The sequence below is a fragment of the Paenibacillus sp. FA6 genome, from assembly GCF_051550225.1.
Taxonomy (GTDB): domain Bacteria; phylum Bacillota; class Bacilli; order Paenibacillales; family Paenibacillaceae; genus Paenibacillus_AQ.
The window spans coordinates 3,806,310-4,036,995 of the sequence record NZ_CP188820.1 but is presented as its reverse complement, the minus strand read 5'-3'; the positions used below and the strand labels follow the sequence as shown (position 1 = coordinate 4,036,995).

Annotated in this window: 173 protein-coding genes, 6 pseudogenes and 2 other annotated features (2 of these 181 only partly in view); of the genes and pseudogenes, 145 read left to right on the top strand and 34 right to left on the bottom strand. The window is 41.7% G+C overall.

What is annotated here, in order from left to right; translation table 11 throughout:
• The 7 genes from ACP8HI_RS18645 to ACP8HI_RS18615 form a co-directional block, all read left to right on the top strand.
• On the top strand, positions 1 to 1,428 hold the 3' portion of the coding sequence (locus ACP8HI_RS18645; protein WP_438347675.1) for a sensor histidine kinase. It extends 321 nt beyond the left edge of the window; the window shows 1,428 of its 1,749 coding nt (coding positions 322-1,749); its start codon lies beyond the left edge, outside the window; it ends in the stop codon at positions 1,426 to 1,428.
• Positions 1,421 to 2,869, top strand: a complete 1,449-nt coding sequence (locus ACP8HI_RS18640; protein WP_438347674.1) for a response regulator transcription factor — start codon at positions 1,421 to 1,423, stop codon at positions 2,867 to 2,869. The genes ACP8HI_RS18645 and ACP8HI_RS18640 overlap by 8 nt, the downstream gene beginning before the upstream one ends.
• A gap of 150 nt (positions 2,870 to 3,019) precedes the next feature.
• On the top strand, positions 3,020 to 4,696 hold the full coding sequence (locus ACP8HI_RS18635; protein ID WP_438347673.1) for an extracellular solute-binding protein: 1,677 nt from the start codon (positions 3,020 to 3,022) through the stop codon (positions 4,694 to 4,696).
• A gap of 75 nt (positions 4,697 to 4,771) precedes the next feature.
• Positions 4,772 to 5,662 carry an ABC transporter permease gene (locus ACP8HI_RS18630; RefSeq protein WP_438347672.1) on the top strand — a complete coding sequence of 297 codons (891 nt, stop codon included), beginning with the start codon at positions 4,772 to 4,774 and terminating at the stop codon, positions 5,660 to 5,662.
• A 19-nt stretch (positions 5,663 to 5,681) separates the two neighbouring features.
• Positions 5,682 to 6,566: a carbohydrate ABC transporter permease gene (locus ACP8HI_RS18625; RefSeq protein WP_438347671.1), complete on the top strand. Its 885-nt coding sequence runs from the start codon at positions 5,682 to 5,684 to the stop codon at positions 6,564 to 6,566.
• Positions 6,567 to 6,668: 102 nt separating this feature from the next.
• The gene (locus ACP8HI_RS18620) at positions 6,669 to 7,004 is read left to right on the top strand and encodes a type II toxin-antitoxin system PemK/MazF family toxin (protein WP_438347670.1); all 336 of its coding nucleotides are present in this window, start codon (positions 6,669 to 6,671) and stop codon (positions 7,002 to 7,004) included.
• Between the two features lie 405 nt (positions 7,005 to 7,409).
• Entirely contained in the window at positions 7,410 to 7,595 is a 186-nt protein-coding gene (locus tag ACP8HI_RS18615; RefSeq protein ID WP_438347669.1) for a hypothetical protein, read from the top strand.
• Positions 7,596 to 7,636: 41 nt separating this feature from the next.
• Here the strand turns inward: ACP8HI_RS18615 and ACP8HI_RS18610 are convergent, their stop codons facing one another.
• Positions 7,637 to 8,116 carry a GAF domain-containing protein gene (locus tag ACP8HI_RS18610; RefSeq protein WP_438347668.1) on the bottom strand — a complete coding sequence of 160 codons (480 nt, stop codon included), beginning with the start codon at positions 8,114 to 8,116 and terminating at the stop codon, positions 7,637 to 7,639.
• Between the two features lie 93 nt (positions 8,117 to 8,209).
• On the bottom strand, positions 8,210 to 8,989 hold the full coding sequence (locus ACP8HI_RS18605) for an alpha/beta hydrolase (RefSeq protein WP_438347667.1): 780 nt from the start codon (positions 8,987 to 8,989) through the stop codon (positions 8,210 to 8,212).
• A gap of 294 nt (positions 8,990 to 9,283) precedes the next feature.
• On the opposite strand from ACP8HI_RS18605, the gene ACP8HI_RS18600 reads away from it, so the two are divergent.
• From ACP8HI_RS18600 to ACP8HI_RS18575, 6 genes are all read left to right on the top strand, one after another.
• Entirely contained in the window at positions 9,284 to 10,036 is a 753-nt protein-coding gene (locus ACP8HI_RS18600; protein ID WP_438347666.1) for a thioredoxin domain-containing protein, read from the top strand.
• Positions 10,037 to 10,038: 2 nt separating this feature from the next.
• Entirely contained in the window at positions 10,039 to 10,470 is a 432-nt protein-coding gene (locus ACP8HI_RS18595; RefSeq protein WP_438347665.1) for a disulfide oxidoreductase, read from the top strand.
• Between the two features lie 141 nt (positions 10,471 to 10,611).
• Positions 10,612 to 11,193: a GNAT family N-acetyltransferase gene (locus ACP8HI_RS18590; protein WP_438347664.1), complete on the top strand. Its 582-nt coding sequence runs from the start codon at positions 10,612 to 10,614 to the stop codon at positions 11,191 to 11,193.
• On the top strand, positions 11,190 to 11,948 hold the full coding sequence (locus tag ACP8HI_RS18585) for an energy-coupling factor transporter transmembrane component T family protein (RefSeq protein ID WP_438347663.1): 759 nt from the start codon (positions 11,190 to 11,192) through the stop codon (positions 11,946 to 11,948). Before ACP8HI_RS18590 ends, ACP8HI_RS18585 begins: the two co-directional genes overlap by 4 nt.
• A gap of 153 nt (positions 11,949 to 12,101) precedes the next feature.
• The gene (locus ACP8HI_RS18580) at positions 12,102 to 12,671 is read left to right on the top strand and encodes an ECF transporter S component (RefSeq protein ID WP_438351897.1); all 570 of its coding nucleotides are present in this window, start codon (positions 12,102 to 12,104) and stop codon (positions 12,669 to 12,671) included.
• Complete coding sequence (locus tag ACP8HI_RS18575) at positions 12,652 to 14,274, top strand: ABC transporter ATP-binding protein (RefSeq protein WP_438347662.1); 1,623 nt, start codon at positions 12,652 to 12,654, stop codon at positions 14,272 to 14,274. The genes ACP8HI_RS18580 and ACP8HI_RS18575 overlap by 20 nt, the downstream gene beginning before the upstream one ends.
• A 247-nt stretch (positions 14,275 to 14,521) precedes the next feature.
• Here ACP8HI_RS18575 and ACP8HI_RS18570 read toward each other — a convergent pair whose 3' ends face one another.
• A complete protein-coding gene (locus ACP8HI_RS18570; RefSeq protein ID WP_438347661.1) occupies positions 14,522 to 14,698 on the bottom strand; it encodes a hypothetical protein in 177 nt (58 codons plus the stop codon).
• A gap of 197 nt (positions 14,699 to 14,895) precedes the next feature.
• On the opposite strand from ACP8HI_RS18570, the gene ACP8HI_RS18565 reads away from it, so the two are divergent.
• The 3 genes from ACP8HI_RS18565 (at position 14,896) to ACP8HI_RS18555 (ending at position 17,790) form a co-directional block, all read left to right on the top strand.
• Entirely contained in the window at positions 14,896 to 16,395 is a 1,500-nt protein-coding gene (locus tag ACP8HI_RS18565) for an MDR family MFS transporter (RefSeq protein WP_438351896.1), read from the top strand.
• A gap of 266 nt (positions 16,396 to 16,661) precedes the next feature.
• Positions 16,662 to 17,228 (top strand): TetR/AcrR family transcriptional regulator, encoded by a 567-nt coding sequence (locus ACP8HI_RS18560; RefSeq protein ID WP_438347660.1) that lies wholly within the window; start codon positions 16,662 to 16,664, stop codon positions 17,226 to 17,228.
• Between the two features lie 43 nt (positions 17,229 to 17,271).
• A complete protein-coding gene (locus ACP8HI_RS18555) occupies positions 17,272 to 17,790 on the top strand; it encodes a DUF2798 domain-containing protein (RefSeq protein ID WP_438347659.1) in 519 nt (172 codons plus the stop codon).
• A gap of 234 nt (positions 17,791 to 18,024) precedes the next feature.
• Here ACP8HI_RS18555 and ACP8HI_RS18550 read toward each other — a convergent pair whose 3' ends face one another.
• The gene (locus ACP8HI_RS18550) at positions 18,025 to 18,492 is read right to left on the bottom strand and encodes a MarR family winged helix-turn-helix transcriptional regulator (RefSeq protein ID WP_438347658.1); all 468 of its coding nucleotides are present in this window, start codon (positions 18,490 to 18,492) and stop codon (positions 18,025 to 18,027) included.
• Positions 18,493 to 18,733: 241 nt separating this feature from the next.
• Between ACP8HI_RS18550 and ACP8HI_RS18545 the strand changes: the two genes are divergently transcribed.
• Both ACP8HI_RS18545 and ACP8HI_RS18540 read left to right on the top strand, forming a co-directional pair.
• Complete coding sequence (locus ACP8HI_RS18545; RefSeq protein WP_438351895.1) at positions 18,734 to 19,438, top strand: ABC transporter ATP-binding protein; 705 nt, start codon at positions 18,734 to 18,736, stop codon at positions 19,436 to 19,438.
• Between the two features lie 16 nt (positions 19,439 to 19,454).
• Positions 19,455 to 20,726 (top strand): ABC transporter permease, encoded by a 1,272-nt coding sequence (locus ACP8HI_RS18540; RefSeq protein ID WP_438347657.1) that lies wholly within the window; start codon positions 19,455 to 19,457, stop codon positions 20,724 to 20,726.
• A 122-nt stretch (positions 20,727 to 20,848) separates the two neighbouring features.
• Here ACP8HI_RS18540 and ACP8HI_RS18535 read toward each other — a convergent pair whose 3' ends face one another.
• Positions 20,849 to 22,111, bottom strand: a complete 1,263-nt coding sequence (locus ACP8HI_RS18535; RefSeq protein ID WP_438347656.1) for an NAD(P)/FAD-dependent oxidoreductase — start codon at positions 22,109 to 22,111, stop codon at positions 20,849 to 20,851.
• A gap of 286 nt (positions 22,112 to 22,397) precedes the next feature.
• Between ACP8HI_RS18535 and ACP8HI_RS18530 the strand changes: the two genes are divergently transcribed.
• The 5 genes from ACP8HI_RS18530 to mutY all read left to right on the top strand — a co-directional run bounded on the left by ACP8HI_RS18530 (position 22,398) and on the right by mutY (position 27,685).
• The gene (locus ACP8HI_RS18530; protein ID WP_438347655.1) at positions 22,398 to 23,993 is read left to right on the top strand and encodes a two-component system sensor histidine kinase NtrB; all 1,596 of its coding nucleotides are present in this window, start codon (positions 22,398 to 22,400) and stop codon (positions 23,991 to 23,993) included.
• Positions 23,994 to 24,125: 132 nt separating this feature from the next.
• Positions 24,126 to 24,560, top strand: a complete 435-nt coding sequence (locus ACP8HI_RS18525; protein WP_438347654.1) for a BrxA/BrxB family bacilliredoxin — start codon at positions 24,126 to 24,128, stop codon at positions 24,558 to 24,560.
• A gap of 119 nt (positions 24,561 to 24,679) precedes the next feature.
• Positions 24,680 to 25,489, top strand: coding sequence for an ammonia-dependent NAD(+) synthetase (gene nadE, locus ACP8HI_RS18520; protein ID WP_438347653.1), 810 nt, complete (start codon positions 24,680 to 24,682; stop codon positions 25,487 to 25,489).
• 579 nt (positions 25,490 to 26,068) lie between these two features.
• Positions 26,069 to 26,467 (top strand): holo-ACP synthase, encoded by a 399-nt coding sequence (gene acpS / locus ACP8HI_RS18515; RefSeq protein ID WP_438347652.1) that lies wholly within the window; start codon positions 26,069 to 26,071, stop codon positions 26,465 to 26,467.
• Between the two features lie 57 nt (positions 26,468 to 26,524).
• Positions 26,525 to 27,685: an A/G-specific adenine glycosylase gene (mutY, locus tag ACP8HI_RS18510; protein ID WP_438347651.1), complete on the top strand. Its 1,161-nt coding sequence runs from the start codon at positions 26,525 to 26,527 to the stop codon at positions 27,683 to 27,685.
• 152 nt (positions 27,686 to 27,837) lie between these two features.
• On the opposite strand, the gene ACP8HI_RS18505 is transcribed toward mutY, so the two are convergent.
• Positions 27,838 to 28,449, bottom strand: a complete 612-nt coding sequence (locus tag ACP8HI_RS18505; RefSeq protein ID WP_438347650.1) for a superoxide dismutase — start codon at positions 28,447 to 28,449, stop codon at positions 27,838 to 27,840.
• 727 nt (positions 28,450 to 29,176) lie between these two features.
• Here ACP8HI_RS18505 and ACP8HI_RS18500 point away from each other — a divergent pair.
• The 6 genes and pseudogenes from ACP8HI_RS18500 to folE all read left to right on the top strand — a co-directional run bounded on the left by ACP8HI_RS18500 (position 29,177) and on the right by folE (position 34,298).
• Positions 29,177 to 29,602, top strand: a complete 426-nt coding sequence (locus ACP8HI_RS18500) for a GNAT family N-acetyltransferase (RefSeq protein ID WP_438347649.1) — start codon at positions 29,177 to 29,179, stop codon at positions 29,600 to 29,602.
• A 287-nt stretch (positions 29,603 to 29,889) separates the two neighbouring features.
• Positions 29,890 to 30,495 carry a signal peptidase I gene (gene lepB, locus ACP8HI_RS18495; RefSeq protein WP_438347648.1) on the top strand — a complete coding sequence of 202 codons (606 nt, stop codon included), beginning with the start codon at positions 29,890 to 29,892 and terminating at the stop codon, positions 30,493 to 30,495.
• 29 nt (positions 30,496 to 30,524) lie between these two features.
• Positions 30,525 to 32,275, top strand: a pseudogene (gene queG, locus ACP8HI_RS18490) (tRNA epoxyqueuosine(34) reductase QueG).
• A 26-nt stretch (positions 32,276 to 32,301) separates the two neighbouring features.
• Positions 32,302 to 33,333, top strand: coding sequence for an HD-GYP domain-containing protein (locus ACP8HI_RS18485; protein WP_438347647.1), 1,032 nt, complete (start codon positions 32,302 to 32,304; stop codon positions 33,331 to 33,333).
• A 92-nt stretch (positions 33,334 to 33,425) separates the two neighbouring features.
• On the top strand, positions 33,426 to 33,659 hold the full coding sequence (locus ACP8HI_RS18480; RefSeq protein ID WP_438347646.1) for a YneF family protein: 234 nt from the start codon (positions 33,426 to 33,428) through the stop codon (positions 33,657 to 33,659).
• A gap of 45 nt (positions 33,660 to 33,704) precedes the next feature.
• Positions 33,705 to 34,298, top strand: coding sequence for a GTP cyclohydrolase I FolE (folE, locus tag ACP8HI_RS18475; RefSeq protein ID WP_438347645.1), 594 nt, complete (start codon positions 33,705 to 33,707; stop codon positions 34,296 to 34,298).
• Positions 34,299 to 34,446: 148 nt separating this feature from the next.
• Here folE and ACP8HI_RS18470 read toward each other — a convergent pair whose 3' ends face one another.
• Positions 34,447 to 35,469: an alpha/beta hydrolase gene (locus ACP8HI_RS18470; protein ID WP_438347644.1), complete on the bottom strand. Its 1,023-nt coding sequence runs from the start codon at positions 35,467 to 35,469 to the stop codon at positions 34,447 to 34,449.
• Positions 35,470 to 35,637: 168 nt separating this feature from the next.
• On the opposite strand from ACP8HI_RS18470, the gene ACP8HI_RS18465 reads away from it, so the two are divergent.
• Positions 35,638 to 36,381 (top strand): IclR family transcriptional regulator, encoded by a 744-nt coding sequence (locus tag ACP8HI_RS18465; RefSeq protein ID WP_438347643.1) that lies wholly within the window; start codon positions 35,638 to 35,640, stop codon positions 36,379 to 36,381.
• A gap of 329 nt (positions 36,382 to 36,710) precedes the next feature.
• Positions 36,711 to 36,809 (top strand): annotated as a pseudogene (locus ACP8HI_RS18460) (cold shock domain-containing protein); the annotation flags it as partial.
• A 304-nt stretch (positions 36,810 to 37,113) separates the two neighbouring features.
• Here the strand turns inward: ACP8HI_RS18460 and ACP8HI_RS18455 are convergent.
• A complete protein-coding gene (locus ACP8HI_RS18455) occupies positions 37,114 to 39,126 on the bottom strand; it encodes a hypothetical protein (protein ID WP_438347642.1) in 2,013 nt (670 codons plus the stop codon).
• A gap of 294 nt (positions 39,127 to 39,420) precedes the next feature.
• Here ACP8HI_RS18455 and ACP8HI_RS18450 point away from each other — a divergent pair, with 294 nt between their 5' ends.
• Positions 39,421 to 40,416, top strand: a complete 996-nt coding sequence (locus tag ACP8HI_RS18450; RefSeq protein WP_438347641.1) for a zinc-dependent alcohol dehydrogenase — start codon at positions 39,421 to 39,423, stop codon at positions 40,414 to 40,416.
• Positions 40,417 to 40,441: 25 nt separating this feature from the next.
• Here ACP8HI_RS18450 and ACP8HI_RS18445 read toward each other — a convergent pair whose 3' ends face one another.
• Positions 40,442 to 41,353: an AraC family transcriptional regulator gene (locus ACP8HI_RS18445; RefSeq protein ID WP_438347640.1), complete on the bottom strand. Its 912-nt coding sequence runs from the start codon at positions 41,351 to 41,353 to the stop codon at positions 40,442 to 40,444.
• 138 nt (positions 41,354 to 41,491) lie between these two features.
• On the opposite strand from ACP8HI_RS18445, the gene ACP8HI_RS18440 reads away from it, so the two are divergent.
• The 12 genes from ACP8HI_RS18440 to ACP8HI_RS18385 all read left to right on the top strand — a co-directional run bounded on the left by ACP8HI_RS18440 (position 41,492) and on the right by ACP8HI_RS18385 (position 57,184).
• A complete protein-coding gene (locus ACP8HI_RS18440) occupies positions 41,492 to 42,502 on the top strand; it encodes a Gfo/Idh/MocA family protein (protein ID WP_438347639.1) in 1,011 nt (336 codons plus the stop codon).
• Positions 42,499 to 43,491: a Gfo/Idh/MocA family protein gene (locus ACP8HI_RS18435; protein ID WP_438347638.1), complete on the top strand. Its 993-nt coding sequence runs from the start codon at positions 42,499 to 42,501 to the stop codon at positions 43,489 to 43,491. Before ACP8HI_RS18440 ends, ACP8HI_RS18435 begins: the two co-directional genes overlap by 4 nt.
• A gap of 258 nt (positions 43,492 to 43,749) precedes the next feature.
• Entirely contained in the window at positions 43,750 to 45,015 is a 1,266-nt protein-coding gene (locus tag ACP8HI_RS18430) for an AGE family epimerase/isomerase (RefSeq protein ID WP_438347637.1), read from the top strand.
• 57 nt (positions 45,016 to 45,072) lie between these two features.
• Entirely contained in the window at positions 45,073 to 46,611 is a 1,539-nt protein-coding gene (locus ACP8HI_RS18425; RefSeq protein ID WP_438347636.1) for a glycoside hydrolase family 3 protein, read from the top strand.
• Positions 46,612 to 46,739: 128 nt separating this feature from the next.
• A complete protein-coding gene (locus ACP8HI_RS18420; protein WP_438347635.1) occupies positions 46,740 to 47,648 on the top strand; it encodes an ABC transporter permease in 909 nt (302 codons plus the stop codon).
• On the top strand, positions 47,648 to 48,517 hold the full coding sequence (locus ACP8HI_RS18415) for a carbohydrate ABC transporter permease (protein WP_438347634.1): 870 nt from the start codon (positions 47,648 to 47,650) through the stop codon (positions 48,515 to 48,517). The genes ACP8HI_RS18420 and ACP8HI_RS18415 overlap by 1 nt, the downstream gene beginning before the upstream one ends.
• A gap of 67 nt (positions 48,518 to 48,584) precedes the next feature.
• Positions 48,585 to 50,144, top strand: a complete 1,560-nt coding sequence (locus ACP8HI_RS18410) for an extracellular solute-binding protein (RefSeq protein ID WP_438347633.1) — start codon at positions 48,585 to 48,587, stop codon at positions 50,142 to 50,144.
• 35 nt (positions 50,145 to 50,179) lie between these two features.
• Positions 50,180 to 52,000, top strand: coding sequence for a sensor histidine kinase (locus ACP8HI_RS18405; protein WP_438347632.1), 1,821 nt, complete (start codon positions 50,180 to 50,182; stop codon positions 51,998 to 52,000).
• Positions 51,975 to 53,558, top strand: coding sequence for a response regulator transcription factor (locus ACP8HI_RS18400; RefSeq protein WP_438347631.1), 1,584 nt, complete (start codon positions 51,975 to 51,977; stop codon positions 53,556 to 53,558). Before ACP8HI_RS18405 ends, ACP8HI_RS18400 begins: the two co-directional genes overlap by 26 nt.
• A 32-nt stretch (positions 53,559 to 53,590) precedes the next feature.
• On the top strand, positions 53,591 to 55,162 hold the full coding sequence (locus ACP8HI_RS18395) for an FAD-dependent oxidoreductase (RefSeq protein ID WP_438347630.1): 1,572 nt from the start codon (positions 53,591 to 53,593) through the stop codon (positions 55,160 to 55,162).
• A 50-nt stretch (positions 55,163 to 55,212) separates the two neighbouring features.
• Entirely contained in the window at positions 55,213 to 55,989 is a 777-nt protein-coding gene (locus tag ACP8HI_RS18390) for a 6-phosphogluconolactonase (RefSeq protein WP_438347629.1), read from the top strand.
• Complete coding sequence (locus ACP8HI_RS18385) at positions 55,982 to 57,184, top strand: N-acetylglucosamine-6-phosphate deacetylase (protein WP_438347628.1); 1,203 nt, start codon at positions 55,982 to 55,984, stop codon at positions 57,182 to 57,184. The genes ACP8HI_RS18390 and ACP8HI_RS18385 overlap by 8 nt, the downstream gene beginning before the upstream one ends.
• A gap of 202 nt (positions 57,185 to 57,386) precedes the next feature.
• On the opposite strand, the gene ACP8HI_RS18380 is transcribed toward ACP8HI_RS18385, so the two are convergent.
• From ACP8HI_RS18380 to ACP8HI_RS18365, 4 genes and pseudogenes are all read right to left on the bottom strand, one after another.
• Positions 57,387 to 59,333 carry a hypothetical protein gene (locus ACP8HI_RS18380; protein ID WP_438347627.1) on the bottom strand — a complete coding sequence of 649 codons (1,947 nt, stop codon included), beginning with the start codon at positions 59,331 to 59,333 and terminating at the stop codon, positions 57,387 to 57,389.
• Positions 59,334 to 59,525: 192 nt separating this feature from the next.
• Positions 59,526 to 59,828: pseudogene (locus ACP8HI_RS18375) on the bottom strand (proline--tRNA ligase); the annotation flags it as partial.
• Positions 59,829 to 60,074: 246 nt separating this feature from the next.
• Complete coding sequence (locus ACP8HI_RS18370; protein ID WP_438347626.1) at positions 60,075 to 61,175, bottom strand: DUF1648 domain-containing protein; 1,101 nt, start codon at positions 61,173 to 61,175, stop codon at positions 60,075 to 60,077.
• Complete coding sequence (locus ACP8HI_RS18365; RefSeq protein WP_438347625.1) at positions 61,175 to 61,573, bottom strand: GntR family transcriptional regulator; 399 nt, start codon at positions 61,571 to 61,573, stop codon at positions 61,175 to 61,177. The genes ACP8HI_RS18370 and ACP8HI_RS18365 overlap by 1 nt, the downstream gene beginning before the upstream one ends.
• A gap of 222 nt (positions 61,574 to 61,795) precedes the next feature.
• On the opposite strand from ACP8HI_RS18365, the gene ACP8HI_RS18360 reads away from it, so the two are divergent.
• From ACP8HI_RS18360 to ACP8HI_RS18310, 11 genes are all read left to right on the top strand, one after another.
• Positions 61,796 to 64,099, top strand: a complete 2,304-nt coding sequence (locus ACP8HI_RS18360; RefSeq protein ID WP_438347624.1) for a glycoside hydrolase family 95 protein — start codon at positions 61,796 to 61,798, stop codon at positions 64,097 to 64,099.
• Positions 64,100 to 64,255: 156 nt separating this feature from the next.
• On the top strand, positions 64,256 to 65,383 hold the full coding sequence (locus tag ACP8HI_RS18355; RefSeq protein WP_438347623.1) for a glycoside hydrolase family 88 protein: 1,128 nt from the start codon (positions 64,256 to 64,258) through the stop codon (positions 65,381 to 65,383).
• A complete protein-coding gene (locus ACP8HI_RS18350) occupies positions 65,370 to 67,532 on the top strand; it encodes an alginate lyase family protein (protein ID WP_438347622.1) in 2,163 nt (720 codons plus the stop codon). The genes ACP8HI_RS18355 and ACP8HI_RS18350 overlap by 14 nt, the downstream gene beginning before the upstream one ends.
• A gap of 29 nt (positions 67,533 to 67,561) precedes the next feature.
• Positions 67,562 to 69,292, top strand: coding sequence for a sensor histidine kinase (locus ACP8HI_RS18345; RefSeq protein ID WP_438347621.1), 1,731 nt, complete (start codon positions 67,562 to 67,564; stop codon positions 69,290 to 69,292).
• Positions 69,282 to 70,883, top strand: a complete 1,602-nt coding sequence (locus tag ACP8HI_RS18340) for a response regulator transcription factor (protein WP_438347620.1) — start codon at positions 69,282 to 69,284, stop codon at positions 70,881 to 70,883. The genes ACP8HI_RS18345 and ACP8HI_RS18340 overlap by 11 nt, the downstream gene beginning before the upstream one ends.
• A 211-nt stretch (positions 70,884 to 71,094) precedes the next feature.
• Positions 71,095 to 71,994, top strand: a complete 900-nt coding sequence (locus tag ACP8HI_RS18335; protein ID WP_438351894.1) for a carbohydrate ABC transporter permease — start codon at positions 71,095 to 71,097, stop codon at positions 71,992 to 71,994.
• A gap of 68 nt (positions 71,995 to 72,062) precedes the next feature.
• Positions 72,063 to 72,854: a carbohydrate ABC transporter permease gene (locus tag ACP8HI_RS18330; RefSeq protein WP_438351893.1), complete on the top strand. Its 792-nt coding sequence runs from the start codon at positions 72,063 to 72,065 to the stop codon at positions 72,852 to 72,854.
• A gap of 124 nt (positions 72,855 to 72,978) precedes the next feature.
• The gene (locus ACP8HI_RS18325; protein ID WP_438347619.1) at positions 72,979 to 74,367 is read left to right on the top strand and encodes an ABC transporter substrate-binding protein; all 1,389 of its coding nucleotides are present in this window, start codon (positions 72,979 to 72,981) and stop codon (positions 74,365 to 74,367) included.
• A 138-nt stretch (positions 74,368 to 74,505) separates the two neighbouring features.
• Complete coding sequence (locus tag ACP8HI_RS18320) at positions 74,506 to 75,747, top strand: alpha-L-fucosidase (RefSeq protein WP_438347618.1); 1,242 nt, start codon at positions 74,506 to 74,508, stop codon at positions 75,745 to 75,747.
• Positions 75,748 to 75,793: 46 nt separating this feature from the next.
• A complete protein-coding gene (locus tag ACP8HI_RS18315) occupies positions 75,794 to 77,608 on the top strand; it encodes a glycoside hydrolase family 35 protein (protein ID WP_438347617.1) in 1,815 nt (604 codons plus the stop codon).
• A gap of 147 nt (positions 77,609 to 77,755) precedes the next feature.
• Complete coding sequence (locus ACP8HI_RS18310; protein WP_438347616.1) at positions 77,756 to 78,781, top strand: glycoside hydrolase family protein; 1,026 nt, start codon at positions 77,756 to 77,758, stop codon at positions 78,779 to 78,781.
• A gap of 149 nt (positions 78,782 to 78,930) precedes the next feature.
• Here ACP8HI_RS18310 and ACP8HI_RS18305 read toward each other — a convergent pair whose 3' ends face one another.
• Positions 78,931 to 79,176 carry a small, acid-soluble spore protein, alpha/beta type gene (locus tag ACP8HI_RS18305; RefSeq protein ID WP_438347615.1) on the bottom strand — a complete coding sequence of 82 codons (246 nt, stop codon included), beginning with the start codon at positions 79,174 to 79,176 and terminating at the stop codon, positions 78,931 to 78,933.
• Positions 79,177 to 79,282: 106 nt separating this feature from the next.
• The gene (locus ACP8HI_RS18300; protein ID WP_438347614.1) at positions 79,283 to 80,254 is read right to left on the bottom strand and encodes an aldose 1-epimerase; all 972 of its coding nucleotides are present in this window, start codon (positions 80,252 to 80,254) and stop codon (positions 79,283 to 79,285) included.
• Positions 80,255 to 80,388: 134 nt separating this feature from the next.
• Positions 80,389 to 80,639 (top strand) — a binding site (T-box leader).
• Positions 80,640 to 80,774: 135 nt separating this feature from the next.
• Here ACP8HI_RS18300 and trpS point away from each other — a divergent pair.
• Positions 80,775 to 81,764, top strand: a complete 990-nt coding sequence (gene trpS, locus ACP8HI_RS18295; protein ID WP_438347613.1) for a tryptophan--tRNA ligase — start codon at positions 80,775 to 80,777, stop codon at positions 81,762 to 81,764.
• On the opposite strand, the gene ACP8HI_RS18290 is transcribed toward trpS, so the two are convergent.
• The gene (locus ACP8HI_RS18290) at positions 81,761 to 81,946 is read right to left on the bottom strand and encodes a hypothetical protein (RefSeq protein ID WP_438347612.1); all 186 of its coding nucleotides are present in this window, start codon (positions 81,944 to 81,946) and stop codon (positions 81,761 to 81,763) included. The genes trpS and ACP8HI_RS18290 overlap by 4 nt on opposite strands.
• Before the next feature lie 118 nt (positions 81,947 to 82,064).
• Here ACP8HI_RS18290 and ACP8HI_RS18285 point away from each other — a divergent pair, with 118 nt between their 5' ends.
• Positions 82,065 to 82,292 carry a small, acid-soluble spore protein, alpha/beta type gene (locus ACP8HI_RS18285; protein ID WP_438347611.1) on the top strand — a complete coding sequence of 76 codons (228 nt, stop codon included), beginning with the start codon at positions 82,065 to 82,067 and terminating at the stop codon, positions 82,290 to 82,292.
• 167 nt (positions 82,293 to 82,459) lie between these two features.
• Here the strand turns inward: ACP8HI_RS18285 and ACP8HI_RS18280 are convergent, their stop codons facing one another.
• Positions 82,460 to 83,449, bottom strand: coding sequence for a metal-dependent hydrolase (locus tag ACP8HI_RS18280; RefSeq protein ID WP_438347610.1), 990 nt, complete (start codon positions 83,447 to 83,449; stop codon positions 82,460 to 82,462).
• Positions 83,450 to 83,662: 213 nt separating this feature from the next.
• Here ACP8HI_RS18280 and cyoE point away from each other — a divergent pair, with 213 nt between their 5' ends.
• Complete coding sequence (gene cyoE, locus ACP8HI_RS18275; protein WP_438347609.1) at positions 83,663 to 84,598, top strand: heme o synthase; 936 nt, start codon at positions 83,663 to 83,665, stop codon at positions 84,596 to 84,598.
• Positions 84,599 to 84,618: 20 nt separating this feature from the next.
• Complete coding sequence (locus ACP8HI_RS18270; protein ID WP_438347608.1) at positions 84,619 to 85,233, top strand: SCO family protein; 615 nt, start codon at positions 84,619 to 84,621, stop codon at positions 85,231 to 85,233.
• 315 nt (positions 85,234 to 85,548) lie between these two features.
• Here the strand turns inward: ACP8HI_RS18270 and ACP8HI_RS18265 are convergent, their stop codons facing one another.
• Both ACP8HI_RS18265 and ACP8HI_RS18260 read right to left on the bottom strand, forming a co-directional pair.
• Positions 85,549 to 85,878 carry a DNA primase gene (locus ACP8HI_RS18265; RefSeq protein ID WP_438347607.1) on the bottom strand — a complete coding sequence of 110 codons (330 nt, stop codon included), beginning with the start codon at positions 85,876 to 85,878 and terminating at the stop codon, positions 85,549 to 85,551.
• Positions 85,879 to 86,526: 648 nt separating this feature from the next.
• Positions 86,527 to 87,711, bottom strand: coding sequence for an MFS transporter (locus ACP8HI_RS18260; protein ID WP_438347606.1), 1,185 nt, complete (start codon positions 87,709 to 87,711; stop codon positions 86,527 to 86,529).
• A gap of 205 nt (positions 87,712 to 87,916) precedes the next feature.
• Here ACP8HI_RS18260 and ACP8HI_RS18255 point away from each other — a divergent pair, with 205 nt between their 5' ends.
• From ACP8HI_RS18255 to ACP8HI_RS18205, 11 genes are all read left to right on the top strand, one after another.
• Positions 87,917 to 88,369, top strand: coding sequence for a hypothetical protein (locus ACP8HI_RS18255; protein ID WP_438347605.1), 453 nt, complete (start codon positions 87,917 to 87,919; stop codon positions 88,367 to 88,369).
• A 16-nt stretch (positions 88,370 to 88,385) separates the two neighbouring features.
• A complete protein-coding gene (locus ACP8HI_RS18250; protein WP_438347604.1) occupies positions 88,386 to 89,537 on the top strand; it encodes a transglutaminase domain-containing protein in 1,152 nt (383 codons plus the stop codon).
• Between the two features lie 287 nt (positions 89,538 to 89,824).
• Positions 89,825 to 90,760 carry an ABC transporter permease gene (locus tag ACP8HI_RS18245; protein WP_438351892.1) on the top strand — a complete coding sequence of 312 codons (936 nt, stop codon included), beginning with the start codon at positions 89,825 to 89,827 and terminating at the stop codon, positions 90,758 to 90,760.
• Entirely contained in the window at positions 90,760 to 91,647 is an 888-nt protein-coding gene (locus ACP8HI_RS18240; protein ID WP_438347603.1) for a carbohydrate ABC transporter permease, read from the top strand. The genes ACP8HI_RS18245 and ACP8HI_RS18240 overlap by 1 nt, the downstream gene beginning before the upstream one ends.
• A gap of 30 nt (positions 91,648 to 91,677) precedes the next feature.
• A complete protein-coding gene (locus tag ACP8HI_RS18235; protein WP_438347602.1) occupies positions 91,678 to 93,216 on the top strand; it encodes an extracellular solute-binding protein in 1,539 nt (512 codons plus the stop codon).
• A gap of 107 nt (positions 93,217 to 93,323) precedes the next feature.
• Positions 93,324 to 95,651 (top strand): AraC family transcriptional regulator, encoded by a 2,328-nt coding sequence (locus tag ACP8HI_RS18230; RefSeq protein ID WP_438347601.1) that lies wholly within the window; start codon positions 93,324 to 93,326, stop codon positions 95,649 to 95,651.
• A 10-nt stretch (positions 95,652 to 95,661) separates the two neighbouring features.
• Positions 95,662 to 97,422: a glycoside hydrolase family 2 protein gene (locus tag ACP8HI_RS18225; RefSeq protein ID WP_438347600.1), complete on the top strand. Its 1,761-nt coding sequence runs from the start codon at positions 95,662 to 95,664 to the stop codon at positions 97,420 to 97,422.
• 147 nt (positions 97,423 to 97,569) lie between these two features.
• Positions 97,570 to 98,079, top strand: coding sequence for a sigma-70 family RNA polymerase sigma factor (locus ACP8HI_RS18220; protein ID WP_438347599.1), 510 nt, complete (start codon positions 97,570 to 97,572; stop codon positions 98,077 to 98,079).
• Positions 98,072 to 99,250 carry an anti-sigma factor gene (locus ACP8HI_RS18215; RefSeq protein ID WP_438347598.1) on the top strand — a complete coding sequence of 393 codons (1,179 nt, stop codon included), beginning with the start codon at positions 98,072 to 98,074 and terminating at the stop codon, positions 99,248 to 99,250. The genes ACP8HI_RS18220 and ACP8HI_RS18215 overlap by 8 nt, the downstream gene beginning before the upstream one ends.
• Before the next feature lie 64 nt (positions 99,251 to 99,314).
• Positions 99,315 to 99,617: a hypothetical protein gene (locus ACP8HI_RS18210; protein ID WP_438347597.1), complete on the top strand. Its 303-nt coding sequence runs from the start codon at positions 99,315 to 99,317 to the stop codon at positions 99,615 to 99,617.
• Positions 99,618 to 99,652: 35 nt separating this feature from the next.
• Complete coding sequence (locus ACP8HI_RS18205) at positions 99,653 to 101,062, top strand: deoxyguanosinetriphosphate triphosphohydrolase family protein (RefSeq protein WP_438347596.1); 1,410 nt, start codon at positions 99,653 to 99,655, stop codon at positions 101,060 to 101,062.
• Here the strand turns inward: ACP8HI_RS18205 and ACP8HI_RS18200 are convergent.
• Entirely contained in the window at positions 101,059 to 102,030 is a 972-nt protein-coding gene (locus tag ACP8HI_RS18200) for a D-2-hydroxyacid dehydrogenase (RefSeq protein ID WP_438347595.1), read from the bottom strand. The genes ACP8HI_RS18205 and ACP8HI_RS18200 overlap by 4 nt on opposite strands.
• A 595-nt stretch (positions 102,031 to 102,625) precedes the next feature.
• Between ACP8HI_RS18200 and ACP8HI_RS18195 the strand changes: the two genes are divergently transcribed.
• On the top strand, positions 102,626 to 103,438 hold the full coding sequence (locus ACP8HI_RS18195; RefSeq protein ID WP_438347594.1) for a cell wall hydrolase: 813 nt from the start codon (positions 102,626 to 102,628) through the stop codon (positions 103,436 to 103,438).
• Here ACP8HI_RS18195 and ACP8HI_RS18190 read toward each other — a convergent pair.
• Positions 103,429 to 104,592 carry an MGDG synthase family glycosyltransferase gene (locus ACP8HI_RS18190; RefSeq protein ID WP_438347593.1) on the bottom strand — a complete coding sequence of 388 codons (1,164 nt, stop codon included), beginning with the start codon at positions 104,590 to 104,592 and terminating at the stop codon, positions 103,429 to 103,431. The two genes, ACP8HI_RS18195 and ACP8HI_RS18190, sit on opposite strands and share 10 nt — an antisense overlap.
• Before the next feature lie 323 nt (positions 104,593 to 104,915).
• Between ACP8HI_RS18190 and ACP8HI_RS18185 the strand changes: the two genes are divergently transcribed.
• The 3 genes from ACP8HI_RS18185 (at position 104,916) to ACP8HI_RS18175 (ending at position 108,393) form a co-directional block, all read left to right on the top strand.
• Positions 104,916 to 105,494, top strand: coding sequence for a TetR/AcrR family transcriptional regulator (locus ACP8HI_RS18185; RefSeq protein WP_438347592.1), 579 nt, complete (start codon positions 104,916 to 104,918; stop codon positions 105,492 to 105,494).
• A 152-nt stretch (positions 105,495 to 105,646) separates the two neighbouring features.
• Positions 105,647 to 107,995: a YhgE/Pip family protein gene (locus ACP8HI_RS18180; RefSeq protein ID WP_438347591.1), complete on the top strand. Its 2,349-nt coding sequence runs from the start codon at positions 105,647 to 105,649 to the stop codon at positions 107,993 to 107,995.
• Between the two features lie 245 nt (positions 107,996 to 108,240).
• Positions 108,241 to 108,393 (top strand): hypothetical protein, encoded by a 153-nt coding sequence (locus ACP8HI_RS18175; protein ID WP_438347590.1) that lies wholly within the window; start codon positions 108,241 to 108,243, stop codon positions 108,391 to 108,393.
• Between the two features lie 58 nt (positions 108,394 to 108,451).
• Here the strand turns inward: ACP8HI_RS18175 and ACP8HI_RS18170 are convergent, their stop codons facing one another.
• Positions 108,452 to 108,820 (bottom strand): helix-turn-helix domain-containing protein, encoded by a 369-nt coding sequence (locus ACP8HI_RS18170; RefSeq protein ID WP_438347589.1) that lies wholly within the window; start codon positions 108,818 to 108,820, stop codon positions 108,452 to 108,454.
• 282 nt (positions 108,821 to 109,102) lie between these two features.
• Here ACP8HI_RS18170 and ACP8HI_RS18165 point away from each other — a divergent pair, with 282 nt between their 5' ends.
• The 16 genes from ACP8HI_RS18165 to ACP8HI_RS18090 all read left to right on the top strand — a co-directional run bounded on the left by ACP8HI_RS18165 (position 109,103) and on the right by ACP8HI_RS18090 (position 125,371).
• Positions 109,103 to 109,447: a hypothetical protein gene (locus ACP8HI_RS18165; protein ID WP_438347588.1), complete on the top strand. Its 345-nt coding sequence runs from the start codon at positions 109,103 to 109,105 to the stop codon at positions 109,445 to 109,447.
• A gap of 91 nt (positions 109,448 to 109,538) precedes the next feature.
• Complete coding sequence (locus tag ACP8HI_RS18160) at positions 109,539 to 110,300, top strand: tyrosine-protein phosphatase (protein WP_438347587.1); 762 nt, start codon at positions 109,539 to 109,541, stop codon at positions 110,298 to 110,300.
• A gap of 38 nt (positions 110,301 to 110,338) precedes the next feature.
• Positions 110,339 to 111,097: a YveK family protein gene (locus ACP8HI_RS18155; RefSeq protein WP_438347586.1), complete on the top strand. Its 759-nt coding sequence runs from the start codon at positions 110,339 to 110,341 to the stop codon at positions 111,095 to 111,097.
• The gene (locus tag ACP8HI_RS18150) at positions 111,078 to 111,764 is read left to right on the top strand and encodes a CpsD/CapB family tyrosine-protein kinase (protein ID WP_438351891.1); all 687 of its coding nucleotides are present in this window, start codon (positions 111,078 to 111,080) and stop codon (positions 111,762 to 111,764) included. Before ACP8HI_RS18155 ends, ACP8HI_RS18150 begins: the two co-directional genes overlap by 20 nt.
• A 188-nt stretch (positions 111,765 to 111,952) precedes the next feature.
• Entirely contained in the window at positions 111,953 to 112,651 is a 699-nt protein-coding gene (locus ACP8HI_RS18145) for a sugar transferase (RefSeq protein ID WP_438347585.1), read from the top strand.
• A 23-nt stretch (positions 112,652 to 112,674) separates the two neighbouring features.
• Positions 112,675 to 113,775, top strand: a complete 1,101-nt coding sequence (locus ACP8HI_RS18140) for a glycosyltransferase family 4 protein (protein ID WP_438347584.1) — start codon at positions 112,675 to 112,677, stop codon at positions 113,773 to 113,775.
• Between the two features lie 219 nt (positions 113,776 to 113,994).
• Positions 113,995 to 115,179 (top strand): DUF1972 domain-containing protein, encoded by a 1,185-nt coding sequence (locus tag ACP8HI_RS18135; RefSeq protein ID WP_438347583.1) that lies wholly within the window; start codon positions 113,995 to 113,997, stop codon positions 115,177 to 115,179.
• Positions 115,151 to 115,996: a glycosyltransferase family 2 protein gene (locus tag ACP8HI_RS18130; RefSeq protein ID WP_438347582.1), complete on the top strand. Its 846-nt coding sequence runs from the start codon at positions 115,151 to 115,153 to the stop codon at positions 115,994 to 115,996. The genes ACP8HI_RS18135 and ACP8HI_RS18130 overlap by 29 nt, the downstream gene beginning before the upstream one ends.
• A complete protein-coding gene (locus tag ACP8HI_RS18125) occupies positions 115,971 to 117,260 on the top strand; it encodes a hypothetical protein (protein ID WP_438347581.1) in 1,290 nt (429 codons plus the stop codon). The genes ACP8HI_RS18130 and ACP8HI_RS18125 overlap by 26 nt, the downstream gene beginning before the upstream one ends.
• Entirely contained in the window at positions 117,232 to 118,434 is a 1,203-nt protein-coding gene (locus ACP8HI_RS18120) for a glycosyltransferase family 4 protein (RefSeq protein WP_438347580.1), read from the top strand. The genes ACP8HI_RS18125 and ACP8HI_RS18120 overlap by 29 nt, the downstream gene beginning before the upstream one ends.
• A gap of 18 nt (positions 118,435 to 118,452) precedes the next feature.
• Positions 118,453 to 119,988, top strand: a complete 1,536-nt coding sequence (locus tag ACP8HI_RS18115; protein ID WP_438347579.1) for a lipopolysaccharide biosynthesis protein — start codon at positions 118,453 to 118,455, stop codon at positions 119,986 to 119,988.
• A gap of 1 nt (position 119,989) precedes the next feature.
• On the top strand, positions 119,990 to 120,964 hold the full coding sequence (gene rfbB, locus ACP8HI_RS18110) for a dTDP-glucose 4,6-dehydratase (RefSeq protein ID WP_438351890.1): 975 nt from the start codon (positions 119,990 to 119,992) through the stop codon (positions 120,962 to 120,964).
• A 70-nt stretch (positions 120,965 to 121,034) separates the two neighbouring features.
• On the top strand, positions 121,035 to 122,408 hold the full coding sequence (locus ACP8HI_RS18105; protein WP_438347578.1) for a sugar phosphate nucleotidyltransferase: 1,374 nt from the start codon (positions 121,035 to 121,037) through the stop codon (positions 122,406 to 122,408).
• A 21-nt stretch (positions 122,409 to 122,429) separates the two neighbouring features.
• Positions 122,430 to 123,401: an LCP family glycopolymer transferase gene (locus ACP8HI_RS18100; RefSeq protein ID WP_438347577.1), complete on the top strand. Its 972-nt coding sequence runs from the start codon at positions 122,430 to 122,432 to the stop codon at positions 123,399 to 123,401.
• A gap of 283 nt (positions 123,402 to 123,684) precedes the next feature.
• Entirely contained in the window at positions 123,685 to 124,596 is a 912-nt protein-coding gene (locus ACP8HI_RS18095) for an ABC transporter ATP-binding protein (protein WP_438347576.1), read from the top strand.
• Entirely contained in the window at positions 124,589 to 125,371 is a 783-nt protein-coding gene (locus ACP8HI_RS18090; protein WP_438351889.1) for an ABC transporter permease, read from the top strand. Before ACP8HI_RS18095 ends, ACP8HI_RS18090 begins: the two co-directional genes overlap by 8 nt.
• Positions 125,372 to 125,570: 199 nt before the next feature.
• Here the strand turns inward: ACP8HI_RS18090 and ACP8HI_RS18085 are convergent, their stop codons facing one another.
• Both ACP8HI_RS18085 and ACP8HI_RS18080 read right to left on the bottom strand, forming a co-directional pair.
• A complete protein-coding gene (locus tag ACP8HI_RS18085) occupies positions 125,571 to 125,990 on the bottom strand; it encodes a bactofilin family protein (protein ID WP_438347575.1) in 420 nt (139 codons plus the stop codon).
• 109 nt (positions 125,991 to 126,099) lie between these two features.
• Positions 126,100 to 127,095: a M23 family metallopeptidase gene (locus tag ACP8HI_RS18080; RefSeq protein ID WP_438347574.1), complete on the bottom strand. Its 996-nt coding sequence runs from the start codon at positions 127,093 to 127,095 to the stop codon at positions 126,100 to 126,102.
• Positions 127,096 to 127,309: 214 nt separating this feature from the next.
• Between ACP8HI_RS18080 and cls the strand changes: the two genes are divergently transcribed.
• The 9 genes from cls (at position 127,310) to ACP8HI_RS18035 (ending at position 136,630) form a co-directional block, all read left to right on the top strand.
• Positions 127,310 to 128,740 carry a cardiolipin synthase gene (gene cls / locus ACP8HI_RS18075; protein ID WP_438347573.1) on the top strand — a complete coding sequence of 477 codons (1,431 nt, stop codon included), beginning with the start codon at positions 127,310 to 127,312 and terminating at the stop codon, positions 128,738 to 128,740.
• 201 nt (positions 128,741 to 128,941) lie between these two features.
• A complete protein-coding gene (locus ACP8HI_RS18070; protein WP_438351888.1) occupies positions 128,942 to 129,781 on the top strand; it encodes a YitT family protein in 840 nt (279 codons plus the stop codon).
• 246 nt (positions 129,782 to 130,027) lie between these two features.
• On the top strand, positions 130,028 to 130,219 hold the full coding sequence (locus ACP8HI_RS18065) for a hypothetical protein (protein ID WP_438347572.1): 192 nt from the start codon (positions 130,028 to 130,030) through the stop codon (positions 130,217 to 130,219).
• A 5-nt stretch (positions 130,220 to 130,224) separates the two neighbouring features.
• Entirely contained in the window at positions 130,225 to 130,413 is a 189-nt protein-coding gene (locus ACP8HI_RS18060; protein ID WP_438347571.1) for an H-type small acid-soluble spore protein, read from the top strand.
• A gap of 957 nt (positions 130,414 to 131,370) precedes the next feature.
• A complete protein-coding gene (gene tsaE, locus ACP8HI_RS18055; protein ID WP_438347570.1) occupies positions 131,371 to 131,859 on the top strand; it encodes a tRNA (adenosine(37)-N6)-threonylcarbamoyltransferase complex ATPase subunit type 1 TsaE in 489 nt (162 codons plus the stop codon).
• Positions 131,856 to 132,650 carry a tRNA (adenosine(37)-N6)-threonylcarbamoyltransferase complex dimerization subunit type 1 TsaB gene (gene tsaB / locus ACP8HI_RS18050; RefSeq protein WP_438347569.1) on the top strand — a complete coding sequence of 265 codons (795 nt, stop codon included), beginning with the start codon at positions 131,856 to 131,858 and terminating at the stop codon, positions 132,648 to 132,650. The genes tsaE and tsaB overlap by 4 nt, the downstream gene beginning before the upstream one ends.
• 16 nt (positions 132,651 to 132,666) lie before the next feature.
• A complete protein-coding gene (gene rimI, locus ACP8HI_RS18045; protein WP_438347568.1) occupies positions 132,667 to 133,179 on the top strand; it encodes a ribosomal protein S18-alanine N-acetyltransferase in 513 nt (170 codons plus the stop codon).
• A 4-nt stretch (positions 133,180 to 133,183) separates the two neighbouring features.
• Positions 133,184 to 134,236 carry a tRNA (adenosine(37)-N6)-threonylcarbamoyltransferase complex transferase subunit TsaD gene (gene tsaD, locus ACP8HI_RS18040; RefSeq protein ID WP_438347567.1) on the top strand — a complete coding sequence of 351 codons (1,053 nt, stop codon included), beginning with the start codon at positions 133,184 to 133,186 and terminating at the stop codon, positions 134,234 to 134,236.
• 447 nt (positions 134,237 to 134,683) lie between these two features.
• Positions 134,684 to 134,961: a binding site (T-box leader), on the top strand.
• A gap of 139 nt (positions 134,962 to 135,100) precedes the next feature.
• Positions 135,101 to 136,630: a 2-isopropylmalate synthase gene (locus ACP8HI_RS18035; protein WP_438347566.1), complete on the top strand. Its 1,530-nt coding sequence runs from the start codon at positions 135,101 to 135,103 to the stop codon at positions 136,628 to 136,630.
• 501 nt (positions 136,631 to 137,131) lie between these two features.
• Here ACP8HI_RS18035 and ACP8HI_RS18030 read toward each other — a convergent pair.
• Positions 137,132 to 139,081, bottom strand: a complete 1,950-nt coding sequence (locus ACP8HI_RS18030) for an ABC-F family ATP-binding cassette domain-containing protein (protein WP_438347565.1) — start codon at positions 139,079 to 139,081, stop codon at positions 137,132 to 137,134.
• A gap of 222 nt (positions 139,082 to 139,303) precedes the next feature.
• On the opposite strand from ACP8HI_RS18030, the gene ACP8HI_RS18025 reads away from it, so the two are divergent.
• The 7 genes from ACP8HI_RS18025 (at position 139,304) to ACP8HI_RS17995 (ending at position 145,255) form a co-directional block, all read left to right on the top strand.
• Positions 139,304 to 139,921: a 5-formyltetrahydrofolate cyclo-ligase gene (locus ACP8HI_RS18025; protein WP_438347564.1), complete on the top strand. Its 618-nt coding sequence runs from the start codon at positions 139,304 to 139,306 to the stop codon at positions 139,919 to 139,921.
• 55 nt (positions 139,922 to 139,976) lie between these two features.
• Entirely contained in the window at positions 139,977 to 140,462 is a 486-nt protein-coding gene (locus tag ACP8HI_RS18020; protein WP_438347563.1) for a MogA/MoaB family molybdenum cofactor biosynthesis protein, read from the top strand.
• A 162-nt stretch (positions 140,463 to 140,624) separates the two neighbouring features.
• Entirely contained in the window at positions 140,625 to 140,852 is a 228-nt protein-coding gene (locus ACP8HI_RS18015) for a twin-arginine translocase TatA/TatE family subunit (RefSeq protein WP_438347562.1), read from the top strand.
• Positions 140,853 to 140,984: 132 nt separating this feature from the next.
• Positions 140,985 to 141,758 carry a twin-arginine translocase subunit TatC gene (gene tatC / locus ACP8HI_RS18010; RefSeq protein WP_438347561.1) on the top strand — a complete coding sequence of 258 codons (774 nt, stop codon included), beginning with the start codon at positions 140,985 to 140,987 and terminating at the stop codon, positions 141,756 to 141,758.
• Positions 141,759 to 142,024: 266 nt separating this feature from the next.
• Positions 142,025 to 142,306, top strand: coding sequence for a co-chaperone GroES (gene groES, locus ACP8HI_RS18005; RefSeq protein ID WP_438347560.1), 282 nt, complete (start codon positions 142,025 to 142,027; stop codon positions 142,304 to 142,306).
• Between the two features lie 64 nt (positions 142,307 to 142,370).
• On the top strand, positions 142,371 to 143,999 hold the full coding sequence (gene groL, locus ACP8HI_RS18000) for a chaperonin GroEL (RefSeq protein ID WP_438347559.1): 1,629 nt from the start codon (positions 142,371 to 142,373) through the stop codon (positions 143,997 to 143,999).
• Between the two features lie 539 nt (positions 144,000 to 144,538).
• A complete protein-coding gene (locus tag ACP8HI_RS17995; protein ID WP_438347558.1) occupies positions 144,539 to 145,255 on the top strand; it encodes a dihydropteridine reductase in 717 nt (238 codons plus the stop codon).
• Between the two features lie 407 nt (positions 145,256 to 145,662).
• Here ACP8HI_RS17995 and ACP8HI_RS17990 read toward each other — a convergent pair whose 3' ends face one another.
• Complete coding sequence (locus ACP8HI_RS17990) at positions 145,663 to 146,640, bottom strand: tRNA dihydrouridine synthase (protein WP_438347557.1); 978 nt, start codon at positions 146,638 to 146,640, stop codon at positions 145,663 to 145,665.
• 322 nt (positions 146,641 to 146,962) lie between these two features.
• Between ACP8HI_RS17990 and ACP8HI_RS17985 the strand changes: the two are divergent.
• Both ACP8HI_RS17985 and ACP8HI_RS17980 read left to right on the top strand, forming a co-directional pair.
• Positions 146,963 to 147,304: pseudogene (locus ACP8HI_RS17985) on the top strand (23S rRNA (uracil(1939)-C(5))-methyltransferase RlmD); the annotation flags it as partial.
• Complete coding sequence (locus ACP8HI_RS17980) at positions 147,288 to 147,551, top strand: glycoside hydrolase family 95-like protein (protein WP_438347556.1); 264 nt, start codon at positions 147,288 to 147,290, stop codon at positions 147,549 to 147,551. The pseudogene ACP8HI_RS17985 and the gene ACP8HI_RS17980, both read left to right, overlap by 17 nt.
• Positions 147,552 to 147,652: 101 nt before the next feature.
• On the opposite strand, the gene ACP8HI_RS17975 is transcribed toward ACP8HI_RS17980, so the two are convergent.
• Positions 147,653 to 148,792: a GntR family transcriptional regulator gene (locus tag ACP8HI_RS17975; RefSeq protein ID WP_438347555.1), complete on the bottom strand. Its 1,140-nt coding sequence runs from the start codon at positions 148,790 to 148,792 to the stop codon at positions 147,653 to 147,655.
• A gap of 276 nt (positions 148,793 to 149,068) precedes the next feature.
• Here ACP8HI_RS17975 and ACP8HI_RS17970 point away from each other — a divergent pair, with 276 nt between their 5' ends.
• The 6 genes and pseudogenes from ACP8HI_RS17970 to ACP8HI_RS17945 all read left to right on the top strand — a co-directional run.
• Positions 149,069 to 150,448 (top strand): ABC transporter substrate-binding protein, encoded by a 1,380-nt coding sequence (locus ACP8HI_RS17970; RefSeq protein ID WP_438347554.1) that lies wholly within the window; start codon positions 149,069 to 149,071, stop codon positions 150,446 to 150,448.
• A gap of 49 nt (positions 150,449 to 150,497) precedes the next feature.
• Positions 150,498 to 153,257 carry an alpha-mannosidase gene (locus tag ACP8HI_RS17965; RefSeq protein WP_438347553.1) on the top strand — a complete coding sequence of 920 codons (2,760 nt, stop codon included), beginning with the start codon at positions 150,498 to 150,500 and terminating at the stop codon, positions 153,255 to 153,257.
• A gap of 39 nt (positions 153,258 to 153,296) precedes the next feature.
• Entirely contained in the window at positions 153,297 to 154,502 is a 1,206-nt protein-coding gene (locus ACP8HI_RS17960; RefSeq protein ID WP_438347552.1) for an enolase C-terminal domain-like protein, read from the top strand.
• A 17-nt stretch (positions 154,503 to 154,519) separates the two neighbouring features.
• Positions 154,520 to 155,371 (top strand): NAD-dependent epimerase/dehydratase family protein, encoded by an 852-nt coding sequence (locus ACP8HI_RS17955; protein WP_438347551.1) that lies wholly within the window; start codon positions 154,520 to 154,522, stop codon positions 155,369 to 155,371.
• 465 nt (positions 155,372 to 155,836) lie between these two features.
• Complete coding sequence (gene tnpA, locus ACP8HI_RS17950; protein ID WP_438347550.1) at positions 155,837 to 156,157, top strand: IS66 family insertion sequence element accessory protein TnpA; 321 nt, start codon at positions 155,837 to 155,839, stop codon at positions 156,155 to 156,157.
• Positions 156,158 to 156,242: 85 nt separating this feature from the next.
• Positions 156,243 to 156,593, top strand: a pseudogene (locus ACP8HI_RS17945) (transposase domain-containing protein); the annotation flags it as partial.
• Positions 156,594 to 157,176: 583 nt separating this feature from the next.
• Here ACP8HI_RS17945 and ACP8HI_RS17940 read toward each other — a convergent pair.
• Positions 157,177 to 157,443 (bottom strand): annotated as a pseudogene (locus ACP8HI_RS17940) (IS3 family transposase); the annotation flags it as partial.
• Positions 157,444 to 157,830: 387 nt separating this feature from the next.
• On the opposite strand from ACP8HI_RS17940, the gene ACP8HI_RS17935 reads away from it, so the two are divergent.
• Entirely contained in the window at positions 157,831 to 166,152 is an 8,322-nt protein-coding gene (locus tag ACP8HI_RS17935; RefSeq protein ID WP_438347549.1) for an immunoglobulin-like domain-containing protein, read from the top strand.
• Positions 166,153 to 166,205: 53 nt separating this feature from the next.
• On the opposite strand, the gene ACP8HI_RS17930 is transcribed toward ACP8HI_RS17935, so the two are convergent.
• Together ACP8HI_RS17930 and ACP8HI_RS17925 are read right to left on the bottom strand one after the other, a co-directional pair.
• Complete coding sequence (locus ACP8HI_RS17930) at positions 166,206 to 168,521, bottom strand: glycoside hydrolase family 95 protein (RefSeq protein ID WP_438347548.1); 2,316 nt, start codon at positions 168,519 to 168,521, stop codon at positions 166,206 to 166,208.
• Positions 168,522 to 168,557: 36 nt separating this feature from the next.
• A complete protein-coding gene (locus tag ACP8HI_RS17925) occupies positions 168,558 to 169,880 on the bottom strand; it encodes a family 43 glycosylhydrolase (protein ID WP_438347547.1) in 1,323 nt (440 codons plus the stop codon).
• A 247-nt stretch (positions 169,881 to 170,127) separates the two neighbouring features.
• On the opposite strand from ACP8HI_RS17925, the gene ACP8HI_RS17920 reads away from it, so the two are divergent.
• The 12 genes from ACP8HI_RS17920 to ACP8HI_RS17865 all read left to right on the top strand — a co-directional run bounded on the left by ACP8HI_RS17920 (position 170,128) and on the right by ACP8HI_RS17865 (position 188,804).
• Positions 170,128 to 171,765 (top strand): response regulator transcription factor, encoded by a 1,638-nt coding sequence (locus tag ACP8HI_RS17920; RefSeq protein ID WP_438347546.1) that lies wholly within the window; start codon positions 170,128 to 170,130, stop codon positions 171,763 to 171,765.
• A 36-nt stretch (positions 171,766 to 171,801) separates the two neighbouring features.
• Entirely contained in the window at positions 171,802 to 173,589 is a 1,788-nt protein-coding gene (locus ACP8HI_RS17915; protein WP_438347545.1) for a sensor histidine kinase, read from the top strand.
• A 23-nt stretch (positions 173,590 to 173,612) separates the two neighbouring features.
• Positions 173,613 to 175,145, top strand: a complete 1,533-nt coding sequence (locus tag ACP8HI_RS17910; protein ID WP_438347544.1) for an extracellular solute-binding protein — start codon at positions 173,613 to 173,615, stop codon at positions 175,143 to 175,145.
• A 163-nt stretch (positions 175,146 to 175,308) separates the two neighbouring features.
• A complete protein-coding gene (locus ACP8HI_RS17905; protein WP_438347543.1) occupies positions 175,309 to 176,436 on the top strand; it encodes an ABC transporter ATP-binding protein in 1,128 nt (375 codons plus the stop codon).
• Complete coding sequence (locus ACP8HI_RS17900; RefSeq protein WP_438347542.1) at positions 176,433 to 179,369, top strand: extracellular solute-binding protein; 2,937 nt, start codon at positions 176,433 to 176,435, stop codon at positions 179,367 to 179,369. Before ACP8HI_RS17905 ends, ACP8HI_RS17900 begins: the two co-directional genes overlap by 4 nt.
• Positions 179,366 to 180,337, top strand: a complete 972-nt coding sequence (locus ACP8HI_RS17895) for a carbohydrate ABC transporter permease (protein WP_438347541.1) — start codon at positions 179,366 to 179,368, stop codon at positions 180,335 to 180,337. Before ACP8HI_RS17900 ends, ACP8HI_RS17895 begins: the two co-directional genes overlap by 4 nt.
• A 2-nt stretch (positions 180,338 to 180,339) precedes the next feature.
• Positions 180,340 to 181,188, top strand: coding sequence for a carbohydrate ABC transporter permease (locus ACP8HI_RS17890; protein ID WP_438347540.1), 849 nt, complete (start codon positions 180,340 to 180,342; stop codon positions 181,186 to 181,188).
• A 26-nt stretch (positions 181,189 to 181,214) separates the two neighbouring features.
• Complete coding sequence (locus tag ACP8HI_RS17885) at positions 181,215 to 183,230, top strand: YIP1 family protein (protein WP_438347539.1); 2,016 nt, start codon at positions 181,215 to 181,217, stop codon at positions 183,228 to 183,230.
• Entirely contained in the window at positions 183,223 to 185,448 is a 2,226-nt protein-coding gene (locus ACP8HI_RS17880) for a DUF5696 domain-containing protein (protein ID WP_438347538.1), read from the top strand. Before ACP8HI_RS17885 ends, ACP8HI_RS17880 begins: the two co-directional genes overlap by 8 nt.
• A complete protein-coding gene (locus ACP8HI_RS17875; RefSeq protein WP_438347537.1) occupies positions 185,448 to 186,341 on the top strand; it encodes a carbohydrate ABC transporter permease in 894 nt (297 codons plus the stop codon). Before ACP8HI_RS17880 ends, ACP8HI_RS17875 begins: the two co-directional genes overlap by 1 nt.
• Positions 186,338 to 187,321 (top strand): carbohydrate ABC transporter permease, encoded by a 984-nt coding sequence (locus ACP8HI_RS17870; protein WP_438347536.1) that lies wholly within the window; start codon positions 186,338 to 186,340, stop codon positions 187,319 to 187,321. Before ACP8HI_RS17875 ends, ACP8HI_RS17870 begins: the two co-directional genes overlap by 4 nt.
• 112 nt (positions 187,322 to 187,433) lie before the next feature.
• On the top strand, positions 187,434 to 188,804 hold the full coding sequence (locus tag ACP8HI_RS17865; RefSeq protein WP_438347535.1) for an ABC transporter substrate-binding protein: 1,371 nt from the start codon (positions 187,434 to 187,436) through the stop codon (positions 188,802 to 188,804).
• Positions 188,805 to 189,046: 242 nt separating this feature from the next.
• Here ACP8HI_RS17865 and ACP8HI_RS17860 read toward each other — a convergent pair whose 3' ends face one another.
• Positions 189,047 to 192,208, bottom strand: coding sequence for an alpha-mannosidase (locus ACP8HI_RS17860; RefSeq protein WP_438347534.1), 3,162 nt, complete (start codon positions 192,206 to 192,208; stop codon positions 189,047 to 189,049).
• A 316-nt stretch (positions 192,209 to 192,524) separates the two neighbouring features.
• Here ACP8HI_RS17860 and ACP8HI_RS17855 point away from each other — a divergent pair, with 316 nt between their 5' ends.
• From ACP8HI_RS17855 to ACP8HI_RS17840, 4 genes are all read left to right on the top strand, one after another.
• Positions 192,525 to 193,106 carry a DUF4256 domain-containing protein gene (locus ACP8HI_RS17855; RefSeq protein WP_438347533.1) on the top strand — a complete coding sequence of 194 codons (582 nt, stop codon included), beginning with the start codon at positions 192,525 to 192,527 and terminating at the stop codon, positions 193,104 to 193,106.
• A gap of 344 nt (positions 193,107 to 193,450) precedes the next feature.
• Positions 193,451 to 194,299, top strand: coding sequence for a helix-turn-helix domain-containing protein (locus ACP8HI_RS17850; protein WP_438347532.1), 849 nt, complete (start codon positions 193,451 to 193,453; stop codon positions 194,297 to 194,299).
• 288 nt (positions 194,300 to 194,587) lie between these two features.
• Entirely contained in the window at positions 194,588 to 202,171 is a 7,584-nt protein-coding gene (locus ACP8HI_RS17845) for a pectinesterase family protein (protein WP_438347531.1), read from the top strand.
• A gap of 287 nt (positions 202,172 to 202,458) precedes the next feature.
• Positions 202,459 to 202,767: an ABC transporter permease gene (locus tag ACP8HI_RS17840; protein ID WP_438347530.1), complete on the top strand. Its 309-nt coding sequence runs from the start codon at positions 202,459 to 202,461 to the stop codon at positions 202,765 to 202,767.
• A gap of 202 nt (positions 202,768 to 202,969) precedes the next feature.
• On the opposite strand, the gene ACP8HI_RS17835 is transcribed toward ACP8HI_RS17840, so the two are convergent.
• Positions 202,970 to 203,146: an H-type small acid-soluble spore protein gene (locus tag ACP8HI_RS17835; protein WP_438347529.1), complete on the bottom strand. Its 177-nt coding sequence runs from the start codon at positions 203,144 to 203,146 to the stop codon at positions 202,970 to 202,972.
• Between the two features lie 327 nt (positions 203,147 to 203,473).
• On the opposite strand from ACP8HI_RS17835, the gene ACP8HI_RS17830 reads away from it, so the two are divergent.
• The gene (locus tag ACP8HI_RS17830; RefSeq protein ID WP_438347528.1) at positions 203,474 to 204,673 is read left to right on the top strand and encodes an MFS transporter; all 1,200 of its coding nucleotides are present in this window, start codon (positions 203,474 to 203,476) and stop codon (positions 204,671 to 204,673) included.
• A gap of 285 nt (positions 204,674 to 204,958) precedes the next feature.
• On the top strand, positions 204,959 to 205,930 hold the full coding sequence (locus ACP8HI_RS17825) for a hypothetical protein (RefSeq protein ID WP_438347527.1): 972 nt from the start codon (positions 204,959 to 204,961) through the stop codon (positions 205,928 to 205,930).
• A gap of 205 nt (positions 205,931 to 206,135) precedes the next feature.
• Here the strand turns inward: ACP8HI_RS17825 and ACP8HI_RS17820 are convergent, their stop codons facing one another.
• Entirely contained in the window at positions 206,136 to 207,068 is a 933-nt protein-coding gene (locus ACP8HI_RS17820) for an AraC family transcriptional regulator (RefSeq protein WP_438347526.1), read from the bottom strand.
• Between the two features lie 153 nt (positions 207,069 to 207,221).
• Here ACP8HI_RS17820 and ACP8HI_RS17815 point away from each other — a divergent pair, with 153 nt between their 5' ends.
• The 10 genes from ACP8HI_RS17815 to ACP8HI_RS17770 all read left to right on the top strand — a co-directional run bounded on the left by ACP8HI_RS17815 (position 207,222) and on the right by ACP8HI_RS17770 (position 217,911).
• Positions 207,222 to 209,345 carry a glycoside hydrolase family 3 protein gene (locus ACP8HI_RS17815; protein ID WP_438347525.1) on the top strand — a complete coding sequence of 708 codons (2,124 nt, stop codon included), beginning with the start codon at positions 207,222 to 207,224 and terminating at the stop codon, positions 209,343 to 209,345.
• Positions 209,346 to 209,569: 224 nt separating this feature from the next.
• Positions 209,570 to 211,015 (top strand): GMC oxidoreductase, encoded by a 1,446-nt coding sequence (locus tag ACP8HI_RS17810; RefSeq protein ID WP_438347524.1) that lies wholly within the window; start codon positions 209,570 to 209,572, stop codon positions 211,013 to 211,015.
• A gap of 262 nt (positions 211,016 to 211,277) precedes the next feature.
• The gene (cdaS, locus tag ACP8HI_RS17805; protein WP_438347523.1) at positions 211,278 to 211,901 is read left to right on the top strand and encodes a sporulation-specific diadenylate cyclase CdaS; all 624 of its coding nucleotides are present in this window, start codon (positions 211,278 to 211,280) and stop codon (positions 211,899 to 211,901) included.
• A 209-nt stretch (positions 211,902 to 212,110) separates the two neighbouring features.
• Positions 212,111 to 213,094, top strand: a complete 984-nt coding sequence (locus ACP8HI_RS17800; RefSeq protein ID WP_438347522.1) for a ring-cleaving dioxygenase — start codon at positions 212,111 to 212,113, stop codon at positions 213,092 to 213,094.
• 18 nt (positions 213,095 to 213,112) lie between these two features.
• Entirely contained in the window at positions 213,113 to 213,709 is a 597-nt protein-coding gene (locus ACP8HI_RS17795; protein ID WP_438347521.1) for an NADPH-dependent FMN reductase, read from the top strand.
• A gap of 159 nt (positions 213,710 to 213,868) precedes the next feature.
• Complete coding sequence (locus ACP8HI_RS17790) at positions 213,869 to 214,807, top strand: ring-cleaving dioxygenase (RefSeq protein WP_438347520.1); 939 nt, start codon at positions 213,869 to 213,871, stop codon at positions 214,805 to 214,807.
• A gap of 17 nt (positions 214,808 to 214,824) precedes the next feature.
• On the top strand, positions 214,825 to 215,430 hold the full coding sequence (locus ACP8HI_RS17785; protein WP_438347519.1) for a flavin reductase family protein: 606 nt from the start codon (positions 214,825 to 214,827) through the stop codon (positions 215,428 to 215,430).
• Positions 215,431 to 215,460: 30 nt separating this feature from the next.
• Positions 215,461 to 216,066 (top strand): alpha/beta hydrolase, encoded by a 606-nt coding sequence (locus ACP8HI_RS17780; RefSeq protein WP_438347518.1) that lies wholly within the window; start codon positions 215,461 to 215,463, stop codon positions 216,064 to 216,066.
• Positions 216,067 to 216,098: 32 nt separating this feature from the next.
• Entirely contained in the window at positions 216,099 to 216,479 is a 381-nt protein-coding gene (locus ACP8HI_RS17775) for a DoxX family protein (RefSeq protein WP_438347517.1), read from the top strand.
• A gap of 163 nt (positions 216,480 to 216,642) precedes the next feature.
• Positions 216,643 to 217,911 (top strand): diguanylate cyclase domain-containing protein, encoded by a 1,269-nt coding sequence (locus ACP8HI_RS17770; protein WP_438347516.1) that lies wholly within the window; start codon positions 216,643 to 216,645, stop codon positions 217,909 to 217,911.
• A 315-nt stretch (positions 217,912 to 218,226) separates the two neighbouring features.
• Here ACP8HI_RS17770 and ACP8HI_RS17765 read toward each other — a convergent pair whose 3' ends face one another.
• Positions 218,227 to 218,376 (bottom strand): hypothetical protein, encoded by a 150-nt coding sequence (locus ACP8HI_RS17765; protein WP_438347515.1) that lies wholly within the window; start codon positions 218,374 to 218,376, stop codon positions 218,227 to 218,229.
• A gap of 204 nt (positions 218,377 to 218,580) precedes the next feature.
• Between ACP8HI_RS17765 and ACP8HI_RS17760 the strand changes: the two genes are divergently transcribed.
• On the top strand, positions 218,581 to 222,930 hold the full coding sequence (locus ACP8HI_RS17760; protein WP_438347514.1) for an AAA family ATPase: 4,350 nt from the start codon (positions 218,581 to 218,583) through the stop codon (positions 222,928 to 222,930).
• A gap of 448 nt (positions 222,931 to 223,378) precedes the next feature.
• Positions 223,379 to 230,686, top strand: the 5' portion of a protein-coding gene (locus ACP8HI_RS17755; protein ID WP_438347513.1) for an S-layer homology domain-containing protein. Its footprint extends 3,327 nt past the window's final position; 7,308 of the gene's 10,635 nt are visible here — the first part of the coding sequence; the start codon lies at positions 223,379 to 223,381; its stop codon lies off the right edge, out of view.

Sequence of the window (230,686 nt, the reverse complement as noted above, 5' to 3'; positions counted from 1 at the left end):
CTAAGTGAACTTAAGGAAGAACTAGGTCTCATCACCTTTACCAACCCCAGTATCGGACTAACCCTTTATTATTTTCTTAATGATGATAGTTATGAACTTGAAAATTCAGGAGTGAAGGAACACTTTTCCCCGAAGGAACTGCCGCTACTAGCAGAGTATAGTAAGATATCCTATTATGGTCCACATGTTAGCAACAATCGTTTTGATAATCAATATGTGTTATCTGCTATGCGGAAGGTGGATCTGCCTAATCTTAATGACGTCTATGTTTATATTGAAACGGGATTTCAGTTAACGCAAAGCATTTTGCATAACGATGCCATTGGTGGGGCGACATCTTATGTATTTCTAGATAATGACGGAAGAATTGCCTATAGTGATGCTACTGCTGATTTTCAGATGGACACCCTGTTTCCTCATTTTGATAAAGATCAATTGTCTGGTACACAGAATGGGTATTACTGGTATAAGGAGATAAGCAATCAAGGTTGGAGTGTCATATCTCTTATCCCTAAATCTGACTATAACAAAGAAATGAATCGATGGTTTGTCCAAATTTCATTTTTTTCCTGGCTATTCCTTGGAATGAGTCTATTCCTGGCCTGGTTACTGTGGAAGATGGTATATCGTCCTTTAAACGCATTCAATAAAGAAATTGAACTAATGGCACAGAATGAAGTTCAGACCGCTGTTGTGCAGACGAGAATACCAGAGTTTGATTTTCTTTTGAATCAATTTCAAGAAATGAAGAAACAAACGTGGGAATTGTTTGCAGAGGTGGAAGTCAAAGAGAAGCGCAGAGCCGATCTCGAAGTGGAGAAATTACTGTACCAAATTAACCCTCATTTCTTAATGAACACGCTTGACACCGTCCATTGGTTAGCGGTCATGAATGGCCAAGATGAGATTGATCGTCTCGTCTCATCCTTGAATAAATTGCTACATTATAATCTAGGAAAACTCGGTGAGACTTCTACTATTCAAGAAGAAATTGAGGCTGTCAATCAATACCTGATCCTTCAGCAGATTCGGTACGACTTTCAGTTTGCTGTGCATATACATGTGGATGAAGAAGTATTGAAGATACCCATTCCACGGTTCATTTTGCAGCCGCTTGTAGAAAATTCACTGTACCATGGATTAACGGATGATGGTTATATCGAAGTTGATGTTCGGCTAACCGATAAAGTAGACATATCCATTCGGGATAATGGCGCCGGGATGTCGGAGGAGAAGATTCATAGTTTACTTCACACCCCAGAAGCTGAGAATCGTAAGGTTGGCATGGGAATTGGTATGAACTACGTGAAGCGCATGATTGAGATCTATTACGGCGGACAAGCAGAACTCAGAGTAACTAGTGAAATTAATAAAGGAACAACTATTTACCTAAGTTTACCTATTGGAGGTGTAATAAATCATGATTAGAGTGATTGTCGTTGATGATGATAAGCTAGTTCGCAAAGGGTTGATATCTGCTATGCCTTGGGATGATTTCGGAATGGAGGTTGTTGGAGAAGCGAGTAACGGTGAGAAGGCGTTAGAATTTCTTGCTGAGAATGAAGTTGATTTGATGCTTACGGATCTGTCCATGCCTGTCATGTCTGGTATTGATCTTATGCGAATTGCTCGGAAGAAGTATCCCCATACGCACATTGTTGTGCTAACGCTCCATCAGGATTTCGAATATATACAAGAAGCGATGAGACTAGGGGCAATAGATTACATTGCGAAAGTCCAGCTTGAGAAGGAACGCTTCGAGGAGGTTCTTGGGCGGATTCATAATCGGATTATGGAACAGGATCAGTTAAGCAATAAAAATAATAAAGGTCAGCGCGATAGACAGGATGATGAGGTATTCTCTATTGATCATGGCTATGTGCTAATTTCAATGAATCGTGTTTCTGCCAGCAATAGAGTAAGGAATTGGGTATCAAGCTATAATGGCAGCCTAAAAGAATTAGGGCTTAATTTATTCTTTTGTTTGCCACCGAGCAGTTCAGAGGGTGAACGCTTGTTTGAGAGTCTTGAGAAGGAGATGGATGCCTGTTCTGATTGGGCAATGATTAAGCTCAGTGGAATTGTGAATCGAACAACCGAAGAAGTCTATGGGTGGATACGAGAATACAAGGATAAGGATTTCTTCTACGATTACAATCCGACGGTAAAAGTCATGGGAAAGTCCATAGGAGCTGGAGAAAGTGTAGGAGAGGTACGTGCGGAAGAGAGCATGACCTTGCTTAAGTCCAATTGGGAAGCACTGGAGTGGATTTATCAAGATACCTTATATCGAAGGAATCTGGACGAACTGAAGCATCTTCACCTACCACAAGCTAAGTTGATCGGATTTCTGTACGTACTAGTAGATCGTTGGAATCATTTATTTGTTAAAATCATCCCAGCAACCGTGCAGCTTCAGGATTCATTAGATTCCTGGCAACAGGTAGAAGTCTGGATTGATCAAACACGTGATCATATTCGTCATGTATTGGGTAGAATTGAATTTTCACCAGAGGTTATCATGTGTATTATGAAGGCGGTTGATTTGCTACAGGAGGGGCTTGAGCAACAGATAACAGCTACAGACATAGCCAAAAGGGTCAATATGAGTCGAAGTTATTTTAGCCAATGCTTTAAGGGGATCGTCGGTGATAACTTCAATCACTATCTACGACAAGCACGCATGGAAAAAGCGAAACATTACCTGCTATACAGTAATAAAACGATTTCGTGGATTGCCAATAATGTTGGATATGAGGATGATAAATATTTCAGCCGCTCCTTTCGTGAGCAGACAGGAATGCTTCCTAGTGAGTACCGTGTAATAGCTCAGGAAGGTAGAGATATGTCCGCAAATGAGATAGAGTGATGTTGGAAACGCCGAATTGAAAGCGCTAACAAATAATAATCCTCGGTCATATCTCTACCTCAAAGTGTAACCACCTTCTATCTAAGTGTAGGTAGATCTTGTGTTAGTTTAAGAATGTAAACAAATACAAGGATGAAAGAAGGGGCGAATATGAAGAACACGAGAAAAGTTATCGTCTTAACATTGGTAACCGTAATGCTAATTCTGTCGGCATGTGGGAATGGCAAGACCTCCAGTAAGGGAGAGACTGTTACTCAAGATCCAAACGACCCATTCGGCAAGTACAGTGAGGCTATTACGATTAATATTGGTAAAGAGGTAGACTCAGCAGATAAAAGCTTGCCATCCGGAGATACGCCTGAGAATAACACCTACACAAGATACGTCAAAGATAAATTGAACATTGAAACAAAGATTATTTGGCAAGCTGGAGTTGGGAAGGACTACCAACAAAAGGTCAATCTTTCCATCGCGAGCAATGATTTGCCGGATGCGCTAGTTGTGACGGATACGCAACTTAGACAAATGGTGAAGAGCAATCAACTTGCAGATCTGACTGAGGTATACGAGCAATATGCTTCGCCTACGCTTAAATCAATTATTGAAACAACAGAAGGGCTTGCCAAGAATGCCGTTACTTTTGACGGTAAAATGTATGCCTTGCCTAACGTAACAGGCGAAACGGATATGCAGCATATTATGTGGATTCGCAAAGATTGGTTAGACAAACTAAATCTTGAAGTACCAAGAAATATAGAAGATTTGGAAAAGGTTGCGAAGGCATTTATCGAACAAGATCCGGATGGTAACGGGAAAGCGGATACGATCGGCATCACGGGTCCTCAATCGGGCGGTCTGATCAACGCAGACTTTATTAATCCGAACAATAACAACTATGGATTTGATCCGGTCTTTGGCGTCTATCATTCTTATCCAGGTTTCTGGTTAGAAGGTGCTGATGGCAAGCCGACGTATGGCTCGATTGAGCCGGAAACCAAGGACGCACTTGCCAAATTGCGAGACTTATACTCGAAGGGATTAATTGATCAAGAGATGAGTATACGTAAGGATGCACAAGAATTAATCAAGAATGGAACTTCAGGTATTTATTTCGGATTGTGGTGGGCTGGTGGATATGGCCCCTTGTCAGATGCCATAAAGAACAATCCCGAGGCCAACTGGCAAGCTTATTCCTTGCTAGATAGCAATGGAGAGTTCACGCCTCATATGGGTACACCATCGAATCAATTTCTCGTTGTTCGTAAGGACTATAAACACCCTGAGGCAGCAATTAAGATGGAAAACCTATTGTTAAGAGATGAAGCAACTTTTGATGTGAATGTAGCGATTGGTAACTACCCGCTGCGTATTGTCTTTGCTCCAATGGATGAAATGTATGTCACCTACAACATGATGAAAGAAGTATTGGCAGGTACTAAGACAGCAGAAGAGTTGGATATTCCAGGCTACAAATTGCTGAAAGCAGATGCTGAGAATATTAAGAAGGTTAAATTAGAGCCTTATGACAAAGTGGATATCCAATATTGGGATCCCAATGCAGATCTTGGCGCTTGGAAACGCCTATATTCCACGATGGTCGGAGTAGCACCACTTATGGAGCCATTCACCAAAACCTATAGTTTGACTTATTCACAGACGAAGACCATGGAGAGCAAATGGGCTACGCTTGATAAGATGGAGAAAGAAACCTTCCTTAAAATCATTATGGGGGCGGCACCGATTGATTCATTCGATAAGTTCGTAGTGGATTGGAAGAAACAAGGTGGAGATGAAATTCTGAGTGAGGTTGCAGAACTAGCGAAGTAGTATAGATCAGTGTTAGGCGCCGGGAAGTCTCCGGTGCCTTTCTATCAACAACTGAGAAAGGAAGTGTGATGAACTATGGTTAACAAGGGATTTGCCAAACATTATTACCTCATGCTTCTCCCCGGATTCATCTGGCTAACCATGTTTAGTATCGTGCCCATGTTCGGAATTGTGATGGCTTTCCAAGACTATAATCCTGGCCTCGGTATTCTCCATTCAGAGTGGATAGGATTAGACAATTTCAAATATATGTTCTCACTTAACGATAGCGGTACGATACTCTTCAACACCATCTTTATAGCCGTTATGAAAATCATTGGAAATCTAATTATCCCGCTTGTGTTTGCGTTATTGTTGAATGAACTGAGGATATCCTATCTAAAAAGATGGATTCAGACTATCGTCTACTTACCCCACTTTATCTCATGGGTTATTCTATCGGGAATTTTACTAGATGTATTTGGCTACACAGGACCCGTGAACCAAATGCTTTCCGTCTTTGATGTGAAGCCAATTCTATTCTTTGGCAGAGCTGATTTATTCCCAGCTCTTATCGTAGGAAGTGACGTATGGAAGGAATTTGGGTTCAATACGATTATCTATTTAGCAGCATTAACAAGCATTAACCCTTCTTTATATGAGGCTGCTGCAATAGATGGCGCTTCACGTTTACAGCGTATGAAAAATATCACGATTCCTGGAATCGTGTCAGCTATTATATTGCTTTCTGTGCTTAGTTTAGGCAACGTTCTGAATGCTGGATTTGAGCAAATCTTCAATCTGTATAACCCACTCGTATATTCTAGCGGAGATATTATTGACACATGGGTATACCGAACCGGTCTTGTGAATTTACAGTTCAGCTTAGCAACAGCGATGGGTTTACTTAAGTCTGTGGTCAGCTTTATCATGATTACTGTTTCCTACTACATGGCATCTAGGTTTGCCAATTACCGTATCTTTTAATAAAAAGGAGTGTATATCTATGGTTAAAGATAATACGGCTGGCTCCAAGCTGTTCGATATCTTCCTTATCATCACCCTGGTGGGTATTGCACTCTTATGTATACTTCCTATATGGTATACGCTTGCCGTCTCGCTAAGTGATAATGCAGCAGCTAGCTCCGGTAAGGTAGGATTGTGGCCAGTAGGTTTTAACTTCAGTTCCTATAAAGAGATTATGGGTGATCGCAAATTTTTTAATTCATTCTGGATTTCCATCCAACGGGTTGTACTTGGCTCAAGCCTAAATTTTGTCATCATCCTATTGATGGCCTATCCCCTATCGAAGGGTCCTAAGGAGCTACCATTCCGCAATGTGCTTATGTGGATTCTCGTATTCACGATGCTGTTTAATGGTGGCTTGATCCCCTGGTATATGACGGTGAAATCACTTGGGCTCATTAATAATATATGGGCGCTTGTGTTAGGAAGCAGTGTACCTGTATTCAGTGTTATTCTTGTAATTAACTTCTTCCGCAATTTGCCCAAAGAGCTTGAAGAGGCAGCATTAGTGGACGGAGCAGGCCCGTGGCGGATGTTGATTCAGATATTTGTCCCGCTTGCGGGTCCCGTTATTGCGACTGTCACCTTATTTAGTATTGTATATCACTGGAACGAGTTCTTTAACGGGTTGATTCTGATGTCGACCTCGGATCACTATCCGCTACAAACCTATATCCAGCAGATGGTTGTTGTTATTGATGCGAATACGATGACCGCTGAGCAAATTCAACGAATGAGTGAGCTATCTAATCGAACCTTGAACTCAGCCAAAATCTTCATTGCGATGATTCCTGTATTGGCGGTCTATCCATTCCTACAGCGCTTCTTCATCACAGGGATTACGCTAGGGTCGGTTAAGGAGTGAAGGGGACTCAAAATTAGGTATGACCTAGCCCAAAGCACAAATAAAACCAGATTCATTGCATCATGAGGAAGTTGATTTCGGTACGGAGGGAGACGAACTGATTTGATCATCCCAGCACGCGGCGATCTAGTCTGGCTAAATTTCAATCCGCAAGCTGAGCATGAACAAGCGGGTCGTCGTCCCGCAATCGTATTATCAGAATCAACCTTTAATGAGGTAACAGGATTCGCGATGGTATGCCCGATCACTAGTTCGGCTAAGGGCTATGCTTTTGAAGTTCCCCTTCCGGAAGGGCTCGTATTTACTGGTGTTGTCCTTACCGATCAGTTAATGAGTTTAGATGTGAGAAATCGGAGAATTGAGATTGCGGGTAATATTCCAGTCGATTCCGAAGTGTTGAGAGATGTGCTTCGAAATGTTAGGTCTATTTTGGCATAGTTTTGAGCTTCTAAAGTTGCCCCTCCTAATGGAAATTTCCTATGGAAGGGGCAACTTTTTTTGTATACATAGAAAGTATAAGTTTTTTGGAGGACTTCCCGCTCTACGCTTTATGATTTTTAAAACTCTATATAAGTGCGTGTTCAAAAAGTCGACTTTTTGAAGAACCTCTATAAGATGTTGAAATCATTTGTATAGCCGATACGACACCCACCATATTCCATAGAAATCCTCAAATTTCGGATGTGAATCAGTGGAAATGCATAGAGTGGCGACGTTAGATTGACGAACAATGCTTCGGGCATGATGGTAGTGAAGGTGAGGCTCAAATAGATGCAGAAAGTACACTTAATTAGCAGGAAAAGTAGTGGAATAGAGAATTAGTTGTAAAAAGGACAGTTGAAAATGGCGATAACGCTGATAAGTGGAGTTTCCAGTAATTTAGATGTACTCCATGCAACTAAAGTTAGCTTCAGAGGGAATGGGTTGATTTTAGCTGTACTTATTGTAGCTAATAGTAAATGGTGGATGCGGAAGGTGATTATTGGTGATGGTCCCTCTATTCATGAGGAACCATCTTTTTTATTCTAATCAGACCTCATCACTATAACTAGTGGTTAAAATGTTATGAACTATATCTGAGCGGTCAGAATATCAACGAATTGTTCCAGAAATTGTTGCTCTTCGCTGTCAAATCGGTTCTTCAGGGGACTATCAATATCTAGTACGCCATAAAGTTCGCCGTTCTTGATTATCGGAACGACAATTTCGCTGTTCGAGGCTGCATCGCAAGCGATGTGACCTTGGAAGGCATGAACGTCATCAACTAGTAACGTCCGGCGTTCGGAAGCAGCAGTCCCACACACTCCACGATTCAGTGGAATACGGATACAGGCAGGTAATCCTTGGAATGGACCCAGTACAAGCTCCTTGCCATCGTAGAGATAGAACCCGACCCAATTAATATCCTTCATAAAAAGGTTGAGTAAAGCAGATGCATTAGCTAAGTTGGCGATGGCATTAGGTTCGTCTTGAATCAGTGCTTTTAATTGTTCTAGCACGCCCTTAAATGAGCCGCTTCGGTTGCCCTCGTAGGGAATCGCTTGAAACATAAGAAATCACCTTCCTTCTAACCTTTGGTTAATTATAAAAGATAGTATAGCGCGACCACTCTCGTCAAGTTTGCTGTGTCGATATAGCGGAAATTATGACTTATTGCGTAGAGGGAGCCATTTCAATATGTTTTGTATTTTGGCATCCCAGTAACCCCATTCATGTTCACCGGGTTCTTCCTCATAAGTAAGGTTGAGTTCGGTTTGAGCGCATGCTTTGCGGAAAACTTGGTTATCTTCGTAGAGAAAGTCTTCTGTTCCACAGCATTGATAGAGCATGGGTTTCGGTCCTACTGCTTGATCACACTGTTGGAGTAACCAGAGAATATCATTATCCGTTCCGCGGATATCTTGCTTGCCAAAGATCTGATCATAGATCTGAGGAAGGTCCTTCTGGAACCTAGGGCTATTCATATCAAGCGCACCAGATAAGCTAGCTGCAGCAGCGTATTGATCGGGTCTACGTAATGCTAGCTTCATTGCTCCGTAGCCACCCATAGATAATCCTGCTACATAATTATCTTCTCTTGCATCTGAGAGTGGGAAGAAGGATCTGGCAATCTCGGGTAACTCTTCATTTAGAAAGGTCCAGTATCGATTTCCATGGGCCATATCTGTATAGAAGCTAAGATCGACTCTAGGCATAACGACAGCTAATCCAAGCTCAGCTGCATATCGTTCAATGGAGGTGCGACGTACCCAGATTGAATCGTCATCGCTCATGCCATGTAATAAATATAAAGTGGGATGTTTATCACCAAATATATTATTGTTCATACCGATCTGTGTTCTCGTTTGTTGTGGGAGGATAACCGTCATCGAAGTACTTAAACCGAGAACTTCAGAGAAAAAGTTACATTGAATGAGTGCCATAATGAATAACCCCTTTCGAACTGATATTCTTAATCATACTGATAATCTTATAAGAAAGAAATAATACTTTAAAAGCTATGCAAGGTGAGGCTGAATTCAATAATCGATGTCGAGTAAGTCTTTTGCTAGATTTCGTCATCAAAAGATGTTGAACAACCTCTTAAGGTTTGACTTGATAAGGGGGGGTTACTATAATTACTATAGATAAAATCTTGTGAGTGATCATAGGAGAGTATACATTCTGTTATTTATCGATAATATATTTTAGGAGAAGGAAGGGGTTAGATCAGTTTCATGAAACCGAAGAAGAATGCTAATGCGATCGCTATGCGAAAGGCTGAAAGAGAACAGCAAAGAAAGCTTACGCAAAGAATTATGTGGATTACTGGGGCAGGTATTATTGTCCTTGCTATTTTATTTCTAGTTTTAAAACCAAGTCCTAATGAGAGTCCGAACAACAATACGGTATCTTTTCCATATGAGAATCTACCTGTTATTGGGGAGCCTGATGCACCAGTCAAAATCGTTGAGTTTGGCGATTTTAAATGTCCATCTTGTCAATATTTCAGTCAGCAATTTAAGCCACAACTGATGAAGGATTTCGTAGATAAAGGGCTCGTATCTTTTTACTATATGAATTATCTAATTATTGATCCTGATAAGGATTCTAACACAGCGGCATTGGCAGCACAGTCGGTATACCATCAGAATAATGAAGAGTTCTGGAAGTATTATCATGCTATCTATGATAATCAGCAAGATGAGAGGACCATCTGGGCCACACCTGAATTTCTGGTTGAACTAGCTCGCAAAGAGAATATCGCTGTTGATTATGAGCTGTTAGCTGCGGACATCAAGAACAAGACGTATCAGAATGAAGTGGACGAGCATCAGAAGATCGCAACGAAGAATGATGTGCGTAGTACGCCTACGGTCTTTATTAATGGAAGTGAATTTAAAGCTCCAAAGGGATTGAACTATAATGACCTTGCAAAGGCAATCAATGACGAAATAGCATTACAAAGTGCGGGGCAAGAGGAGAAATAACCATGAAATTCAGAGGGTTTATTCGAACGTATTCCCTATATTTAGCATGGGTTGTAGCGATTATTGCTACGGGCGGAAGTTTGTATTTAAGTGATGTGCTGCTGTACGAACCCTGCAAGTTGTGTTGGTTACAAAGGATTTTCATGTATCCTCAAGTCATCTTATTGGGAATTGCCAGCTACAAAGATGATAGAAAGATCATCTCTTACGTACTCCCTCTAAGCATCATTGGTGGCAGTATATCCATATTTCATTATTTGGAGCAGATGGTTCCTGGTTTTGCGAAAATTGCACCCTGTTCCGTGGGGGTACCTTGTAATGTGGATTATCTAAACTGGTTCGGATTCATCACCATTCCATTGCTTGCACTCATTGCATTTATTATGATCATCAGTATATTGCTAGTTGGAAGGAACAACGTAGAGGAAGAGTAACTAGAAATAACTATAGCGTATTCAATTGGGAGTGTTGGCTGGAAACGGCTTGCACTCCTTTTTTTGTTATATGATTCTAATTGCGGAATATACGTGATAGAGTGGTTGTATTCAAAATAAGGGTGGGGAGGGATCATACATATGTACGTTTGTGGTGGGAATATCCCTCAGCTTGAAGGTGAGCGAATTTTGCTTCGAAGAATGCGACATGAAGATGCATTATCACTGTTAGAGTGCTGGTCAAGGAAAGAGGTTCGTGAACACTCGGGTATCCCAGAGTTAGATACATTAGATCATGCTGTGGAGATGATTCAATTCCTGAATGCCTTATCTGAGACGGAGGACGGGTTAAGATGGGGGATTGTGGACAAAAGAAGTGATGAGTGGATAGGAAGCTGTGGCTACAATATGTGGCAGCTGGAAGGAGCGTATCGTGGGGAAATCGGTTGTGAGCTATCTAGTTCTTATTGGGGACAAGGCTACATGAGCGAAGCCATCGCCCTTTTATTACAATATGGGTTTAAAGAGATGGGGCTTCATCGTATTGAAGCTCTGGTAGATCCACGGAATGAACGGGCAGGCAGATTATTCAGAGCTCAACTGTTCCAGATGGAGGGACGTCTGAGAGATTATCGTCACACGACGGATGGGTTTCACGATGTACATATATATTCAATACTGCATAGTGATTGGCTTAAGACCGACAAGGAGATATCGTTATGATCATACCTTATGTTCAGGGTCAATCTGGATTATATAGGATTGATCCACTCAGTAAGCTAGTGTTAGTTCTATGTATTGCGATTCTATCTATGATATTTCAGACGTCAACAGAACAAGTATGTCTGCTGTTATTTAGTATGGTGACTGCTCGCTTTGTAGCGGGGATAACATGGAGAGGGCAATGGAAGGCGTTATCTTTCTTGATCGTCTTTACACTTCCTTTGTTTATAATTACAGTGTTTACTACGGCTGGAGACAATCTGTTGATTGAGTTCGGTATGATATCTATCACTTCAGAAGCGCTAGATATGGCAGGCTCGGTTAGCCTCCGGATGTTTACGGTATTCCTTACTTCATATGTGTATGTGAAGACAACAGATCCACAGGATTTAGTGGCTTCGTTAACGCGAATTTTACGTATTCCTTATCGATTTGCATTTGGTATTTCAATGGCACTTACGTTTCTTCCGTTACTGCAAGAAGAAGGTCGAAGTATCTCAGCCGCACATCAGATTAGAGGGAGAAGTAAAGGTAGAGGCTGGGCTGATACATGGTCATGGTGGATAACGTTTACGTCTGCTGTATTATATAATGCGGTTCGACGTGTACAGCAAACAGCCGCTGCTATGGAATCTAAAGGGTTCGGTGCTTATCCTGATCGGACGTACTTAAGACCACTTATGCCATGGGGAAAAGGTCGAGTACTAGCGATTGCAGGCATTCTAATGACGATCGGATTAGGATGGGTCTTCTGAAACGTAAACCTGAATAATATTAATAGTTGACGCTTGGGGTGTGTCGTGTGAAAATAACGTAAGAAGTTTTTTCTTTATTTACACACTAAAGGAGCTGATCTAGATTTGAGTACTTCATCTATTTTCAAATGGAAACGGGAAACTTTCACAACAATGGAGATTGTGTTAATGGCGATGTTGGCCACGGCTAACGCGGTTATGACCTTTTACTTATCATTTATTAACAAAATACTGAATAGTGCAGGCGGGCCGGTTGCAACAGCGACGATCGTAGGGTTGTATATGATCTATGGGTTATTGGCTTATTATATTATTCGCAAACCAGGTACGGCGATGATTACATATGGTATCGGAGGAACGATTCAATGCTTCGTGGGTAATAGTTACGGGATCGCCGCTACTATCGTAGCAGCGTTATGCTATATAGTTGTTGCTGAAGTAGTATTTGCTTTAATGCAGTATAAAAGATGGGGAATAGGTTCTCTGATGTTAGTAGGTGGGGCGATGGTGCCACTATGGTTCCTATGTGCTGCTTATATGTTTGGATATACGGCATGGGGCTGGGAGGTACTAACTATTGCATTAGTAGTACGAGTGTTAAGTGGGGTTCTGCTATGTGGTATATTGACGAAGTTGCTTGGCGATAGCTTAGAACGGACAGGTCTACTACGTAACTACAAGATTCGGAAAGAGGAAGCATCATATGTCACTGGAAGCCATTAAGATTGAAGGGCTGTACTATACTTACGAGGGCGATTCAAATCCTGTTTTAAAAGACACTACACTCTCTGTTCCATATGGACAATGGGTAGCTGTAATCGGAGCTGGAGGTAGCGGGAAGTCGACGTTATGCCAATTACTAAATGGGTATCTGCCCCGAACGGGTGGGGGACATCGCGAAGGGGTCGTTGTGGTAGACGGGGTAGATCCTGTATTAGCCTCGATAGCAGATATCACTGAGCGTATTGGTCTCGTCTTCCAAGATGCCGACGCCCAGCTCGTGCAAGGCAACGTTGAAGCTGACGTTGCCTTCGGGCCCGAGAATCTGCGGGTTCCCCCCGCAGATATAGCCCACCGCATAAGCGCTTCGCTCATGGCGGTGGGCCTTACCTCGCACCGCCATGCTGCGGTGCGAGAGCTCTCCGGCGGCCAACGCCAGCGGGCCGCCACAGCCGCGGTGCTTGCGCTTGAGCCGCGGGTGCTCGTCTTCGACGACTGTGCCGCGAGCCTTGACGGCGCGGCGCAAGTGCAGTTCGTGCAGCTGTGCGTAGCACTGCACGAACAAGGCCGGACGTTGCTTAGCGCGTCCGGCCGTTTCGACGATGTCGCGCGCGCAGCGGAGCGTGTCATCGTCTTGGAAGGCGGATCCGTCGTGCTCGACGGCTCTCCGCAGGAGCTGCTGCGTAATCACAGTGAGCAGCTGGCGCACCTTGGTCTGCTGCCGCAAGTTGCGGAGTGCTTAGCAAGCCCTTCCGTGCCCATATCGTCGTTTGGCACGGTCAACCCTCCCGCGCAAACTCCCACGGGTGCATCATCGCTCGTCACGGGCGGTACTTCCGAGCAACATCTCGCTGACGGAGAGTTGTCTGGCGCTTGGTGTTCTCCTGTGCCACGCATTGCTGGCGCTTCGTCATCTAGCCCGCTAACCCCGCTACTACAACTGCGCGAACTAAGTTATACATATCCAAGTGGGACTCAAGCGTTACAAGCAATAAACTTTATTATGCAGCCGGGAGAATGGGGTATGTTGGTTGGGGAGAATGGATCAGGTAAATCCACGCTAAGTCGATTGCTGATGGGATTACTGCCAGTTCCACGGAATAAGGTATTCTGGCGAGGTCAAGACATGGCAGCGTTATCTGTAGCTGAACGAGCAGAAGAGATCGGATATGTATTCCAACAACCAGAGCATCAGTTCGTAGCACATAGTGTCTGGGATGAGGTGAGCTATGCTTACAAATCGAAACGGCATAAGCGTAGTGCCATGACTGTGGAGGAAGTGGAATCAGTTGAACAAATACTAGAATCTGCAGGTCTAGTTGATCGGCGTCATGATTCTCCGTACCTACTAAGTCAGGGCGAGAAGAAAATTTTAAGTGTCATAAGCCAATTTGTGCTCCCTAAGAAGCTGGTTATTCTGGACGAGCCTACTTCGGGCATAGACTATGCCGCTGCGGAACGAATTCTACGAATATGCCGTGAACGATCTCAACAGGGGACTGCGCTACTCATGATTACACATGATCCTATCATAGTGGAAAAAGATGCTACCATTATTCTAAAGCTCCATCAAGGAATATTAGAACAATGCAAGACGACTGTATAATAGAAATTCCTCTTATCTACTTGTTTAGATTAGAGCCATATTTCTGCGAAAGTACAGGTTTTTCTTTCAAAACAAACGGTAAAATGGAAATGCCTGCAGTGGTGCAGGTATTCGTCTTTACTCGAAATATGAGGATCAAGTAGTGGGTGAAAATTTTGCAAACATATCGAAAAGCTTTCCAAAGTTGACTTCAACCTTGGAAAGCTTTTTATTTTTGATTCCTTGATAGATTAAGTCTAGCTTTTATTTAATTTTTCGCTTCGTGATGATGTAATGCTTTACCGATATACTGATAGAATTCTGCATCTACGCCATATTGTAAATCATTCCCCAGATTCTCTGCATGGTATTTTTCAGCTGCCTTTTGTAACTCAAGATCGTTGGCCGCAAAGGAATTTGCAATGTTGCTCCATTGTCGTTTCATAATCGACTCCTTCTTTTGCGTTAGCTATTTACCGGTAACTTCACTATAAATCATTACGTTGCGTAAGGTTCAAGTCTAAAAGTAAAACAGGTATGCATTTACGCTAAGTTTACTGTAAAATACAAGGAGCGTATTGGTGGATATACGCCCTATTGAACATTAGAAAGGAATTTAGATCTGTGAACTCATCTGTAGATATTAAACGTAAGTTAATTTTGACTGGTCTTTTACTCTCAACATTTATGTCAGCGATTGAGGGTACCGTTACTGGCCCAGCTGGACCAGCTATTATAAGCCATTTCGGTGGCATGAAGCTTATGAGCTGGATATTTACAGCGTATCTTCTGACGATGGCTGTGACCACGCCGATTTTTGGGAAAATTAGTGATATATATGGTCGTAAACCAGTATTTATCTTTGGCTCAATCATATTTGTATTGGGATCATTGCTGTGTGGATTTTCTCAGAATATGGAACAACTTATTGTGTTTCGAGCGATTCAAGGGATTGGTGCAGGTGCTATCGTCCCAGTCTCATTTACAATTATTGGAGATATATATCCGCTACAACAACGTGCCAAAATTCAAGCACTCATTAGTTCTGTGTGGGGTATATCCTCTTTAATTGGACCGTTACTTGGAGGGTATTTCGTTGATTATTGGAGCTGGCGTTGGATATTCGTATTTAATGTGCCATTCGGATTGTTATCGATCTTCCTTATTGCTCGTTATCTACCTAAACACGTAGTGAGAAAGAAGGTTCGAGTAGATGTAGCTGGGGCAGTTACGTTTACGATTGGAGTCACGGCGCTATTGTTCGCCATGGCGACGGGTGGTCAGTATTACTCATGGGATTCAGCGTTATTAATTGGATGTATGGTTATTTCCGTAATCTTCCTTGTTTTGTTTATTATTGTGGAGAGAAGAGCGGAGGAACCGATGCTTCCACTCAAGCTCTTTCGAATCCGAGACATCGCTGTATCGTCTATTGCGAATCTACTGATTGGTGCGCTCTTGATTGGGCTTACAACATATACACCCCTATGGATTCAGGGTGTCTTGGGCAAGAACGCAACATTCTCCGGTCTCGCTTTAGCGCCTATGTCGATAGGATGGATACTGGGATCTGTTGCAGGTGGAAGGATGTTGCTCACCGCGGGCTCACGAAAGACGACAATGATTGGAGTCGGAGCGATTGTGATCAGCGCTATAGGAATGGTGATGATTACTGGAAACACCCCGAATTTTATCTTATTGGGTATCACCTTCATTTACGGGATTGGTTTTGGTTATACTTCGACCGTATTCACCATTATTGCTCAGTCCTCCGTAGGGTATAACCTACGAGGTTCCTCTACTGCGCTTAACTCATTTATTCGTTCGTTGGGTCAGACGATAGGAGTAGCGGCTTTTGGATCATGGATCAACTTAAGGATTGTCGCTTTGTTAAAGAATACACCTGGGACAGAGAATATGTCTCAAGATGATGTTAATAAGTTGCTTACGCCAGAGGAAGCGGAGAATTTCTCTAATTCCTTATGGCTTAGTATGCGCGATGTGCTAGAAGGAAGCTTACATTCTCTCTTCATCGTGATGGCGGTGATAGCCATCATCAGTATGCTAGTGGTCACTAGATTTAGGAATACGATACCATCCCCTGAGAATGAGGATATAGCAACGGGGAATTCTAATGAATAGTGCATCATTAGGGGATCGTTTGCTTGTATGTAGCGGATTATTAGGCTAAGTGGTGCAAGATTTAGCAATTCGTACAATATAGTTAATAAAAGGTTGCACATATTAATAAAGGAATTAGGACTGAACTAATGATTGTATATTAGTTCAGTTTTTTATTACTCTCTTGTTGCTTTGGAATAAGGTTTGATTATTGAAGTGACGCTTGACTTATAAAACTTTTTTTTGATATAATCACAAACAGACCGGTTGGTATGGAGGGGTGTGCTATGGTAATGGATACGAAATCGCTGATAATCGACATCGCGACAACTATTTTCCAGCAAAAAGGATATTTGGGTGTAGGATTAAATGAAATTTTAAAAGCATGTAACATTTCAAAAGGTGCGCTTTATCACCACTTTCCAAACGGGAAAGAAGAATTACTCATCGCTTGTCTTCATTCGTTGAATGAAGAAATTACAACGGATATGGAGGAAATAATCCAACGTTATCCATCTACTCAAACAGCTACACAAGCCATGATTGAGAAATTGGTAGCTCAATTTGATCGAGAAGGGATAATTATTGGTTATACATTTAGCAGCATCGTTAGCGAAATGGGATCACTAAGTGAACCAGTCAGAAATGCCTGTGCTCTATCTTTCACAAAGATTCAAGAGATCTTTTCGAACAAGTTAGTAGCAGATGGTTTTTCGAAAGAAACAGCTAATTCAATTGCTCTAATGATGACAGCTTCTATTGAGGGTGGTATTTTGCTTTGTTTAACCCGAAAAACAAGTGATCCATTAAAAACTATTTCGCAGGTATTACCAAATTTATTGAAGGAGTTTTAATGAGCGATACTATCTGAAATACACATTTGAAAGGAAGAAAATCATGGAACAAGAAACAAGATTGCCAAGAAACGGTAAGGAGGGAGCATTGTATGGTGTTATCATTTGTGCGCTGACTGCTTTGTTTATGACGACACTAAATACTACTCTAGGTGTAGGGAAATTCGATGGGGAAGTTGTAGTAATGATTCTTAAAATGTTTCCGATTATGTTGGTTATTGCGATGATTCTTGAATCGGTAGTTATAGGACGTATTGCAGAAAAATTAGTTGGGAAATTTACTGCATCAACAGATAGCTTTAATGCAAAGATTTTATTCCGTATCTTATTCACTGTAATTGGAATGTCAGCGTGCATGACACTTATTGGGGGTATCGCAGGAAACGGTTTTAGTTCAGAAACATTTAGTAACTGGTTAACGAATTGGCCACGAAACTTCTTAATCGTACTTATAGCTGAGAGTTTAGTGATTCAACCCATTGCAAGATTTGCGATGGTAAAATTACATGCTAATCAAGATAAAAAAAGTCATGCAGCGATGATGATAAAAAACAATGTTTAACTAACGTGGTGCTTTAGTTTAAGAAGAACATAGAATAGACTTGTTAAAGAATAATTAACAAGTCTATTTTTTTATTCTCAAATTATGAAAAATGTACACTACTAATAATTATCTAGTAATGTACATCATGTATAATGTTACAGAGGAACCTGTCTCCTTCTATTTGTCGCTGTTCTCAAGAAAGACGGCAGAACCGTAACTACTTGCAGGGAACTACGATTAACAAGTAAATGATTACTTTCTCGTGGATGGGGATAGCCGTTCAGCTTGAAGACCCATTTTCTTAAGGAGAGATATCATTTGACATTTCTCTTCAGTATTTAGACCGCTTAGTGCTCTGTGAATTCTTTCAGAGTATTTGGGATACATATCATTCATGAGGTGTTCCCCTTCAGTTGTTAGCTCTGCAAATATGACACGTCGGTCATTAGGGCATGGCTTGCGAATGAGGTACCCGCGTTCTTCTAATTTATCTATAATGTAGGTGACGTTTCCACTTTGGAGTAATAGCTTTGAGCCTATCTGCTGGATGGGCTGAGCTCCTTTATAGTATAGAACCTCCATCACAGCGAAGGCAGTTGAGTTAAAGCCCTCAATTTTGCTACCGTTTACAGCATGCTCGCTCACGCTTTTGAATGATTTGGCAAATACACGGTACAAATGCAGAGACATTTGGGTATCAACTTCTTGGATCTGGATCATGCTTCTCACCGCCCTTATATTCATAAATGGCTAGATTTGATTATTATTTATTTTACGTGAATAAATCTTTAATGGAAATGTGATTTGTCACAGTGAAACCTTTCCCAATTAGAAACGTTAAGGAAACGATAAGGAAGTGTATACAGATACCAGATGTTTATCAACTACAGAGATCAGGCCTAAAACTTAAGAAGGAGGGGATGTTTTGGGAACAGGGCTGGATGTAAATGGTGGACAAGCTATGAAGAACGTATTAGAGGTTAACATCGAGCAGGCGGGATATGAACAAGGTCATCCATGTATTTTCAATATTTCCTTCCAGGTCAGGAGTGGAGAATTATTAGGGATTATCGGACCTAATGGTGCAGGAAAGAGTACTACAATAAAGACTGTACTTGGGCTCATGAAACATGTGAAGGCTAATGTATTTATTGGAGGGATTTCTGGTAAATATGCTTATATACCAGAGCAACCTATTTTTTATGAGGATTTAACGCTATGGGAGCACCTGGATCTTGCTGCTGCAGCTTATGAAATAGATTATGAAGATTTCGTTGTGCATGCGGAAGAACTACTTACGCGCTTTGGAATGGGTCAGTCGAGGGATCTTTTGCCGGCAGGATTCTCGAAAGGGATGAAGCAAAAGATGATGCTGATGATTGGGTTTCTAGCACGCCCTGATATTTATATTGTTGATGAGCCCTTTGTTGGTCTCGATCCGCATGCGACCAAGGACTTTCTTGATTTGTTAGAGGAAGAACGGCGGCGCGGAGCAGGTGTATTGATGTCCACACATGTTCTGGATACGGCAGAGAAAATCTGTGATACGTTTATTATGATTTCGAATGGAAGAGTGGTAGCGCAGGGGACGTTGGGAGATATACGAAGGCTTGCCCAGCAATCAGAACAAGCATCGTTATTTGAATGTTTCGATGTCATGATTTAAGGGGGAGGACCTTAGGATGAAGTCGTTCCATTCTTATCAATTTGCAAGTCCAGATAGCCTCTTTTGGCGTCGTTTACGAGAGCATTTCCGAAATCAAGCTGTTCTTCTTCGGTCTGTTATCGATTGGACAGTATGGCTCTATATTCTTATACCAGGTATTTTACTTGCTTCTCGATTATATTACGATTTATGGGTAGAGGGTCTTCCGAAATGGAGCGAGGCTCTGCCTGCGGGTACATATCTAGCTCTTATGCTTCTGATTATATATAGATCGGGTATTATTCTCTTTGTGCAGGAAGGGGACGTTTTATTCATAAGAATGAACCGGCGTTGGATGAGTGGATTGATGCTGCGTGGAGCCATATATAGCATGATGTCTATGCTCATGATGATGACGTTGACGTTTATCATTATATGGCCTTTCTTGGTACAACGTTTGAACATGAATGCTGTAGAGGTTACATGTTATTTGATATTCTCGATGATGACGGGTTGGGTTGTTGCTTGGATTCGCCATATTGTGATTGTGAAATTCAAAGGATGGCGAAGGGAGCTTCTTTTGATTCCGACATTAGGATTCATCGGTTTCCTATACATGAAGGTTTCTTTGATAGGGATACATGAGGTGCGATGGCTGTTGGTGATTTCTATACTGTTAGCATTCATCGTGATCCTATTGATCAGGGTTAGGTTACGGATGCAGGGCACGTTCATGAACGATGTACGGGAGGATAGCAAGCGGAGGATGGTGCTTACCAACTGGGTGCTAAGTCAAGCTGTGGACCAGCCTAAACCAACACGGACTAAAACGTGGATTTTTCGCCATTCACCCTACTTGTATCGTTCCCGTTCAGCCGAACGGCGTTTGGCGGGGGCTGCTGTTAAGGCGCTATTCCGCAATCCGCAAGATCGTAAGCTTTATCTACAATTCACAGCTGCATGTATACTGGCTATTATATTTCCACCCGTTATCATCAAGTGTTTGGTGCTCATAGCAGTATATATTATGCTAACGTATTGGCATGCTCGATATTGGATCGGTTTTCTCAATGATGATTGGATAGCTCTACTCCCATGGTCATCGGAAATAACCTCACAAGCGCGAGTGATTGCGATTCGAAGTATGCTTCTACCCTTCGCTGTGGTCATGTCGATTGCGTTCTCGTTATCTTGGTTGGGTCTGGTTTGGGGCTGGTTACTTATGATTCCCCTAGCGATAATCTTGTACGGTTTGACTAGTTATATCCTGACTTTCTTGATCTTATCGAGATCAAGAAACGGTGATTAGAATAAGGTTTCTCTCACAACGCTTACTATTCTCATAAGAACAACAAAGGGAGTGTCCCAAACCATTTGTTATGGTTCTGGGAGACTCCCTTTGTTAATGTGTACCAGATCATTCGTAGTCAATCACGACTGACTATTTGCTGCATGCATTCCTGCTGTATAACCTGTAGAGAATGCCGCGGTGATGTTATATCCCCCCGTGTAACCATGAATATCTAGAATCTCTCCGCAAAAGAATAACCCTGGCATCAATTTAGATTCCATCGTTTGGGGATTCACTTCTTTAAGGTGAACTCCACCACCAGTAACGAAAGCCTCCTCAATGGATTTAGTACCTGTTACATTGAAGCTGAATTTCTTCAATAAGGCTATAAAGTCTAGCCATTGATTTTTTGGCAAATGTGCGTAGGTGATATCCCCATCGAGTTGAGCTTTAGATAGTAGTATCGGAATCATCCGTTCAGCCAGAGTGGCTTTCAATACGTTCTTTATCGCTTTCTTGGGTTCAGCCTCTAGACGTTCCTTGAGGAGTGCATTAAGTTCCATCGTTGAGCAATCTGGAAAGAGGTCAACGGACATCTCCACTTCCTTAACGCTGAACTTTTTTTGAACCTGACGAATAAATTGGCTACAGCGAAGTGCAATCGGACCAGATATCCCGAAATGGGTAAATATAAAGTCACCTCGATGATGAATGACTGGTTTCCCCTTTGGGTTCCATACGGAGAGTTCCACATCACGAAGGGATAGCCCTTGTAATTCGCGGTTTATAATCCATTTCTCACTAGAAACAATCGGAACCTCCGTAGCATATAATTCTGTAATAGTATGCCCAGCAGACTCAGCCCAAGGATAACCATCTCCTGTTGAACCAGTCTGTGGCACTGATTTGCCACCCGTAGCAAGGATGACACAAGTAGCCTTGATCTTCTCTCCAGAGATGAGCCTCACGCCTGCGGTATGTCCATTCTCGTAGAGAACTTCAGCAACGGGGCTATGCGTACTTATAGCGACTCCCAAATCACGAATTTTACCTAGCAAGGTGTTGACTACACTAGAAGCTTTATCCGTTACCGGAAACATTCTTCCATGGTCTTCTTCTTTCAGAGCAATTCCAAGGCCCTCGAAGAAAGCCATAATATCACGGTTGTTAAAATGTCCAAATGCGCTATATAAAAAGCGACCATTCCCTGGAATATGGGCAATAAGCTCCTCGGTTTCCATCGCATTTGTCACGTTGCAACGACCACCCCCGGATATTCCTAGCTTGCGCCCCAATTTGTTTCCTTTATCAAGCAGTAGAACGGAAGAACCATTTTCAGCAGCCGCCACACATGCCATAAGTCCTGATGGACCCCCGCCAACAACAATAACATCGTATATCATATATAATCTCCCTTTGCAATTAACCCTTTAGTTAGCTGATTAACCATATCTATATGGATCATAACAAATAGAGACAGGTTACAACAACTCCACTTGAAGATATACTATAGAATATAATGTAATACGTTTAGGTAGGAAAGGTGGGATGGACATTTATATTGCCCTTAAGGATATCTTATTGCAGGTTTTAGTATCGGGCTCAATTTCATTTCTTTTTCCCCTCATTCTTGATGCATACATACGACACAAGAGGAATGCCGGAAATCTTGATTCAGTTGGTTATACTATGGTTATCGTAATATCGAGTGCCGTTAGTCTGATGCTATGTTCTATATTTTCCTCTACACTATATGGTGTGATATCGCTTAATATGGGAATTGTTCCGCTATTTGTCGCTATTTTATATGGAGGGTATAAATCTGGGCTTCCTTTGGCTACTTTATATATCACTTTTTATTTCATATTTACAGAAGAGTATTCTGTATCCGGTTTACTGTTACATACGGGGATATTGATGGTTCCAGTGCTGTTCTTTACATCTGCAAGTTTCCTGAAGGTTCCTTTAAAGGAAAAGATTCATCGAATAATGATATGCCTGTTACCAGCTATGCTATTGGTGATTGTCTCCCCTATATTTTTAATGGGAAACTTACATATCTATAGTATGACCTCTATATTTATAATGACCTTTTATCTGTTCATTAGTCTCTTTTGTGGAGCCATGATTATTTATCTGATCGAATTTTCATTTGAGAGATTGCTGCTTAGGGAACAAATTATGGGGATGTCAGAGAAATATTTACGTGAAGAGGATAAATTACAACAGTTGATGGATGTGGCGCCTCTTTGTATGGTTTCCTTTAATGGGAATCGTGAAGTGACAAGCATTAATGAAATGATGATGAACCTATTCAAGATGAAGAACCCTAGTCTTACTAAAGACGATGTCATTGGCTACTCTGTAAGTTTATTTACTGACTTGGTGGAAAAGGATGCTATTGAATTTCAAATTTCTCAAGCGCTTAAAGGAATGATTATGGAACACGAATTGACACATAGTGACTCTGGAATATACTATACGAACGCATCTCCACTTACGAACTCTTTTACAAGTGAAATTATTGGAGCTGTATTGGTCATTCAAGATATCACAGAGCTTGAGAGACTACGCAGTGAACTGGGAAATATGGAAAGGCTGAGCTTAGTAGGTCAGATGGCAGCGAGTATAACACATGAAATTCGTAACCCTATGGCTGTGGTTCGTGGATTTTTGCAGTTGATGAATGAGAAGAGTCCAAGTTCGTTAGATCATTATTATCGGATTGTTATGGAAGAATTAGATCGGGCGAACGGTATCATCAATGACTTTTTGTCACTTGCGCAGAATCGGGTAACGGAGAAGGAAGATTACAATCTTCATAAAATCATTCATGAACTTAGTCCACTTCTGTGGGCAGATGCGAATTTACGAGGACAGAGTATTGAATTAGAACTCGAGGAGATTATGCCAGATCTTCGTCTAAATGCTAAAGAGATTAAACAGCTCATTCTAAACTTAGCTCGTAATGCAATGGAAGCTATGAATGATAAGGGGCAATTAACATTGCAGACCAAGATGAATTTGAAGAGTATTGAACTGATCGTGAAAGATACCGGACCTGGCATTCCCCAAAGTAAGATAGAGAAGTTGTTTGTCCCCTTTTTCACGACGAAGGATCAAGGAACAGGACTTGGGTTGGTATTGTGTATGAGTATTGTTGAACGTCATAAAGGTAAAATTGCTGTCCATTCCGAAGAGGGTGTCGGGACCATCTTTACAGTGAGTTTTCCTCGAGATAGCACTTTAGTGAAACTTATTCCTGAGATAGAGAGCCTGAATTAGACACTGCAGCATATGCTAATGACAGAGAATGTGAAGTAGTCATCTTACGCCATTGCTTGCTTTCAAACAATCAGAATAGGTATAATCATAGTAATGATTTCAATTTTAACTATTATTGAGGAGTGAATAAGAATGGCTATGTCTTTTGATCGATATATGCAGGACATGATTCAACCGATGCGGGATGAATTAACAGGTTTAGGAATTACGGAACTCAGAACGCCTGAAGAAGTAGAGGGGAATGTACCCAATGGAAAAGGGACAGCCTTGATCGTTATCAATTCAGTGTGTGGTTGTGCTGCTGGACAGTGTCGTCCTGGAGTAGCCTCGGCTTTGGAACACAGCGTTGTGCCTGACCAGTTGTATACTGTGTTTGCTGGACAGGATAAAGAAGCAACAGCTAAAGTACGTGAGTATTTCGCACCATATGCTCCATCATCCCCTTCGATAGCATTGATGAAAGATGGAGAACTCGTTCATTTCATAGAACGTCATCAAATAGAAGATAGATCAGCGCAAGAAATTGCTGCAGAACTAACGGATGCTTTTGATCGTTTGTGTAAGTAATTACTTGGCATAAGTTGCATCATAAACCCCGAAGTTGTGGCAGTCTGACAGCTCCGGGGTTTTGTATAGAATGATTCATTTCACAGGTTATCATTTTTAGGGATAGGGGTGTCTTTGTCATGAGTTTACAAGAACAAATCATTGCGAAATTAAGGGTAAAACCTTCTATAAATGTGGAATCTGAGGTTAAGGAGAGAGTGGCCTTTCTTAAAGATTATGTGAAGAAGGCAGGCTCTACTGGACTTCTTATTGCGATCAGTGGTGGGATTGATAGTGCGGTCGCTGCTGGTTTATGCAAAATGGCCACGGATGAATTATCTGTAGAAACAGGTCGAGATTACATGACGCTTGGTGTATTTCAGCCCTATGGTACACAGGAAGATATTGATCATAGCTATGCTGTAGCGAAGGCATTCGATCTTAAACATACGGCGGAGACGAATATCGAAGATGCAGTAACCGAAGTAGCATTGGAAGTGGAGCAGGGTCTCAAGGGTCTGGGAATACATCGTCATATGACACATCAAGGCAAGGGAAATGTCAAAGCGAGGACGCGTATGGTTATGCAGTACGCATTATCCTTTGAATTGAACTTAATTGTCGTAGGAACGGATCATGCATCTGAATCGATTACAGGATTTTATACCAAATGGGGTGATGGCGCGGTAGATATTACACCACTTAGTTCCCTCAATAAGCGTCAAGTACGCCAGCTTGCGGCATATCTTGGTGTGCCACAGCCCATATTGGATAAAGTGCCTACTGCTGGGCTATGGGATGGCCAGACAGATGAAGCTGAATTAGGTCTTACCTATGACGAGAATAGCGATTATCTGGAGGGGAAAGAAATTGCCCCGGCATCGAGGGAGCGTCTGGAGAGCATTTACGCAAGATCGGCTCACAAGCGTAATTCCATACCAGGAATATAAGAGTGATGTTAAAGCTGCTTAGCGGTGTCCTTGATGAATGAGTGACTATGGTGGGTGGGAATAAGTGTAAGCTTCCGATGCTAGTGAACCTTTGTATCGTAAGCAGGTATTGGCTACTTCCGTCGTTAATGGCGGAACGTAAACCGTTCACTCCCTCCCTACTTATCACTAAGTAGTAGGCACATTGCGTCTTTGCTAACCACTAATAGTTGCAAAAGGAACACCTGAAATCATTAGAATTCCTCAATCGCTAAGTTTAGTTACACGGATGACATCTAAATTACTGAGAACCATCAATTTTCACATATCCCCTTGTTTTAACTGTTATTTTCGCAACTAATTCTCTCTCCCCAACCATTCCTTCTAAAGTAAGTGATTTTTCTGCAACTATTCATCCTCATTTCTGTTGTACGAAGCTTATCTTTCCAAAGTTAGAGATATTCCGTCTCGCATTCAAGTATCCGTCACTGCATGCAACTGTATTTTTTGTGGTAGCAGGAATTGTCGCAACATAAGTCAGTGACTGTTACAATAAAGAGTAGGCGATACAGCAGATAGGTACGGAAGGTGTGAGTAGAAATGATCTATGGAGTCGGTCACGATCTATTAGAAATTAAACGAATAGAACAGATACTAAGTGGAAGAAATGGACAAGCGTTTATGCAACGTATATTGACATTAAAGGAATATGAAATAGCTCGAAATCGAGGCAGGAAGATGGCCGAGTTTACAGCAGGAAGATTTACTGCCAAGGAGGCTATAGTCAAAGCATTTGGCTGTGGTATTGGTGGGATTATTAATTTTGGGGATATAGAGGTGCTTCCCGATGCCTTGGGGAAACCGAAGGTGGAATTAAGCGAGCAAGCATGGGGGAAGTTGAACCTCTCAGCGCAAGCGGAAGAGTATGCTATTCATTTGAGTATTACCCATCAAAGGGAGCTTGCATCTGCTTTTGCTGTCATTGAGAGATTAACTTGAGCTGAGCTTAAGCCAGATTGTAAGCCTAGGAATACAAGATAGATAAGGAGAAGCAGCATGTCTAACGTTGAACAACAACGCTATTTCAGTGAGAATTTACTGGAATGGTATCTTGAGAATCGACGGGATTTACCTTGGCGGCGCCATCGTAACCCTTATTATATTTGGATATCTGAAATTATGCTTCAGCAAACACGTGTAGATACAGTCATTCCTTACTTCAATCGATTTATTGAAAGGTTCCCAACGGTTGAGGATCTAGCAAATGCTCCAGAACAGGATGTGTTGAAGTGCTGGGAGGGACTTGGTTACTATTCTCGTGCACGTAATTTACAGTACGCTGCCCAACAGGTACTAGATTTGCACGGAGGTCAGGTGCCGAGTGACAAAGAGAGTGTTCTTGCACTTAAGGGCGTGGGTCCGTATACAGCAGGAGCCGTTCTTAGCATTGCCTATAATCAGCCGGAACCGGCCGTAGATGGTAATGTGATGAGGGTGTTGTCCAGATACTTCTTAATCGAAGAAGACATCATGAAAGCTAGTACGCGTGTTCTGATGGAAAGATTAGTGGTGGATTTGATTCCGGAAGGACAGGCTTCTCACTTTAATCAGGCACTCATGGAGCTTGGCGCTTTGGTATGTACACCAAAGTCTCCTTATTGCTTAACCTGTCCTGTCATGGTGCACTGTGAGGCAAGGATTGCAGGGAAGGAGGGCGAGCTTCCTATCAAATCGAAGAGTAAGCCACCACGTCCAGAACAGCGAATTGTTGGACTTATTGAAGGACAAGGGACTCATGCTGGACACGTATTGATTAGACAACGTCCAGAGAGTGGCTTGCTTGCTCGGATGTGGGAACTTCCACATATCATATCGCCCATAGCTCGCGGAGGCAGAGTAGCAGATCAGAACGCGCAGGAACTACTAGGTCAAGAGTTGTTAATAGAAGGTATTCCAGCCAGACGTATGGAGCATTTCATGGATATAGAGCATATCTTCAGTCATATTCGTTGGAAGCTTCAGGTCTATCATTGCAAGGAAGAGGAGCAATCGCTTGTAGCGGAGAGCACAGCATCTTATTCACTTGATGAAGCAGACATTGGGGATCCGATTACTGAGTATCGCTGGATTGATGAAGCGGACATGGCATCATACGCCTTCCCCAATGTATTTCTGAAAATTATTAATGCATATTTCGAAGAGAAGAGGGCCAAATAGTAGCAACTTATCCTCAGGGTTATATCCTTATCTTATAGTTCAAAAAGAATGATCCATCCGATTAAGGATGGATCATTCTTTAAAATAATAAGAAAGGGTAAGTATTACTTAATACTCTTCTTATATTTCCATATAGAATTAAAATGACTTAATTATTTAGCAGCTGCGTAACGTTTGCTAACCGCATCCCAGTTAACTACGCTCCAGAAAGCAGAAATATAGTCAGGGCGTTTGTTTTGATATTTCAAGTAGTAAGCATGCTCCCATACGTCAAGACCAAGAATTGGAGTCAAGCCTTCGCTAAGTGGATTGTCTTGGTTAGGTGTGCTTGTTACAGCTAGTTTGCCGTCTTTACCAACAACAAGCCATGCCCATCCGCTTCCGAAACGAGTAGTAGCTGCTTTGGCAAAGTCTTCTTTAAATTTATCAAGACCACCAAGCTCGCTCTCAATCGCTTGTGCTAGTTCGCCAGCTGGGTTTCCGCCACCGTTTGGACCAATGGTTTCCCAGAATAGGCTATGGTTTGCGTGTCCGCCACCGTTATTACGAACAGCGGTACGAATTTCTTCAGGAACGCTACCAAGACCTGTAAGCAATTCTTCAATCGTTTTGCTTTGCAGCTCAGGGGCTTTTTCCAGTGCCACATTCAAATTGGTAACATATGCGTTATGGTGACGATCGTGGTGAATTTCCATTGTTTGTGCATCGATGTGTGGTTCCAACGCATCGTTTGAATAAGGTAGAGCTGGTAGTTGAAATGCCATGGTAAATTACCTCCTGTGTATTGTTTAGTATTCATCCTATGAACAAAGGAACTTGTAAGATGAAGTTCAAAAGGTCATCTTTTGATCACGAAGTATAGCAAGAGGCCTATTCGACGTCGAAGATTGAATTCAGCCGGTCCTTCCGGTGCTCACGTAGGTACTGCCTACGCTCCGCTCCTCACTCCCTTGCTTCATCCAATCTTCTTGGTGCTGAAAATCTGACTTTTCGAACTCGAACTTGTAAGTATCCTTCATACAACATATGTAAAGATTTGGAGTGTACAAAGATATGAATATCGTCTTTAGTTCATTCCTGCAAGTTGTATTGAACTAAAGAAATGTAGTCTAACTTTAGTTCATTCTAACAGCCTACATATATAATTAAACCGTATTTAACAGATTAAATCAACATGTATGTTTGTAAAGTCGGATTGTTGATTACTAATTTACAAAACATAATTTATATTACCCTAGTGTTAAACGAAATATACAATAATAAATTACAATTGAATGGAAATAGACCAAAAGATACTAAAAAACATAGATGTAAAACGCTTACATAAGAAAACGAGTGTATTCTCGAGATAAATGTGGTTTAATGGACTAGCAAGAACGAATTTCAGTTTATTTGTCGTAATTATTATATTCGAGGTTATTGTAAAAGTTCGTTTTTTGTAACTTTTATGTAAACTATCGGATAATGCTAACGAAAAGGGAGATTTATAATATGCATGTTCGTTCCTTTCAGTTAAGTGACTGTACACCAGTAACTGAACTTCTTCAGGTTGCTTTATCTGAGGAGTGTTTTGAGAATACCATTCAACCATTCTCTAGGCAGCTCCAATGGGATTCCGACCTGATCATGGTAGCAGAAGAAGATGGAGAAATTGTGGGCACCTTAATCGGTACGATTGAGAACAACCATGGTTGTTATTTCAGAATTGCTATTCACCCAGACTATCGGCGTAGAGGGATTGGTAAAGCCCTTGTTAAAGCCATGGAACAGCGTTTTAAACAACGTAAAGTGAGTCGTATTATGATTGCCGGAGACGAACAGAATATTTCAGCGATGCCATTATTTGAAACTATGGGTTACGGAGCTAATAAAATTATGGAGGCTTTCCAGAAACTTAGTATCGTGGCACACTTGTAGAGTTAGGTAAAATAGTTACGTATATAGAATATGACTTAGTTTTTCCAATATCAAGCATATCGTGCAACCGTTGCAAAAGCGGAGCGGATATGCTTTTCTATTTATATGGAGATTTGAAAATATAAGCTAGTATAAGTTACACTCAATACGGACTCTTTATATTTCTCGCTGAGACGTAATACCGAGGAGTGATACGAAGTGTCGCTAGCTTCTGAAGCATAAACTTCTAAAAGGGGACGGCACAGCCGTTTCTTTTTGAAATAATCAGTAAAAAGAAGAGGTGTAATATGAGTAACAATGAATCATTAGAAGGAGTTACGCTAGAAAGTACTAACTCACCTAATGCAATAACTGGAGAACATAAACCAGGATGGAAAGCAGAATTATGGGACTGGATCAAAACACTTGTTGTTGTATTTGTAATCATGTCGTTGCTTAATATATTTGTATTTAATTTGTCCATGGTTAAAGGGCAATCCATGCAACCAACATTAGTAGAACGAGAGCGCTTGTTCATTAATAAAATAATCTACACCTTCTCAGCACCTAAACAGGGTGAAGTTGTTGTGCTACATGATCCAAGCCAAGATGATAGCAGGAAAGAGTTTCTTGTTAAGCGTGTCATCGGTGTTCCTGGAGATGTGGTTGAGGTTAAAGATCATCAACTATATCTCAATGGTCAACTCCAACAAGAGGAGTATATTGATGTAAGTATTCAAGATCAGGATTTCTTGGAGATCAAGCTAGGAGAGGATCAATATTTCGTCATGGGCGATAATCGTCATCTAGGAGAGAGCAAGGATAGTCGTTATTTCGGAACGGTAGCATCGAATTTGATTGTTGGAAGGGCAGAGTTTATATTTTGGCCATTCAATAAAGTTAGAGGATTATAATCTTTGAAAGACAAGGAGACGATGGGGAGATGAAGATACAACATACGCAATTACAGTCACCTTATGCTCCCTCGCCATCCTTCTGGGAACAACTAAAGAAGGAGATTCAATTAGCTGCACCTAGTTTAGGTATTGATGATATTGGTTTTGCTACAGCGGATCCGTTTGTTTCGCTGAAGTCACTTTTGCAGGACCAACGTGATAAGGGATATGAATCAGGCTTCGAAGAGCCAGATTTAGATAAAAGAGTAACACCTACATTAGCTTCATCTCAACCCGCATCACTGATCGCGATTGCTGTGGCCTATCCATCCAAAATGGAGAGCCCTCCAAAATCAGAACCGGGTGCTAACCGGGGGATGTTCGCTCGGACTGCATGGGGAAGAGATTATCATTACGTGCTACGGGAAGCGATGGAGAAGCTTGAGAACTTTATTCGGGAACGTGTTCCAGAAGCGGTAATAGAAAGCATGGTTGATACGGGTGCTCTAGTAGATCGCGCAGTTGCTGAGCGAGCGGGTATAGGTTTTAGTGGGAAGAACTGTTTAATTATTTCGCCGAAATGGGGTTCGTGGATATATCTGGGGGAACTCGTTACGAATATACCATTTTCACCAGACACACCTGTAACAGAAGATTGTGGGGAGTGCACGAAATGTCTTGAGGCATGTCCGACGGGAGCGCTCGTAGGTCCAGGGCAAATCAATGCAAAGATCTGTATTTCATTCTTAACGCAAACGAAAGGCTTGTTGGAAGATGAACAGATGATCAAGATTGGAAATCGATTATATGGCTGCGATACTTGTCAAATTGTCTGTCCCAAAAATCGTGGCAAGAGTTGGAATCATAATGAACAACTTCTACCAGATCCTGAAATAGCAAAGTCACTTCTGTTTCCTATTCTTGATCTAAGTAACCGAGAATTTAAGAAGCAATTTGGAGGGAGCGCAGCAGCATGGAGAGGGAAGAACCCTATTCAGCGAAATGCTATTATTGCACTGGGTAATTTCAAAGATCGTTCCGCCATACCGAGACTGGAAGAAGTGTTGTTAAAGGACCCTAGAATAGAGATAAGGGGAACAGCTGCGTGGGCGTTGGGACGTATTGGAGGCGAGGATGCTTTGAACAGTGTCATAAAGGGAATGGCTGTAGAACAAGAGGAGTCGGTGTTGCAAATGCTCAGACAAGCCAAAGAAAAGCTACAACCGTCTAATGTGGAAGTGAAAGAGTTATGAAGAATTCAAATGAAATGATTTATTATGATGAAATGACAACTCCTATTGGAATATTGACATTGTTTGCATCGGAGATAGGGATCTGTCGAGTTGAATTTGGATCGTATTCTCTTAGAGAGTCTTTCGTGCAGCAGTGGTCGCGTAATTGGGCAATAGATGCTGAATTTGTACATGATGAAGAACGACTAACTGAGGCGAAAATACAGTTGGAACAATACTTCGCAGGCGAACGGAAACAATTTGATCTTCCGACGGATATGAGAGGTACGCCATTTCAACTACAAGTATGGGCCTCACTTGCCGATATTGCTTATGGGGAGACAATTACCTATATACAAATGGCGGAGGCAATTGAACGTCCTAGGGCAGTAAAAGCTGTTGAAGGAGCTAATAATAAAAATCCGATACCGCTTATAGTGCCCTGCCATCGTATTGTTGGTAAGGAAGGGTCTCTAGTAGGCTATAGTGGAGGTCTAGAAATCAAAAGACACCTCTTGTCTATAGAAGGATCGTTAACTGAAAGAAATAATACCAATAAAAGTTAGTGGATTATATGGGGGAACAATCATTCATGAGATATGCAAATATTGCAGATGTAGAAGCAGGACAGTTCCTCGGTAAATCTGTATATTCTGGGAATGGAACAGTGCTCTTATCAGCAGGAGTTCAACTCACAGTATATATGGTCAATACACTTAATCGGATCGGCGTAACAATGCTGTATATTCAAGACCCTTTATTTGATGATGTTGAGGTTGAGGATATGTTACAAGAAGCGACCAAGCAGAGTCTTATTCATGGAATAAACGACACATTTGAAGCAGTGCGATCAGGTAAGGAATGGAATGTAAAAAATATTGGTACAAGTATCGACATGCTTTTGTCCGATGTTATAAGTAATAAAGAGCTACTCATCGAATTAACGGATATTCGTACTGTCGATAACGCACAGTATGTGCATGCTATGAACGTTTGTTTATTATCCACGGTTATGGGGATTAATTTAGGTCTAAATTATATTCAGACGAAAGAACTAGCCATTGGAGCCCTGTTACATGACCTAGGGAAGAACGGTTTGTTATTGGAAGATGAGATATCACCTAGTGTGAGAGAGCATCATACATGGCGTGGATTTGAGAAGATCAAGAACAAACGGGAATTCAATCTTCTGATTGCGCATGTGGCGTTACAGCATCATGAAAGAGTCGATGGATTCGGTATTCCACGAGGGTTGTCAGGGGATGAAATTCATATCTATGCCAAGATCGTTGCTGTTGCCAATACGTATGATCATTTAATCAGTCATTTGGATGGAGATAAGGCGCTACTTCCACATGAGGCTTGTGAGAAAATGATGGCGATGTCGGAACAACAGCTGGATAGGGACGTGTTGATCCAGTTTACAAGAATGGTATCGATTTACCCGAACGGAACAGCTGTCCGTCTGTCCACGAAAGAAACTGGTGTAGTAGTGAGTCAGCACAGAGGACTTCCAGGACGACCCGTAGTACGTATTATACGTAACAATGGCAATGATCTGGATATTAAGGAAGTAGATTTAGCTCAGGAAACAACCATCTTTATCGAGGCGGAACTCGCCTAGAATTATATTTGCTAGCGATTAAAGGACATGCTATGATATGTTCGTGCGCAAGCAAGTTAGACAAACAAATGTAAATGTCGAGGTGGCTGAGAATGGATATTGCACTTCCTATTATCACTTTAATTGTAGGATTAGTTGGTGGGTTTTTCATAGGTGTATATTACTTACGCAAACAGATGGAGAAAATGCAAAGTAATCCAGAAATGCTTCAAAAGATGGCCAAACAGATGGGGTATAATTTGAATGGCAAACAGATGCAGAAAGCACAGCAGATGATGAAGAATCAGCCGGCTGTTCCCAAGAGAGGCCAAAGCCGTAAAAGGTAAGTAATCTTTCTATCTGGGAGTTCGGCCGAGAGAGGAAGAGATATTATGGCTGGAGTTAAAGACTATTCAAATACTGATGTAGGTAAAAATCGTGAGAAGATAGAGTATCACATTGAGCAAATATTAAATTTAATCGGTGAAGATGCTAAGCGAGAAGGATTGCTTGAGACACCAGCGCGCGTTACACGTATGTACGAGGAAATTTTTGCTGGTTATGAAGTAGATCCTCGTGATGTACTAGGCGTGACGTTTGATGAGAATCATGAGGAACTTGTTATTGTAAAAGATATTGTGTATTACAGCCAATGCGAACATCACATGGCACCTTTCTTTGGCAAAATTCATATCGGATATATCCCAAGTGGCAAAATTGCTGGACTCAGTAAGTTTGCGCGATTGGTTGATGCGATAACTCGTCGCCTGCAGGTGCAGGAACGGATCACATCGCAAATTGCAGATATTATCAATGAAGTGTTGCAACCTAATGGTGTGATGGTTGTCGTAGAAGGGGAGCATTTATGCATGTGCTCTCGAGGTGTGAAGAAATCGGGTAGTAAGACGGTAACTTCTGCCGTAAGAGGAGTGTTCCGCGAGGATTCCGCTTCACGTGCGGAGTTTCTATCATTGATTAGAGATTAGACAACATAAAGCTGTATGTAAGAAGAAGTCAAATAAGTAATAAAGAGGCTCTGTCGCCAAGACAGAGCCTCTTTATCAAAATATAAGAAAGTATAAGTTTCACTTCATACTCCAATTCTTATATTTCGGCAGAGATGGATACCGTCCTTCAAAAGGACGGCGCAGCCGTTTCTGCTTGCTTGTTTAAGGATGTTTTTACTTTTCCAAGGAATGAAGAAACGCGGTGCAAGTATTCACGAGAATGTTCTCGAAAGATGAGTTCATGATGGCTATTATCAACAATCCATGCGTCAGAGAGTGAATTAGTTTGATTGGAAGCTAACACTTCGGCAATCCCAAAGGGCGCTTTGACGTCCTTTGTTCCATGTATAAAGAAGACAGGGAAGGGATAATCATAGCTCTTGACTTGTTGGTATGGTATTTGGTTCAAGCTTGTACCGTTCAATATTGGAAATAATACCTGTAAAATCTCCAATGAGGGATGTCGAGGTAAGTTAATCTGATTCTTAATATTGTGATACAGTGTGTCTGGCTCCAAGAGAAAGGTGCTGTCAAGAATCATGGCATCCACATCCTCTGTCTGTAGACCTGCTTGAAGTGCAGTACCTGCTCCCATGGAAAATCCCCATACAATAATTTGTTCTGCATCTCGTTCTTTAGCAAGCTTGATAGCTCCTAGTAGTTGTTGAGTTTCAATCTTGCCACCCGTAGCAACATCTTTATTGTATTGGGCTGCAAATCCATAATCGAACATCAGTACATTATAATTGAGGCTGTGTGCATAATGAGCAAGATCATACATAGGAACCCAGGATTCCTCGCGATTAGCTCCATAACCGTGGCTGAATACAATCGTTCTCTGGGAGCCTTCAGCAGGAATATACCAACCATGCATCATACGGCTGTCATCGAGCGCAGGGAAAGTAACATTCTCATAATTCATAGATTTGGCCTGTAAGGGATTAGAGTACAATGAAGCGACAGTTGGATTCGATAATACCCAGGCAATATAAGCGTGTAAGGCAACGAAACAAAAGATGAGGAAAAAGATAGACGTCATTAGTAATGCGACTATAATATGCTTAGCGCGTACGAAACGCGGTGAGATCCGTATGGATGGCTTATGAATGGGTTGAGAGCCAGGGCCAGTAGTATTAGTTATAGTGTTCATATGTGGCCTCCTTATGTCTCATATTTATCGTATGCCTCGATGGAATTAAAGTCAATGCAGTATGTACATTTGTAAGCTAATTGTAATATGTAGACTTTAATCTCGTTATTTCATATAATTATGTAACCATGTTTCACGTGGTGAAACGATAAAGAGGGGCGATTCATCTTGGAAGATCGCAAACTGACGGTCCGATCCGTAGAGCGGGCACTTGATATATTATTATGTTTCACTAGGAATGTTGATCTAGGTCTGACGGAGATTGCTGGACAGATTGGTCTCCATAAGAGTACTGTTCATCGATTACTTTCGACGCTTGAGGAAAGGGGATTTGTTACACGGGATAAGTCGACAGAGAAGTATCGACTTGGAATGAAGATATGGGAGTTATCTACGCATTTGTCGCAAAGTGATGACCCGGCCACATTGTTATTGCCAGCAATGGAGAAATTGAGGGACCGATTGGGTGAAACGGTTAGCCTTTATTTACGTGAGGGTAATGAAAGACTCCGTATACAGGCAGTTCAGAGCAACCAAGCTATTCGGCGCGTGGCCCAGGTTGGTGCAAGGCTTCCATTATTTGTTGGAGCATCTAGCAAGGTTCTTGTTGCGTTTGCAACTGCAGAAGAACAGGCAGAACTGTTGAATACCCCCGAATGGTCATCCATTGTAGATCGTAGTAGCTACATGAAGCAGTTGCTTGATATACGAGAGTGCGGATATGCCACGAGCTTTGAAGAGAGGGAGCCTGGAGCAGCAGCTATCTCGGTTCCAATCTTTAATCGTAATGGCATTGTTGTCGCTGCACTATCCGTATCAGGTCCAGTGAACCGGCTATCCATGAATACATTGGATGAATATGCACCACTTCTAGTGGAAGCAGCACATGATATGGGGTTAATGATTTCATAGTAACAAAACCATGAGTTACTTCAATCATTAGGAACAGTATCATTACTTAATCACAAATTCATCCATACTTGTTTTGGATCAGTCAAGCAGACCTTATTATAGTGAAGCTGGGGAAAAAACGAAAAAAGTGATCTCAAATACTACAAGATGATAGAACGAAAAAAAATTGCTTTCACAATCCAGAATCAACATGGAAATTCGTCAATTATAAAAAAAATAGTATCAGTTCTGGACAGTCAAAAGTTCTCGGAAAATGACCATATGCTAACATATATCGATTCTTTATTAAGTGAATTCCGAACATGGTTCTCCAGAAAAGCCGTTAAGTTGGAGACGGTTATAAATCTTTGGATGAAGGTCAACGTGTAGAATTTAATACCACACAAGGCAATCGCGGCTCACAAGCTGAGAATGTCGTAAAACTCTAATCTAGAGCTTAATAATACTGTCTCAAACATATTGTTTGGGGCAGTATTATTTTTTTGCAACGTATGTAACAAATACTAGTCCAAGGCAGGTTAAGAAATGATTGCGTTGGATTCGACTTCCCTCGCTTCCACCGTGAAAAACCACAACCGCATGAGGCTGTGGTTTTTCTTTAAAATATAAGAAAGCATAAGTTTCACTGGATACTCTAATCCTTATATTTCCACTGAAACGGGTACCGTCCTTGATAAAGGACGGTACCCGTTTCTACTTGACTCCTGCTAATAAAGGTCGTTAGAAGTGACGCTAATTCTCTTGTTTAGCAAATGCAGGATAACGAAGAAGTTTCGTTGCGCTAGCTACGTACAGATTATCTTGCTTGTCCATCGTGAACAAGGAAGTATTATTTCGTATTAGCGTATAATCCATCGTCTCTGGATCAATTACGACCAATCTTTCTCCGGCATTGGAATAAAGCAGACCATCACTGCTGAAGCGTTGATATACCGGACGCCATTTGCCGTATTGTGTTATATCGGGATGAATATTTCTTGATTTAACGACCTCGAACGTAATTGGGTCAAATGCGAATACAATGCCATTGGCTGCTGCCCATATGAATCCGTCCGGCCCAAACACCAAGCCGCTGATCATCTGCAGGTTGGCGAGTCCTTCGATCTTTGGCTCCCACTCATATCGCTTTACCTTAGCGCGAACATCCCACACAAACAGCTTTGCGCGAGTTCCGACTGGAATACTTCCAAGACCCCCAAATATCGAAGTGGAGCCATAGATCCATCCATCTTTATATAGCAAGCTTGCGATACTTTGATCTTGGACCACATTGCGGTTAACTTCGACTTGCGGTTTACCGCTTGCAACGGATGCCACAGGGTCGTAGATTGTTAATGCTCCACCACTTTTGGAATACCCGGGAATCGTACCGATTAACAGCTTGCCGTCACCCTCAGTCACTACAAATGGACGATCTTGTTCATCTCCGATGTGGAACAATAGTTCAGGTCCAGTCACAATAGGAAGAGGTGACTTGGTGTCCCAAGCGGAGATTTCAGCTTTAGGATATACACCAAAATATATCGTATCACCTACATGCCCGATTCCTTCTGATTGCTCAAGTGGAAATAAAGTGAATTCACCTGTATGAATATTATACTGAGCACCTTCTGATCCCATAAAAGTGCTCAGATAGATATTCCCGTCTGGTCCAGTTTCAAGCGTTTGGATATTAATTCCCTGACCTTTTAGTAAATTAGGGAGTACTTTCTTCAATTTTTGCTTTGGATCATACAAAACTATCTTACCGTCATAGGAGATCGTGACCATTGCGCCATTAATGAATTCAGGGTGATTGGGTAAATGAAGCCATTTGCAATTGCGAATACTTTCATCGAAATCGATAACAGGTTGTTCAGTCAGCATGGCAATATCAATCTCCCACATATGCTTATCAGACATCTTGCTCGTATATAATTTGCCGTCCTTATAACCGGATACACTTCTGGTCCCCCGAATATCCTCAAAAGTTCTATCTTTCCATGAGTGCTCCTCACAGTCATAAATGTGCATGATTGAAGGACCACTGTAAAAGGCGAACAAAAATTTATCATAAATTTCAATGTCGTATACGAAGCCCATCTGATTGTACTTCCCTTGATAAACAGGGTCATCTGGCGTTCCAGGAGGCTCAATCCTCGTCTTACCTAGCGTTGCTAGGTCAATTCTCCATACTCGTCCGTTGTAGGAGCCTGTCCCTGCATAGATACAACGATCATGATAGGCGAGGCTTCGGATATAATCTTCCTTGTCATCAACAGGAGCATTCAGCAAGTCTGTAATAGCAAGCGTATTGGCATCAATCTTAAATACACGACCATGGATGCTGTCAGAATAAATACCTCCGTAGACATTGCCTTGCTCATCAGCTGTAAGCGACCAGATCGATGAGGTTCCAGCAATCGGAATACCTAGATCTGACACGTGCTTGGTATCTGGTGAATAGACGAACATTTTATGAGAAGCTCCGATATAGACACGACCGTCTTTGGTTATCAGATGATTCCATGCGTTTGATGTATCTTGAAGATTGAAAGAGCGAATGAGCGAATTGGTATCAAGGTTAATGACATGAAAAGTGGCGAATTGGCCTGAAGCATCGCTGCCAGTTACAGTTGTGTAGATAACGTTTGCTCCATCCTCAACACCATATGCTGCGTCAATAGTTTGGGCGGTCTGTACAGGTATGCCCAGATCTTTGGGAACTGGGGGTGCAGATTGTTCAGTATTTGATTTCTTTTGCATAATTGTGATATGTCCCTCCCAATCATTGTAGGGTTAATGTGCATCATTCGCTAAGAAATTGCAATGAACTTTCTGGATTATATTACTCTATTATACAAGATCGTGAATAAGGTTCAATTTCAATTGTTGCAAAATCTATCTTTGGAATAAAATCTGAATGTAAATTTCGTTGACGTAGGTTTCGATGAACTTCCATCCCTGTTGCATAATTATTTAAAGACGAGTTAAAGATTTGTCTATATATTAGCTCTGACGCTATCATGGGAGTAGAGTGCATAAAGGGAGGAATTAAACATGAAAGCAGTTGCTACGCAATTAGGGAAGATTGTATTGGCTGAATTGAACAAGCCTGAACTACAAGCTGGACATGTATTGATTCGTACGGAATATTCTGCTATTAGTCCTGGTACGGAGTTGGAATTTGTAAAGCGGGCATCCGATCAAATAGTAACGCTTGGTTACAGTGCGGTTGGGATTGTCGAGCAGGTAGGGGAAGGTGTTCATCATATTGAAGTTGGAGCACGTATTGCTTGCTACGGAGCGCCGTATGTGAAACATGCAGAGTGGCTGTGTGTTCCAGCTAATCTAACCGCAGTAGTGCCAAGTCATGTAGATCCTGAAGAAGCTGCATTCGCTGGTCTAGGTGCGATTGCCATACATGCACTGCGTGTAGCTGATCTTAGGTTTGGAGAGTCGGCTGTTGTTGTTGGTTTAGGTACGCTTGGGAACATGATCTCACAAATTTCTCAGGCAGCTGCCAATCGCGTAGCTGGAATTGATCTAAATAGCGAGCGTGTCGATATGCTTCGTGGACAAGGAATATTACATATGTACGATTCGCAAGAGCAATTGGAAGCTAACTTAGCAGATGCAGTTGGAGCAGCAGGAGCAGATGCGGTTCTTCTATGTGTGAGCGGTCCAGGCGAGGTGCTTATTAATAAATCGTTAGAGTGGATTCGGGATCGTGGTAAAATCGTCATTGTTGGTGATTTGACAGCAGAGTTTTCAAGAAGTCTTATGTTCCGAAAAGAAGCACAGATGCTTATTTCACGAGCAGGTGGGCCTGGTCGTTACGATAAGGGGTATGAGAGGGAGAATCGTGATTATCCGCTTGGCTTTGTTCGCTGGACTGAAGGAAGAAATATAGTGGAGTACATTCGGTTATTAGCTGAAGGACGTATATCGCTTAAGCCACTTATTACCGATGTACTCCCAATTGATCGTGCACAAGAAGCTTATGACAATTACATGAAGCCTACGAGAACAATCGCTACGATTATTAAATATTAAGATGCGAGAATCCATTTCATAGGGGTCAAGTGGAATGAAGCTGCCGAATATCGGGATTCGTATCCTCTTGTGATAGCATTTTATCCAAATACTGCTTTGGAGTGCAATTATTATACCGTTTGAACAATTCATAGAAGTGGGCTCTATTGTTAATTCCAACGGATTCAGCAATATCTTGAATACTCCGATTTTCAGTGACGAGCAAGCGCTCGGCATTCGATATCCTTTTGCGGTTGACATAATCCGTAAAGGATATCCCCATTTTTCGTTTGAAATATTTGGAGAAATGCGCATAGCTCATCCCAGCTATGCTGCATACTTCATGCATATCTATGCGTTCTGCAAGATGCTCTTGTATATAAGCTACAATAGGCTGAAGAAAGTCGCCATCCATCTGGCTGTGGGCTTGCAGCTTGTTGCGTGTGTCATAACGAAGCAGAGTCAACATGAATTGCTGCATGCGCATGCTGACAGCAAGCTCATATCCTTTTCTTTGCTGCATGATTTCGTCATGGATATCTGTAATAATACAAGCAATCTCACGTTTGGCCTCTTTATTGTCAAAAATATAGTTCATTACATCAAAAGGCTCCTTGAGCTCTGCAAAGTGACTATAATACATCATTACAGCAGGATCAAAATAGGGTTGTAAATCAACATGCAATACAATATATGACAAGGTTTCCTGGCTGATCTTGCGTGCTCTGTGCAACTGGGAAGAACCGAGTAATACAATGTCACCAGGCTCAAGCAGATAAAGTTGATTCTGAGTTTCGAATTCGTGCTGACCTTGTTCAACTAGGATGAGTTCGATTTCTTTATGATAATGCCAATTCGCTTGTTGTTTTGTTACAGGTCGATTATCCACAAAGCGCCAAACTTTGAGGCGAAGTGCGGAGTGTTGATAAATAATCGGTTCCTGAATAATTCCCGTCATGATGTAGCTCTTCCTTTCTTCGTGTAGAACTAATTTGGATACAAACTGCACATAAGTCCGCATTTACGGAAGCCTAGCAAAAGTATATCTTAAACTTGAAACGATATTCAATGAATATTCAGAAGAAAATGAGGTGCAATGATGAAAGTAGCGGTTGTAGGTTGCGGAGGAATGGGGCATGTGCATGCATCTGCTTATCATAAGATGGCAGATGTCGAGCTGACAGCAGTATGCGATATTATTCCTGAGCGGGCGCAGGATTTGGAACAGCAAACTGGCGCTACTCCTTACTATTCTATTGATCAAATGCTGGCAGAGGCAGATTTCGATGTGATCAGTGTGACGGTGCCAAGCTATTTGCATAAGGAAATGACGATCAAGGCAGCAAAAGCAGGCAAGCATGTAATCAGTGAAAAGCCTGTATCCTTGTCGCTCGAAGATACAAAGGACATGATTCAGTGCTGCGAAGAGAATGGTGTACGACTGTTTGTCGGCCATGTCGTGCGGTTCTTTCCAGAGTATGCTCGCATGAAGGATTTTGTTGATCAAGGCAAGATCGGTCAAGTTGGCGTTGTACATACGAAGCGCAGAGGTGCACATCCGGCAGATGTGGCGCCATGGTTCCGGGAAGCGGATAAAAGTGGAGGCGTAATTATCGATTTGATGATTCATGATATCGACTATTTGCGCTGGGTGATGGGTGAGGTCAAGTCGGTCTATGCGATGGCGCATAACGATGGCAAGCTGGAGTTTGCTTATGTAACGTTAAATTTTGCTAGTGGGGCAGTGGCAAATCTTGAAGCTTCTTGGGGCTATCCGGGAGCATTCCACACGGGAATTGAGCTTGCAGGAAACTTGGGTGTTATTCGAAATGATAGTGAGAAGTGCAGCTCACTCGCTATTCGCCAGATGGAGCAGCAGAATAAGGCAAGCAAATTCGTCGCGATACCGGAAAGTCCTGGTTATAAGACGCAGTATGAGCTGGAGCTCCAGCACTATATTAGTTGCATTCGGAGCGGGGATGAGGCAATTGTGACAGCACACGATGCATACAAGGCGCTTGAGATCGGACTTGCAGCTGTGGAGTCGGCGAAGACGGGCAAGGTCGTTTCGCTTGAGGCAAACGCAGAAGGGGGAATATCGAAATGAGACAATTAAAGGTAGGGTTTATTAGCTTTGCACATATGCATGCCTTTTCTTATTTGGAAGGATTCCGTACGTTGCCACAGGTGGAAATTGTCGGAATCGCAGATGAGGTGCATGACCGTGTTGCGGATGTAGTGGATCGATATCAGATTGCGTATTATGCGGATTATCGAGAGCTGCTTGCAGTATCAGAGCTTGATGCCGTTGTCATCTGCTCGGAGAATGTGCACCATGCTGAGTTGACGATTGCCGCAGCAAAGGCAGGCAAGCATGTGCTATGCGAGAAACCGCTCGGCATCTCGGTTGTGGAGATGGAAGCGATGATCGATGCATGTAAGGACAATAATGTCCAGCTAATGACAGCCTTCCCATGCCGTTCTTTAATCTCAGTAGTGCGTGCGAAGGAAGCGGTAGATCGCGGTTCGATTGGTGACATTATCGCCATCAAGGGCACCAATCGCGGTACGAATCCGGGTCGCTGGTTCGTAGAGCCAGAATTGTCCGGCGGAGGTGCGCTGCTTGATCATACCGTGCATGTTATGGATTTAATGAACTGGTTCACAGGATCAAGGGCAGCTGAAGTGTATGCCTATACAGGAACTTTATTCAATGAAGGCTTGAAAGTCGATGATGCGGGGATGATTCATGTTAAGTTTGAAAATGGCGTATTCGGCGTGCTCGATACAAGCTGGTCCCGTCCGCAATCCTTCCCGACATGGGGAGATGTCACGATGGAAATCATCGGTACGGAAGGTGTTATTACGATTGATGCCTTTGCTCAGAGCAACGAGCTATACAGCGATGAGAATGGCAAAGGAACGTGGGAATTCTGGGGCGATTCGATGGACGATCATTTGATCAAGTCTTTCGTCGATGTGCTACTCGAAGGTAAGGCAGTGCCGATCACGGGTGAGGATGGTCTACGTTCCGCACAAGTTGCCCTTGGCGGATATGAGTCTGTAAAAACGGGTCAACCCGTTCGGTTAGGATAATACAGTCTAAGTTTGTATTTAGAAAATATATTGCTTATGTGAAGGGTCATCTCTTTCTTGTGCTATATGGCGCAGGTGGGGGTGATCCTTTATTGTCGTAATGATCAAGCGTTATATTTTGTTGTCACAATAGTCCGCATCTTTCAACTTGAATTCGCTTACATTGCGAAGCGTCGGGCATATATAATTAAATTATAAATAGTTTGGTTCGTGATATCGAATGGTTAACTTTCGTCAAATTTGAAATGAGGGAATGCAATGCAACGCATAAATGAACTTCACACCTTTCATCTCAAGCATTTAACAGAGCAGGTGCTCCCTTTCTGGAAGCAAGCTGTGGATCAGCGGTATGGCGGTATTTTTACTGGATTTAATGCAGAAGGCGACCAATTGATTCATCGCGATAAATTCACTTGGTCTCAAGGCAGATTTCTATGGGTATGGTCACGTATTTATGCCCTATGCAAGCAGGGGATTATGTCTGAGTCGGCAGAATCCTATCGAGAACAAGCGGAGGCAGCTTACCAATTCCTAGTTGACCATGCGTTTTTGCCGGAAGGCGATTGTAGCTTTCTATTGACGGAAGATGGCCAGCTAAAGGAGATGCAGCCGGGTGAAGGATACAATGTCAGTTTCTATGCCGATTGCTTTGTCATTATGGGTTTTGCAGAATATGCTCTGATTTCAGGCGATGTTGAGGCATACGAACGTGCGGCAAGGTTATATGAGCTGGTGGAACAACGCCTGGTAGATGGGACCGCAAGGAGTGAACCTTATCCAATCCCTGTAGGCATGGATGCGCATGGCTATGCGATGATCAAGCTCAACACGTTACAAGCTCTGGCGCAAGCGGCAGAAGCGTTCGATAAGCAAGAGATGAAGCGCCATTACCGGCAGAAAGCGATGACAGAGTGCAGGCGGATTGTTTACAAGTTTCGGGATAGCAGCAATCGGATTCGCGAAGTGATTCCAACTTCTGCTGATCGTATTACCGAGCTGGATGCCAATCCGGATCAGCTGCTGCTCAGGCATTTGAATCCGGGTCATAGCATGGAAAGTTTATGGTTTGTGATGACGGAAGCCAAGATCCAAGAAGATTCGGATATGATTCAAATCTGTGCAGAAGTAATGAAAGAAGTGCTGCAAGCAGGATGGGACCCGATCTACGGTGGATTGTTTCGTTACATCGATTTGGATGGCGGAGAGCCGAAGGGGATAGCCAATACAGGTACAGATAGCTTCGAGGCACTTATTCGTGAAACATGGGATATGAAATTATGGTGGCCGCATTCCGAGAGTTTGTATGCATGTCAGCTCGCTTATTCTTTAACAGGTGATGAGGAACTGCAGGCGTGGTATGAGAGAATTCATGACTATACATTTAAATTATTCCCAGCAGACTTAGGTAAAGAGTGGATTCAAATCCGCAGCAGAGATGGAACGCCGGTAGATCGTATTGTGGCGTTGCCCGTTAAGGATCCTTATCACATCATGCGAAATCTACTGCTCTTAATTCAACTATAAAATGTAATTTTTTAATATAAAAAATAAAAAGATTAACTAAAAATTGGAGTGAATCAAATGGAGAGAACAACTATGAGTTTGGAGGAAAAAGTAGCCCAGCTGTTTACCGTTTCAGCAGGAGGAACGGTGCTCGATGATACGATTCGGAAATTAATTGCCGAGTGGAAAATAGGCGGTGTGTTTTTAGGCACAACGTGCTTGCATCAGCCTGAGCAGGTTCATGCACTAACAGTCGAAATGCAACAGGTGTCAATGAAGGAAGGAAGCGGACAACCCTTGTTCATTTCCGCTGATTTTATAGCGGGAGTAGGCTGCAAGCTGAAGGATGGCGCCGTTCACTTTCCTAAAAACAGAGCGATTGGTGAGACCCAAGATGAAGCGCTTGCGTATGAAGCAGGCCGAATCACCGCAATGGAATCGCTAGCGATGGGAGTTAATTTTAATTACAGCCCGGTGGTGGATATTAATAATAATCCGCTCAATCCAGTAATTGGGACACATTCTTTCGGTGAGGATCCTGATCTAGTATCTCGACTAGGCAGCGCCATCATTCGAGGTTATCAGGATCACGGTCTGATTGCAACAGCCAAGCATTTCCCTGGTCACGGGGATACGCATGTGGATTCTCATGAGGATCTTCCGCTGCTGTCATTTGATGCGGAACGCATGGACAGTTTCGAGCTGATTCCTTTCAAGCGAGCGATTGCTGATGGCGTAGACTCTGTGATGGTTGGACATATTGCTGTTCCATCCCTAGATGAAACACTTACGCCTGCTTCGCTTTCGTATCCAATCACTACAGGCTTGCTGCGTCATAAGCTCGGATTTGATGGTGTGATTGTTACCGATGGTCTGTCAATGAAGGGAATAACGAATCAATTTACGCAGGCAGAAGCTTGTGTGAAGGCATTACAAGCTGGTGCCGACATTCTGCTCGCTTTCCCGAATTCATATGAAGACGCAGTTTCCATGCTGGAGGCAGTTATCTTAGCCGTCAAGGATGGTACGATTTCGGAGTCTAGAATTGATGAGTCCCTGGAAAGATTAAACCGCGTTCGTCAAAAATATCACCTGACAAGCGACACATTCGAACAGAAGCCATATGACAGTTCCTTGTTCCTGACGGAAGAAGCGGTCAAGGTAGATGACGCTCTGGCGATGAAGGCATTGACACCGCTTCAGGGCATACAGGCCGGTTGCCTAACTGAACAGCTACATAACCTAACAAGCGAACAAGCGTGTATCTTGATCTGCTATGAGCAGTGCACGAGTTTTGTACAGTTGCTGCTGGCGAAAGCTCCTGAGCTAAAGCTAGTTTCCGTCAAGGATGTGGATCAGACGGTTCAAGCGATATCAGAGACAGGTGAGGCTGATTTAATTATTGTAGCTACAGCAGGAAGCAAGCCACTAGGCAAGGATAAATCAGCACTAATAAATGAACGTATAAAATCGCGCAAACAATCGGTATGGGTACACTTTGGATCGCCTTATGATATGGACGATGTTCAGGCCCCTAGCTTGTTGGTTTATGATTTCGCGCCATCGTTGCAGAAGGCTGCTGCCTCATATCTGCTGAAGGGTAAATCACGGATTTGAGTTTGTGGCTGAAATACAGAATCCCCCTACGAAAGTAGGAGGAAGGCAGTTTTGATGGTTCAAGGAAACCCATGTCCCATCTGCCCCGGCGAATGCCGAGAGGCTATTAACAAGTGAGGATGATCAACATGAAAAGCCAAACATGGCGTCAGGCACTAAGAGTTGATTGGATGTTGTACCTGTTTTTGCTACCTGGTGTGTTGTATTTTATTATCTTTAAATATTTGCCGATGTATGGCGTGATTATTGCCTTCCAAGATTATAGCCCGTTCAAAGGAATTGCGGGAAGTGATTTTGTCGGATTGAAACACTTTGCAAGGTTCTTTCAGGATTCCGAATTTATTACGGTGCTTGTCAACACGCTGCTCATCAGTTTTTATAAGTTGATTTATGGTTTTCCGGTACCGATCCTTCTGGCGATCATGCTGAATGAGGTCCGCATCAGATGGTTCAGTAAGTTTGCTCAAACCTTATTTTATATGCCACATTTTTTCTCATGGGTTATTTTTGGGGGAATCGTGCTGCAAGTGCTCTCCACGCAAGGAATGCTCAATGCGATCATTACATGGTTCGGTGGTGAGCCGATTATCTTCATGAAGGAGCCGGCTTATTTCCGAAGCATTCTGATTATATCCAATATCATCAAGGAATCCGGATGGTCTGCAATCGTGTTCATCGCAGCAATTGCCGGTATTGACCCGTCGTTATATGAGTCGGCGAGGATGGACGGCGCTAAGAAGCGTCATGAAATCTGGTATATCACACTTCCAGGTATTCAGTCGACCATTATAATCATGTTTATTCTCCAACTGGGAAATATTTTGGAAATCGGCGTTCAGCAAGTATTCATGCTGTACAATCCGCTCGTTTATGAAGTCGGAGATATTATTGATACCTACGTTTATCGTGTAGGTCTGACCCAGCAGAAATACAGCTTCGCTACAGCGGTCGGTTTGTTCCAGGCCACAGTGGGTCTGATACTGATCTATACGACGAACTATACCTCTAAGAAGCTTGGTAAAGGAGGATTATGGTAATGAACATATTACGAAAACTGCATCCAGTAACAATATTCAATTACTTCTTCTTGACACTGTTCGGAACAATTACGCTGTTTCCATTCTTGCACGTGCTTGCGCAATCATTCAGCAGCCAAAGGGCGGTCGTATCTAATGAGGTAACGATTTTTCCGGTGGAATTCCACTGGGGAGCCTATCGCTTGCTGCTGCAAGACGGCGACTTCTATCAAGCATTTATGGTCTCGATTATCCGTGTCGTAGCAGGTGTTGCGATTAACATGACCTTAACTACGCTGATGGCATACCCGTTGTCGAAGCAGGGGGTGAAGGGCAAAAACTTAGTCATGAATATGGTGCTGTTCACCTTGTTGTTCCAGGGAGGTATGATTCCAAGTTACCTGTTGTTAAGAGAACTACATTTGCTGGACACGATGTGGGTTATGCTGTTGCCTTCTGCTGTCAGTGCATTCAATCTGATTCTCTTGCGGAACTTCTTCCTGGCGGTGCCGATGAGCTTGGAGGAGTCGGCAAAGATTGACGGTGCGGGACATGGCAAGATTCTATGGAATATTTACTTGCCACTATCGATGCCGGCCATTGCTACCTTATCTTTATTCTATGGTGTTATGCATTGGAACACCTATTTCGATGCCGTCATGTATATCAGCAATTCGGATTTAAATCCGCTTCAGGTCTATCTGCGAAATCTGATCGTTCTCAGTGAATCCAATATCGAGACGACGAACAATACAGGCATGTTCCTGGTCGCTACTGAGACACTGCAGGCTGCGGCAATTATTGCGAGCGTTGTACCTATGATTATCATTTATCCATTCGTTCAAAAGTATTTTGCGAAAGGGGTGATGTTAGGGGCGTTGAAAGAGTAGCCGCCATTCTAGCTTCATTGTTGGACTGATTAGTTGTATATTATATAAAGATAAGGTGGGTATATCGATGAACAAGTTCAAAAAATCATTGACGTCAATTGTTGCGATTCCATTAGTGCTAGCCTTGACTGCAGGATGTGGAGGCACTAAAAGCGAATCTTCTACCACACCAGCAACAAGCTCGGATGCATCGGCTCCGACAAGTGATGTCTCTAAGGCTGATCCAACCCCGATCAAGATCTTCATGGCTGGCGGATCCAAGTTCCAAGACGGGGAAGATATCAACAACAACCCTTGGACGAAATTAATCGAACAAGAGAATAATGTGGATCTGCAGATCGAATATGGTCCTGCAACTTCCGATGAGTACATGAATAAGCTGACTTTAAAATTTGCATCTAATGATATTCCAGATTTATTTTTTACGGCTGCCTCCAACCAGAAATGGATAACCGAGAACGCTGCGCTAGGTGCATTGAAACCGCTTGACGAATATATCGACAAGTATCCGACCCTGAAGGATGCCGTATATCCAACTGCTTGGGAAGCAGCTAAATATGACGGCAAAACTTACGCGATTCCAGTTCTTGGAGATGGCAACAAGGCAACGGATAACGTCTATATCCGCAAGGATTGGCTGGATAAGCTGAAGCTGGAAGTGCCAACTACATTGGAAGAGCTTGAGAAGGTATCTACAGCATTCCGTGATCAGGATCCAGATGGCAATGGCAAGAACGATACTTACGGACTAGTTGCATATGACAATATGATGGGCTGGTCATTCCTATATGGCGCATTCGGCGTTATTCCTGGCTACTATTTAGAGAAAGACGGCAAGCTTGTACCTGCTGATACACAACCAGAAATGAAAGAAGCGCTTGCTTACATCAACAAGCTGTACACAAGCAAGTTGCTTGATAACGAATGGCCTGTTATGAAAGTGAAAAACTACCAGGAGCGTGTTTCTAATAGCCAAGTTGGTATTTATGAAGGTTCATGGGCTGCCACTCGTAGTGAAATTAACACAAACAAACAGAACGACCCGAATGCAGAATGGATTATGATTCAACCTCCAGCTGGTCCTGCAGGCAAACATGGTGTTGCAGGCGGAGCGGATTACAAATCCTTCATCATGATCAGTAGCAAGGCGAAGAATGAGGACGCCATTCTTAGTATGCTTCAATGGATGGCAAATCCAGATAACCTCGACAAGTTTGTATTCGGCTTCGACGATTTAGGCGAAGGTTTAATGTATGATATGGTAGACGGTAAATATGCACTGAACTTCGAAAATCATAACAAATACGGATATCGTCAGCAGCTAATGTTCATGCAGCCTAAAGAACTGAACAAGAAGAAGATGGAAGCCCTCGGATCTGATTTCAATCTGACCGGAACGATTGAGAACTCTGTAAAGTACGGAATTCCTAATCTGTTTACTGGGGCTCCTGGTGAGGCAATGGCTGAGAATAAGAGCAAGCTTGAACAAATGCGCACAGAAGTATTCACCAAAATTATTGTTGGTCATGTACCGATCGATGCATTTGATACCTTTGTGAAGGATTACAATGCCAAGGGCGGAGACCAAATTACAGAAGAAGTTAATGCTTGGTATAAATCGAAATAAGTCAACTAGAAGCGGTTCAGGAAGGGGTAATACCTTTGGAGAAGAGACTGTCACCTAATCAATCTACGATCAGACGCAAGCTGATTGTGCTTATTGGTGGTCAGTTTGTTCTCTTTTTTTTACTTGTCGTTGCGATTTTCTTCTGGTTTCAGGATATTCTTGAGAATAAGATCAGCGAGCTTGCGAATCAAACGGTAAGAGCTGTGACGGGTAATATCGACATTCATCTGAATCGCAACCTGCAGATGCTCAATGCCATTGTCAGTGATAGTGAATTCAATCAACTGGTAAAGGATAACCCGGATTTTTCTGATTTTTCATCCATTTGGGGGCAAGTACAGCTTATTCAGAGGCTTAAGAGCTTAACTGCCGGAAATACCGATATTTATGGCGTTTCAGTCTATAATGTAGCTTCGAGCAAGGTGCTGTCGACCACAGAGGGGAGCACGATTGTTTCTGACGAGGTCGTTACCTGGCAACAAGAATTGGATGAACGGGTCGTTCCGCTTGATATCCGTGTGGATATACAAGACAGCAATTCCATGTTCTCTGACAAGGAGCCCTTAATCACGCTACTACGTCGTATACCTGGGGTGGGACAACGCGATAATATCCTGATGGTCGATGTTGCCAAGCAGATGCTGAATTATATGATCGGTGAAGTCGATCTCTGGAAAGGCACTGCGATTGTAATTACCAATCCGAATGGGCAAGTCATATTCCGAACGGGTACGGATATTAGCGATCTTAAAAATGGAGATACACTTTCAATCGAGCTGCTCCATGAGTTCGATTCTGAAAGACCTAATGAGTTCGAGATGCTTGACATCTATAATGACTCCTATATAGCTGTACATCAACGTGCTGAAGTAACAGACTGGAATATTTACATGATTATTCCTGAGAAGGAGATCATGAAAGACTTTCGGCAGTTGAGAGGCGCTGCAACAACGTTTGGAATCATACTCGGATTTGTTTTTATTGTTTTATCAATGATGCTATACACTCAAATTGTGAATCCGATCAAAAAATTGAAACAAGCGATAGTGTTCGTTGAGAAGGGTTTACCTCTCATGCCAATTGAGATCAAGCGAATGGATGAGCTAGGATTTTTGCAGCAGAGGTTTAATGAAATGATTGGAAATGAACAGCGAATGCGTGAAATGATCGTTGCAGAGCAGCTGCATAAAAAGGAGCTTGAACTGAAATTTCTGCAGTCCCAGATTAATCCGCATTTTTTGTATAATACACTCGATTCTATTTATTGGGTTGCTGTGGAAAAAGGGAATGAAGAAATCGGCAATGTCATACTCGATTTGTCGCGTTATTTTCGACTTAGCTTAAGCAAAGGACGGGAGTACGTTACGATTGGGGAGGCTGTCGATCATCTGAAGTATTACATTCGCATTCAGCAGTTTCGTCATCTGGATAAATTTGATATTCATTGGAAGGTTGAGCCTGCACTAGAGAACTTGAAAATTATCAAGCTCATGCTGCAACCGATTATTGAGAATGCAATTATTCATGGTCTGGAAAGAAGAGTGGAGAATTGCTGGCTACAAATTGAGATTACAGCATCAGGGCGTAATGTGGAGTTCCGAATCCAGGACTCAGGAATTGGTATTGAAAGAAAGCGATTGAAATTTCTTCTGAAAGAAATCAAGAGATTGGATGGTCCATCCGAAGTAACCTACGGACTGCGAACGATTTATCAGCAGCTAAAATTACTGTATGGGGAAGACATGGAGTTCAGAATGAGCAGCCTGCCAGCCAAAGGAACCCGAGTGATTATCAAGATTGTTGCAGATAGATTGTCCGAGGGGGTGCAGCATGAAAGTTATCATAGTAGAAGATGAACCACGAGTAAGAAAGGGGTTATCGGAAGCAGTTGAATGGGAGAAACTTGGCATGCAGCTAGTTGGCACTGCTTCTAACGGTCTGGAGGGCATGGAATTATTTAGCGAGAAACTGCCTGATTTAGTAATTGCTGATATTCGAATGCCAGTTATGGATGGTTTAGAAATGACAGAGGCGATTCTGAAACAAGAGCCTTCCACAAAAGTGATCATCATCAGCGGGCATGATGAATTTGAATATGCAAGAAGATGTATAGGGCTCGGGGTAAACAATTATCTGCTTAAGCCAATCGGGAAGACTGAGCTGCAGTTAGAGCTTACGAAGCTAATGGAAAAGTGGGTGTCGATTCAGCAACTGCAGGAGCACTCCGTCCATATGGAAGAACAGTTAGAAGCGAACCTGTCTGAGCTCCGAAGTCTGTTTCTCGAAGGCTGGCTGAATGGTGAAAAGGACCTTGCAGCAGATGAACTGGAGGATCAGATTCGTTTTTATAAAATTAATTTAAATCTGAATTTACTTGCGTCTGTTGTTATTTTTGAAATGGATTCTTTCAAAGCAGATGAAGAGGCTGGGCGAGACCAGGATTGGTTGGATTTCTCCTTATATAAGCTGGTAAATCAGACGCTAAAGAACAAAGGCATATGTTATCAAACCGCGAACGGTCGAACGATTGTGCTGTATCAAGGGGAGAATAACTCTTTGGACGATATGCAATTATGGACGAACCAAATCTATCAGCTGGCAAGTGAGCTGTCTAATGGCTGTATCACGGTTGCAATCGGATCAAGCATGGTACCTGTGATCGAGCTGCCTGATATTAATATGAAGGTAAAACGAATTATGTGTTTGAAAATGATGCTGGGTACGGGGCTCATCCTGCAGGAGAATATGATCCAGCCTGTAAGGGAGCAGCTTGCTGTGCTGAATGAGGCGGATGAAGCGCTGCTTGTGCATAGTGTTGAAATAAACGATCCACAAGAGACCAAACGAATTATTGATAATCATTTTGCCAAATGGACCCACACACATGAAATTTTCTTTGGCGGTGAGATCTTTTATCAGTTTACAGGCCTATATACGAAGCTTGTTCACCGGCTGGGCAGAAGTGTTCGGGACTGCTTGAACGATAAGGAATATTACCTGTGGCAATATCCGGAGCATTTTCACTCGTTGCAGGAGATTCAGGCTTGGTGGATTGGGCGCTTTAACGAGCTGAGTCAGTGGTATGAAGGCTTATGGTCCGATCGAAAGACCAAGCTGATCAAGCAGGTGATTCATTATGTGGATGATCATATTTACGACAATATTACTCGTGATGAGGTAGCGAATCATGTCTATATTAATTCTTCATATCTCAGCAGACTGTTTAGGGAAGTAACGGGCGAATCATTTTCCAATTATGTATTGAACAAGAAGATCGAGAAGGCCATTCACTTACTTCAGGTTGAACGGGTGATGGTGTATGAGGTAGCGAATCGACTGGGATATAAGGACCCCAGCTATTTTGCACGGGTGTTAAAGAAGCATACCGGCAAGAGTCCAACAGATTTTCAATGAGGTTTATCCATTTGAAGGGAGAAGATGGAGCAATGATCAAGCAAGAAACTGCTGATATCGTCATCATAGGAGGGGGAACAGGGGGAACTGCAGCGGCACTTTCCGCCTGTAGATCAGGTTATAAGGTGATTATGACAGAGGAATGCGCCTGGATTGGAGGACAATTAACAGCTCAGGCGGTTCCACCAGATGAACATCAATGGATTGAGCAGTTTGGGGGGACACGCAGCTACAGAACGTACAGGCAACGCGTTAGGGACTACTATCGGAGCTATTTCCCACTGACCGATGAGGCGAAGGTGTTGCCTTTATTTAATCCAGGGAGGGCGATCGTCAGCCGGGTTTCTCATGAACCACGAGCTGCACATGCTGTGCTGTTGTCCATGCTTGCGCCTTATGAACATAGTGGTCGCTTGCGTGTTTTAACTGGCTGGAAAGCGGAAAACTGTGAGACCGATGGCAATGTAGTTCGATCGGTTACGGTTCGTCACTTGGAGAGCGGCGATCAGTTGGTGCTGACGGCGCCTTATGTGTTGGATGCAACCGAATGCGGTGATCTCTTGCCACTGGCTAAAGTAGATTATGTGACTGGTGCTGAGTCACAGCAGGAAACAGGCGAACTGAATGCGCTTGATGGCCCTGCTGATCCGATGGATATGCAGTCGATTACCCATTGCTTCGCGATGGATTATATCGAGGGTGAAGATCACACGATCGACAAGCCGAAGGATTATGATTTCTGGCACAGTTATAAGGCTGATTTTTGGCCGGAGCGTCAGTTAAGCTGGTTTGGCTCAGATCCGCGTACATTGGCTAAAAAAGAGTATGCCTTGTTTCCACGTGACGGGATGTTCTCGCTGTGGAACTACCGCAGGGTGATTGATAAGAGCCAGTTTCAGCCTAACACCTTTGATTCGGATATTACACTCGTCAACTGGCCGCAGAATGATTATTGGCTAGGTCCGATTATCGACGTGCCTGAAGAAGAAAGGCTGCGCCATCTGGAAGGCGCCAAGCAGCTAAGCTTATCCATGCTGCACTGGATGCAGACGGAAGCACCGCGCCCTGATGGCAAGATGGGCTATCCTGGATTGCGGCTTCGCCCGGATGTGTGTGGAACGAAAGATGGCATGGCACAGCACGTATATGTACGGGAATCTAGAAGAATCCGCGCTCGGTTTACGGTATTGCAGCAGCATGTCAGCCCGCTGTTTCAGCAAGGCAAGGTGGGAGCGCAATTTGATGATTCGGTTGGTATCGGCTACTACCATATTGACTTGCATCCAAGCTCAGCAGGACGGAATTATATCGATGTCGAGAGCTTGCCGTTCCAAATTCCACTTGGAAGTTTGATTCCACTTAGGGGTGGCAATTTACTGCCTGCTTGTAAAAATATCGGTACAACGCATATTACCAACGGCTGCTACCGCCTTCATCCTGTTGAATGGAATATTGGCGAGGTTGCAGGTCTACTAGCAAGTTTCTGTTTGGACGGGGGTCATACGCCTGAACAGGTCTATGAGAAGCAGGAACTTCGTAAAGAATTCCAGGCAAGGTTAGTAAGTGAGGGTATTGAACTGGAGTGGCCAATGAGCATCCGTTAATTATTCAGCAATCAGATAATGTTATCCAATAAGGATTGGAGTGTTATACAGTGAAACTGAAAGAACAAATAGATTGGCTTCAGATTGAAGTTCATGATGATCGGCAGGAGATGGGCAAGCATGCGGGTGAGGCGGTGGCTGCTAAGCTACGGCAGTTACTTGCGGAGCAGAGCCAGGTTCGTATGGTATTTGCTGCTGCCCCTTCACAGAATGAAATGCTCGAGTATTTGCGAGGTGCAGATCATATCGACTGGAGCCGAGTGACGGCATTTCATATGGATGAATATATCGGTTTGTCCCTGAATGCACCACAATTATTTAGCCGCTTTTTGCAGAGAAGTATTTTTGATTTGGTTGGTTTCGGTCAGATCCATCTGATTGACAGCAGCGCAGATGCTGTGGCCGAGTGCGAACGCTATGGCACATTACTTCGGGAAGCTCCGATTGACATTGTATGTCTTGGTATTGGCGAGAACGGGCATATTGCATTTAATGATCCGCAAGAAGCGGACTTTCAGGATCCGCATACGGTGAAGGTCGTCTATTTGGATCAGGAATGCAGACAGCAGCAGGTGAATGATGGCTGCTTTAATGCTTTGACTGATGTGCCTGAACGTGCATTGACGCTAACGATTCCAACCCTGATGTCAGGACGTTATCTATACTGCACGGTTCCAGGTGCGACCAAGCGCAAAGCGGTTGCTGCTGTACGGCGTGGGCCAATCGATATTTCTTGCCCAGCATCCATATTGCGCAAGCATCCATCTTGTACGATGTTTACAGATCGGGAGGCTTACGGTGAAGTAGAAGGCGAAAGCAATGCATAGTACAGCTGATTCGGACGGGAGAGAAATGGCTTTATATCGAGGGTTGCATTATCGTACAGGGGAGCCTATTGAGATCAAGTGTGTGGGCGGACGAATTGCGGGTATGGAACCTGTGGTAACGGATGCTGATGCTGAGGTCGGGGCGCTTCCGTTGATTGCACCCGGCTTGGTCGATCTTCAGATCAATGGATATGGCGGGATCGACTTTAACCGCGAAGGACTTACACCGAATGAACTTAGCAGTATCATAGAGATGCAGTGGTCGTTAGGTGTGACTTCCTTTATGCCAACCGTTATTACAAATGAAGCATCAGCGATTAGTCGTTTGTTGACCTCAATTCATGAAGCTATATGTGCTATTGGAAGCAACTTGCCTTATGAGGCTAGCGTGGCAGGTATTCATCTTGAAGGGCCTTTTTTATCACGGGCTGATGGTCCGCGTGGTGCGCATGCATTGGATTGTATTGTGCCTCCTGATCTGAATCTGATGGAGGAATGGATGAAACACTCACATGAGCGTCTCCGGATCGTGACGTTCTCCCCGGAATGGCCGAACTCAGAAGAATTTGTTCATTGGTGTTGCAAGCGAAACCTTCTCGCATCAATAGGACATACGAGCGCCAATAGTGTACAGATTGCAGCCTCCGTTATGGCTGGAGCTGCTATGTCCACTCATTTAGGGAACGGTGCTCATCCTGTCTTGCAGCGTCATCCAAATTATATCTGGGATCAGTTAGCTCATGATGAACTGTATGCTAGCGTAATTGCTGATGGAATTCACTTGCCAGATTCTGTTATCAAAGCATTTTATCGAGCTAAAGCTGGTCGAATGTTGTTAGTTAGCGACACGGTGGCATTAGCAGGTATGCCGCCGAATCGTTATGAAACAACAGTCGGCGGTGCAGTCGTGCTGACAGAGTTGGGACGGCTCCATCTCGCTTGCGATGAGCGACTTCTTGCTGGATCTGCACTGCCCTTGATTAAGGGTGTGGAACATCTCATCCAGATCGGACTGTGTTCTTGGCAGGACGCATGGGACATGGCATCTTTAATTCCCGCAAGGGCTGCTAAACTTGGAAGTTTGCAGGGCTTAACGATTGGAGCAGAAGCTGATTTCGTGCTATTCCATAAGGAAGGGCACGAAATGGAGGTGAAGCAAACGGTAAAACAAGGACAAGTCGTTTATACAAAATAGAAACAGGCTGCGTCAAAATTAAGCTTCTCTAGCTTAATTTTGACGCAGCCTGTTTGTTTAAAATATAAGAAAGCATAAGTTTCACTTGATACTCTATTCCTTATATTTCGGCAGAGACGGATACCTTAAAGCGATACGAAGTATCGCTAGCATCGGAAGCATAAACTTCTTAAAAAAGGACGGCATAGCCGTTTCTGCTTGCTTATCGTTGTCGTTGGTGAACAGATTTCAGCTTCTCTTCCAGCAATCCCATATACAAGCCTGAAGCTATTTCCGCTACGGTCCATCCAGACTCAACAGCCCATGGTCCCCAACCAACATCTGCAGGGTTGCCGTACACTTCCATTAATTCCACATCAAAGGCACGTGTCCAACAACCATCGATCATAGGATCAACGCTATGAATTTGGGAGCTCAGCATGAAGCGTACCGTTTCGGTCCAACGTTCCTTGAACCAATCGTCACCTGTAATGAAGTAGGCTTGCATCCATCCGATAGGCAGCCAGTTGTTCGAATACAGCTGATCTGTAACAGGATCACCGTTGCGTCCGAGCAAGGAGCTTTCGCCAGAACCGCCCTCATGCCTCATGGCTGCTCCGTAACCTTCGTCCCATTCGATATAGGCACCGCTTGGATGGACAAAAGCTTGCAAATCATGAGAAACCTGATATAGCCACTGCAAATGTTGTTCTTCCTTCGTAATTTCATATAACCAAGCTAGAGGAAGAATAAGTCTGCATAGCTCCTGTGTTTGGCTTTGTTCGCGTTTGGTGTTTGGATACACACTCATAATTGCAGACAGCCCTTTGATCGCAGCAGCCTTATAATCTTCACGCTTATTTAACTGATATGCGATACATAATGCAGCATAGTAGTAGGCGTTATAGTGTGCGCTCGGTGTGTCTCCTGGTGTTGTTTGAAGCTTATGAAGCTCGTCTGGTGTCAGCAGGTTATTGTCAGTGCGGGATTTTCTTGTTCCGTCTGTTCCTGTTGTCGATAGTAAAAAGTTTAGTATATCCGAACATTCGTCTATACGATTAGTCGTTTGCTCGTAATAGCTGCGCAACAGTCGAGGCAGAATCGCTCGCGCGACATCATCCTGATAACAGACGCCCCAAGCCTCGTCAGTCCATCTCATCATTCCATATAACGGACCAGGCTCTTTGTTGACGTAATAGTCCAAAATATAATCAGACAGATGATGAGAGACGCTGTCACTGTAGGGATCATCTTCAGCAATCGAATGAAGCCAGAAAAGTAAGCCTAGTTCTCCGATACAGTCAGCACGGAGAACTGGGCTGATTCGCTGCTGTCCATTGTAATCAATCTCTGTGCCTAAACCTTCCAAGGCTCCCCCTCTACCGTCATCTATCAATATATTCGTTTGCTTCACCCAGTTTAATGCGTGTTTAGCGCTGCTACGAATGGCTATTGGTGTAACCTCGTCAGTGGAAATAATATGAGTCTTATAATGGCGAGGGAATTGTTCAATTTGATTGCTGATCTCGAAGCCATACAGCCAATTGATTATAAAGCTAACCAGCTTTTGTGTCCTTGATAAAGGTGCATGACGCGCTTTAGAGAAATTAGCCAGACGAAAAGCGCATACAAGCAACTGCTCTTCTGCTTCGAACCAAAGTGCGCGTTCTCGAATCATATCCTGCTCATTCATGTCATTTGGTTCAATCTTCCCATGCGCTTGAGAGACACTGTAATAGAGAAGTGGTTTAACCTTCGCATATGTGAATTCGTGTGGACGTAGACGTTCTCCACACTGATCATCAATCAGTGCACCTACAGGCTCATCTGCTAACCAATCCTGCTTAGCGACTACAAGACGCGCATATCGGGTTGAGGCGGGAAGCTCAAAGTAAAGGTCTCCAACGCTTCCGACAAATTCAGCGAAAACACGTTTACCAGAGTTATAAGCTTGTTCTATTTTCACTCTTGCAGATGGCGGAAGAATCAATGGTTTATCTGCGGCCCCGCCAAGAATAGCGATCGAATCGAAATCATTCCATTCAACAGTGGCGGCATCCTTCGGTTTGATAACGAGTAGATCTTGGTCAATCGTTCTAAGCAAGAAAAGCATATCACTATCGTTGTCAGTAATGACGGCCACTCGCCGTTTCAATACAGAACTGTTCATTATATAGTCTCCTCTTAAATGAGATGGTTGTGTGATTCTAATGTATCACGCCGAAGAGAGGGGATATATAGTAGAATGTGTGAAAAGACAGGACTATTGTGGGAAGAACTGCAAGCATATCTTGGTCTACTCAAGGATGGCTATTCCTATATAAATATTTAAGTAGCGTCATGATGTATGTGCGAATTCTCAATCATGGCGGTCATGTAAACGGATGAGCTCAGGTCCATAGTCCTCATATCTGCCTGATTCATGCCATAGCTCAGCAGGCTACAGGGAAGGCATTAATATTTCTTGTGCACTAGCAAGATCCATTTCCTCTCGCACAATCTGTTCCACCTTGCGAAGAATACGTAAACCTAATGGTAAATACGTATAGATACCTGCTGCTAATTGTCGGATATACCCAGCTCTGAGCATGAGTCGATGACTAATAACTTCTGCATCAGAAGGCGCTTCGCGCAATGTTGGTGCGAATAATTCACTCTGGCGCATATAATCCCTCTATTTCATTTTTGATTATCCACAAAAACAAAAAGAACGCATTCGTAAGGGACGAATGCGTTCGTGGTAGCACCCTAGTTGTAATCGTTTGATGAAACAAACGATTACTTATTGGATAACGGGAATTCCCGGTAGAGATAGTCTAATATCTTCCACAGCTACAAGGTAGGGGACTTTAATCGAGTAGGAGAAACCTTTCAGCCTGTGGGTTTCCTCTCCGGCTTGTCATTACTAAACTTAGCTAACAAGCAAAGAAACGACAATGATTACGCCAGGAACACCAATCAGAAAGGCCCAACTCATCGGTCTTGCGAAATTGACTGTCCAACCAACGCCTGTTCTTTTCTCAATCCACAGAGATGGGTCCTGTGGGTTGTAGTAAATACTACCGAGCTTCCAGTGGGCATCATCGTTGATCGGCTGGGAATTAGAGTGTGTGGAAGATTTACCGATACGGCTACCTCCTTGCCCCATGATGAAAGATAAGATGAGAGCAGCCAATACGATAACAGAGGATATAAGAATGCTAACGAATGCGAGAACTTCCGGGTTTTGTTCAAATATCATATTAAGTTGAATGAAAGCGAACAACAACACCATAAGCAGACCCGTGATGATGATGTATAACGACCAGGTGCGACGAAAGATCACATTTTGTTTCAAAGATTTCTCAGGATGATTTGTGTTGAGCTGCTGTTTACTTTTTAGAATAGTCCGATTAAGGAACATGAATAGTAGTGTCATCATCAACTGCATGAGATTTAGACCAAGAACAGCTGTATAGGATTTATCTACACTTCTCGTTACATTTCCTTGGAGGTCGAATTGCATAGCTATTGTTTCTGGAAACTGGCTGTAATACTTCCAAGCAAGTATGGCGCTACAAATCGTAATTGCTAGATGGATGATAAACCACTTGTTTGAGAAAATGAGTTTCTGTTGTCTAAATCCAGTATCAACAGAGAGTATAGTCTTGTTTGATGCTGGGATAGTGGGCTGATCTAGTTTGAATTTTTTCATCGTAAAATGGAAACTCAGGTTAAGCACGGTTGAACCTACAATGAGTATTCCTACAGACCAAGCGATAATGAATTCTTGCTTGACTGGATCACTTGCTGAGGTGCCGATGAGGCTGAAGATGAGTATTAGAGTGTAGAGAATGGTGCTAATCCAAGCATATTTCTTACGTAGCGCCCGTAAGGGTTCACTATGGTACATTTCTTCACTGACGGATATACCGAAGCTGACGGTGTCTCGCGTGAGGTAAGGCATGAAGATAAGAGTTGCTGAGATTGGGAGGAACATTAGAATTAGAATAATACTAGAGAGCCAAGACATTAGTCATTCTCCTTTCCTGGATTCGAAATTTCACTATAAATTTGTTCTGTGATTTGGAGGAACTGTTCTTTGGTCATACCTCGACAAATGGCCTCTGCGATGATCGGCTTTAATTGGTTGTACTGCTTTAATTCATATTCAGGAGTTAATTCAGGCATGCCGTCAGGTTGAATGACGACTCCCTTTTGCCGATGAATCTGAATGAATCCTTCCTGTTTGAGTAAAGTATAGGCTTTATTGACGGTGTGCAGATTGACACCAATATCAGAAGCTAGACCACGAACAGAAGGGAGGGCTTCCCCAGGCAGTAGATCTCCATGGGCAATTCCTTCGATAATCTGATTCATAAGTTGCGTGTAGATTGGAATGTCGGACTGCATATCTAAATTTATAATCACAACGAAATCACCTTCCTATCTGTTATAGTCCAACTATAACAGATAGTTGTTTTTCAGTAAAGATAAATGATGTGACTAGATATCTTTTCTCCTGCGTAGTTGATCCCCATCGGCATTATTCATGAAGAGGTCAAAATATTACATGTCTGAGGTCAGTATTGATCCTTGGATTTGGCATAGTTTGCTCTATATTAGTATCAATGATGCTATAGGAGTGAAGTTATGGGTAACAGAAACTGTAAATTAGTAGAGAAACGACCTGCTAGTGTTTGGACAGAGGCTTTTCCTATCGGTAATGGTCGCTTGGGCGGCATGATCTTCGGTGGCGTCCAGAATGAACGAATTCAGCTAAATGAAGATTCGATGTGGTATGGGGGACCTAAAGGAAACGATAACCCGGCATCCATTGGAAAGCTAGAGGAGATCAGGAGGCTACTGAAGGAAGGTAAACCGCAAGAGGCCGAAAGGTTGGCCTTGCTGAACATGACAAACGCTCCCCATTACTTCGGTCCTTATCAGCCATTGGGCGATTTGTTGATCAAATTGGAAGGTCATGAGACAGCGTTCGATTATAGGCGTGAACTTAATATCCAGACAGGTGTAGCTTCAGTTAAATATAAGATAGGAACGACTCAATATAGTAGAGAAGTCTTTTCAAGCGCAGTTGACCAAGTGGTAATGATACATTTAACGGCTTCCGAACCAGGTGCTCTTTCATTGACAGCTAGGCTGAGTCGCAGACCCTTCGAAGGGGAATTTAGCAGGGAAGATGTCGGTATATTGACCATGAAGGGACAATGCGGACCGGATGGAGTACATTACGCAGCGGTATTACAGGCTGTTGTCGATGGGGGCGAGACACAGACGGTTGGGAGTTATATAGATATCCGCGAGGCGAATTCCGTTATTCTAATTATTTCGGCGCAGACCTCTTTCCGATATAGTGACCCTTATAGGGAGGCATTGAAGCAGGCAGCGCAGGCGGCTTCAATACCGTATGTAGAGCTTAAGAAAATGCATGTTCAAGATCATCGCAATTTATTTGATAGAGTCGCATTAGAACTAGGTACTAAAGCTAATAAAGAGTTTGAAGAAATACCTACCTCTGAACGACTTTTGAATTATCGGCAAGATGATGCTGATCGGGGTCTTGAAGCGCTATTCTATCAATACGGGCGTTACCTACTCATTGCAAGTTCGAGACCAGGTAGCCTACCTGCCAATTTGCAGGGGATATGGAACGAAAGCTTCACGCCACCTTGGGAATCCGATTTCCATCTAAATATTAATTTGCAGATGAATTATTGGATCGTGGAGACTGGTAATTTGCCGGAATGTCACGAACCGCTATTTGACCTTATTGATCGTCTGGTTGTGAACGGTCGGGATACAGCACACAAATTATATGGTGCAAGGGGATTTGTAGCCCATTCTACAACCAACATTTGGGCGGAAAGTGGAATTTTCAGCGCATGGGTCCCTGCCATCTTTTGGCCGACAGGCGGTGCTTGGCTCGCGCTTCATTTATGGGAGCATTACAGGTACAATAATTCGGAGTTATTTTTGCGTGAACGGGCATATCCGGTGATTAAAGAAGCCGCACTATTCTTTTTGGACTATTTAGTCGAAGACGGAGACGGTCAGCTTGTAACTTCACCCTCTCTTTCCCCAGAGAATAGCTATGTAACAGAAGGTGGGGAAGTCGGAGCGTTATGTGTCGGACCGTCTATGGATTCGCAGATAGTATATGCTATATTTACCGCTTGTATAGAGGCATCAGAACGTCTTGGCATGGATCAATCATTTCAGAATGAATGCATGACAGCTCGGAGCAGGCTTCCGAAGCCACAAATAGGTCGGCACGGTCAGCTTATGGAATGGTCGGTTGATTATGAGGAAGCGGAGCCTGGTCACCGTCACATTTCACATTTATTTGCCCTGCATCCAGGTGAACAAATTCTACCTCATCAAATGCCGGAATTAGGAGCAGCTGCGCGAGTTACCCTCGAACGGAGGTTGGCACACGGAGGCGGTCATACTGGCTGGAGCCAGGCTTGGATCGCGAATTTTTGGGCTAGATTGGGTGATGGTGATAACTCGCATAACAGTCTGCAGGATCTACTATGCAAAGCAGTGCATCCGAATTTATTCGGAGATCATCCGCCGTTTCAGATTGACGCCAATTTTGGCGGAGCGGCTGCCATTCAAGAGATGCTCTTACAGTCGCATAGAGGTCAAATTCGCCTGTTGCCTGCACTTCCTTCTGTATGGTCCTCAGGTAGTGTACAAGGACTACGGGCAAGAGGTGGGTACACCATCGATATCAAATGGTCGGATGGTATTTTGGAAGAAGCAAAGATCAGTGCAGAGTCTGATAACGAGTGTGTGATTTATAGCGATGTGCCGCTTGAGATTTACGAGCTCGGAGGCAAACATATAACGGCTGATAAGAAGGATAATGCTTATCATTTCCCTATTCCATCTGGAGCAATATACCAAATCAGGATATTAAGAGTGCATATGTGATATTCATGTGTGCTTCTTTCTTCGTTCCCGTGATCACGTATTGTGAGAAAAAGTCAAAATTGTGCACATCACTGTAAAAATTCAAACCTTTTAAGATAAGATAGGTTTGATATGATGGATCTTAATTAATGTTTGAGAAGAATGGAGCATATAATCATGTGGAAAAATGCAATTGATGATGCTATAGCCAAGACGTTAAGAAATATAGAGAAATTCGGTGAGAAATACCCTCACGTCAGTCGAAATGGGAGTTATGAATTGATTGATAATAATGACTGGACCAACGGATTCTGGACCGGAATTCTTTGGTTATGTTATGAATATACCAATGACGAACGTTTCCGTAATGCGGCCGACAAGTCAGTTGAAAGCTTTGATCAACGTTTGCAGGATCACGTAGTGCTTGATCACCATGACATCGGTTTTTTATACTCACTGTCATCGAAAGCACAGTGGATGGTTGAAAAGGATGATTCTGCCCGACAGTTAACGCTGCAAGCAGCGGACGTACTTATGAAGCGGTGGCGTGAACCAGGTCGCTATGTTCAAGCATGGGGTCAGAAGGGAGACGCTAAGGAGGAAGGACGGATTATTATCGATTGTCTTCTGAACCTTCCGTTGTTATTCTGGGCGAGCGAACAGACAGGAGACGCAGCTTATTGGGAGGCTGCTGTTACGCAAGCGGAGAAATCAAGGCGTTATCTTATAAGAGGGGATGACAGCTCCTATCATACATTCTTCTTTAATCCAGCAACAGGAGAACCGATCGGAGGCGCGACGCATCAAGGCTATACGAACGGATCAACTTGGAGTAGGGGACAGGCCTGGGGTGTATATGGATTCGCACTCTCTTATCGCTATACGAAGGACCCCTTATTCTTGGATTCCTCTAAGCGTCTTGCTAGGTACTTCCTTGAGCATTTACCTGAAGATACGGTAGCTTATTGGGACTTTAATGCTCCTGTGGGGGCAGATACCTATCGGGACAGCTCGGCTTCGGCGATTGTAGCGGCTGGTCTATTGGAGTTGATATCCCACTTGGAAGAACAGGATCCCGAACGTGATTACTTTCAGGAAATGTTAACGAAGTCGATGACCTCACTTGTACAACATTACGCCACCATTGGGGAAGAGGATGCAGAGGGGCTGCTCAAGCATGGCTCGTATTATGTGCATGGAGGATTGTCACCTGATGATTATATGATTTGGGGAGATTATTTCTATCTGGAAGCACTTATGAGGCTAGAAAAAGGTATAGGAGGTTATTGGTATGAACGCAAATAAACCGATAGTTTACGAAGATGGACTATTTAGCCTGCTGAACCTGGATTATCCGGGATTGGAGGATGTCAAAAGGGCTATCCTTGAGGAACGTTTTGAGGAAGGGTTTACGGCGTTCAAACAATATTACTTGTCTAGAACTTCACCAAGGATGTTTCTCCGCATGGAAGATGTTGCAGAGGTCCGCGAGTATGTGGGCGTGCATTGTCCAGAAGAATTACAGGAAGTGATCAAAGTGGCGGATGAAGTTGTATCCCGAACTTTCCTTTTCCGTTTCCCATGGGATATGGAACGGACTAGTGTACCTGTTACCTTCGATGGTCCAATTGACTGGAATCATATCCCTGATACCGATGTGGAATGGGCTTATATGCTTAACCGCCATCGGTATTGGCTAGCACTGGGACAGGCATACCAACTCACTGGAGAAGAGAAATACGCGAGTACCTTTTGTCTCCAACTAGAGGACTGGATAGAACGGAATCCTGTTCCCTCGGAGCAGACTAGAGATACGTTGACGTGGAGATCCATTGAAGCTGGATTACGTGCTGGTAACTGGATCAAAACATTCCCTTATATGATGGACAGCCCAAGTATGACGCCACGTCTTGTAGCGAAGATGTTAGTCTCATTGCATGAACATGCCGAATATCTAGCTTCTTCATTTACAGGCTGGAAACATATTAGTAATTGGGGTGTTCTTGAAACTTGTGGATTGTTCGAAATGGCCGTATTCATGCCAGAATTCAAACAATCCCTTCAGTGGCAGCAATTGAGCCTCGAAAGGCTTGGAGAAACAACCCGCCTACAAGTGATGAAGGACGGGATCCATTGGGAGCAATCTCCTACGTATCATCATGAGGTATTGAATTGCTATATGGATATATTGAAACTGGCCCGCAACAACATGATTCAGATCGAGGAAGCTGTTACGAAAACTGTACATAAGATGGCAGTTGCGTCTCTCTACTGGGCCAAGCCGAATCATAGGCAGATTATGCTCGGAGACAGTGATAATAATGATATCCGGTCGATTCTGACCACTGCGGCCATTTTATTTGAGGATTCCACGCTCAGGTTCGGTGGATATGATCGTATCGATTATGACAATGCGTGGAATAACGGACTAGCTGGCATCCGTTATTATGATGAATGTCCCGTCTCGGAACCACCCTTGCTATCCTACGCATTTGAACACTCGGGACACTATGTGATGCGTTCTGGTTGGGATGAGGAAGCTTTATATTTGTATTTTCGCTGCGGTCCTCTTGGAGGAGGGCACGGACATGCTGATATGCTTCATATTGATATTCATGCGTACGGTAAACAATTGCTTACCGATTTGGGGAGATATAACTACAGTGATCATACAGCGCTGCGTAAGCAGCTTAAACTATGCAGCTCTCATAATACAACGGTCGTTGATGATACTGAATTCACGGAAATTATCGATACATGGGAATTTGGGAAAGTAGCTTCAAGAACTAACAGTGAGTGGATTAGCGATCCTGCCTATGATTATGTCTGTGGGAGCCATAATGGATATAATCATTTGGATGATCCCGTATATCCCTCTAGGAGAATCATTTTTATCAAACCGCATTATTGGCTCTTAGTCGATTCTTTGACTAGTCAATATGAACATACATATAAGCAGTTTTTCCACTTTGCTCCGGGAGAGGTGAGTCTTTCACAAGAGACGGGCATTTGCCGAACCGAGAATGAGAATGATGTGAATCTTTGCATTATTCCTATTCAATCCGCAGAATTGAAGGCCGAGCTGAACGAGGGAATTATTTCTTACGAATATAATCTGGTGGAGCCAAACCATCACGTAAGCTACGAGCGCACCGGATCTGGAACGTTCTCTATGATGCATGTTCTGTATCCTTTACGGAAAGGGGAGCATATCCTTCCGATTGTGGAACGAATACCGGTGTTCCTGTACACTGGAGAGCTAGCAGACGACAGTAGTGTCGAAGCATGCAGGATCGTGATTCCACAATCAGCAGAGCAGCACATCATTGTTGTATGTCATAGACCACCTGCTCGAGCGATCGACTCTTATGTGGTGGATGGCACACAAATATTTGGAGAGATTGTGTTAATCTCTATACAAGAGACAGGGAAAGAGATCACGATTATTAAGTGAAAAAGAAGCATGGAGGGGCGCGGTAAAGAATGTTTAAAATGACCTTTTACCGAAGGATACAGATATCGTTTCTTCTTTTCATTATTGTACCTATCATTACCGTATCCGTTATTTCTTTTATTCTAATTAAAGAGACTATGGTAGAGAAGCTTCAGTTAAGTAATGAGAACTTCTTGAATGTCATTATCGATGAAATTGGAAAGACGATTGATGATGTTACGTTTGCCTCACATTTTATCGTGAATGATACAAGTTTTAAGACGTATTTAAAAGAATTTGCAGATGCAGACAAGCTGCGTAATTATGATGACTATATCAATTTCAGTGAAATCAAAGGTGTCTTTTCATTAATTACATCTAAACCATTGAATAATAACATTAGCATGTATCTAGTAAACAGAAAGAATTTTATCATACCTTCTAATGAGGAAGACTTAAAGATATTCAGTGGGAAACTGGATCCCTTGTTGGAAAAGGTTGATATTAACAAGCCGGCAACCCTTCAATGGCTAGGTATGGTCACGGACAAGTCCAGTAACGAGGGGACTTATTACATGGCTAGAGTGATCCGGGATAGTCATGAAAAAGAGTATCTATCTGTTCTTATTATTGGTATTTCTGAATCTTATTTTGAAAACCTTCTTAAGCCAGTTGAGTTTGGGAAAATAGTTCTTTTTGACGCATTAGGAAATCGTATTGCCGGTAATACTGAACTTTCATTGCATAATACAGACCCCAAAAGTTCAACCCTCCGATCCGAAGTCACATTAGACAAAACGAATTGGACCCTAGTATATGAAGCCAATAAAGAAGCATTTACGGGGGAAATATCAAAAACATTCTATTCGGGTATTGGGGGAGTTATCCTTTTCTTTATCCTATTCTCCATATCATCTATGTTTATGGCCAGAAAGCTTCATAGACCTATTCAAAAATTGCAACGAGTGGTTCGACAATTTGGTATGGGAAACCTTGATGCAAGGGTCGAAGTGAAGGGCGGAGATGACATTGCTGAGTTGGGCCATACATTAAATACGATGTTGGATCAACTTAAGGGACTTATTTACGATATTGAGCAAGAACAAGAGCAGAAAAGGATCATGGAACTAGATGCATTGTTTATGCAGATTCGACCACACTTTCTGATTAATACGCTGAACTCCATTAAATGCAGCTTAATATTGCAAAAGGATCAACTGCATAGCGGAATTATCGATTCGTTAATGAGTCTACTCCGCGCCTATTTGAAGATCAATGAACCTACAACATTACTGGAAGAGTGCGAGCTGATCGGGCACTACATCGATATCATGAAGATTAGGAATGAAATTCCAGTGGAATGGGTACTTGATTTAGAACCAAGCTTGAAACAGTTGGTTATCCCTAAGTTGATGCTGCAGCCATTAATTGAAAATGCCATAGTACATGGATTAGTGGATAATCCTCAGGCTAAAATTTCTATCCATGCTAGCAGAGAACAGGATTGGATTAGGATTGAAATCGAGGATAACGGAAGTGGTATGGAAGAAGAACTACTATCGGGTCTGAACGATCAACTCCAATTTAATGATAATGAGCAGTATGCATCCTATACAAGGGTGGGCCTTATCAATGTGGTTCAAAGGTTAAGACTTTCATTCGGCCCAACCGCAACAATGTCTCTCTGTCATAATGCAATGGGTGGAGTAACCGCCATTCTACAAATTCCTGTTCATGACCGCTATGTTTTTTTATCGAGAGGACTAAACTATGATGCATAAAGTAATGTTAATTGATGATGATGTCCCTATGCTTAAAGTATTGCAGCAAATGATTGATTGGGAGTCGCTCAAGCTACATGTCGTTGGATCAACCTATTCGAGTGCAAAGGCTCTTCTTATGTTTGAAGAGACATCGCCCGACATTGTTATTACTGACATCGGTTTACCCAAAAAAAGTGGAATTGAGCTGGCGATGATCTTTCGTGAAATGAAGCCGGATATTAGAGTGATATTCTTAACCTGTCATGAGGATTTTCACTATGCTCAGCAAGCGGTACAGCTGAATGCGGACGATTATCTGCTCAAAGATAAACTGACGGCGGAGCAGCTAGAACAAAGTTTAAGGAAATCGATAGGCTTGCTATCGAGGATATCGACTAAAATGGATAAGGAAGTATCGAGTTATAACAGTGAACTGTTTAAACAAGGTCTGATACAAAGAGTTATCGATGGAGTTCATCCCGGATCGACTGTAGAATATGCAGCTCGGCTTGGTATCTCATGGGAGTACGCTTGCTTTATGATGGGGACTGTAAATATTCATTATTCAACATACGAACAGCGTTATGTCCAGAGCAACCTTCCTTTGATATCCTATGCTATTTACAATATTTCGATGGAATTATCTGCATCTTATCAGGGAATAACGTCGTTTATAGAGCATGAGAAGCTTGTTATTTTATATAATTACCGGGATAATCTGGCGGATAATGCCTATCTCCATTTTCAAAAGTATTTACAGGAACTACGGAATCACTGTTCTCATTTCTTGAAATTGCAATTGAGCACCGTCACCGTGACAGATAAAATGGGATTGCAGTCGATCGGAACTTTCTATCATCAGATTGTTCAATATAAGAATGAATTTTATGAGAGTAATGAACTAGCGGTTACGGATGTACAACTCTTTTTGAAGAACATGTTCTTACCCTCTCCTCAAGGGTTGCTAGATCCGTACAAATCGGATATTGAACGTGCAATATTGAAGAATGATACAGAGAGCATTTGTAATATCGTATCGGCCATGGGACGGAATGCACAGGGGAAACGAATTGAGCCAAGTGAGCTTGTTCAGGATTTGTTAACTCTACTACGCAGTATTGATATCATGTTTTCAAAATGGAAGTCAGATGAAGCGATCTATTCTTACTTGCCTTATGCAAGGACATTAGAGGATGTCATGGAACTGGTCGTAAGTAAATTTGTTCATATTGCGCAATACCACCAGAAGGGTACGAGGCAGGTCGTTCAGGAACCGAAATTACAAATTATCCAACATTATATTGATAAGCATTTATCTGAAAATATTACTTCAATCGATATGGCTCGTTATTTATTTCTGAATTCGAGTTACTTTTCGCGTTACTTTAAGCGATTAAGCGGTATCAATTTTACAGATTACGTTCATCAATATAAGATGGAAATTGCTACAAAGATGTTGAAAACATCTAATCAAACGTTTGAATCGTTAGCGATGGGGCTTGGATATTCGGACAGAACCTATTTCTCAAAAGTATTTAAGAAGTATATTGGAATGACTCCTAGTGAGTATAAAACAAAGCATTCTATAAACAGATATATAAATAAATGAGTTAAGTATTACAAAATATGTAAAAAGCCTATCCCTTCATGCTGGATAGGCTTTTTTATGTGAATCTGCTCTACAAAAAGTCAAAATAGTGCTCATACTTGGTCATAATCTATCCCCTGCATATGGTGGTTTTCTATTATCATTAGCATTAACTTATTAAACGTTGAGGTGATACGAAGTGGAAGCTACTAAACCAACCATTACTCCTGAAATGCTTCAGAAGCCAAGTAGATTTTGGACTCCAAGGCGGAGAGAAGCTTTGATAGGCTGGTTGTTTCTTGCCCCAGAAATCATAGGCATGCTATTACTAAATGTATTTGCTCTTGGTTTCTCTCTTTACTTAAGCTTTACCTCTTGGGATCTTTTATCAGGGATATCAGGAATTAAATTTTTGGGGATAGATAATTACATTCGCATGTTTCAAGATCCAACCATCATGAGAGCGTTAAAGAATAACTTGATGTATACAGTGATGACGGTGCCCATTCCTATGGTCATTGCACTGATATTGGCGGTTCTTATTCATAACAAGGTGTTCTGGAAGGATTACTTTAAAGTTGTATTCTTCATTCCCTATATTTCGTCCATCATTGCGATTGCGGCAGTATGGAGTGCATTGTACCACCCATCGCTAGGGCCGATTAATCAGTTCCTGATGGACATAGGGATTTCCAATCCACCTAAATGGCTTGTGGACCCCAACACGTCACTCATAGCCATTGCGATCATTACTTCTTGGGCAGGACTCGGATATACCATTATTATTTATTTGGCCGGGCTTACAGGTATATCGAATGAACTATATGAAGCTGCGGAAATCGATGGTGCAACTTCCTTAACCAAGTTTTTCAAGATCACAGTTCCATTGCTTAGACCGACAACCTTTTTCTTGTTTATTACGATGTTAATCGGTTCATTTAAAGTGTTTGATATCATCTCCTACTTGACTGAAGGAGGACCAGATAATTCCTCTACGGTCATCGTATTCCGGATTTATGAAGAAGGATTCGTGAATTATAACATGGGATACGCTTCAGCTATATCATGGCTATTGTTTGCCATCATTGCTGTTATTACTGCGGTAACCTGGAAATTTAGGAATGAGGAATAGTTATAAAAAAGGAGGGGCTTTCGTTGCTATTCATTAAACAAAATATTTCAAAACTCATCACTACCGTTATGATGGGTGCGCTATCTATTTTCTTCTTGATTCCATTCGTATGGATGATCTCATCTGCTTTTAAATTTGAAAGGGATGTTATGCGTTTCCCTATTCAATGGATTCCTAAATCCACAAATGTACTGTATAATTTCAAAGCAGTTTGGATGGGGAAAGTATCATTCTTTCATATTTATTTTAACTCTATTAAAATAGCTGTCATGGTAACATTAATTGCATTAATCATTTCCACAATGGCGGCTTATGCCTTTACGAAGCTTCGTTTCAAGGGGAGAAATTTAGTGTTTATGGCTCTGATTTCATTTATGATCATACCGGATCAGGCGACATTAATTCCTCGTTTTATGTTGGTTCGTTGGTTAGGTCTTTATGATACTCATACAGCGTTGATTTTTATGGGGATGTTTTCTATTTACTTCACGTTCCTACTTCGGCAATTCATGATTGGCATTAGCGATGAGTATATTGAGGCGGCTAAAATTGATGGAGCAGGTCAATTAAGAACATTCGCATCCATCGTTATTCCGCTATGTAAGCCAGTAATTGCAACGGTTGCTATCATTAAATTTATTTGGTCATGGAATGATTACCAGAACCCTCTTATCTTCTTGCAATCTAAGGAACTGTATACGATTCCGCTCGGTATGACCTTGTTCAGGGATGATTATACGACCAATGACGCGATTATGATGATGGCATCATTGTCAGCCATTATTCCATTACTCATATTATTTATCGTATTGCAGAAACAAGTTATTAGTGGAATTGCACTTGGTGGTGTGAAAGGTTGACCCTTAAAAGGGGAAAGTCAAAATAATGATCCTTATACCTCAAAATTGTACACTTGTACTTATCAGTTAGTCACTATACTGATGTTGAAAGATGATGGTTATTCAATTAAAGGGGGCAAGGAAAATGAATCGAAAGAAGAGTAAACGTAATTTTTTAGTTTCAATATGTCTAATGTTAGCTATTTTCACTGTACTAAGCGCATGTGGTAGTAATTCCAAAACGGCTGAACCATCGAATGCTGAAGTTGCAGGGGATAAGAAAGAAGAGCAAGTATCTATCAAGTATTACAACTGGGATAATGCGGATACAGAAGAAGGTACGAAAGCGATGCTGAAGGAATTCGAGGGTCTGAATCCGAATATCAAAGTTGAGCATGTTGTCCTTGTTCCGGGTAATTCCGTGGAAATGTTGAAGAAACTTGATTTTTTAATTTCATCAGGTGAAGCGGTTGACGTAGTCAACGTTCCGAGTGCAGGTGCAGTTGTTGAAAGAGCAGCTAGAAGCGCATGGGCCCCACTGGATGAGTTCTATCAGGCCGAGAACATCGTTCCTGAAGATGAATATTATGTTAATCCAAAAGTGGATAACAAATATTATGGTATGCAGATGACGGCGGGTTACCAGTTTGTATTGTTAAACAAGGATGCCCTGGATGAGGTTGGACTACCTGTGCCAACTTATGGCTGGACATGGGATGATTTCCGTGAATATAGTAAGAAGTTGACCAAAGGTGAAGGTGTCGATAAACGTTACGGATCGTATTTCCATACATGGGAATTGTATATGAATGCCCCGGCACAGACGGTTATGAAAGATCCATTCCGGTATGATGATGGAACGACTATCTTGTCTGATCCGACTTATAAATACTTCTTCCAACTACGCAAGGATATGGAAGCGATAGATAAATCGACTAAGCCTTACTCGGATGTTCTTGCAGCTAAACTTAACTATCGTAGTGAATTTTTCAGTGGTGATGCTGCCATGATCCTATCAGGAAGTTTCATGATCCCTGACCCAGGTAATCTTGAGCAATATCCACATGACTTTAAGACGGCGTTTGCTCCGGTTCCGCTTCCTCCAAAAGAGGCGTTACCAAAAGATTATGGGGACGGAAAGTATTTTGTAGGTGGCGGACAACTTGCAATGGGGGCAACTTCAAAGAACAAGGAAGCATCATTTAAATTGATGCGGTTCATGTCAACAGAAGATTCACAATCAAGAACAGAGTTTTCTGGTTCTAAGAAATCAGATCAGAATACGCTTCTTGACCGGTTGATCGGTACGAATACTGACAAATATGATGTTGAATCACTTAAAAATACGTTGTTTGGTTCTGACATTAAATATTTGGATTCCTCAGAAATTGTTACTATAAGCACATCTGATTTAACGAAGATTATCAATGACGGATTTAGTAAATTTATGCTAGGAAAAGATTCGATTGATGATGTTCAGAAATGGATGGTTGATGAAGCGACGAAAGTTATTGATGAAAAAGAGTCCAAGTAAAGAAATATTGAAGTGAATTAAGAACCGGGGAGCTTTGAAGCAGTCTATACATGGCTGCTTCAAAGCTCCTCTTTTTTCATGACGATTAATTAGAGTATCTGTAACTAAGAAATTAGGAGTAAGAAAGGGTGAGCTAGCATGGTCAATTTATTTACATCATTACCTGTACCAACCCAGCAGCAACTTCGTTGGCAGGATCTTGAGCTAGGGATGTTCTGCCACTTTGGAATGAACACGTTCTGTGATCAGGAGTGGGGCGAAGGAAATGATTCACCGTCCCTATTCAACCCGGTTGAGCTGGATGCTCGCCAGTGGGTACGTACCGCCAAGGAAGCAGGATTCCGTTATTTCGTGCTTACAGCCAAGCATCATGATGGTTTCTGTCTGTGGCCGACTTCAACGACTGATTATTCGGTAGCCTCCAGTCCTTGGAGAGATGGGAAAGGGGATATTGTACAGGACTGCGCGGATGCTTGCCGTGAAGAAGGAATTGGCTTCGGTCTATACGTATCCCCTTGGGATCGGCATGAGCCATGTTATTCTGATCCGCAGGAGTATGATAAATTCTACGCTAAGCAGTTGGAGGAATTGCTGACAGGTTATGGCACGCTCGTTGAGATCTGGTTCGATGGGGCGGGCTCAGAAGGTAGAGAGTACGATTGGACACGAATCATGAACTTGATCAAGCAATATCAACCAGATGCCATGGTTTTTAATATGGGAGCACCGACGATACGCTGGGTTGGCAATGAAGATGGACTTGCCCCTTACCCTTGCTGGAATACAGCCGAATCGGCTCGTGTGAGCATGTTCAGTGAGGCGTCACTGAAATGGCTGCCTGAGACCCCCCGCTGGGTGCCAGCCGAATGTGATGTACCCATTCGTAAGGATCGATGGTTCTGGCATCCTGATGAGGAGCATCTACTGATCTCATTAGAGCAATTAATGGACATTTATTACCGATCGGTCGGTCATGGAGCAACACTACTTCTGAATATAGCACCAGATAGCCGTGGACTTATGCCGGAGGTGGACGTGAATCGCGTCATTGCGTTAGGGAACGAGATAGAGCGTCGATTCGGTCATTCTCTTGCAGAGATGACGGGTGAGGGTGACAAGATCGAACTTGAGTTACCTGAGAGTCTCATCATTGACGATATTATCATTATGGAAGACATTGCTTTCGGAGAACGGGTACATGACTATATTATTGAAGCTCAATCTGGTGGCGAATGGGTAGAGATTATCCAAGGAAGTGCTATTGGACACAAAAAGATCGACCAGTTCAAACCGATATCTGCGGACAAGGTACGTTTAAGGGTGCTCGGGGCGATTGAACGTCCAATGATAAGACGATTTGCTGTGTTTAATAGCAAATGAATTAGTGTGTTCACGATGTTAAACAATACAGAAGGAAGTGGAAAACATGAGTCGATTGGAGTTGAAGGAAGGGCAGTATTTCCTGCACGGGGTGCCTTACCGTATATTGTCGGGTGCGATACATTATTTTCGAGTCGTCCCAGAGTATTGGATGGATCGTTTGCAGAAATTGAAAGCGTGCGGATTTAACACTGTGGAAACCTATGTTCCCTGGAATTTACATGAGCCGCAGGAAGGCCAATATCAGTTCGAAGGGATTGCTGACATCGTTCAGTTTATTGAGCTTGCAGCCGAACTGGATCTACATGTGATTGTTCGTCCTAGTCCTTTTATTTGCGCGGAGTGGGAGTTCGGGGGATTACCTGCGTGGCTCCTCAAAGACAGCGATATGCAGCTCCGTTGCTTTGATCAGGCCTATTTAACCAAGGTGGATCGGTATTTTGACCAAATCATCCCTAAGCTTGTCCCACTGCTCTCTACGAATGGCGGACCGATTTTGGCGGTTCAGGTGGAGAATGAATATGGAAGTTACGGTAATGATACTCAGTATCTGGAATATATTCGTAATGGGCTTTTGCAGAGAGGGATAGACGTGTTGCTGTTCACTTCAGATGGACCTACTGACGAGATGTTGATAGGGGGCACGATAGAAGATATTCATGCTACGGTGAATTTTGGATCTCGTGTTACAGAATCGATTAATAAATACCGGGAGTATAGAGAATCGGAGCCACTCATGGTTATGGAATTCTGGAACGGTTGGTTCGATCATTGGATGGAACCCCATCATGTTCGTGAGGCTTCTGATGTGGCAGACGTATTGGATGAAATGCTGGAGAAAGGCGCGTCGGTTAATCTATACATGTTCCATGGTGGGACGAACTTTGGATTTTATAATGGTGCCAATCATATTAAGACCTATGAGCCTACGGTTACTAGCTATGATTATGATGCTCCGTTGACAGAGTGGGGGGATGTAACGGAGAAGTACAAGGCAATCCGAAAAGTGTTTGACAAGCATGGCATTCAACCTGGCTGTCCGCTACCGGAACCGATCCCTAAATATTCCTATGGGAAGGTAACACTTTCAGAGAGTAGGTCATTGTTTAGTCAGTTGGATCAACTATCTGTGCCGGTGGAGCAGACCGCCATCAAACCTATGGAGAAGTTGGGACAGGCTTACGGCTTTATTCTCTATTCGACCTGGGTGAAGGGACCGCGATCAGCACAAAAACTGTATATTCAGGAAGTTCGCGACCGGGCACAAGTCTTTCTTGATGGACAGCTATTAGGGGTTGTAGAACGCTGGGATCCCAAGCCATTGGATATTACCGTGCCTAAAGAAGGAGCAAGACTTGATATCCTTGTTGAGAACATGGGAAGGATCAATTACGGTCCTCTTATTCGTGATCCTAAGGGAATAACGGAGGGCGTATTGCTTGATAACCAGTTCCAGCATAATTGGACGATACGGTCGCTCCCTCTTCATCCCAAATCCCTTTCTTCTGTGTGTTATGAGAAGACGATGGTTGATTCATCATGTGGAAGTGGGGAGACTCCTAAATTCTATAAAGGTTATTTCGAGGTGGATCGGATAGGAGATACCTTTCTACGGTTTGATGGCTGGAAGAAGGGGGTAGCATGGATTAATGGCTTTAATCTGGGTCGGTATTGGGAGGTAGGCCCGCAACGTACGCTGTATATTCCAGGACCACTGCTTCGGAAGGGGCGTAATGAAATTGTGTTATTCGAACTTCATGGCTATTCAGATGAGCCAGTCATCACGCTTGTTAACCAACCTGATCTTGGAATAACTGCCATGGTGGACGACCGAGTGTTGAATTTCGTTCAAGATGAGTAGTCCCGCTCAGCCGAGCAAAACCAGGAAATGATTATATCTGCGACTGGACAAACAGCAATCGACGCGTTATCCGTTTTGCATGCAGATGGGTGGAAGTTCGAAACGAAATTCATCTATATATATTTTAGTAGAGGAGATGTCTGAGAGATGAGAACAAAAGGCTTTTTTGACCGACTGATGCCTGCTCCCAGAAATGGCGGGTTTGCCATGGAAGGTTACTGGATCTGGTGTGGTTCTGTTGTGCAAGGAGAGGATGGAAGGTTTCATATGTTCGCCTCGCGATGGCCCAAGCATCTGCCGATGCACCCGGGCTGGCTTGTTCAATCGGAGGTCGTGCGCGCCGAGTCCGATACCCCGCAAGGACCGTATGTATTTCAAGAGGTCGTTCTGCCAGCAAGAGGGGCGGAATATTGGGATGGACGGGCAACTCATAATCCTCATATCGTTAGATATAACAATACGTATCTCCTCTATTATATGGGAACAACTCATCCTTTTGAGGATGTTAATCCGGGTGAGGGATTGGATTTGGACGACCCCAAGGTGATCGTTGCCAGATCCAACAAAAGAATCGGTCTGGCAACAGCCAACAGCGTAAATGGTCCTTGGACGCGTCTTGATGAGCCTATCCTGGGTGTGCGCCCTGGGAAGTTTGATAGCTACTTAACCTCGAATCCGGCACCGATCGTTCACGAAGATGGCTCCGTGCTGCTGATTTATAAAGCCAGACAATATGAAGGTAATCATTTCAGCGATATGGCTCTTGGTGTGGCATGGGCCAACCATTTTGATGGTCCTTATCGCCCTCTTAGTGATGAACCAATTTTCCCACCCTCCGATATTCACTTAGAGGATCCCTTTATATGGAAAACGGACTGCGGCTACGAGATGATCGCCAAAGATATGGACGGATATGTATGCAACGAGAAGCATGGTGGCATACATGCATCGTCGGAGGACGGACTCCATTGGAGGATCGCGGACAATCCGAAGGCTTACTCGAGGAATGTGACCTGGGATGATGGAACAGTAACACAAATGGGGAATTTTGAAAGGCCATTTCTACTGTTCCAGGAAGGTCGTCCGACGCATTTGTTTGCAGCTACAGCAGATGGAGAAGGGGGATTCTGCGGGCAGAATACCTGGAATATGGTCATCCCTTTAGATCTATAATGGTACGAAAGCTTCATGGCTTTGGAATCTTTCTGGGGCGTAATGAAATAAAAGCGAAGTCCAAAAAGGGACTCCTCCTTCAGGTCCATAATTAGACCTGAGGGAGGAGTCCCATTTGATTATTTACGGATGCTACTCAAAAAAGCAGATTACGAGTTAGAACGACCCGATAATTGTTGTTCTGCTATTTGTACTAGGCGCTTGGTGATATAGCCTCCCAAAGAACCCATTTCACGGGAAGTGTAGTTGCCATAGTAACCATCTTGAGGAATTTGAACACCTAGCTCTTGTGCTGCTTCCATTTTCAATTGTTGCAAAGCAGCAGTTGCTTGAGGGACTACCAAGTTATTGGAACGACTGCTCCGACCTTGACCTTGTTGACCTGCTTGACCCATGTTTGTCACCTCCTTTGTACTTAATGAGGTTATTATGGATATAAACATGGGAAAACATACAGAAAATTAGGTAGTTTAGAAGTGGTAATTATTTGATATCTGAACACTAAGGACGACGTATTGATTCTAGATAAAGTTGTGTATCAAAGGTTTGCTGTGGTTCTAGACGGATTAACCCTGTGAATTCTGGTCCTTGTGGAAGATTAGGAGCATTGGGTAACCAAGTGTAGGGTTCTATGCATAGAAATTCATCTGCCTGTCCCTTAGTGTAGAGAACCCAATGCTTGAAATATTGATCATCTGCAACATATCTAATTCCGTAACCATCTTTGTGAGTCAGAACGGCTTCAACGGGCTGTTGTTCCCCGATTCGAAGTATCGTATCAAGATTAGTCCCCGCTAAATTAAGACCCACGTTAAGATCTTCTAGATCATCTAAGGGGATCAGTTCACCTGATGGAATTAATGCTTCATCGAGTTCGTATATGGCTTCAACAGGCACCTTTAATGTCCAATCTTGAGGTTGTCCATTCAGCAAGAACCATGTATGGAATCCGAGACCCAGCGGAAAAGCGTGTTCCCCTTGATTGGTTACTTTTAATTGCTGAGTAAACCGTGAACCCTGTAGTTTAAAGATGATTTGAAACTTAAGGGGAGTGGGTGATTGAGTCATCCAGTTACTATCATCACTTGTCAGAAATTCAGTCGTGATTGAACAACCATTCTCATCTTCTTCAATATCACTTACGCACCAACTTTGAGTCTTATGCAATCCGTGAATATGATTATCACCTGCCGTGTTACGAGTGAATTGATAATCTATCCCGTCATAATTGAATTGTCCATTCCGAATTCTACCCGGTGGTAGAAGTAAGGGAATCCCGAAATGGTAAGGTTTAAGTAGATAGAATTCGAGATCTTGTTCATTAGGTTCTCTGAGAATATGTCGCTCTTCATGTTTGTCCCAGATTGAAATGACGTTATTACCAAGTCCCGGAAGTAAGGTGATTTGAAGATCGTCGCTATGAAGGATATAGGTGTCGTAACCGTTCCATGTTCCTTTGGTTATTTGTTTCATTAGTAAGCTCCTTTGCCTGTTATAATTTTAAGAATATAGTATCATCGTAACAGATTAATGATGGTTTGGTAAAAATGAGTTTGACAATCATGTGCTATGGGTCTTATCATTGCATGTAAGTATAGATTAAGATCATTAACGCGATGACAGGGATAAGTAAGCATAGTTGGATGACCTTCAGAAAGCCGGTGGTTGATGTGAACCGGTGGTGTCGATATGTTGAATGGACCCTTGAGTGCCGAGTTGAACGGGAATAATGAGTTCCTCAATAGACTGGTCGTATATTCCACGTTACGGAAATGGAAGGTCGCAAGTTTGTTGCTCTGTTGGAACAATCAGCTATTTGCGATAAATAAGGGTGGCACCACGGTCTCACGTCCCTTGCGGATGATGGGCCTATTTTTGTTTTTCAAAATATAAGAAAGTATAGGTTTCACTTGATACTCTATTTCTTATATTTCGGCAGAGACGGCATAGCCGTTTCTGCTTGTTGTTAACTACAATAATGGGAGTGATTAAATTGAAAAGAGTACTTTCAGGCATACAACCTAGTGGACGGCTAACGCTCGGCAATTATATCGGTGCAATGAAGAATTTCGTAAAGCTACAGGATCTCCATCAATGTTATTTCATGGTCGCTGATTTGCATGCAATTACGGTACCCCAACAACCAGAGACACTTCGCGATCTTTCGGAAGCCAATGCGGCATTATTTATTGCTGCTGGGATTGATCCTGCCAAATCGAATGTGTTCTTACAATCAGCTGTACCACAGCATGCGGAACTCGGATGGTTATTAACTACATTGACAACTATGGGTGAGCTGGAGCGGATGACTCAGTTTAAGGAAAAATCGAATGGAAAAGAATCTATTGGCGCAGGGTTATTTGTATATCCGTCACTAATGGCTGCAGATATCCTTGTATACAACGCGGACTTAGTTCCAGTAGGTGAAGACCAGAAACAGCATTTGGAGCTGACACGCGATCTAGCAGGACGTTTCAATCATCGTTATGGGGAATGCTTCACTTTGCCAGAACCCTATATTCCAGAAGTAGGAGCTCGGGTGATGTCATTGGATGATGCTAGCAAGAAAATGAGCAAAAGTAGTTCTGTTGCCGCTAGCTTTATCGCTTTATTAGATCCGCCGGATGTTATTCGCAAAAAAATCAGTAGAGCTACAACGGATTCAGGGGCAGAAGTTAGATATGATGAAGCAACAAAACCGGAGATTAGTAATCTAATGAGTATTTATTCTCAGTGTTCGGGTTCATCACTTGAGGATATTCGTTTGAAGTATGAAGGGCAAATGTATGGAGGATTCAAAAAGGATTTAGCTGAAGTGATCGTGAATACGCTTGAACCTTTGCAGAAACGTTATTATGAAATCCGAGAGTCTGGCGAAATTCAAGACATCCTAGCTCAAGGAGCTAGGAATGCCCATGAAGTTGCCAGTCGGACTCTGGATGATGTTAAACAGCGTATGGGATTTCTACCATCCAAGCACTAGTTAGGTTGCTCAATGGATGACTTTCTTCGTTTAGATTTGATAACAAATCCATAGCCGATATTAAAGACGCCCAATACGCTTAAGATTAAGGCGATCCACCCTGAATGACTGATGGCGATAGCGGCTACTGCCAGGATGATGATGGATGAAGCTGCAAACCATAATGAAAGACCTTTACTCATGTTAAAAACCTCCAGTGATTATTTAGGGAAAGAAAGAATAATGTTCATCCAAGTAGCCATACTAAGCTTGCAAGCTTGCACTTCATTACAGAAACAGAAGTGAAAGGAGATTATTATTATGGCACAAGGACAATCAAGTTCCAACAATCTCGTGGTTCCTCAAGCAAGAGCAGCGATCCAACAACTTAAAATGGAGGCTGCTCAAGAACTCGGTGTTACGATTCCGCAGGATGGTTATTATGGCAGTTATACTTCAAGAGAAATGGGTTCTCTCGGAGGCTATATTACGAAAAGACTGGTTCAAATGGCTGAGCAATCGCTTTCAGGAAAAAATGGTAACATGTAACTGACGAATTGATAGATGGAAATCATCATGAAGCCTAGAGCACTTGCTCTAGGTTTTTTTTGAATAAGAAAATTTAAAATACATGTAGAACGTAATCCATCACTCTTAATAAGAGAAGAGAGTCATGGCGCTCTACATGTATATTAAGCTTAGTAGGTCTATTCTTGTCAAGTAGAATAATTGACGGGTAGGCGTGCATTCATTTTCTCATCGCTTAACCACCCGATATATGAGCCCACTGGTGTATACTGATTGTCCATAACGACTACAGCGACAAAAGGATATTGCGTACGGTGACGATATCGGACATCGGTCCAACGAACAATATATCCATTGTCTACATCTTCTACATCGGCAATAGCGAAGGAAGTGAAATAAAGAAAGGCTTCCACGTTAGGGTGTTGCTTGGAATGTTCAACCGCCTCATGAGTTGAAGAAGTCACGGATCGATGGTTCCAGTGAAGAAGATGTCGATTCAGAGTTCCGATATCATAGCTCCCATCCTGTTGTAATTTAACAATGTTCCAATGATAAAGCGATACTGTAGGGATGAGATAATAAGTATCTCCCTGTTGATAGTTAGCATCTAGTCGCGCGGCTTCCAATGTTTTGCGGTAATGATGGATCGTCCTCCAGATATAATAACAAATCGTTGAACTATAAAGAACGATGAATAATGGTGCGGGCTGTACCATCCCGAGAACCCAAAGAAGGATAGCTGTTAAGTGACTTCCGAATATAAAGGGATCAAAAATGTGAATGATATTCCATGAAACCCACTTTTCAGTAAATGGGCGAAAAGCTTGAGTACCATAGGTGTTAAATAAATCACTGAATACATGAACGCATACAGCTATACCGGTCCACATTCCTAAGTGAAGGACGCTAACGTCTCGAAATAGGAGTGAGATAGCCGCTGTAATGAGTACAGTCCATATAAGCAGGAAAGGGAGCGAATGGGTAATTCCCCTGTGATTACGGATATATACAGCGTTATTCTTCAATCGAAGGACGCTGTCAATATCGGGAGCTTGTGAAGCTAAGACAGTTCCAATCGCTACAGCTATGGCAAGAGAAGGGGTTGTAGCCACCACAGGATCGATGTGAGCTAAGCCTGCAAGTGTGAATCCCATGACTATATGTGTGCCTGTGTCCATAGATCAACTCTCCTTTGTTACTCTTACTATATCGCAAATAGCTACTTCTAATCCATTAACCCAAGGGGTCTTTAATAAAAAGTCATCAAATTGTCGAAATGATGAATTCAAATAGGGTGGATTAAGTGATACTTTTCGGTGTTAATATGATAAACTTTATAGCGAATGATATAATTATTCTGAATTAGACAGAATAGAGGAGGAACTTAGCACGTGGACAATCACATGAGTTACCAAGCTCCTTCGGATTCAGCAGCGATATCTGTTAGTCAGACGCCACCAAGTGAATCAGGAACATGGAGAGACTTTATTAATATAACCAAACCAGGGATTATTCGTTCAAATTTAATAGCTGCCTTTGCGGGATTTTGGTTAGCATCCCAATGGGACTTACAATATGGGATGATGATTATGACACTTCTTGGAACCGTTCTTGTGATGGCTTCGGCATGTGTGTTTAATAATTATTTTGATCGGGAGCTCGATTTGAAGATGGAGCGGACACGTGAGCGCTCACTTCCAACGGGACGGTTAAAGCCAGGAGTTGTATTGTGGTATGCGATTATTTTGGGCGTACTGGGTCAAGCAGTGTTATTTATATTTTCGGGATTCCTTGCAGGCATCTTCGGTTTAATAGGTGTCTTTGTTTATGTCGTGATTTATACATTGTGGCTTAAACGCTCATCGACATGGAGTACATCTGTTGGTGCGATTTCGGGTGCGATGCCGCCTGTTATTGGGTATGTTGCGGTTACAGGAACAGTGGATATGGGCGCATGGCTCTTATTTGCAATGTTATTCTTATGGCAACCTCCACATTTCTGGGCATTAGGTATACGTCGTGTAGAAGAATATCGAGCTGCAGGCTATCCACTACTACCTGTAGTTAAGGGGATTAGAAGAACTAAGTTTCAAATGATTCCTTATCTGATTGCTCTGATTCCAGTACCTATATTAATGTACACATATGGATATGCAGGTATCTATTACATGGTCATTTCTTTGGCGTTATCCTTAATATGGCTATATCTTACTCTAAAAGGCTTTAAAGCGAAAGATGACGAGATATGGGCGAAGAAAGTGTTCTTATTTTCTATTAATTATTTAACCGTGAGTCTTATTGCTTTGATTCTTAACACAACATTTTAAAATTAGGATAGGGGCTAAGAATGGAAACCTTTAAGCGTTATAAATGGACATGGGCCGTTGTAGGTATCATTATTGTTTTTGCAGCATATTTATTGGTTTCTTCATTAGATTTAGGTAAGAAAGAATGGCCGGTCATATCAACTGTTGAGGATTTCTCATTTGAAAATGTAGATAATACGACAGTTACACTTGAGGATACGAAGGGGAAGGTTCGGTTATTCTACTTCTTTTTTACCAGTTGCCCCGATGTCTGTCCAGTGACGACATTTATGCTAACTCAAGTGCAGAACAAACTGAAGGAAGAAGGCGTATTTAACAAAGATATTGAGTTTGTCTCGATATCCTTTGATCCTGAAGTTGACACTGTTGAGAAAATCAAGGAATTCGGTGATAAATTTAAAGTGGATTATAATGGATGGTACTTCCTGCGGGGAGAGAAGCAGACAGTTTGGGATTTAGCAGAGAAGTCGTTCAAGATTATGATTCTAGGCGATAAAGAAGGTAACTATTCTCATGCTAACTTCATTGCTCTCGTAGACCGTGACAATCAAGTACGCAATCTATATAACGCGAATGACCCCGATGATGTTTCTGTAGACATGTTAGTTAAGGACCTTAAGGATCTTGCCAAGTAGAAACGGCTTCGCCGTCCTTTTTCAAGGAGCTTATGCTTCCGATGCTAGCGATACTGCGTATCACTTTAAGGCACCCGTTTCAGCGGAAATATAAGGATTAGAGTATCAAGTGAAACTTATACTTTCTTATATTTCAAAAAATAATAGGAGCTATTCCCTATACAAAACTTCTTGCCTACCCGAATTAAGGGTTATCTAGGGCAAGGAGTTTTTTTGACCTGTAAGAGCGTATATAGTTTCTGACTGAATATTAGAACCGATGTATCTAATTGCAGGTTATCTGCCACCGATATTCAGATGTAAACCATCGGAATATCAATAAATAATATATTCATTAAGGGCGGCCTTTTCTAATTGAGCGATTAGATGTTCATCAGGTGTGCCCTCCACTCCAGCATATCCGCGAAGCGTATAAAGATGCCCCGCATCCGGGAATGCATCGCGCAGTATGCCACGAATCTTTTTGCCGGAACTATCATTGTCCATAAATAGAAAGACTTCATCATCGTTCACCTTTTTGCGGAGGGCTTCAAGCTTAATGGAGTTCAATGTACCGAAGGTGCACAGAATATCGATTTCTGGTAAAAGTAGCCGTTGGAGCTTACTACGATCATTCTTACCTTCGACAATAAGATAGATAGACACTGGCTTTTCACCTCATCATAAGAGGAGATATTCCTCAGAATTCCCCGGGAAATGTTGTATTGTAACCTGTATGGGTAATTCTAGTGTATCTCCTTTTGTATGTTATATGCAAAAGAACATAGAAGGACAACAAGTTTGATTGTGATGGTCCGATTTCACTCCCCCCACTATCTTGCGTGCAGTTAATTGCCGCACTGTATCCTATGTGGAGGAAGGATAATGGCTTGTGTGAAGGCCTAGCTCTGGGATAGGGATGGAATAGTTGTATAATGTGCACTTAATTAGCAGGAAAGGTAGGGGTAGAGAGGAATAGCTGTAAAAAGGACAGTTAAAAGTGGCGGTAACGATGAAAGGTGGGTGTTCCAGTAATCTAGATGTAGTATTTGCAACTAAAGTTAGTGTTAGAGGGATTTAGCCGGATTTAGATGTACTTTATGCAACTGTTGGTGATTGGAGCAGGCGGAAGGTGACTACTGGTGATGATTTGACTATTAAATTCCGTCTTTATAGTCGTGTTCTCCCTCTGAAAATGATTCAAGGAACATGATTTTAATAGTTACGCAGAAGGCTACCTAACGGCTATTGTCCCATGAGCTACATTAACTTGTTAAAGAAGGACGCCTAACGGCGTCCTTCTTTGATGACTGCCTATACAGCATCAGGATTGCTATAGGAGCTAGGGGTATACAAGGAGGTTGCTGTTTGACGAGAAATAGGGATCAACATTAATCCAACCATCAATATAAGAAATGCTATGAAATAGGGTGATAAATGGTCACGGAACTGGCCTGAAGTGACGGGTCCGATGAATGATCCTAAGGACATAGCGATGGATTGAAATGCGAATACTCGCCCTAAACGGCTTCCCCCACTAAGTTTGATAAATAAGGAAGCCATGGCTGGGAAGATAATCCCTTTGGACGAACCTAACACAAACAGACTCACAACTAAAGGGATTTCTGGCAATGCCGCTAAACTGAAAAAACAACAAGCCATTAGTATGACACCTAGAACAACTCGCTTAAAAGGAGAATAACGATTCAGAAAGAGCAGGCAAAGTGTTGAGAGCGCTCCTAGGCTAATTACGGAGAAAAGAATGCCGGTAGACATGATGCCAGACATATCTGTATTTCGTAAAGGGATTTCAAAGAAAAGAATACCCTGCGCACAAGACACAACGAATGGAAGGGCGTAGTAACGTAAAGGAATCGATACTGTCTCTGGCCGAGTGTAAGGACCGAATGGAATAGAATTTCTGGATCTACTCTTGGTATCTTTCGATGCTCTAAACGTTTTGGGTACACTGAAAATCGCCATGACCCCAGTTGCCATAAGTAACCAACCCAGACTTTGGAATGTCATAGTATACCCTGCATTGGCAACGATGAAGGCGCCCACAGCAGGAGAGACAACGGAGGCTAAGGTATGGATGACTCCATGCCCCGACATATATTTCCCTTGAGTGACAGGATCTTTAGATAAGGAAGCCAGCAGAGCTAGGCAAGCTGGGGAAAGAAAGGCTAATACAAATCCGCTTAGAGAACGCAGAACAAGTAGTTGCCAGGGAAACTGGATGTGAGCTTGGAGTAGGAGAATGGCTCCAGCAGATATGAGACTGAAGATGATGTAAGGACGGCTCCCGTGGCGGTCAATCACCTTTCCTGCAATGATATTTCCTGGAAGGTGGGTGAGTGCATAAATACCAACGACCCATCCAATGAAGACCGGGGTTGCTCCAAGAGATACTGCAAATGGGGTAAGGATAGGATACTGAGCATGCAGATCGAAAAAGGCTAAGAAAAGAAATAAATAGAGCCAAAAGGCGGTTTTCACATCATGACTCCTTTCTACATAAGAAATAATTGCTATTCATACTACTTGTACGTTGAAATGAATTGAAATAGAACAGCTTGCTCCTCTTTTTGTCCAAGTAGGGTTAGGCTGACAGAATATCTGGGAATAATGTATAATTAAGAAATGATCGGCTACTGAATAGGTGGTCGGAAGTGAGTTAAGTAGATGGGAGTGTTATGAAATAATGGACGTACAAGTATGGACTGATTTCTTGCAGCAAAATTGGCTGGTGATTGTCATTGCTCTCGTGGTGCTCTTTATTGTTCTCAATCTCGTCAAGACGATGGTTAAATGGGTGCTCGCGATTGTGATTGTAGCAGGACTGCTTATTTATAGTGGCATCTCTATTGAGAAGATCGGTGAGGTCGTTACAACGGTGAAAGATGAAACCTTGGATACGCTCAAGAGTGAAGCTATGAACATGATGTTAAAGGAAGCGAAGGATGCGAAGTATACGAAGAACAAGGATGGAGCGTATACGATTACAACACCTAATATGAGTTTGAAAGGTGAGACTGGATCTGAAACGGTGGAAGTGACCTTCAAAGGAGTATCCTTAGGAGAATGGAAAGTGAATGACACGATCATAACTTTCATTGAGACTGCACAAAGTAACGGATCAACTACAACGAAGTAAATAGGAGATTAAAGACGTGTTCTACACATGGTTTCAAAGTTTGCAGGATTTCAATATTGTTACACTGATCTTAGTGTGTATTCTGGCCCTATCGTTATTCCAAGGTTGGCGTAGAGGAGCTTCGAATTCGGCAGGTAGATTATTGACTCTTCTTCGTGATGTTGCTCTTACGTTACTTGGACTTGCGATTTCGGTTCCGTTTACTCTATGGATGTCACCTTGGGTACAAGGATGGCTGGAAGATTACGGTGCGAAGCTACCCAATCGGGATTTGAGTGGTTGGGAGCAGGCTTATTATACGTTTATTACTTCGATGGCAGATTTCCCGCTCATGCGGTTCGCGGTGCTCTTTATTGTGATTTATTCTATTATTAGATTGTTGTTCAGTATACTTATCTTGTTGCTATTCGGTAGAGGGATCTCCCTATTCTCCGCAAGTAAAGGGAAATCATCTGGCTTGATTAGTCGGCTGATTGGCATGGGGATTGGTGGGCTGATGGGCGCAACGCGTTGCATTATAGTTGTTGCTCTTCTTTTTATCTATGTTACGTTATATCCAGCAAGTACCTTTAGCCGTCATGTTGAGGCCTCACCAGTGTATCAGGATGGAGCTCGGATGATCATTGAGCCATTATCAGGAGATTTGGTCAAAGAGAAGCTTCCGGTCTTTACCAAGGCGGTGGAACAAGAGCTAGGTAGTATTCTCCAACGTAAATATGACATCATTGATCGATCCGTTCCGGCTGATATAGAACAAGCTGCTGCGCAGATTGTTGAGAAAGCCAATAGCGAAGAAGAGAAGGCGCGGCTGTTATATGATTGGGTAGGATCGCGTGTATCCTATGATTATAGTAAAGTGGATGACTATGAACAAAAGGGAATATGGCATGAGCAGACACCACGTAATACCTTTGATACGAAGCTTGGGGTATGTATAGACTATGCAAGGTTATATGCTGTGATGGCAAGGTCCCAAGGCCTCGAAGTCAAAGTAGTCACTGGACTCGGGTATAATGGACAAGGTGGCTATGGGCCTCATGCATGGAATGAAGTGTATTTAAGCAACGAGAATGTGTGGATTCCGCTTGACCCCACATGGGCACAAAGTGGTAATTGGTTTAACCCTCCGAAATTTTCGGAGACACATGTGAAGGACAAGGTTGTCTAGTACTACATTCAATTTTATGGTAACCATATAACTTCTTGATGCGCAAGGCGAACTTCCTATGATGGGAAGTTCGTCTTTTTTGTGTTTGGCGCAATGGTTATTGGGGTGCAGGGAGTTATTTTAGAGCCATGCAAGAATTTGCAAGGTCAGTTGTAGGCTACAGCAAGAGTTTCTTAATGCATTCAAGGTTGGCACCGTATATATTCAAATGGTCATCCCGCAACATACAAGGGAAGGGATTGATATAAAGGAGGGATGAGGTGAAACTCGCCGAGAATGTAGCTTCGATCAATAAAAGGGACGTAAGAAGATTGAAATGGAGATCGGGATTCAATATTTTGAAACGAGACAAATTTTTATATGCGCTTATATTACCGGGCTTACTTTTTTTTCTCGTTTTCAAATATGTGCCGATGTGGGGAGTGCTGATCGCTTTCCAAGATTATTCTCCGTATTTAGGTTTTCTTCATAGTGAATGGGTGGGATTGGAGCATTTTCAAAGATTATTCTCAAACCCAGATTTTTATCGGATTTTACGTAATACGATGGCTATTAATGTATTGAATCTTATATTCTTCTTTCCTATACCGATCGTGTTATCGCTCATGATGAATGAGGTTAGGAGGTCGTGGTTTAAGAAAACGATTCAATCTATTATTTATCTCCCGCATTTCTTATCTTGGGTTATTATTGTGGGAATTAGCTTTCTAATGCTCTCGACATCTGCAGGGGTCATTAATCAATTACTAGAACTCGTTGGTTTCAGTCAGATCGATTTTCTCACGGAACCTCGGTATTTCTGGGTTTTATTAACTTTACAGTCCATTTGGAAAGAGGTAGGTTGGGGAACTGTTATTTTTTTAGCAGCGATTGCAGGTGTCGATGTACAGCTCTATGAAGCAGCGAAGCTTGATGGAGCGGCTCGATTACGTCAAATGTGGCATATCACGCTCCCTGCCATTCGGAATGTGATTGTCGTGCTCCTTATTCTACGAATGGGTCATATTATGGATGTTGGGTTCGAGCAAGTCTATCTCATGATGAATGGCGCAGTATCCGAAGTTGCTGAGGTGTTTGATACGTATGTTTATCGCGTGGGTGTACTCCAAGCACAGTTTAGTTATAGTACAGCAGTCGGCCTATTTAAGTCGGTGATTGGATTCCTGCTGGTCGTTATTGCGAATCAATTATCTAAAAAATTCGGTGAGGAGGGTGTGTACTGATGAAGCCCTCAATTATAGAAAGCCGTTCAGACCGCTGGTTTGGAATTGTGAATACGATTGTGTTACTTCTCATTGGATTGTTATGTTTGTTTCCATTTTACTATGTTATTGTCATATCATTTACCACACCTGCTGAGTTCCGGCAAGGAGGTCTACTGTTATTTCCAAAGACATGGACCTTAAATTCATATAAGTACATTCTTTCAACCAGTGCCTTTATGCGAGCCACAGGTGTCAGCGGCTTCTTGGCCATTGTTGGAACTGCCTGTAGTCTGGTCATTACCTCGGCTCTTTCATACGGCTTATCTCGTAAACGATTAGTAGGCAGACGGGTATTCATGTTACTTATTCTGTTAACTACTTTGTTCAATCCGGGTATTATTCCTGGATATTTAGTAGTGAAGGAACTGGGTATGATCAATAGTGTGTGGTCTTTGATAATTCCGGTTCTTACAAGTGGTTGGTATGTGTTATTAATGAAGGGGTTCTTCGATTCTATTCCAGTTAGTCTGGAAGAAGCGGCACGAATTGATGGTTGTAATGATATGTCGGTATGGCTCAGAATCATTCTGCCGCTATCGCTTCCCTCATTAGCAGCATTCGGATTATTCTATGCTGTAAGCTACTGGAATACGTTCTTCTCGGCTGTACTGTATATTAACCATCCAGATAAATGGCCTTTACAAATTTTATTGCAAAATATGCTTATTGATTCTTCAACTTCCATGGGAGTGGATGCTATGAGTGACTCAGGATTGCAGAATATACCTGCTGAGACGAAGAAGATGGCAGCTGTCGTTATTTCAACGATTCCTATTATATTAGTGTATCCATTTTTACAGAAGCATTTTGCAAAAGGGGCCATGGTCGGTTCAGTTAAGGAATAATTCATAATAATCATTTTAGGGGGCTAATGAATGATGAGGAATAAAAGAGGATTCATGGTTTGTTTGGTATCACTTCTTGCATTGTCAGTATTGTTTACAGGTTGTAGCAATAACGGGAAAGGGGCTTCTGATCCTTCATCAGGAAACGAGCAAGAAGTAAATGCACTGACTGAGATTAGTATGCTATCTATTTTTTATCAGAAAGAGCCTCCAACCAAAGATAATGTTATTCTTAAGGAAGTGGAGAAGAGAACGAATACGAAGCTCGATATTACATGGGTTACTCCTAATAACTTCAGTGAGAAGGTAAACGTAACATTAGCGTCAGGTGATTTGCCTGATCTGATGCTAGTAACAGATACTTCCAATGCTGCATTTCGCAATATGGCTAAACAAGGTGCATTCTGGGATTTGACTGATATGATTAAAGAGTATCCTAACCTTATGAGATTTCCAGATGTGACTTTTACCAATAATACAATCGAAGGTAAACTATACGGGGTGCCTCGTGTAAGACCTACGGAAGGTAACGCTCAACCGTTAATCAGAACAGATTGGCTTGAGAAGCTTAACTTAAGCATGCCGAAGACGACAGATGATCTCTACCAGGTCATGAAGGCGTTTAAAGAGAATGCACCAGATGGACAAAAGGATACCGTTGGGTTATCAGGTTATGTGAATCAGTCTGATATGGGGCAATTCGGATTTATTCAGAGTGCATTCACAGGAGCTAGTGGAAAGTATAAAGTTCAGGACGATAAACTGGTCGATACGACCTTTGATCCTGAAATGAGAAATTCATTAGAGTGGTTTCATAAAGCGTTTGAAGAGAAACTTATCCCCCAGGATTTCGCACTGTTAAAGCACGATCAAGCTAAAGATTTGATGTATGCTGGAAAAGCCGGTATTTTTCCTGATAAACCGAACCAGATTCCTGGGATGTTAAAAGAAATTAAAGCTAGCGGGCAAGAATCAGCAGATTTAGAATGGCAGTCCTCATTGACAGGTGCATATGGTCCCTATGCTTCTAAAGGAAATGGGCATTTCGGTATGTTCGTTATTTCGAAAAAAACGTCAGAAGAAAAAGTGAAAAAACTACTACAATTTTTAGATTATGGAGCCTCTGATGAAGGACATGAGCTTGCGAATTATGGCATCGAAGGTGTTGATTTTACATTGGATAATGGCCAATATACGTTAACAGAGCAAGCGCTGAATGATCCAAGCTTTCAATTTATGCAAAATATATTTATGAAATATGATAAATATGCGAATTTAGGTACAGGTATTACGTCTGGGAAACTGAAGATAGAACAGGGCCTAATAGATGAAGCTGGAGAAGTGAGTATACCAGAACCAATCTCGGGTCTCATATCAGAAACAGGTTCGCAGATGGGTAGTGACTATAACAAGAAAATTCAAGATATGAAAACGAAAGTGATGATGGGCAAATCATCTTTAGAGGATTGGGACCAGTTCACAGAAACCTTAAAAGCTGACGCAACGTATATGAAGATTTTAAAGGAATACAATGAGGCGTATCTAGAAAGAGAGAGTGCTGCTAAATAGAATTATAATATCCAACACTGGCTTCCGGCTCCTATGGAATGAAGGATTTCATAGGAGCATCTTTCTGCTCGTGGCGATTTACATTATAATGAAGCCGGAGGTGGAGTATGAGAGGTAACCTCGTAACTTTGTTGAAGCGATCAGGTTGGGTTGGAAAAGGAAGCTATTTTCGTAAAAGTCTAATTCTTGTTTTGATCATTACTAGTATTCCTTCGCTCTTCATTGCGATTAGCAATTATTTAATAGGCATTAACCAAATTGAGAAGGAAGTATTTAATTCACATCGACTCAAAATAGAGCAGTTCTCAGAAGTGATGAACAAGCAATTCGATCAAATGTCGCTGGTGATGAGTCGATGGTCCACGAATCCTCTATTTGGAAGCTATTTGGACCGATATCAGTTTATTGATCATATTGATGAAATGCATGAAATAATGCAAACGATGCTTGTAGTAGGGGGCTCGAATGTATTAATTGATAACGCTTCATTATTTCTCAGTTCTCAACAGGCGTTGGTGTCAGCAGATGGAATTAATTATGTACAAGGGGATTTACTTCATCGTTATCGATCGCTATTGCATCATCAAGAAGGATTATTTATGTCTTATCATATGCCCTTGAATGAAAGCGGTAAAGAGGCAGAAATTTCAGTTATTTTTAAGCTGCCTTGGCATTCGGATGACCCTTTTGGTGCATTTGTACTTCATTTGAGCCCCTCTGAGGTTAAGGAGTACGTCAGTTATATGCAATCTGGGGATAAGGGGACAGCCTTTCTCATGCGTAAATCTGGTGAATGGGTAACTGAACCTGCAGAATCAACGATGAACTTATCGATAGATTTACGGAATGAAGTGTTGAAAAGACAAGATCAGCAGTCATCCTTTCCATTGAAGTGGAAGGGAGAGACTTATATGGTTTCTTTCGGAGAAGTGACGCGTGCGAATTGGATATACGTAACGGCTAGTCCACTCTCAGAATTGACTGAACCTGTAGCGAAGACATCAAGATGGATATTAGCGTGTAGCATGGTAGGGTTAATTGTGGCTTTCTTGCTAGCGTGGTTTGCTTCTAGTCGTCTGTATCGACCCATTCGTCGACTAGTATCATTATTTAGTGGTGATCGCGATGAAGTAGGTCGTCCAGTAAAGTATGAGATAGAGTTCATTGAGGAGCGATGGCTAAATTCTTTGAAAGAGAGCGAGTCATTGCAAGAGCGCTTGAAATTGGCTGTTCCTTCTCTACGTGAAGGGTTTATGTTACAACTTGTTCAAGGACATCTATACGCTAGCAGCGAAGCTGGATTACTAGTGAGGATGGAGAGTCTTGGTTGGGAAGTAACGGATCGGAAATTCTCAATTCTCCTTATCCAGTTATCAGGTCTCAATGAAGAGGCAGGTCGCTTTAAGGAGAATGATCGACAGCTGATCACATTTGCTGCAGCCAATATTGCCGAGGAGATATCAGCGAATAAAGAGATGCAGTCTTACTCCATTAATTTTCAGAATCTATCGGTGGGTCTCTTATGTTCGGTACATGAGCAGCAATATGATCAAGGTTCAAGGGATCAACTGCATGTCCTCTCTCAAGAACTGATTTCAACTTTAAGCAAAGTATTCCATATGCATGTGACCGTCATTGTCTGTAAATGGACAGATCGAATAGGACAGATCCCAGAATTGTTGGAACAAGCTCGCCAAACGGTGAAATATCGTGATCTACAAGAAGTACACCAAGTTATAGATATGGAGGAGTTTGAACCACAATTTAGTCCCAATGCACAGTACCCTTTTGTTCAAGAGAAGGAATTTCTTCACGTAATGCGTTTGGGTATGGAAAAAGAGTCCTATCATCAATTTGCAGAATTAATTAAAGAGATAAAGCGCATCAGTGATCAAGAGTTGATGGCACAACAGACATTACTCCAATTACTTGGCAGCGTGCGGCATACGTTGATTGAATTAGGATTTACGCAGCATCCTTTGTTTACAGAAGGTAATTTGTATGAAGAAATGATTGGACTTCAGGATTTAGAAAGTATGAGTAAATGGTTTAGGCTCAAAATTATTGCTCCTTATCTGGAGGAGTTTATTCTGGCTCAAAATATCGGTGCAAGGCGTCTTATTGAGCAGGTCACAGGTATGATGAAAGAGCATTACATGGAGGATGTTTCACTCGAAGGCTGCGCGGAACAATTTCATACTAGCCCTTATACCTTAAGTAGATCATTTAAACAAATTTTGGGTATAAATTATGTGGATTATATGATGAGTCTGCGAATGGAGAAGGCCAAAGAACTACTCACAACGACACATCTTAAAATTAATGAGGTCGCAGAACGGGTAGGTTATCAGCATTCATACTTTAATAAGATTTTTAAAGGGGAAACAGGCCTAACGCCGACCCAATATAGATCTCAATTCCGGAAACTAGACTAGGAGGATTCATATGCATAGATTATTTGAGACGAATATAGTACGTAGCGTACAAGAACTCAATGGGTCATGGGAATTTGCAGTTCTTCGTGATGTCTCGCCGTTACAAGTTAGACAAGTATCAGGGATACAGCAAGGCAATGGAGAGTCAGATGACGAGCTGTTGGCGTCTTTTCAGTACGATTATTTACTCACCGTTCCGGGTTGTTGGGAAATGCATCCTAAACTTCTTACTTACAGAGGGGCAGGAGCTTATCGCAAAAGAGTGACCATTACTCGCCAAACGTCACTAAGACTCGTATTCAAGGGTGTCAGCCATACCGCTCATGTCTATTTCGATGGGCAGAAGATCGCAGAGCACTACAATGCGTATACGGAATTCTCCACCATTGTGAAAGATGTGGAGCCTGGCGCTCATGAGGTTGTTGTTGTAGTAGATAACTCGTTTAGCGAGGCGTCAGCATTGCATACACCTAATGATTACTATACCTACGGTGGAATCATTCGACCTGTAATCATTGAAGAAATCGGTGATCTATTCATTGAACGACTCGAATTCACTCCACAAAAGGATGATCATAATTATACAAGTGATCATTGGCAGGGCAATATTCGCGCGATTGTTAGAAATATAGGCGATCAGGAGCAGCAGTTTGTGCTTCGTGGAGAGGTTGCTGGACAAGAGTTGAACCTAGGATCAGCTAAGCTGGCTGTGGGTGAAAGCTGTATTCTAGGTGACTTGTTTTCATTCTCAAGCATCAAGGCTTGGAATGCGAATTCTCCACAGCTGTACGAACTGAATGTGAAGCTGTATGGTGTAGATCAGGAGAAACCTTTAGATGATTTAATTGAACGTGTTGGGTTTCGGACAGTTACAACGAATAATGGCCGTATTCAAGTGAACGGTGAGGATATGGTGCTCAAGGGCCTGAACAGACATGAAGATCATCCGCTTGTAGGTGCAGCATTTCCGGTAGCTTTACTGTCACAAGATTTAGATTTATTGATCGATATGGGCGCCAATGCTGTTCGAACAAGTCATTATCCTAACGATGAACGATTCCTTGATCTCTGTGATGAACGGGGGATGATGGTGTGGGAGGAGAATCATGCGCGTGGACTGAGTCTAGAAGTCATGAGCAATCCCAATTTCATTTGGCAATGTGAACAGGTCAATCGAGAAATGGTCGAGCAGCATCGTAATCATCCCGCGATTATTATCTGGGCTATTCTCAATGAGTGCGCCAGCAATACACAAGAAGGCAGAGTCCACTACAAAAGACAGCTGGAACAACTTCGTTCATTGGATAACAGTAGACCACTAACGTTCGCCTCGCATCAAAGAGCCCAAGAATTGTGTTTCGACCTCGTAGACATCGTTTCTTTCAATTTGTATCCTGGTTGGTATGGGAACGAAGATCCGGGAGAGTTGTGTGAGTTAGCCAGAGGTTGGGCTGATGCAGCTGGAGGAGCGGGTAAGCCGATGATCATGAGTGAATTCGGTGGTGATGGTTATTATGGCTTCCGTTCACCCACGAGGGTTAAAGGTTCGGAGGAGCGTCAAGCGGATATTATTGAAAGTAATTTGAAGGCCTATTTGGAACGTGACTTCATTTCAGGTATGTTCATCTGGCAATTTTGTGATTGCCGGGTAACTGAGGAAGATCCATGGCCGATGATGCGTTCTATGACGCAGAATAGTAAAGGTATAGTAGATGCTTATCGCCGTCCTAAGCTCGCCTATTCAGTAGTACAGCAGTATTTTAATGCTTAAGTATGTTAGTCTTAACAAGTGAGAAGAACTTTACGATTTCCTGTGGGGAATCATAAAGTTCTTCTTTTTTTGATCGTTTAAATATAAGCATGAATGACTTGTAACTTTTTCAAGTGCCATACGTTCATAGGGTTGAGGGGAGATAATATGAAGCCCAACACGCTAGATGAAGTATATAGAAAATATATGATGGATGTGTATCGTTATTTGCGCTTGCTTTGCCGGGATGATGCGACTGCAGAGGATCTGGTACAAGAAACCTTTTATCGTGCCTATATACATTTGGAGAATTATAAAGAGGAACGAGTAAAGCCGTGGTTATTCAGAGTAGCTTATAACGCGTTTATCGATATGAAGCGTAAAGAGAAGCGCAGTACGGTGCGAGATGATGAGTTTTTCCACGGATTAGCAGACCCTTCAGCTTTAGGTCCAGAAGCAGAGGTTCTGCGTAAGGAAACGATGGAAGAAGTTAGAGAATGGATTTCAGCTTTACCTGATCAACAGAAACAGGCACTCCTATTATATGATATGAACCACCTTAGTTATCAGGAAGCTGCGAATATAATGGGCATTACCTTAGCACATTTCAAAATATTACTGTTTCGGGCTAGACAAGCGTTGAGGCGTAAACGTGAAAGGAGCAATGAGCATGAGTGAGGAATTCAAGGAAAAGATGAAGAAATATACGGAGGGTACGCTTTCAGAGGAGGAACGCATCGAGGTAGAGAAGGAGCTTGAGAAGATGGAGCTCTACCAATCTTATATGGAAGAAATGATGCAAGAAGGGAGCGAAGCTGAAATTAAACACCCGCAATGGGATGCAGATACTCCTCGTTTAAATGAAGTGCGGATTTTACAAAAAGGCAAATGGAAAGCACGATTCAGCTCTGCCTTTATCGTGATCAGTATGTTCTTACTATTTACGGTGATTACATCCATCGGTACAATGGTGTTTTATACATGGGGTGAACCGGATCGAGGTGAACAATATAGGGATGTGGTTAGTTCTACGATAGCGCTTACTCAGCCTAATGTTATAGTGAATCTAAGCAGTAATGCGGGCCCTTATGTTGGTATAAAACTTACCAGTGAGATTAAGAAGCAGGTGGGTGCTGCTCGGATTACTGTAGGTGAATTCTCAGGTTCATTCTTTTTAAATTTTTTGCGCACATATGACTTTACGTGGAATGAGCAGGGACAATATAGTAACGCACTTTTTCAGCTTCCTGAATCGGAAGGTTTCAATAGTGACGCTGATTGGAATCGCTTGAAAATGCTACCTGAGGGAACGGTGGCTGAGGCCTATGTTTCCTATCAGAACTATCTCACAACAGATGAGTTATTGGCACAGTTCAAGGACAAGAATCTAGATCCTGTATGGTTTGCTGTGGATAACGGAAAAAATAATAGATTGAATTATGACGACGGGATCATTACCGAGCCACTTGGCTTCCCCAGTCATCCTATTTGGCATTCGGATGATATGACGGTTACGAACCGTACGGAGAGTAAGAAAGGGTGGGGTATGACGGTAACGATGCAGTCATCAAGCGCACCATCTATTGACACTTATGGGGACGGTGATTTACGTAACGCTAATTTCATGAAAACATTGAGGTTAATCCAACAATATCCATTAATCACAAAGAGATTGGTACCCTTTTACGATATCGACGGTTCTGTGTCTTATATTGAAGAACATGGCGTGCGATTATACGGTGCTGTCGTCACTGGACCTACGAAAGAATTGTTGAAGCTAAAGGATGATCCGCTCGTATCCAACATACGTATAGGTAAAGTTACGCTATGGGATTGGAACGAACGATAAGTTTGAGGGTATAATATTAACAAGTAGATAAAATGAATTGCCATTTATTTCGGAGGTGACTAAAGTGAAGAACAAGAAGGTCATACTACTTATGGGGTTAGCGATACTTACTATAATGTCTTTGACAGGATGTGTTCCTGGAGATGGGAAGGTCACCGTTGATCATCCAGCAGGATTCTTCTGGGGGGTATGGCATGGCTGGATTGCACCGATCTCATTAATTATTGGAATCTTCAAGGATGATATTCGCATATATGAAATATACAACAGCGGCTGGTGCTACGACTTTGGATTCTACATTGCTATTATTAGTGGGTTTGGTGGAATATCATTATCTCGAAGTAAAAGAAGAAATAAGCGTCATTAGTAATTAACCGGATGAAGCATTAAGGAGAGACAACTATGACACTTAAAGAGAAAAGAGAACATCGACAATATCCCGAACAGACAAAATTAGACGCCTCTCGCGCAACCTATGAACGAGATTATTCAAGACTCATACATTCTCCAACGTTTCGCCGGCTTCAAGGTAAATCCCAGGTGTTCGGAGCGGGAACGGGAGATTACTATCGGACACGCTTGACTCATTCGCTGGAAGTGGCGCAAATTGCCCGTGAAGCATCGAAGAGTCTAGTGCGCACTTATCCCGAGGTGACTATCGAAATGGCGAATAATCCAGGACTTGTTATCGATCCCGAAGTGGTAGAATGCGCGTCTATCGCCCATGACTTTGGACATCCGCCATTTGGACATAAAGGGGAAGAAGTGCTAGATGGTATCCTCGAGCGTTTCATAGAAGAGAAGCTTAAGATGGCTACTAAAGGAAGATACTGCTCACCAGAGCATCTTATGAAAATCCGAAGTGGTCTAAGGGACAAGTATGAACATTTCGAGGGAAATGCGCATAATTTCAGATTAATTATGTTCCTGGAGAAAAGGGAGAACATGGATGGTCTGAATTTATCGGATGCTGTATTACTGGGCATTAACAAATATCCATATCCAGGGACTGAGCTCAAGAAGGGGCTTTATAAACACGAGTGGGAGTATATTTCACAGATACGCCAAGATTGGGGAATTCCAGGTCATAAGATGACGCTGGAAGCTCAACTAATGGATTTATGCGACGACATTGCCTATTCAGCACATGATCTAGAGGATGGAATCAAGGCAGGAAAAATAGTAGTCCATGAGTACTTTTTATGTGATCCATCCATTATTCGATTAATTGTAGAGAAGATTATGACGCTTGAGGATGCCTTCTGGGATGGGTGGAAGAACGAGCAAATCCAGCCGAAAGTAGAAGAAGTATTATCCTCCTTTTTACAAGTATGGAAAGAGAAGATGCCGATTTGTGAGAATGATTACTCTCGTACAAGACGTGAAGTGAAAGCATATTGGGTAAGTCTATTCGTGAGTAATCTGGGTGTGATCTCGGATGGGAGTTGGAAAAAGGTCACGTTCGTGAAAGACAATGCAGAGAACGAGGATATGCTGCGTACAGTAAGTGTGCTGAAGAGCTTTGCATGGGTAACGATGATTAAGGATTTACGAGTACAGCGTCTGCAAAAAAGAAGCGAATGGATCATTAAGCGACTTTGGGATGCCTTCTTAGATCCTGAAGTGTCCAAATCGATCATTCCGTCAGACTGGCTACAGCGTTATGAGCGAGATCAGTTGAAGGATGATCCAATCTGGACATGGGAGCATATGGTAATTGATTATATTGCAGGGATGACGGATGCTTTTGCAGAGAAAATATATAATGAATTATATGGGCTTAAGGTCGGTTCGATCTATGACTTGGATTAATATTTCAAAGTATAATTGACCAAATTTCGTGGCAATCCTTGACCTTCTATATAAGCCTTTAAATTCTCTATAAAGATATCAAAGACGCGTTCGTCGTAATGCTCAGTGTTTCCGGATATATGCGGTGTAATAATGACTTGATTCATTTTCCAGAGTGGATGATCTGCTGGCAAAGGCTCTTCTTCAAAAACATCCAGTCCCGCGTAACCAATAGTACCCTCTTCTAGTGCTCCCAACAGAGCCGTCGTATCGACGGTAGGACCTCGACCCACATTGATGAAGCAAGTCCCACGTTTACAGGCGGTAAAAGCGGCTGTATCAAAAATATGCCTAGTCTCCTCGGTCAGGGGCAGAATATTGATGATGTAATCACTTTGGTTTAATGCTTCGTGCAAATTGACCATGGTAAACATGGTATCCACGTAAGGGGAGGACTTGCCGGAACGTCGCACGCCCAGTACATTCATACCGAAAGCCTTTGCGATCTGCGCAGTCTTACTCCCAATCTCACCGACGCCGACGATAACGATGGTCTTATCATGTAGTTCTGATAGTGTTCCTGATCCACCTGATGCTATTTTTGGATTCCATAGATTTGCTTGTTGATTCTGAATAGATTGTTGGATACCGCGGGAGAAGGCTAGCATCATGGCGAAGATAGACTCTGCAATAGGAATAGAATGAACTCCACTGGCAGTTGTTAAAAGGATATCTTGTTCAGAGAATAGGTCGAGAGGCATCTTGTCCACACCAGCTGACCAAGATTGGATCCACTTTAGTGAGCTGTCTTCGTGTAGAACATTCTGTTCAAATTTGTTAGACCAGCCTAACAAAACTTCGGCTTCTAGAAGAACTTCAGGATCCAATAGATTTGCTTTTCCTATTGTAACGGTATAATTTGGAGCAATATGATAGATTTGCTGTAGATGATCGGCTGATAATGGATATAGACTAATGATTCGTTTCACGATGATGTCCTCCTAAGTATAGATCGGATGGTCTCGATATTAATCATGATTGTATCTAAATTATCGATTCAACACAAATTAAATCGAATAGACAAGTAGAAGCAGAAGCGGCTATGCCGTTTTTTTTCATAGAGAGATTATGCTTCCGATGCTAGCGATACTTCATATCACTTTAAGGCACCCGGTTCAGTGGAAATATAAGGAACAGAGTATCGAGTGAAACTTCTACTTTCTTATATTTTAAAAAATAAAAAAGAGTCTAATATTACTCGAAATAAACGTACGAGTCAGAAGGTGTATAAATGGCCCAAAACCTTGATTACACTCACTTTGTATAATGGACTTTATGAAGTGATATCTAATGTCAGTGAGCAAATGTAGGAGGCTATTGATAGGGTTGGTAGAACTAGAAAGCTTGAGCATTGGAACTGAAACGAGTATAATCACAAAGGTAGTGTGTAAATACCGGCCCCATATCGCGTTGACACGTAAATATAAATGTACGCAAACATGTTTCGGAAATTGCTAGAAAGGTTAATAAGACCTATATTTTCGGTTACATATTAGGGGAGTGCCGGAATTTTAGGAGGTTTATATGAATATTATTAGACATAATCGCTGGATTGCACTGTTAATTGGTGTGATATTAGTGTGTTTTTCTGCGATAAGTTTTTTGCTGCAGGAAGAACAAGAGAACAACCAGGGGAGAATATACAAGCAGGTCACAGTTAAGGAGACAGGGGAGTATAAATTTAAACCTTTGTTAACTTACTCAATAGAACATAAGGGAACCTTTTATACATTGATTAATAAGAAGCAACAGTTATCAATTATTGAGCAAGATGTAGTGGATCATTCCTCGATAAATAATTCTGTGAATAAAAGGGATATTCTGAAAAATAAGGAAATGGTGGAGCAAGACGCAAATGTGGAACAATTAATCGAAGTTAATCATCAGCTCGTCCCCCCGAAGGTACTATTCTTTACTCGGACCCAGATGCTTAGTCAGAAGGAGAAAGAACAATCGACTTTGCAATACACTGTAACCGATGAAGAACTGCTAATGCTCCGTAAAATCGTGATGGCAGAAGCGGAAGGTGAACCGTACGAAGGCAAGGTAGCAGTTGCTAATGTTGTCTTGAATCGGCTACGGTCAGCCAATTTTCCCAATACAATTTATAAGGTGATTTATCAGAAATATCAATTCAGTCCTGTGGCTAATGGTCGATTCGATCGTGTGAAGCCTTCTGAGGATACTATTTATGCTGTGAATGAAGCATTAAATGGACGTAAGGAAGTAAGTGACGACACTTATTATTTCCTATCGTTAAAGTTAGCTGAAGATTTGACAGTTCACCATACGCGTACATTTAGTGCAACGATTGGTAATCATTCCTTCTATAAATAGGACCCAGTTATTGAATATGTAGTTGTAGTTTGTGGCTGCTCATTAAAGAGGTCTAAGACCGTTTGTGCGCAATAATGAGGCTGTAGATAAGGTTCAATATGCTTAACCTGCTGTCTGCGGGTGTCTATCTGTTCGTATTGATTCGTCATCAGTTGAAACCACTTGTTGACAACTTGGGGAGAATGAATGGTTTCAGCAAACCCACGATTTACGAAAAATTGGCTATTTTGCTCTTCTTGCCCTGGAATGGCCTGGAAAAACAGCATAGGTATACCTTTGGCTAGTCCTTCTGTACAAGTCATTCCGCCAGGCTTTGTAATCAATAGGTCGGATACATCCATCAGTTTGTCAATCTGACATGTATATCCGAGAATGATGATGTTAGGGTGATGGAATATTGGATTAGCCTTCATTTTCTCAACAAGCTTGATGTTGCTACCCAAGCAGAAAATAAGTTGAATACGGTCCGCCCATGAAACCAACTGTTGTAATAAGTCAGGTTTCAGTGTGAGGCCCCATCCGCCGCCCATGATGAGCACAGTGGGCATTTTTTGTAGCTTCAATTCCTTCCGCAATTGTTCCTTATTCCCTCTCTCCCAGAAATCAGGATGTACTGGAATGCCTGTTGTTTGAATTTTATAAGACTGTACACCACGTTGAAGCAGCAGATTCCTGACTCTAGGTGAGGATGCTAAGTAATGATTCACTTCCGGGCTAATCCATGTCCCATGCACATCATAGTCTGTGATGAGGGTGATCAGAGGGATATCCATTCCCTGCTGTCTTAATCTTGAGATGACACTATTAGGTATAGGATGGGTGCATATAATGACATCAGGTTGTAGCTGGGATATGACTTGAGCGGCATGCGTATAGAAAATACGATGAAGAGCAAGTTGTGTGAGTCTAGTCAATGATTTATCATATCTATTTCTATAAAGTAAACCTATGATGGCTGGCGATGTACAAACCGTTTTACGGTAAGTAGATAATATCAATGGCCCGATCGTAGGATTTAGAAAATTACCAAGTTCAATCACCTTGCATTGTAGATTGGGTTGAAGTTTCTTCATACCGCTAGCCAAGGCATGAGCAGCTTGTGTATGTCCTGTTCCGAAACCTTCTGATAACAGGAGCACTCTCTTTTTTCTCATGAATTCACCCATTTCCTTCTTATTCAGTATGATGCTTACAGATAATATGAGTATAACTAATTATGTGTTTATTGTAAGTTAGATGCAATCTTTTATTAACAGACCTAAGACGGTTTTTATTCCTAGACCTTAGTTGGGGATGAGGAATTTAGTGCTCCATTGTTATTATGCCATAAGTCTCCTTCTTTTAGATACATATCGTATCATTAAATTTAAATTGATATTTAAATAGCTGCATGTTATAGTAATGACTGACCGGATGACTAGTTATATAATATAGTCATTTATTGATAATATCAACCTATTTTGAAAGGAGAGATGAAATGGCTGTGATGGATCGTCGTAAGCAAGTGCTTACTGCTGCGGCCCAATCCTTTGCAACTTTCGGGTACAAGGCAACAACGATGGAGCAGGTAGCTAAAATCGCCAATGTAGGAAAAGGAACGATATACAATTTCTTTACGAATAAGGAAGAACTATTTGATGAGATTCTGTACGGAGTCATTATCGAAATGAGGAAGATTCCAGATCGGGAGATTAGTCGGGATAAGTCATTCTTGGATAATTTGTATAAAGTTCTCGATGGTTTACTGGAGTTCCGCAGAGAGCATGAGCTATTCATTAAACTATCGCATGAGTTACGGGATTTCGGAACACCTCAAGTGTTAGAAGCCCTCGATAAAGTGGAGAATGTAATCTTGGAGTATTTGGAACGTGAATTACAGGCCGCTATAGATAGTGGAGAAATTAAACCTTGTGATCCCAAAATTGTGTCGATTGTAATAAAGAAGCTATATATTACACTAACCACAGAAATTAGTAAGCATCATGAGCCATTGAGCAAAGAACAGATTAAACATTATTTTCGATTGTTTCTTTCGGATGGATTGGCAGTACAATAATTAAATAGTTAGAAAAAAACTTCCTTTGGGAGCGATGTATTAGACAAAGACGTAAGCATCGCGATTTCGGAGAGAAGTTTTTATTGGCCGATATATGACCGGATGAGGAAGTTAGTCATAACGTATTTTGACCTAGGGGAGAGAAACTGATTATGAAGTCATTAGCTGTGTTTTTTAAAGATATGGGAACTGCTATTAAGAATCCCAAAGTACTGGTTACAATGATTGCGATCCTATTTGTTCCAGTGATGTATAGTGGAATGTTCTTGGGTGCTTTCTGGGATCCCTATAGTAAAATGGAAGATCTACCCGTTGCTGTAGTTAATACAGATATAGGGGCAAACTTTGAAAGTAAGTCACTTCACATAGGTGAAGAATTAATTGAGGAATTGAAAGTGACAGATGGCTTCAAATGGGAGTTCGTGTCCAAGCAAGAAGCTGAAGAAGGCATGAACAATAATCACTACTATATGACGATTGTCATTCCTGAAGACTTCTCTTCTAAAGCTACAACGTTAATGGATGATCAACCACAGCCTGCTGAAATTATATTTATGCCAAATGAAGGATATAACTTTCTTGCAGGACAGATTGGCGGAACAGCAGTAGAGCAGATTAGAGCGAAAGTATCTGCGAAAGTAACGGAAGTGTACACAGAAACATTATTTGATCAGATTGAAACGGTATCCACTGGCTTCAAGGATGCTGGTGCTGGAGCTAGTGAAATAACGGATGGAGCTATTAAGCTGGATGATGGAGCTATCTTACTGAAAGATAATTTAGTTAAAATGGTTGACGGTACAATGAAGTTGCAGGAGGGTATTACGCCCCTTACCAAAGGTGTCGATGATCTTGGGCAAGGGGCAACACAATTGCAGGCTGGATCTTTATCGTTAGCAGATGGTCTTGTTCAACTAATGGCAGCTCAGAAGCAACTCGAGAGTGGAGCCATTCAAGCTCATACAGGGACCAGCCAATTGCAAGCGGGTCTGAAATCCTCTGAAGAGGGTAGTGCGAAAATTTCAGCAGGGTTACAATCATCTGCTAATGGAGCATCGCAATTGGAAGTTGGGCTGCAAGCTACGGTTAAAGGATCGGCTCAATTACAAACCGGGCTTGAATCTTCCGTAGATGGAAGTGCTAAGCTATCGAAAGGCTTGCAAGATGCTGTTGATGGTAGTGAACAAGTGGCAACTGGCGCGGCTAGTGTAGCTCAAGGACTTAAGCAACTAGCAGACTCTAATCCACAGCTTGCTGAGAACTCGGATGTACAGAAATTGATAGCAGCCAGTCAGGCCGTAGCACAAGGCAGTAATAAGGTGCACGAAGGACAGCAACAATTAGTACAAGGAGCAACACAATTGCATGAAGGACAAGCACAATTGGTGCAGGGAGCAACGCAACTGCACACAGGTGCAGTACAGCTTCATGCAGGTGCTAGCCAATTGGATCAAGGAACACAGCAGTTGCTCCAAGGAAGTACGGAATTACATCAAGGACAACAGAAGCTTGTACAAGGTGTTAATCAATTAGATGCAGGGCAGACCCAATTGGTTGACGGTTTGAAATTATTCGGATCTAAGATGGGTGATGCGGTCTCAGGAAGCCAACAATTGGCAGGAGGGGCAGAGAAGATAGCTACCGGATCTGAGACATTAGCTGGTGGTATGAGTCAATTAGGAGATGGAGTCGTTACCCTTGCGGATGGATCTCAGAAGTTAAGTGAGGGTGCTGGAGACTTGGAAAGTGGCCTCGTTAAATTGAAAGATGGTTCAGATGAGCTTGCATCCAAGTTAAATGATGCGGCCGATACGACGGGGGAAGTTAAGGGGACCGAGGAAACATTCAGTATGTTCGCTAAGCCCGTTATTGTGCAAGAGGAAAAAGTGAACAAAGTACCTAACTACGGTACTGGATTTGCTCCGTACTTTCTATCACTAGGGCTGTTTGTAGGTGCACTGATCACAACGATTGTCATCCCAATTAGAACATCTAATGTACCCAATGCATCAGGGCTTAATCGATTTGTAAGCCGGACGTTAGCTTTTTGTAGCATTGGATTAATTCAATCACTGTTAGCCTCAACATTAGTTCTTTATGGTTTAGGGCTGGAAGTACAAAGCGTACCTATGTTCTACCTATTCAGTCTAATTACAAGCTTATCGTTCATGTTCTTAGTTCAGGCATTTGTGACATGGTTGGATCAACCAGGACGTTTCGCAGTCATTGTCATTCTAATTCTACAACTTACAACAAGTGCGGGTACGTTCCCAGTTGAACTCATTCCGGGATGGTTGAAAGTTCTCAATCCGTGGTTCCCAATGACATATAGTGTTCAAGGGTATAAAGCTGTTATCTCAACGGGGGATGTTGGAATGATGTGGTCCCAAATAGGTATCTTGGGTATATTCGGTGGGATATTCCTGATTGCAACATTCTTATATTTCATGCGTAAACCGCAGTCTTTTAATGTAAAAGAAGAACAAACCTTAACGGCTTAATATAGATTAACCTACAAAGGCACTCCGATTCCGGAGTGCCTTTTTTATGAATTATAAGCAAATGTTTTTTTCGACAAAAACAGAAGCAAACAAGATTGAAACAAATCCACAAGACGACAACAAATAAATAAAGGCTAATATATAATATGAAATGTTAAACATATATATATTAAGTAAGGTTGGAAGAAAGATTGAATTTGGATGAACAAGCTTAGCCAAAGAAAAGTAGAGCGAGGTTATCATCAATGAACGGAAATAAAGAACTAGGAACCGAAGCACGGTTTGATGTGGAGATACAGCAGAAAGAGAATATGGACATTATAAAGATCATGGCGCAATGTAACATTGCCCCTGAAAGATGGAAAGCTTATATAAACGAGGAACAAAATAGACTCTAAAGAACTAACTTTGGAGTCTACGGCGAGTCTAAGTCATATTTGTGTAAAAGTGAGGAAGCTACTTCATTGTTCGTTCCATACGTATAAAAGCGATAAATCGCTTAGCTTCATCCTCCGAAAGACTGCGTCCATCGATGGTAAGGTTAAACCGCTCCAATAGCTTATCATCGGAAAGTTCCAAATCATCTACAAAGTGACGTACGTCATCCTCCATAACTAGGTTGTGATTACTAGTTCTCCCAATTAAATAATCAACGGAAACTTCGAATACATCAGCGAGTTTTGTTAATATTTCAAAATCAGGCTTGCGCCGACTTTTTTCGAAATGAGAGAGAGAAGCCCTTGTAATACCAATCGAACGGGAGAGCTCATCTTGTGTCCAGCCTCGAGCCTCTCGTAATTCTGCAATACGATTCCCATGATTCATGAATTACCCTCCTGTTGCAATCTAAGTGTATTAGTTGCGCTATTAAATGGTCAGAAAAAAGTAGAGATTTAAATTAAGTACTTGACATGATACATATTGTATCGTAAATTGGATTTGTCGGATACAATATGTATCTGTATCTATATTACCCCAATTACTTATATTGAATCATGAAGACTACATTTAAATAAAAGGAATGAAAATATGACTCCCAATATACATGATTGGGCCGAACTTTCTCTTAACGCGCATATGTACATCAGAGAAGTAAGAGGAAATAAGGTGAACAGTAAACGACGTCCAATATTTTTAATGGAATTAGGCGATAACACGATATGTTTCTTAAGTGATTTGGATTTACCAATGTTATCTAATGTAGTGTATGGATTCGATATACAGAACGCTAGTTCTAAGGTCACGCTGTTGGGGAAAATAGAAGCTAAAGGAATGTATGAGCATCAATTTCAATATCGGGTCAAGCTAATAAATAGCGTCAAGGGATACCAATTGTATAATACTAATATGTTGAAAAAAATGTTGCTTCATTTAGATTATTTCATGACCTCTAAACATAAACAAAGATTCAAGATGCATAGAAATAATATGAATGTGTTTATTTTACTATAAATCATTACGAAGTGCATTCATTTTAGAAGCCATTCATACCCAACCAAATCTAAATGGATTAGGCTGATCCCAATATTGAGGATGAAGACAAATGATTGATATACACTGCCACATTCTACCTGGTATTGATGATGGTCCACAACAATTAGAACAAGCGATTGGATTGGCTAGAGCAGCAGTAGCAGAAGGAATAACGACACTTATAGCGACACCTCATCACCTTAATGGAAGGTATAACACACCTACAGAAGTCATGATGCAGGCGGTTGATATGTTTAAGCATGAGCTACTGCAACATCGAATTCCACTTCGGGTAGAGCCTGGGCAAGAAGTACATGTTCATCCTGGATGGATCGATGAGTTCTATAGAGGCAATTTATGCACACTCGCTAACAGTCGATATATGTTGTTGGAATTTCCCGCCAGACAAGTTCCTCCTAATTTGCAAGACGTTCTCCACGAATTAAAGGTAAAAGGTATAATACCAATTTTAGCACATCCCGAACGCAACAGTGAGGTTGTTAATTCGATCAAGGTGACGAACGAATTGTTGGAACAAGGAGTACTATTTCAAATTACAGCTCATTCAATCGTGGGTCTTTTTGGAAAAAGGGTGCAAAAGTGGTGTTTTCATTTATGTAAGAAGAATCAGTTACATTTCATTTCATCAGATGCTCATGATGTCGTTCGAAGAAATTTCGTGATGCAGAAATCATACGATAGAATTGGCAAACTATTCGGGGATGATGTGGTGGAAGGGTTGAAACTGAATGCCCTTCACGTTCTGGAGGATCGTCCCATGGTTACTATAGGAACAGACAAGGTAAAAAGAAGACCGCTAATGTGGTTCTGATGCGAGAAGATGGAGTGTGAATTCAGGAGGTAAGATTCATGGAACTTAAGGAATATGTCGGTATTATTCGAAAAAAGATGTGGCTCATCATCGCTATTGTTGTCGTGGCATGTACACTCTCAGCTGTGAAGAGCATGTTCTATACAGAGCCTATCTATCAAGCCAATGCAAAGCTTATCGTTAATCAGGCATATGAATTTGAAGGTAGAGCATTATTGGATTATAGCACGATCCAGACGAATATTATGGTCATTCATTCATATATAGATATCATTAAATCATCAACAGTCATGGAGAAGGTCATAACAAATTATCCTGATCTGGGCAAAACAGCGAATGAGTTGGCTAGTGATATCAATATTTCAACTACAAACGGATCACAAGTGATGACTTTGAGTTACAAAGATCCCTCTTATGAAGTTGCAGCTACAACGGTTAATGCAGTAGCCAAGGTATTTAAGGAGCAAATTCCTGGAATTATGAAGGTAGATAATGTTACGATTCTGAGTTCGGCCAAATTAGATGAAGAAGTATTCTCAGTGAATATAAATCCAGTTATAAGTATGGTGATCAGTTTCATAATGGGCCTTATGCTCGCAATGGGCCTTGTCATTCTATTAGATTACATGGATGACACATTTAAGAATGAAGCTGAAATTCTTAAAGAGTTGGGACTGCCTACACTTGCACTAATCACTATGATAAAAAAGAACGATATACGAGTTCATAAGAAGGCAAGATCTCAATCTCAAACCAAGGTAGGTGAAGGCGAATATGCTGCCACGCTCCATTCATGAGAAGTATAATCTAGTGACCTCAATCGACCCTAAATCTCCAGTGTCAGAGGCCTATAGAACACTTCGTACCAATATTCTTTATTCCGCTATTGATGAACAGATTCGTACGATTATGGTTGCATCTGCGCAGGCAGGTGAAGGTAAAACAACCACAGTTAGTAATTTGGCGGTAGCTTATGCACAAGAAGGAAAGAGAGTTCTACTAATCGATGCAGATTTTCGTAAACCCTCCTTGCATAAGGTATTTACCATATCTAATCATTTAGGATTAACGAGCGTGTTGTCGAATCAAACTTCGATTCAAGATGTTGTGAAAGATACATTTGTGGAGAACTTGGACGTCATCACGTCTGGGCCGATCCCACCCAATCCATCTGAAATGCTAGGATCGCTAAAAATGAAAACGATCCTGGAACAAATGAAAGAACAGTATGATGTGATTTTATTTGATACACCACCGGTACTAGCTGTAACCGACGCATTAATTGTGAGTTCATTGTGTGATGGAATTATACTCGTCGTAAACTCGAGCAAAGTAAAGAAGGAATTAGTTAAAAAGGCAAAGGCTAACTTAGAACATGTCCATTCACGTTTTCTCGGAGTGGTCTTGAACAATATCAACACGGGCAAAAGGAATCCTTATTACTATTATTATGGTGAGAGATAAACAGAACATATTTGTAATATAGCTCAGGTAAATGCCTACTATACCTCTATCATTGTAGGCACTCGGTCATACTGTGGGTCCATGGACCTTAGACGTGAATCGTCAAGGGTGTGAAGTGAGGAGGGGTTGAATGCCCTATTGTACATATATCGTGGAAGAGGCGCTATGCCCTCTAGAGGAGAGTATAAATGATTCCAACATCCCAAAGGAATGAAGTTGACGTATTTATTGATAAGCACTTATCCTATCCGCATGTCGCGCCCAATCATCATGGTTCGGATAAACCATATCTATTCATGAAGAGAATAATGGATGTGATGGGATCTATATTTGGCCTACTCCTATTGTCGCCTATATTTGCAATTGTGGCGTTACTAATTAAATTAGAGGATCCCAAAGGACCTGTATTCTTTCATCAAATTCGTGTCGGCAAGAATGAGAAGGAATTTCATATGTTTAAATTCCGATCCATGGTCTCGAATGCTGAAGATCTGCTTGTTGAATTGCTACATCGCAATGAGGTTAGTGGTGCTATGTTTAAGATAAAGAACGATCCTCGTATTACAAGAATAGGAAAGTTCATTCGAAGAACGAGTATCGATGAATTTCCTCAATTATGGAATGTTCTACGTGGTGAAATGAGTATGGTTGGTCCTAGACCTCCACTCGTCAGAGAGGTAGCAGAGTATTCCTCATATGATAAGCAAAGGCTTCATGTAACACCAGGTTGTACGGGTCTATGGCAGGTGAGTGGAAGAAATAGTGTTGGATTCGAGAGAATGGTAGAACTGGATATTCGCTATATAGATCAGAGAAGTATTTCATATGATCTCGGGATTATTTTCAGAACCATAAGAATGCTATTTGGAGCCAAGGATGCTTTCTAATGATAGTTCAAAGGAGAAAAAAGATGAGAATTGGGGTAGACGCTCATATACTGGCCGGTAAGTTTCAAGGTAGCAGAACCTATCTATTAAATTTGTATCATGAAGTAATGAAACAGGGAGATCATAATAACTACTGTTTCTTTGGACACTGGTCTTCAGATTATCCTTATGGAAATAACCCTAAGTATGTGGAATTCAAGTCAACTTCTAAGATCAGGAGGTTGACGTATCAAACGAGTCCATTGCTCAAAGAAAATAAAATCGAACTGTACCATACTACATATATATCACCACTCATGGTGCCGTGTGACACGATCGTTACGATACATGATGTTCTATTTGAAACACATCCTCAATATTTCACGAAGAAAGAAGTGCTGAGGAATAAGATCCTTGTTAGATATTCTGCAAAAAAAGCGAAACAAATCCATACGGTATCCGAATACTCTAAACGTAAAATTGTTGAATTGTATGGCGTTCCAGAGCACAAAGTGAAGGTTGTGCCGAACGGTGTAGATATTACTAGGTTTAGTCCTCAGAACAAGGAATTATCGAGAGACATTGTTTATGAAAAGTATGGAGTTAAAAATTATATATTAACAGTGGGAAGAATTGAGCCAAGGAAGAATCACATACAACTACTTCATGCATACAAGATATTAAAAGAGAAGCAGCGTGATGAGTTGGGTAGTCTTGTCATTGTTGGAAGCCCTGATTTTGGATTCAAACAATTTTTCGAAAAAATGAAGGAATTGAATTTAGAAGAAGATGTGAAAATAATAGATTCAGTAGATGATGAAATGCTTCCTCATATATATCGTGGAGCTAGGCTTTTTGTGTATCCTACATTTGCAGAAGGCTTCGGTATTCCTCCAATTGAGGCGATGGCTTGCGGTGTTCCAGTGATATCCTCCAACACAACGGCGATCCCAGAAGTTATTGGTAATGCAGGGATTCTGATAGATCCTAACAATGAGTTGGAGATTGCAGAGAGAATGGAGCAACTTTTGGGTAATCCTAGCCTTCAAACAGAGCTTATTTCTCAAGGATATTCTCAAGCGTCCAAATGGACGTGGCAGTCTGCGGCACAATCATATCTGAACTCTTTACAAGAGGTTCTATAAAGAGGTAGCTCAAAAAGTCATCTTTTGATCACGAAGGTTAGCAGGGAGCGTATTCGACATCGAAGATTGAATTCAGCCGGTCCTTCCGGTGCTCACGTAGGTACTGCCTACGCTCCGCTCCTCACTCCCTAGCTTCATTCAATCTTCTCGGTGCTGAAAAGCTGACTTTTTGAACTCTGACTATAAATAGTTGTTAATAAAGTTGAACGGGGTGAAAATATGAAAGCCACAGTCGCTTTTTGCGGTACAAGGGGAATACCTGCTGCTTATGGTGGATTTGAGACAGCTGTCGATGAGATTAGCTTAAGACTAGTTCAAGAAGGTGTGGATTGTCATGTGTTTGGACGATCTGAAGCGGAGGGTAATCATGATTCAATAGATGATAGGACAATTATTAATGTAAAAGGAAGTCCATCAAGAAAGCTGGATACTTTTGTCTCATCCATAAATACAGGCAAATACTTGTTTAAACATCGAAAAGAATATGATTTCGTATTTTGGTTTAATAATGCTAATTTACCTGGAATTCTACTTACTAGATTGGCTAGAATTCCAATGGCGGTAAATACGGACGGATTAGAATGGAGAAGAATGAAATGGTCATGGCCGTTCAAATGTTATTATTTTTTATCTTCGTTGCTCATATGTTTGTTTTGCAAAAAGTTAATTTCAGATTCCGTGGCAATTCAGAATTACTACAAATCTACCTTTTTCAGAAAAACACAATTCATTCCATATGGAGCGCCAATCATTTCGCAAATGGATGAAGAGAAGAAAAGTGAAATTATGAAGAAATACGAGTTAAATGGACAAAAGTATTTTATTCAAATTACTAGATTTGAACTTGATAACCTTCCCCTGAAAATCATAGAAGGCTTCAATCAATCGAAGTTATACGAAGAAGGATATCAATTCATATTAGTGGGGTATAGAGATTCAACGCCCTATTCTGAGTTGTTGAAGTCTTTTGATCAAAAGAAAGGTGTTCGTATTTTAGCAGCTAATTACAATCAAGAAGAACTTGCGGTATTGAGAGAGAATGCTGAGTGTTATCTTCATGGAAATTCAGTTGGTGGAACGAACCCTGCTTTATTGGAGGCCATGGGATCTTGCAAGCGAGTGATGGCCATCGATGGTCCATTTAGTGAAGAAGTTCTAGGTGGATATGGATTACTGTTTACGCAAGAACGATTAGCTGAACAATTCAGAGAAGTGATCAACATGGAAGATCAAAGCGGGGGAATGAAAGAGCGGTTGTATAGTAACTATCAATGGGACGCAGTTGCAAGATCCTATAGGGAGTTAATGACTTCTAAATCGACCAATTATCTCAATCAAGTAGAGCGAAATGCGGAGATAGAACAGGAAGTGTTGTATGATCGACGTCATAGTTCCTATATATAAGGGGATTGATGAAACAAAAGAGTGTATTCAATCTTTATTAGCTTGCCCGAACGATGAACAACATCGTTTTATTCTCATAAATGACTATTCTCCTGAGAAAGAAATAAATGAGTATTTAAGTGGATTAACGGATGAAAGAATTGTTGTATTGCACAATGATATGAATGTGGGTTTTGTTAAAACAGCCAATAGAGGTATGAAGTATTCAGATAACGATGTTATTCTATTGAATTCTGATACCGTAGTAACTGACAAGTGGATTGATAAGCTACATGCAGCTGCTTGTTCCAGTTCTCGTATCGGCACGGTGACAGCACTTACAAATAACGGAACTATAGCATCGGTTCCAGCATTCAATAAAGACAATGAGTTACCCCAAGGATATACAATACAGCAGTTCTCAAATTTAGTTGAAACGATCTCCAACAAACAGTATCCTGTGATTCCAACAGGAGTAGGTCATGTGTTATATATCAAACGGATAGTTATCCATTCGATTGGATATCTGGATGAACAGACTTTTGGGATGGGTTACGGTGAAGAAGTTGATTTCTCTTACCGTGTTATTAAATATGGGTATATCAATATTTTGGCGGATGACACATTTATTTATCATTATGGGAGCACCTCATTTAAAGAGGATAAAATCCAATTAGCGAACAAGAATAAGAAGAAGTTAAGACAAAAGTATTTGTGGAGTCGTGTGAAACTGAAGTATTTCATATTGTTTAACAATGATGTGAAGAGAATAGCGCTAACCATTCAAAGAGAATTGAAGAGGGTTAATTACCGTGAAAACTATGAAAAGGCTCGATAGAGCAATTCTTCTAATAGTTATTGTTAATACCTTTTTCCTGCGATACATCAAGGTAATGTACCCTGAGTGGTATATACTTGATGTTTTTTTAATAGCTTATGTTGTAGTTCGTTTATTAAAACAGAAGATTAAGTTTGATTGTATAGTCTATTTATCATTACTCTTTGTTATGACTGTTCTCGCTATCAATATTTATATGTTTGGCTACAATAGCAATGTTAATAGCAACATACTCATGCTTTTTATGCCAGGAACATTAATAGTATATTTTATCTATCTTAGAAAGACATATACGATGGATGTACTAGAGTTATTAGCCAAGAATTTGACTGTTTTTTTGAATTGTTATTTTGTATTGAACGCCATTATTATAACTATTCAATATCGAACGGAAACTTTTATGATGGGGAAATTTATTGTTTATAATTCATTTATCCAAGATCATATGGCAGGATTAATCGGTATGAATGGTGTGAATGTTCTCAACTATATTTGGATCGCTACCTTACTATTTAATTTGTACTTTTATCTTGAATCGAAGTCTAAATGGAGATTAGCATGGCTCATTGCTCAGTTTATGGTGATTTTAGAACTATCTACTTTGAATGATAATAAAATGTTTAGTATTACCTTTCTTGCTTTTCTAATCGCTTATTTTGCATTTTACTTTATAAATCACAAAGTATCTCCCAAATATATAGTCAAGTTAATTTCTATTGTTTTTCTAGCTTATTGTAGTTGTCTGCTGATTTATAGCTTCACTAATTATTCAGAAGAAGTCAATAAGATTAATGTTCTCGTTGGAGACTTTTTATCAGGAGATTCTGCTGTTCCGAGTGTGCATAATGAACGTGCGTACTTAAATTACTTGGCTTTTCAGAAATATGGTGCTTACGATTTAGGGATCGGCTTGAACAATGTGAACATTCTAGATAACAATATCCATGTTCATATAGGAATTAACAGTGCTTCTTTAATTCTTATTCAGGGCGGCATGGTGCTGTTGATTTCAGTCATTCATTTATATTCGATACTTCTATTGAGATTATTCTCTAATATAACAAGTGTTAACAAAAAGATGGTCATGTACATTATTATATTTAGTACGTTGTTATTAACCTCCTATGCCACTCAACCTTTTAGAGATCACTATGTATTTGTAGCGTTATTGTTGATTTATCTTATATTCTACTTAAACACCAAGAAAAGGGGAATCGAAGAGGGGGTACATAACGATGAAAAAAATTCTGTATATAGCCCATGAGAATACCAAAAGTGGAGCCACTCATTCTTTAATTAATTTGCTGGACTATCTACCTCCTGATATTAAACCTCATGTGTTGATACCAAAAACACTCAATGTCCGAAGTATTATAAAGAAAATGAAAAATAATCTATTATATTCAGACACATTAAAAAAAGAGCTTGATAAGCGGGATATTCCGTATTATCAGGCTTTTTATTATTACGATAACCTTAAGCAGGATATCCATTGGTTAAAAAGGAAGTTTTTCACCTTTATTCGAAAAGATGAACTTAAAAGGATGAAAGGGATAGTAGAACAAGAAGGAATTCAACTGATCCATTCCAACTCCAGTGTAGTAAAGTTCGGCGCTGATCTCGCTAAATTATCCGGTATTAAACATATATGGCATGTACGCGAAGATGTTAAAGAAATGTTTGAAATTGAGAAAGAGCTTCTATCAGAGTATTATTCGACCATCGTTAGTAGAAGTGAGAAAGTAGTCTTTGTTTCAAATGAGTTAAGAACGGAGTTTCAAAATGTATTGAATTATCATGGCATACAGCATGACTTAACAAAATTAATAACGGTTTACGATGGTCTTCCACTCCATTTAGTTACAGCAGATTCAACTAACAATCGAATAGAAGCGACTGTATCCAACCCGTTTACCATTACATGTATTGGTACAGTGTACAAAATTAAAGGTCAAGAAGATTTAATCGAATTGGCCCGGAAATTGAAACAAGACACGAAGGGGAATTATCGAATTCTAATTATAGGTCAAACAAAGAAGAAATATTACGCTCAGCTACTTCAGAAAGTGGTGGAATATGGTGTTCAGGATATGGTGCAATTCATTGATTATACAAATGATTTAATGACACTGAGAGAGGCATCTGATGTTGAAGTGGTTTGCTCCAGGAATGAAGCTTTTGGAAGAGTTGCTATTGAAGCTATGCATTTTGGAAATCCCTTGATTGTTACTGCCGTTGGGGGACTCAATGAGATTGTTGATCATGGTCAATCTGGATTGAAATATAATCCGGGCGATGTTGAACAATTATATCAATATATTATGGATGTACAACTGAATAGAATCAATGTGCAGGGCATGATTGAAAAGGAGAAATTAAGAGCTAGTGAATTCGATATTAGAACATGTGTATTGAAAGTCTGTGAATTGTACTTGTGAAAGGGGGGAGCATGTCATGTGAGGACAAAAAAAACAATATATAATACGTTAGCATCTGCTGTATTGCAGATTATAACGTTTATTGCAGGAATCATTTTAATTAGATTATTACTCGTGACATATGGATCATCTACTAATGGCCTTAGAACCTCGTTAACTCAAATGATTAATTATTTATATATTTTTGAGACTGGGTTGAGTGGTGCGATGATTTTTTCACTATATAAGCCACTTGCAGACAAGAACTATGAAGTGATAAATGGCATACTATCTGCAACTAAAAGGGCTTACAAACAAGTCGGATTTATTTTTATTGGCTTACTAATCCTTTTAACCGTTGTATATCCTTTAGTCATTAATAAAGAAAATATGGATGTGCCTACAGTTGTGTTCTTGACGCTTTCTATTGGAGCAACGGGTATTATCAACTACTTCTTAATTGGAAGTTATACAGTATTACTAACAGCTTCACAATCAGGATATATACTTTCAATAGCAAGGGGTATATATACGATAGTCAATACGGTTATTATGGTTATTTTAATCCATTTAGGGTTGAATATCGCCCTAGTATACTTTATATCATTAGCTGCGAGCTTCCTTCATGCGATTATTATAAGAAGATATTCCAACAGGAAGTTTCCTTATTTGGATTTCAAGGTAGCGCCTATGATGTCAGCATTATCCAAAAGATATGATGTCGTTATTCATCAGATTTCTGGAATGATCGTTTTTAATGTGCCGGTATTACTTTTGACTATATTTTCAGATTTGAAAACGGTAAGTGTATATGCCATTTACACCATGATTTTCAGCGGTGTTGGTATGATCATTGGCGTTTTTGTAAATAGTTTTACAGCAGCTTTTGGTGATCTTATTGCAAATAAACAATATGAAATATTGAAAGAGGCATATTCCCAATATGAATTTCTATATTATGGGATTGTTTCATTTGCATACTCATGTGTTTTAGTTTTAGGTATTTCTTTTATTAAGATTTATACAAAAGGAATTACCGATGTGAGTTATGTAGATTACGGAACGCTACTATTGTTCACAATAGTGGGGGTTCTAAGCAGCTGGAAAACGCCACAAAATACAATGGTTATCTCTGCAGGACATTTCAGACAAACAAGGCATAGAGCCATTATTGAGGCTTGTTTAACAATCGTAGTATCTATTCCATTGGTTATTCTATATGGCCTAAAAGGAGTTCTAATTGGAAGCTCCGTTGGATTACTTTACCGTTCAATAGATTTATTGTATGCAGAAAGAATTACTAACTTTAAGTTTAGGCATACATTGATGAGGATTTTAAGAATTTTATTCATCATTATTGTAGCTGTAATACCTTTTAAGACACTATTCTCAATAGAAGCGGAAAACCTTATGGTTTGGTGTCTATATGCAATAGTTGTTTCAATATGGGTTGGTATATTGGCCTTAGCAGTCAATTTCCTTTTTGAAAGAAATACCCTATTGAAAATTATTATGAGACTAAAAGCGACTTTTTCTAAAATGAAACCAACAGAGGAGCGGTGGAAGCATGAATGAAATGAATGTATTGGTTACAGGTGGATCCGGATTTATCGGAAGTAATTTCATACGATATATGCTGAATAAGTACGCTAGTATCTCAATCGTTAACTTTGACCAATTAACCTACGCAGGTAATCTTGAGAATCTTATTTCAGTAGAGCATAATCCGAATTATTATTTCGTCAGAGGAGATATTTGCTGCAAATCACAGGTAGAGGCTGTCGTTAAGAATCACAATATTAATATTATTGTTAACTTTGCTGCTGAATCCCATATACTGGGGACTCGAACATTGTTGGAGGCTGCCAGGGAATTTCAAGTGACTAGATATATTCAGATCTCAACAGATGAAGTGTATGGTTCTCTTGGTGAGACAGGATACTTCACCGAAGAGACCCCACTTGCACCGAGTAGTCCATATTCAGCCAGCAAGGCGGGGGCAGACTTATTAGTAAGAGCCTACCATGAAACATATGGGCTACATACAAATATTACGCGTTGCTCCAACAATTATGGTCCTTTTCATCATCCGGAGAAGCTGATACCTTTGATGATTACGAATGCTTTGGAGAATAAGGAGTTACCGATATATGGGGATGGATTGAATATTCGTGATTGGCTGCATGTTGAGGATCACGTAGTAGCTATTGATCTAGTGATTCAGGCTGGACGTTCAGGAGAAGTGTATAATGTCGGGGGTCATAATGAACGAAGTAATATAGATATTGTAGAAAAGATACTAAGTGTATTAGGTGAATCTACGGATTTAATTAGGTATATGGAAGATCGTAAAGGGCATGATGGGCGTTATGCCATGGATCCATCAAAAATAATGCAAGAGTTGCAATGGAAACCCCATTATACCTTTGATAATGGAATTCGGGAAACGATTAAATGGTATATGAATAATAGGGAGTGGTGGCAGAGGATCAAGACCGGCAAGTACAAGAACTATTATGAACAACAGTATGAGGAAAGTCTTTTATTCTAAGAGGAAGTCCAAAAAGGTCATCTTTTGATCACGAAGTATAGCAAGATGCCAACATAGGGGGTGTGATGATATGCAACTAGTCTTATTGTCGGGTGGTTCTGGAAAGCGGCTATGGCCTCTATCGAATGACTCACGATCTAAGCAATTTCTGAGAATGCTGGAGGATCCAAGCGGACTTAGAGAATCCATGGTGCAGAGGGTATGGCGACAGCTTCAGCATGCAGGATTGGAACAACAAACATACATCGCTACAAGCAAGGCGCAGGTAGAAATATTGCGAAATCAGTTGGGATATGAGGCGGAATTAATTGTAGAACCAGAGAGAAGAGATACATTTCCGGCAATTGCCCTAGCAGCAACGTATCTGTATTCAATGAAGGGGATCGGTCTTGAGGAAACGGTTGTCATTCTACCGGTTGACCCTTACGTCGAGGTTGACTTCTTCAGTAAAATTCAAGAGCTTGATTCCATTCTAGAACGCTCTCAAGCAGACATCGCACTTATCGGAGTAAGACCTACGTACCCTTCTGAGAAATATGGTTACATTATCCCTGAACCGCACGTTATGGAGGAATGTTCAGTAGGGTATTCAAGAGTTAAACAATTTCAAGAGAAACCCCATGAAGAAGAAGCGTTAGCCATGATGAAGCAATCGGCGCTTTGGAACTGTGGGGTTTTTGCATTCAAATTAGACTACCTTATTAATTTCTTGATCTCAATGGATCTGCCCATTCAATATGAAGAAATGCTCAAACAATACAGCAAACTAACTAAAATCAGCTTTGATTATCACGTTGTCGAGAAAGCTTGGGACTTAGTAGTAACGCCCTATGAGGGAAGTTGGAAGGATCTAGGAACATGGAACACACTTACGGATGAGATGAGTTCTCCTGTTCTTGGCAAAGGTGTTGTGTCGAAGGATTCATTGAATACGCATCTGATCAATGAGCTTAATATTCCTGTAACTATTCTAGGGCTGTCTAATATCATTGTGGTCACGAGCCCAGATGGCATTCTGGTGAGTGATAAAGAAGCGAGTCCGAGGATCAAAGATATGTTAACGGGGATGGATAACCGTCCTATGTATGAAGAACGTAGATGGGGTCACTACCAAATACTTGATTATTCTAAGAACACGGAATCCCTAGAAGTTCTTACGAAGCGAATTTGTATTCGAGCAGGTCACAATCTGAGTTATCAATTTCATCTGAAACGCAAAGAATTGTGGACTGTGATCTCGGGTGAGGGGGAGTTTATCATGAACGAACAGTACCGAGAAATTAAGCAGGGTGATGTTCTAGAAATTCCAGAAGGTAGCCGCCACAGTGTAAGGGCAATAGGGGATTTGGAGATTATTGAAGTGCAACTGGGCAGTTCATTGGTAGAAGAGGATATCATTCGCTTGAGCATGGAATGGTCTGATATTATGGCGAATTGCGTATAGAAGTGGAAGGGGTAGGGCCTAATGAAACGTTGGATAAAAGTAACCTTGTTGTCTCTGTCGTTAGTGATCTTCATTGTATTGGGATATGGGATCTATTTGTACGAATCGGTGAAGTCGACAGCCCGTACAATTTATGAACCCAGAGAACCGAATAAGCCTGTAACGATAAAGGCTACGACTACAACTACAACTAGCACAGAACAAAAAGGCGGCGTTCCCGTGAAAATGGATGAAAGGGAGCCCTATACGGTGTTGGTCATGGGGGTAGATCAGCGAGAGAGCGACGTTGGTCGATCCGACACGATGATTGTTCTGAGCGTCAACCCATCCAAAGAATCGATTCTGATGTTCAATATTCCAAGGGATACACGAACTGAAATTATAGGGCATGGTACGACAGATAAAATTAATCACGCTTACGCTTTTGGTGGAGTAAATATGTCCATTCAAACGGTTGAGAACTTATTGAATATACCTATTAATTATTACATTAAGGTCAACATGGAGGGATTCAGCCAGATTATTGATTTACTAGGTGGAGTAGAGATTGAGAATCCATTTTCTTTTCAGTATGAAGGTTATGAATTTGCGGAAGGCCCCTTAGAATTAGACGGGAATGAAGCACTTGCTTATTCACGAATGCGATACGATGACCCTCGTGGAGATCTCGGACGTAACGCCAGACAAAGAGAGATCTTGAAGCAGACGTTGGAGAATGCTCTGCAAGTCACGAATATCGTTCGTCTCCAATCCATGCTTGCGGAGGTTGGGAATAATGTGAAGACAGATATTACCTTTGATGAAATGAAGAAATTTATTACAGATTATCGCTCCGATCTGAATAAGATTGAAACATTGGAGTTGAACGGTCAAGGGAAGAGAATAAACGGGATTTATTATTACACTATAGAAGCTACCGAGAAGGAACGAGTCCATAACTTAATTGAGGAACACCTACGTAAAAGCAGTATATCAATGAATTTTTCCGAATAATAGAAAAGAGTCATTAAAGGGGGTTTTTGGATGGTAGCGCGATTTCAATTTTTCTGTGTGTACTGTGAGCAGCTTGTACAAGGGAATGAGAAAAGCTCTATTTTTAAAACGGGATTTTACCAGTATGAGTTCCCAATGGGTTATTGTACGACATGCGAACAAATACGCCCTGAATCAAGCATGAATTCCCATATTATAGTTAAACCTTAGAGTAATATGCTAAACTATGTTTGGAGAGCAAGATATAGTAGCATATGCTCGTCAATCTAAAGGGGTGAATAAGATGCAGCAGGAACCGGTAGTTCGATTGGAGGGCGTCTCGAAGGTTATCTCCTCAAAGGTAATCATTGATAATCTCAATCTGGAAATTGTACCAGGCCAAGTGTTTGGGTTTCTTGGTCCGAATGGAGCGGGGAAGACGACGACGATCCGTATGATGGTTGGTTTAATATCTATTAGTAAGGGAGACATCGTGATATGTGGGCACAGCATTAAGCACCAATTCGAAGCGGCAATAGCGAATGTGGGGGCTATTGTTGAGAATCCAGAGATGTATAAATATTTAAGTGGATATCAAAATTTGCGGCATTTCGCTCGCATGATGCCCGGAGTCACGAAGGAACGAATACAAGAGGTTATCGCTCTTGTAGGCTTGGATAAGCGAATTCATGACAAAGTTAAAACCTACTCACTCGGTATGAGGCAAAGATTAGGTGTAGCTCAGGCTATTCTACATAACCCGAAGCTTCTTATTTTGGATGAGCCTACCAATGGACTGGATCCACAAGGTATCCGAGAATTACGGGACTATCTAAGGCATCTTTGTAGAGTTGAAGGAACTACGGTATTCGTATCAAGTCATTTACTATCTGAGATGGAATTGATGTGTGATAGCGTAGCTATTATTCAGAATGGTCGATTAATTGATGTTCGTCAATTGAAGAATGAAGAAGGGGTAGCCGTGTCTGCTGCCGAAATTGCCTTTGATGTGGATCAACCTCAGTTAGCTGCAGAATTATTGGGAGTGAATCGGGTGGAGAATAACCTACTAATAATGAAGATATCACGTGAAGAAGTAGCCGATATTAATGCACGTCTCGTTCAGGCTGGGCTCAAAGTATACGGCATTCGTGAGGTTACTCGCACGCTTGAGGATCAATTCTTGGAGATGACGGGGAGTGAACAAATTGTCTAGCTTTTATAAACTGATATTAAATGAGAATATGAAAATATATCGTCGTGTTCGTACCTGGATCATGTTAGGTATTCTAGCTCTATTTAGTATACTTATGCCATTCGTATTCTTCATGGCGAAAGGAATGGAACAACCTAATGTGTGGGAAGTCACTATATTAACGATGACGATGACATTTTTTCTGAATATTATATTTGTTGTTGTCATTGCAGCGGATTCTGTAGCTAGTGAGTTTACCGGAGGAACGATTAAGTTGCTTCTGATTAGACCGTGGAGTCGTTCGAAGATTCTATTATCCAAATATATATCCGTGATTTTATTTAGCTTATTAAGTAGCCTTCTACTGTTCGGAGTAGCCTTTCTATTTTCGAATATATGGTTCAATTATGAGGGGAATTCAGGGATGTTCTCGAGTACTTGGAGTGATATGTCGTATACATTCATGAACCTTGGCAGTAGTTATGTTCAGCTCTTCATGATTATGATGATAGCCTTTATGATATCTACTCTATTTCGCTCGAGTACCTTCGCTATAGCCTTGTCATTGTTTATCTTGTTCACCAAGGATATCTTTTTGGTTATTCTAAATCCCGATAGATACGAATGGATGAAATATTTGATATTCACTCATATGGATTTAAAAGGATATATAAATTCATCCGTTGGCCCAGCTGGATCAACGTTCACTTTTTCATTAATTGTACTAGTGGGTTACTATATTGTGTTCGTGTTGCTCTCATGGTTTGTGTTCAAGAAACGTGATGTTGCAACATAACGTCAGGTGGTATTTGAGTGAAAAGAAAGCATTCATCCCACCAGGCTCCATCATGAGGAAAGAGGTTGGGTTGGTGGAGTGGGAGGGAGCTTGTATTTCCTTCCCACCCACTACATCAACTCCCCACCCACCACATGACACATGAACTTCCCAAGCAAGTACTTCACAAGCAAGTTCTCCGCAAGGAATATCCCTTTGATTAGCCTACCTCGGTTTGTAAGGAACGCGAAGAGGCATCCTTTGACTTATCAGACACAGCTTTAGACTCTGGAGGGCTCATCGTACTAGTTCCACTCAAGGCACCGCCTTCCATAATGATGAGGGAAGAGGAAGAGACATCCCCGAACATCTGTCCGGTTGGTGTAATCGTAAGTTTACCTGATGCAGCAATATCCCCGTACACTTTACCAGCAATAATGACTTCTTTAGCCTGAATGTTAGAGCGTGCTTCCGCAAATTCACCAACGATTACATCTCCTTGACTCTCAATCTGACCATTAAACTTTCCCTCAATTCGCAAGTTGGCATCACAGTTTAACTTTCCGGTGATCTCTGAACCTTGTCCAATTAGTGTGTCCGTCGCTGTGAGTTCTCTTTCTGACCTTCTTGATCTTGCCATGATAAAACCCCCTAAAAGTTTTTGAAGAGCATACCTTCCTGATTAGACCTCGTTTCAAAAACTGGCATCGGAAGCATAAACTTAGTTTTTGAAGAGCATACCTACCTGATTATTTAATGTAGGGAAGTGGGTTAACGGCTTTGTTTTTCTTTTCCACCTGGAAATGGAGATGAGCTCCTGTACTGCGTCCGGTATTTCCTAGTTTTCCAATCACTTCACCCTTGGAGATAAGATCCCCGACAGCCACCTCGATTTTGCTTAAATGCATATAAGAAGTCTGCAATCCATTTGGATGTTCAATCTGTATATAGAGACCACGCGCGCCAAGTTGCTCAGCATGTAACACCTTGCCTGCTCCTGCGGCATAGACAGGATCTCCTGTGTTGCCAGAAATGTCGATACCCGCATGATAGGCTGCTCCACGGGTAAACGGATCTTTCCTGTAGCCGAAGCTAGAGGAGATGACGTGGGAGGAGGTTGGCCACATATTCGGAATGCCTGCCAGCATATCTTGTGTCGCTTGAGCCTTTTCAAGCGTGCGAGGGATATTGTTTTCCATGGAATGGATTAGCTTGCGGATTTCTTCAAAGTCATCTTTTGTCTCTTGAGAAAGGTCGATGATGTCGCTAGTCTGTACAGCAATAAATTCACCGCCTACATGCGTAGAAAGATCATTGGCCAGATTCGTTGTAGGACTCTTACTGCTGACTTCATCAGGAATCATACTGGTATCATTCTTCTTGATGAACGTTTGTAGCTCCTCTTCCAGCTCACTTACACGCTGCATTTTGTCTTTCATATCATGAGCATCAGTAGACAACTGGATGATTTCATTCTGTAATCTGGAGATGGCTTCTTCCCGATTACTAACCGTGATCTCCATCTGATGGTTGGCAATGTTCTGGAGGTTCATTTCCTGTTCCATTTTAGAGATCGCTTGGGAAGAATGAACTTGCATGGAAATAATAAGACCAGTAAGGGACAGAATAGCAACAGTGGGTACGATAATTAATAAAGGTTTCGAGATATGGATCTGCTTGACAGAATGCTGTGCATCTCTGAGAACAAGTAGGGTCAATGGCTGTTTCGTCTTAGTACTTTTCATAGGCAACTCCTTTCTACTCATTGGATGGAGAAATGGAATAGATCGCTTATATTCTATTTATTCTTTGAACTCTCTAAACATGTCTAATTTGTTGAGAGAATCTTGGTAAATCTTGTTCTGAGTGAGGTGGATTGAATAATACTCCAATGGATTGGTCAATGCTGTACGGTACGATGTTAGTCACTATAACTTATGAAGGAGGGAAGTTAGCTTTATGATATGGCTACTTATCATACTGATTGTATTTATTGTTCAGATTGCGACGATTATTATTATTGAATTCCGAAATCCAACGAAAGCTCTCGCATGGATATTTATATTGTTTTGTTGTCCATTGGTTGGATTTATATTCTATTATTTTGTGGCTCGAGAATACAATAAACATAAGCAGGTTCGTTCAAGAGGATCGAGGCTATATCAGGAGAATCGTGCGCATTTATGGCAGGATACTGTCATTGTTAAGAGTGCGGAAGAAATGAAGAATAGCGAATTCATACATCAAAAGCGGCTATTTCATTTGTTGACCCACCTTCAGGGGAGTTCTATAACGGGATGTAATGAGAGTCGGGTTCTAACGGACGGGAAAGTGGCTTTTCATGCAATGCTTGAGGCAATGGAATCTGCTAAGGATCATATTCATGTGGAATTTTATATTTTTAGACCAGATATGATCGGCACTGAATTTCAGGACGTGATGATTCGAAAGGCTCAAGAAGGTGTCAAGGTTCGTATCGTTTGTGATGGTATAGGGAGTTACCACTTAAAGCGGTCCTTTATACAGCGATTTAAAGAGACAGGTGTTGAATTTCACTTCTTCCTTCCGTTAGTTCTTGCTATTATCAATCGTCGCATTAACTACCGTAATCATCGAAAGATTGTGATTGTGGATGGTAAAAGGGGATTTGCAGGAGGAATAAATGTAGGAGATGACTATTTGGGACTATACCCTGAAATAGGATATTGGCGGGATACTCACTTGGAACTAGAAGGTGATGCTGTTTATTACCTACAGAATATATTTCTTAATGATTGGAGATTAGCCTCTAGTGAACGAATTGAGGATGCTTCCATGTTCCCTGCACATGAGTGCCTTGGAGATCAGCAAATTCAAATTTTGAGCAGTGGTCCAGACCAGGTACGGGATGCATTGCAAGAGATGTTCTTTGGAGCAATAACAGCTGCTAGCGATAGGATATGGATTACGTCCCCTTACTTTATCCCTGATGCAGGTATTAATGAAGGACTCAAAACAGCGGCAATTAGTGGTGTGGATGTACGTATCATTATTCCGGGGAAGCCAGATTCGAAATGGGTACATCTTGCTTCTCTGTCGTATGTGGAAGAATTATTAGAAGCAGGCGTGCGTTTCTATCAATACCGCAAAGGATTTATCCATGCCAAAATTATGATTGTGGATGACCTGTTAGCTACCGTTGCAACTGCGAATATGGACATGCGGAGTTTCTTCTGTAATTTCGAGTTGGCTGCTGTATTATTTGATCAGGAATCCATACAACGTATTGTGGCTGATTTCGTGGACGATCTTAAAGATTGCTCAGAAATCAGCCTTAATGAATTTAAAGCAAGGTCTTATATGCAAAAAGGGGGCGAGTTATTATGTCGAATATTATCTCCATTATTATGAAAAAGATCGGAATGCTAAAAATGCAGACAAAAAAGATCGGAATTTTTTAAAATCATAGAAAAGACTGTGCTATAATATATAGGTAAATAACATGAAAGTACAGACAATTATGACAGGGGGAAATGTGTGAGTACGTGTATAGAGAGTTTGGATGACAATATTCCTACAGCGCAAGGTCTTCCACCCAAGACAAAACCAACAATAGGAAGACAGTTATTTAGAGGCCTTATGATGCTTATTGGAGCAGGCTTAGTCTCCATAGCACTCGAGATTTTCTTAGTACCAAATGATATTATTGATGGTGGAATTACGGGTATCTCCATTATGGCTTCATATTTTGCGAAGCTACCACTGGGTATATTCCTAACCCTTCTAAACCTTCCCTTTCTATTCCTTGGTTATAAGCAAATTGGTAAAACCTTCGCTTTATCGACCTTATTCTCAATTATTGTGATGTCAGTTGGAACGTATTTCTTACATCCTGTTGAACCTTTTACCGATGATCCGTTCCTTAGTGCAGTATTTGGTGGTGTCTTTCTGGGATTTGGTGTAGGTCTTGTTATTCGTGCAGGCGGATCATTAGATGGGACGGAAATAGTAGCTATATTATTGAGTAAGAAGTCACCATTCTCAGTGGGTGAAGTTGTTATGTTTATTAATATCTTTATCCTTAGTAGTGCTGGATTCGTCTTTGGATGGGATCGTGCGATGTATTCTCTTATTGCCTATTATATTGCTTTCAAATTGATTGATGTAACCAATGAGGGTCTGGATCAATCGAAATCAGTCTGGATTATTAGTGACAGATATCGAGAGATTGGCGACGCTCTAAATCACCGTCTTGGACGTGGTGTAACCTATCTGGAGGGTGAAGGTGCCTATACTGGAGATAGTAAGAAGGTTATTTTCGTTGTTATTACTCGACTTGAAGAAGCTAAATTAATATCGATTGTTGAGGATTGGGATAGTAATGCATTCGTTGCTGTTGGTAATATTCATGATGTCAAAGGTGGACGCTTTAAGAAGAAAGCGATACATTAACTTATATATTATTTCATGGGAATATTAGGATAAGGTATAAGTTATAAGTTATGCCCTATACTTTATCTTAATATTTTACGAAGAGACGGTTGTGTCATCCCTAATAAGGGGTGGTACAGCCGTTTCTTCGTATTTGATCGTTTCTGTATGTGATGAAATGCATGACAGGGCATAGTGCTGGGCATATTGAGTAGGATTAAAGTACGAACCATCATGAGTTAAATCAGTAGGAAGGAGTGAAAAATTATGAATGAAGAAGAAGCCTATTTGCAGGATGTTGATCGGATGGTGAATGAGGGTTTAGGTGGTGGGGAAGTCACGATAGATAATGGGTATGTTGGTGATATTCCGTTAGAAGAGTTGTTCATGGAGCAAGGAGAAGAGGTTACGGAGACAGAGGATACTAGTGTATTAGACTATAATAATGAAAAGGAGTAATGATAATGGACGTAAGAAGAGCTCTCGATATTTATCATGATAAAGATACTATTGCTGTTCAATTAGAAGGAGATTCTGTCTGGATTGAACATGTGGATGAAGCCAATGGAATGGCTACAGTTCAGGTGGGGTCACGTCCGGCCAACACACATACAGTGAGTGTGGATCGTCTTCGCGAGGAAGAGACATCATAACTGCTGATAATTGAATAGATCTCGGGGGCAGAAATAGCAATAGAACTTTAGGAAGGGCTCGAACTGCTTGAAATAGCGGTTTCGGGTCCTTTTATACTCTATTTGGAAAGAATACATTTTCGGTGGACTTCTCAGGTTACTCTTTATGAATTTCAAGAGTCTATATGAGCTCCATCATATTCTATGCGAGATATTGAAAATCAGATGGATTTTATTGAAATATGCATAGAGCGGTGGCAACATTTGATCCGCGAACAATGCTTCATATGATGAAAGTAGATAGATTGGGATGAAATATGTGGAATATATGCACAACCGTACAGAGTGTGACTAAATCAGAACGTAAAGATTACAAAGTCCCCAGAGACTTCAATCCACGCACACCTATTCGAATATCCGAATATCCGAATAGGTGCAGAAAGTACACTTAATTAGTAGGAAAAGTGGGAGGAAGAGGGAATAGTTGCAGAACCTGCAGTTAAAAGTGGCGATAACGATGAAAAGTGGATGTTACCAGTAAATTAGATGTATTTTTTGCAACTAAAGTTAGCTACAGAGGGAATTAGCTGGATTTAAGTGTACTTATTGCACCTACTGCTGATTGGTCGAGGCCGAAGGCGACTGTTACTGTTGCTTTGCTGCCGCCGTTACCTGGGGCCACTAATGTTAATGATATATATCGCTCACATCGGAGGCATAACCGTCTTCCCACGGCATGAATTCAGCTGCCGAGAATGACACAAAGCGTTCTACTTAACTTCAAATGATCCATAGATAGGCTTGAATACATAGTCAACATGTTCTACTCAAAAGCGATACAAAGGCTCATTTCTGGTTCAATTCTTGATTGAGGCGTAGATTGGACATACCGACGCTTCTTGCGGGTCATAGCATTGACCGATATAATAAAGGACAAGTTATGTTGGAAATGGACATAAAGGTGGGTTTATTTTGGGAATGAGTTATTACAAGGATAGATACATCTATTCATCTCATCATTTAAAAGATACCGAGGCGCTTGCGGCTTGGCTTGCTGAAGTAGCGATTCCGGGTACGGTGATTGGACTTGATGGAGATTTAGGAGCGGGAAAGACAGCATTTTCACAGCTATTTGCTAAGCATCTTGGAGTCAAAGGTATCGTTAATAGCCCAACATTTACAATTATTAAAGAATATGAAGGTAGAGTACCTTTTTATCATATGGATGTTTATCGCCTTTCGATAGAAGAAGCGGATGAGCTTGGGCTGGATGAGTATTTCTATGGTAAGGGAGTATGTCTAGTTGAATGGTCCCAAATCATTAGTGATTTACTACCCGAAACTCATCTGCACTTATCGATAGAGACTATTGGGTCTGAACAACGTGAAATTACGATTCGCGGGTTGGGAGAACCTTATGAAGAATGGTGTCGTAACCTGAATAAGAATGGAGTCTTTAAGTCATGAGTAAAGCACAGAGGTCAGATTCGCAACAACGGATACTGGCATTGGACACATCTACAACATCATTGGCTGTAGCGGTCATGGATGAGGGGAAGGTCATACATGAGATTAGCGAATTGGGTGAACGAAATCATTCGATTCGAATTCTATCGATTGTGGAAGAAGTTCTGAAGGCATCTGGAACGATGACATCAGAGGTGAAAGGCATCGCTGTTGGTATAGGACCAGGATCTTATACGGGAACACGAATAGCCGTTACCGCAGCAAAGACGTTAGCATGGGCTTGGAACATACCAGTGGTAGGTATATCGAGTCTTTATTCATTGGCTTATGGTGGTTATTCCCATGGGGTAAATACTTGTGAAGTTAAGGAAGGAATGGATCACGTCCATTGGGTTATTCCGTTGATGGATGCGAGACGAGGTCAGGTATACACAGCACTATTCACTTCTTCAGATGGGAATATACCAGATCGTCTAGAGCCAGATGCCATTCGCCTAATGGAGCAGTGGGTAGATGAGCTAGTGGATCGGCTGGGAACTACACCTGAGCAGAAGAAGCCACGTTATGTCTGGATCGTAGGGGATGTAAATCTCCATAAGGAAGTAGCTGAACGTCTTAGAGTACATCTTGGAGATGCACTTCATATCGTTTCATATGATTTGGAGGCACGTTTCGTTGGAATGTTAGGAGAACAAAGGTTTAACAAAGGTGAAATGGATGATATGCATTCGCTGGTTCCGAATTATACCCAACTTACTGAAGCGGAAACCAATCTCCTTCGTAAGCTATGAAGGGAGGAGGTAACTTATGGAGCAGAATAATAAGGCGGCGGACGATGAGGGAGTCTCTTTTCGAATCATGAAGCTCGAGGATATTCCTGATATTATGGTCATTGAGCATGATGCATTTACACTCCCATGGACAGAAACTTCCTTCCGTAATGAATTGACGAATAACCTCTTTGCTCGTTATATCGTGATGGAGAGTCATGGAAAACCTATTGGTTACGCCGGAATGTGGACGATTGTAGATGAAGCTCATATTACGAATGTTGCTATTCTAGAAGCATATCGTGGTCGCAAATTAGGTGAACGTTTGTTAGATGAATTAATGAAGACTGCTGTTCAACTGGGAATGGATCGAATGACACTGGAAGTTAGGGTGTCCAATTCTATTGCCCAGCGTTTGTATGGAAAAAAAGGATTTAAATCAGTAGGACTTCGTAAAAGCTATTATTCAGACAATCATGAGGATGCAATGATTATGTGGGTAGATTTGCCCCAATATAAGGAGTACGGTAGTAGGGAAGGAAGCGTATAGATTCATGAGTATAGATAACAATAAATATAGCCCATGTTATATATTAGCTATTGAGACAAGCTGTGACGAAACGGCTGTAGCTGTTGTGAAGGATGGGCATGAGGTATTGTCTAATATGATTTCAAGCCAGATTGAGACGCATAAGGCCTTTGGTGGTGTTGTACCCGAAGTTGCATCTCGTAAGCATGTCGAGAGCATCACACTTATGCTAGAAGAAGCAGTAGCTGCTTCAGGAATCCCGATGACAGAGTTGTCCGCGATTGCCGTAACACAAGGACCTGGACTTGTAGGTGCATTATTAGTAGGGGTGGTAGCTGCAAAGAGTCTTTCAGTAGCATTGTCTAAACCATTAATTGGAACACATCATATTGCGGGACATATATATGCTAATCGCTTGGTTGGAGATATTCATTACCCTTGTATGGCGTTAGTTGTATCCGGTGGACATACGGAACTCGTCTATATTAAGGAAGAAGGTCACTTTGAAGTGATCGGTCGAACTAGGGATGATGCGGTTGGAGAGGCCTACGATAAAGTAGCACGCTCGCTTGGCTTCCCTTATCCTGGTGGACCTCATGTGGATCGTATGGCTATGGAGTCTGAAGAATCAATAAAACTTCCACGTGCATGGTTGGAATCAGGATCCTATGACTTCAGTTTCAGTGGATTGAAATCTGCCGTATTAAATGTGATCAATCAACGTAAGATGCGTGGTGATCCACCGATCACGGCTGCCATTGCACGAGGATTTCAAGAATCGGTTGTAGAGGTGCTTGTTACCAAAGCGATCCTTGCCGTGAAAGCCTATGATGTGAAGCAGTTGTTGCTATGTGGTGGTGTAGCGGCTAACCGTGGTCTTCGGGCTGAGTTGAGCCTTAGATGTGCGGAGGAAGGAATAGATCTATCCATTCCTCCATTTGAATACTGTACAGACAATGCTGCCATGATTGGTGCTGCCGCTTATCTCAAATGGCGTGAACAGTATTTCACACCGCTTGAAATGAAGGCAGATCCACAGCTTTCTTTGGAAGAATGGGGCTCTAATAACGTAGATTAATTGAATGAGCAAAAAGTCTATTGACAGAGTTCATTCAAATGGGTATGATTATAAAAATTTCAAAATGTGGTAAACGCGATGAACAAGAGTAGTAGGGTAATCCGGGAATAATCAGAGAGCTGCGGGTTGGTGCAACGCAGTCGAAGGAGTCTGAACTCGCTTGGGAGCGGAACGGTGGAACACGGCGAGGAAGATTCGTCGTAGACTCGGTAGTGCACGCCGGGGAAGTACATCGTTACGTTGGCCTCCGTAAGAGGGCGAGCTTAGCAGTCCATTTCTTGATGATGTAGTCATGGCTGTAAGGCGTTTGAGGGGTTCTTCCGATCCTATGTTAATGTGGGAAGGGAAGGACAACAAGAGTGGTACCGCGAAGGGTGAACAGCCTGTCGTCTCTTGATATAGAGATGACGGGCTTTTTTGTATATATTTTTACAGAAATAAATATTGAAATTGACTATGAACGGGAGTAGTAAAAGGATCATGTCTTCAGAGAGCTGTGGAAATGGTGTGACACAGTGGCAGACCCCTTTGAATCTCGCCCGGGAGTTAAGTCCGTGGAACTTCGAGAAGAAGCGTACATGGATTCGGTTGTCCACCGTTAAAGGGATCTCTTTATGTAAGGTCATACAACCGATCATAAAGAACAAAGTGGGGTGCTTAGACGATGATGTCGATGGCGCCAACAAGAGTGGTACCGCGGAAGGTGAAAACCTGTCGTCTCTTATATTCATAAGAGATGGCAGGTTTTTTTCTGTTTTCTCAGCATTGCTCCACAAAAATTAAGGCGTATGCTTTCGAAGTGATTTTTATTATGAGGCACTACCAAGGAGCATTGCTCCACAAAAATCTTAGGAGGTTATTAAAATGACAACAGCACCAAGGATTATTATATTTGACACAACGCTACGTGACGGAGAACAGGCACCAGGTGCAAGTCTACAGCCGGATCAGAAAGTACAGCTTGCTGCCAAGCTTGTAGAGCTAGGTGTAGATGTATTGGAACCGGGATTCCCAATCTCTAGCCCAGGAGAGTTTGCTGCGGTAGAAGCCATATCACGACAGTTCCAGCAAGTAGAGATTTGCGGGTTCGCCAGAGCGGTAAAGGGAGATATTGATGCTGCAGTACGAGCTACAAGGGATGCTGAGCGTCGTCGTATTCACCTCTTTCTGTCATCATCAGATATTCACCTGAAGCACCAATTGCGTATGAGTCGGAAGGAAGTTGTGACTATGGCGCGGCAGATGACAGCTTATGCTAAACAATTTAGTGACCAAGTTGAATTCACAGCGATGGATGCTGCTCGTACAGGAATAGATGATCTGATTGAGATCGTGGAGGCTGTGATTCAAGAAGGAGCGACCATGATCAATCTCCCAGATACAGTAGGTTATGCACTGCCGCAAGAGTATGGGGATATGTTCCGAAAAGTTCGTGAGGGAGCAAGAGGAGGAGCGGGCGTTCTATATAGCGCTCACTGCCATAACGACTTGGGGCTTGCGGTAGCCAATAGCCTTGCTGCCATTCAGAATGGTGCCTCTCAGATTGAAGTAACAGTCAACGGCGTGGGAGAGCGTACTGGAAATTGTGCGCTAGAGGAACTGGTTATGGCTTTAGAAGTAAGAAAGGATTCGTTGAACTACTCAACGGGGATTTCGATGGAGAAGATATACGGAGCATCAAGGGCAGTTAGTAGTGCTATGCATTTTCCTGTGGCATATAACAAACCTATTGTGGGTCGTAATGCATTTCAGCATGAGTCTGGTATTCATCAAGATGGACTATTGAAGGATCTAAGTACCTACGAGATTATGAATCCTGAATCACTAGGTATTTCACGGGATATGATCATACTAGGTAAACATTCAGGTCGTCATGCTCTGAAGGATCGTATAGCAAGATACGGGATACAAGTGAAGGATACGGAGATGGAAGTGCTCTATGATGTCTTTAAGGAAACAGCAGATCGCTTGAAGGTTGTCACTGATGACATACTGTTGAAGATGGTGAGTCATACGACAGGGAAAAGAATACAGAACTTTGAACTGGGGGAAGTTCAGGTACAATCGGGTAGCGCAGAGGAGCGTGTAGCAACGGTTACGCTACGCCACCTACATGAGGATCGAGAATCCACGCATACGGCTATTGGAAAGGGACCGCTGGAAGCTTTAATTTCAGCGATTGGTCAAGGGATAGAAGCAGATATAATTTTTGGTGACCTGGAATTGCACTCCCTTAGTACAGGGGAAGAGGCACATGCTGAAGCTGCCGTAACGGTGGAGTGGGAAGGTAAGACCTATCGCGGCACAGCCATTCATCAAGATATCGTGATGGCTGGCGGGCTTGCTTATGTGGCTGCTTGTAATAGTGCTCTTTCAGTGTACCCTTCAGCTTAATAGGGGAAGTTCAAATAGTCGACGCGATCATGTTTTATTGACGGATTGTCAAGCCAAGTACGATAGGGCTTGACAATCCGTCATTTTTATTCGCTAAAGGATACTTTCAAGTGCATGTTCAAGTGAAAAGTGCTGGTCTTGAACTTCCAGTGGGGCAATATACAAGGATGAAATAGTTTGTCAAGATGTGGACAAAGTTATCCACATATCCAAGTGAGATTGTGTGTAAACGAAACCAATAAGGAATATATATAGCTTTGAGGAAACTTTGAAACAGTGGATACTTTTTTCATTAAAATTGTGGATAATGTGCATAACTCGGTGGATAAGAATAAGGGATTCGTTGAAATCTCTATAAAACCTAAAAAAATAGCCCTAAGGGCTATTTTTAGGAGTGAGTTATGCAGGATTTCAGGGGATAACTCTGTGCATAACTTTAAATGCATTATAAAAATTTTTTTGTTGTTAAATTTATTATTGCGTAATCCTGCGTAAGCCTACTTAATCTACCGCAAGTTGCTCCCATTCGTTATAAACGTCCTCAAGAGATTGCTTCTTCATTTCGACCATCTGCTGATGCTCTTGTAGGGCTATATAATCTTGGAATATTTCAGGGAGAGTCATCTTAGCTTCAAGAGCCTTTATATCTTCTTCTAGAACGTGAATTTCTTCTTCCAAAGTAACCAATCTACGCTGACGACTACGTTCTTCACGCTTGGCCATTTTGTCGGCTTCAAATGAAGTGGCTCCTAGTTTATCGATAGGGTCTAATCCCGAGTCCGACTTGGATGTAGTTCTTGCGGCAAGTTCCATCGCTTCCTGTTGTATTTCTGCGAGTTCTTGTTTCTTCTCGATATAGTCATCATAATTCCCGAGGAAATGCTCCGTCCCATTAGAAGAAAGCTCTACAATACGCTCAGCCATCTTGTTCAGGAAATAACGGTCATGAGAAATAAATAGAAGGGTACCCTCGAAATCGATCAAAGCAGATTCAAGCACTTCACGACTAAATAAGTCCAAATGGTTGGTAGGCTCATCCAGAATAAGCATATTAGCTTCAAGAAGCATTAGCTTGGCAAGCGCTACGCGTGCCTTCTCTCCACCACTAAGTGCAGAGACCTTCTTTAGGACATCCTCACCACTGAATAGAAAGTTACCCAGCACAGTGCGAATCCGTGCTTCTTCCATATGAGGGTATTCACTCCATAGCTCTTCTAAGACGGTATTTTTAAAATTTAGATTCGTTTGCTCTTGGTCATAATACCCAATTTTAACTTTTGTACCCCAATGAATTTGGCCTGTAGCAGGCTTAAGAGTTTCTAGCATACATTTGAACAAGGTTGACTTCCCAATTCCGTTAGGACCGATTAGAGCAGCCGTCTCCCCACGACGCATATCAAAGGATACGTGCTGAAATAAGGGGGCTAACGGATCGAAGGCGACAGATAAATCACTTACCTGCAGGACCTCTTTTCCAGACGAATATTCGATTTCAAAAGAAAAAGATGCTTTCTTAAGCTCACCTTGCGGCCGATCAAGTCGATCCATCTTCTCAAGAGATTTGCGGCGACTCTGTGCTCGCTTCGTTGTGGAAGCACGTACTAAGTTGCGTTGGACAAACTCTTCCATTTTAGCGATTTCGCCTTGTTGTTTGTCGTATTGCTTCAATTCGGCTTCGTACTCAGCAGCCTTGAGCTCAATATAGCGACTATAATTACCTGTGTAACGCTTAGATTGGTGTCGCTCAATTTCCACAATGGTAGTCACTAGACGATCTAAGAAATAACGGTCATGAGATACGACTAATATAGATCCGGCATAGGAGCGCAAGTAATCTTCTAACCATGTTAGCGTAGCGATATCCAAGTGGTTCGTAGGTTCATCGAGCATGAGCAGGTCTGGAGCCAATAATAGAATACGTGCTAACGCAAGTCGAGTCTTCTGCCCGCCACTAAGCGTGCTAATTGGAGTGTCTGGTGCAAAGTCTCCAAAGCCCATACCATGTAGAACGCTACGAATTTTCGTCTCCATTTCATAACCACCGTTATCTTTGAACCAATCGGAGCGAAACGCATAACGTTCTAATAAATCTTGATATTTCTTCGGGTTCTCCATAGACACCGGATCTGCAATCTGCATCTCCATAGATCTCAGTTCTTGTTCTGCATCAATTAATGGTGTAAATACGCTAAGCATTTCCTCCCATAAGGTCCCATCCGACTGAAGACCACTATTCTGGGCAAGGTATCCAATAGTTGTTTCCTTTGCTTTGAAGATTTGTCCTCCATCATACGATATTTCACCTGCTATAATCTGTAGAAATGTGGACTTCCCGGCACCGTTAACACCTACAAGTCCGACCCGTTCTTTCTCAAGAATTTGCAGATTAATTCCATCAAGAACGGGATGGACTCCGTACAATTTCTTTATTCCAGTAGCTTGAAGCAACATGCGGTAGAAACCTCCATCTATGTCCTTATTTAATAGCTATTTTACATGAAATGAAACCAATACGCGACCTGTATGCAGGACTTCAGCTCAATCTTGGCGAAAAGAAAGTAACAGTGGTACACTATATGAAAAATATATGTGACAGATTGTCAAGTTAAGTGCGAGAATATCTGATAATTCATCAGAATTAAAGAATGTACTATAGAAGGCAGTTGTATACCAATGAACGGGAATAATCCTCCATTATCCATCGATAAAAGAACGATGCGTTTAAGGTTGACAGAGGCGCGAAATGAACTATCCAAGAATGAGTGTGAACAGTGGTCTAACGAGGCCGTTGGGTATATTATAGAAGAATTAGAAACTATGGGAATCGCGAACTTTCTAGTATACATTCCATTTCGCTCAGAACTGAATACGAGGCCTTTAATTGAATGGGGTTGGAACAAGGGATTGGAAGTGCTCGTTCCGAGATGCGATCCTAGTAATTACTCTATGGAGATGTATCCTCTTCGAGATTGGAATGAACTATCTCCAGGTGCTTACGGGATAGAGGAACCCGACCCGCTGCGTACTACTGCTGTAGGATATCGATTCGTTCCAGAAGCGATTGTCCTTCCAGGTCTGGCGTTTGATAGGACTGGAGGAAGATTAGGTTACGGGAGCGGGTACTATGACCGGCTCTATGAGCGGTTACAACCATGGATTGAGGCCGATAAGCCTCCGATCTTGATTGGACTTGGCTACAATATGCAGATCGTGGACAAGGTGCCGATGGATGAGCATGATGCAGCACTTAATATGCTCGTCACAGAGAAAGGTATTGTGGATTGTGGTTAAGGAAGCTACAAATAATTGTATGTGACTCATTTCAATGGACAGGTAGGGTGATCATATGGTGTGGAAAACTGCGATCTTAACAGCCAGCGACAAGGGAGCTAGAGGAGAACGCGAAGATACAAGTGCACAGGTCATCCGTGAGTTGGTGGAAGAGGAATTGGGCGGAGAGATTGTGGAATATCGAATCGTGCCCGATGAACAAGATGAAATCATGGCATCACTCATTGAACTAACGGATTACTTTAAAGCGGATCTGATTCTGACAACGGGAGGAACGGAGCTCGCTATTCGAGATGTAACTCCAGAGGCAACGAGTCTAGTCATTGAACGTGAAGTACCTGGAATGTCGGAAGCAATGCGTAGTGCTTGGATGGAAAGGAATCGGTCAGCCATGCTATTTCGAGGGATCTGTGGCATAAGAGGTCGAACGCTTATTGTTAATCTTCCGGGTACCCCTAGAGGTGTACATGAATGTCTAGCAGCGCTCATGGATCAGCTCCCTGAAGCACTACTGATGGTAACAGGTCAATACCGTCAGTAAGCCTAACTAATCCCCATAGAGTTGGCTCCAAATTCGCTGTGTTTATGTGATTTATGTTATGGTATAATTATTTCGTTAGGGACTATCTTGTGATGTTGTATGGAATCCGTTCTATTAGATCACCATTGGAGTTAAGTGGTTTACAATAAGGAGGTATATCATATGTTAGGTGGAATTGGAACACCAGGAATCATTCTGCTTGTTATATTAGCGCTATTGCTGTTCGGACCTCATAAGTTGCCTGAACTAGGTCGTGCTGTTGGGCGGACATTCCGTGAGTTTAAAGCGGGAGCAAGTGAGATTATGGAAACGCCGAAAGCGAAGGATAGCGAAGTCCAACAAGCGGATGCAACACGTAATGAGCAGGACAACAAGCGTCTCCCAGAATAGGTTTTGAGAGGATATTCGTAAGCCTTGAATCCCTTCCTCACGGGGAGGGATTTTGTTCTGTCCAAAATTGCTTAGAGTGCGTGTTCAAAAGGTGATTAATTGAACAACCTCTTAGAGATCAGAGGTGGCAACATGTCAGAAGCACGTGATGAAATGTCTATATTCGAACATTTAGGTGAGCTACGTAAGCGAATTATTTACGTACTGATCATATTTCTTGCGGGTCTAATTATTGGTTTATTTCTCGCCGGCCCGATTTATCAATACTTAGTGAATGCAGATCATGCTAAGGATTATGTGCTTAATGCGTTTTCCTTCTGGGACGGTATCGGTATATATATGAAAATAGCTATGGCTGTTTCATTGGTCCTATCCATTCCTGTGATAGTGTATCAATTATGGGCCTTTGTCAGTCCAGGTTTAAGGGAAGTGGAACGGAAGGCATCCCTGAGGTATGTACCATATGTATTTATACTATTCTTAGTGGGTCTAATGTTCGCGTATTTTATTGTATTTCCTATGGCCTTATCTTTTAGTAGAGCAGTGACTACGAGTATGGGACTTACGGAAACGTATGGAATTACACAATACTTCAGTTTTATGTTCGCACTCGTAATCCCCTTATCACTTTTGTTTGAGTTGCCTGTACTAATCATGTTCCTTACCAAGATTAGAATATTAAACCCTCTTCGTTTACGGAAAATGCGCAAGATTGCTTACTTTGTACTTATATTTATTGCTGTGGTCATTACACCACCAGATTTTATTTCTGATTTTCTTGTGGCGATTCCACTCGTTGCACTATATGAATTTAGTGTATTTCTGTCGTCCATTATATACCGTAAACAATTAGCAGCGGATGCGGCAATAGAGGCAAGTTACTCACAGTCGACCGATAAAACATAATCAGAGCTCTCTTGATTTAATGAGAGTTCAATAGATGATTTTTTGAATAGCCTCTATTTAGGGCATATTTAGGGGATGAGTGGACAGAATGAAGAGGTCGCACAACTTTTTTTTGAGAAAATGAGCAAAGGGACTTGAAAAAAGTGCCCAAGTTGGGTATCATAAAAATTGGTTGTTAGCACTGATGCTTGTCGAGTGCTAATACATATTTCGACAGATGTTACTGCATAACAACATACTATATTAATTTAAGGAGGCTATTTTTCATGATCAAACCATTAGGTGACCGCGTTTTAGTAGAGCCAATCGAGCAAGAAGAAACAACGGCATTTGGGATTGTCCTTCCAGACTCCTCTAAAGAAAAGCCGCAAGAAGGTAAAGTTATTGCTGTAGGAAGTGGTGCAGTAAAAGATGGAGCGCGTGTTGCTCTTGAGGTAAAAGAAGGCGATAAGGTACTTTTCTCTAAATACGCTGGAACAGAAATCAAATATGAAGGTAAAGAATATTTGATTATGAAAGAAAGCGACATCCATGCAATTTTAGGCTAATTCACCTAAAACATACGAAGTAATCAAAATGCAACATATATTCCATAGGGAGGTTTATATCACGATGGCAAAAGATATTAAATTTAGTGAAGACGCTCGCCGCTCCATGCTGCGCGGTGTGGATGCTTTGGCAAATGCAGTAAAAGTTACATTGGGACCAAAAGGACGTAACGTAGTTCTTGAGAAGAAATTCGGTAGCCCGCTTATTACCAATGATGGTGTAACGATTGCTAAAGAAATCGAACTAGAAGACGCTTTTGAGAACATGGGCGCTCAGCTTGTTAAGGAAGTAGCTACGAAGACGAATGATGTAGCCGGTGACGGAACAACTACAGCAACTGTTCTTGCTCAAGCTATGATCCGCGAAGGTCTTAAGAACGTAACTGCTGGTGCTAATCCAATGGTTATCCGTAAAGGGATCGAGAAAGCAGTTAAAGCTGCTGTTATCGAATTGAAGAATATTGCTAAACCAATCGAAGGCAAACAATCTATTGCACAAGTTGCATCGATTTCTGCTGGAGACGAAGAAGTTGGCGAATTGATCGCTGAAGCTATGGAAAAAGTGGGAAATGACGGTGTTATTACCGTTGAAGAATCCCGCGGATTCGCAACTGAATTGGAAGTCGTGGAAGGTATGCAATTCGACCGCGGTTACATTTCTCCATACATGATTACAGATACGGATAAAATGGAAGCTATTCTTGAAAATCCATACATCCTAATCACAGATAAGAAAATCACAAGCACACAAGAAATCTTGCCATTGCTTGAGAAAATCGTACAACAAGCTAGACCACTTGTATTGATTACTGAAGATATCGAAGGCGAAGCACTAGCTATGTTGGTAGTTAACAAATTGCGTGGTACATTCAACGCAGTTGCTGTTAAAGCACCAGGATTCGGTGACCGTCGTAAAGCTATGCTTCAAGATATCGCTGCATTGACTGGTGGACAAGTGATTACAGAAGAACTTGGTCTTGACCTGAAATCCGCAACGATTGAACAATTGGGTACTGCACGTCAAGTACGTGTAACGAAAGAAAACACAATCATCGTAGATGGTGCTGGTAACAAAGCTGACATCGATGCTCGTATTAATCAAATTCGTGCTCAATTGGAAGATACAACTTCCGAGTTCGACAAAGAGAAATTGCAAGAGCGTCTGGCTAAATTGTCCGGCGGCGTAGCAGTTATCAAAGTCGGTGCTGCAACTGAAACAGAACTTAAAGAACGCAAACTACGCATCGAAGATGCCCTGAATGCAACTCGCGCTGCGGTTGAAGAAGGTATCGTATCTGGTGGTGGTACTGCACTCGTTAACGTATATAATGCAGTAAATGCTGTAGACGTAACTGGAGACGAAAGAACAGGCGTGAACATTGTATTGCGCGCTCTTGAAGAACCAATCCGTACGATCGCAGCAAATGCTGGACAAGAGGGTTCCGTTATCGTGGATCGCTTGAAGAAAGAACCTATCGGTATCGGCTACAACGCCGCTACAGATGAATGGGTGAACATGTTCGAAGCTGGGATCGTTGATCCTGCCAAAGTAACTCGTTCCGCATTGCAAAATGCTGCGTCTGTAGCTGCAATGTTCTTGACTACTGAAGCAGTAATCGCTGATAAGCCAGAACCAGAAAAAGCTGGTATGCCTGATATGGGCGGCATGGGTGGAATGGGCGGAATGATGTAAGTTGTCTCCTAAACCCCTTGATCTATAAGGGTTTGAGAGCAAGAAAAGTTTTCAACAACATTTTAAATAATTCTTCTAATTTTAAACACATCACAATCCAATTGTGGTGTGTTTTTTCTTTTCATCATGAACTTGTTATTAGTATTTTCGTTCCTACACATAAGTAGCATGGACATGAAAGGGAGGGGCTATCATTAACAGTTTAGGGAATTCTTCGAATAGAATAAGTCAAATTACTCTGTTTGAATATCATCAAAAAACATATATGGTTATGACTACACCTGGTACTAAAAGATTAAAAGTTCTCGCAGTTGAAGAGTTACCAGAAGAGATCGAACAATATTTTCTCGGAGTAGCGCCTTAATGGTTACATCGTTCGGGACTATGAATAATTCAGGTTCAAGACTTTTTTTCAAATGGACAGCAAATTTAAGTTACATAAATTAACTGAAATAATCAACCCTTCAATTGAGAATTGTTATCACTTATGGTATATTAGTATAGTAACGATACAGATAATTGATTAAGGAGAATATATAATGCAAATATACTGGACTAAAATAAATAAGATTATTGAAGAAACGCCTGAGGTTAAAACGTACCTGCTCGACTGTCCGGAAGGCTTTACATGGGAAGAAGGTTCCCACACCCACTTTGCACTGGAAGGTTTTAATGCCGGAGATAAACCAAACCGTAGCCTAATTCGCCACATGTCAATCTCTACTTTACCGCACGAAAATTCAATCGGTATCACAACACGCATTAGAGAGCAGTGCTCTGAGTTTAAAACGATTTTAAGAAATCTTGAAGTCGGTAATGAAGTTGCAATATTTAAAACTCATTCGAATATACCGCTTAAAAGAGAAGACAAAAATGTTTACCTGCTGTCATCAGGTGTCGGCCTGGCAACTTTGAGACCGCTTGTACTTGATTATTTCGAACGTGCTGACAACGTCAATCAAATTCATTCCTTGAACATCGATTCATCAAAGGATTTCTTATTCACTAATATTTTTGAATCCGCACCTGACAAGAAGTTCACATCACAGTTCGTCGATAACCGTAAAGACTACTATGAAGAAGTGAAAAATCTTACTGCAGACAAGGATGGACTCTTTTATGTTGTCGGCAGCGACGAATTCCTCGTGCAGAACATTGAAGTACTGCGTGAGCAGGGCATCAAGCCGGAACAGATTATGCTCGACAAGCATGAACAAAAACTGCCTGAGTTTTTATCATTTGATTTGTTAATTTAAGCGAGACAAAATATTTTCTTGGTAAATACTAAATAGATGTTCCATTAACGGGATAAAGCAGTAGTAGCAATCGTATTTAAAAGAGTTAGAAACCTATGACTTATCAGTGGATGTATAACTTTATAGATGTATATATACACGAATATGTTAGGGGCGGAATGATGTGATGAAATCATTACCGAAGTAATTCGATGATGAGCGACCGCGCTTAAGCGGTAGATTTCATCGCCGATGAAGCAGAAAAACGCTCCATGCGGTAATCAGGCTGAGAAGTCTGTAGCATCAAGAGTTTCCTTGAGAGGAAACGCCGTTTGACCACATAGTGCAAAAATGAGAGACCTTTCAAGAGTTCATTGAACTTTTGGGAGGTCTCTCATTATTTTAAATCACGCACAAGTGGCTATGCCTCAATCTAATTCTTGATCTAAAACAGGTTTTAATAAACGACGTACTTCATCTGTTGACTTGGTATCCATTAATTGGTTTCTTAGTTCACTTGCGCCTTTAAATCCACGAATATAGATTTTGAAAAAGCGAAGAAGTGGTTTAAATGGACGTGGTTCGGTTTCATTTGAATATTTATCGTGAAGATCCAACTGTAAAAGTAGTAAATCGAGAAAATCCTTCACGCTATGTTCTTTAGGTTCTTTTTCAAAAGCAAATGGATTGGTGAAAATACCGCGGCCAATCATGACTCCATCAACGCCGTATTGTTCTACTAATTTTAAACCTGTTGCGCGGTCAGGAATATCTCCATTAATGGTTAACAACGTATTTGGAGCAATTTCATCGCGTAATTTTTTAATTTCAGGGATTAGTTCCCAGTGTGCATCTGCTTTACTCATCTCTTTTTTTGTACGAAGGTGAATGGAAAGATTCGCAATATCTTGTTTCAATATATGTCCTAACCAATCGCGCCACTCGTCAATATCAAAGTAACCCAATCTTGTTTTAACACTAACCGGCAATCCACCTGCTTTTGCTGCTTGAATAATTTCTGCTGCAACTTCAGGATGATGTATTAATCCAGCTCCTTTTCCATTGGCTGCGACGTTTTGTACTGGGCATCCCATGTTTAAATCGATACCACGAAAACCAAGTTTTTTCAGATCAATACTCATCTGTTCAAAAAATGCAGGTTTATTGCCCCAAATATGAGCGACAATCGGTTGCTCATCTTCTGTGAACATTAATCGACCACGTACACTGTCTTTTCCTATAGGGTGACAATAACTTTCTGTATTGGTGAATTCCGTGAAAAATACGTCAGGTTTTGCAGCTTCACTAATGACGTGACGAAATACAACATCTGTAACATCTTCCATTGGTGCTAATATAAAAAACGGCTTTGGTAAATCAAGCCAAAAATTTTGTTCGTTACTCATATTATCTCCTCCCTAAACTTTTCAGTTGTACATCTTGATTATGCATCCCGCAAATGAAAAGTCGCATCGGAAGCATGGGCTCAACATATAAAAACGATATAAGCTGTAGTAAAGTCCTTTACCCATCATACATAGTATCATTTTTTTTCGTTTGAAGCACAGAATCAATTGTGGGAGCGTCAGAACAAACGCTCGTCGCGGAAATTGACCAATTAGATGAATGAGGCAATGGAATAGTTGTGATTTGGCGTGAGAGTGATATAGGTTCCAATCCTAGAAAGTTGAAGCTAACGATTCCGCAGACGCTCATAGGGGAGTCAGTGCAGGTCGGAATATGGTAGATGGCATGTTGGAAGTCAGGGAATGGGTAAAAGAGTTCGGCCTTAAAGACTATGACAAAGATGCACATGATGGGCTTCTTCGTCATTTGATGGTGCGGGAATCGTTTGCGACCGGCGAAATGATGTTGGCATTGTTTGCTACGAAAACGCCTGACGGTGAATTGGCGTCTGCAGTTGAAAATCTTGTCGAGCGGATCACGAAGAAGTTCCCTAATGTGAAAATCCTTCTTTGGCTTGTGAACACAGACTGGGCGGATCGCACAAAATCCGAGGATACGCATCTGTTAGCGGGGCGTGATTTCATTTATGATGAAATGGCAGGAGGGAAGCGTTGCGGGTCTGCGTGCCCGCGGCGGCTTTGAAGTCAGCATTCAGTGGGATAAGGGGGATCTTGCGGAAGCGCAGATTACTTCCCTACTGGGTACAGACCGTATGATCCGCACCGATGTACCGCTTATTGCGACTAATGGCGGCAGCGAGATTAAGGCTGATCGTTCTGAAGAAGGAAAGGTGAGCTTTCCTACGACTGCTGGAGAGACTTACAAGTTTACCATTGGCGGGCAAAGATAGTCAGATTTAAGAGGCTTCTTTAAAGTTCATTCATGAACGATAAGGAAGCCTCTTTTTGCATTATCGCCATCGACAGTGGACGTATTAATTATGGACCTTATTTAGGAGATCGGAAGGGTATTACTTTGTGGTGCTATATCAGTAGTATCTCTAGCAATGATCGTTGTGGGCAATTGTATGCGTCTGCAAATTTGCTCACCTTGTTCAATATGCTGAATTTGCTCGATAATATGTTTGGCTGCTTCACGACCAATCTCAACTTCCTGCTGTGCAATGACAGTAGGAGCAAGGAAAGAATAGTTAGCAGCTGGTATATCGTCAAAAATAATGATAGATAAATTTTTAGGTATATGACGTCCTGTTTTTAGAACTGCGCGAATGATGTCTACGCCCATAGTACATGCAATAATTGCTGTAACTTCGGGGTTACCATCAAGGAAGTTGGAAACGATACTATAGATTTGCTCATCTGTCATACCAAATGGCATATTGCTTACTTGAAGACTACGATTGATTAATATTTTATTGTTTTCTAGTCCTTGCTCATAGCCTGAGATTCGATCCTCGATACTAGATGTACCTTCGGCTTTGGATGAGAACAAAGCGATATGACGATGCCCAAGCTCGTATAAATGATCGACTGCCTCAATAGATGCATTGTAATTGTCAGAACTTACGGAGGAAGTATCTATTCCCTTCAAGAAGCGATCGACAAGGACGATAGGGAATTTGGATAGCGTTAATGATAGTATCTCATTGTTATAGTGTTCACCTTCTACTGGGTAAATGATAAGCCCATCTACACCGTATTCTAGCATTTTTTTTATTTTTAATATTTCATGAGTTTGCGAATCATTAGTTTTAGAAAATATAAGATGATAATTAGCGTTAGACAATTCATCCTCGATACCACTTAACACATTTGCGGTAAATCGATTATCCAATCGCGGCATTAAAAATCCAATCACTCTTTGTTGACCATTATTTTGCTTCTGATAGAGGCTATCTAATGCAATATGATGATTAGGCGAAACAAATGAACCTTTACCTTGCTGCCGAAAAATGACGCCACTTTCAACTAAATTAGTTAAAGCGTTTTTAACTGTTATTCTACTAACATGAAATTGTGCCGCTAATTCGTTTTCAGAAGGAATCTTCGTGTTAGTAGTCCAGTTATTACTGCGAATCTGGGCCATAATGTATTGTTCAATTTCCTTATATAGAGGTATATGGTTTTTCATCAAAATGAACTCCCTTATTTAGTAAATATGATTAAATGATATAACAATATATCAAGTGATTCAACTGTTTGTTTTGTCTAATAAATTATATAGTCTATTAGTATGGAATAATACTGTAAAAAATCTAATATTATTGCGTAAAATCAAGCTTTATTACACTTTAGGTTGTATCAAAAAAAGACATTTACAGTTATTTAATAGTTGTATATATTGAATATGCAACTAGTTTGTTGATCGTTGCGTAGTGACCCGGACAAGGTTAAGGGGTGTTAAGCGATGAAAAAAAGAATGCACGCATTAACGACCGTAATTTTAATTTCCTCATTATTTGTAAGCGCTTGTACGGGTGGAGGGGGAACCAATCAAGGGGAAAATGGAGATGCAAAAACATTGACGATGTGGACATGGAAGGTTGCCTATCTTCCAGGCTTTGAAGCAGCGGCGAAATTATATGAAGAAAAAACAGGAATTAAAGTAAAGATTGAAACATTTACTTCAGACGATACATATAGACAAGAAATTCAAGCAGCTGCAAAATCTAAAACATTGCCGGATATTATCCATTACTGGTCTACCAATAGAGACTCGCTAGAAAATTCAATTCTCGAGCTATCTGATAAAGTCAGCGATGATATGTTGGGCAAATACTTTGGACCAGCTATGGACTCGATCCGATTTTCACAAATGCAAGTAGATAATTGGGCAGCGAATAACGAGGCAACCAATGTTCAAAAAGGTCTTAAAGCTGGTGAGTTTTACGGACTACCATTAGATATCGGTGGATTTTTCACATTCTACGGTAATAAAAAACTAATCGAGCAAGCTGGACTTAAGGCAGAGGCGCCCCAAACATGGGAAGACTTTGTCACGATGATTGAAACGGTACAAAAAGAGACTTCCGTACCAGGACTTGTATTTGGCGCTAAATTAGCTGGACTATGGGAAAACTGGGCAGGTTCTGCATTACAAATTATGCTTAATGGACCAGAAGGATATATCGCTTTATTAGAGCGAAGTGCACAAATGAATGACTCTAAAAATATTAAAGTCGCTGGGGCAATCGGGACTTTAGCGGAAAAGGGTTTGTTAATGCCAGGTATTCTCTCAACTGATATTAATGGCGCAGATCAAGCGTTTGCCTCTGGGAAAGCAGCATTTGATCTAGGTGGAAGCTTTACGATGTCAACCTTGCCTGCTCTGGGTATGAACTCTGAGGATATTATTACCTTCCCAATTCCGCCGCTTGCAGGATCAAAAATTAAAAAGTGGGCAACAGATCCATTTACGTTAACAATGATGTCTGTCAATAAAGATTCAAAAAATACGGATGAAGCATTAGATTTTATTAAATTCATTACTGCTGATGCTGATGCAGCAATTGCTTTCTCTAACGGAGCATATTCTGTATCTGCTCTTAAAATAGGTGCTCGTTCCGCAGAGCTTTCCCCAGCCTTGAAGGCGATGCAGCAATCCTTTGCAACTGAACCAGGACCATACAGTAAAGTACTACCTTATATTGAGTTGAGAGGTACCAACAAAGAGTGGGAAGAGTATTTCCAATCTATTCAGTCTGTTATTGATAACAAGATGACTGTAGCTGCAGCAACGAAAAGGTTTGATCAACGTATGAAGCAGCTTCAAGCGAGTGGTAAATAATTCAGTGCGATACGCCAAGTTACTACAAAATAGAAAAGGATGATTAGACATGAAAAAGACAGCACATATTATTGCACATTCACATTGGGATAGAGAGTGGTATGTACCATTTGAAAAGCATAGGATTAAATTAGTTGAGCTGATGGATCAATTGTTTGAAACGATTGAAAAGGATTCGCAATACGGTAGCTTTCATCTCGATGGTCAAATCGTACCATTAGAAGATTACTTGGAAATTAAACCGTATCAACGTGCAAAAGTAGAGAAGCTTGTACAAGATGGGAAGTTAATTATTGGTCCGTGGTACATTTTACAGGATGAATTTCTAATAAGTAGTGAAGCCAATGTACGAAACTTACAAATCGGAATATCTGAGTCTAAAGCGTATGGTCCTTATGCAGCAATTGGTTATTTTCCAGATTCATTCGGAAATATTGGGCAAGCGCCACAAATATTGCAGCAGGCGGGGATTGAATGTGCAGTTTATGGACGTGGTGTTAGAGCAGTAGGTTTCAACAATGAAATTGTGGAGCAGGAGCATAATCCTCACACTTCACAATATTCTGAAATGATCTGGGAATCACCTGACGGTAGCCGTGTACTATCGGTATTATTTGCTAACTGGTATCACAACGGTATGGAAATTCCGCAAGATCCACAAGCGGCATTGAACTATTGGAATGAGCGATTGCCTAAAGTAGAAGCCTTTGCTTCAACATCAGAGCTATTATTTATGAATGGCTGCGACCATCAGCCACTTCAGCGTGATTTGACAGAAGCGATTGCAACTGCGAATGAGGTTCGCCCAGATGTTGAATTTATTCAATCGAGTTTTCCACAATATATTGAAGCACTTCAACAAAATATGTCACAAGAGTTAAGTGTAGTTAAGGGAGAGCTCAGAAGTCAATGGACGGATGGCTGGAATACCCTTGTTAATACAGCTTCAGCACGCGTATATATTAAACAAGAAAATAATAAAACACAAACATTGCTAGAAAAAGTAGCAGAGCCATTAGCTGTTATGGCCTATATTGCAGGTCAGCAATATCCCGAGTATGAATTGCTGTACTCGTGGAAAACATTACTTCGTAATCATCCGCACGATAGCATTTGCGGCTGTAGTGTAGATGAAGTTCATCAGGAAATGATGACGCGCTTCCACAAATCGCAGCATATGGCTGAAGCGGTTGCTGATCGTAGCATAGAGTGGTTAACGCAGCAAATTGACACGATCGGATTCGGTCATAATCGAGGAATTCCACAGTTAAATAACGAGCAACCGAAAGTGGTACCTTTTGTTGTATTTAATACGACAGGACATGTACGTAATGGTGTAACTATGGTAAAACTACATGCTAGTCGTGCATATTTCGATGGTTTGCATGCACCTCATGATTTACACGAAACGTTAACAGATTACGATCCTGGCACATTAGTCGTTGTCGATGCAGAAGGTAATCAAGTAGAAGCAGTAATCGTTAATAAAGGACTAGTCTTCGGCTATGACCTTCCAGATGATCGTTTCCGCCAGCCATATTGGGCTTACGAGGTAGAAATTACGCTGTATGCTAACGAGCTGCCAGCACTTGGCTATACTAGTTTTGCATTAGTGAGCGGAGAACAACAACATTTAGAAGAAGCTCGGATTATTAAAAATGATGGAAGAGTACTTGAAAATGAGTTTATTAAAGTAGACATACTAGAGGATGGAGGTTTTAATGCACTCGATAAAACGACCAATCAAGTGTATTACAAATTAGGTTTGTATGAAGATACGGGTGATCTAGGTAATGAGTATATGTATAAGCAGCCAGATGGAGAAATTGCACTTACATCTGAAGGGGGTGTCGCTTCACTGCAAGTGGTTGAGGATAATCAGTTGAAAGGTAGTATTCAATTAACACAAACGCTACTTATCCCAGCATCGGCAGATGAACAGCTAGACCGTGAAATTCAATCGATGACACCATTTAGAATTCGTAAATCGCAGCGTGTGGCCACAATGAAAGAAGTCACCATTAAAACGACGATTTCACTTGAGCAGCATGATCGTGGCGTCACTATCGTTAGTGAAATTGATAATACCGTATTAGATCATCGAGTACGTATGCTATTCCCTACAGGCTTGCAAACAAACATCGCCACTGTAGATTCAATATATGAATTGGTAGAGAGATCAATTAAACCAGAAATAGAATGGGCTAATCCGAGCAATGCACAACATCAACAAGCTTTTGTAAGTTTAAGCGATGGTGAACGTGGAATTACAATTGCGAATAAAGGATTACATGAGTATGAAGTGCTACAGGATAATGAGCGTACTATAGCGATTACTTTGTTACGTGGAACACGTGAGCTTGGAGACTGGGGAGTATTTTCAACTCCAGAGGCACAGTGCTTAGGCTTATCACGAACGGAATTAAAAGTTGTTTTCCATGAGAAAGATGTCGTTACGAGTGAGGCTTATGTTGATGCCTATCAATTCCAAGTTCCATGGACTTCTGCTGCGACTGATATTCATACAGGAAAGCTAGCTCCAACGGCTAATATGATTGACTGGACTGGTAATAATCTAGCTGTAACTGCATGTAAAGTGAATACTGAGAGCGGCGATATAATGCTTCGTCTATTCAATGTAAGTCATGCGGATACTTCAGTAGTGCTTGAATCTAATAGCTATGTGAATAGTTTTTATAAATCGAATATTTTGGAAGAAGTGACTTCACAGGAGGAGCAATTACTAGAACAAGCAGCTGTTGAAGTACGTGGTAGTGAAATCGTTACGATTGGTATGAAGTCTAAGTAACTGAATCATCATCAATTGCAATGGAGGAGATGTTACCCAATGGCGAAAATAACTAATATTAGATGTATTCGTACAAGACATAACCGAAGCTGGACTATTGTTAAAGTAGAAACTGATCAGGACGGACTTTATGGAATCGGATCAGCTAGTGATATCTATCAACCGAGTGCTGTTGAAAAAATTATTGAGGAACTTTTTACTCCTCTTCTTATTGGTAGAGATGTTAGTCAGATTGAGGACATATGGCAAACGATGTATACAAGTAGTTATTGGAGAAATGGTGCAACACTCCATACAGCAATTAGTGGAATAGATATGGCATTGTGGGATATTAAAGGGAAAGAAGCAGGTATGCCAGTTTATCAATTGCTTGGTGGTCAGGCACGCTCGGAGGTTAAAGTCTATGCACATGCTGATGGCAAAAGCTACGAGCAGCTTGAGGAAGAGGTTGAGCGATATAGAGAAGCAGGTTATTCCTACATCCGTTGTCAACTAGGGGGATATGGTGGCGGGGGATTCACACAAGGAACACAGTCTGTGTTTCCGCCTGCAGCATCGTTTGATGAAGATGTATATGTGCAGGCGATACCGCAAATGTTTGAGAAGCTACGTGTGAAATATGGGATGGATTTGAAATTTACTCATGATGTTCATGAGCATCTTAATCCAGCTTCGGCGATTATCTTAGCCAAGCGACTTGATCCGTATCAATTATATTTCCTTGAGGATTTACTACAGGTGGAGCATACGGCATGGTATGAGCGAGTTAGGACAGTAAGTGTAACTCCGCAAGCAGTGGGAGAGTTATTTATACATCCTCAAGAATGGCTTCCTCTTGTACAAAATCGTTTAATTGATTTTGTGAGAATGAGAGTTTCCAAAGTAGGGGGAATTACGGCTTGCCGCAAAATTGCCGCCGTATGTGAAGCTTTTGGTGTGAGAACAGCTTGGCAAGAAGGTGGGGAAAATGATCCCGTTAACCAAGTAGCCGCTGCACATCTCGATATGGCGATCTGGAATTTTGGTATTCAAGAAAGTAACCATTTCAATGAAGCAGAAAGAGAAGCATTTCCCGGCATGGCAACGATTCGTGGTGGAGCACTACATCTATCAGGTCTACCAGGGCTTGGGATAGATATTGATGAAGAAAAGGCAGTGTTGCTCGGCGCTCCTGCAGAGGGGAAACCCTATCATAATCCTTATCGACTAGATCGTCGTTTGGACGGAACGTTAGTTAGACCTTGAATAGTAGGAGATGAGACATGAAGACCGTCGTAATTACAGGCTCAGAAGGTAAAGTAGGTCGTTACGTAGTGAAGGAATTTGCCGAACATGGCTATCGGGTCATTGGTAGTGATCTGCGTGCAGCGAATTCTCCTGGGGATTACGATCAATTTAGACAACTAAATTTGAATAATATCGAGGAAGTAAAAGGTCTACTCACAGATGCTGATTATGTCGTGCATCTTGCAGCAGTGCCTAACCCGATCAACTTCTCACCTGAATATATCTTTTCTAATAATGTGGTGTCTGCCTTTAATATATTGGAAGTGGCATCTAACTTAGGAATTCCTAAAGTAGTCATTGGTTCAAGTGAATCGGCTTATGGCTTTTGTTGGGCAAAGACACCGTTTGCCCCGAACTATTTCCCGGTGGATGAACAGCATCCCTTGCTGCCGCAAGAAGGCTATGGACTGTCTAAAGGGGTCAATGAACAAACGGGGGATATGTTTCATAGAAGAAGTGGGATCGGAGTGTATTCCTTGCGATTTTCTCATGTGCTAGAATCTCAGGAGTATGCATGGTTACAATCAGAATTCGATAATACAGGAAGATTCCATCGCATTTTATGGAGTTATATTGATGCTAGGGATGCTGCAAGTGCTTGTCGTATGAGTATCGAGGATACAAAACCGTCGCAGTCGATCGCGCTGAATATCACTGCAAATGACATGATGTCCGATAAATCTGTCGAGCAATTATTACATGCTCATTACAGTGATGTGCAGGATATTCGCAAGCCCATAGCCGATATGACAGCGGTAGTAAGTAATCGCTTAGCCTACGAAACGATAGGTTGGTCTCCGCAATATAGCTGGCAGCAGAGTAAGTAATAACAGTCTGGTTGGCATAGCTATACAATAAATTAGACAACGGAAAAAAGACGACTTCTGGTATTACACAGGAGTCATCTTTTTTTAATCTGTATGGCCCGTAAAGAAGATAGGAATATACAATAAAATACAATTATGACCGATAGAATGATAGCAGTGAGTTCGTTATAGTAAAGGAATGGTGTATCTTTTAGACATCTATAGCTGAAGGCAGTATCAATGCAGTGGCTGCACTAGTAACTGCGAGGTCAATTCTAGCCGTTTGTTTTTGCTTCCGATGTATTTTCTGTACGAGGAAGCCGAGCTATGATGCTCAAAAAGTTGTAGGAGATATAATTAAGTACAGTTGGCAATTGTGGCAAAGTTCAAAGCGTTATATAGGTAAGCGTCAAATACAGCCCACCTTCAATCGTTATTCCATTCATGAGAAAATAAAGTCAACCTAATAACAGGAGGTTGTCTCAGATGACTAAGAAAGAACAGCGACTTCAAGAATGGAAAACCCGTATCGCAGACTACAGAGCTAGCGGTCTTACCATGGCCGCTTGGTGTCAAGCTCATCAATTTTCAAAAGAAACCCTTAAATATTGGCTTCGTAAAACGAATGCAAATCCTGCTGCTTCACAAGGACATCCTCCTCGCTTTGTTCCTCTAACCGTTTCTCATTCTAGCGTTTCATCCGCTCTTTTTGTGGAGATCGGGCAAGCTAAAATTGAAGTTCGTGCAGGATTCGACGCGGAGTTACTACGTGCAGTAGTACAGGCATTGGAGATTCCATCATGTTGACGGTGCCTACAACGGTTCCTGTCTATCTCGCCTGTGGATCAACCGATCTACGTAAATCGATCCAGAAAATTCGAATATATATAGTATGAAAAATCAAACGAATCTATCATCCCTTGCTATAGAAGAACTTGAACGGAAAACAGTCAAACAGGAGCAGCAAATTGCGGAACTTTCTACGAAACTAAAATGGTATGAAGAACAGTTCCGTCTTGCTTAACAAAAGCGTTTCGGCGCCTCCAGTGAAAAGACGCATACCGATCAACTGGAGCTTCAACTGTTTAATGAAGCTGAAGTGCCAAAGACATCAGCTTCGCAAGAGCCAGACGTTGAAACCGTTACGTACAATCGTTAAAAATCTAGTGGTAGCCGTGAGGCTAAGCTGGATCAGTTTCCTGTGGAAACGATCACCTATACCTTATCCGAAGAAGAACAAATATTAGGCATTCAGTATAGCGAGGAAGCATTTTCATTAAGATAATATTGCACCTGTAAAGGATAAAACTACCTCGTAGAAACTCTATTGCAATACTCGTATGATAAGATAAGTCCACAATATATACAGAGTATTTTCATGGGAAATTATTACAGGGTTAAAAGAAGTGGTAAGATTACGTTATTTGCACGTACGCGTATCGCTTTTTGAATCCTGTTATTTTTCTATAGTCCTTGAAAGCGCTAACATATGGTCGATTGTGGACGGATGGGCTTTTACAAGATTGGACATATGGAATAGTAGAGGTGATGCGGCGGCAAACATAAAAGCGGGAAAGTGTGGTCAGGCCACACATGAGGGGGTCATATCAAGATTAAAGCAGCATTGGAGGTCAAACAATGAAGGTCATCAGAAGATGGGACAGTATGCGAAAATTTTAATTTTCTATGCTTAGCGTACTGCTCGTAACAACGGGAATGAATATTACACCGGCTCATGCCGATGAAGTAGGCTATCCCTCCTGTGAAGGCGTTATCATTACTCTTGGCGAAACTCCGGACCCTGATGGGATTACAGCGTTTGCTGGATCCCACATCCATACTTGATTTGGCTTCGTTGCAGAATGACTCGTAATTGGTTTTGTACTGCGCCCGCGATGATGCTGTTGTTGGTGTTTGTGCACAATGCGATAAAAAGTAGATTCGGAAGCTAAATAGATGCCTTCATCAGCAAGTCTCGGAACAATTTGGCTAGGTGGTAGACTTTTAAATTTTGGCTGATTGATCGTTTCAATAATTTGTAGCTCTTCCGATTCACTTAACTTATGCGCAGGCGGTTTTCTCTTTGCATGCGGTGGCAACATGCGTTGTTGAATTTTCGATTTGAACTCTTTGTTATACCTAGCCATCGTAAACCACCTCGTCCTTTCTCTTAGTAATTACTATACGTTCTATTGAGGGGTACGACAACTGTTCTGACACAGGGGGCTGATCAAAAAGTAGATATAGAAAAGCATTAATTGATGTCGTGAATGAGGTTTCTCAAACTATATATTAATTAGAAATTGGTGAAAATAATTTATCATTTAACTACAAAATCGATACTTGCTTTGAGGCCATACGGCCAATTAATATGTATTGTTGCGCTAATCGTATGATTAGCGCAACAATACAGCTAAGTTTTAAAGAGTTATGGGATCTCTTCAAAACCTAAAAACATTATATATGGAAGGAATTTTAGAATGATAAAAAGACGGTTATTAGCCTCTTTACTTGTGATAGCGATGCTATTTACTTCGTTTACTCCGCCTATGACAGTCAGCGCGGCCGCGGCATGGGAAGATGAAGTACACCTTTTGACCGTAAATGCAGGTGCAGATGATAATACGGCGACAGAAACCGTTGCGCCGGACGGACAGACAGCGTGGAGTTTAAACACCGGAACCTCAAAGGGCGGGGGTACTTGGGATAACCTCTTCACGCCGAGCGTGTCGCCTCCAGAGAATTTATTAGCTTACAAAGATGGATACTTCGTTTTCGAGATGTACATTCCCGATGAGAGCTTTAAAAATATGCAAGGAAATAACTGGATCGTCATAGTAAGCGACAGTAATCCCGCTGAGGACAAGTTTAACAACGATTCTCGTCTCCAACTTGATTTAAGCGGGGTCACAAATGCAGCGGTGGGCACATGGGCGACGGTCTATACGAAGTTATCGACGTCAAGTGCCGTAGCCGGGAGTTTCCAAGACGCCTGGCTAGACCAAGTAACCAGACTGGCAATGCATCTGCAATGGGATACTAATGTCCCCAAGACCGACGTTTTCATAAAAAACCCGCGTTTCCAGAAAAGTACGTTAAGCGTTCCGGTTTCACCGTCAACGGCTCCCGCACTTGATGTAGCAACAGGAACAGTAACTGCGAACGCACCGGCTAGCGGGCAAGCTGTGGAATTCGCAATAAGCGAAGATGAAATCGCTCCCGCATCCGGTTGGGTGGATGGAATTGAAAACGGTAATGTTTATACTCATCAATTTGCCATATTACCTTCAGCAGACACCTACTATGTTTTCGCGCGCGCGAAAGCAGGTGGCGATTACAACTTCATCGGCGTATCTTCAAGAATTACTGTAACGTCTATTGACAACCAAACATTGGTAGATGAGGCGTCGTCGTCTCTGACATGGGATACTATTAAAGGTAGTAATACTTCGAATAACGATGTGAAATCACAACTTAGTCTTCCGACGACAATAGGAACAACTAACGTAGCATGGTCATCGGATAATGCGGCAATTAGCAACACCGGAAGCGTAAATCGTTTATTGAATAGAGAAGTTGACAAAACCGTAATACTCACGGCGACAATAACCAAGGGCAATGCAAGTGCTACGCAAACTTTTACCGTGACGGTGAGAGCCGTGCCGGCAGAGGTCAACGCCCGGGCTGCGACGTATTTCCCTAATATAGAAGAGGGGACGAATAACGCTATTGCGCCGGACGGAAATAACGCGGTTAAGTTGGGAGCTGGAAAAATAGGCGCCGGCGCTGAACGGCTTTGGGATGCCCGCTTTGTTAATGGCAGCGGCAATCAGGATTTATCAGCTTACGCGAATCAATATTTTGTTTTTGATATGTATGTTACGCATACGGACCTTTTAAATCTCAGTGGCAATAACTGGATCGCCATGGCAAGTGGCGGTAACAATCTTGACACCAATTCGCGTCTTAACCTTAATGTTAACGAAATCAAAAACGGAAAGGTTAATGAATGGATTACTGTTTATGCGCAATTATCAGCAGCCAATTCTCCGAATGGTTTCAATCCCGTTCATTTGGACACGGTACAGGCAGGGAGATTGCAAATGCAATGGTCTCCCGTGCCCCAAGGCGACATCTATATTAAGAACCCTCGTTTCCAGAATACCGTGGATTCGCCGAAACCCATTCCCACTGCTGTTGAGACAACGGGCAACGTTATGTTATCTTCAGCAGCGCCGACAAACGGTCAGGCTGTGCAGTTCGCGATCAACACCAACGGTAACGCTCCTGCGGTCGGCGATTGGACGACGGGTACTCTCCAAACAGGCGTTTATACTGCGTCATTTACAAAACCAACAGGCAACATCTATTATACATTCGCACGCACAGCTCAAAATACGCAATATCCTTTCGCAGGAACGCATACAAGAGTTAGAGTGGAGCATCTTGACGACAATCAAGCAGTATCGGACGCAGCAAATAAGCTGACATGGGACACGATCAGGAATTCGAATGCTATTCAATCCGAAGTAAGAACGGGGTTGACGCTTAAGGCAACGGGTGCGAATGATACTGCTATAGTATGGTCGGCTGAACCGGCAGGTATCATAGATACCGCAACTGGCAGAGTAACTCGCGACCCTGACGTAGGAAAAGCCGTAACCCTTACGGCGACAATAACCAAAGGTAATGCAACACCTGTTAATGTGAATTTTAATTTGACAGTAGCCAGTACGACTAACGAACTGGCTGAAGTGTTCATTGATTTCAACGATCCTGAATCATTTGATGCAGTTGATACAATTGGAAGCGGTCTCGGCGACGGTGGAGATCCGGCTGGACCGTATCCAGGACTTCAAGGCAACGGCATAGGCATCAGCCTCATCGGAGACGGCGGTACCGCAGTGGATATAGTCACTCAAAGCGGCGTAGATGCTGTGAAGATTGGCAACTTTATGTACGTAATTGTAGACGACCTTAAACTTAAGCAAGCAAACAAGGTCGAATTAGCGGTCACATACTGGAGACCGAGCGCAACGGGCGGTATTTCGTTACAGTATAACACCATATATCCCGGCAGTTTCTCTGGATATGAAGCGTATAGATCAGCGAGCATTCCGGCGACAGGAAGCGGAAACTCTTGGGTGACTTCAAAAGTTGTGCTTAACGGAGCTAATTTTGCGATAGGAGCACAAAATCAAGGAGCGCACTTCCGTATCGGTGCAGCCGGAGCAATCATACAGAGCATACGAATAACCGAAATTCCTCCAACGGATGAAGAAGCGGTCAAACTTGTTTCGGACGCGCTGACTTGGGACGCTATTAAGGGCACGAATACCAGACAGGATCTAGTTGAAACCAATTTGAATCTTGCTAAGGCGGGTTCAGCGAGTACGAACATTGTGTGGACATCTACCAATAACACGGTGATAAACAGCAACACCGGCGCAGTAGATCGTCAAGGAGTGAGTACAGATGTAACCCTCACGGCGACAGTAAGCAAAGGTACGGCAACACCGGTTGTTAAAACATTTAATATAGTGGTTCGCGGAACAGGTACCGGAACCGACGAGGATGCGGTAAACGATATGTTGAATAAACTGACATGGGATTTAATCAAAGGCGTCAATGCTTCTGAGGCTAATGTGACGACGAACTTGGTTCTCCCGTCCATGGGTGAGAATATGACGGATATTACATGGGCGACATCAGCTGCTACCCTCATAACCGATGCAGGCCTGATACCGACAAACCGTCCGGACGGCGGCGGTGAGGTAACACTCACGGCGACGGTAAAAAGAGGTCCGGTAGCCGCTCCTGTAACCAAGACTAAAACATTTGTGCTCACAGTTCCGGATAGATATGATTATGCAAAACACATAAGAACGGCAATCGTTCAGGAACACGATGCGAAAGATTGGGCGATATCGGATTTTAACGTACTCGCTTTCGGTGCGAAGACAGCAGAGATGGCAGAAGCGGAAGGCTTAGTTAATTTCGATAACAGAGAGGCTTTCCAGGTGGCGATTGATGCGGCTTATAATGATGGCGGCGGCGTAGTCTATATTCCGGCGGGAACCTATGCGTTCCATACGGAAACTACCGGCACAATAAGCGTTCAAAGCACGACAGGCAGTATAACCTACGAATATAAACAGGTTTTAAATTTGCGGGCAGGCGTACAGCTCCGTGGCGAATGGGATAACCCGGATGCGGACGATTACGACGGTAAAATCGACGGAACCATTCTCGCAGTCTATGCCGGACATAATTCCGCCAATTATGACACGTATGTTGACTCTGACGAGAGAGAAAATCAGACAGGCGGCAAAAAAGTAGCTAACGTGTCCGATAGATTCATAGACATGGAACAAGGCACAGGTGTAACGAACCTTTCAGTATGGTATCCGAATCAAGATATTCATGCTACAACCACTGTTGAAAAGAGGAACGCAGATGGTCAGAAGACAGGGGAATTTGAGGACATAAAAGGAATTCCGTATCCGTGGACGTTCTATCAGAGAACCGGAAACAGCGTGACGCTTGATAACGTTACTCTCGTGAACGCTTGGGGAGGATTCATTTCCCTGCCGAGCGAAATGCATTATGTTGTGAACAGCAATATGACGGCTCTCTACAAGGGCATCGTGGTTCACACATGTACAGACATCGGACGTATCGAGAACGTTAACATTGACCCGAAATACTGGGCGAATTCAGGACTTGACGGCGCACCGTTTCTTTCGGACGCGAGAGCGTACACAAGAGCGAACGCTACCGGATTCATGATGCACCGTTCGGACTGGGAATATGTATCTGGATTGAATATTTCCGGGTATAAGACGGGTATGTGGATCGGAAGAGAACCTGGCGGCGACGAAGCTCCGAACGCGCAGTTCTACGGATTGAAAATCGAAGACAGTCAAACGGGAATATATATTGACAACGTTAACGGTTTCGGTCTGCTTCTCTCGAACTCGGAATTCGGAGGCGACACGGCAGTATATTTCAACGAACGTTTCGACACTTCTGTTCAATTCAACGGAGTTGACTTCAAAGGTCCGATTGTAAGCAACGCCAGAGGCGGAGTTATATCCTTTGAGGATAGTACGTTCGACGAATATGACAATTACGCGCTGAACTTCCTGGGTCGAGGAAACGCATTAGTCAGTCAGAGCAACTTCAAACAGGCAGACAAACATGCAAATCTCGGAACAAACTTTGGAACATTCAAATCGGTAAATTCCGGTTATAACCTTAACATCGAGAGCGCTAACCTTGCCGCTCACATCGATAACCTTGAACTTGATGTTAAGGCTGACGGTAATAACACCACGGTACAAATCGTTAATGATGTTGATTATCTATTTGAACCTATTCCGAAAGACGTAAAAACAGATATTGAAGTACACCCTAGACCGACATCAAGCGCAGTGCTTAGACTTGACTTCCCACGTTCGTTAACAGGCAACGCACCGACCGTGGATATATCTACAAAATTGCAGGAAGCTCTTGACTATATTAAAGCTAATCACGGCGGCGGCACGATATATTTACCGGGTGGAAGATATAGACTGAATAGTCCTGTCATCGTTCCCGAAGGTGTTGAACTCAGAGGAACATGGGACGTACAGCACCATACACAAGGCGGCGGCACGGCGATATTTACAGCTTACACCGGCGGCGCTCAGGGAGAAAACGGAGCTTCTCTCATACAGCTTAAGGCAAACGCAGGTCTCAGAGGACTTAACATTACGCAAACGAATATAACCAGCGTCAACCTCAATAACCCTGACCAAACGTTAAAAACACCGTTTTTGGTACAGGGACAAGGAGCAGGCGTATATGCAATCAACTTAACGATCCCGATAGGGGATAAAGGCATAGACCTGGCTTCATATAAAACCGATGGTCACTATGTTGATTATTTAGGAGGCACGCTCCTCAGAGCAGGCATTTGGGTCGGAGGAGGCGCGGAAGGCGGATTTATCAGAAATATGCAATTCAATCCGCATTACGCTTTGAGACTTCCGGGAGGTCAAGGATATTCGGCACCTACCGGCGATTTGTACGGTTTCGTACAAAGATACATGAGTGCGCTCAAATTCGCCGATGTGGAGGACCAGACGATTTTCAACAATTTCGTTTACGGTTCGGTATACGGCATACACTTCCTGAAAAGAGACTTGGGGAACGGCGAATTCGCATACCCCGGAAAAATGACGATGATCGGTCACGGCTCGGACGGAACCACGTACGCTTTGTATGTGGAAGACGCGGACGAACACACGAAAATAATCGCTATCAACTCGGAATTGGTTAATACGAACATCACGACGCAGCCGGACAGAGCGTATGTCAGAATGGGCGATGTACCTAATACCGCAAAAATCCACCCCGACGCTGAACTTGTCCTGTACAACAGCGCGTTCTGGGGAAGCCCGAGCACAGCAGGAGCGGTAGTAAATAACGGTATCGTTCGTTTCCAGCAAGCAAACTTTACTCAGCTGCCAAGCAGCAATCCAGGTATAGATGTCTACGGCGGAAAAGCGCATGTATACTCCTCTTACTTCCAGCCGTCAAAGAACGGTCAGAGTAATAATGTGTATGCAATGCTGCGCCAGGGCGGCACGTCGATAGAACTTAGCAACAATTATTACGCATCGGGTTTGAGAAACAGCACCCCGACGGACAATCCGTACGGCATTTACGGCTCGGATTTATTGGCGGAACCGTTTGTATTTAACTTAACCAAAAACGGAGATAAACAACAATTCAACGTTAAGTATAATGTCGGAGGAAGAGCGTCTGCACCCGGGACATTGACAATTGTTTCCCCGGTTGCCTATGCTAAAAATCTCACTCCCATTAAATTTGATGCGCTTGCGGCAGGCGAATCCGTAACCGTAGATTTACCGTATTATGTTGCAGGTCTGATCACATTCAAGCTTCAACTTGAAGACGGAAAAGCATACACCTATACGGCAAAATTTGACGCGGCTTACGCTGAAAAGGTAAGTTCTGCAGGCGCAGAAAATCCGGCAAAGAGTGCCGCAACTCCGGCATTTGTCATGGACACCAAAGATTATGTCACTTCGGGAACGTGGGATGGTACGCAAGACCTCAGCGTAGGATCGCATTTCGCATGGGACGACAGCAATTTATACGCGTACATTGTCGTTACAGACGACGTACACTTCAATAACCAGACCGGAGGGAATATATGGAGAGAGGATAATTTGCAGTTAGGCATTGATTTACGCAATCCTGCAACCGACAGTACTACGCGGAATGAATTGGGATTCGCGCTCACCAATGACAACAAAGATGTAATTTGGGCTTGGACTCGTCCCACAGGCGCCAATGCACCGACTGCTCCGATAACTGATATCGTGGCAAAGATGACGAGAGACGAAGATACGAAAACGACGATTTACGATTTAAAGATTCCGTTTAATACTGTTCATAATAATCCTACATCGGAGCTCGCGAACGGAAGAATCGGAATATCAATCATGTTCAATGAATCTGACGGCTCGCGTGAATCAGACAGCACCAGATCCACCTTTGAAGTTGAAAGTGGACAATTAAAAAATTCAAATTCATTTACAGACGTATATCTGTTAGGCGCAGGCAAATACAATGAAATGCTTGAAGCATCGGCAAGGGCTGCCGTTTCAAAGGCTCTCGCGTCTGGATCAGCTGCCGATATCGCTATAGCTCGCAACTTTGTCACTATTATGGCAGACGGCGAAGTTAAGACGGATCTTCTTAACAGAATCAATGTTATCGATCAGGATAGCGAAATCAGCCCAACTGCTGCTGAATTTGATTTGAACCCTAGCAAGCAGCAAGCAGCTACAATAAAGCTGGAGCTTAAAGGGAATACACTGACAGCCATTAAGAAAGGCAGTGCACTGCTGCAGGCTGGAACAGATTATGTTGTGAATAGCGATCAGATAACGATTACGACGGCTTACTTGGCGAAATTACAAAAAGGTACTGCGCAGCTAACGTTTGAGTTTAGCGCAGGCCAGCCGCAGGTGCTGACGATTACAGTAGTTGATACAACGCCTGACAACAACGGCGGCAACAACGGCGGTAACAATGGCGGTAACAACGGCGGTAACAATGGCGGTAACAACGGCGGTAACAATGGCGGTAACAACGGCGGTAACAATGGCGGTAACAACGGCGGTAACAACGGTGGTAACAACGGCGGTAACAACGGTGGTAACACCGGTGGAAATCAAGAGAACCAGATTGAATTGAAGGATATTGCCGGACACTGGGCTGCAGATGCGATTCGTCAAGCAACTGAGTTGCGTATTGTGAAAGGTTACGCCGATGGTTCGTTCAAGCCTGATGCAATCGTAACACGAGCAGAATTCACAATGATGTTGATGAATGTACTCAAGCCGACTGGAAAAGCTGACGAATTGATCTTCACCGACAAGGAGAAGATTGGCGCATGGGCGCAGGATGCAGTGGCGAAGGCAGTTCTAGCCGGTATTATAAAAGGTGATAGTAGTGGTAGCTTCCGTCCATCAGCTAGCATTACACGTGCGGAGTTAGCGGTGATGATCGCTAGAGCATGGGGTGTAGATACAGAAAGTGTCGGAGAGACAGACTTTGCTGATAATGGCGACATCCCAGTATGGGCAAGAGCAGCAGTTTCCGCATTGAAGGAAGCGGGCATCGTCGAAGGGCGTGACGTGGGAACTTTTGCACCTAATGCAACGGCAACAAGAGCAGAGGCAATTACGATGATTATGAACTTCATAGCGTTATCCAAGAAGTAAGGATACCAAGAAACAGACCGCCATCGGCGGTCTGTTTTCATAAGTAACTATAATTAAAGGATAGCGGTAATGATATAGCGTTCCCCTGCCATTGCTTCCCATTGAAGGCAAGCTCGACTTGTTACATCAGTGTTAATCTCCACACCATTGGCAGTATGAACTGTATAGCGTCCACCCAGACGTATGCGACATGTAAGATTCAAGGTGGCGTTAATTTGTACCGATGTAACTTTACCTTGTTCCCACTCCATACTAATTTCAAATCCGTTCCTTGCTCTTAATCCAGTAATACTACCACTATTCCAAGCTTGCGGAAGTGCAGGAAGGAGGTGGATTTCATCCATATGACTTTGCATTAGCATTTCAGTAATGCCAGCTGTGCCACCGAAATTACCGTCTATTTGAAATGGAGGATGATTGTCGAATAGATTAGGTAGCGTGGAGTGAGCTAGTAGTTGGGCAACATTATATTCCGCTTTCTCACCATCCTCTAGCCGCGCCCATAGATTAATAATCCACGCTCTACTCCAGCCTGTATGTCCACCACCGCTCGCAAGTCTGCGCTCCAATGTCACTTTAGCTGCTTCTGTCCACTCAGGTGTCGTTCTTAAGTTAAATTGTTTACCTGGATACAAGGCGAACAGATGGGAAATATGGCGGTGTCCAGGCTCAACTTCGTCATAATCTTCGAGCCATTCTAGCAGCTGACCATGTTTCCCGATTTGTGGTTTAGGCAGCTTCGATCGTATAGTAGCCCATCGCTTAATCAGAAGCTCATCCGTTCCTAATATAGATGCGCCTTCGATACATGCAGTAAACAGCTCATGTAAAATTTGATTATCCATTGCTGGACCTGCACACAAAATACCTTGAACACCACTTGGTAAAATATAGCTGTTTTCAGGTGAAACAGATGGGACGGTAAGCAATTGCCCTTGTTCATCCTCATACAGAAAATCTACGAAAAATTGTGCTGCTTCTTTTATTGTTGGATATACCGAATCGAGGAATTGTTGATCCCGACTATATTCATAGTGCTCCCATAGGTGTAAGCAAAGCCATGCTGCACCCAAAGTCCAGTATGTCGCAGGCATATAGATATCCTGTGGAGCCGTATCACCCCAAATGTCTGTATTATGGTGTGAGACAAACCCGCCGCATTGATACATCTCACGCGCTGTAACTCGGCCCGGCTCTCTCATCCGTTCAATATGCTGGAAAAGTGGTTCATGGCATTCTGCCAAATTACTAGATTCAGCTGGCCAATAATTCATCTGTGTATTGATATTTATTGTATATTTGCTATCCCAATCAGGTAGCATTTTCTCATTCCAAATGCCTTGTAAATTGGCTGGTAACGATCCAGGTCTACTGCTTGCGACAAGTAAGTACCGACCAAATTGATAATATAGTGAAAGTAATGCTAAATCCTGTTGACCATTACGCACACGCTCAAGTCGTTCATCGGTAGGTAGCGAAGCATCGTAATCACCCTCTAGCTTAAAGGTTACCCGAGACATCAGAGATGTGACATCTGCGACATGGCGCTTGCGAAGATCAGCATAAGGTAGCGTTGCGGCTTTCTCCGCAATGGTCACTATTTCTTGCTCGACGTCTTCAAAACGGAAGGTGGTTCCTGCTGTAAGTATTAAAGTTACAGCATGAGCATCGTTGATGATGAGATGCTCTCCGATCATAGAGATGCTGCCACCTTCTGCAACGGCCTTCAATGCGATCCGGAAATCAGAGCCGCCTTGTCCACCACAATTACCCCGCATAACAATGGTATCCTGCCCAACTTGGACAAGCTCATCATAGTAGCGATTGCTTCCTCGCGCCAGCTTGGCACGAAGCGAAATCCGCTGATCGCTGGATGTAAGTCTAATGATTAGCGCTTGTTCAGGGAAACTCGTAAATATCTCCCTAGAATAAGATGTATCTCCGACTGAATAGTTAACCGTTGCAATACCAGTAGCAATATCTAGTTCTCTTCGATAATTACTTAGCTCTCCATCCACATGGTTGACAAAGAGAAGGAGATCGCCTAAAGGCAAATAGTGACGTTGGGTTTCCGGCACACCAGATAAAGCCATTGCCGCAAGCTGTTGCGCTTGCGGAATGGCTCCTTCCAATAACAGCTTACGGATTTCAGCTAGATGATCATAGGCATTCGGATTATTTCTATTTCTTGGACCGCCATACCACACACTATCTTCGTTCAATGCGATACGCTCTGAATAAGGATGACCGAAGACCATTGCCCCAAGCCGGCCATTGCCGAGAGGAAGTGCTTCCTCCCAGATGGCTGCCGGCTTATTGTACCAGAGTTGCAGAGGATCAATATTTCGGTCATCTGATTGCATTGTCATTATGTCACAACCTCCTGCAATAATTATTTATAGTGGCTAGTAGTTAAATGGAATAACGGTAATTCCAATAATGTTAATCGCACCATTTCCGCCAGCTAGCTTGATCGTATTATTGCTTCCAGCTTCTAACTGCACGGTAATCTGGGCACAGCCTGTAAAGTTAGTTAAGCTGCCTGTAGACATCGCATTAATTAATGTATAATCAATGTCGTTAACTTGTAGTCTTAGCTTTGTTACATACTGCTCAGTTGCATGATGAATATAGATGGCTGCTCTACCGCCAGTAGAACCGTCGATATGATCGAAATGACAATAAGATCCTGGCAGCTCCAAACCAGTAATAGCTTCAACGTTATCTGCTACTTGTTGAATCGTTGCTCCTCCACCAACTACACAATTGGCGACGCTGTAATCATTAGGGTTAGGATGCGCTAAGGTTAATACATCCGCCGGTGCTAGACCTTCCTTTGTTTGTAAAACCATTCTGATCGTGCCGTCATCATTGAATTCAAGTTCATCAATACACATGCTTCTAAGATTACCAATCCCAGATACGACTTGATTATGATAGAACAAATACCATTTCCCTTTAAATTGAGCTACCGATCCATGGGTAGTATCACAGCCTGTCGGTTCAAGGAAAATACCTTTATATGTCCAAGGGCCTAGCGGGCTTTCACTGATGGCATATCTCATTTGATTGTTTGCATGCAAATTATCGGCGTAGGTCAAATAGTATAATCCATTTCTTTTGAACACCCAAGCAGCTTCATGGAAATCTTCGATGCCTTCAAATTGGATAATTTCACCACGAGCAGACATCATATCTTCATCAAGCTCCAGGCCGAGACAGATTCCACCGCCGCCGTAATACATATAAGCACGCTGATCATCGTCAACTAATACACAAGGATCAATAAGCGCGAATCCGCCCAGACCTTCAACATATCCTTGATCAACGAATCCGCTAGCAGGTTGATCACTTGTTGCTACCCCAATTTTCCAAGTGTCGTTCCAGCTTGTTCCGCTTGGATGCGGATAGTAGAAATAGTAAGTGCCGTTTTTGTAGGCACAATCGGGTGCCCACATAAAGCCACCCTCCGGTCTACCCCAGGCAACGCCATCTGAACTTAATATTTCACCTTCATCTAGCCAGTTCACCATGTCTTCTGAAGAAAATACATGGTATCTATCCATTAGATCACAGCCTCTAGCTGGATCCATATCATGCGAAGCATAAATATAGATTTTTCCGTCATCCCATACATGAGCGGATGGATCAGCTGTAAAAATAGTTGTAACAATTGGATTAGATCCTTTTGTTTTAAGCGCTTGTTCTGGAATTTTGCTGTTACTCATCGATAATTACCTCCTGAGATTATAGCTATATATTGATTCACTCCATAATAAAGGTTTGCTGCTTTTACTACTATGAGACAAAGTTAAATAAAACAAGAGAATACAAAAGCATTTCTAATAAGCTGGAAGAAATACATATGATTTCATGTTTCTGCGTGATGAATTTTCTTGTTATTTGTGAAATGATACGTTACCATGTCGTTGTAACTACGTATTGTGGCTAAGCATAATATGGGAGGGAAAAGTGATGCTAAGTGTACTGATCGTTGATGATGAAGTTGAAATACGAGAAGGATTAAGAAATAGATTCTCGTGGGAAGAATATGGATTTCAACACATTATGATAGCAGATGATGGAATTTCAGCACTTGAGATTGCAAACACCTCTAAGCCAGAACTTATTATAACGGATATTAAAATGAACCGAATGTCTGGACTTGAGTTTCTTAATGAGCTTTTCCAAAAAAAAGATAGCGATTACAATCCGCAAACGATCGTTATTAGTGGTTATGATGATTTTAATCTAGTAAAGGAAGCGCTCAAAATAGGTGTCATAGACTATATATTAAAACCAATTAATATGGAAGAATTAAAGCAAGTTGTTACTAAAACAATAGAAAATATATATAGGGAAAGATTAGAAATTCAGACAGAAGCACAGTTACATTCCCATGCTAATTTTGCAATTGGTAAAATTAGAGAGGAGTTATTACTGGAAATGTTACAGCACGAGTTTGATCCTTTTTGGGAGACAAGACGCAGTCACCGTCTACATAATTCTGGATTAGAGTGGATGCTGGATAGAACGATGACTTTACTTTTAATAGAAGCGGATGATCTTCGTGCGATAGAAAAACAAGGGATTAAAGAGAAAGAACTCATTCAATTTGGTATTGGTAATGTTGTTCAGCAGACCTTGAATGAAGAGTATACCGAGCCTTTTGCCCTCTGTCTAGATCATATGAGTAGATGGATAGTAATATTGGCTGTTACTCATTCAGATGAAGTGAAATCTCCGCACGAAATGGCTACGATGTTTCTACAACGAATTAATCAATATGTCAAGGTGCCCATAAGTATTGGACTCAAGACGACGATTAGAAATATTAATCAATTACGTGAAATGTATAATGAAGCATCTTTTATACTAGGACAAAAAGCTGTATACGGTGGCAATAAAATTTTTATAGATAAATTATTGGATGAGGATACTGAGCATGAGTCGTTATCGATGAAGGAGCCTTTAGAGGTTATAGATTTGATTAAGTATGGATCGGATGAGGACATATCGGCGGCGCTGGAAGCATTTGATGATATGGTCAAGGGATGGAAGCTAATACATATTCGGGACATTCAACAACAACTGTTTGAATGGCTATATGAATTGATCCATCGTCTTTCATCCCCTGGTTTATCGAGTAAATTGAAAGCGGATAATCCTATAGCACTATGGGAGCAATTGGAACAGTATGATACTTTGCAATCGCTGAGAGAATTAACAGAGCGATATTTGCTAGCAATGGCTGAGGAATGGAGAGGACAATCAACGGCCATAGGTCAAATTGTTACTGAAGCAGAAAAAATGATTAATAAAAGTTATGCAAGTAATATAAGCCTGCAAAGTGTTGCAGATAGTGTACATGTTACGTCAGTATGGTTAAGTAAGTTATTTCGTAAGGAGAAAGGAGTCACCTTTTTAGAATATTTAACGTCAGTACGAATGGAAAAGGCAAAGTTAATGCTAGGGGATGTGAAGTATAAAATCTATCAAATCTCTTACGAAGTAGGGTATAAAGATCCTGTCCATTTCTCGAAATTATTTAAAAAGCAGGTAGGTTGTACGCCTAAAGAGTACCGCCGTCAAAGAGGGATCACGACGGATTAAGTACAGATCTGCAAGCTACTCGAGGAGGGACAGAGATTGTCGACATCGCTTAGAAATCAACTTGTTATTTTATTTCTTTTTGTCATTATTATTCCTTTTTTACTATTTGCTTATTACTCATATACAAAATCCATTGAAGCGATTTCGATTACGAACACAAAGACAACGAAGAGCTATTTAAAGCAAGCAGAGAAAAACTTTGATATTTATTTATCATTATTAAACGATCAAGTTAATGAATTGATTGGGGATAAATGGCTACAAGAGCTATTTAGTAAGGAAGCTTCAACGGTTGAAGCACAGGAGGGACTTTCCGTCGATATGCTCTCCTTTATGTATCAGAATGCTTCCTCAGTCGATGCTTTTCAAGTGAAGCTGTATCCGATCAAGTTGGATGGCTTTTCGCAATATTTGAGCTCAATTGGAGCTGTATCTGATACAGAGGAACAGCATTGGTTTCGCAAATCCAGACTAAATCGAGCTGCATCATGGTATTTGATTATGCCTTCTCCGGGCGAATACGGGAAGCCTTTACTGACTTATGTAAAACATTTTACAGGACTATATGATTCTGTTCCCAAAGGGCTTATCGTAGCTGATCTATCTGAGGATTATTTGTCACGATATTTTTCGCCATCGGATCAATTCAAGGATCAGAAGATCATGCTAGTCAATGAAGATGGCACCATATACTACGATTCTAATAACAATAATATGACGGGGTTGGTCTTCCCATCAAAGGACTATGTAAAGTTTATGAAATCGGGAGCATCCGATCCCCAATCTGTCACGATGAATGATCAAGTATATCTAGCTACTCATGTAAAGGTTACGAATCAACCTTGGTATGTTGTTAGTTTAACGCCGTTGAACGAACTGACAGGTGCAATCAATGAAACCAATCGCATGATAGTAATATTACTTATTATTTATTTACTTTGTTGTGCGGGTCTAGTTTTGTATATTACGATACGATTTACACAACCGATTACTCATTTAGTGAAATTAATACGTCACATTGAAGGAGGGAACATCAAATACTATTTACCCAAATCAGATCGTAAGGATGAAATTGGACTACTATATCGCGGCATAGCGGAGCTATTATCCAAAATCGAAGGACTGATTGAAGAGGGATCTTTAGCAGAAAGACGAAAAAAAGTGCTAGAGTTTCGTGTACTAAGTCATCAAATTAATCCGCATTTTTTATATAACACATTAGAAGCAATAAGATGGAAGGCAGAGAACCATGGACAACCTGATATTGGAGAGATGGTATCAGCACTTGGAAATTTACTGCGATTAAGCCTGAATCAAGGCAAGGAGATTACGACATTACGGCGTGAGATTGAACAGGTGAAAGCTTATGTACAAATTGAGCAGGCTCGTATGGGGCAAAAAGTTAGAATATTTTACTTTTGTGATCCAGAGTTATTAGAGCGCCCCTTTTTGCGATTGCTGCTACAACCTCTTATAGAAAACGCCATTCATCATAGTGTCCGAGATAATTTTGAAAAAGGGAAAATTGTCATCGAGGTGCGCAAACAAAATGAGAATATCGTTCTTAAACTATCAGATAACGGGAGTGGTATTCCGAATTCTGTTATAGAACGCTTGAATGATATGGAGGAAGAAAGTGTACAATCGTCCTCTGATCTTAAAGGTGTTGGGTTATTCAATGTCAATGAGAGATTAAAGCTTTATTTTGGAGACGATTATCGAATACAAATAGAATCTAATCCTAATGAAGGTACATGTATTACTATACTGCATCCAATCCTTGATGATGAACAGGTCAATAAATTGCAACATCCGCAATTATAAGGAAATATTAGAGGGGGTACGCGATGGTTAAGCGAAGGTATGTGATGCTTTTATTTGTAATTATGCTAGTATTGATGCTTACTGCATGCAATACAAACGAACAAAAACTATCAATAAAACTACCATCTGATGAATCAACCTTAACTGTAGAACCTACTACTTTGAAATTTTATTTTGGTGGCGACAAGAAGGCAGCTAGCGATGAAGTATGGGATGAAATTGGACAATACGTAAGGAGCAAGGGGTTAAATGTAAAGTTCGATGTTCAATATGTCCCTTTTAATGAGTACACTAATAAGCTTCTTACGATGTCAGCTGCTGGGGATCGCTGGGATATGAATTTTGATGCAGAATGGCTAGCATTCAAGCAAATGGCAGCTAAAGGTGCTTACTTAGATCTGTCGCTTCTATTGCCCCGATATGCACCAGCTTTATATAAAAAGTATGAGGAAACTGGAAATTTACAGTCCGCAACGTTGCATGATCAGATCGTAGGCTTACCTTGGAATATTAAAATGAACCTGAGAAAATTTGCTGGTTGGCGATTAGACTATGTAGAAAAAGCTGGATTTAAAATTGCAGATGATGAGATTCAAACGATTGAGGATATAGATCGACTTCTCCGTGAACTAAAAGAAGCTTTTCCTACAGAAAGAATAACAAGAACGTCGCCATTAAGTATATATCATATACGTGATGAATGGTTTGATATTAACTTTTATAATCTAGGATTTTATATTAATGATCCTAACCTAACGATCCAGGCGATGGAGCAACAACCTTTTTTTCTGGAGGCTGGGCTTATGGCAAAGTCTTGGAGTGATGATCGAATATTGAGTAAAGAAGTGCTTATTTCAATGGAAGATGGGGCAATGGAATGGCGAAATGGGAAAATACTGTTCACGATTACGTCGCATGAGTGGGCAGAGGCAAACCCTGGATTTGCAAATAGTAGTTACAAGCAAACAATGTCATTACTCTATCCAAATAAAAAATATATAAATCGATCTCAGCTTGCTAATGTTATCGCTATTAATAAATATTCGTTGAATCCCGAGCTCGTGCTGCAATTTTTAGATATGCTTGAGACGGATCAAGTGTTGTATGATCTCGTTCAATATGGGATTGAGGGTAAAACGTATGAATTAGTTGATGATATGGCAGTATATCCCGCAGGTATGAAAACGGTTACTAGTAACTATATGGAATGGGGTGGACAATGGGCCTTTTGGAATACCGATTTTTTACGACCAAGTGATACGTATAGTGCTGGATTTTGGGAAAGGGAAACGAAGTTCGCATCAGAGCCTAAGAATATAGATTCTCCGATTGATGGATTATTGTTATCAGAAACGAACATTAGGAAAGAGCTTTTAGAACGTGAAAAACTTATTCAGCAATACGCTCGCCCGATTGAATTTGGAGTAGTTGCTAACGTAGAAGAAGAAGTTGCAAAATATATCGAATTACAAAAGGGCAACAATATAGACTTGATTATAAAAGAAGTACAAAGTCAGGTGGATCAATACATCGTTAATAAAAGGGGTTTGGAATGATTATCATTCCAAACCCCTTTTATCTATTCATGTAGAAACCCGCACTTTAGTATTAAAGGCTAAATGAATAACAGAAAGTTTATAAATGACTCATTTGGTTAAGGAGGTTAATGTTCTAGAATTAAGTTACGAACAACAATAACCGTACAAGAGGTGAGCGAGATTGGGAAGCATTACGTTTCACCATGTCTACAAGAAATATAAGGGTGAAGACCGCCCGGCAGTAAGTGATTTCCACTTGGAAATACAAGAGGGTGAATTCCTCGTATTAGTAGGTCCATCGGGTTGTGGAAAATCCACAACGCTGAGAATGCTAGCAGGATTAGAGGAAATTAGTGAAGGTGAGTTATATATCGATGACAAATTCGTTAACTACCTTTCATCTAAGGATCGAGATATTGCGATGGTTTTCCAAAACTATGCATTATATCCAAATTTAAATGTATATGAGAATATTGCACTTGGTCTAAAGCTTCGCAAAACAGCCAAGCATGAAATTGAATCACGTGTAAATCGTGTAGCGAAAATATTAGAAATATCCCATCTTCTAGATCGAAAGCCAGGTCAATTGTCTGGAGGACAAAAGCAACGTGTCGCTTTAGGTAGAGCGATTGCACGCGAACCACAAGTATTTCTGATGGATGAGCCTTTATCGAACCTAGACGCTAAGCTTAGGGCCCAAACGAGAGCAGAAATTATTAAGCTGCAAGCAGACTTGAAGCGAACCATGGTATATGTGACACATGATCAGGTAGAAGCCATGACCATGGGCACGAGAATCGTTGTGATGAAGGATGGAATCATTCAACAAGTGGCTCCGCCAAAAGAGTTATACAATGAGCCAGCAAACATGTTTGTAGCTGGATTTATCGGATCACCGCAAATGAATATGCTCGAAGGGAAGATTACATATGATGAAGGACAATATTATTTCGTCAGCAGACGTTTAAGGTTACCTGTGCCTGAAAAGTATTATCGTAGTTTCGATCGCTCATCACGTGTATTGCGTAATGTCGTTATGGGTGTAAGGTCGGAAAATATTATGTTGGGTGATACTGCATCACCAGAAGACGAGAGTTGGACAAAATGCGTGGTGGAAATGAGTGAGATTACAGGTGCTGATCTCTACGTGTATGTAAAACTTGGTGAGGATACAGTCATTGTACGAGCTGATGCTGATTGCAGTTACAAAAAAGAAGATAATGGCTTTATAAAAGTGGATATGAATAAGGTTCACTTCTTCGATAAAGAAACCGGTGCATCGCTTGCGATTGGAGGCGAGATGGTATGAAGCGCCGCAGCAAAAGAAATGTCGTTGCTATGCGGTTGCTAATTGCTATAGCCATTATTGCTGTCATCGTCGGTTTATTATCGCGCGGAGAAAATGACGTTTTTGCTAAGGTTGTTTCCTTAGGTGAACTTATGACCTTTGATGATAAAGATGACACACCTTCATACGCTCGTATGACGCTTGAGAATGATCCGAAGTCTGACCCTACCTTACCGTCCATTGTTATGGAAGCGATAGCATACGATGACTCCTCATCCGATGCTAAGCTTTCACAAGAGGGAGATAGCTTACATTGGAACAACGAGAAGGGCTGGGTAGAATGGACGTTCGAAGTGGGGAAATCAGGTTGGTACGAGCTTCACATGGACTTCATGCCATTAAAGGGCAGTAACGCTTCGGCTATTCGAGGAATTCTCATTGATGAACAATATCAATTCTCTGAAGCAGAGCGCATTGAATTTGAACGACAGTTTAAAGATTCTAAATATCCTTATGATCGTAATGAAATTGGACAACAGATTCGTCCGCCACAGCAAGAAATAACGGATTGGATTAATAAAGCATTGACACATTATGCAGCTTCCTCCGAGCCATTATTGTTCCAATTAGAGCAAGGAAAGCACACCCTTCGTTTGGTAGGTAGCAGAGAGCCATTAGCAATCAAATCTCTCTCATTTGAGGCAGGTCATGTCGTTCCTTCATATGAGACTTACGTTGGTCAGCATCCTGCCGAGGTTACTCAAGAAGAATGGTATCAAATCATTGAAGCCGAGGAAATGGATCGTAAATCTAGCATTGCCATTCAAACCGATACTTGGTCTGAACCGTACATTTCTCCAGATCCAGAAGGTAGAATCACCTATAACGTATTAGGTGGATGGCGCTGGCGTCTGCCAGGGGAATGGGTAGAGTGGGATTTTACCGTTCCAGCAGATGGGTGGTATGAAATTGATGTGAAAGCATTTCAGGATTATCGCAATGGATTTGAAGCATATCGGGCCATTTCTATTGATGGAGAGGTTCCTTTTCAAGAGATGCTAACATACGGCATCCCGAACAAGAAAGAGTTTTTCATTCATGAGCTAGCTAATGATCAAGACGAGGCATATAAGTTTTATTTGCAAGCAGGGGATCATAGATTACGACTTACATCAGATTCCACCGCGCTACAGCCCGTTTATCTGGCTTTAAGAAATACACTTTCAGCGCTCGCTGACTACGATAGAACGTTACGTCAGTTGACAGGAACGTATGGATTGAAAGGTTTCGATGCCAATATCGACTCTACTCGTACTTGGGAGATGAGAAAGCTCGATCCAGATGTTAAAGAGAGAATGAATGGATTTGTTAACAGATTAACTGAGATAAGAATGTACATGGATGGAATGAACGGTAAAGATTCTGACCTTTCACAGTCCATTCGCTCATCTGTCGGTATTTTGGAAGACATGCTAAAGGATGTTGATGAGATTCCAGTAAAAATTGATGATTTCACTACGATTCAAAACAATATCGGAACATGGATGTCAACGTTAACGCATCAACCACTTATGCTGGATTATATCGTTGTCCGTACAGCAGGTACCGAGACTGGATTGAAAGCGGTTACGTTAGCTTCGCGTATTCCTTATTCGATTAAAGATTTCGCACGATCCTTCTATCTTGACTACGATACAAGGAAACACAATAAAAAAGAGGCTTTAACAGTATGGGTACAACGTGGTCGTGATTATGCAGAACAATTAAGAGAATTAGTAGATCAAGATTTTACACCACGCACAGGAATACAGGTGAATATTAATCTTATGCCTAATCCTAATATGTTGATTCTAGGTAATGCAAGTGGTGATGTGCCCGATGTAGCACTAGGTATTGCTGAGGCTACTCCAGTAGACTTTGCAATGCGAGGGGCTGCCTACGACCTTTCACAATATGCTGATTTCGAGGAAGTGTTTGATCGTTTTGTGCCAGGTGTAGCGAGATCACTACAATATGATGGTGGAGCATATGGCTTGCCAGAAGTGCAAAACTTCCAAGTACTATACTACAGATCAGACATATTAGAGGGTCTGGGACTTGAAGTTCCGGATACTTGGGAGGATATGTTTGATATTTTACCAACACTTCAAGAGAACGGTATGACATTCAGCTACCCTAAGAGTGATTTCTCAACGATCTTTTTTCAGCATGGAGCTGAGATTTACGATGAGGATGGGATGGAATCCGCCTTAACAAGTGTAGAGGGACAAAAAGCGTTCAAAACTTGGACGGAGTTATTTACAAAATACAATTTACCTATTGATATACCAGCATTTTTCCAGCATTTCCGTGAAGGTAATATACCGCTAGGTATTGCGGATTTCAATACGTATGTTCAATTGCTGGTAGCAGCACCTGAAATAACTGGGCACTGGGGGATTGCTCCTCTACCTGGAATCGTTGGTGAGAATGGCGAGGTTGAAAGATGGTCGCCTCAAAGCATGTCCGCTGGCATGATTATGGAAAAGAGTGATCGCAAGGATGAAGCGTGGCAATTTTTGAAATGGTGGACTTCAGCTGATGTTCAGTCTCAATATGCAGAAGATATGGAATCATTTTACGGTATGGAGTTTAGGTGGAATACGGCCAATGTAGAAGCGATGAAGTCACTAGTATGGCCAGCAGAAGATTTGGAGGCGTTAGAAGAACAGCGGCGTTGGGCGAAAAACATGCCATATGTTCCCGGTTATTATTTCTTGGCAAGAGAAATGGAATTTGCCTGGAACAAAAGAGTACTAGAGGCCATGCCAATGCAAGAGGTGCTTGAAGGCGCTCAGCTTTCTTTGCAAAGAGAAATGAGAAGACGTCAATTAGATTTTGGACTTGATCCAAGTTACAACCTTCATGTGCCACAAATAAAAGAACCTTTTGAATGGAAGGAGAACAACTCATGAATACAGGGCTGGAACTAAACGAATTGTCACCCAGCCGCGTAGCGCCAATTCGTGTTAAATTGAGCAGGTTTGGTAAGCAGTTAAAAAAGGATCTATTTTGTTATTTATTTCTGGCTCCTTTCTTTATTTGTTTCATGCTTTTCATCATTATTCCTGTATTTATGGCTGGACTACTTGGATTTACATCCTATGACGGTTTTGGGGAATTAAATTTTATTGGCATTAATAACTATATCGCAATGTTGACCCAAGACATTATCTTTTTGACAAAAGCAATACCAAACACATTTTTATTTGCACTATTAGTTGGACCTGGTGGTTACTTGCTATCTTTTTTGTTTGCATGGTTGATTCATCAGCTACCATTAAAGATACGTGACTACTACACACTAGCTTTTTATGCCCCCTCGATGGCGGGGGGAGTCGCATTATCGGTTGTGTGGATCGCAGCCTTTAGTGGTGACCGCGTTGGTTATATTAATAGGCTTTTTATAAATTTAGGATTTCTAGAAAATCCCGTTATTTGGCTACAGGATCCAAAGTATCTACTTATCATCATGATCATCGTTTCACTATGGATGAGCTTTAGTGTTGGGTTTCTGGCCATGCTAGCTGGTTTGCAAACGGTCAATAGAGAGCTATATGAGGCAGGTAGAATTGATGGAATCTCTAATCGAATTCAAGAGGTATTTTACATTACGTTACCTTCCATGAAACCACAGTTGCTATTTAGTGCGGTCCTACAAATCGTAGGTACGTTGAAAGCAGGTAGTATTTCAACGCAATTAACAGGAATGGCCATAACGCCTTCTTATTCAGGACATCTCATCATTAATCACATTGATGATTATGCATTTATTCGATTCGAGCTTGGTTATGCTTCTGCTGTTTCGGTAGTCCTGCTGATCATTAGTTATTTTATTATGCGATTTGCTTATCGACTTTTCGGTTCGAAGGAGGAGTTGTAGTTATGAATCGCAGATGGTCAGGTTTCCAAATAACACTCGTTACTTGCTTTACAGCTTTAGCAGCATTTATGCTACTGCCTATTGTATTTATTCTTAACCATGCTTTTAAACCGCAAAATGAGCTGTTTTTATTTCCACCACAGTTTCTAGTGAAAAATCCAACTCTTCGAAACTTTGAAACACTATTTTTGCATGCATCCAATACAACGGTTCCGTTTACGAGGTATTTATTTAACAGCTTGATTGTTGCAGGATTAACTTTATTCGGTGTTATTTTGGTTAGTACGATGGCTGGATATGTACTAGGTAAATTCAAGTTTCATTTCAAAGGTCTGACGTTATCATTAATTACCATCTCGTTGATGTTCGCACCAGAAACCGTTGCTATTCCACGGTATTTAATTATTAGTGGACTTGGAATAAATAATACATATTTCGGACATTTGCTTCCTGCATTAGCATCACCAGTTGCTGTATTTATGCTAATCGGATTTATATCGCAAATTCCAAATGAATTATTAGAAGCTGCGAAAATTGATGGTGCGAGTCATTTCAGTATTTTTTATAAACTCGTAATTCCGCTATCCACACCTGCTATTGCTACAATTTCGATCTTTACCTTTCAAGGCGTATGGGGGGATGTCGAGACGTCAACTCTCTTTATGCAAGAAGAGACGATGAGAACGCTCGCCTTCTACGTGAACAGTTTGGTCAATGGACTGCAAAATAGTGTAGCTGGTCAAAACATGGCGGCGGCAGCAGGTTTGTTAATGTTTGTACCTAACTTGATTATTTTCTTGCTATTCCAGAGAAGAGTGCTGGAGACGATGATTCACTCCGGTATCAAGTAACTCCAACAGCAAAGGAAGTTATTATTATGAAAAGATTTGTCCTGTTGTTGCTGCTTGCATCCATTATCTTTGTATCATTGCCAATGGCAGCATATGCGGAGCTTCCATACCGCACGTTTTACTACGATGACAATCAATCAACTTGGTTAAGGCTGCAGCCTATTTATGAACCAGCCAATATGGATGCCGTAAAGCTAACAGAACCTGTTGATCTTCAAATTGGACCTAATGACAATGTCTATGTCACGGATAAGTCTACTGGTCATGTTGTCGTATTAAGTCAGGATGGAGAAGTCCTCCAAACATTCGGGGATGAAGAAGGGAGTGGTGCATTAAACTCCCCAGAAGGAATGTATGTTACGCCTGACGGAACCGTTTATGTAGCGGACTCTGGTAATCAACGTATTGCCGTATTTAATGCTGATGGAAGCTTTGAAAGGGAATATAAGAAGCCAGAATCTAGCTTGCTTGAGGGTCAGTTCTTTGTTCCTATTAAGATCGCAGTGGATCGTAGAGGCGTCATGTACGTTAACTTGAATTCTTCCTATCAAGGGCTATTGCGTATGGATAGTGATGGTGAATTTAAGGGGTATTTTGGAGCAAACAAAGCGCAGCAGACGGTTATGAGCTGGATCAAAAAGCTTATTCTTAACAAAGAGCAGCTTGCGAAAGAGTTGGCTAATCTTCCACGACCCATTAACAATATTCATCTTGATGACGATGGTTTCTTATTTACGGCTACTGCGGGTGGGTTTGGAAAAGCTGCGATCCGTAAGCTGAATGCTGGTGGTGTGGATGCATTCAAAGGGAAGACAGTACCTGCATCAGACGGAATTATAGATATGGCAACAGATTCCAACCATTTAATTTATTCCATAGATTCTGTCGTCAGAGGAATCGTTATCTATGATGATACAGCTGAGCCATTGTTCTCCTACGGTTTTGTTGACAAAGATACACAACAATACGGCGTGATCGGCTTTCCAACAGGGATAGATGTCGATAGTAACAACAATGTTTGGATTTCGGATAGTCGGATTGGTACTGTTCATAAATTTACGAGAACAGAATTCGGTACAGATCTGATGCAGGCATTGGCTTTATACAAGGAAGGAAGGTATTTAGAAAGTGAACCTTACTGGAATCGAGTTTACGCTCGAAACGATATGTATAATGGTACCTTCCAAGGACTAGGTAAAGTTTACTTGCACAAGGGTGAATATGACGCAGCGCTAGATTACTTGAAAACGGCATTTGATACTGAAAGCTATTCAAAGGCTTTTTGGCAAATTAGACTTCAATGGTTGCAGCAAAACTTCCCATTAGTGGCTTCCATTGTGATTGTACTTGTTGCCATACTCATGTACGGACCGAAATTGATACGTATGTTGTTAAAACGATATCCACTCCCCAAGAAGTGGGATAGACCATTATATGAGCTAAAATTATTCAAAAATGTCATGTTCCATCCTTATGAGGAGTTCTACAAACTGAAGGAGTCGAAAGTCACAGGCTGGGTTATATGGCTAATCTTACTTGGTGTTGTAGCAGTGAAAATATGTAGTCTATTCCTCACAGGCTTTATCTTTAATCCAATCGAGGCATCACAACTTAAGTTATTAAGTCCGCTAGCGTTCTTTATTGCACCGTGGGTGACTTGGATTATAGCCAATTACTTAGTGTGTAGCGTAAGAGATGGCGAAGGTAGATTTAGAGAGGTGATACAAGGAAGTGTATACGCACTATCACCATACTTTTTCTTAACCATTCCCATGATTCTATTATCTAACATATTAACGCTAGAAGAACGCATTATTATTGATGCACTTTATGCACTTATGTTGATCTGGCAGGTTGTGATGTTGATCGTTATGACTCAGGTTATTCATAATTTTGATTTTACAGAGACCTTGGGGAATATAGGAATTACGGCATTTACAATCGGAGTGATTTGGATATTCTTATTCATCATATCTGGTTTATCTTACAATTTATACGATTTCTTCTATCAGCTTTACAAGGAGGCGACTTTTATTGGCTAATTACATACAACGCCTATCCTTGCGTACTAAGATCGTGTCGCTAGTCGTCATCATTGCATTCATTGTCGTATTGATTTTTGTACTAGTTAAGGGAAGTGAATTAACACCAGTAGAAGCGATGAAGCTAGCTGGAATAGAGCAACCGCAGCAACACAATGCAGCTCTTATTGAAGGGGAAGTATGGAAGCCTTCAGGAGGATCATTTACAGAAGGGTTAGTTAATGAACACTATGCACTGTATGTTAATGCTGAGAACTCGCAAATAAATGTGCTTGAAAAAGCGACGAGGCATCGCTGGAACAGCAACCCGACAGCAGAACAATTAGCCGAAGAAACGATAAAAGGGCAACTGCTTGAAAATTTACAATCGCCTTTTGTTTTGACCTACGTCAAAACGACGGGAAAAGATCAAACGATACGGCAAGTTGTTAACTCCTTGTCCAAAGGAGTGGAAACTTCCTTTGTTCGCAATGAGGATACGCTACAAGTGAACTACAAGCTTGTAGAACAAAATCTTGAATTCTCTCTACAATATGAGTTAACGAATAATGGCTTAAAGGCTCGTATTCCAACGGATGGTATTAAGGAAAATGGGGAGTTTTCCGTTTTCAGTATTGATCTCTTACCCTACTTTGGTGCAGTGAAGGCTGGGGAAGATGGATATCTTTTCGTACCTGACGGTCCAGGGGGACTCATTTATTTTGATGATAATCGTGTAAGTGTATCTACCGGTTACATTCATCAGGTGTATGGTCTAGAAGTAACGAATATGAACAATTGGTCACGCAGCGGTGAGCGAAGAGAAGATATTTCATATCCCGTTTTCGGTGTAAAGCACGGTGAGCAAGCCTTCGTTGCAATACTGAGTAATGGTGGCGATTCTGCAGTGATCTCGGCCATGCCTCCAGGAGCGAAATCATCGCTGTATAATATTTTCTCAGGGCATTTGTATCGTGAAGAATTTTTGTATCAGGTTAGCCGTATGGCTGTTCCAATTAAAGCGATTCAAAAGGAAAGGCTACAGACGGACAGAGAAGTCGAGTTCCGCTTCCTGAATGGAGAAGATGCTAGCTACGTTGGAATGGCTCAAGCATATCGCAGCTATCTTGAAGAACAAGGAAATTTAACAGCAAAATTAGATCCTGTCCAAAATATCCCACTGTATTTGAAAATTATGGGTGGAAACTATGAAGAAGCGTTTAACGGAGTCCGTTACGCGACAGCAACGACATTCCCACAAGCTAGTGAAATTGTTAATCGTTTAGTCGGCAAAGGCATTTCCAATATGGAAATCATTTATTATGGCTGGCAATATAAAGGCGACTATGATATGTACAAACGTTTCCCAATTGAACCTTCTCTTGGTGGCGAAAAGGAAGCACGTAACTTTATTGGTGAAATGCAGGGGCTTGGATTCCCGGTAATATTTGAAGATGATTTTGTCTGGATTAATGAGAAACAATCTACAGTATCGGGTAAAGGGAACGGTATTCAAGGTATCGACGGAACTGTATATGTAGATGAAGGCTGGTTTATTAATCGACCAGATCGAACCGTTACAATGGCATATGAAACCATACAAAAGTTAAAGGAAATGGGCGTTTCCGGTATTATGTATAACTGGCTTGGTGAAATGGTATTTAACGACTATGATACCAAACAAGGAAGCAGCCGTTCTGATACGATCTCTGTGTATGAAGGTTTACTTAAGTACACGCGCAATACATTAGGGAAAAGTGGCGTATATCGTGGCAATGATTATTCACTGAAGGATACGAATTTCATATTGGGTATGCCTAATGGATCAAGCTATGACTTTATGATAGATGAGACTGTACCGTTCTATCCGATTGCAATACATGGAAACGTTTCATACACATTTGGCGATGGAAATTTACGTAACAATGTGCAGGACGAATTTCTAAAAGCGATTGAATATGGTGCATTACCGTCATTCTTCTTGACCTATGAGGATTCTCGGATATTGAAGTATTCTGCTTCAAACTTTCTTTTCAGTAGTCAATATGATAAATGGCTTGATTGGATCCAGACCGAATATGAATCGTTTAACAAGCTTGCTCATGTATATAACTTATCCATTATTAATCATGAGCGAGTATCGCCCAATAAATATGCAACAACGTATGAAGACGGCACACAGGTTATTGTAGATTATGGTCAGAAGACGTTCCATGTAGACAGAAAAGGGGGGACATAATGGACATTAAAAGCAGAAAACGTGCGGAACTAAAATATCATGCTTCCCGCTACGGAATAGGGCTATTGTTCATGCTCCCATGGTCAATTGGTTTCATCCTATTTGTACTGATACCTGTTTGTTGGTCATTATTTATGTCCTTTAACAAGGTTCAAATAGGTGTCGGTGGTTTTAAATACGAGTGGCTCGGATTACGCAATTTCAGGGATGCATTCTTAAAGGATAATATCTTTCCAGTCGAGCTTATTACGTATTTTCAGCAGATGCTACTTATGATTCCGATCATTGTTCTGTTTGCACTCCTTATAGCTGTCATGCTCAATCAGAACTTTCCGGGAAGATTTATTTTTAGAGCGTTGTTCTTCCTACCCGTTATTTTTGCTACAGGTCAAGTACTTTCAGAGCTGTTTTTACAAGGAGTAGGAGATGTTCCTTTCTTGGCACAGTACAATCTAGAACCACTTGTACAACAATACGTAGGGCCTCAATTTACAGAGACGATTATGGGTATTCTTGAACGAGCCGTATTAATACTTTGGTATTCAGGTGTGCAAATATTGATCTTTATTGCTGGATTTCAAACGATTTCACCTAGTGTGTATGAGGCCGTCCGGATGGACGGTGCGACACCATGGGATAGCTTTTGGAAAATCACTCTTCCTGCGAGCATGCCGTTTATTAGCTTGAATATGCTGTACACCATTATTGATTTATTTACTTTTCCGCTTAATCCGGTGCTAGCCCACATCAAGGATAACATGTTTAAGCCGGATACAGGCTATGGATACGCAAGTGCTCTGGCATGGATATACTTCGCATTCATATTCTTACTCATTGCAATTGTTCTCGGTATATTTGGACGAAAAATGAAGAGGGGGGGTGTCCGTCGATGAAGAGTGAGCTAAAGATTGAAATAGATAAAATGAAAAATAGCATTCTAACGATGTTTTGGAGCCGTCGCGCGCAAAAGGTAAAGCTTGTCGTTATTGGACGCAACGTATCAGATGGGCTCATTGCCAAACTGCTCATATACATCCTTTTATCGATTGTTGCTTACTTATACTTGCAGCCTATCCTATACATGGTTAGTACGATGCTGAAACCATTAAGTGATTTGCTAGATCCGACAGTACGCTGGATTCCGCGTGATATTACGTGGGAGAACATAACGAAAGCATATCATGGGCTTCAATATCCCAAAGCGTTGCTTGTCACTTCGACTTTGGCGATTACTTGCTCAGTGGCCTCTGTCATTATATGTTCCATGACGGGCTATGCAATGGCAAGACTACCAGTACCATTTAAATGGTTATTCTCAGGATTAATTATTCTTACATTTCTTATTCCACCACAAGTGATCATCATTCCTCTGTACGTTATTTTTAGTAAGTTAGGACTATTAAACTCACTATTTGTGTTTCTTATTCCAGCTTTACTGGGGCAAGGAATGAAAGCAGCATTATTTATTTTTATCTTTATGCAATTTTTCAAATCCCAGCCAGCAAGTCTTGAAGAAGCAGCGAAGCTTGACGGTGCTTCAACTGTGCGATTATTTGTTGGTATTATGTTGCCTTTGGCACGCTCAGCTTGTCTTGTCGTATTCCTATTCTCCTTCATCTGGTACTGGAACATGTACTACGAGCCGTCTATGTTCTTAACCAAAGGTTTTACTCCACTCTCTATTAGACTAGGTATGTTGGAGGAAGTATTAAATCCTACATTGCTAGGTAATACCCGTAACATCGTTAACCCAATTACAGAAGGAACGAAAATGGCTGCTGCTTTTATGATCATTTTACCGCCAATCATTATTTTTATCATTTTACAGCGTTGGTTTATAACTGGTATTGAGCGCACAGGCATTGTGGAATAAAAGTTAGACCATTAAAGGAGTTGATGCCCAAGATATGTAGAATTTCAACAAGTGGAATTATTACGTAAACCAAGTGGGGTACAATTTTGAATGAGAAATAAGGAGGAATAATATGAAAGCAAAAGTTAATTTAAAGTGGATTGGAATGCTAGTATTGGCAATGATGTTAGTGTTGTCTGCATGTACTGGTGGCAATAGCACGAATAGCGCAGGTAATACGCCTCCCACAACTACGAATAACAACGAGGATGTAGTAGAATCAACACCAGATCCAGCCCCAGAAAACCATGAACCTGTTACGTTGAAGTTGATTTCATGGTCGGATTCCTACACAGAGCTTTATGATATGTTTAATAAAAAGTACCCTTGGATTACGATTGAACAAGTTCCAGTAAATGGCGTATCCATTATGGAAATCATTGCTTCACTTGAGGCTGCTGGTACACCGGCTGACTTAACATGGATTGATTCAGATCTTATAACGTTTGATCAAAGTGGGTTGATTGAAGATTTGACACCTTATTTTGACAAGGATGAGTCATTCAAAGACATTAAGCTCCCAGATGCTTTCTTCGATACGATGACTTGGAAAGGTAAGAAACTTGCTGCTCCATTCGTTGACGTACCAATGTGGATTCTAGTCAACAAAGATTTATTGAACAAAAATGGTCTTGAAATGCCAGCTAACGATTGGACATACGATGATTTCCGTCAAATCGCTCTTGATCTAACGGATCCTCAAGCTGGTGAGTACGGATTAACGACTCAACCAGAATGGCAGATGCGTGTTCTAAGTACGAAAGCAATTGCAGATGGTCATGCTGCTAACATTCATTATCTGAATGAAGATCTTACGCAAAGTGTGATGAATACACCAGATGTGATGAATGATGTGAAGTGGCTGTCTGAATTTGTATCGAAAGATGGTTCTATGCAAAGTGACATAGCAGCAGATGAATCTGGTGGAGTATCGAAAGAATTCATTAACGGTAAAACAGGTTTTGCCATTGGTGGTGACTGGGTTCTTCCTAACTTGAAAGAAAATGCTCCGTTTGAGTGGGATGTGCTTCCTTTCCCTCGCGGTAAAGTAAGTCAGCCTGGCTATAGTATCTACGGTACTCTTTCATTATTAAGTGGATCTCAGCATAAAGAAGAAGCTTACCTATGGATCAGCTTCCAATTCTCTAAAGAAGCGCAAAAATGGAAAATTGACCAAGGGGCTAACGCTTCTGTCATTGATCAAGAGCTGCTAGATTACTACGACCAATCTCCAATGTGGGAAGGTAAAAATAAAGAAGCGGTGAAGATAGCGAAAGAAAATGCAAAAATTCAACCAGGCGTAACGATTCCGGGATGGAGTGAATATAACTGGAACAATATTATGAATGATATTATGGGAGGCGAAGATATTAACCGTATCATCCCTGAAACAGAAGCATGGAACAAGAGAACACTTGAACTTCGTGCTGAGCTTGGTGGTTGATTAAATTTGATAGAGATAAGTAAGAGGGATGGCGATTGGATGCCATCCCTCTTACTTGTGTTATGATCGATAAACAAGCAGAAACGGCTACGCCGTCCTTTTGGAGGACGGCGTAGCCGTTTCTGCCGAAATATAAGAAATTGAGTATGAAGTGAAACTTATACTCTCTTATATTTGAATAAAGACTTCATATATGCGAAACGAGCCTAAGAAGAGATTCATAGGCTCGTTTTCTGTAATTGCTAATTGTACACCTTAATGGTCTTAATCTCGAAAGGACGGAAGTCAAGTGATACTGAGCTATCGATAAGGGATAACTCCTGCTGCTCTTCTTCCAACATGTTCGTAATGACAACGCGTTTCGGCATTTTGTTGAAGGTCAATGTGGTACTTATTACTGCTGATCGCTCTGCTTCGTAGAGACGGATGACATAAGCGTCATCGTCCTCAGCTGGCTTAACAGCTTCGATAATGACGTTAGGAGCAGCTATAGCTAGGAAAGAATGCTCTTGTGCTGCAGAACGTCCACGAACGGAAAGAACTGGTGAATTCAGCTCATAAGCAGGACGAATGACAGAGTCCGAGGTGAATCCACTCTCATGTGGCAGTAAGGAATAAGTTACTGAATGAATGCCTACATCGCCTCGTGGGTCGGGATGCGTACCGCCTTTATGAAGCGTTAGCTCCATATCCGAGCCCAATACTGAAACACCATATTTGCAGTCATTCAAAAGGGCTACGCCGAATCGGTTCTCGGATAGGTCAGTCCATTTATGAGCACATACTTCGAACATAGCCTGATCGTTAGTCGTATTTGTATGTGTCGGACGCTCGACATGGCCAAACTGTACCTCATGACGGGCTTGGTTAACGAGTAGATTGATATCAAAAGCAACTTTGAGCAATTGATGCTTCTCTTGCCAATCAATAACCGTCTCAAAGTCGACTTTCGCTGAATCCGAATGGAACACCATATGCTGCGTGATGGAAGACTGCTGACCGATTTCATATTCGTTGCGAATGCGGAACTGAAGTGGTCCGTTTGCAACGACTGCCCTTGAGACAAGACGAGTTTGAAGCTGTAACTTTCCAAAAATATCACGGTCGATATCCCAATTGTCCCACGCTCCCGGAAGATCTTCGCCCATTAGGAAAGCGTTAAGCGGATGACCGGATCCGCGGAGTTCACGTCCGCTTGCTTTGTGAATGAAAGAATCGATATAGCCATATTCATCGAAACGAATAAAGGCGTGCGGTCCATCAAGCGTACAGGTCGATTCATCATAATGGAACGGAGAAGAGAACTTGCTTGGTTCTGTCGATAATTCCTTTAATGCAAAGATACGGGAGCCGATTGCTGGTATACTCGTCTGGCCGATCAGCAACTTCTCGCTACCAAATACATCCGTTAAATGTTGGAAGGGAAGTGATTCATCGACTGGTGTCTGATTGTGCAATGACATTCCTTCAATCGAGATTGTTCCGCTTCGTTCCCAACTAAGCGTGTTCCAAATGGTAACTGCCTGATCGTCAGTGTCGCCTGTTACCATTTCATTCAGCAGATCAACAGTCGCTGACTCCGCATCTTTGATTACCTGACCTACCTCAGTGATCGCTCGGTCATGAACTTCAGGAATCGAGGTTCCTGGTAAAATGTCATGGAATTGATTAATAAGTAGCAACTCATAGAGCGATGATAGCCTATCTCGATCAATGTGACCGCCATTTGTCCCACTGATGGATTCAATCAGCTCCAAGTTGCGGAGGGCAAATTCGGCCTTCCGATTGTTACGCTTAATTTGATGCATTTGTGTCAATGTTCCACGATGACCTTCGAAATAAAGCTCACCGACATGTTCAGGTGGATTCACCGCTTGGGCTTCTAATTCATGCATGAAGCGGCTCGCTGTCGTATGCTCAGTTTTCGGCACGCCTTCCAAATCTGCGGAGCGTCTGGCCATCTCGATCATTTCATATTGAGGTCCACCGCCGCCATCCCCGAAACCGTAGGAAACGAGCCTGCTATCATTGACACGTTTATGTGCAATAGCGTTATGCGATGCATATACGCGATCGATTAGCGTTGCTGCATCAGGCCAGCAGTGGATCGTATTAAAGTGGGTGAGAACTTTGGTGCCGTCCAAACCATTCCAATAAAATGTGTCGTAAGGGAAATGGTTTGTGTCATTCCATGATAGTTTTGTCGTTAAGAAGTAGCGCACCTGTGTACCTGCCATTATTTGTGGAATAGCTGCGCTGTAACCGAACGTGTCAGGAAGCCAGAATACGTCTGCAGTATAGTTGAAATGCTTGCGCGTATAGCGCTGCCCAACGAGAAATTGCCGAATAAGTGATTCACCTGATACGAGGTTACAGTCGCTTTCGATCCAGACACCTCCGTTGATCTCCCAACGACCTTCAGCGATTCGTTTCTTCATCCCTTCGAAAATATCGGGATAATGGCGACGCATCAGCTCGGCGTGAAAGGCGGAGCTTTGGATAAACGTATATTCAGGATACTGCTCCATCAAACTCAGTACATTTGAGTAGGTTCGTGCGCATTTGCGAATCGTCTCGTCGCGTGTCCACAGCCATGCTGTATCCATATGGGAATGACCGATGATACCGGTTTTTGGAGCAGACTCACCCGTCCGTCGCTCTAGTAACGGTTTCATGATTTCTCTTGCTTCTTGAAGTGGGGCGCGCCAAGTCTCCTCCGGCACTTCGTTAGGAGATTGTACGAGAATAGGGAATAGTGCAAGGAGTGCATTCTCTATCTTGGCACGGCGGAACGGATCGACCGCCCCGGAACCTGCGACCTGTAGCAGTGTTCGCAAATCAAATACGAAATCCTTGACATCCTCACGACAAAGCATCACATTAATAGAGGTGTAAATACGATTGTAGCGCTGTTCTCCAGAAAAGCTCGCTTCGCTAACCTGGTAGGGCTGTGTTCCTACGCAGGGATGACTGGCATAAGCTTCGAAAGCTAGTTCATAGACAGTCCCCTTCTGAGCTTCATTGACCAGTAGAAGTGTATGGTGGTTGCCACGATTCGCAGCTTCCTTTGGATGTGTGAAGATGCCGTTTGGCTTGCCGTTCACCCAGAAAAAGGTTTCGACACCATCCGTCTCTGCGCGTATATAAAGTTTGGAACCGTGAAGCTCATCAGGAACCGAATATTGGCCCTTGAACCAGGCAGATCCCCATTCTTTACCCCATTGATCACCAGACATTGCTGGACGCCATGCTTCACTACCTTCAGGAACCTGATAGCGGTGCTCATCCGTTTCGAAGAATACCGTCTCTACCTCGCCAATTTTATTGAAAATTAGATTGCTATAAATTTCATCAAGTTTGCGCAATTTGCCGAGTGTTTTGTTTACATGATTGGAATGGATCAACGATTAACAACTCCTTCTAATGGTATAAGCCCATTCTAGTAAACAGTTTGCGGCAAATCTATATGAAGAAAGTAATCTTTCAAGGACATATCAATCCTTTTTAGATATTCAACCTAATCTTCAATTAGTCAGCAAAAAATCAAGGTTTGGTGAAACGACTCCGTGAAGACCTGATGTTTCGTCTAGATTCTGGATTTATGCTGTCAGAAATTCTGTTTGCCTATTCATATTTAAATTAATGTATTATGAAATTGATTCAAATATTTATATAAACTTAAAACCATTATGAGTACAAACAATAAGGAGGAGACTAAAAATGACAAAGATAAATAAAATCAGCAATAAAATGGAGTTATCACCAGAACAACGTGAAGTACTATTCAGAGTGTTGAAAGCCCGTTTTGAGAAAAACATGAACCGGCATAAAGGTCTTGAATGGGCTGAAGTCCGAGTAAAGCTAGAAGCAGATACTGAAAAACAGTGGTCGCTTAATGAGATGGAGATAACCGGTGGAGAACCAGATGTTGTTGGTCAGGATACTAAGACGGGTGAATACATTTATTATGATTGTTCAGCGGAAAGTCCTAAAGGTCGCAGAAGTGTTTGTTACGACCGTGAAGCGCTGGAGTCAAGGAAAAATCATAAACCAGAAAATAACGCTATTGATATGGCTGCTGACATGGGGATCGAGCTTTTAACGGAAGAACAATATCGGGAGCTACAGAAACTTGGTAATTTCGATATGAAAACATCAAGCTGGGTGCAAACTCCTGACAATATTAGAAAACTTGGTGGGGCCATTTTTTGTGATCGTCGTTACGGCACCATCTTTGTGTACCACAATGGAGCAGAATCCTACTATGCTGCAAGGGGGTTCCGTGGCTCGCTAAGGGTCTAAATTTTGTACAGACAGCTAAATTAGAATTTGACCACTATGTTGTAGAGTCAGCACCTAGTGGGGTAGAGACTTTTGGAGTAAGTGACTATAGTCAAGAAGAATGCCCATCGTATGCACGGTGAGGTTGCCGTTGAAAGTGTACCGAAGGTCAGCATAAGCTTTATGTTCACGTTGCCGCTTATATCGGATGAGTAGCAAGACCATCGAACGTTGCAAAGGTATTTGACGATTGAATCGTCGAATACCTTATTTTTTTCATTTATAATGATGATATGCTTATTGGGAAAATAGTTGAAATTACACTGTGTCTACAAAATTGAAGAAGAAGAAGGAGTAGTAGTACGATGGATGATCTTACAATTGAAAGTTATGATTTGCAAAATAATATTTTTAGAATTAGATATGTAAATGAAAAAAGTTATACAGAAATGAGGAGTACTCATTTCCATGATGGCTTTGAACTATATTATCTGCTAAGAGGTGAAAAACTTTTCTTTGTCAATGATCAGCTATTTCACGCAGGAAAAGGTGATCTAGTGATTATTCATCCGTATGATGCGCATAAAACTTCTAGTGTTAAAGATGTAGAGGCAGAAAGAATCGTTGTACATTTTAAAGAAGAGTTTATCGAAAGACAGATCGGTATGGAGAACTTTAATTTAGCTTATCTTAAAGAGCTTCCATATAAAATTCATTTGACTGTTCAAGAACAAATGCAGGTCGAAAGGATCTTAAATGAGATACTTAAGGAATGTGAGATGAAAGGGGAACAACATGGGTTATATATTAAGTCTTCACTTTCCATGCTCCTAATAGCGATACATAGACATGGCTTAAATGAAAACGTCGCCCAAGAAGAAATAATAAGTCTTGTTGATAGAAACATGTTAAACATCGCTTCTTATATAAATACAAATTACAGTACCAAACTTTCACTTAATAGCATCGCCAATGAATTTTATATTAGTCCTAGCTATCTTAGTAGAGCATTTAAGAATGTTACAGGTTTTAATATTAGCAGGTATATACAACTTGTGAGAATAAGAGAAGCACAAAAACTTCTGAAAGAAACTAATTTTAGGATTATTGATGTCGCAGGATTAGTGGGTTTTACACAAATCGCTCATTTCAATAAAGTCTTTAAAAAAATCACGAATTTATCTCCATTGAAATACCGTAAAAATGGAAAATAATGAAAAGGAAAGTTCAAGGGGATATGCTTTTCATAATTGGAAATTCAAATTCATATTGCTTACAAATGTCAAAAAAAGCGAACTTTTTATAAAAAGAGGGTGAAAAAGAGCAAGAATTACTTGCTAATTTTTGTTAAAATTTCAATATAGGTAATTGTAGATAGCTTTTGGTAGGCTCTTCAATGAACCCTGAATCTTAAATTATAGAGGTTGGGAGTTGGTATAGTTAACAGTTAGAAGATTTATTTATGTAAGCGCAATCAAAGTGATATATACTAGGAGGATAAAATGATAAAACTCAGAAAAATTATAGCCATGTCTTTAATCATGGTGATGGTGTTATCGTCTATGAATATAGAGGTTTTTTCGGAAGAAAGTCCTAAGTCCGGGTTAACAGAGCGTGTATATATAGTGAATGATGACTTCGAAAACAAAACATCAGGTACTGCTGTTGAAGATCTTCCAGCATCAGATAACTATTTCGTACTGTACGAATGGAGTAAAGATAAGACCATTAAAAGTATACCTAAAGTGGTCGTTGACCCACTGGGGGAAAAAGGTAAAGTTATATCGGTAGAAGATCTAAGTGATTCAGACCCAGCGGTGGTTAAAAACATTCCTAGACAAACAAAACCGTTTACAGTAGAAATTGATTTTATGACAGAAACGTTTGGACATGCTACGAAGGTTCTTAGACTACTAAATGGAAGCGGAGTAGCTCTTGAAGTTGAATTACGAACGATTGATGGAAAAAACATTCTTGGATATTCTATACCAGGTGGACATGCAATCCTTGTGGATGATTTCCAAGTGAATGAATGGTATAACATAAGATTGTTAGTAGATCCGCAAACTCAAGAAGCAACCCCGATTATCAATAATGTTTTAAAACCAACTTATAAATGGAGATTCCTGACTGCAGATGGGACAGCGGGGATTGATAGAGTGAAAACAAGGGCACCAGCTGGCCCAGCCATATCAGTTTACTTCGATAATATGAAGGTTTATGAAGGAATTGATGATCCGTTAGTGAACCCAGAAGCTGCACCAGAAAAAGTAGAGAATGTGACAGTTAGCACGGAGGATTTATCTGCTTTCTTAAATTGGGATGCCGTATATGGTGCTGCATCATACACAGTGACAATGGCAACGGATCCAAATGGTCCTTTTGAAGCCGTCGTTGGTGCTATTGAAACGGTATTGACCTATTCAAAAATTGATGTTGTTAAAGATGGTACTTATTATTTTAAAGTTAAGGCAAATAACGCAAAAGGTTCTTCTACTTCTGACGTTGTTAATATTGAAGTAAAAGAAAACATGGACAAAATGCTTGCTTTCCCGGGAGCTGAAGGTGGAGGGAAATTCACAGCTGGTGGTAGAGGACATGATGTATATACCGTTACGACATTAGAGGATTATGGTCCAGGAGAAACTCCAATTCCAGGTTCTTTGAGAGACGCATTAAGTGAACATAATCGAACGGTTGTATTTGCAGTTTCAGGTACAATTAAATTGAAAAGTATATTAAGTCCTCAACTTAAAAATGTAACAGTTGCTGGACAAACAGCACCAGGGGATGGAATAACTTTAGCTCACTATGGATTAAATCTAGGTGGTTCAGAAAATGTGATCATCAGATACATGCGGTTCCGTCCCGGAATTACCAATATGAAAGATGAGCCGGATGCAATCGATGGAGTTGATATTAAAAATTTAATTCTTGACCACGTCTCAACGAGCTGGTCTACAGATGAAACATTATCCGTCTATCGAAGTGAAAATATTACCATTCAATGGAGTATGGTAAGTGAAAGTCTAACGATGTCTGGACATGAAAAAGGAAAGCATGGATATGGTGGTATTTTTGGCGGGAAAAACTCCACGTATCATAATAATATCATTGCCACACATACTAGTAGAAATCCGAGAATTGGTGGTTCCAATCCAGGACAAACGACAGTAGATTTTAATAATAATGTCATTTATAACTGGGGATTTAACTCCATATATGGTGGTAACTTCTCGGACGTGAACATTGTGAATAACTATATGAAACCAGGTCCAGGAACGAAAGATAATCAAAGAAAGACCATTGTCAATCCAGGGATTTTTGGTAGTCCAAGTTCTTGGTATGTAGCTGGAAACTATATGTTTGGAGCACCAGATGTAACTGCAAATAACAAAATAGGAATTATTAGTCCGTCTGCAGATGCTACCATTAGAAAAGAACCCATTCCTTTCCCGGAAAAGAGAATGAGGGAGCTTAAAACTGCGGAAGATGCCTATGAAGATGTTCTTGATAAAGCTGGGGCCACTCTTCCAAAAAGAGATGCAGTTGATGCACGAATTGTAAGCGATATGATCAATGGGACAGGTCGGTTCATTAACAATGAAAATGAGGTTGGTGGTTATCCGGAACTTCAATCTTTACCCGCACCGATAGATAGTGATGGTGATGGTATACCAGATGCTTGGGAAACAGCAAATGTTCTTGACCCGAGTAATCCAGAAGATGGGAAGGAAATTACCGGAAGTGGATATTCTAATCTTGAAATTTATCTAAATTCAATCGTAGATATGGATCATGCTGCAGATAATCCAGTTGCTGAAATCACGAGTCCAACATTAAATTCTATCCATGAGGCGGGCAAGGACTTAGTAGTTAAGACAAACGTTTCAAGCCCTAATGGAATTGAGAAGGTCGAGTTCTTTAATGGAGCGGACAAAATAGGTGAAGCGACATCTGCACCCTATACTTTCACTTGGAAAGGTTCACCGGATGGAACGCATTTTGTAAGTATTCTGGTTACAGATAAAAAAAGGAATCAAACACAATCAACATCAGCACCTATACACATCAATAGTCCATTAAATAGTGATGTTTGGAATTCCACAGATGTTGGGAATATTGCAATTAAAGGGAATACTAGTGTGGATAAAGATGGTGTGATAACGGTCAAAGGTTCAGGAAGAATTACGGGTAAAAATGATGCTTTTCACTTTGGTTACCAAGAGCTTAAAGGTGATGGTGAATTTGTTGCAAAAATAAATTCTGCTACACCTGTCGAGACCAATGCGATTGCAGGAATTATGATAAGATCAAGTCTTGCACCGGATGCGGCAACTGCGATATTGAGTACATCTATTATAAAGTCAGACAGAATTGAGTCTAAAACGCCATATTCAATCAATTTATCTTCTAGACTAGCCAATGGTCAGACGATTGCAACATTAAATGATGCTAGTTATCCTGACCAAACTTTGCCAAGTTTATTATCCACAGACTTCCCTTACTGGTTAAAGTTAGATCGTAAAGGAAATAAAATCACAGCCTATGCATCACCCGATGGAAATGAGTGGAAGTTAGTAGGAGACAAAAATATTGCTCTGGGTGAAGTGGCTTACGTTGGATTTTCTGTGGATTCGGCTAAAGATACAAGCAAAATTAACAACTATAATACAGCGGTATTTTCTGATGTAAGCACGACAATGGCACATCCAGATGATGTAGTAGAACCGGAGAAACCGGTAGATTATGAGACGATCATGGAAGATGATTTCTCAAATGCGACAACGAATACAATTCTTACTGCTAATTACAAAGCATTGCCAGATGATGCATCTAAACCAATGTATCTAAAAAATGCCGGAACAGTAACTGTAGATTCTGGTAAAGTAACTTTATCAGGCAGATTAACGATTGGAGCTAGAGCTTTGGTTGATTCAACAGCTGACTTTACTCCAGGTGGTGCATTTGATTTAAGCAAACCATACAGAATGATCATCAATGTAGCAGATACTGCCTTGGATCCAAGCAATCCAGGTAGAAGATTGCAAGTATTTGTTGATAACAATACATCAAATGATAATAATTCTATCCATGGAGCGAAATCCAAAATATTTCAAGAAACTGTTTTAACCCTCACTCCAGGAGAAATTATTATTGAGTCAGAAATTGGAACAGAACAATCATTTATTCAATTACGTACTGAAGGAAGTTCAGTTGTTGTCATTGATAGTATTAGAATTGAACAGATTAAACAAGATGACAGGTTATATCTGGTGAATGACGATTTTGAAAACGATGCTATAGGAGAGCTGCCGGAGGGCTATACGAACTCGAAGCAGGATAGCAGTCACAAGGTGACAGTAGAAGCCGTACCTTCAGGTGCTGCCGGAATCGGTAACAAGTCGGGTAAAGTCTTGTTTATGTACGATCAGGAATCGGGAACAGGTCAGCCTTCGACAGGCAATACCGATATGAGCAAGACATTCACTCCGCAGCTAGGAACAATCGTTGCCGAGGCGGATGTGATGATGCCATCTGAGCCAGGTGCTGCCGTGGGAACGGCAATTGTGTTCCAATTGACCAATGCGGCAAAATCCAAAGTTGCCGTTTCGATTGAGACGCGTAAGCCGAAAAAAGAAAATGGCACCGAGGAAAGTAACTATACGCTAGTCGCCAATGTTAATAGCACGTATTATAAGCTGATGGAAGCGCCGGTTAGCGAGGCGGGTAAAGTAGCCTGGAATAACGAGTGGATTAATCTGAAAATTGTTACTAATCCGATCATCGGAGATGCGGATATTTATGTGAATGATGAGTTCAAAGGGACTGTTCCGATTAAAGATCCGGCTGATATTAAATCCCAGGGGATTGGCGCCTTTCAAGCGAAGATGCCGGGGTCGGGAAGCGGTAACTTCTACTATGACAACATCAAGGTTTATATCGAACCCGTCGAGACTCCTAAGGGATTAATGGCTAGTGCGGGGGACAGCAAGGTGCAATTGGATTGGGTACCTGCGGATGGGGCGCTAAGCTATAACATCAAACGTAGCCTCACAAACGGTGGCCCATACGTAACGATTGCCAAAGGTATCAAAGAGGTTCGTTATCTCGACGAAACGGTTAGCAATGATGTGACTTACTATTATGTTGTAACCGCGGTAGGGGTGTCAGGAGAGAGTAAATCGTCTAATCAGGCAAAGATTACGCCAACGATTCATCCAGATAAGCCGGCTGCACCACTTAATCTAGTCTCATTATCCAGAGATGAATCGGCAGATTTATCTTGGGATGCTGTAGAAGGTGCAGTTCAATATATAGTAAAACGGGGACTGGCTGCAAACGGGCCTTTCGATAACGTCACTACAACCAAGTTAACAACGTATCGTGACGCAGGATTAAGCAACGCTACAACCTATTATTATGTTGTAACTGCAAGCAATGTGGGTGGAGAGAGCGAGGATTCCACAGCGATCACAGCTACTCCTATTACTCCGCTCGGTACGGCAATCGATGTAACGGCAGCAGCGCTAATAGATAAGATAGAGCTCTCTTGGTTAGCAGTTGAAGGCGCAACATCTTATTTGATCGAACGTGCTGCAGCGGCAGACGGTAGCTTTACTGTAGTAGCGGAACAAGATGGAGACACGAAATATGTGGATACATCCGTTACCAACGGTACGCCTTATTTCTATAAAGTGACGGCTATGAAAGGGATTACTAAGGGGCTTGCGTCTAAAGTAATCGGTTCTCGTTCGCTTGATTCCACCGATATAGCAGTAGCTCCTGCGGCAGTTGAAGCTCTGACCGGTGGACAGGAACAAGCTCAGCTAACATGGGAAGCGGTAGATGGGGCGTCTGCATATCAAGTGAAGCGCAGTACGGTAAGTGGCAGTCATTATGAAATTGTAGGCAAGAATTTGAACACGTTAACATTTACGGATAGTGATTTAACGGATGGAACTACGTATTATTATGTAGTAACCGCATTGAACGAGCATGGAGAGAGCTACGCCTCTGAACAGGTTAGCGTTATTCCGGGTCCGTTAGTTATCGTCGCTAAAGACGGATCGGGTGATTTCACGACGGTGCAGGCGGCTATCGATTCTTTGCCTGACAACGCCACCGTACCGCGGACGTTATTGATTAAAGCGGGCGTGTATCGGGAGAAAATCAAGATTTCATCCGGCAAGAACAAATTGACTTTGATCGGTGAAGGACCGGAGCAGACCGTTCTCGTGTATAACGATAACGCCAACACAATCGGTCTTGAACCCGGTAGCACGGTGGGAACCTCTGGAAGCTACAGTGTGCTGGTAGAAAGCGATGAATTTACCGCTCGAGATCTGACGATTCAGAATGACTCTGGCGATGATACAGGTCAGGCAGTGGCGTTGTTGATTAAGAGTGACCATGGGGTTCTGAAGAATGTTCATTTACTCGGTGACCAGGATACACTCTATACTCATAGCGGACGGCAATATTATGTCGATAGTTATATTGAAGGGGATGTGGACTACATTTTCGGTGGGGCGAAGGCCGTATTCGAGAATAGTGTGCTGCACAGCAAGAGCAACGGATACATTACAGCAGCCTCAAGTGATCAAGGCCAGCCGGGATATTTATTTCTGAGCAGCCGTTTGACGAAAGCGGATAGATTGGGGGCAGGTACGGTTGATTTGGGAAGACCTTGGCGTCCTTACGCTCAAGTGGTCTATATCAATACCTGGATGGATGATCATATTAAGCCTGCCGGATGGCATAATTGGAGCAATCCTGCGAATGAACTGACTGCGCGTTATGCTGAGTATAATTCCTCCGGACCGGGCGCGAAGCCAGGAGAACGGATGGATTGGAGCAAGCAGTTAACGATTGATGAGGCTGAGCAATACACCGTTCAATCGATGCTGGGCGGTACGGATCAATGGGATCCGACCGAGAGGTTGATGCTGCCTGATAGCAATGCGCAATTAAGCGGGGTAGCGATTGATGGAATAGCCTTGGCTGATTTCAACAAGAACGAATATCACTACAAGGTAGAGCTGCCAGAAGGCTCATCGATTCCGGTGGTAACGGCGGAACAAGAAACTTCTGGCGCCTCTGTGCAAGTGATTCAAGCTGAAGCTCTGCCAGGCTCGGCAACGATAGAAGTTACCGCGCTGGACGGCACAGTTCGTAAGTATATTGTTGAATTTACCAGCCAAGGTACAGGAGATGTCACGCCTCCGATTTGGACCGATGCGAAGCTGACAGCATCCGATATAACCAGCGAAGGAGTAACTCTCTCCTGGACAGGTGCAAGCGATGATACTGGTGTAACATCCTATCGCGTATATAGGGATGGCAAGCTGTTAGATACTGTAACTGCACAGAGTTATCAAGTAACTGGATTGAATCCTGAGACTTCGTATCTGTTTAGAGTAGGAGCAGGCGATGCAGCAGGGAATTGGAGTTCAGAGGGTCCTAGCCTGCAAGTGAGAACCTTAGGTGAAGAAGGCCCTGTACAAGGTGTACCAGCCAAACCGGTATTGTCGAGTGATAATGGCCATGATACCGGATTGTTGGACGGTGATTACACCATAACGATGAACCTGTGGTGGGGTGAGAATGGCGATAAGTACGAATTGTATGAGAATGGTATTCTCATCGATATGCAGCAGCTCACCATGAATTCACCTCAGGCTCAATTAGCGAAGACGGTAATTACAGGACGGACAAATGGAACCTATGTATATACTACGAAGCTCATTAATAAGCGAGGAGCAACAGAAAGTGATCCGCTCACAGTTCAGGTCAAGGATGCCGATCCTGCCAAGCCAGTATTGTCCCATGACAACTGGGTTGGCGATGGAAATTATGTCATAACAATGAATAAGTGGTGGGGTACGAATGCAAAGGTATATAGATTGTACGAAAATGGCTTTCTGATCGATACCCAAACTTTGACGGCCAATACATCACTCGCACAATCTGCTTCAACGCAAATCTCGGATCGAGAAGCCAGCAGCTATAAGTATATCGTGGAACTGGAGAATGACGCAGGTGTAACCAAGAGCGAAGCGATTGTCGTTAATGTAACGAAATAATGAAATAACGAACTAACCGGCTGGCCTATGATACATAGGCCAGCCGGTTTTTTTGACATAATAGTATAAGTTTCAAACATTAGCTTAAGGGCAGCCCTTTTCTAATATATTGGGGTGTATTTCCGTCGAAAAAATCGAAATAGCGATATAGCAGCGATAGCAGATGAATTGATTTTTATTCGTGGCGGGCAAATTATCAAAACCATGCAGAACACTTATGAAAATGAACAGGATTTAGAAAAGCTGTATGAGAACATTATGACCTCCTATCAAAAGGAGGAGTCATAATGAAAATTTTAATCATAAATGAATTTCGCAAACTCAAAAGAGAATGGTTTTTGCTTATGTTGCTTCTGCTTACACTTATTCCAGTACTGACTGGTAGCTTGGGACTGTTCCTAAATGGAAGCGGAAAGCCTCTTGGTGATCTGTTTTTTTTCAGCAACAATCAATTTTCAATGTTCTTTCCTATGGTAGTATTTATATTGATTGGTTCTTTGTTCTATCTGGAATATAAGAACCAAACCTATATCAACTGGATTACTTATGGTTATTCAAAAAAAAGCTGTATTTTTCAAAAATTATTGTTGGAATGATCATTGCCTTTGCACTTGCTGGGCTTATGTACCTGCTACTTGTAATTTTCTTTCCCATTCTCATGCGTTCTGAGCGTAAAAAAAGGTATAAGCTATAGCAAATGGAGAATAACGCCTACTATCAGATTACTTAGATAGTAGGCGTTATTTTTTGTTGATTCTGTCTCTTTATAGTAACAACGATTTGAGGTCCCAAGCTGAATTAATTCTCAATCAGATTTTCTAAGGATACAGTTTGTTCTTGCTCTGATTTATCAAGTGGATATACTCTCGCTGTGCCATCATCATTAACATGTTGAATAAATACAGGATTTCCTTGGTAAGTCACATTTTCCATAATTGGTGATTCTGAAATTTCAATTGCTCGTTGTTTGTTCATAATTACTCTCCTTCATTTCGAATTATATGTAGTTTGTGAATCAGTAAGTTAATTTATCCTATATAAAATTTTGAGAACTGGTCACGTTGGAGGGCGACAGATGCTGAATTTCTATAGGCGTATTAAGCAAAGAGACAAAAGCTCATTATCTGTTTGAGTTTTCTATTAATCATTCCATCTGATTTATGTATTACTTTTATTGAAAATAACTTTACATATTTTTAGAAAATAAGGAAATAATAAATTTTTAATGAATTAAAAAGCAATTGTGACGTATAAATCATCACTATTTTTAGAAATAGCCATTGAAAGGGGGTTTTATATACGATGGGTAAAGAAAAAGTTAAACTATGGACAAACCAATATTTAATTATTATATTATTGTCTTTAGTAATGTTCTCTTCTTTTTATATGATTACAGCAGGTTTCCCAATTTTTGTATCAACCATTAGTGATAATCCTGCGATTGCAGGAATCATGACTACGACCTTAATGTTAGCATCACTAATTACGCGCTTCTTTGCAAGTATAATTATCCAAAAAGTTAATATGAAATTGCTCCTCATTATTTCCCTCCTTTATTTTTTGGGCACAATCGGTCTTACTTTTGTAAACGACTCCATCGTATTTTTAATATTCATTAGAGCACTACAAGGTATTGGATTTTGTATGCTTACGAGTTTAGTCTTTACGATATCAAGTAATATTGTTCCTAAATCTCGGTTAGGTGAGGGCATTGTTTTTTTCGCAATGTCTACAAGCGTTGGGACGACATTGGGGCCACTAATCGCTATTTCTTATCTTGCGAATTATTCATTCCGGTCGATGATGATGTTAACTCTGGGTCTAATGTTTATTGCATTTCTGTGCAGTTTTTTCACAAAAAATACGGTTAAAAAAGAAAAGGAAAGGCAACAGGCGACAAATAAAGAACCTTTCTATAGGTACATGTTCGATAAGCGTGTCCTTCTTCCAAGTATTTTGGTAGCGTTCAATTATATGGCACTCGCAGGAACTGTCAACTTTATGGGAGCGTTTGGTAAAGAAATCAATGTTGGTGGAAGTATTTCTCAATTTTTTATCGCACAAGGGATTGCAATGATATTAATTCGTGCTTTCTCTGGTAAAATTTTCGATCGATTCGGTCACAGAATCCTTATTATTCCTGGTGCTATTTCAGGGGCAGTAGGTTTGATCTTATTAGGCTTCTCAACTAGTATGTGGATGGTTCTCGTTTCAGGGGGGTTATTCGGAATCGCTTTTGCCATACTCCATCCAATTATCCAAGCTTGGGCATTAACTCTTGTTCCACCCGAGAAAAAAGCAACAGCCAATTCTATGCTTCTTATTTTTATAGATTTTGGTTTGGCCATTGGATCAGTAGGACTTGGATTCTTAGCAAAAAGTGTTGGGTACGGCATGACTTTTAGTTATTCTTCAGCTTTTATGATTGTTATTTTGTTATTGTATCTAATTGGGAGCAAGAAAACCGTAACATTAGAAGCTAATAAGAAAAAATCATCCTGAACGAAACATACTAGCATACGAACGGGATAAACCATAACAAACTGGGGCTGTACCATTGTCAACATTGACTTTTGGGACAGCCCCTACATGACTTAAGCACTCCGTTAGTCAAGGGAGAAGAAGGTCTTTGAACTAAGATGCCATTAGATCCCAACGTTTGCAGAAGTATTCAATGGGGGTTGAATGTAGTTGGATTTGGTGGCGTGCTACCAGATAAAATCTAAGTTCTTACTCGATTTGATATTAGAACTTCATATCCGTTATGATTAAGAAAGGGGGCTGGTTATGGGAAATATGTATTCTAGTGATATAGAAGGTATAACGGAACGCGTTGTAGAGGACGCATTGTCTTCATTTTTAGGAAGGGCAATCGATTTAATATTTGCTCATATAGGCTGGATATTACTTGCTATTGCTATATTATGCGTTATTGCACTCATAAGCATATTAATGAGAATTTTTAGAAATATGAAGAAAAAGCTTAAATATATAAAGCAATTAATGAATGATAAAAGCGTAGAACTTAATCGATTAATTCTTTCTGAAGTGATACAAGATGTACAAAAAGGGCTTGTTGAGGGAAAAACGAAGAGTGAGCTTGAAAAACTTGAACGTGAAATGCTCTTATCTCATCATGAAGTAGATCAAATTCAAAATCGATTAAACGAGTGTGAAATTAATTATTTTGCATTGATGGCATCATCACATACGGTGGATGTTTTAGAAGATGACGTTATTGCATTAGCTGAGCAGATTGATGCACATATGACAGCAATGGAAACAATAAAATCGATTACAAAAACTTCTACTTCATTCGTTGAATCTGTACAGCTTAGATATACTGAAATTAGTGAGAAGATCGAAGGGCTCAAGGAGTCATCTAGATATTTATTAGAGAATTTGTTACATCACCAAGAGCAGGCAGAACAACTTGTACAGAAGTTTGTACAATCTTCTCGTTTTGATGGAATGAAATCTCAAAAGGAAATAGGAAAGATATCTATGGAACTCGACACTCTTCTCCAGAGAACTCTCCGACTAGAGAGAAACATTAATGTTTTTCAGGAAATGAAGAAAAGGATAACAGATCATACGGAAGACTTACTGAGCCGTGAGACAAGCCAACTTGAACATGATCAGAGACGAAATAAGGTTGAAGAGATGATGGGAAAGGTGGAGTCTCAACTCCGATTAGGTGAAGACGTAGATCTTCGTACAGTAGCTACAGATATCGATAATATATTAGACGGATTGTAATGGCATCAAACATAGTATCTCGAACTTCCTTGAGGCCTGGTCTTTCGAATTTTGGAGGTCGTTGAAAAAGTCCATATAATAATGGGAGCCATACCTAGACTTTGTCGAAGAATGGCTCCTCTTTTATTATAAATTAGTTGTACTAATTCTAGGTGGTGCTCCCTGTTAAATTGCTACATGAAAATTAATATTGGAATCATCATTATTAATGAGTATAAAATACACTTTTGTATTCTTTTTGTAGTTTTTTTGGAGAGAGATGATATTCATTTTTGAATAGTCTATAAAAACTAGAATAATCAAGAAAGCCGCATTTTAAGGCAATTTTCTCAATGGATAGTTGATTTTGTTTAATCATAGTTACAGCATAAGCTAGTCGCTTTAATGATACATAACGGTAAAAGGGTAGGTTCATGTTTTTTGTGAAATAATGAGAAAAATAGTATTTATTCAAATGAAAATAATTAGATACACTTGCTAGACTTAGATCCGGCTCTGTCAAATGTAATTCAATGTATTCTAGTATAGATAAGATCCTTTGGTCCAGTTCATTATTGTTATTAAGGTTGGGCATGCTACTTGCAGGATCGAATATATCTTGAACAAGTTGGAAAAATAGGTAATTTGTTGAGAAGGAAACATTTCCTTTATCATTCATTATCTTGTGGTAAAGCTCTTGAAGTACAGAAAGAATATCTTGAAATTTTTTCGAATGTAGTTGTAATACATAAGAACCCTGTGTCTTTTGATAATTAATATTCTCTTTCATAGATGGTGAACTAGATATAAAGTCATCTAATAAATGCTCGCTAAAGTTAATAATGATTCGCTCATAGCTATCGAAATTTTTAACAATAGCTTGATGAACGGCATAAGGAGGTATGACTATAACATCTCCTTTCTTTAGTGAATATGTCTTCCCTTCACAGAAAAATTCACAATCCCCATCTAAAAATACAAGAATCTCCATACTATCGTGCTGATGTAATCGGAATAAATTCTCTAATTGGGAGAAGTCATCCCATGATTCACCATCTGTCTTAAAATAACTATTCTGTTGATGGAATGGGTTTTTCTTGATGAAGTAGTTAATTTCAAATCCGCTCTTTATGACTGGAATAAGAATAGATTGCTTCATTATGTTCTTTTCCTCTCATACAGCAACTTTTACAATGTTCTTAGCAATAAGCGTCATTTATTTTTAATTTTTTGTTGTTATGATAACAGTATACAGTAAGCGAGAAAGCGATAACAAATGTTAATATACAAAACGGACTTAGGAGGAATAATAATGAATTTTAAAGGTCAACAACCTGATTTGGAAGTCAGATCCAAGAACATTATTGAAGTTGATGGATTGAAATTTAAAGATTTGAATAACGACGGAAAGTTGGATCCATATGAAGATTGGCGTTTGAGTCCGGTAGAACGTGCGGAGAATCTAGTCTCCTTGATGAATATCGATGAGAAGATCGGTATGATGCTTATTAATACTCGTCAGATGGGGCTTACTCAAAAAGATAAGAATATGACCAGTCATAATGGCGTATTAGATGAAGGTATTGTTGAAAAGGGAGAAAGTATTTTTGCTATTACTAAAGTAATGGGCACAACACATACGATTAAAGAAATGAATTTGCGACATTTCATATTGAGAGATAACTGGAGTCCAGCTCAAATGGCAGAGTGGGTTAATTCCATGAACGAATTATGTGAAGGAACACGTCTTGGTATCCCTTGCTTAATTGCTTCGAATTCAAGAAACGAGAATACAGAGTTCATCTTTGGTATGAATGACGCTGCTGGAATTTTTTCCACTTGGCCAGGAACTTTAGGACTTGCTGCAGCAGCTAAGGGCGATATTAAAAATGGCGGTGATGCATCGCTTATAAGTCAATTTGCCCAAATAGCACATGATGAGTGGGATGCTACAGGAATAAGAAAAGGCTATATGTATATGGCGGATACGGTTACAGATCCTAGATGGCAAAGGTCGTATGGTACGTTTGGTGAAGATCCAGAGTTTATTGCTGATGCTATCGGTCGTATTATCGACGGTTTTCAAGGGGAGAGTATAGATAAGCATAGTATTGCTATGACAACAAAGCATTTCCCTGGTGGAGGCGCGAGGGAAAATGGATTTGATCCTCACTATAAAGAAGGAAAGTGGAACCTATATCCAACACCAGGAAGCTTGGAAGATTATCATTTACCACCATTCCAAGCTGCGGTAGATCATGGCACCTCATCCATCATGCCATATTATTCTATGCCTAGTATCAAAAAGAGTGTGGTACAAGAGTTTGAGGGTGAAGATATCCCTTACGAGGAGGTTGGTTTTACATTCAATCATTATTTCCTCAATCATATTCTTAGAGAAAAAATGGGCTTCAAAGGTTATGTAAATAGCGACAGTGGTATTACGAGCAAAATGAGCTGGGGTGTTGAAGAGCTTAGTGAGGCTGAACGTTTTGCTAAAGCCATCAATGCGGGTACAGATATGGTTGCTGATACTAATGATATTGAAAATCTAAAAATAGCGATTAACAGTGGATGGATAAGCGAAAAACGTATCGATCAAGCGAATGAACGGCTTCTTACAGAAATGTTTGCTCTAGGCCTATTCGATGATCGTACGTATGTTTCAACTGAAGTAGCTGCATCAACAGTTAGTAATCCTGCTAGCTGGCAAGCTGCTTATGAGGCGCATAAAAAATCAGTAACTGTGCTTAAAAATCAACAGGAGACCCTACCTTTGACCGCTAAAAAAATGGCAGGTAAGAAGGTTTATGTGGAAGTGTTCCACAAAGATGCAGAACGAGCAACCTCTTACACTGAAAAAGCGAAGAGGGAATGTCAAGATCTTGGTCAATTCACTTTAACCGATAACTATGAAGAAGCTGATGTTGCTATTTTGTTCTTAAATCCACAATCTGGCGCTTATTTTAATGCGACACCGGGGCTTTTAGAACTTGAAATATGCGAGAATAAAACGGAAACTGCTTTAGATGGTACGTCGTATGAGGAAACTACGTTGCTTGGTATGGAGCATCTTAAGGAAGTTGTAGAAAGTATTCATAATCGCGGTGGGAAAGCTATTATAAGTGTAAATGTTACATTACCGTGGATTCTTGGAAACGTAGAACCTTTGGCAGATGCATTGATCGCTGGGTACGACACATTCTATAAGGCACAATATGAAGTTATGGCGGGTATTAGCCGACCAGTAGGTGTGCTACCGTTGACATTACCAGCGAGTGAAGCGGTTATTGCAGTTGATGAAAATGGAGATTGTGTATCGAGAAATGATGTGCCGGGCTATGACAAGGACAAATATATGCCTGAAGGATTACAATATGCCTATAAGGATAGCGATGGTAATATATATAAGCTTGGTCATGGACTAACATATTAAGAACAAAAGTCTTTGTTATGAATCAAGGGTTTCCTTGCGAGGAAACCTCGTTTGACCACATTTTGACCACATCGTGTTAAATTAGAGGGTTCTCATGAGTTCACAGAACTTATGGGAGGTCTCTTTCTTCATAGTTTATGTAACATGGTAGATAACTTGTAATCTAGGACAAACTTTGGTGCATATCTTAAAAGGATGTTTATGAAGAGGAGAGTGGTGTAGCCGTGGTGAAGTATAAAAATAATTGGATTCCAACAAAAACACTTGAAGAAATGTCAGGTACAAATTATGATGTCCTCATTGTGGGAAGTGGCCCTGGTGGTGGAGCGACCTTGCAGAGACTTTGTGAACTGTGGAAAAATCAAGGAGTAAAAAAAATTGGAATTCTTGAAATGGGAGATAAGTTATTTCATTCCCATTCCCTAAACATTCCCACGCAGAATGTTAATACTGCAAGAGATGAACTTCTTCCTGATAATTCAACAGCTATAGGTGAACGGTTGCCTCAATTTTCGGGAGCGAGAATGGTTTACGCACTTGGGGGAAGGTCATTGTTTTGGAACGCGGCGACTCCTAGGCCAGTTCTAGAAGAGCTCAATAAATGGCCGATTCACCCTCGGGAATTGAATGTATATTATGGGATGGCCGAGAAATTATTACATGTTACAACCGATTATGCGAAAGGTTCATCGATGCAAAACACTCTTTTAAAGAGGCTACATGCAGGTGGTATACTCGAAGCAAATGATATGCCAGTTGCTTTTGACATGACACCTTCCCGGCAAGGGGAAGTCCATTCAAATCCTTGGTTCAGTTCGATCAATGCTCTAGCTGCAGCCCTTTTTGATCGACCATATGATCTCGCTGTAAATGCATTTGTCTCTCGAGTAATTGTTGAAAATGAACAAACAATTGGTGTGGAAGTATTTTCTCAGGATAAGAAAGCTCACTTTATTCGGGCAAAAAATGTAGTAGTGTCTGCAAGTACTTTAGAGACTCCACGTTTATTGCTTAATTCTGGACTTCAGGGACCTGCTATTGGGCGATATTTAACAGGGCATGTGTCCATCATCGCGATTGGAACAATAAAACGAAGTCAGTTTTCTGATAAAATCGGCAATTTATCTATTTTGAAATTCGAGACAAATGAGTCACCTTATCATATTCAGATTCTTGGACCTGATCAATATTTTTCCTATCAGCAATTTGAAGATAAGGTTCTGAAAGATCAGCTTATGATTGTATATGCATCCTTTGGTAGAGTTGAGCCTCGGGCTGAGAATAGAGTGTACATAGATGCATCTACAAAGGATGAATTCGGTGTACCGTTACAACAAGTTCAATATTCTTTAAGCAATAAAGACCGTCAAGTAGCTGAACAAGTTAAACAAGGAATTATCCAATCTGCTGCTGCGATGGGAGTTACTTTAGATACTTCTACTCTAACTCTTCGTCCACCTGGAAGTGACATGCACGAGGCTTCCACTTGCAGAATGGGTGACGATCCAAATACTTCAGCTACAAATCGCCACGGTCAAGTACATGGTGTTCAAGGTTTATTCGTAGCTGACAACAGTGTTCTTCCTTCACTCACTGCGGCTGGACCTGTCCTTTCCAATGTAGCTTTAGCTATAAGGCTAGCAGATCATATTGTACGTCAGTCGAGTTAGTAATTGATTTATTTAATAAAATGCGCTTTATACTTAAAAACTAAATATAAACACAAAAAGCATCAACTTTCTAAGAAGTCGATGCTTTTTGGTTTATATTTAATTGGGCTAAAGAGGATTTTTTTCAAATAGAAAAATATAAAATTTTAAGTTATAGATAAATATTTTGAAACTAAATAATACATTGGAGAAGTAAGTATGTTTAATTTAAATTTGGGTATAGTTAAAGTGGACAATACTAATATTGAAAAGAGGTACCTTAATGTCCCAAGGAGCTTTGGATTTATCTCAATTGAAGATCAAATTGATGGAAAGTTTAGAGAACATATCAGCTGACATAAATATAGGTATAAAAACGTTAAACAATGATAGTTATTGTGTTTTAGGTGAGCTTAAGGATCTTAAGGATAAATTTGAACAAGTTGAAACGATGGCGGCTTCTTTTTATCTCAACAATTATTTGTCTCCCTATACTGATAAATATTTGGAAATATCTACTTGTATTCAACATCTTTCTCATCAAAGGCATGGTGCGTTAATCGTAATTGAGCGTAAAGATAGTATAGAATCATTAATTCGAGCGGGTACCATTATTGGTGCGAGATTGACAAATTCCTTATTGGAATCCATTTTTTATCCTGGGAATCCTTTACATGATGGTGCTGTATTAATAAAAGGAGATAAAATATATTCCGCAGCAAATGTTCTTCCTTTATCTAACGTCGTTTCAGGTGGAAAGAAACTCGGTACCCGTCATCGTGCAGCATTAGGACTCTCGGAAAAAAGTGATGCGTTAGTTCTTATAGTTTCGGAAGAGTCGGGGATTATTTCTTTTGCAATAGACGGAAGTCTTTTCCCTATAAGTGTAACTAGCTCTTTCATTTGAATATTAACTAAAGTGTTGACAGAAAAAATGAAATCATGTTATATTTATCTCGAATTAGAGATATTATATTTAGGGGTATGTTGAAGGGGTTTGCTGTATTAGAATTACTCAAACAAATTGGACATCATGCAAATATAGTATAAATTTTTTTAAATAAATATCTTAAAATAGAGAGTTATACATTCGAGGTAATAAAAGGAGGGAACATAATGAATCCTTTAAAAGGAATTCACCATGTAACAGCTATTACAAGTAGTGCAGAAAAGAACTATGAGTTTTTCACATACGTATTAGGAATGCGTTTAGTAAAGAAAACAGTCAATCAGGATGATATTCAAACATATCACTTATTCTTCGCGGACGATAAAGGCTCTGCGGGTACAGATATGACATTCTTTGATTTTCCAGGTATTCCAAAAGGAACACATGGAACGAACGAGATTTATAAAACTTCTTTTCGTGTGCCGACAGACGATGCACTTGATTACTGGGTGAAACGTTTTGATAAGTATAAAGTAAAGAATAATGGTATTGAAGAAGTGTTCGGTAAGAAAACTATTTCATTTGTGGACTTTGATGACCAACAATATATGTTGGTTTCTGATGAATTTAATGAGGGTATTGAATCAGGAACGCCTTGGCAAAATGGTCCCGTACCATTGGAATTTGCCATTACAGGCTTAGGACCGATTCATGTTCGTATTGCACAATTTGATTATTTAAAAGAAATTTTGGAAAAAGTAATGTTAATGCGTGAAATCGCACAAGAAGGTTCACTGCATTTATTTGAAATTGGTAAAGGTGGGAATGGTGCGCAAGTAATTGTGGAACATAATACGATTTTCCCGGAAGGTCGTCAAGGCTATGGTACAGTTCATCATGCAGCCTTCCGCGTAGAAGATACGAAAGTATTATATGAATGGATTGAACATATGCAAGCTGCTGGTTTCGGTACTTCTGGGTATGTGGATCGCTTCTTCTTTGAATCTTTATATGCACGCGTAGCACCTGGCATCCTTTTTGAATGGGCAACAGATGGTCCTGGCTTTATGGGGGATGAGCCTTACGAAACAGTAGGGGAAATTTTATCGTTACCACCTTTCCTTGAAGGGAAACGGGAACGAATTGAGGCATCAGTGCGACCAATCAACACGGTACGTAGCACACTTAAAATAGAAAAAGAGTACTTATAAGGAGGTGAAATAGAAAAAATGGGATTTTTAAATAAATTATTTGGAACACAACAAGAGGGGGAAATAACAATGACAAAATCAAACATAGGTATTATTTTAGGATCAACACGTGAGGGACGCGTAAGTCCACAAGTAGGGGCATGGGTAAAAGAATTAGCAGATAAACGTGGGGATGCAAACTACACGATTATCGATATCGCAGAATACAAATTACCACTTTTAGGTGAGGCTGGCGGCGACGCATCAGGTGCAGCAGCATGGTCAGAAATCATCGCAAAACAAGACGGATTCGTATTCATCGTTCAAGAATACAATCACTCTATTACAGGAGCACTAAAAAACGCTTTAGATTACTTGCGTGAAGAGTGGAACAACAAAGCAGCAGGTATTGTATCATACGGTTCGGTAGGTGGAGCTCGCGCGACAGAGCATTTACGAGGTATTTTAAGTGAATTACTTGTAGCGCACGTTCGTGTACATCCAGCATTATCATTATTTACGGACTTCGAAAGTGGTACTAACTTTAAACCAGCTTCTGTACAAGCAGATTCAGTAAATCAAATGCTAGACCAAGTTATCCCTTGGACAACTGCATTAAATACAGTTCGTAAATAATTATAACGTAAGGAAATCGCAAAATGTGCATGTGCATCTGCGCATGCACATTTTGTGTTTTTAATAAATAAATTTTGAGCAAAACGCTATTAAGTGGATTGAAGGTTTTGCTCAGAATTTATACTAAAATGATTCGGATAGAAAGGAAGGTTTATAATAATGGAAAAACAAACAGCGGGCATTCATCATATTACAGCAATCGTAGGTCATCCACAGGAAAATATTGATTTTTATGCAGAAGTACTAGGTTTACGTTTAGTCAAACAAACAGTGAATTTCGATGATCCAGGCACATACCACCTGTATTTTGGAGATGGAGGAGGAAATCCAGGAACAATTATTACGTTTTTCCCTTGGGCAGATGCCTATCAAGGACAAATTGGAGACGGACAGGTTGGCGTGACAACGTATGTAGTCCCAATCGGAGCATTAAGCTTTTGGGTCAACCGTCTTGCAACATTTGCAGTTCCATTAAAAAAAGCGGAGCGTTTTGGAGAACAAGTGATTCAATTTGATGATCCACATGGCTTACATTTAGAACTTGTTGCACGTGCAGAAGGTGTACAAAACAATTGGACATTTGGCGGAGTTACACCAGAAGTCGCAATTAAAGGTTTTGGTGGTGCAACACTTTATTCAAGCAGACCAGAAGAAACTGCTAAAACATTAACGAATGTAATGGGACTTGAATTAGTTGGAACTGAGGGTGATTATAGACGCTTTAAAGCTCCAGCAGATATCGGTAATATTATTGATCTAAAAATGGTGACTGGTGTAAGTGGATCAATGGGTGTTGGTACCGTTCACCATATTGCATGGCGTGCACAGGATGATGCAGATCATCTTGAATGGCAACAACATGCCATGAATCATGGTCAACATGTAACGGAGTTGAAGGACCGTAATTATTTCAACGCGATGTACTTCCGTGAATCAGGGGAAATCCTGTTTGAAATTGCAACAGATCTACCAGGATTTGCACATGATGAGACACCTGAAACAATGGGTACTCAGTTGATGTTACCAGCTCAATACGAACAACATCGTGAGCAATTAGTCAATTCGCTTATTCCAATTCAAGTGTTTTCAATCGATTAATAAAGGGGCAGAACATATTGATTTCAATTGATCCAAAACAAAATAGTGAGCGGGATAATTATAAACTACTAATTGGTTCTATAATTCCAAGACCTATAGCCTTTGTTACTACCCAATCTGAGGATGGCATCGTAAATGGTGCACCATTTAGCTATTTCAATATTGTTTCATCCAACCCACCGATGGTTTCACTTGCTATCCAAAGACCTAGTGATAAATTGAAAGATACTGCAAGAAATATTTATAGCAGTCGTGAATTCGTTGTGCATATTGTAGATGATGAAAATGTGGCGAAAATCAATGAAACTGCAGCGTCATTATCTGCTACTGAAAGTGAAATAGAATTAGCGAATCTAACGCTGGTACAAAGTGAAAACGTATCTGTACCGGGAGTTATGGAAGCGAAAGTTCGGATGGAATGCAGACTAGTACAATCCATTCCCTTCGGTGGAGATGGACCAGGTAGTGATTTGTTTATTGGAGAGGTTGTACGTTTTCACATTGATAAAGCGATTTATGAAGATGGTCGAATTGACCCGAGAGGCTTAAACGCTGTCAGCCGCTTAGCTGGAGCTAATTATGCGGCAATTGGTGATATTTTCTCCATTGAAAGACCAAAGTAATGAGCGCAACTCATAGGAGGGTATATTAGTATGCAACATATTTATAAAAAAGGAACAAATAACGAAAAGCCAGTCCTATTACTTTTACATGGTACTGGCGGAAATGAGCATGATTTAATTTCTTTAGCAGATATCTTGGATCCAGAAGCATCCATACTCAGCGTACGTGGAAATGTATTAGAAAATGGGATGCCCCGTTTCTTTAAACGCTTAGCTGAAGGTGTATTTGATGAGGAAGATTTAATTTTCCGTACTAATAAGCTCAATGGCTTTTTAGATGAAGCTGCAGCTAAATATAAATTTGATCGTCAAAACATAGTGGCTATTGGTTATTCAAACGGTGCTAATATTGCGGCTAGTCTGTTATTCCACTTTAACGATGCATTAAAGGGTGCGATTTTACATCATCCTATGGTGCCAAGACGTGGCATAACACTTCCAGATTTAACAGGTATCCAAGTATTTATAGCAGCCGGAACAAACGATCCAATTTGTCCTCAAAGAGAATCGGTTGAACTTCAACAAATGTTAGAAGATGCAAGTGCATCAGTAGGTGTTCAATGGGTAAATACTGGACATCAGCTTACAATGACAGAAGTGGAAGCTGCAAAACAATGGTATCAACAAGTTTATTAATTAAAAGAAGAGATAGTAAGGGGAGATTAAAAATGTTTAGAAATGAAGTAGGGGCACTTATCATACGTGTCGTATTAGGATTAATTTTTGCAGTACATGGTCTGGTTAAATTTCAAGATGGAATAGGAAGTACAGTTGGATGGTTTGAAAGTATCAACTTACCAGGATTTTTAGCTTATGGTGTAGCTAGTCTTGAATTAGTAGGTGGAATCTTGTTAATCATCGGTTTAGCAACTCGTATTGTTGCAGGTTTATTTGTATTACTTATGGCGGGTGCTATTATTACAGTGAAGTTTGCAGCTGGATTTGTAGATGGCTTCGAATTTGATTTAGCGTTAATGGCAATGGCAGCATTCTTAGCCATCGCGGGCAGTCAATTATACGCAGTCGATAAACGCGTATTCAATCAATAAAAGACATACTGTATTCAAGGTTTAATGAGATGATCAGTTATCCTAGTTAGCATATTGATAGCTCTACAGTTGAAGCATGATATATTATCTAGAAGCTAATCGGTAACTAATCCGGTTAGTTTTTTTTAATTATTTTAATCTTTCAGTCGAAGGGGAATGGGAAATGGAATTTAGTAGTCAACCAATCGTGGAGAAAGACATACTAGAACTTGTGTGGAGCAATACGAATGACGCCATTTTCACCATTGGATATGATGGACGAATTCTCTCTGCGAATCCGTCCTTTACCTCTATACTAGGTTGGGAGGAAACAGATTTTAGCGAGGCTACTTGTTTTCCATTTTTTTCAGATATGTCATCGAAAGAGCATGAGCAACAATTGACAAAATTTAAGCAAGGACATGACAATCCGTACTATGTAACGAAAAGAAAACGAAAAGACGGGGTCGTTTTAGACATATTAGCCTCCTATCGTGCGATTAATAATGGGGAAGTACTGGCTGTTGGTATGTATAAAGATTTTTCCGAACAAATGAATATTCAACGAAGACTTCAGGCAAGTGAAGAGTGCTATCGAAATTTAGTCGAATTTATACCAGATGCTATTTTTGTTGAAAGTAATGAAAGAATTGTCTTTGTAAATTCGCCTGGGATCAGTTTAGTTGGGGCTAAGAGTGTAAAAGATGTACTTGGTCAATCTGTTTGGCAGTTTATTAGGACAGATGATCAAACCGCGTTTAAAAGAAAAATACATCAGGTTATATCTAGAAAAGAACCAATTATTGAACAACTATTACGTTTCGACGGTGAAACAATCTGGGTTGAAATTATTATGATGTCTATTGTTTTTGAAGGTGAATCTGTTATTCAAGTATTATTGAGAGATATAACATCCAAAAAAAATTATGAAGCACAACTCGAATTTTTAGCATTCCATGATCCATTAACAGGTTTAACGAACAGGCATTATTTTACAGAACAGATCAATCAAGCAATTGAAAGTGCAAAGAAAGAGAGTCAAATGCTTGCAGTGATGTATATTGATATCGATAAATTTAAACGTATTAATGATTCGCTAGGTCATGGAGTGGGGGATCAACTATTAAAACAATTTGCTAATCGATTAAAAGAGAACGTGAGAGAAGAAGATATTCTTTGCCGTATAGGAGGGGATGAATTTCTAGTACTATTAAATGGCTTTAAGGAAAAGAAGGCTGCGTTAGAAATTGTATCACGTCTGTATAATGCCCTTCAAGTTCCTTATTTCATTGACAATCAAAAAAATGTAGCGACATCCAGTATTGGAATCGCAGTTTTCCCAGAAGACGGAATGAATTCTAAAATACTCATTTCACGTTCGGATGCAGCACTCTATCTAGCGAAAGAACAACGTAATGTATTTCAATTTTATGAAATAGAGAAAACTCTGTAGAAAACCTGTATGAAATTCTTTTAAAAAGATTGGGGGAAATGAATTGATAGGGGATAAGCAAAAAAACGTATCGATCAAGCTAATGAACGACTTCTTACAGAAATGTTTGCTCTAGGCCTATTCGATGATCATACGTATGTTTCAACTGAAGTAGCTGCATCAACGATGTTCATGTTTTTCTCGCACGCCCTTCTCCCAAGCATCTTGTTCATATTCGAGTATATCTAACGAAGTTCATATTTATCACCTTCCTAATTTGAATATAGCGTAAACAGTTGTAACCAGGATTTATCAAGAGTTTATTAAGAACGAAAACTACGCATCGAAGATGCCTTGAACGCAACTCGCACTGGGGTTAAAGAAGATCGCGTATCCGGTAAACTGACCTGAAATCCCTTGCCCAGCAAGAAATCTCAAGCTAGACAACATCGGTTTACCACATTGAATAAAAAAGAGGCTTCTCATGAGTTCAAATTGAACTTAGTGAGAAGCCTCCTTTTATTATGAATTGCGTAGTTCATCAAATCCATGGTTTACTCATATTTACCAAACATACAGTCTCATCCAGCTACAATTGAGGTCTTTCAGTGGCCGCTACTTAATGAAATTATGTTACTATATGGAAGAGAGTATGACTAACTACAAAGTGAATATAAGAGGAATTCCTATATGATTAGCACTAATGAAAGAAAGCTGAAGAATTGGTTGAGAGATTCACCTATGGAGCTAGCTGATTTCGTGCAAATGTCCATTACTTTGGCGGAGATGGTGTACCTCGTACATCAACAGAATGCGTTTAGCGGAGGGTTGAGTCCTTCCAATATTAGAATCCGTTCCGATGCAAAGCTGGCGAAGTTAACTGAGAGTGTCGAGTTTGATGCTGCCTATCGATCTCCTGAGCAAACGGGTCGGATCAATCGTACACCGGACGGACGTAGCGATCTTTATGCGCTGGGCGTCATGTTCTATGAAATGCTAACCGGACAAATGCCGTTTCGGCCTCAAGGCGAGGAAGATTGGGCGAGTGTACATATTTCTGCGTCGCCGCATCCAATAAGCGAGCTCCGACCGGAATTGGAGGGTCCCCTTCAATCTATTATTGTGAAACTATTGTCCAAGTCACCTGTGGATCGATATCAAAGTGCTTACGGTTTGCTTTACGATCTGAAGCAGTGCGAGAGAATGCTAGAACAGAATGGGGATTTAATATCTTTTGAGATTGGTCACATCGATAAGGTCCGTACGTTCGTTATTCCTAACACATTATATGGACGTAATGATGAAATGAATCAACTAGAGGCTGGGCTTGAACTGGCTGCATCAGGAACAGCTACATTCAGATGGATTACAGGGCATGAAGGAAGCGGGAAGACGACCCTTGTTCATCGGTTTCAGTCATTAATTGAGAGAAGTGGTGGTAGGTTTGTTGAAGGGGAATGCGATTTCCTTCAACAAAGCGAGCCTTTTGGACCTATTCTTCAAGCGTTGCGGCAATGGATTAATCAAATATGGAGCGAGTCGGCCGTTACAATCACGACGTTAAAGAAACGGCTTAGTATTGTATTGGGACAAGAATCACGGACGATAACGGCGTTGTTACCTGAAGTCAAGACGCTGCTGGGTAATCCATCGGATGTTCCGTCTTTACTCGACACTGAAGTCGAGACACGTTTCGGAGAACTGTTACCTGACTTGATCCGTTGTTTTGCTGATATTAAGCCGCCGCTCGTCATGTTTATCGACAACCTTCAATGGGCTGACGTAGGCACGCTTGAGGTCCTTCGCACGCTTGCACTAGAGGAAGCGGTGCCAGGGCTGATGGTGATTGGCGCCTATCGGACGGAAACCGATCAAGATTCAGGCAAGGGGAACCATGAACAATTGCAAGTAGCCCATTGGCTTACCACGATACGTGTTCAAACAACGGAGCATATTGCCCTCCATTCTTTGTTGTATGAAGATGTGAGGCAGTATATCTCACACATTATGCATGAAGATACGGCACGCATCCGCTTGTTGGCAAGATCGGTGTATCATCAGACCGGAGGCAACCCCCATTCTCTGAGCCTTCTGCTGGAAAGCTGGCGGAGAGAAAGAAAGCTAAGCTACGATGAGAAACAGCATCAGTGGGTGTGGGATGCGGAAGTCATCCGACAATTAAGTGACTCGAAAGAAAGCCACCGGCTAATTGAGGCTGGATTTGCCCGGTTGCCGGAAGAGACGATGCGCCTTCTGGCGATCGCTGCCGTCATCGGTCCTTGCTTCCGTCTGTCCATTCTTGCTGAAGTAAGCCAGTGTACGCTCGAAGATACGCTTCGTCTGTTGCATGCGGCTGAAGTGGAAGGAATGATTTGCCACGAGGATGAAGCTGATCCCGGGAATAGCGGCGAAAGCATATATATGTTTCTGCACGATCAGGTACAGCGGATGGTCTATAGGATCTATGCGGAGCGGCACGCAGAATGGCATCTGAAGTTGGGTCGTCTGCTGCAGCGTACTCATCCGGAATGGGACAACGATGCGATGTTCGTAACGATCGATCATTTGAATCTGGGCATGGCGAAGATGACCAACAAAGAGATAGGGGAACTTGCAGAGCATAATCTTCGGGCGGGTATGAAAGCCCTAGCTAACGCATACTTCTCTGAAGCGAAGAGGTATTATGAAACCGGCTTGCGTCTTGTCGCAGGCGAAGAGATCCAGTCGGGCTCACTTATTTATCGGTTGATGCTGGTATTGGCCCAGTGCGAGTATATGTGCAGCAACATCGAACAGGCGAAAGCGCTTTTTCTAGAATTGAAACAACAGGACCGGAAGTTGAATCGGGCAGATCGTACGGGTCTCTTAACGCATCTTATTCAAATCAATACCTTTGACGAGAATGATATGGCTGTGCAGTTCGGAAGAGAGGCATTGGCGGAATTCGGATGGATGCTGCCGATCAGGGTATCCAAAACTACCCTGATTAAGGAAATTATGCACACCAAGATGTTTATGTATCGAATGCGCGATAAGCTTTATCAGGTTCCGCCTAACGACGATGAGGACTACAAAACACTAGCTGAACTGGTCGAGGCTCTTTTCTTCCCATTGCTTATGCACAACGCGGAATTGTTAATGGTATTGTATGCCAGATTTATTCGTTATGGATTAAATAAAGGTATCAATGAATCCTTAGTACGTATTATTGGTGTGTATGAATTGCTATTGCAGAGGGGACTTCCATCATTTGTTCAGAACATTCCCGTTACTAAGCTGGAGGTTTTGCAATCTACGTTACTTACAGAGACAGGATTGCCGTATCGGATCTCTTATATCATCGGAATGTCTAAGCAACTAGAGAATCCAGCTGAAGCTTCCGTCTATCTAGAAAATGCATTGCGTTGGGGAGTGGAGCGCGGTGATGCAATTTTTTCAAATCTGGCCGTGATTACATGCCTCATTACCCATAACGGAGACGTGAATACTTTATCCGAGTTGTTAACTTATATGGAAGACAAGCCACGACGGTACGCAGATGACAAGACACTTGAAATTATGCAGATTGCCAATGCGTATCGAGCGGCACTTCAAGATGAAATATTATTAGACAGTTATGTCGCCATTCCCATTCCGCAAAGTGAAGATCAGGAACAGGACAATGAAGACAACTACAGTTACGGCTGTAAGCTTGAAGTGGCTTATGTATTAGGGAAGTATCAAGAGGCGCTGTATTGGGCGAAGCGTGGAAGAGAAAATGAGCTGGGGCCGGATTGGGTGCGAATTCGCAAACAGCGCATGTACGAAACATTAACGTTAGTTGCTGTGTATCCCGGCGCATTCCCGGAAGAACGTAAGCGTATCCGGAGAATGGTACATAAACAATTGCGATTAATGGATAAGAGGAGAGGTTATCTCGGTGCCAATTCCTCGGCGTATTTACTCATCCAAGCGGAATGGAAAAAAATAAGCGGTGATGATTCAGGCGCGATGCAAGGATATATGGATGCAGTTAAGGTAGCAAGGACTGAAAAGCATGGGCTTATTGAGGGAATCATTTGCGAACGGCTTGCTATCTATTATCAAGAGATGGGAAGTCAAGCTGGAGCGACGATATCCATGATGGATGCGTCCATGGCTTATTCTGTCTGGGGAGTTACAGCTAAAGTTATACAAATCAGAACCGAACATGCCGATTTATTGAGGTATTCATCGAAGCAATTTGGGAGCGGGCCCTTCGATTTGAAGATCGAGAGCCAGAGTAAGGGCCTACCGCTGCAGAAAAAGGTAGAGGAAAGCGAGACTTCGGTTATGGAAGAGGAGCTTCTGCATCAGATTGTCAATTGGTCGAGTAAGCTGGATGACGCCAATTTGTTGGAGCGTTTCCTTGCAAATACACTTCGTCAAGCGGGTGCTGATCGAGGATTCGTAATCAGATATGAGGATGAAATCTATCACATCGAAGCTCAGACAGGAAGTACGTTACAGAGTGAAGGGTTCGGTTTGTATGCGGAAGGCGTATTGCGCCATGTACTTATGACGGGAGAACCGGTTGTGCTTGGCGATGCTATTCAAAGCTATTATATGAAGGACCCTTACATCCAATATCAGAGGCCACGATCGATCATCTGCATGCGGATGGTTATGCTGGGCAGCGAATTTCCTTATTTGTTGTATTTGGAAAATACGCATGTGTCAGACGTGTTTATAGAAAGGACTGTAAACGTACTTGAACTGATGATTACCAGGATGACTTACTTCAAGATGCTGGAAGACTCTACCGCAGCGGCTGAAGAGAGTGTTCAATCTGTTGCTGTGGGAACAGTGATGCAGATGCTGATCGAGCCACTGACGAATCGTGAGGTTGAAATATTAACTGCTGTGGCGGAGGGTTTATCCAATAAAGAAATTGCTGCTCGCTTCGGCATTGCCGAACCAACAGTAAAAACCCATGTCTCCAATATCTATGGCAAGCTGGGCGTAAAGCGGCGCGGGCAAGCTGTAGCTCGTGCTAGAGAGCTACAATTGCTTCCAAAGTAATCAAGTAGAAACGGCTATGCCGTCCTTTTCAAAGAGATTATGCTTCCGATGCTAGCGATACTTCGTATCACTTTAAGGTACCCGTTTAAGCGAAAATATAAGGAATAGAGTATCAAGAATCAATTTCATAATTACGCAACCCGATTTAGCTGCATCGGCGATTATGAAATTGATTCAAGTGAAACTTATACTTTCTTATATTTTGAAGAATGACCCTTTAGAATGTATGTTGGACCCCTCCAAACATTCTAAAGGGTTTTTTTATGCGCATAAAAGGGCAGCGCAAGCGAGCGTACATGTTTCGACAATTTTTGCGCGGTCTACTACTTTCGGATGATACGTTTTTTTCATAGAAGAACTATACTGTGGCTTATGTCGCGGTTGCGCTAAATCCAGTGAGAACAAAATCTATGTTCCTAATAGCAGCAGCAACAGCCTGCAAGCCGCATTGTCAAGGTTTCGCGATGGTAAGACGCTCGCACTGAAAGCATTCATTACGCGTGCGGAAATCGCGGTCATCGTCCAAAAGTTGCAGATGAAGTCTGATCTCATAGCTACAACATTCAATAGAGCACGGAGCCTAGAGCTTAACGAGAGAGGTGTGGTTAACTTGATGAATATATATAAATTGAAGAAAATAGTAGCTTGTTTATTAGTGTTCTTGTTGCTTGTGACAAGTTCGGGGATTTCTGCGTTTGCCGATTCTAATGGGGGGAGAGGTGGAATTGAACAAAGTGTTATGAATGACGAATTGATGCGGTTTTTAGAAAACGAATACGGCGTTGAAAACGCTACCTCGATGTTCCAAACGATTAATGATCTTGGTTTAGTCGATTCCAATGGTCAATTTATGAATCAACGCATCTATATAGATGGCACGGGTTACACCTTAGACGAGATCAAACTGATCCTCGCCGATGAAAACACTGATTTGACGAAGATAGCTGAAATTGACGGTGAACAGATCAGTCTGGACACACTCAAGAAGATTATTGACATTGAAGATCAGTTAGAAGCGTTAAAGCAAATGTATGCGACTCCCGATGACGTTTCGATTACACCAGAGCATCTGGATCAGCTTGATTCGCTCATCACGCAGGCTGGTAACGAAGGCTTAGGATTCTATGACGAAGAGGGCAATCCTCTGGGTGGCAATGATCATTATGAGCCCAATATCGAGGCAGCAGATGTTGCGCTTATGGCAACTGCTGTTGATGAGACTTATGAAGACGGAACGTATTTCCGTGTGGGAGGCGTTCTTGGGAAGACTGAAATTGAGGGTAAGACTTATGCTGTTTTGGAATTGACTTTCGGCGATAGCAGCATACATAGAGGCAAGCGCACGGCACCGATTTCTTTCGATTATGAACAAATAGAAGGGGCTCTGAAGTCCACTATTCAGGATATAGGCGGAACCAGATACGCTCCCGCCAAAGGCACGATAACCATCGAGCCTGGAGAATACAATAAAACAGTCAAGTGGTTATTTGATGCTGAACAATACTATGCAAATCCACAATTACCGGTGGACTACAAGCAACATGTTTGGGAAGGCTTTGCCAGAATGGACTACCTCCATTTTTATAATTATAAGAACCTTGATGGGATCCGTACAGATTTTTATTCACTTAGGGGTTCTAGCAGCAGTAATTCGTTTTTTTCTCATTCCTATGACGGAGGGGCGTATATATCCTATGGCCCCGGAATCCGAAAAGGGCAAGAAGTTAGGAATCCAGAAATGAATGGATTTTCTCCAGATTATTGGGATTTTTTCAGATATGCTGAGGGACAACGGTACGGGTATCCAAAGAAGCAATGGAATCCGGATAAATTAGAGATAGATCGTGTAGAGACTGCTCAAGGGATCTACACCACAGACCAAATGGTACCGATTACGGTTACCTATAATGACATCGTTACATTGAAAATGTTGGATTCTACTCCAGCTAATCATCCGCTTTTACAACTAAAGGGCAAGGATCTTGTTGCCACTCCCGTGGTTACAATTCCGGTGTATTCTAAAAACGGAGCTCAACAGCCAAACGGTAGTTATACTGGTTGGGGAAAAGCTGTGAGCAGCGGTTTGTCTTATATTTGGGGGTATCAAACGATCATCGGAAAGGATACTGTCCCAGACGATTTAAGCGTATTGCAATCAAGCGGCCATGGCGATCCGTACTATTACTATATGAATATACCCCGGCTAAACTTTAGTCTATACCAGCCATCAGTTGAAGCACAATGGGGCTACGCTGATAGAGTTTTGCCTGATATGGCTTGGGGGAAGCCCTTCAGTAATACGCCCGCTATTGTCATCATGCCCGCACGGTCTGACGCTTTTCAATCTTTAGTATTGGACAAATCGAGCTATGCCGTTGGCGATACAGCTATGGTGACGGTCAATCTGGATCATGAGAAGGGGAGGTCTGATTGGCTTAAAGATGGCGGCTGGGAGCCGGAAGACATTCGTAAGCGTCTTATCGTGTCGTTCGGCAATAAAACACAGGGGATTGTTGAGCTGCATACGAAGCTGGGTGGGGACGGACTTCCTATTGAACCACTAGTTCTTGAAGGGACTTACGAGATTACGGAAGATATCTATGATTTGATGAGTAACCGTAATCAAGTTGAAGGCAAGCTTAGAGCGAAAATTTATTATAATCGCAACCCACTCAGCAGCGGTGAGGATTTGGAGGGGTTTGGCCTATTGTCTGATATGTTTACTAATTTCACGGTTGACCAGATCAAATATATTCACCCTGACGACTTGACGATCACGTATCCGACAGCTTGGCCATCAGGTGAAAGTCATGTTGTATCGATAACTAACCCTGTTGCAACACAATTGGGATTTACCTACCCGCCTGATGCGACTTTTCGTACGTCCGATCAATTTGAATGGACAAGCAGCGATGAAACGGTCGCAACCATAAATGCGGATGGAACGATTGTTCCTAAACAATCTGGTATTGTGAAGTTCACCCTGATCGCCAAAAACAATGGAAAACTTACGCCACAAACTGAAATAACATCTGAAGAAATTGTAATTAACGCAGATGGACCAGCCATGGTAGTCGTACCTGATTTTGCAAACCGGGTGTATGTCCCCAAAAATAAAGATGCAAACATCGTTTGGACGACGAACGTGATGAGCAAGTACATAGAGCTTGCTCCAGCGGGCGATGATCCAGCGGACGCAAATTTTGAGATTGAATTGTATGAAGGCTTTTGGGAGAAAACAGAGCTTGCGGCACTAACCCCAATCCAGACATGGAAGGCGCCAGCAACAACGGAACTTATCAATGCAACCCATTTTGCCATCCCTAGACAATATATGAAGGATATTTCAAATGAAAGCACGCCAAGTTATACAGTTCGGATCAGTACCGGAAATCCGGAACACCCGACGAGAACGTTATCGGCGTTATCGTATGTCGTGGTAAATTCAGAAGCAGCCGTCATTAAGCTTGATAAATCCATGGGGCAATTTGTGACCGACGGGATTGGTTCCCTGGATTTACAATGGGATTTGGCTAACTTCGACCCTGTAAATAAAGGCGATTTCGATTTTAAAGTGACGAAGAACGGTACGCTTATTTCGGACAGCCTGATTACATTCGATCAAGCGACTGAAGAGTTTAGCAGCAGTCGCGCAACGGAAACGGGCGGTTCTTATAAGTTAGCGATTGATCCTGTAGCGGACAGCAAATCGATCAAAGATGTGTATGCGATCACGTTGGCCGCCAAAAACAGTTTGGATTCCACATGGTCATATGACTCCTTATATTTACAAGTGTATAAGAGTGATGCGCTTCATATTCAAATCGACGGACAATCAAGAGAAACGCATACGATGAGTAACGTCGCAACAATAAGAAACATGACCAATGATCAACGAGTTGCCTTGAAACGGGATATTAGTTTGAAGAATGAAATGAGTATCAACAACAAGGATTACACTGATATAAGAGAATTAACCGATCAGATCAAATGGAAATCAAGCAATCTTGAGGCAGGCATTATCAATTTCATGAGCGGTGGCATCATCGCAGATGTTGAGAAGTTCGCCTACTCTTCTTACCAGCCGAAACACAGCTTCACACTGTCCGGAATGGGGGATGGTGAGACGACTATTACGGCTATTCACGCCAAAACAGGCATAGAAGCGAAGCTGGATGTAAGCGTTGAAACGTTGAAGGATAAGCTGTACTTATTTCAATTTTATCCCAAGACCAGCACAACGATCGTTTATACGGATAAAAAGGGCGAAGAACGCTCGATTAGCAGCAATGCGAAAGGTGAATTAGCACTCTTCGATGAGAATGGTATTGCCAGCGATGTCTTTGTGACTTCGAAGTTTAATAACACGACCTATACGGGTGTGCTAAGCCAAAAAACATTATTAAGTAAAGAAAAAGACCCGGCAACCCTGGAGCTTTATCCGATCAATATTTTGCAGCTTCGTCAATTGTCGAAAGTGGAGATCTTCTTCAAGACGCCGGACGGCACCCCTTATATGGGCGAGGTCACGTATCGCGGCGGTGTATATAAGAACGGACATTACGCTGAAGCTACAGAAATTGGGGGTCAAGGCGTTACCCAGAGGTTAGGGCCAAAAGGGAAGCTTGAAGTTATTTTCGATACAACGGATTTCTATTCCAAGGAAGCTGGCGAGAATAACGCTGCGACGCTGTCAGCGAAGGATCAGATTGAGATCGTCTTTGAATTTATGTTTGAACGAGATGAGTATTCGCCGCAGATGCTTATACTGGACGGCAATTCCAATGCGGTCGATATGATTGCGTTCGGGGAGAAAATATCCACGCTCATCGCCCATAAGGCGTCAGAGAAGTCGCCCGTAATGGTCAATCAATACGTTGTGAGTGACAAGGATCATTATAGAATACCGATCCTGACATATGACGGCAGCTTCGGCCCGAGCAATCAGGTTCCGAGTGTGAAGCTGACGACTGAATTCATGTGGTGGGGAGAGAAAGTGGGCGATGAAGCCTTTGCGGAACTGCTGAATGAAGTTGGATCTGCTCCACAAGGACAGTCGTATCAAACGGTCAAATATCCGTTCTCTGATGCGATAATTACGCGTCATGAACAAGTGCTGAATCAAGATACGATCTGGCTGGAGCAAGCCAAATCGGGTTCGATCAATTTCAGGCTGTATGATCAACCGGACAGTTTCAGAAAAAGCTATACATCTGCTGCTACTGTCGTCAACATGATCGGGGTTAAAGCCATAAACAGTGGGGATCTGAGCAAGATGGTCCGGGATCTGAAGGAAGATATGGAGAAAGCTAACGGCAGTACCGAGAATCCCGTTGACATTGACGAGATGGTGAAGGAGTCATTATCGCTGATGGATAAGCTTAGGCTGGACGTGGGGCCTCTGTCCATGCGTGTCATTCCGACAGTTGATCCGATGGTTTACAGAACGATCATATCGGCGTCACTCGGCAATATGCCAACGATCGATGACGATAATACAAGCGGAGGTTCAGGCAAGGTCGAATTTCTTCAGACCCGAGACTCGTCCTTCGTACCCGGCTTGGGCGATGGCAAAAGTGTAGCCAAAGGCACTTATTTGGCGGAGCAGAAGAAGGAGTATAAGAACAGTCAAAAATCAAATTCAGACGGCAGCGTACTATTCTCTGCCGGCGGGTACTATGTGGGCGAAATTCGCTACAATGTTGAGAGCCGTCAATGGGAGACGGTCGTGCTGGGCGGTGGCTTCCATGCTGGCGGCGGATTTGAGTTCACGCAAAACTGGAATGTGATGGCAAGTTATGTTCCCTTGACTTTTTCCCTTACGGTCGGCGGTGGAGTTGAAGTTGATTTTAAAGCTTCGGTGCTATTCGACCAATTGCCGGGCAGTGATTGGAAAGATCCGGAGCTTACCAGCGTCAATGATTATTTGACATCGCTTCGCATCATCGCTTACGTCGAATTATTCGGAGGTATCGGTTTTGACTACTCGATCATTGCGGCGAAAATTGGTGTGTTCGGACGCGTTACGATTGAAAATACGAGTACGTGGCTAAACAGGGAATACCTGGCCAGTGTTAATGACACTATGTACGGCAATAAGCTTAAGTTGGAAGGGATCGCCGGCATCAAGGTCGTGTTGAAGTTCTTATTTATCTCGATCGAGCACGATTTCGCAACCCTGCGGTATAGTCGTTCATGGGTGTATGATAATTGGAGTGAAATTCAAAGTTATTGGAGTAGGTATGGCGTGTCGCCATTAACCGCGGCCAATGTCGACACAGCCATCGCAGCTTATATGCACAGCATCGGCGAAGAGGACATGCATGTGCTGGAATCGAAGACGATGGAAGACCGGAATTATCTGTCCGAGTATGATCGCGCCTGGCATGTCTCGTCTTCGTTGAAGGCCAGAAGTCTTGATCCGGTCAATGAGGCTCCTGCAGCCTTGCAGACGAATGCTTATCCGTACGCCAATCCGCAAGTAGCACAGGACGGCTCGATGTTTGTTTATCTTTCGGACGGTAACAGCACAGCAATCGAAGATACGGTCGCTTCCTGGGCGGTGAAGAGCGGCAATACTTACCTTGATAAGGGTCCAATTACGACGGATAAAGGCTATGGAGATACTGGCTTGCAGGTGGCTGGGGAAGGCAATCTGATCGCGGCGGTATGGGTGAGGCAGCAAGAGAAGATTGACAAAGCCGCAGGCGAAGAAGTTACGAATGAAGACATTGTGCTGATGAACAACAGCGCCGAAATTATGGCTTCGATTTATAATGGGACCGAGTGGACGACGCATCGACTGACGGACAACAAGAGTCCCGATCTCGCGCCTGTCGTGGCGGTAAACGATGGAAAAGTGTTCGTCGCTTATCGCAGTGTCTCATCGTCGAGTGTCGATAATCCGCTTGATTTCTCAGAATCGGACAACATTGTGTATACGGGTTACGATACGGCAATGGGGCTGTGGAGCGATGTAGAGACGCTGTACAACGGGACGAACGGCACCGTTATGGGCCTCGCAGCGGAGATGCTGGGCGACGGCACGGCTGCGGTTATGTATAGTGTGAATCAAGGCAATGTCAACGGAATGTCTGCCGTAGACAACGTTGCCGGCACAGATAATGAAATTATTTATGCTGTGGTGAATACGGAATTGGATGGCGCACCTACATCGAAAGGCTGGCAGACGAAGGGGATCGTCAAGAACTTGCAGGTCACCAGTGGTCGCAATGCCGATGATCGCAATGCTAACGAGAACCCGCAGTTGACGAGAGCATCCTTCGCGGATAACGTTGAACGGTTCGTTCTTGCCTGGCATACGACCGGTAAGGATACAGGCGTCCTGGAGCAAGATATTAAGCTGCTGGCGATCAACCCGGACGGTGAAGTCTATCCCGATTTTATCGAAAGCTTGAATGTGTTAGGTACTTATAACGACATAAAAATTAATCCGAACTTCACGTTTGTGAAAATGAAGAACGACTTTAACCAAATTGATCATCTCTCCATTATGTGGAAAGAGGCGGAGACGGACATCAGTCCGACAGCTATTACGACTCGCGATGTTCTGAAGGCTGTGAAATTCGGAACGGACGGGCAGGAGTTGTATCTGTCCGGCGTGATTGATGTAGCTGAGATGCCAGATTTTACGGAAATTGATACGGTCGACGCTTATGTGAACAATCCGGATGGCACGGAGATCAAAGCGCTGATTCTTGGAACCACGTATACGACGGATACGCAGGTTGTCGGC

What these genes read in the sequence shown, in the direction of transcription:
- ACP8HI_RS18640 (WP_438347674.1), top strand. Translation starts at nt 1,421, where the DNA reads ATGATTAGAGTGATTGTCGTTGATGATGATAAGCTAGTTCGCAAAGGG.
- ACP8HI_RS18635 (WP_438347673.1), top strand. Translation starts at nt 3,020, where the DNA reads ATGAAGAACACGAGAAAAGTTATCGTCTTAACATTGGTAACCGTAATG.
- ACP8HI_RS18630 (WP_438347672.1), top strand. Translation starts at nt 4,772, where the DNA reads ATGGTTAACAAGGGATTTGCCAAACATTATTACCTCATGCTTCTCCCC.
- ACP8HI_RS18625 (WP_438347671.1), top strand. Translation starts at nt 5,682, where the DNA reads ATGGTTAAAGATAATACGGCTGGCTCCAAGCTGTTCGATATCTTCCTT.
- ACP8HI_RS18615 (WP_438347669.1), top strand. Translation starts at nt 7,410, where the DNA reads ATGGCGATAACGCTGATAAGTGGAGTTTCCAGTAATTTAGATGTACTC.
- ACP8HI_RS18610 (WP_438347668.1), bottom strand. Translation starts at nt 8,116, where the DNA reads ATGTTTCAAGCGATTCCCTACGAGGGCAACCGAAGCGGCTCATTTAAG.
- ACP8HI_RS18605 (WP_438347667.1), bottom strand. Translation starts at nt 8,989, where the DNA reads ATGGCACTCATTCAATGTAACTTTTTCTCTGAAGTTCTCGGTTTAAGT.
- ACP8HI_RS18600 (WP_438347666.1), top strand. Translation starts at nt 9,284, where the DNA reads ATGAAACCGAAGAAGAATGCTAATGCGATCGCTATGCGAAAGGCTGAA.
- ACP8HI_RS18595 (WP_438347665.1), top strand. Translation starts at nt 10,039, where the DNA reads ATGAAATTCAGAGGGTTTATTCGAACGTATTCCCTATATTTAGCATGG.
- ACP8HI_RS18590 (WP_438347664.1), top strand. Translation starts at nt 10,612, where the DNA reads ATGTACGTTTGTGGTGGGAATATCCCTCAGCTTGAAGGTGAGCGAATT.
- ACP8HI_RS18585 (WP_438347663.1), top strand. Translation starts at nt 11,190, where the DNA reads ATGATCATACCTTATGTTCAGGGTCAATCTGGATTATATAGGATTGAT.
- ACP8HI_RS18580 (WP_438351897.1), top strand. Translation starts at nt 12,102, where the DNA reads ATGGAGATTGTGTTAATGGCGATGTTGGCCACGGCTAACGCGGTTATG.
- ACP8HI_RS18575 (WP_438347662.1), top strand. Translation starts at nt 12,652, where the DNA reads ATGTCACTGGAAGCCATTAAGATTGAAGGGCTGTACTATACTTACGAG.
- ACP8HI_RS18570 (WP_438347661.1), bottom strand. Translation starts at nt 14,698, where the DNA reads ATGAAACGACAATGGAGCAACATTGCAAATTCCTTTGCGGCCAACGAT.
- ACP8HI_RS18560 (WP_438347660.1), top strand. Translation starts at nt 16,662, where the DNA reads ATGGTAATGGATACGAAATCGCTGATAATCGACATCGCGACAACTATT.
- ACP8HI_RS18555 (WP_438347659.1), top strand. Translation starts at nt 17,272, where the DNA reads ATGGAACAAGAAACAAGATTGCCAAGAAACGGTAAGGAGGGAGCATTG.
- ACP8HI_RS18550 (WP_438347658.1), bottom strand. Translation starts at nt 18,492, where the DNA reads ATGATCCAGATCCAAGAAGTTGATACCCAAATGTCTCTGCATTTGTAC.
- ACP8HI_RS18545 (WP_438351895.1), top strand. Translation starts at nt 18,734, where the DNA reads ATGAAGAACGTATTAGAGGTTAACATCGAGCAGGCGGGATATGAACAA.
- ACP8HI_RS18540 (WP_438347657.1), top strand. Translation starts at nt 19,455, where the DNA reads ATGAAGTCGTTCCATTCTTATCAATTTGCAAGTCCAGATAGCCTCTTT.
- ACP8HI_RS18535 (WP_438347656.1), bottom strand. Translation starts at nt 22,111, where the DNA reads ATGATATACGATGTTATTGTTGTTGGCGGGGGTCCATCAGGACTTATG.
- ACP8HI_RS18530 (WP_438347655.1), top strand. Translation starts at nt 22,398, where the DNA reads ATGGTTATCGTAATATCGAGTGCCGTTAGTCTGATGCTATGTTCTATA.
- ACP8HI_RS18525 (WP_438347654.1), top strand. Translation starts at nt 24,126, where the DNA reads ATGGCTATGTCTTTTGATCGATATATGCAGGACATGATTCAACCGATG.
- nadE (WP_438347653.1), top strand. Translation starts at nt 24,680, where the DNA reads ATGAGTTTACAAGAACAAATCATTGCGAAATTAAGGGTAAAACCTTCT.
- acpS (WP_438347652.1), top strand. Translation starts at nt 26,069, where the DNA reads ATGATCTATGGAGTCGGTCACGATCTATTAGAAATTAAACGAATAGAA.
- mutY (WP_438347651.1), top strand. Translation starts at nt 26,525, where the DNA reads ATGTCTAACGTTGAACAACAACGCTATTTCAGTGAGAATTTACTGGAA.
- ACP8HI_RS18505 (WP_438347650.1), bottom strand. Translation starts at nt 28,449, where the DNA reads ATGGCATTTCAACTACCAGCTCTACCTTATTCAAACGATGCGTTGGAA.
- ACP8HI_RS18500 (WP_438347649.1), top strand. Translation starts at nt 29,177, where the DNA reads ATGCATGTTCGTTCCTTTCAGTTAAGTGACTGTACACCAGTAACTGAA.
- lepB (WP_438347648.1), top strand. Translation starts at nt 29,890, where the DNA reads ATGAGTAACAATGAATCATTAGAAGGAGTTACGCTAGAAAGTACTAAC.
- ACP8HI_RS18485 (WP_438347647.1), top strand. Translation starts at nt 32,302, where the DNA reads ATGAGATATGCAAATATTGCAGATGTAGAAGCAGGACAGTTCCTCGGT.
- ACP8HI_RS18480 (WP_438347646.1), top strand. Translation starts at nt 33,426, where the DNA reads ATGGATATTGCACTTCCTATTATCACTTTAATTGTAGGATTAGTTGGT.
- folE (WP_438347645.1), top strand. Translation starts at nt 33,705, where the DNA reads ATGGCTGGAGTTAAAGACTATTCAAATACTGATGTAGGTAAAAATCGT.
- ACP8HI_RS18470 (WP_438347644.1), bottom strand. Translation starts at nt 35,469, where the DNA reads ATGAACACTATAACTAATACTACTGGCCCTGGCTCTCAACCCATTCAT.
- ACP8HI_RS18455 (WP_438347642.1), bottom strand. Translation starts at nt 39,126, where the DNA reads ATGCAAAAGAAATCAAATACTGAACAATCTGCACCCCCAGTTCCCAAA.
- ACP8HI_RS18450 (WP_438347641.1), top strand. Translation starts at nt 39,421, where the DNA reads ATGAAAGCAGTTGCTACGCAATTAGGGAAGATTGTATTGGCTGAATTG.
- ACP8HI_RS18445 (WP_438347640.1), bottom strand. Translation starts at nt 41,353, where the DNA reads ATGACGGGAATTATTCAGGAACCGATTATTTATCAACACTCCGCACTT.
- ACP8HI_RS18440 (WP_438347639.1), top strand. Translation starts at nt 41,492, where the DNA reads ATGATGAAAGTAGCGGTTGTAGGTTGCGGAGGAATGGGGCATGTGCAT.
- ACP8HI_RS18435 (WP_438347638.1), top strand. Translation starts at nt 42,499, where the DNA reads ATGAGACAATTAAAGGTAGGGTTTATTAGCTTTGCACATATGCATGCC.
- ACP8HI_RS18430 (WP_438347637.1), top strand. Translation starts at nt 43,750, where the DNA reads ATGCAACGCATAAATGAACTTCACACCTTTCATCTCAAGCATTTAACA.
- ACP8HI_RS18425 (WP_438347636.1), top strand. Translation starts at nt 45,073, where the DNA reads ATGGAGAGAACAACTATGAGTTTGGAGGAAAAAGTAGCCCAGCTGTTT.
- ACP8HI_RS18420 (WP_438347635.1), top strand. Translation starts at nt 46,740, where the DNA reads ATGAAAAGCCAAACATGGCGTCAGGCACTAAGAGTTGATTGGATGTTG.
- ACP8HI_RS18415 (WP_438347634.1), top strand. Translation starts at nt 47,648, where the DNA reads ATGAACATATTACGAAAACTGCATCCAGTAACAATATTCAATTACTTC.
- ACP8HI_RS18410 (WP_438347633.1), top strand. Translation starts at nt 48,585, where the DNA reads ATGAACAAGTTCAAAAAATCATTGACGTCAATTGTTGCGATTCCATTA.
- ACP8HI_RS18400 (WP_438347631.1), top strand. Translation starts at nt 51,975, where the DNA reads ATGAAAGTTATCATAGTAGAAGATGAACCACGAGTAAGAAAGGGGTTA.
- ACP8HI_RS18395 (WP_438347630.1), top strand. Translation starts at nt 53,591, where the DNA reads ATGATCAAGCAAGAAACTGCTGATATCGTCATCATAGGAGGGGGAACA.
- ACP8HI_RS18385 (WP_438347628.1), top strand. Translation starts at nt 55,982, where the DNA reads ATGCATAGTACAGCTGATTCGGACGGGAGAGAAATGGCTTTATATCGA.
- ACP8HI_RS18380 (WP_438347627.1), bottom strand. Translation starts at nt 59,333, where the DNA reads ATGAACAGTTCTGTATTGAAACGGCGAGTGGCCGTCATTACTGACAAC.
- ACP8HI_RS18370 (WP_438347626.1), bottom strand. Translation starts at nt 61,175, where the DNA reads ATGTCTTGGCTCTCTAGTATTATTCTAATTCTAATGTTCCTCCCAATC.
- ACP8HI_RS18360 (WP_438347624.1), top strand. Translation starts at nt 61,796, where the DNA reads ATGGGTAACAGAAACTGTAAATTAGTAGAGAAACGACCTGCTAGTGTT.
- ACP8HI_RS18355 (WP_438347623.1), top strand. Translation starts at nt 64,256, where the DNA reads ATGTGGAAAAATGCAATTGATGATGCTATAGCCAAGACGTTAAGAAAT.
- ACP8HI_RS18350 (WP_438347622.1), top strand. Translation starts at nt 65,370, where the DNA reads ATGAACGCAAATAAACCGATAGTTTACGAAGATGGACTATTTAGCCTG.
- ACP8HI_RS18345 (WP_438347621.1), top strand. Translation starts at nt 67,562, where the DNA reads ATGTTTAAAATGACCTTTTACCGAAGGATACAGATATCGTTTCTTCTT.
- ACP8HI_RS18340 (WP_438347620.1), top strand. Translation starts at nt 69,282, where the DNA reads ATGATGCATAAAGTAATGTTAATTGATGATGATGTCCCTATGCTTAAA.
- ACP8HI_RS18335 (WP_438351894.1), top strand. Translation starts at nt 71,095, where the DNA reads ATGCTTCAGAAGCCAAGTAGATTTTGGACTCCAAGGCGGAGAGAAGCT.
- ACP8HI_RS18330 (WP_438351893.1), top strand. Translation starts at nt 72,063, where the DNA reads ATGATGGGTGCGCTATCTATTTTCTTCTTGATTCCATTCGTATGGATG.
- ACP8HI_RS18325 (WP_438347619.1), top strand. Translation starts at nt 72,979, where the DNA reads ATGAATCGAAAGAAGAGTAAACGTAATTTTTTAGTTTCAATATGTCTA.
- ACP8HI_RS18320 (WP_438347618.1), top strand. Translation starts at nt 74,506, where the DNA reads ATGGTCAATTTATTTACATCATTACCTGTACCAACCCAGCAGCAACTT.
- ACP8HI_RS18315 (WP_438347617.1), top strand. Translation starts at nt 75,794, where the DNA reads ATGAGTCGATTGGAGTTGAAGGAAGGGCAGTATTTCCTGCACGGGGTG.
- ACP8HI_RS18310 (WP_438347616.1), top strand. Translation starts at nt 77,756, where the DNA reads ATGAGAACAAAAGGCTTTTTTGACCGACTGATGCCTGCTCCCAGAAAT.
- ACP8HI_RS18305 (WP_438347615.1), bottom strand. Translation starts at nt 79,176, where the DNA reads ATGGGTCAAGCAGGTCAACAAGGTCAAGGTCGGAGCAGTCGTTCCAAT.
- ACP8HI_RS18300 (WP_438347614.1), bottom strand. Translation starts at nt 80,254, where the DNA reads ATGAAACAAATAACCAAAGGAACATGGAACGGTTACGACACCTATATC.
- ACP8HI_RS18290 (WP_438347612.1), bottom strand. Translation starts at nt 81,946, where the DNA reads ATGAGTAAAGGTCTTTCATTATGGTTTGCAGCTTCATCCATCATCATC.
- ACP8HI_RS18285 (WP_438347611.1), top strand. Translation starts at nt 82,065, where the DNA reads ATGGCACAAGGACAATCAAGTTCCAACAATCTCGTGGTTCCTCAAGCA.
- ACP8HI_RS18280 (WP_438347610.1), bottom strand. Translation starts at nt 83,449, where the DNA reads ATGGACACAGGCACACATATAGTCATGGGATTCACACTTGCAGGCTTA.
- ACP8HI_RS18270 (WP_438347608.1), top strand. Translation starts at nt 84,619, where the DNA reads ATGGAAACCTTTAAGCGTTATAAATGGACATGGGCCGTTGTAGGTATC.
- ACP8HI_RS18255 (WP_438347605.1), top strand. Translation starts at nt 87,917, where the DNA reads ATGGACGTACAAGTATGGACTGATTTCTTGCAGCAAAATTGGCTGGTG.
- ACP8HI_RS18240 (WP_438347603.1), top strand. Translation starts at nt 90,760, where the DNA reads ATGAAGCCCTCAATTATAGAAAGCCGTTCAGACCGCTGGTTTGGAATT.
- ACP8HI_RS18235 (WP_438347602.1), top strand. Translation starts at nt 91,678, where the DNA reads ATGATGAGGAATAAAAGAGGATTCATGGTTTGTTTGGTATCACTTCTT.
- ACP8HI_RS18230 (WP_438347601.1), top strand. Translation starts at nt 93,324, where the DNA reads ATGAGAGGTAACCTCGTAACTTTGTTGAAGCGATCAGGTTGGGTTGGA.
- ACP8HI_RS18225 (WP_438347600.1), top strand. Translation starts at nt 95,662, where the DNA reads ATGCATAGATTATTTGAGACGAATATAGTACGTAGCGTACAAGAACTC.
- ACP8HI_RS18220 (WP_438347599.1), top strand. Translation starts at nt 97,570, where the DNA reads ATGAAGCCCAACACGCTAGATGAAGTATATAGAAAATATATGATGGAT.
- ACP8HI_RS18215 (WP_438347598.1), top strand. Translation starts at nt 98,072, where the DNA reads ATGAGTGAGGAATTCAAGGAAAAGATGAAGAAATATACGGAGGGTACG.
- ACP8HI_RS18205 (WP_438347596.1), top strand. Translation starts at nt 99,653, where the DNA reads ATGACACTTAAAGAGAAAAGAGAACATCGACAATATCCCGAACAGACA.
- ACP8HI_RS18195 (WP_438347594.1), top strand. Translation starts at nt 102,626, where the DNA reads ATGAATATTATTAGACATAATCGCTGGATTGCACTGTTAATTGGTGTG.
- ACP8HI_RS18190 (WP_438347593.1), bottom strand. Translation starts at nt 104,592, where the DNA reads ATGAGAAAAAAGAGAGTGCTCCTGTTATCAGAAGGTTTCGGAACAGGA.
- ACP8HI_RS18185 (WP_438347592.1), top strand. Translation starts at nt 104,916, where the DNA reads ATGGCTGTGATGGATCGTCGTAAGCAAGTGCTTACTGCTGCGGCCCAA.
- ACP8HI_RS18180 (WP_438347591.1), top strand. Translation starts at nt 105,647, where the DNA reads ATGAAGTCATTAGCTGTGTTTTTTAAAGATATGGGAACTGCTATTAAG.
- ACP8HI_RS18175 (WP_438347590.1), top strand. Translation starts at nt 108,241, where the DNA reads ATGAACGGAAATAAAGAACTAGGAACCGAAGCACGGTTTGATGTGGAG.
- ACP8HI_RS18170 (WP_438347589.1), bottom strand. Translation starts at nt 108,820, where the DNA reads ATGAATCATGGGAATCGTATTGCAGAATTACGAGAGGCTCGAGGCTGG.
- ACP8HI_RS18160 (WP_438347587.1), top strand. Translation starts at nt 109,539, where the DNA reads ATGATTGATATACACTGCCACATTCTACCTGGTATTGATGATGGTCCA.
- ACP8HI_RS18155 (WP_438347586.1), top strand. Translation starts at nt 110,339, where the DNA reads ATGGAACTTAAGGAATATGTCGGTATTATTCGAAAAAAGATGTGGCTC.
- ACP8HI_RS18145 (WP_438347585.1), top strand. Translation starts at nt 111,953, where the DNA reads ATGATTCCAACATCCCAAAGGAATGAAGTTGACGTATTTATTGATAAG.
- ACP8HI_RS18140 (WP_438347584.1), top strand. Translation starts at nt 112,675, where the DNA reads ATGAGAATTGGGGTAGACGCTCATATACTGGCCGGTAAGTTTCAAGGT.
- ACP8HI_RS18135 (WP_438347583.1), top strand. Translation starts at nt 113,995, where the DNA reads ATGAAAGCCACAGTCGCTTTTTGCGGTACAAGGGGAATACCTGCTGCT.
- ACP8HI_RS18130 (WP_438347582.1), top strand. Translation starts at nt 115,151, where the DNA reads ATGATCGACGTCATAGTTCCTATATATAAGGGGATTGATGAAACAAAA.
- ACP8HI_RS18120 (WP_438347580.1), top strand. Translation starts at nt 117,232, where the DNA reads ATGAAAAAAATTCTGTATATAGCCCATGAGAATACCAAAAGTGGAGCC.
- rfbB (WP_438351890.1), top strand. Translation starts at nt 119,990, where the DNA reads ATGAATGTATTGGTTACAGGTGGATCCGGATTTATCGGAAGTAATTTC.
- ACP8HI_RS18105 (WP_438347578.1), top strand. Translation starts at nt 121,035, where the DNA reads ATGCAACTAGTCTTATTGTCGGGTGGTTCTGGAAAGCGGCTATGGCCT.
- ACP8HI_RS18100 (WP_438347577.1), top strand. Translation starts at nt 122,430, where the DNA reads ATGAAACGTTGGATAAAAGTAACCTTGTTGTCTCTGTCGTTAGTGATC.
- ACP8HI_RS18095 (WP_438347576.1), top strand. Translation starts at nt 123,685, where the DNA reads ATGCAGCAGGAACCGGTAGTTCGATTGGAGGGCGTCTCGAAGGTTATC.
- ACP8HI_RS18085 (WP_438347575.1), bottom strand. Translation starts at nt 125,990, where the DNA reads ATGGCAAGATCAAGAAGGTCAGAAAGAGAACTCACAGCGACGGACACA.
- ACP8HI_RS18080 (WP_438347574.1), bottom strand. Translation starts at nt 127,095, where the DNA reads ATGAAAAGTACTAAGACGAAACAGCCATTGACCCTACTTGTTCTCAGA.
- cls (WP_438347573.1), top strand. Translation starts at nt 127,310, where the DNA reads ATGATATGGCTACTTATCATACTGATTGTATTTATTGTTCAGATTGCG.
- ACP8HI_RS18065 (WP_438347572.1), top strand. Translation starts at nt 130,028, where the DNA reads ATGAATGAAGAAGAAGCCTATTTGCAGGATGTTGATCGGATGGTGAAT.
- ACP8HI_RS18060 (WP_438347571.1), top strand. Translation starts at nt 130,225, where the DNA reads ATGGACGTAAGAAGAGCTCTCGATATTTATCATGATAAAGATACTATT.
- tsaE (WP_438347570.1), top strand. Translation starts at nt 131,371, where the DNA reads ATGAGTTATTACAAGGATAGATACATCTATTCATCTCATCATTTAAAA.
- tsaB (WP_438347569.1), top strand. Translation starts at nt 131,856, where the DNA reads ATGAGTAAAGCACAGAGGTCAGATTCGCAACAACGGATACTGGCATTG.
- rimI (WP_438347568.1), top strand. Translation starts at nt 132,667, where the DNA reads ATGGAGCAGAATAATAAGGCGGCGGACGATGAGGGAGTCTCTTTTCGA.
- tsaD (WP_438347567.1), top strand. Translation starts at nt 133,184, where the DNA reads ATGAGTATAGATAACAATAAATATAGCCCATGTTATATATTAGCTATT.
- ACP8HI_RS18035 (WP_438347566.1), top strand. Translation starts at nt 135,101, where the DNA reads ATGACAACAGCACCAAGGATTATTATATTTGACACAACGCTACGTGAC.
- ACP8HI_RS18030 (WP_438347565.1), bottom strand. Translation starts at nt 139,081, where the DNA reads ATGTTGCTTCAAGCTACTGGAATAAAGAAATTGTACGGAGTCCATCCC.
- ACP8HI_RS18025 (WP_438347564.1), top strand. Translation starts at nt 139,304, where the DNA reads ATGAACGGGAATAATCCTCCATTATCCATCGATAAAAGAACGATGCGT.
- ACP8HI_RS18020 (WP_438347563.1), top strand. Translation starts at nt 139,977, where the DNA reads ATGGTGTGGAAAACTGCGATCTTAACAGCCAGCGACAAGGGAGCTAGA.
- ACP8HI_RS18015 (WP_438347562.1), top strand. Translation starts at nt 140,625, where the DNA reads ATGTTAGGTGGAATTGGAACACCAGGAATCATTCTGCTTGTTATATTA.
- tatC (WP_438347561.1), top strand. Translation starts at nt 140,985, where the DNA reads ATGTCAGAAGCACGTGATGAAATGTCTATATTCGAACATTTAGGTGAG.
- groES (WP_438347560.1), top strand. Translation starts at nt 142,025, where the DNA reads ATGATCAAACCATTAGGTGACCGCGTTTTAGTAGAGCCAATCGAGCAA.
- groL (WP_438347559.1), top strand. Translation starts at nt 142,371, where the DNA reads ATGGCAAAAGATATTAAATTTAGTGAAGACGCTCGCCGCTCCATGCTG.
- ACP8HI_RS17995 (WP_438347558.1), top strand. Translation starts at nt 144,539, where the DNA reads ATGCAAATATACTGGACTAAAATAAATAAGATTATTGAAGAAACGCCT.
- ACP8HI_RS17990 (WP_438347557.1), bottom strand. Translation starts at nt 146,640, where the DNA reads ATGAGTAACGAACAAAATTTTTGGCTTGATTTACCAAAGCCGTTTTTT.
- ACP8HI_RS17980 (WP_438347556.1), top strand. Translation starts at nt 147,288, where the DNA reads ATGATGAAATGGCAGGAGGGAAGCGTTGCGGGTCTGCGTGCCCGCGGC.
- ACP8HI_RS17975 (WP_438347555.1), bottom strand. Translation starts at nt 148,792, where the DNA reads ATGAAAAACCATATACCTCTATATAAGGAAATTGAACAATACATTATG.
- ACP8HI_RS17970 (WP_438347554.1), top strand. Translation starts at nt 149,069, where the DNA reads ATGAAAAAAAGAATGCACGCATTAACGACCGTAATTTTAATTTCCTCA.
- ACP8HI_RS17965 (WP_438347553.1), top strand. Translation starts at nt 150,498, where the DNA reads ATGAAAAAGACAGCACATATTATTGCACATTCACATTGGGATAGAGAG.
- ACP8HI_RS17960 (WP_438347552.1), top strand. Translation starts at nt 153,297, where the DNA reads ATGGCGAAAATAACTAATATTAGATGTATTCGTACAAGACATAACCGA.
- ACP8HI_RS17955 (WP_438347551.1), top strand. Translation starts at nt 154,520, where the DNA reads ATGAAGACCGTCGTAATTACAGGCTCAGAAGGTAAAGTAGGTCGTTAC.
- tnpA (WP_438347550.1), top strand. Translation starts at nt 155,837, where the DNA reads ATGACTAAGAAAGAACAGCGACTTCAAGAATGGAAAACCCGTATCGCA.
- ACP8HI_RS17935 (WP_438347549.1), top strand. Translation starts at nt 157,831, where the DNA reads ATGATAAAAAGACGGTTATTAGCCTCTTTACTTGTGATAGCGATGCTA.
- ACP8HI_RS17930 (WP_438347548.1), bottom strand. Translation starts at nt 168,521, where the DNA reads ATGACAATGCAATCAGATGACCGAAATATTGATCCTCTGCAACTCTGG.
- ACP8HI_RS17925 (WP_438347547.1), bottom strand. Translation starts at nt 169,880, where the DNA reads ATGAGTAACAGCAAAATTCCAGAACAAGCGCTTAAAACAAAAGGATCT.
- ACP8HI_RS17920 (WP_438347546.1), top strand. Translation starts at nt 170,128, where the DNA reads ATGCTAAGTGTACTGATCGTTGATGATGAAGTTGAAATACGAGAAGGA.
- ACP8HI_RS17910 (WP_438347544.1), top strand. Translation starts at nt 173,613, where the DNA reads ATGGTTAAGCGAAGGTATGTGATGCTTTTATTTGTAATTATGCTAGTA.
- ACP8HI_RS17900 (WP_438347542.1), top strand. Translation starts at nt 176,433, where the DNA reads ATGAAGCGCCGCAGCAAAAGAAATGTCGTTGCTATGCGGTTGCTAATT.
- ACP8HI_RS17895 (WP_438347541.1), top strand. Translation starts at nt 179,366, where the DNA reads ATGAATACAGGGCTGGAACTAAACGAATTGTCACCCAGCCGCGTAGCG.
- ACP8HI_RS17890 (WP_438347540.1), top strand. Translation starts at nt 180,340, where the DNA reads ATGAATCGCAGATGGTCAGGTTTCCAAATAACACTCGTTACTTGCTTT.
- ACP8HI_RS17885 (WP_438347539.1), top strand. Translation starts at nt 181,215, where the DNA reads ATGAAAAGATTTGTCCTGTTGTTGCTGCTTGCATCCATTATCTTTGTA.
- ACP8HI_RS17875 (WP_438347537.1), top strand. Translation starts at nt 185,448, where the DNA reads ATGGACATTAAAAGCAGAAAACGTGCGGAACTAAAATATCATGCTTCC.
- ACP8HI_RS17870 (WP_438347536.1), top strand. Translation starts at nt 186,338, where the DNA reads ATGAAGAGTGAGCTAAAGATTGAAATAGATAAAATGAAAAATAGCATT.
- ACP8HI_RS17865 (WP_438347535.1), top strand. Translation starts at nt 187,434, where the DNA reads ATGAAAGCAAAAGTTAATTTAAAGTGGATTGGAATGCTAGTATTGGCA.
- ACP8HI_RS17855 (WP_438347533.1), top strand. Translation starts at nt 192,525, where the DNA reads ATGACAAAGATAAATAAAATCAGCAATAAAATGGAGTTATCACCAGAA.
- ACP8HI_RS17850 (WP_438347532.1), top strand. Translation starts at nt 193,451, where the DNA reads ATGGATGATCTTACAATTGAAAGTTATGATTTGCAAAATAATATTTTT.
- ACP8HI_RS17845 (WP_438347531.1), top strand. Translation starts at nt 194,588, where the DNA reads ATGATAAAACTCAGAAAAATTATAGCCATGTCTTTAATCATGGTGATG.
- ACP8HI_RS17840 (WP_438347530.1), top strand. Translation starts at nt 202,459, where the DNA reads ATGAAAATTTTAATCATAAATGAATTTCGCAAACTCAAAAGAGAATGG.
- ACP8HI_RS17835 (WP_438347529.1), bottom strand. Translation starts at nt 203,146, where the DNA reads ATGAACAAACAACGAGCAATTGAAATTTCAGAATCACCAATTATGGAA.
- ACP8HI_RS17830 (WP_438347528.1), top strand. Translation starts at nt 203,474, where the DNA reads ATGGGTAAAGAAAAAGTTAAACTATGGACAAACCAATATTTAATTATT.
- ACP8HI_RS17825 (WP_438347527.1), top strand. Translation starts at nt 204,959, where the DNA reads ATGGGAAATATGTATTCTAGTGATATAGAAGGTATAACGGAACGCGTT.
- ACP8HI_RS17820 (WP_438347526.1), bottom strand. Translation starts at nt 207,068, where the DNA reads ATGAAGCAATCTATTCTTATTCCAGTCATAAAGAGCGGATTTGAAATT.
- ACP8HI_RS17815 (WP_438347525.1), top strand. Translation starts at nt 207,222, where the DNA reads ATGAATTTTAAAGGTCAACAACCTGATTTGGAAGTCAGATCCAAGAAC.
- cdaS (WP_438347523.1), top strand. Translation starts at nt 211,278, where the DNA reads ATGTCCCAAGGAGCTTTGGATTTATCTCAATTGAAGATCAAATTGATG.
- ACP8HI_RS17800 (WP_438347522.1), top strand. Translation starts at nt 212,111, where the DNA reads ATGAATCCTTTAAAAGGAATTCACCATGTAACAGCTATTACAAGTAGT.
- ACP8HI_RS17795 (WP_438347521.1), top strand. Translation starts at nt 213,113, where the DNA reads ATGGGATTTTTAAATAAATTATTTGGAACACAACAAGAGGGGGAAATA.
- ACP8HI_RS17790 (WP_438347520.1), top strand. Translation starts at nt 213,869, where the DNA reads ATGGAAAAACAAACAGCGGGCATTCATCATATTACAGCAATCGTAGGT.
- ACP8HI_RS17780 (WP_438347518.1), top strand. Translation starts at nt 215,461, where the DNA reads ATGCAACATATTTATAAAAAAGGAACAAATAACGAAAAGCCAGTCCTA.
- ACP8HI_RS17775 (WP_438347517.1), top strand. Translation starts at nt 216,099, where the DNA reads ATGTTTAGAAATGAAGTAGGGGCACTTATCATACGTGTCGTATTAGGA.
- ACP8HI_RS17770 (WP_438347516.1), top strand. Translation starts at nt 216,643, where the DNA reads ATGGAATTTAGTAGTCAACCAATCGTGGAGAAAGACATACTAGAACTT.
- ACP8HI_RS17765 (WP_438347515.1), bottom strand. Translation starts at nt 218,376, where the DNA reads ATGAGAAGCCTCTTTTTTATTCAATGTGGTAAACCGATGTTGTCTAGC.
- ACP8HI_RS17760 (WP_438347514.1), top strand. Translation starts at nt 218,581, where the DNA reads ATGATTAGCACTAATGAAAGAAAGCTGAAGAATTGGTTGAGAGATTCA.